Annotated in this window: 207 protein-coding genes and 5 pseudogenes (1 of these 212 running past the window's edge); 100 read left to right on the plus strand and 112 right to left on the minus strand. The window is 69.8% G+C overall.

The window, feature by feature from the left end:
• Window positions 1–57 precede the first annotated feature (57 nt).
• Window positions 58–1,137 (minus strand): succinyl-diaminopimelate desuccinylase, encoded by a 1,080-nt coding sequence (dapE, locus tag ACFYRX_RS01625; protein ID WP_389095620.1) that lies wholly within the window; start codon window positions 1,135–1,137, stop codon window positions 58–60.
• 85 nt (window positions 1,138–1,222) lie between these two features.
• Between dapE and ACFYRX_RS01630 the strand changes: the two genes are divergently transcribed.
• Together ACFYRX_RS01630 and ACFYRX_RS01635 are read left to right on the plus strand one after the other, a co-directional pair.
• A complete protein-coding gene (locus tag ACFYRX_RS01630) occupies window positions 1,223–2,197 on the plus strand; it encodes a heavy metal transporter (RefSeq protein ID WP_389095622.1) in 975 nt (324 codons plus the stop codon).
• Window positions 2,198–2,471: 274 nt separating this feature from the next.
• Window positions 2,472–2,927, plus strand: a complete 456-nt coding sequence (locus tag ACFYRX_RS01635; RefSeq protein WP_389095623.1) for an ATP-binding protein — start codon at window positions 2,472–2,474, stop codon at window positions 2,925–2,927.
• Window positions 2,928–2,994: 67 nt separating this feature from the next.
• Here the strand turns inward: ACFYRX_RS01635 and ACFYRX_RS01640 are convergent, their stop codons facing one another.
• Window positions 2,995–4,089 carry a bifunctional succinyldiaminopimelate transaminase/glutamate-prephenate aminotransferase gene (locus ACFYRX_RS01640; RefSeq protein WP_389095624.1) on the minus strand — a complete coding sequence of 365 codons (1,095 nt, stop codon included), beginning with the start codon at window positions 4,087–4,089 and terminating at the stop codon, window positions 2,995–2,997.
• A 128-nt stretch (window positions 4,090–4,217) separates the two neighbouring features.
• On the minus strand, window positions 4,218–4,535 hold the full coding sequence (gene fdxA, locus ACFYRX_RS01645) for a ferredoxin (protein ID WP_007384503.1): 318 nt from the start codon (window positions 4,533–4,535) through the stop codon (window positions 4,218–4,220).
• 140 nt (window positions 4,536–4,675) lie between these two features.
• Here fdxA and ACFYRX_RS01650 point away from each other — a divergent pair, with 140 nt between their 5' ends.
• Complete coding sequence (locus tag ACFYRX_RS01650) at window positions 4,676–5,683, plus strand: GNAT family N-acetyltransferase (RefSeq protein ID WP_389095625.1); 1,008 nt, start codon at window positions 4,676–4,678, stop codon at window positions 5,681–5,683.
• 29 nt (window positions 5,684–5,712) lie between these two features.
• Entirely contained in the window at window positions 5,713–6,564 is an 852-nt protein-coding gene (locus tag ACFYRX_RS01655) for a tetratricopeptide repeat protein (protein WP_389095627.1), read from the plus strand.
• A gap of 72 nt (window positions 6,565–6,636) precedes the next feature.
• On the opposite strand, the gene ACFYRX_RS01660 is transcribed toward ACFYRX_RS01655, so the two are convergent.
• From ACFYRX_RS01660 to ACFYRX_RS01695, 8 genes are all read right to left on the minus strand, one after another.
• Window positions 6,637–7,254: a response regulator gene (locus tag ACFYRX_RS01660; protein ID WP_389095629.1), complete on the minus strand. Its 618-nt coding sequence runs from the start codon at window positions 7,252–7,254 to the stop codon at window positions 6,637–6,639.
• A complete protein-coding gene (locus ACFYRX_RS01665; RefSeq protein WP_389095631.1) occupies window positions 7,251–8,417 on the minus strand; it encodes a sensor histidine kinase in 1,167 nt (388 codons plus the stop codon). The genes ACFYRX_RS01660 and ACFYRX_RS01665 overlap by 4 nt, the downstream gene beginning before the upstream one ends.
• Window positions 8,414–9,172 (minus strand): ABC transporter permease, encoded by a 759-nt coding sequence (locus ACFYRX_RS01670; RefSeq protein ID WP_389095632.1) that lies wholly within the window; start codon window positions 9,170–9,172, stop codon window positions 8,414–8,416. Before ACFYRX_RS01670 ends, ACFYRX_RS01665 begins: the two co-directional genes overlap by 4 nt.
• Window positions 9,166–10,080, minus strand: a complete 915-nt coding sequence (locus ACFYRX_RS01675) for an ABC transporter ATP-binding protein (protein ID WP_389095634.1) — start codon at window positions 10,078–10,080, stop codon at window positions 9,166–9,168. The genes ACFYRX_RS01670 and ACFYRX_RS01675 overlap by 7 nt, the downstream gene beginning before the upstream one ends.
• 90 nt (window positions 10,081–10,170) lie before the next feature.
• Window positions 10,171–12,573: a hypothetical protein gene (locus tag ACFYRX_RS01680; RefSeq protein WP_389095636.1), complete on the minus strand. Its 2,403-nt coding sequence runs from the start codon at window positions 12,571–12,573 to the stop codon at window positions 10,171–10,173.
• A gap of 285 nt (window positions 12,574–12,858) precedes the next feature.
• On the minus strand, window positions 12,859–13,269 hold the full coding sequence (locus tag ACFYRX_RS01685; protein WP_389095637.1) for a DUF6113 family protein: 411 nt from the start codon (window positions 13,267–13,269) through the stop codon (window positions 12,859–12,861).
• Window positions 13,266–14,123 carry an N-acetyl-1-D-myo-inositol-2-amino-2-deoxy-alpha-D-glucopyranoside deacetylase gene (mshB, locus tag ACFYRX_RS01690; protein ID WP_389095638.1) on the minus strand — a complete coding sequence of 286 codons (858 nt, stop codon included), beginning with the start codon at window positions 14,121–14,123 and terminating at the stop codon, window positions 13,266–13,268. The genes ACFYRX_RS01685 and mshB overlap by 4 nt, the downstream gene beginning before the upstream one ends.
• A 104-nt stretch (window positions 14,124–14,227) precedes the next feature.
• Window positions 14,228–14,422, minus strand: coding sequence for a hypothetical protein (locus ACFYRX_RS01695; protein ID WP_020136789.1), 195 nt, complete (start codon window positions 14,420–14,422; stop codon window positions 14,228–14,230).
• A 175-nt stretch (window positions 14,423–14,597) separates the two neighbouring features.
• On the opposite strand from ACFYRX_RS01695, the gene ACFYRX_RS01700 reads away from it, so the two are divergent.
• From ACFYRX_RS01700 to ACFYRX_RS01725, 6 genes are all read left to right on the plus strand, one after another.
• On the plus strand, window positions 14,598–16,718 hold the full coding sequence (locus ACFYRX_RS01700) for a prolyl oligopeptidase family serine peptidase (protein WP_389095639.1): 2,121 nt from the start codon (window positions 14,598–14,600) through the stop codon (window positions 16,716–16,718).
• A gap of 920 nt (window positions 16,719–17,638) precedes the next feature.
• On the plus strand, window positions 17,639–19,510 hold the full coding sequence (locus ACFYRX_RS01705) for an ABC transporter substrate-binding protein (RefSeq protein WP_389095641.1): 1,872 nt from the start codon (window positions 17,639–17,641) through the stop codon (window positions 19,508–19,510).
• A gap of 7 nt (window positions 19,511–19,517) precedes the next feature.
• Window positions 19,518–20,549, plus strand: coding sequence for an ABC transporter permease (locus tag ACFYRX_RS01710; RefSeq protein ID WP_389095642.1), 1,032 nt, complete (start codon window positions 19,518–19,520; stop codon window positions 20,547–20,549).
• Complete coding sequence (locus ACFYRX_RS01715) at window positions 20,546–21,457, plus strand: ABC transporter permease (protein ID WP_389095643.1); 912 nt, start codon at window positions 20,546–20,548, stop codon at window positions 21,455–21,457. Before ACFYRX_RS01710 ends, ACFYRX_RS01715 begins: the two co-directional genes overlap by 4 nt.
• A complete protein-coding gene (locus tag ACFYRX_RS01720; protein WP_389095645.1) occupies window positions 21,454–22,455 on the plus strand; it encodes an ABC transporter ATP-binding protein in 1,002 nt (333 codons plus the stop codon). The genes ACFYRX_RS01715 and ACFYRX_RS01720 overlap by 4 nt, the downstream gene beginning before the upstream one ends.
• Window positions 22,452–23,444: an ABC transporter ATP-binding protein gene (locus ACFYRX_RS01725; RefSeq protein ID WP_389095647.1), complete on the plus strand. Its 993-nt coding sequence runs from the start codon at window positions 22,452–22,454 to the stop codon at window positions 23,442–23,444. Before ACFYRX_RS01720 ends, ACFYRX_RS01725 begins: the two co-directional genes overlap by 4 nt.
• A 65-nt stretch (window positions 23,445–23,509) precedes the next feature.
• Here the strand turns inward: ACFYRX_RS01725 and ACFYRX_RS01730 are convergent, their stop codons facing one another.
• The 7 genes from ACFYRX_RS01730 to ACFYRX_RS01760 form a co-directional block, all read right to left on the minus strand.
• Window positions 23,510–24,658, minus strand: coding sequence for an ABC transporter ATP-binding protein (locus tag ACFYRX_RS01730; RefSeq protein ID WP_389095649.1), 1,149 nt, complete (start codon window positions 24,656–24,658; stop codon window positions 23,510–23,512).
• Entirely contained in the window at window positions 24,651–25,706 is a 1,056-nt protein-coding gene (locus ACFYRX_RS01735) for an ABC transporter ATP-binding protein (RefSeq protein WP_389095650.1), read from the minus strand. The genes ACFYRX_RS01730 and ACFYRX_RS01735 overlap by 8 nt, the downstream gene beginning before the upstream one ends.
• A gap of 11 nt (window positions 25,707–25,717) precedes the next feature.
• Entirely contained in the window at window positions 25,718–26,656 is a 939-nt protein-coding gene (locus ACFYRX_RS01740) for an ABC transporter permease (protein ID WP_389095652.1), read from the minus strand.
• The gene (locus ACFYRX_RS01745) at window positions 26,649–27,575 is read right to left on the minus strand and encodes an ABC transporter permease (RefSeq protein ID WP_389095654.1); all 927 of its coding nucleotides are present in this window, start codon (window positions 27,573–27,575) and stop codon (window positions 26,649–26,651) included. The genes ACFYRX_RS01740 and ACFYRX_RS01745 overlap by 8 nt, the downstream gene beginning before the upstream one ends.
• A 150-nt stretch (window positions 27,576–27,725) precedes the next feature.
• Window positions 27,726–29,348, minus strand: a complete 1,623-nt coding sequence (locus tag ACFYRX_RS01750) for an ABC transporter substrate-binding protein (protein ID WP_389095656.1) — start codon at window positions 29,346–29,348, stop codon at window positions 27,726–27,728.
• 532 nt (window positions 29,349–29,880) lie between these two features.
• Window positions 29,881–31,788, minus strand: coding sequence for a translational GTPase TypA (typA, locus tag ACFYRX_RS01755; protein WP_389095658.1), 1,908 nt, complete (start codon window positions 31,786–31,788; stop codon window positions 29,881–29,883).
• A gap of 126 nt (window positions 31,789–31,914) precedes the next feature.
• Complete coding sequence (locus tag ACFYRX_RS01760; RefSeq protein ID WP_389095659.1) at window positions 31,915–34,158, minus strand: ABC transporter family substrate-binding protein; 2,244 nt, start codon at window positions 34,156–34,158, stop codon at window positions 31,915–31,917.
• A gap of 300 nt (window positions 34,159–34,458) precedes the next feature.
• Here ACFYRX_RS01760 and ACFYRX_RS01765 point away from each other — a divergent pair, with 300 nt between their 5' ends.
• Genes ACFYRX_RS01765 through ACFYRX_RS01780 form a run of 4 tightly spaced genes read left to right on the plus strand, consistent with a single transcriptional unit; the run spans window position 34,459 to window position 38,306 of the window.
• Window positions 34,459–34,749 carry a hypothetical protein gene (locus ACFYRX_RS01765; RefSeq protein ID WP_389095661.1) on the plus strand — a complete coding sequence of 97 codons (291 nt, stop codon included), beginning with the start codon at window positions 34,459–34,461 and terminating at the stop codon, window positions 34,747–34,749.
• A gap of 19 nt (window positions 34,750–34,768) precedes the next feature.
• A complete protein-coding gene (locus tag ACFYRX_RS01770) occupies window positions 34,769–35,605 on the plus strand; it encodes a hypothetical protein (protein WP_389095663.1) in 837 nt (278 codons plus the stop codon).
• Window positions 35,605–37,539 carry a fumarate reductase/succinate dehydrogenase flavoprotein subunit gene (locus ACFYRX_RS01775; RefSeq protein ID WP_389095664.1) on the plus strand — a complete coding sequence of 645 codons (1,935 nt, stop codon included), beginning with the start codon at window positions 35,605–35,607 and terminating at the stop codon, window positions 37,537–37,539. Before ACFYRX_RS01770 ends, ACFYRX_RS01775 begins: the two co-directional genes overlap by 1 nt.
• Window positions 37,536–38,306 carry a succinate dehydrogenase/fumarate reductase iron-sulfur subunit gene (locus ACFYRX_RS01780; RefSeq protein ID WP_389095665.1) on the plus strand — a complete coding sequence of 257 codons (771 nt, stop codon included), beginning with the start codon at window positions 37,536–37,538 and terminating at the stop codon, window positions 38,304–38,306. Before ACFYRX_RS01775 ends, ACFYRX_RS01780 begins: the two co-directional genes overlap by 4 nt.
• Here the strand turns inward: ACFYRX_RS01780 and ACFYRX_RS01785 are convergent.
• The 3 genes from ACFYRX_RS01785 to ACFYRX_RS01795 are packed head-to-tail and all read right to left on the minus strand — an operon-like array spanning window position 38,287 to window position 40,772.
• A complete protein-coding gene (locus ACFYRX_RS01785) occupies window positions 38,287–38,598 on the minus strand; it encodes a hypothetical protein (RefSeq protein WP_389095667.1) in 312 nt (103 codons plus the stop codon). The genes ACFYRX_RS01780 and ACFYRX_RS01785 overlap by 20 nt on opposite strands.
• Before the next feature lie 5 nt (window positions 38,599–38,603).
• Window positions 38,604–39,584: a phosphotransferase family protein gene (locus ACFYRX_RS01790; RefSeq protein ID WP_389095669.1), complete on the minus strand. Its 981-nt coding sequence runs from the start codon at window positions 39,582–39,584 to the stop codon at window positions 38,604–38,606.
• Window positions 39,585–39,629: 45 nt separating this feature from the next.
• Window positions 39,630–40,772 (minus strand): hypothetical protein, encoded by a 1,143-nt coding sequence (locus tag ACFYRX_RS01795; RefSeq protein ID WP_389095671.1) that lies wholly within the window; start codon window positions 40,770–40,772, stop codon window positions 39,630–39,632.
• Between the two features lie 22 nt (window positions 40,773–40,794).
• On the opposite strand from ACFYRX_RS01795, the gene ACFYRX_RS01800 reads away from it, so the two are divergent.
• Complete coding sequence (locus ACFYRX_RS01800; protein WP_389095672.1) at window positions 40,795–42,171, plus strand: hypothetical protein; 1,377 nt, start codon at window positions 40,795–40,797, stop codon at window positions 42,169–42,171.
• A gap of 19 nt (window positions 42,172–42,190) precedes the next feature.
• Here the strand turns inward: ACFYRX_RS01800 and ACFYRX_RS01805 are convergent, their stop codons facing one another.
• From ACFYRX_RS01805 to ACFYRX_RS01830, 6 genes are all read right to left on the minus strand, one after another.
• Window positions 42,191–44,815, minus strand: coding sequence for a SpoIIE family protein phosphatase (locus ACFYRX_RS01805; protein ID WP_389095674.1), 2,625 nt, complete (start codon window positions 44,813–44,815; stop codon window positions 42,191–42,193).
• Between the two features lie 289 nt (window positions 44,816–45,104).
• Window positions 45,105–45,509 (minus strand): ATP-binding protein, encoded by a 405-nt coding sequence (locus ACFYRX_RS01810; protein ID WP_389095676.1) that lies wholly within the window; start codon window positions 45,507–45,509, stop codon window positions 45,105–45,107.
• 762 nt (window positions 45,510–46,271) lie between these two features.
• The gene (locus ACFYRX_RS01815; RefSeq protein WP_389095678.1) at window positions 46,272–46,664 is read right to left on the minus strand and encodes a (deoxy)nucleoside triphosphate pyrophosphohydrolase; all 393 of its coding nucleotides are present in this window, start codon (window positions 46,662–46,664) and stop codon (window positions 46,272–46,274) included.
• Between the two features lie 44 nt (window positions 46,665–46,708).
• On the minus strand, window positions 46,709–46,900 hold the full coding sequence (locus ACFYRX_RS01820) for an SPOR domain-containing protein (protein ID WP_389095679.1): 192 nt from the start codon (window positions 46,898–46,900) through the stop codon (window positions 46,709–46,711).
• 314 nt (window positions 46,901–47,214) lie between these two features.
• Window positions 47,215–47,967 (minus strand): GntR family transcriptional regulator, encoded by a 753-nt coding sequence (locus ACFYRX_RS01825; RefSeq protein ID WP_389095681.1) that lies wholly within the window; start codon window positions 47,965–47,967, stop codon window positions 47,215–47,217.
• Window positions 47,968–48,114: 147 nt separating this feature from the next.
• A complete protein-coding gene (locus ACFYRX_RS01830; protein WP_389095683.1) occupies window positions 48,115–49,392 on the minus strand; it encodes a DUF4190 domain-containing protein in 1,278 nt (425 codons plus the stop codon).
• Window positions 49,393–49,798: 406 nt separating this feature from the next.
• Here ACFYRX_RS01830 and ACFYRX_RS01835 point away from each other — a divergent pair, with 406 nt between their 5' ends.
• Genes ACFYRX_RS01835 through ACFYRX_RS01855 form a run of 5 tightly spaced genes read left to right on the plus strand, consistent with a single transcriptional unit; the run spans window position 49,799 to window position 53,562 of the window.
• Window positions 49,799–50,524: a hypothetical protein gene (locus ACFYRX_RS01835; RefSeq protein WP_389095685.1), complete on the plus strand. Its 726-nt coding sequence runs from the start codon at window positions 49,799–49,801 to the stop codon at window positions 50,522–50,524.
• On the plus strand, window positions 50,521–51,174 hold the full coding sequence (locus tag ACFYRX_RS01840) for a hypothetical protein (protein ID WP_389095687.1): 654 nt from the start codon (window positions 50,521–50,523) through the stop codon (window positions 51,172–51,174). The genes ACFYRX_RS01835 and ACFYRX_RS01840 overlap by 4 nt, the downstream gene beginning before the upstream one ends.
• Before the next feature lie 37 nt (window positions 51,175–51,211).
• On the plus strand, window positions 51,212–52,036 hold the full coding sequence (locus tag ACFYRX_RS01845) for a hypothetical protein (RefSeq protein ID WP_389095688.1): 825 nt from the start codon (window positions 51,212–51,214) through the stop codon (window positions 52,034–52,036).
• The gene (locus ACFYRX_RS01850; protein WP_389095690.1) at window positions 52,033–52,665 is read left to right on the plus strand and encodes an SMI1/KNR4 family protein; all 633 of its coding nucleotides are present in this window, start codon (window positions 52,033–52,035) and stop codon (window positions 52,663–52,665) included. The genes ACFYRX_RS01845 and ACFYRX_RS01850 overlap by 4 nt, the downstream gene beginning before the upstream one ends.
• Window positions 52,666–52,689: 24 nt before the next feature.
• On the plus strand, window positions 52,690–53,562 hold the full coding sequence (locus ACFYRX_RS01855) for a LysR substrate-binding domain-containing protein (RefSeq protein ID WP_389095692.1): 873 nt from the start codon (window positions 52,690–52,692) through the stop codon (window positions 53,560–53,562).
• Between the two features lie 11 nt (window positions 53,563–53,573).
• Here ACFYRX_RS01855 and ACFYRX_RS01860 read toward each other — a convergent pair whose 3' ends face one another.
• The 3 genes from ACFYRX_RS01860 to ACFYRX_RS01870 form a co-directional block, all read right to left on the minus strand.
• Entirely contained in the window at window positions 53,574–56,882 is a 3,309-nt protein-coding gene (locus ACFYRX_RS01860) for an ATP-binding protein (protein WP_389095694.1), read from the minus strand.
• Window positions 56,883–56,961: 79 nt separating this feature from the next.
• Window positions 56,962–57,903, minus strand: a complete 942-nt coding sequence (locus ACFYRX_RS01865) for a hypothetical protein (RefSeq protein ID WP_389095696.1) — start codon at window positions 57,901–57,903, stop codon at window positions 56,962–56,964.
• Window positions 57,904–58,558: 655 nt separating this feature from the next.
• Window positions 58,559–60,739: a DEAD/DEAH box helicase gene (locus ACFYRX_RS01870; protein WP_389095698.1), complete on the minus strand. Its 2,181-nt coding sequence runs from the start codon at window positions 60,737–60,739 to the stop codon at window positions 58,559–58,561.
• A gap of 163 nt (window positions 60,740–60,902) precedes the next feature.
• Between ACFYRX_RS01870 and ACFYRX_RS01875 the strand changes: the two genes are divergently transcribed.
• On the plus strand, window positions 60,903–61,262 hold the full coding sequence (locus ACFYRX_RS01875; protein ID WP_389095699.1) for a hypothetical protein: 360 nt from the start codon (window positions 60,903–60,905) through the stop codon (window positions 61,260–61,262).
• Between the two features lie 141 nt (window positions 61,263–61,403).
• On the opposite strand, the gene ychF is transcribed toward ACFYRX_RS01875, so the two are convergent.
• The gene (gene ychF / locus ACFYRX_RS01880) at window positions 61,404–62,492 is read right to left on the minus strand and encodes a redox-regulated ATPase YchF (RefSeq protein WP_389095700.1); all 1,089 of its coding nucleotides are present in this window, start codon (window positions 62,490–62,492) and stop codon (window positions 61,404–61,406) included.
• A 197-nt stretch (window positions 62,493–62,689) separates the two neighbouring features.
• Here ychF and ACFYRX_RS01885 point away from each other — a divergent pair, with 197 nt between their 5' ends.
• Window positions 62,690–63,217 carry a DUF6542 domain-containing protein gene (locus ACFYRX_RS01885; protein ID WP_389095702.1) on the plus strand — a complete coding sequence of 176 codons (528 nt, stop codon included), beginning with the start codon at window positions 62,690–62,692 and terminating at the stop codon, window positions 63,215–63,217.
• A 73-nt stretch (window positions 63,218–63,290) separates the two neighbouring features.
• Here the strand turns inward: ACFYRX_RS01885 and ppgK are convergent, their stop codons facing one another.
• Window positions 63,291–64,034 carry a polyphosphate--glucose phosphotransferase gene (ppgK, locus tag ACFYRX_RS01890; protein ID WP_389095704.1) on the minus strand — a complete coding sequence of 248 codons (744 nt, stop codon included), beginning with the start codon at window positions 64,032–64,034 and terminating at the stop codon, window positions 63,291–63,293.
• A 29-nt stretch (window positions 64,035–64,063) separates the two neighbouring features.
• Window positions 64,064–65,101: a 4-hydroxy-3-methylbut-2-enyl diphosphate reductase gene (locus ACFYRX_RS01895; protein ID WP_389095706.1), complete on the minus strand. Its 1,038-nt coding sequence runs from the start codon at window positions 65,099–65,101 to the stop codon at window positions 64,064–64,066.
• A gap of 107 nt (window positions 65,102–65,208) precedes the next feature.
• Between ACFYRX_RS01895 and ACFYRX_RS01900 the strand changes: the two genes are divergently transcribed.
• The 4 genes from ACFYRX_RS01900 to ACFYRX_RS01915 all read left to right on the plus strand — a co-directional run bounded on the left by ACFYRX_RS01900 (window position 65,209) and on the right by ACFYRX_RS01915 (window position 69,106).
• A complete protein-coding gene (locus ACFYRX_RS01900; protein WP_389096875.1) occupies window positions 65,209–66,660 on the plus strand; it encodes an APC family permease in 1,452 nt (483 codons plus the stop codon).
• 249 nt (window positions 66,661–66,909) lie between these two features.
• A complete protein-coding gene (gene xseA, locus ACFYRX_RS01905) occupies window positions 66,910–68,118 on the plus strand; it encodes an exodeoxyribonuclease VII large subunit (protein WP_389095708.1) in 1,209 nt (402 codons plus the stop codon).
• 9 nt (window positions 68,119–68,127) lie between these two features.
• Entirely contained in the window at window positions 68,128–68,364 is a 237-nt protein-coding gene (locus ACFYRX_RS01910) for an exodeoxyribonuclease VII small subunit (protein WP_389095710.1), read from the plus strand.
• 151 nt (window positions 68,365–68,515) lie between these two features.
• Window positions 68,516–69,106, plus strand: coding sequence for a malonic semialdehyde reductase (locus ACFYRX_RS01915; RefSeq protein ID WP_389095712.1), 591 nt, complete (start codon window positions 68,516–68,518; stop codon window positions 69,104–69,106).
• 67 nt (window positions 69,107–69,173) lie between these two features.
• Here the strand turns inward: ACFYRX_RS01915 and ACFYRX_RS01920 are convergent, their stop codons facing one another.
• A complete protein-coding gene (locus tag ACFYRX_RS01920) occupies window positions 69,174–69,695 on the minus strand; it encodes a DUF4245 domain-containing protein (protein WP_389095714.1) in 522 nt (173 codons plus the stop codon).
• A gap of 127 nt (window positions 69,696–69,822) precedes the next feature.
• Here ACFYRX_RS01920 and glpX point away from each other — a divergent pair, with 127 nt between their 5' ends.
• On the plus strand, window positions 69,823–70,857 hold the full coding sequence (glpX, locus tag ACFYRX_RS01925) for a class II fructose-bisphosphatase (RefSeq protein ID WP_389095716.1): 1,035 nt from the start codon (window positions 69,823–69,825) through the stop codon (window positions 70,855–70,857).
• A 136-nt stretch (window positions 70,858–70,993) separates the two neighbouring features.
• Here glpX and ACFYRX_RS01930 read toward each other — a convergent pair whose 3' ends face one another.
• Entirely contained in the window at window positions 70,994–71,368 is a 375-nt protein-coding gene (locus ACFYRX_RS01930; RefSeq protein WP_328750242.1) for a WhiB family transcriptional regulator, read from the minus strand.
• A gap of 174 nt (window positions 71,369–71,542) precedes the next feature.
• Entirely contained in the window at window positions 71,543–72,259 is a 717-nt protein-coding gene (locus ACFYRX_RS01935; protein WP_389095718.1) for a DUF1707 domain-containing protein, read from the minus strand.
• A 166-nt stretch (window positions 72,260–72,425) separates the two neighbouring features.
• Here ACFYRX_RS01935 and ACFYRX_RS01940 point away from each other — a divergent pair, with 166 nt between their 5' ends.
• From ACFYRX_RS01940 to ACFYRX_RS01965, 6 genes are all read left to right on the plus strand, one after another.
• Window positions 72,426–74,090 carry a fumarate hydratase gene (locus ACFYRX_RS01940; RefSeq protein ID WP_389095720.1) on the plus strand — a complete coding sequence of 555 codons (1,665 nt, stop codon included), beginning with the start codon at window positions 72,426–72,428 and terminating at the stop codon, window positions 74,088–74,090.
• A 459-nt stretch (window positions 74,091–74,549) separates the two neighbouring features.
• A complete protein-coding gene (locus ACFYRX_RS01945) occupies window positions 74,550–74,909 on the plus strand; it encodes a hypothetical protein (protein ID WP_389095722.1) in 360 nt (119 codons plus the stop codon).
• A gap of 13 nt (window positions 74,910–74,922) precedes the next feature.
• A complete protein-coding gene (locus ACFYRX_RS01950) occupies window positions 74,923–77,952 on the plus strand; it encodes an NACHT domain-containing protein (RefSeq protein WP_389095724.1) in 3,030 nt (1,009 codons plus the stop codon).
• Window positions 77,953–77,990: 38 nt separating this feature from the next.
• On the plus strand, window positions 77,991–79,376 hold the full coding sequence (locus ACFYRX_RS01955) for a class II fumarate hydratase (protein WP_389095726.1): 1,386 nt from the start codon (window positions 77,991–77,993) through the stop codon (window positions 79,374–79,376).
• Window positions 79,377–79,448: 72 nt separating this feature from the next.
• Window positions 79,449–80,141 (plus strand): DUF402 domain-containing protein, encoded by a 693-nt coding sequence (locus ACFYRX_RS01960; RefSeq protein WP_389095728.1) that lies wholly within the window; start codon window positions 79,449–79,451, stop codon window positions 80,139–80,141.
• Window positions 80,142–80,433: 292 nt separating this feature from the next.
• The gene (locus tag ACFYRX_RS01965; RefSeq protein ID WP_389095730.1) at window positions 80,434–82,581 is read left to right on the plus strand and encodes a SpoIIE family protein phosphatase; all 2,148 of its coding nucleotides are present in this window, start codon (window positions 80,434–80,436) and stop codon (window positions 82,579–82,581) included.
• A 77-nt stretch (window positions 82,582–82,658) separates the two neighbouring features.
• Here ACFYRX_RS01965 and ACFYRX_RS01970 read toward each other — a convergent pair whose 3' ends face one another.
• On the minus strand, window positions 82,659–85,016 hold the full coding sequence (locus ACFYRX_RS01970) for a transglycosylase domain-containing protein (protein WP_389095732.1): 2,358 nt from the start codon (window positions 85,014–85,016) through the stop codon (window positions 82,659–82,661).
• Window positions 85,017–85,343: 327 nt separating this feature from the next.
• Between ACFYRX_RS01970 and ACFYRX_RS01975 the strand changes: the two genes are divergently transcribed.
• From ACFYRX_RS01975 to ACFYRX_RS01995, 5 genes are all read left to right on the plus strand, one after another.
• On the plus strand, window positions 85,344–86,246 hold the full coding sequence (locus ACFYRX_RS01975; protein WP_389095734.1) for an SPFH domain-containing protein: 903 nt from the start codon (window positions 85,344–85,346) through the stop codon (window positions 86,244–86,246).
• Window positions 86,243–86,524, plus strand: a complete 282-nt coding sequence (locus ACFYRX_RS01980; RefSeq protein WP_389095736.1) for a hypothetical protein — start codon at window positions 86,243–86,245, stop codon at window positions 86,522–86,524. The genes ACFYRX_RS01975 and ACFYRX_RS01980 overlap by 4 nt, the downstream gene beginning before the upstream one ends.
• 105 nt (window positions 86,525–86,629) lie before the next feature.
• Window positions 86,630–87,154 (plus strand): PadR family transcriptional regulator, encoded by a 525-nt coding sequence (locus ACFYRX_RS01985; RefSeq protein WP_389095738.1) that lies wholly within the window; start codon window positions 86,630–86,632, stop codon window positions 87,152–87,154.
• On the plus strand, window positions 87,151–87,837 hold the full coding sequence (locus ACFYRX_RS01990) for an ABC transporter ATP-binding protein (protein WP_389095740.1): 687 nt from the start codon (window positions 87,151–87,153) through the stop codon (window positions 87,835–87,837). The genes ACFYRX_RS01985 and ACFYRX_RS01990 overlap by 4 nt, the downstream gene beginning before the upstream one ends.
• Window positions 87,834–90,200 (plus strand): ABC transporter permease, encoded by a 2,367-nt coding sequence (locus tag ACFYRX_RS01995; protein ID WP_389095742.1) that lies wholly within the window; start codon window positions 87,834–87,836, stop codon window positions 90,198–90,200. Before ACFYRX_RS01990 ends, ACFYRX_RS01995 begins: the two co-directional genes overlap by 4 nt.
• A gap of 22 nt (window positions 90,201–90,222) precedes the next feature.
• Here the strand turns inward: ACFYRX_RS01995 and ACFYRX_RS02000 are convergent, their stop codons facing one another.
• The 9 genes from ACFYRX_RS02000 to ACFYRX_RS02040 all read right to left on the minus strand — a co-directional run bounded on the left by ACFYRX_RS02000 (window position 90,223) and on the right by ACFYRX_RS02040 (window position 99,644).
• The gene (locus ACFYRX_RS02000) at window positions 90,223–90,651 is read right to left on the minus strand and encodes a hypothetical protein (protein ID WP_389095743.1); all 429 of its coding nucleotides are present in this window, start codon (window positions 90,649–90,651) and stop codon (window positions 90,223–90,225) included.
• Between the two features lie 4 nt (window positions 90,652–90,655).
• Window positions 90,656–91,054 carry a roadblock/LC7 domain-containing protein gene (locus ACFYRX_RS02005; protein ID WP_389095745.1) on the minus strand — a complete coding sequence of 133 codons (399 nt, stop codon included), beginning with the start codon at window positions 91,052–91,054 and terminating at the stop codon, window positions 90,656–90,658.
• Window positions 91,055–91,096: 42 nt separating this feature from the next.
• On the minus strand, window positions 91,097–91,927 hold the full coding sequence (locus tag ACFYRX_RS02010; RefSeq protein WP_389095747.1) for a MarR family transcriptional regulator: 831 nt from the start codon (window positions 91,925–91,927) through the stop codon (window positions 91,097–91,099).
• Window positions 91,928–92,306: 379 nt separating this feature from the next.
• Complete coding sequence (locus tag ACFYRX_RS02015; RefSeq protein ID WP_389095748.1) at window positions 92,307–93,704, minus strand: AI-2E family transporter; 1,398 nt, start codon at window positions 93,702–93,704, stop codon at window positions 92,307–92,309.
• A gap of 124 nt (window positions 93,705–93,828) precedes the next feature.
• Window positions 93,829–94,512 (minus strand): transglycosylase SLT domain-containing protein, encoded by a 684-nt coding sequence (locus ACFYRX_RS02020; protein ID WP_389095750.1) that lies wholly within the window; start codon window positions 94,510–94,512, stop codon window positions 93,829–93,831.
• A 389-nt stretch (window positions 94,513–94,901) separates the two neighbouring features.
• Window positions 94,902–96,227, minus strand: coding sequence for a PhoH family protein (locus ACFYRX_RS02025; RefSeq protein ID WP_389095752.1), 1,326 nt, complete (start codon window positions 96,225–96,227; stop codon window positions 94,902–94,904).
• A gap of 311 nt (window positions 96,228–96,538) precedes the next feature.
• Entirely contained in the window at window positions 96,539–97,312 is a 774-nt protein-coding gene (locus ACFYRX_RS02030) for an isoprenyl transferase (protein ID WP_389095754.1), read from the minus strand.
• Between the two features lie 897 nt (window positions 97,313–98,209).
• Window positions 98,210–98,998 (minus strand): methyltransferase domain-containing protein, encoded by a 789-nt coding sequence (locus ACFYRX_RS02035; RefSeq protein WP_389095756.1) that lies wholly within the window; start codon window positions 98,996–98,998, stop codon window positions 98,210–98,212.
• Between the two features lie 82 nt (window positions 98,999–99,080).
• The gene (locus tag ACFYRX_RS02040) at window positions 99,081–99,644 is read right to left on the minus strand and encodes a dihydrofolate reductase family protein (RefSeq protein ID WP_389095758.1); all 564 of its coding nucleotides are present in this window, start codon (window positions 99,642–99,644) and stop codon (window positions 99,081–99,083) included.
• Between the two features lie 79 nt (window positions 99,645–99,723).
• Between ACFYRX_RS02040 and ACFYRX_RS02045 the strand changes: the two genes are divergently transcribed.
• Complete coding sequence (locus ACFYRX_RS02045; RefSeq protein WP_389095760.1) at window positions 99,724–100,092, plus strand: DUF192 domain-containing protein; 369 nt, start codon at window positions 99,724–99,726, stop codon at window positions 100,090–100,092.
• A 38-nt stretch (window positions 100,093–100,130) separates the two neighbouring features.
• Here the strand turns inward: ACFYRX_RS02045 and ACFYRX_RS02050 are convergent, their stop codons facing one another.
• Genes ACFYRX_RS02050 through ACFYRX_RS02060 form a run of 3 tightly spaced genes read right to left on the minus strand, consistent with a single transcriptional unit; the run spans window position 100,131 to window position 101,874 of the window.
• Window positions 100,131–101,171 (minus strand): type VII secretion system-associated protein, encoded by a 1,041-nt coding sequence (locus ACFYRX_RS02050; protein WP_389095761.1) that lies wholly within the window; start codon window positions 101,169–101,171, stop codon window positions 100,131–100,133.
• Complete coding sequence (locus tag ACFYRX_RS02055) at window positions 101,171–101,311, minus strand: hypothetical protein (RefSeq protein ID WP_389095763.1); 141 nt, start codon at window positions 101,309–101,311, stop codon at window positions 101,171–101,173. The genes ACFYRX_RS02050 and ACFYRX_RS02055 overlap by 1 nt, the downstream gene beginning before the upstream one ends.
• A complete protein-coding gene (locus ACFYRX_RS02060) occupies window positions 101,308–101,874 on the minus strand; it encodes an SseB family protein (RefSeq protein WP_389095765.1) in 567 nt (188 codons plus the stop codon). The genes ACFYRX_RS02055 and ACFYRX_RS02060 overlap by 4 nt, the downstream gene beginning before the upstream one ends.
• A gap of 280 nt (window positions 101,875–102,154) precedes the next feature.
• Between ACFYRX_RS02060 and ACFYRX_RS02065 the strand changes: the two genes are divergently transcribed.
• The 4 genes from ACFYRX_RS02065 (at window position 102,155) to ACFYRX_RS02080 (ending at window position 106,320) form a co-directional block, all read left to right on the plus strand.
• Window positions 102,155–102,862 carry a hypothetical protein gene (locus ACFYRX_RS02065; RefSeq protein WP_389095767.1) on the plus strand — a complete coding sequence of 236 codons (708 nt, stop codon included), beginning with the start codon at window positions 102,155–102,157 and terminating at the stop codon, window positions 102,860–102,862.
• A gap of 260 nt (window positions 102,863–103,122) precedes the next feature.
• Entirely contained in the window at window positions 103,123–103,443 is a 321-nt protein-coding gene (locus ACFYRX_RS02070) for a hypothetical protein (RefSeq protein WP_389095769.1), read from the plus strand.
• A gap of 64 nt (window positions 103,444–103,507) precedes the next feature.
• Window positions 103,508–104,914 carry a hypothetical protein gene (locus ACFYRX_RS02075; RefSeq protein WP_389095771.1) on the plus strand — a complete coding sequence of 469 codons (1,407 nt, stop codon included), beginning with the start codon at window positions 103,508–103,510 and terminating at the stop codon, window positions 104,912–104,914.
• Window positions 104,915–105,000: 86 nt separating this feature from the next.
• Window positions 105,001–106,320: a S8 family serine peptidase gene (locus ACFYRX_RS02080; RefSeq protein ID WP_389095773.1), complete on the plus strand. Its 1,320-nt coding sequence runs from the start codon at window positions 105,001–105,003 to the stop codon at window positions 106,318–106,320.
• A 43-nt stretch (window positions 106,321–106,363) separates the two neighbouring features.
• Here ACFYRX_RS02080 and ACFYRX_RS02085 read toward each other — a convergent pair whose 3' ends face one another.
• Window positions 106,364–106,582 (minus strand): DUF397 domain-containing protein, encoded by a 219-nt coding sequence (locus ACFYRX_RS02085; RefSeq protein WP_389096877.1) that lies wholly within the window; start codon window positions 106,580–106,582, stop codon window positions 106,364–106,366.
• Window positions 106,583–106,590: 8 nt separating this feature from the next.
• A complete protein-coding gene (locus ACFYRX_RS02090; RefSeq protein WP_389095775.1) occupies window positions 106,591–107,442 on the minus strand; it encodes a helix-turn-helix domain-containing protein in 852 nt (283 codons plus the stop codon).
• Window positions 107,443–107,604: 162 nt separating this feature from the next.
• On the opposite strand from ACFYRX_RS02090, the gene ACFYRX_RS02095 reads away from it, so the two are divergent.
• From ACFYRX_RS02095 to ACFYRX_RS02120, 6 genes are all read left to right on the plus strand, one after another.
• Entirely contained in the window at window positions 107,605–107,916 is a 312-nt protein-coding gene (locus ACFYRX_RS02095) for an ATP-binding protein (RefSeq protein ID WP_389096879.1), read from the plus strand.
• 229 nt (window positions 107,917–108,145) lie between these two features.
• A complete protein-coding gene (locus ACFYRX_RS02100) occupies window positions 108,146–108,475 on the plus strand; it encodes a hypothetical protein (protein WP_389095777.1) in 330 nt (109 codons plus the stop codon).
• A gap of 58 nt (window positions 108,476–108,533) precedes the next feature.
• Entirely contained in the window at window positions 108,534–110,825 is a 2,292-nt protein-coding gene (locus tag ACFYRX_RS02105) for a hypothetical protein (RefSeq protein ID WP_389095779.1), read from the plus strand.
• Window positions 110,826–110,827: 2 nt separating this feature from the next.
• Complete coding sequence (locus ACFYRX_RS02110; RefSeq protein WP_389095780.1) at window positions 110,828–111,478, plus strand: hypothetical protein; 651 nt, start codon at window positions 110,828–110,830, stop codon at window positions 111,476–111,478.
• Window positions 111,475–112,761 (plus strand): hypothetical protein, encoded by a 1,287-nt coding sequence (locus tag ACFYRX_RS02115; protein WP_389095781.1) that lies wholly within the window; start codon window positions 111,475–111,477, stop codon window positions 112,759–112,761. Before ACFYRX_RS02110 ends, ACFYRX_RS02115 begins: the two co-directional genes overlap by 4 nt.
• Complete coding sequence (locus ACFYRX_RS02120; protein ID WP_389095783.1) at window positions 112,755–113,858, plus strand: hypothetical protein; 1,104 nt, start codon at window positions 112,755–112,757, stop codon at window positions 113,856–113,858. The genes ACFYRX_RS02115 and ACFYRX_RS02120 overlap by 7 nt, the downstream gene beginning before the upstream one ends.
• Before the next feature lie 10 nt (window positions 113,859–113,868).
• Here the strand turns inward: ACFYRX_RS02120 and ACFYRX_RS02125 are convergent, their stop codons facing one another.
• The 15 genes from ACFYRX_RS02125 to ACFYRX_RS02195 form a co-directional block, all read right to left on the minus strand.
• The gene (locus ACFYRX_RS02125; RefSeq protein WP_389095785.1) at window positions 113,869–114,081 is read right to left on the minus strand and encodes a hypothetical protein; all 213 of its coding nucleotides are present in this window, start codon (window positions 114,079–114,081) and stop codon (window positions 113,869–113,871) included.
• Window positions 114,082–114,392: 311 nt separating this feature from the next.
• Window positions 114,393–115,022: an OmpA family protein gene (locus tag ACFYRX_RS02130; protein WP_389095787.1), complete on the minus strand. Its 630-nt coding sequence runs from the start codon at window positions 115,020–115,022 to the stop codon at window positions 114,393–114,395.
• Window positions 115,023–115,030: 8 nt separating this feature from the next.
• Entirely contained in the window at window positions 115,031–115,609 is a 579-nt protein-coding gene (locus tag ACFYRX_RS02135) for a hypothetical protein (RefSeq protein WP_389095789.1), read from the minus strand.
• A 34-nt stretch (window positions 115,610–115,643) separates the two neighbouring features.
• Window positions 115,644–116,243 (minus strand): pilus assembly protein TadG-related protein, encoded by a 600-nt coding sequence (locus tag ACFYRX_RS02140; protein WP_389096881.1) that lies wholly within the window; start codon window positions 116,241–116,243, stop codon window positions 115,644–115,646.
• Entirely contained in the window at window positions 116,240–116,401 is a 162-nt protein-coding gene (locus ACFYRX_RS02145) for a hypothetical protein (protein WP_280863799.1), read from the minus strand. Before ACFYRX_RS02145 ends, ACFYRX_RS02140 begins: the two co-directional genes overlap by 4 nt.
• Before the next feature lie 115 nt (window positions 116,402–116,516).
• Window positions 116,517–117,329 (minus strand): response regulator, encoded by an 813-nt coding sequence (locus ACFYRX_RS02150; RefSeq protein WP_389095791.1) that lies wholly within the window; start codon window positions 117,327–117,329, stop codon window positions 116,517–116,519.
• A 46-nt stretch (window positions 117,330–117,375) separates the two neighbouring features.
• The gene (locus tag ACFYRX_RS02155) at window positions 117,376–118,803 is read right to left on the minus strand and encodes a sensor histidine kinase (RefSeq protein WP_389096884.1); all 1,428 of its coding nucleotides are present in this window, start codon (window positions 118,801–118,803) and stop codon (window positions 117,376–117,378) included.
• 16 nt (window positions 118,804–118,819) lie between these two features.
• Window positions 118,820–119,710 carry a DUF5936 domain-containing protein gene (locus tag ACFYRX_RS02160; RefSeq protein ID WP_389095792.1) on the minus strand — a complete coding sequence of 297 codons (891 nt, stop codon included), beginning with the start codon at window positions 119,708–119,710 and terminating at the stop codon, window positions 118,820–118,822.
• A gap of 12 nt (window positions 119,711–119,722) precedes the next feature.
• Window positions 119,723–120,667, minus strand: coding sequence for a type II secretion system F family protein (locus tag ACFYRX_RS02165; RefSeq protein ID WP_389095794.1), 945 nt, complete (start codon window positions 120,665–120,667; stop codon window positions 119,723–119,725).
• Between the two features lie 11 nt (window positions 120,668–120,678).
• On the minus strand, window positions 120,679–122,016 hold the full coding sequence (locus ACFYRX_RS02170) for a CpaF family protein (protein WP_389095796.1): 1,338 nt from the start codon (window positions 122,014–122,016) through the stop codon (window positions 120,679–120,681).
• A gap of 13 nt (window positions 122,017–122,029) precedes the next feature.
• Window positions 122,030–122,383: a TadE/TadG family type IV pilus assembly protein gene (locus tag ACFYRX_RS02175; protein ID WP_389095798.1), complete on the minus strand. Its 354-nt coding sequence runs from the start codon at window positions 122,381–122,383 to the stop codon at window positions 122,030–122,032.
• Window position 122,384: 1 nt separating this feature from the next.
• The gene (locus tag ACFYRX_RS02180) at window positions 122,385–122,783 is read right to left on the minus strand and encodes a TadE/TadG family type IV pilus assembly protein (RefSeq protein WP_389095800.1); all 399 of its coding nucleotides are present in this window, start codon (window positions 122,781–122,783) and stop codon (window positions 122,385–122,387) included.
• Window positions 122,780–124,030, minus strand: a complete 1,251-nt coding sequence (locus ACFYRX_RS02185; RefSeq protein ID WP_389095802.1) for a CpaE family protein — start codon at window positions 124,028–124,030, stop codon at window positions 122,780–122,782. The genes ACFYRX_RS02180 and ACFYRX_RS02185 overlap by 4 nt, the downstream gene beginning before the upstream one ends.
• A 9-nt stretch (window positions 124,031–124,039) precedes the next feature.
• A complete protein-coding gene (gene cpaB, locus ACFYRX_RS02190; RefSeq protein WP_389095804.1) occupies window positions 124,040–124,747 on the minus strand; it encodes a Flp pilus assembly protein CpaB in 708 nt (235 codons plus the stop codon).
• Window positions 124,748–124,811: 64 nt separating this feature from the next.
• A complete protein-coding gene (locus ACFYRX_RS02195) occupies window positions 124,812–125,720 on the minus strand; it encodes a hypothetical protein (protein WP_389095806.1) in 909 nt (302 codons plus the stop codon).
• 244 nt (window positions 125,721–125,964) lie between these two features.
• On the opposite strand from ACFYRX_RS02195, the gene ACFYRX_RS02200 reads away from it, so the two are divergent.
• A complete protein-coding gene (locus ACFYRX_RS02200) occupies window positions 125,965–127,668 on the plus strand; it encodes a chitinase (RefSeq protein ID WP_389095808.1) in 1,704 nt (567 codons plus the stop codon).
• Between the two features lie 17 nt (window positions 127,669–127,685).
• Here ACFYRX_RS02200 and ACFYRX_RS02205 read toward each other — a convergent pair whose 3' ends face one another.
• The 3 genes from ACFYRX_RS02205 to ACFYRX_RS02215 all read right to left on the minus strand — a co-directional run bounded on the left by ACFYRX_RS02205 (window position 127,686) and on the right by ACFYRX_RS02215 (window position 130,077).
• On the minus strand, window positions 127,686–128,003 hold the full coding sequence (locus ACFYRX_RS02205; protein WP_389095810.1) for a hypothetical protein: 318 nt from the start codon (window positions 128,001–128,003) through the stop codon (window positions 127,686–127,688).
• Entirely contained in the window at window positions 128,000–128,554 is a 555-nt protein-coding gene (locus ACFYRX_RS02210) for a hypothetical protein (RefSeq protein WP_389095812.1), read from the minus strand. The genes ACFYRX_RS02205 and ACFYRX_RS02210 overlap by 4 nt, the downstream gene beginning before the upstream one ends.
• Window positions 128,555–128,763: 209 nt before the next feature.
• A complete protein-coding gene (locus ACFYRX_RS02215; RefSeq protein WP_389095814.1) occupies window positions 128,764–130,077 on the minus strand; it encodes an Nramp family divalent metal transporter in 1,314 nt (437 codons plus the stop codon).
• A gap of 220 nt (window positions 130,078–130,297) precedes the next feature.
• Here ACFYRX_RS02215 and ACFYRX_RS02220 point away from each other — a divergent pair, with 220 nt between their 5' ends.
• Window positions 130,298–131,629, plus strand: a complete 1,332-nt coding sequence (locus ACFYRX_RS02220) for a M14 family metallopeptidase (RefSeq protein WP_389095816.1) — start codon at window positions 130,298–130,300, stop codon at window positions 131,627–131,629.
• 61 nt (window positions 131,630–131,690) lie between these two features.
• Here the strand turns inward: ACFYRX_RS02220 and ACFYRX_RS02225 are convergent, their stop codons facing one another.
• From ACFYRX_RS02225 to ACFYRX_RS02245, 5 genes are all read right to left on the minus strand, one after another.
• A complete protein-coding gene (locus tag ACFYRX_RS02225; protein ID WP_389095818.1) occupies window positions 131,691–132,209 on the minus strand; it encodes a hypothetical protein in 519 nt (172 codons plus the stop codon).
• Between the two features lie 82 nt (window positions 132,210–132,291).
• Window positions 132,292–133,776, minus strand: coding sequence for a GntP family permease (locus ACFYRX_RS02230; RefSeq protein ID WP_389095820.1), 1,485 nt, complete (start codon window positions 133,774–133,776; stop codon window positions 132,292–132,294).
• Between the two features lie 112 nt (window positions 133,777–133,888).
• Complete coding sequence (locus ACFYRX_RS02235) at window positions 133,889–134,299, minus strand: RidA family protein (RefSeq protein WP_389095822.1); 411 nt, start codon at window positions 134,297–134,299, stop codon at window positions 133,889–133,891.
• A gap of 10 nt (window positions 134,300–134,309) precedes the next feature.
• Window positions 134,310–135,080: an IclR family transcriptional regulator gene (locus ACFYRX_RS02240; RefSeq protein ID WP_389095824.1), complete on the minus strand. Its 771-nt coding sequence runs from the start codon at window positions 135,078–135,080 to the stop codon at window positions 134,310–134,312.
• A complete protein-coding gene (locus tag ACFYRX_RS02245) occupies window positions 135,077–136,234 on the minus strand; it encodes a sugar kinase (RefSeq protein WP_389096886.1) in 1,158 nt (385 codons plus the stop codon). Before ACFYRX_RS02245 ends, ACFYRX_RS02240 begins: the two co-directional genes overlap by 4 nt.
• A gap of 156 nt (window positions 136,235–136,390) precedes the next feature.
• Here ACFYRX_RS02245 and ACFYRX_RS02250 point away from each other — a divergent pair, with 156 nt between their 5' ends.
• On the plus strand, window positions 136,391–137,674 hold the full coding sequence (locus ACFYRX_RS02250; RefSeq protein ID WP_389095826.1) for an amino acid deaminase: 1,284 nt from the start codon (window positions 136,391–136,393) through the stop codon (window positions 137,672–137,674).
• Between the two features lie 26 nt (window positions 137,675–137,700).
• Window positions 137,701–139,311 (plus strand): amidohydrolase family protein, encoded by a 1,611-nt coding sequence (locus ACFYRX_RS02255; protein WP_389095827.1) that lies wholly within the window; start codon window positions 137,701–137,703, stop codon window positions 139,309–139,311.
• 18 nt (window positions 139,312–139,329) lie between these two features.
• Here the strand turns inward: ACFYRX_RS02255 and ACFYRX_RS02260 are convergent, their stop codons facing one another.
• Window positions 139,330–140,217 (minus strand): serine protease, encoded by an 888-nt coding sequence (locus tag ACFYRX_RS02260; RefSeq protein WP_389095828.1) that lies wholly within the window; start codon window positions 140,215–140,217, stop codon window positions 139,330–139,332.
• Between the two features lie 193 nt (window positions 140,218–140,410).
• Between ACFYRX_RS02260 and ACFYRX_RS02265 the strand changes: the two genes are divergently transcribed.
• The 6 genes from ACFYRX_RS02265 (at window position 140,411) to ACFYRX_RS02290 (ending at window position 146,863) form a co-directional block, all read left to right on the plus strand.
• Window positions 140,411–141,622: a pyridoxal phosphate-dependent aminotransferase gene (locus ACFYRX_RS02265; protein ID WP_389095830.1), complete on the plus strand. Its 1,212-nt coding sequence runs from the start codon at window positions 140,411–140,413 to the stop codon at window positions 141,620–141,622.
• Between the two features lie 56 nt (window positions 141,623–141,678).
• Entirely contained in the window at window positions 141,679–142,095 is a 417-nt protein-coding gene (locus ACFYRX_RS02270) for a hypothetical protein (protein ID WP_389095832.1), read from the plus strand.
• Between the two features lie 361 nt (window positions 142,096–142,456).
• Complete coding sequence (locus ACFYRX_RS02275) at window positions 142,457–143,521, plus strand: hypothetical protein (RefSeq protein ID WP_389095834.1); 1,065 nt, start codon at window positions 142,457–142,459, stop codon at window positions 143,519–143,521.
• A gap of 24 nt (window positions 143,522–143,545) precedes the next feature.
• A complete protein-coding gene (locus ACFYRX_RS02280; protein ID WP_389096888.1) occupies window positions 143,546–144,712 on the plus strand; it encodes a toxic anion resistance protein in 1,167 nt (388 codons plus the stop codon).
• On the plus strand, window positions 144,709–146,262 hold the full coding sequence (locus tag ACFYRX_RS02285) for a substrate-binding domain-containing protein (RefSeq protein WP_389095835.1): 1,554 nt from the start codon (window positions 144,709–144,711) through the stop codon (window positions 146,260–146,262). Before ACFYRX_RS02280 ends, ACFYRX_RS02285 begins: the two co-directional genes overlap by 4 nt.
• Window positions 146,249–146,863, plus strand: a complete 615-nt coding sequence (locus ACFYRX_RS02290; protein ID WP_389095837.1) for a hypothetical protein — start codon at window positions 146,249–146,251, stop codon at window positions 146,861–146,863. The genes ACFYRX_RS02285 and ACFYRX_RS02290 overlap by 14 nt, the downstream gene beginning before the upstream one ends.
• Here ACFYRX_RS02290 and ACFYRX_RS02295 read toward each other — a convergent pair.
• Both ACFYRX_RS02295 and ACFYRX_RS02300 read right to left on the minus strand, forming a co-directional pair.
• The gene (locus tag ACFYRX_RS02295) at window positions 146,850–148,895 is read right to left on the minus strand and encodes a calcium-binding protein (RefSeq protein WP_389095838.1); all 2,046 of its coding nucleotides are present in this window, start codon (window positions 148,893–148,895) and stop codon (window positions 146,850–146,852) included. The genes ACFYRX_RS02290 and ACFYRX_RS02295 overlap by 14 nt on opposite strands.
• A 440-nt stretch (window positions 148,896–149,335) precedes the next feature.
• Window positions 149,336–151,159 carry a phosphoenolpyruvate carboxykinase (GTP) gene (locus ACFYRX_RS02300; protein WP_389095840.1) on the minus strand — a complete coding sequence of 608 codons (1,824 nt, stop codon included), beginning with the start codon at window positions 151,157–151,159 and terminating at the stop codon, window positions 149,336–149,338.
• A gap of 357 nt (window positions 151,160–151,516) precedes the next feature.
• Between ACFYRX_RS02300 and ACFYRX_RS02305 the strand changes: the two genes are divergently transcribed.
• The 4 genes from ACFYRX_RS02305 to ACFYRX_RS02320 all read left to right on the plus strand — a co-directional run bounded on the left by ACFYRX_RS02305 (window position 151,517) and on the right by ACFYRX_RS02320 (window position 155,290).
• Window positions 151,517–152,230 (plus strand): hemolysin III family protein, encoded by a 714-nt coding sequence (locus tag ACFYRX_RS02305; protein WP_389095842.1) that lies wholly within the window; start codon window positions 151,517–151,519, stop codon window positions 152,228–152,230.
• Window positions 152,231–152,346: 116 nt separating this feature from the next.
• Entirely contained in the window at window positions 152,347–153,891 is a 1,545-nt protein-coding gene (locus ACFYRX_RS02310) for a DHA2 family efflux MFS transporter permease subunit (RefSeq protein WP_389095844.1), read from the plus strand.
• A 4-nt stretch (window positions 153,892–153,895) separates the two neighbouring features.
• Window positions 153,896–154,528, plus strand: a complete 633-nt coding sequence (locus ACFYRX_RS02315) for a TetR/AcrR family transcriptional regulator (RefSeq protein ID WP_389095846.1) — start codon at window positions 153,896–153,898, stop codon at window positions 154,526–154,528.
• Between the two features lie 33 nt (window positions 154,529–154,561).
• A complete protein-coding gene (locus ACFYRX_RS02320; protein WP_389095847.1) occupies window positions 154,562–155,290 on the plus strand; it encodes a Mut7-C RNAse domain-containing protein in 729 nt (242 codons plus the stop codon).
• A 90-nt stretch (window positions 155,291–155,380) separates the two neighbouring features.
• On the opposite strand, the gene ACFYRX_RS02325 is transcribed toward ACFYRX_RS02320, so the two are convergent.
• Together ACFYRX_RS02325 and ACFYRX_RS02330 are read right to left on the minus strand one after the other, a co-directional pair.
• Window positions 155,381–157,411, minus strand: a complete 2,031-nt coding sequence (locus ACFYRX_RS02325; RefSeq protein WP_389095849.1) for a thioredoxin domain-containing protein — start codon at window positions 157,409–157,411, stop codon at window positions 155,381–155,383.
• Between the two features lie 30 nt (window positions 157,412–157,441).
• The gene (locus ACFYRX_RS02330) at window positions 157,442–158,089 is read right to left on the minus strand and encodes a hypothetical protein (RefSeq protein WP_389095851.1); all 648 of its coding nucleotides are present in this window, start codon (window positions 158,087–158,089) and stop codon (window positions 157,442–157,444) included.
• 169 nt (window positions 158,090–158,258) lie between these two features.
• Between ACFYRX_RS02330 and ACFYRX_RS02335 the strand changes: the two genes are divergently transcribed.
• Window positions 158,259–161,459, plus strand: coding sequence for a tetratricopeptide repeat protein (locus ACFYRX_RS02335; protein WP_389095853.1), 3,201 nt, complete (start codon window positions 158,259–158,261; stop codon window positions 161,457–161,459).
• Between the two features lie 332 nt (window positions 161,460–161,791).
• Here ACFYRX_RS02335 and ACFYRX_RS02340 read toward each other — a convergent pair whose 3' ends face one another.
• Window positions 161,792–162,052 (minus strand): hypothetical protein, encoded by a 261-nt coding sequence (locus ACFYRX_RS02340; RefSeq protein ID WP_389095855.1) that lies wholly within the window; start codon window positions 162,050–162,052, stop codon window positions 161,792–161,794.
• The gene (gene mca, locus ACFYRX_RS02345; RefSeq protein WP_389096890.1) at window positions 162,045–162,905 is read right to left on the minus strand and encodes a mycothiol conjugate amidase Mca; all 861 of its coding nucleotides are present in this window, start codon (window positions 162,903–162,905) and stop codon (window positions 162,045–162,047) included. The genes ACFYRX_RS02340 and mca overlap by 8 nt, the downstream gene beginning before the upstream one ends.
• A gap of 136 nt (window positions 162,906–163,041) precedes the next feature.
• Between mca and ACFYRX_RS02350 the strand changes: the two genes are divergently transcribed.
• Window positions 163,042–163,440: a DUF4307 domain-containing protein gene (locus ACFYRX_RS02350; RefSeq protein ID WP_389095857.1), complete on the plus strand. Its 399-nt coding sequence runs from the start codon at window positions 163,042–163,044 to the stop codon at window positions 163,438–163,440.
• Window positions 163,441–163,608: 168 nt separating this feature from the next.
• A complete protein-coding gene (gene greA / locus ACFYRX_RS02355) occupies window positions 163,609–164,109 on the plus strand; it encodes a transcription elongation factor GreA (RefSeq protein ID WP_389095858.1) in 501 nt (166 codons plus the stop codon).
• 95 nt (window positions 164,110–164,204) lie between these two features.
• On the opposite strand, the gene ACFYRX_RS02360 is transcribed toward greA, so the two are convergent.
• The 3 genes from ACFYRX_RS02360 to ilvA form a co-directional block, all read right to left on the minus strand.
• A complete protein-coding gene (locus ACFYRX_RS02360) occupies window positions 164,205–165,062 on the minus strand; it encodes an ABC transporter permease (RefSeq protein ID WP_389095860.1) in 858 nt (285 codons plus the stop codon).
• Window positions 165,059–166,039, minus strand: coding sequence for an ATP-binding cassette domain-containing protein (locus ACFYRX_RS02365; RefSeq protein WP_389095862.1), 981 nt, complete (start codon window positions 166,037–166,039; stop codon window positions 165,059–165,061). The genes ACFYRX_RS02360 and ACFYRX_RS02365 overlap by 4 nt, the downstream gene beginning before the upstream one ends.
• A 162-nt stretch (window positions 166,040–166,201) precedes the next feature.
• The gene (gene ilvA, locus ACFYRX_RS02370; RefSeq protein WP_389095863.1) at window positions 166,202–167,431 is read right to left on the minus strand and encodes a threonine ammonia-lyase; all 1,230 of its coding nucleotides are present in this window, start codon (window positions 167,429–167,431) and stop codon (window positions 166,202–166,204) included.
• Between the two features lie 163 nt (window positions 167,432–167,594).
• On the opposite strand from ilvA, the gene ACFYRX_RS02375 reads away from it, so the two are divergent.
• The 3 genes from ACFYRX_RS02375 (at window position 167,595) to ACFYRX_RS02385 (ending at window position 169,057) form a co-directional block, all read left to right on the plus strand.
• On the plus strand, window positions 167,595–168,098 hold the full coding sequence (locus ACFYRX_RS02375; RefSeq protein ID WP_389096892.1) for a MarR family winged helix-turn-helix transcriptional regulator: 504 nt from the start codon (window positions 167,595–167,597) through the stop codon (window positions 168,096–168,098).
• 116 nt (window positions 168,099–168,214) lie between these two features.
• A complete protein-coding gene (locus tag ACFYRX_RS02380) occupies window positions 168,215–168,718 on the plus strand; it encodes a sigma factor-like helix-turn-helix DNA-binding protein (RefSeq protein WP_389095864.1) in 504 nt (167 codons plus the stop codon).
• Between the two features lie 90 nt (window positions 168,719–168,808).
• Window positions 168,809–169,057, plus strand: coding sequence for a hypothetical protein (locus ACFYRX_RS02385; RefSeq protein WP_389095866.1), 249 nt, complete (start codon window positions 168,809–168,811; stop codon window positions 169,055–169,057).
• 11 nt (window positions 169,058–169,068) lie between these two features.
• Here ACFYRX_RS02385 and ACFYRX_RS02390 read toward each other — a convergent pair whose 3' ends face one another.
• Window positions 169,069–170,226 carry a cystathionine gamma-synthase gene (locus ACFYRX_RS02390; RefSeq protein ID WP_389095868.1) on the minus strand — a complete coding sequence of 386 codons (1,158 nt, stop codon included), beginning with the start codon at window positions 170,224–170,226 and terminating at the stop codon, window positions 169,069–169,071.
• Between the two features lie 229 nt (window positions 170,227–170,455).
• Here ACFYRX_RS02390 and ACFYRX_RS02395 point away from each other — a divergent pair, with 229 nt between their 5' ends.
• From ACFYRX_RS02395 to ACFYRX_RS02415, 5 genes and pseudogenes are all read left to right on the plus strand, one after another.
• Window positions 170,456–171,574 carry a hypothetical protein gene (locus ACFYRX_RS02395; protein ID WP_389095869.1) on the plus strand — a complete coding sequence of 373 codons (1,119 nt, stop codon included), beginning with the start codon at window positions 170,456–170,458 and terminating at the stop codon, window positions 171,572–171,574.
• Window positions 171,575–171,757: 183 nt separating this feature from the next.
• Window positions 171,758–173,383 (plus strand): annotated as a pseudogene (locus tag ACFYRX_RS02400) (M48 family metalloprotease).
• A complete protein-coding gene (locus tag ACFYRX_RS02405) occupies window positions 173,380–174,510 on the plus strand; it encodes a hypothetical protein (RefSeq protein WP_389095871.1) in 1,131 nt (376 codons plus the stop codon). Before ACFYRX_RS02400 ends, ACFYRX_RS02405 begins: the two are co-directional and overlap by 4 nt.
• 95 nt (window positions 174,511–174,605) lie before the next feature.
• Complete coding sequence (gene msrA / locus ACFYRX_RS02410; protein WP_389095873.1) at window positions 174,606–175,241, plus strand: peptide-methionine (S)-S-oxide reductase MsrA; 636 nt, start codon at window positions 174,606–174,608, stop codon at window positions 175,239–175,241.
• A 245-nt stretch (window positions 175,242–175,486) separates the two neighbouring features.
• Window positions 175,487–175,633, plus strand: a pseudogene (locus ACFYRX_RS02415) (DUF4291 family protein); the annotation flags it as partial.
• Between the two features lie 129 nt (window positions 175,634–175,762).
• Here ACFYRX_RS02415 and ACFYRX_RS02420 read toward each other — a convergent pair.
• The 4 genes from ACFYRX_RS02420 to ACFYRX_RS02435 all read right to left on the minus strand — a co-directional run bounded on the left by ACFYRX_RS02420 (window position 175,763) and on the right by ACFYRX_RS02435 (window position 178,632).
• On the minus strand, window positions 175,763–176,386 hold the full coding sequence (locus tag ACFYRX_RS02420) for a hypothetical protein (protein ID WP_389095874.1): 624 nt from the start codon (window positions 176,384–176,386) through the stop codon (window positions 175,763–175,765).
• A 103-nt stretch (window positions 176,387–176,489) separates the two neighbouring features.
• Window positions 176,490–176,915 (minus strand): hypothetical protein, encoded by a 426-nt coding sequence (locus tag ACFYRX_RS02425; protein ID WP_389095875.1) that lies wholly within the window; start codon window positions 176,913–176,915, stop codon window positions 176,490–176,492.
• Window positions 176,916–177,256: 341 nt separating this feature from the next.
• Entirely contained in the window at window positions 177,257–177,847 is a 591-nt protein-coding gene (locus ACFYRX_RS02430) for a hypothetical protein (RefSeq protein ID WP_389095876.1), read from the minus strand.
• Window positions 177,848–178,266: 419 nt separating this feature from the next.
• On the minus strand, window positions 178,267–178,632 hold the full coding sequence (locus ACFYRX_RS02435) for a hypothetical protein (RefSeq protein ID WP_389095878.1): 366 nt from the start codon (window positions 178,630–178,632) through the stop codon (window positions 178,267–178,269).
• A 170-nt stretch (window positions 178,633–178,802) separates the two neighbouring features.
• On the opposite strand from ACFYRX_RS02435, the gene ACFYRX_RS02440 reads away from it, so the two are divergent.
• Together ACFYRX_RS02440 and ACFYRX_RS02445 are read left to right on the plus strand one after the other, a co-directional pair.
• Window positions 178,803–179,330: a SigE family RNA polymerase sigma factor gene (locus ACFYRX_RS02440; RefSeq protein WP_389095879.1), complete on the plus strand. Its 528-nt coding sequence runs from the start codon at window positions 178,803–178,805 to the stop codon at window positions 179,328–179,330.
• On the plus strand, window positions 179,320–179,913 hold the full coding sequence (locus ACFYRX_RS02445; RefSeq protein WP_389095881.1) for a hypothetical protein: 594 nt from the start codon (window positions 179,320–179,322) through the stop codon (window positions 179,911–179,913). Before ACFYRX_RS02440 ends, ACFYRX_RS02445 begins: the two co-directional genes overlap by 11 nt.
• A 53-nt stretch (window positions 179,914–179,966) precedes the next feature.
• Here ACFYRX_RS02445 and ACFYRX_RS02450 read toward each other — a convergent pair whose 3' ends face one another.
• The 3 genes from ACFYRX_RS02450 to ACFYRX_RS02460 all read right to left on the minus strand — a co-directional run bounded on the left by ACFYRX_RS02450 (window position 179,967) and on the right by ACFYRX_RS02460 (window position 181,618).
• Window positions 179,967–180,485 carry a transposase gene (locus tag ACFYRX_RS02450; RefSeq protein ID WP_389095883.1) on the minus strand — a complete coding sequence of 173 codons (519 nt, stop codon included), beginning with the start codon at window positions 180,483–180,485 and terminating at the stop codon, window positions 179,967–179,969.
• Between the two features lie 55 nt (window positions 180,486–180,540).
• Complete coding sequence (locus ACFYRX_RS02455; RefSeq protein WP_389095885.1) at window positions 180,541–180,849, minus strand: hypothetical protein; 309 nt, start codon at window positions 180,847–180,849, stop codon at window positions 180,541–180,543.
• A 103-nt stretch (window positions 180,850–180,952) separates the two neighbouring features.
• On the minus strand, window positions 180,953–181,618 hold the full coding sequence (locus ACFYRX_RS02460; RefSeq protein WP_389095887.1) for an NADPH-dependent F420 reductase: 666 nt from the start codon (window positions 181,616–181,618) through the stop codon (window positions 180,953–180,955).
• Window positions 181,619–181,718: 100 nt separating this feature from the next.
• On the opposite strand from ACFYRX_RS02460, the gene ACFYRX_RS02465 reads away from it, so the two are divergent.
• Window positions 181,719–182,096 (plus strand): winged helix-turn-helix transcriptional regulator, encoded by a 378-nt coding sequence (locus ACFYRX_RS02465; RefSeq protein WP_389095889.1) that lies wholly within the window; start codon window positions 181,719–181,721, stop codon window positions 182,094–182,096.
• Between the two features lie 140 nt (window positions 182,097–182,236).
• Here ACFYRX_RS02465 and ACFYRX_RS02470 read toward each other — a convergent pair whose 3' ends face one another.
• A complete protein-coding gene (locus ACFYRX_RS02470) occupies window positions 182,237–183,256 on the minus strand; it encodes a hypothetical protein (protein ID WP_389095891.1) in 1,020 nt (339 codons plus the stop codon).
• 193 nt (window positions 183,257–183,449) lie between these two features.
• On the opposite strand from ACFYRX_RS02470, the pseudogene ACFYRX_RS02475 reads away from it, so the two are divergent.
• From ACFYRX_RS02475 to ACFYRX_RS02490, 4 genes and pseudogenes are all read left to right on the plus strand, one after another.
• A pseudogene (locus tag ACFYRX_RS02475) lies at window positions 183,450–183,596 on the plus strand (DUF4291 family protein); the annotation flags it as partial.
• Between the two features lie 54 nt (window positions 183,597–183,650).
• A complete protein-coding gene (locus ACFYRX_RS02480; protein ID WP_389095892.1) occupies window positions 183,651–184,778 on the plus strand; it encodes an AI-2E family transporter in 1,128 nt (375 codons plus the stop codon).
• 39 nt (window positions 184,779–184,817) lie between these two features.
• Window positions 184,818–185,533 (plus strand): annotated as a pseudogene (locus ACFYRX_RS02485) (HEAT repeat domain-containing protein).
• 3 nt (window positions 185,534–185,536) lie between these two features.
• A complete protein-coding gene (locus tag ACFYRX_RS02490; RefSeq protein ID WP_389095894.1) occupies window positions 185,537–186,577 on the plus strand; it encodes a MerR family transcriptional regulator in 1,041 nt (346 codons plus the stop codon).
• Window positions 186,578–186,657: 80 nt separating this feature from the next.
• On the opposite strand, the gene msrA (ACFYRX_RS02495) is transcribed toward ACFYRX_RS02490, so the two are convergent.
• Complete coding sequence (msrA, locus tag ACFYRX_RS02495; RefSeq protein WP_389095896.1) at window positions 186,658–187,170, minus strand: peptide-methionine (S)-S-oxide reductase MsrA; 513 nt, start codon at window positions 187,168–187,170, stop codon at window positions 186,658–186,660.
• 273 nt (window positions 187,171–187,443) lie between these two features.
• On the opposite strand from msrA (ACFYRX_RS02495), the gene ACFYRX_RS02500 reads away from it, so the two are divergent.
• Complete coding sequence (locus ACFYRX_RS02500; RefSeq protein WP_389096894.1) at window positions 187,444–188,364, plus strand: DUF5829 family protein; 921 nt, start codon at window positions 187,444–187,446, stop codon at window positions 188,362–188,364.
• Window positions 188,365–188,388: 24 nt separating this feature from the next.
• Here ACFYRX_RS02500 and ACFYRX_RS02505 read toward each other — a convergent pair whose 3' ends face one another.
• Window positions 188,389–188,772, minus strand: a complete 384-nt coding sequence (locus tag ACFYRX_RS02505) for a VOC family protein (protein ID WP_389095898.1) — start codon at window positions 188,770–188,772, stop codon at window positions 188,389–188,391.
• Between the two features lie 46 nt (window positions 188,773–188,818).
• Here ACFYRX_RS02505 and ACFYRX_RS02510 point away from each other — a divergent pair.
• Window positions 188,819–189,312: pseudogene (locus ACFYRX_RS02510) on the plus strand (iron chelate uptake ABC transporter family permease subunit); the annotation flags it as partial.
• 63 nt (window positions 189,313–189,375) lie between these two features.
• On the opposite strand, the gene ACFYRX_RS02515 reads toward ACFYRX_RS02510, so the two are convergent.
• Window positions 189,376–190,416, minus strand: a complete 1,041-nt coding sequence (locus tag ACFYRX_RS02515) for an NAD(P)-dependent alcohol dehydrogenase (protein WP_389095900.1) — start codon at window positions 190,414–190,416, stop codon at window positions 189,376–189,378.
• 184 nt (window positions 190,417–190,600) lie between these two features.
• On the opposite strand from ACFYRX_RS02515, the gene ACFYRX_RS02520 reads away from it, so the two are divergent.
• Window positions 190,601–191,500, plus strand: coding sequence for a helix-turn-helix domain-containing protein (locus ACFYRX_RS02520; RefSeq protein ID WP_389095902.1), 900 nt, complete (start codon window positions 190,601–190,603; stop codon window positions 191,498–191,500).
• Window positions 191,501–191,521: 21 nt separating this feature from the next.
• On the opposite strand, the gene ACFYRX_RS02525 is transcribed toward ACFYRX_RS02520, so the two are convergent.
• From ACFYRX_RS02525 to ACFYRX_RS02540, 4 genes are all read right to left on the minus strand, one after another.
• Window positions 191,522–192,292, minus strand: a complete 771-nt coding sequence (locus ACFYRX_RS02525) for a group II truncated hemoglobin (protein WP_389095904.1) — start codon at window positions 192,290–192,292, stop codon at window positions 191,522–191,524.
• Window positions 192,293–192,451: 159 nt separating this feature from the next.
• Window positions 192,452–195,793, minus strand: a complete 3,342-nt coding sequence (locus tag ACFYRX_RS02530; protein ID WP_389096896.1) for a S8 family serine peptidase — start codon at window positions 195,791–195,793, stop codon at window positions 192,452–192,454.
• A 212-nt stretch (window positions 195,794–196,005) separates the two neighbouring features.
• On the minus strand, window positions 196,006–196,689 hold the full coding sequence (locus ACFYRX_RS02535; RefSeq protein WP_389095906.1) for an ABC transporter ATP-binding protein: 684 nt from the start codon (window positions 196,687–196,689) through the stop codon (window positions 196,006–196,008).
• Between the two features lie 336 nt (window positions 196,690–197,025).
• Window positions 197,026–198,486, minus strand: coding sequence for an ABC transporter permease (locus ACFYRX_RS02540; RefSeq protein WP_389095908.1), 1,461 nt, complete (start codon window positions 198,484–198,486; stop codon window positions 197,026–197,028).
• Window positions 198,487–198,670: 184 nt separating this feature from the next.
• Here ACFYRX_RS02540 and ACFYRX_RS02545 point away from each other — a divergent pair, with 184 nt between their 5' ends.
• Both ACFYRX_RS02545 and ACFYRX_RS02550 read left to right on the plus strand, forming a co-directional pair.
• Window positions 198,671–199,198 (plus strand): hypothetical protein, encoded by a 528-nt coding sequence (locus ACFYRX_RS02545; protein ID WP_389095910.1) that lies wholly within the window; start codon window positions 198,671–198,673, stop codon window positions 199,196–199,198.
• A gap of 192 nt (window positions 199,199–199,390) precedes the next feature.
• On the plus strand, window positions 199,391–199,918 hold the full coding sequence (locus ACFYRX_RS02550; RefSeq protein ID WP_389095912.1) for a signal protein: 528 nt from the start codon (window positions 199,391–199,393) through the stop codon (window positions 199,916–199,918).
• Window positions 199,919–199,993: 75 nt separating this feature from the next.
• Here ACFYRX_RS02550 and ACFYRX_RS02555 read toward each other — a convergent pair whose 3' ends face one another.
• Together ACFYRX_RS02555 and ACFYRX_RS02560 are read right to left on the minus strand one after the other, a co-directional pair.
• Window positions 199,994–201,259, minus strand: coding sequence for an Ig-like domain-containing protein (locus tag ACFYRX_RS02555; protein ID WP_389095914.1), 1,266 nt, complete (start codon window positions 201,257–201,259; stop codon window positions 199,994–199,996).
• Window positions 201,260–201,464: 205 nt separating this feature from the next.
• On the minus strand, window positions 201,465–201,809 hold the full coding sequence (locus tag ACFYRX_RS02560) for a hypothetical protein (protein WP_389095916.1): 345 nt from the start codon (window positions 201,807–201,809) through the stop codon (window positions 201,465–201,467).
• A gap of 130 nt (window positions 201,810–201,939) precedes the next feature.
• Here ACFYRX_RS02560 and ACFYRX_RS02565 point away from each other — a divergent pair, with 130 nt between their 5' ends.
• Entirely contained in the window at window positions 201,940–202,221 is a 282-nt protein-coding gene (locus tag ACFYRX_RS02565) for a hypothetical protein (RefSeq protein WP_389096898.1), read from the plus strand.
• A gap of 42 nt (window positions 202,222–202,263) precedes the next feature.
• On the plus strand, window positions 202,264–203,046 hold the full coding sequence (locus ACFYRX_RS02570; protein ID WP_389095918.1) for a hypothetical protein: 783 nt from the start codon (window positions 202,264–202,266) through the stop codon (window positions 203,044–203,046).
• A 49-nt stretch (window positions 203,047–203,095) separates the two neighbouring features.
• Here the strand turns inward: ACFYRX_RS02570 and hutH are convergent, their stop codons facing one another.
• The 3 genes from hutH to ACFYRX_RS02585 form a co-directional block, all read right to left on the minus strand.
• Window positions 203,096–204,634 (minus strand): histidine ammonia-lyase, encoded by a 1,539-nt coding sequence (gene hutH, locus ACFYRX_RS02575; protein WP_389096900.1) that lies wholly within the window; start codon window positions 204,632–204,634, stop codon window positions 203,096–203,098.
• Between the two features lie 81 nt (window positions 204,635–204,715).
• Complete coding sequence (locus ACFYRX_RS02580; protein WP_389095920.1) at window positions 204,716–205,864, minus strand: diguanylate cyclase domain-containing protein; 1,149 nt, start codon at window positions 205,862–205,864, stop codon at window positions 204,716–204,718.
• A gap of 688 nt (window positions 205,865–206,552) precedes the next feature.
• Window positions 206,553–207,371 carry an enoyl-CoA hydratase/isomerase family protein gene (locus tag ACFYRX_RS02585; RefSeq protein WP_389096902.1) on the minus strand — a complete coding sequence of 273 codons (819 nt, stop codon included), beginning with the start codon at window positions 207,369–207,371 and terminating at the stop codon, window positions 206,553–206,555.
• A gap of 204 nt (window positions 207,372–207,575) precedes the next feature.
• On the opposite strand from ACFYRX_RS02585, the gene ACFYRX_RS02590 reads away from it, so the two are divergent.
• Window positions 207,576–208,223, plus strand: a complete 648-nt coding sequence (locus ACFYRX_RS02590) for a hypothetical protein (protein ID WP_389095922.1) — start codon at window positions 207,576–207,578, stop codon at window positions 208,221–208,223.
• A gap of 15 nt (window positions 208,224–208,238) precedes the next feature.
• Here the strand turns inward: ACFYRX_RS02590 and ACFYRX_RS02595 are convergent, their stop codons facing one another.
• Together ACFYRX_RS02595 and ACFYRX_RS02600 are read right to left on the minus strand one after the other, a co-directional pair.
• Complete coding sequence (locus ACFYRX_RS02595; protein WP_389095924.1) at window positions 208,239–209,330, minus strand: adenylate/guanylate cyclase domain-containing protein; 1,092 nt, start codon at window positions 209,328–209,330, stop codon at window positions 208,239–208,241.
• A gap of 199 nt (window positions 209,331–209,529) precedes the next feature.
• Window positions 209,530–210,393, minus strand: a complete 864-nt coding sequence (locus ACFYRX_RS02600; protein WP_389095926.1) for a biotin--[acetyl-CoA-carboxylase] ligase — start codon at window positions 210,391–210,393, stop codon at window positions 209,530–209,532.
• A 110-nt stretch (window positions 210,394–210,503) separates the two neighbouring features.
• Between ACFYRX_RS02600 and ACFYRX_RS02605 the strand changes: the two genes are divergently transcribed.
• The 4 genes from ACFYRX_RS02605 to ACFYRX_RS02620 all read left to right on the plus strand — a co-directional run bounded on the left by ACFYRX_RS02605 (window position 210,504) and on the right by ACFYRX_RS02620 (window position 213,222).
• Window positions 210,504–212,123: an acyl-CoA carboxylase subunit beta gene (locus ACFYRX_RS02605; protein WP_389095928.1), complete on the plus strand. Its 1,620-nt coding sequence runs from the start codon at window positions 210,504–210,506 to the stop codon at window positions 212,121–212,123.
• 17 nt (window positions 212,124–212,140) lie between these two features.
• Window positions 212,141–212,350 (plus strand): acyl-CoA carboxylase epsilon subunit, encoded by a 210-nt coding sequence (locus ACFYRX_RS02610; RefSeq protein WP_389095929.1) that lies wholly within the window; start codon window positions 212,141–212,143, stop codon window positions 212,348–212,350.
• Between the two features lie 104 nt (window positions 212,351–212,454).
• The gene (gene mmpB, locus ACFYRX_RS02615; RefSeq protein ID WP_328750096.1) at window positions 212,455–212,583 is read left to right on the plus strand and encodes a morphogenic membrane protein MmpB; all 129 of its coding nucleotides are present in this window, start codon (window positions 212,455–212,457) and stop codon (window positions 212,581–212,583) included.
• Window positions 212,584–212,601: 18 nt separating this feature from the next.
• Window positions 212,602–213,222, plus strand: coding sequence for a Maf family protein (locus ACFYRX_RS02620; RefSeq protein ID WP_389095931.1), 621 nt, complete (start codon window positions 212,602–212,604; stop codon window positions 213,220–213,222).
• Here the strand turns inward: ACFYRX_RS02620 and ACFYRX_RS02625 are convergent.
• Window positions 213,191–213,685, minus strand: a complete 495-nt coding sequence (locus ACFYRX_RS02625) for a hypothetical protein (protein ID WP_389095933.1) — start codon at window positions 213,683–213,685, stop codon at window positions 213,191–213,193. The genes ACFYRX_RS02620 and ACFYRX_RS02625 overlap by 32 nt on opposite strands.
• 364 nt (window positions 213,686–214,049) lie before the next feature.
• Between ACFYRX_RS02625 and ACFYRX_RS02630 the strand changes: the two genes are divergently transcribed.
• Window positions 214,050–215,825: an acetyl/propionyl/methylcrotonyl-CoA carboxylase subunit alpha gene (locus ACFYRX_RS02630; protein ID WP_389095935.1), complete on the plus strand. Its 1,776-nt coding sequence runs from the start codon at window positions 214,050–214,052 to the stop codon at window positions 215,823–215,825.
• A 129-nt stretch (window positions 215,826–215,954) separates the two neighbouring features.
• On the opposite strand, the gene ACFYRX_RS02635 is transcribed toward ACFYRX_RS02630, so the two are convergent.
• Together ACFYRX_RS02635 and ACFYRX_RS02640 are read right to left on the minus strand one after the other, a co-directional pair.
• Window positions 215,955–216,914, minus strand: coding sequence for a DeoR/GlpR family DNA-binding transcription regulator (locus ACFYRX_RS02635; protein ID WP_389095937.1), 960 nt, complete (start codon window positions 216,912–216,914; stop codon window positions 215,955–215,957).
• 166 nt (window positions 216,915–217,080) lie between these two features.
• The gene (locus ACFYRX_RS02640; RefSeq protein ID WP_389095939.1) at window positions 217,081–218,529 is read right to left on the minus strand and encodes an NAD(P)H-quinone dehydrogenase; all 1,449 of its coding nucleotides are present in this window, start codon (window positions 218,527–218,529) and stop codon (window positions 217,081–217,083) included.
• Between the two features lie 96 nt (window positions 218,530–218,625).
• On the opposite strand from ACFYRX_RS02640, the gene ACFYRX_RS02645 reads away from it, so the two are divergent.
• From ACFYRX_RS02645 to ACFYRX_RS02655, 3 genes are all read left to right on the plus strand, one after another.
• Window positions 218,626–219,063 carry a gamma-glutamylcyclotransferase gene (locus ACFYRX_RS02645; protein WP_389095941.1) on the plus strand — a complete coding sequence of 146 codons (438 nt, stop codon included), beginning with the start codon at window positions 218,626–218,628 and terminating at the stop codon, window positions 219,061–219,063.
• A gap of 91 nt (window positions 219,064–219,154) precedes the next feature.
• Window positions 219,155–219,979: a purine-nucleoside phosphorylase gene (locus tag ACFYRX_RS02650; protein ID WP_389095942.1), complete on the plus strand. Its 825-nt coding sequence runs from the start codon at window positions 219,155–219,157 to the stop codon at window positions 219,977–219,979.
• Between the two features lie 594 nt (window positions 219,980–220,573).
• On the plus strand, window positions 220,574–222,205 hold the full coding sequence (locus ACFYRX_RS02655) for a phospho-sugar mutase (protein ID WP_389095944.1): 1,632 nt from the start codon (window positions 220,574–220,576) through the stop codon (window positions 222,203–222,205).
• 36 nt (window positions 222,206–222,241) lie between these two features.
• On the opposite strand, the gene ACFYRX_RS02660 is transcribed toward ACFYRX_RS02655, so the two are convergent.
• Window positions 222,242–223,828, minus strand: coding sequence for a purple acid phosphatase family protein (locus ACFYRX_RS02660; protein ID WP_389096904.1), 1,587 nt, complete (start codon window positions 223,826–223,828; stop codon window positions 222,242–222,244).
• Window positions 223,829–224,041: 213 nt separating this feature from the next.
• Between ACFYRX_RS02660 and ACFYRX_RS02665 the strand changes: the two genes are divergently transcribed.
• Window positions 224,042–225,208 (plus strand): hypothetical protein, encoded by a 1,167-nt coding sequence (locus ACFYRX_RS02665; protein WP_389095946.1) that lies wholly within the window; start codon window positions 224,042–224,044, stop codon window positions 225,206–225,208.
• A 23-nt stretch (window positions 225,209–225,231) separates the two neighbouring features.
• Here the strand turns inward: ACFYRX_RS02665 and ACFYRX_RS02670 are convergent, their stop codons facing one another.
• Window positions 225,232–225,891 (minus strand): PH domain-containing protein, encoded by a 660-nt coding sequence (locus ACFYRX_RS02670; protein WP_389095948.1) that lies wholly within the window; start codon window positions 225,889–225,891, stop codon window positions 225,232–225,234.
• A 117-nt stretch (window positions 225,892–226,008) separates the two neighbouring features.
• Here ACFYRX_RS02670 and deoC point away from each other — a divergent pair, with 117 nt between their 5' ends.
• Both deoC and ACFYRX_RS02680 read left to right on the plus strand, forming a co-directional pair.
• The gene (deoC, locus tag ACFYRX_RS02675) at window positions 226,009–226,968 is read left to right on the plus strand and encodes a deoxyribose-phosphate aldolase (RefSeq protein ID WP_389096906.1); all 960 of its coding nucleotides are present in this window, start codon (window positions 226,009–226,011) and stop codon (window positions 226,966–226,968) included.
• Window positions 226,969–226,989: 21 nt separating this feature from the next.
• A protein-coding gene (locus tag ACFYRX_RS02680; RefSeq protein ID WP_389096908.1) for an aldehyde dehydrogenase family protein crosses the window boundary here: on the plus strand, window positions 226,990–228,124 show its 5' portion. It continues 302 nt past the right edge of the window; only the first 1,135 of its 1,437 coding nucleotides appear in the window; its start codon is at window positions 226,990–226,992; its stop codon lies off the right edge, out of view.

Consider the following 228,124-nt stretch of genomic DNA (forward strand, 5'->3'; position numbering starts at 1 on the left):
TTACGGCGGGGGGACGTAGGCGTGTCCGCCATGAACCGCCACCGGCGCGCCGCCTTGCTACGACGTCAGCCAGGCCCGCAGCCGCGACTCCGCCTCAGGGATCTGCGACACCTTGACCCGCTCGTCGACCTTGTGCGCGAGCAGCGGTTCACCGGGGCTGTAGTTCACCGCGGGCACGCCGAGCGCGCTGAAGCGGGACACGTCCGTCCAGCCGAACTTGGGGCGGGCCACGCCGCCGACCGCGGCCATGAAGGCCTGCGCGACGGGGTGGGTGAGGCCGGGGCGGGCGCCGCCGGTGTGGTCGTCGACGACGAACTCGTCGACCCCGCAGTCCGCGAAGAAGTCCCGGACGAACGCCTCCGCCTCGGCCTCGCTGCGGTCGGGCGCGTAGCGGAAGTTGACGGTCAGGACGCAGGAGTCGGGGATGACGTTCGTGGCCACGCCGCCCTGCACGCCGACCGCGTTGAGGCCCTCGTGGAACTCCAGGCCGTCCACGACCGGCCTGCGCGGCTCGTAGGCCGCCAGCTTCGCGAGGGCCGGGGCGGCCTTGTGGATCGCGTTGGAGCCCATCCACGCGCGCGCGGAGTGCGCCCGCTCTCCCTTGAACGTCAGCAGCATCCGCAGGGTTCCCTGGCAGCCGCCCTCGACCTGGTTGTCCGTCGGCTCCAGCAGGACCGCGAAGTCGCCCTCCAGCCACTCGGGGTGGGCCTCGGCCACATGTCCCAGGCCGTTGAGGTGGGCGGCGACCTCTTCGTTGTCGTAGAAGATGAAGGTGAGGTCGCGGTTGGGCTCGGGGACCGTGGCCGCGATGCGCAGTTGGACCGCGACCCCGGACTTCATGTCGCAGGTGCCGCAGCCCCAGAGGTAGCCCTCGTCGTCGAGGCGGGAGGGGACGTTGCCCGCGATGGGCACGGTGTCGATGTGGCCGGCGAGGATGACGCGTTCCGAGCGGCCGAGGTCCGTGCGGGCCACGACGTTGTTGCCGTGGCGGTCGACCGTCAGGTGCGGAAGCGCGCGCAGGGCGTTCTCGATCGCGTCCGCGAGGGGCTTCTCGGTGCCGCTCTCGGAGGGGAAGTCGACGAGCTGCGCGGTGAGCCGGGCTGCGTCCAGCGAAAGGTCAAGTGGGATGTCGGCCATGCTCCCGACCCTAACGCCCCCTCCGGCGGCCCCCACTGTCCCCGCCGGGCGCAGAGGTCTCAGTACTCTCCAGTATCTTGTCCGGATGCCAGAGCCGTTGCCCCCTCCTCGCAAGCGCCGTGGCCGCCGCCTCCTCCGTTTCGGGGCGGCCCTCGTGGTCCTGTGCGCGGTCGCCGGATACCTCGTGGTGCAGTACGTCACCGGAGGCGCCCACGGGCCGCGCTGCACGGTGGTCTCGGGCAAGGCGGACGGGCCGTCCTATGAGTTCACGCCGGAGCAGGCGGTGAACGCGGCGACGATCACCGCCGTCGGCACCGGGCGCGGGCTGCCCGAGCGGGCCGTGGCCATCGCGCTCGCCACCGCGATCCAGGAGTCGGGGCTGCGCAACATCTCGCACGGCGACCGTGACTCGCTCGGTCTGTTCCAGCAGCGGCCCTCGCAGGGCTGGGGCACGCCGAAGGAGATCCTCGACCCGACGTACGCGGCGGGCGAGTTCTACAAGCACCTGGTCAAGGTGGACGGCTACCAGAACCTCCCGCTGACCGAGGCCGCGCAGCGCGTGCAGCGCAGCGGCTACCCGGAGGCGTACGCCAAGCACGAGCCGGACGCCACGCTGCTCGCCGCCGCCCTCACCGGCACCTCGGCGGCCACCCTGACCTGTGACGGCCGCCAGGAGAGCACCCAGGGCAGCGCCCAGGCCGCCGCCACGGGCCCGGACGCGGTGCGGTCGGCTCTCGTACGGGACTTCGGCCGGGACGCGCTGGAGACGACCGCAGCGGAGGTGGGCGGCAAGGCGTCACCGAGCCCGACGCCGACCACGACCGACCCGCGCCTTGTGACCCTTCCCGTCCGGAAGGACACCGGTCCGGGTTCCGGCCGGACCCTCACCGAACGCGGCTGGCAGCTCGCGCACTGGGCCGTCGCCAACTCCTCCGCGCTGCACATCGAGCGGGTCTCGTACGCGGGGCGGCAGTGGACCGCCGGGAACACGGACAGCGAGTGGCGGTCGGCGGGCAGCGAGGCGGCCACGGGGACCGTACGGATACTGACGGCACGGTAGTTCGGAAGATCACCTGGAAGGGTCACGTCCGTCCGCTGTCCGAGCGGGTGTGCGCAGGTTTTCGTCACGTCACTCCCGTATCGGTCAAAACCCTTGAGAACAAAGGGCTGCAAGGATTCGGCGGACTTTCAGACCGGTGGCTTTTTGCCCGTTTTTATCCGCAGGTGATAATGCGACGCATTACGAACTCTTTACGTTATGCCTCCGCAACCTTCGACGGCTTCGAGCGGTAGTCACGGCGTCCGAGCAACGTTTCCTCCGTCGAAGGAGCAACATGTCCCTCCCCCTGACCCGCAGGATCGCCCGCGCCGCGCTGCTCGTCGCTGCGGGAGCGGCAGCCGGGGTCGGTGCGGCCGGCTCCGCCAGTGCGGCCCCCGCCACGCTGCCCGCCACCCCGAACCTCGGCGGCCTGACCGCCATGGACGGGGCGCACGTCGGCAACACCGTGGACGGTGCGACGCAGAACCTGACCGGGACCGCGGGCAAGACCGGTGGAAAGACGGTCGAGAAGGCGGTGCCGTCCGCGGGCAAGACCGGCGGCAAGGCTGTGAAGAAGGCGGCGCCGGCCGCGCAGAAGACGGCGGGCGAGGCCGCCGGTTCCGCCGGGGGCCTCCTCGGGGACACGACGTCCACCGCGACGAAGGGCGGCCTGCCGACCGACTCGCTCACCAAGGGCGGCGGTCTGCCGGCGGCGGACACCCTGCCGGTGAAGAGCCTGCCGCTCGGCTAGCAGCTCCCGCACACGGCGAAGGGGCCCAGGTGAATTCCTGGGCCCCTTCGCCGTACCCGTACAGGATCTACGCCAGACGCTCGACGGCCGCCCGCACGCGCTCGTCCGTCGCCGTCAGGGCCACGCGGACGAAGTTCTCCCCCGCCTCGCCGTAGAAGTCCCCCGGCGCCACCAGGATGCCCAGGTCGGCCAGGTGGGCGACGGTCGACCAGCAGGACTCGTCCCGCGTCGCCCAGAGGTAGAGGCTGGCCTCGCTGTGCTCGATGCGGAAGCCGTGCCCCAGCAGAGCCTCGCGCAGCTGCGCCCTGCGTGCCGTGTACCGCTCCCGCTGCTCACGGACGTGGGTGTCGTCGCCCAGGGCCGCCACCACCGCGGCCTGGGTCGGCGCCGGTGTCATCATGCCGCCGTGCTTGCGGATCTCCAGGAGGGGCGCGAGGACGGCCGGGTCACCCGCCAGGAAGGCCGCGCGGTAGCCCGCGAGGTTGGACCGCTTCGACAGCGAGTGCACGGCCACGAGGCCGTCGTAGGAGCCGCCGTTGACGTCCGGGTGCAGGACCGAGACCGGGTCGGCCTCCCAGCCCAGCTCCAGGTAGCACTCGTCGGAGAAGATCAGGATGCCGTGCGACCGGGCCCAGGCGACGATCCTGGTCAGCTCGTCCTTGGACAGCACCTGGCCGGTCGGGTTCGACGGGGAGTTGAGCCACAGGAGCTTCAGGCCCGCCGGGTCCAGCTCGGTCGGGTCGTCGTACACCTCGTACCCGGCCCGGGCCAGGCGTGCGCCGACCTCGTACGTCGGGTAGGCCAGGCGCGGGTAGGCGACCCGGTCGCCGGGGCCGAGGCCCAGCTGGGTGGGGAGCCAGGCGACGAGTTCCTTGGAGCCGACGATCGGCAGGACGTGGCGGTGGGTGACATCGCGGGCGCCCAGGCGGCGCTCGACCCAGCCGGTGATCGCGTCGCGCAGGGCCGGGGTGCCCCAGACCGTCGGGTAGCCCGGGGAGTCGGCCGCGTCGATCAGGGCCTTCTGGACGAGGTCGGGGACCGGGTCGACGGGCGTGCCGACCGACAGGTCGACGATGCCTCCGGGGTGCGCGGCGGCCGTCTTCTTGTACGGCTCCAGCTTGTCCCAGGGGAAGGCGGGAAGGCGGTCGGAGACTGCGGACACGGCGTTCGGCTCGCTTTCGGGTCGTACGGAAGACACCGTCGCACGGAAACACTTCGGTCCCGCAGGCCACGATCGGGGAGACGATCAGGCCGTACGGGACCGAGGCGGCACGGAAAGGTGCCGGCTGATCAGGCCTGCGGCGGCAGCGCGGCGATGAACGGGTGGTCCCGCTCGATCAGGCCCAGCTTGCTGGCGCCGCCGGGCGAGCCGAGCTCGTCGAAGAACTCGACGTTCGCCTTGTAGTAGTCCTTCCACTCGTCCGGAGTGTCGTCCTCGTAGAAGATCGCCTCGACCGGGCAGACCGGCTCACAGGCACCGCAGTCGACGCATTCGTCCGGGTGGATGTACAAGGACCGGGAGCCCTCGTAGATGCAGTCGACCGGGCACTCTTCGATGCACGCCTTGTCCTTCACGTCGACACAAGGCTGCGCGATGACGTAGGTCACGCTGTCGTTCCTCCTCCATAGGGCGCTGGCGGGCCTCCTCAGGCTCCGCCGCCTGGCGCGCGGGAGCGCGGCGTCGTCGATGCCCGCCCCTAGTATCTCCGTTCTTGGGCATGATCCGAACAGGAGGGGTGAACTGACCTGTGGAAATCTCTGCCGGCGGACGTCTCGTCGTCCGCATCTCCGCAGCTGACGTGGGCAAACGGGTATCCGTGCGGCGTCTGGACGAAACCGGCGTCACACAGGAGAAGTTCACCGACACGGTGGGTGTTCTCACATCATGGGACGACGGTGTGCTGATGATCACGTGCCGGGACGGTCGGAGCGTCCGCATTCCGGAATCCGCGCTGGTGGCGGGCAAGGTCGTGCCCGCGGAGCCGGCCCGCCGACGGGGCCCCGCCGCCTCGTACCCGGAACTGGCCCGGATCGCCGCGCGGGGCTGGCAGCCGGTGGAGAGCGAGCCGCTCGGCGAGTGGGAGCTGCGTGCCGCCTCCGGCTACACCCGCCGCGCCAACTCCGTCCTCCCGGTCGGCGACCCCGGCGTACCGCTCGACGAGGCCCTGACCGCCGTACGACGCTGGTACGGCGACCGCGGGCTGCCCGCGTACATACAGACCGCGACCGGCGCCGCCGGCACCCAGGAGGCGCTGTGCGCGGAGCTGGAGGCGCGGGGCTGGACGCGGGAGGTGACGGCGGAGTTGTGGACCGGGGCGCTGGCACCGGTCGCCGACCGGTCCGGTGACGGTGTGGTCCTGTCCCGGGAGGCCGACGCGGACTGGCTGGCGCGCTATCAGCGCAAGGGGGTGAGCGACGTGGCGTTGCGCGTGTTGGGCAGCGGCCCCTCAGTGTGGTTCGCCACCGTTCCCGGTGAGGAGGCGCCGGCTGCGATCGGGCGGTGTGTCGTCGACGGGCGGTGGGCCGGGTTCGCCGCGGTCGAAGTGGACCCCTCGCTACGGCGACGGGGGCTGGCCTCCACCGTGATGGCCGCACTGGCCCGGCGGGCGCTGGACGAGGGGGCGTCGGCCGCGTGGCTCCAGGTCGAGGCGGACAACGCCGGTGCGCGGGCGCTGTACGAGCGGATGGGGTTCGCCGCGCACCACGCCTACCACCACTACCGCGAGCCGGACGTCTCCGGCGGCGCGCGGCAGTAGCGATCTCCGCGAAAGGGCACGAGCCAGCTATGCGTCCGCCGTATCCGCCCCCGCCCGAACGGTCCGCCGAGCTCCGGAGGCGGTTCGCCGAAGAGGCGCGGTCGGAGCGGCCCGATCTGTCCGCGCTGTGTCTGCTGGTGGGGGCGCAGGCGGACGCGGCCCTGGACGAGACCGGCATCGACGCGGCGCAGGTCGAACTGGACCGGCTGGCCGGGCAGTTGCCGTTCCGGCCGGGTGGGCCGCGGTCGTGGGCGGTGTCCCTGCGGGAGCTGCTCGGGGACCGGTGCGGGTTCCACGGGGCGCCGGTGGACTACCAGCGGCTGGAGTCCTCGCTGCTGCACGAGGTGCTGGCGCGGCGGCGGGGGCTGCCGATCCTGTTGTCGGTGGTGTGGATGGAGGTGGCCCGGCGGGCGGGAGCTCCCGTGTACGGGGTCGCGCTGCCGGGGCATTTCGTCGTGGGGTTCGGGCCGCCGGAGGAGCAGGTGCTGGCGGATCCGTTCGACGGGGGGCGGGTGTTGAACGGGGGCGACGCGGAGTTGCTGGTCGCCGGGGCGACAGGGGGTTCGCTGGATGCGTCGATGCTGAGTCCGGCGGATCCGCTGGACGTGGTGCAGCGGATCCTGAACAACGTCCGGGCCTGGGCCACGGCTCGGCCCGAGCGGTCGGATGTGGCGTTGTGGGCTGTCGAGCTGGCGTTGCTGATGCCTTCTCATCCGGCCCGGTTGCGGTACGAGCGGGCGCAGTTGCTGGTGCAGCGGGGTGACTTCGTCGAGGGGGCCGGGGAGTTGGAGGCGTATGCGGGGGTGGTGGCCGCGGTGGATGAGGGGGCGGCGGCCAAGGTGCGACAGCAGGCTCATGCCGCGCGAGCGATGTTGAACTAAGGCCGTCGTAGCGTCTACAGGTGCGTCGTGGCTGGTCGCGCAGTTCCCCGCGCCCCTAAAAACAAGGGGCTCTCACAGCCAGCCCTTCTCTCTTGCGATCCTCACCGCCTCCGCCCTGTTCCGTACCGCCAGTTTCTGGATCGCCGTGGAGAGGTAGTTGCGGACCGTGCCCTGGGAGAGGTGAAGTGCCTTGGCCAGCTCGGCATTTGTGGAGCCGTCGGCCGCTGCTCGCAGAACCTCCCGCTCCCGGTCCGTCAGCGGGTTCGCGCCCTCCGCGAGGGCCGCTGCCGCCAGGGTGGGGTCGATGACCCGCTCCCCCGCCAGTACCTTGCGTACGGCCGCTGCCAGTTGGGCCGCGGGGGCGTCCTTGACGAGGAAGGCGTCGGCACCCGCTTCCATCGCGCTGCGCAGGTAACCGGGGCGGCCGAAGGTCGTGAGGATCACGAGCTTCACCGACGGGAGTTCCTTGTGGAGCTGGGCCGCCGCCTCTATGCCCGTCGCGCCCGGCATCTCGATGTCCATCAGGGCCACGTCGACGTCGTGGGCGCGGGCCGCCGCCAGGACCTCGTCGCCGCGGGCCACTTGGGCGACGACCTCGATGTCGTCCTCCAGGCCGAGGAGGGCGGCCAGGGCCTCGCGGACCATCGACTGGTCCTCGGCGAGCAGGACCTTGATCGTGCGGCTCGTCATGAGGCGGATCCTACGTCCGCCGCGGAACCGGCGGGCACGCGGGCGACCAGGCGGAAGCCGTTGCGGGTACCGGTGACCTCCAGGGTGCCGCCGGCCTTCTCCAGGCGTTCGGTGAGGCCGGTGAGACCGTTGCCGGGACCGTTGCCCGCGCCGCCGGACCCGTCGTCCTCGACGCGGAGTTCGAGCCGGGCCCCGTCCAGGGTCTGGCAGCGGAGCAGCTCCACCGTGCAGGCGCGGGCGCCGCTGTGCCGTACGACGTTGGTGACCGCCTCGCGCAGCGCCCAGGCGAGGGCCGACTCGCTCTCCTCGGGGACGCCGGTGAGATCCGGTTCGGAGGGGAGGGACGCGGTGACTCCGGCGGCCGTCAACGCGACCTGGGCGCCCGCGAGTTCCGTGGCCAGGCGGGCGCGCCGGTAGCCGGTGACGGCCTCCCGGACGTCCACCATGGCCTGGCGGCTGACCTGTTCGATGTCGGCGACCTGCTGGGCCGCCTTGTCGGGGTGGGCGGGGAGCATCCTGCCCGCCAGTTCGCTCTTCAGCGTGATGAGGGACAGGGAGTGGCCGAGGAGGTCGTGCAGGTCCCTGGCCAGGCGCAGGCGCTCCTCGTTGGCGGCGAGCTGGGCGACCCGGGCCCTGGCCTCCCGCAACTCGACGGTCGTACGGACGAGTTCGCGTACGCCGGTCATCGCGAAGCCGCCGAGCAGCGCCGGGATGAGCAGGGCGCCGATGTAGTCCGTGCCGTCGGCGACGATCAGGGCGAGGCCCGCCATCAGGGCGGACGCGGCCGGGACGGTCAGGCGGGCGAGCCGCAGCGGCAGGGCCGCGCCGGACGCGATCGACACGTACACGAAGAGGACGAGCCACTCGCGGCCCAGGGTCAGGACGAGCACGGTCGACTCGGCGGAGAGGACCGCGAGTGAGGCGAGCACGAAGTCCTGGGCGTTGCGGCGGCCGGTCCTGAACAGCAGGACCAGGTACCAGCCGACGAAGCCCGCGAGGCCGAGCCAGCCGAGGACGACGGCCACGACCCCGTGGCCGCCGTGCAGCAGGTCCGAGACGGGTGCGCCCAGGTAGACCAGCCAGATGCCGGTCCACAGCATCTTGACCATCGCCTGCTTGCGGGTCTCGGGGCGCTGCCCGATACCGACTCCGGTGCCGCTCACGCCTTCAACGTGTCCTTCCGGTACAGCCAGGCCGCGCCGCCCGCGAACAGGGCGAAGTAGACGGCCAGGACGGCGATGTCCTGTGCGTGCGGGGCGCGGCTCTGTTCGATCGCCCGCCCGAGGGCAGCGTACGCGTGCGTGGGCAGCCACTTGGCGATGTCCTGCAGCCACTGCGGGAAGGTCGTCGTGGGCATCCACAGGCCGCCCAGTATCGACAGGCCGAAGTAGGTGATCATCGTGATCGGGCGGACCGCGTCCCCGGTCGCGAGGTAGCCGATGGCCACGCCGAGCGCGGCGAAGACGAGGCTTCCGGCCCAGATCGCGCCGGTCAGGGCGAGCCACTGCCAGGCGTCCAGACGTACGTCCTTCACGACCGCGGCGACGACGAACACGACCACGATCGAGGGCAGGCTCACCACGGCGGCGCTCGCGGTCTTGGCGAGGACATAGCCGCGCCCCGGGAGCGTGGTCAGTCTCAACTGCCGTACCCAGCCGCCCTCCCGCTCCTTCGCGATGCGCTCGCTGTTGCCCATCAGGACGGCGGTCAGGGCGCCGAAGGAGGCCATCGAGACCATCATGTAGGTCGCGACCGTCAGGCCCGTGCCCTCGACCCGGTCGGTCGTCCTGGAGTTGCCCGCGATGATCAGGAACAGCAGCGACGGGTACATCACCGAGAAGAACAGGAACTTGCGGTTGCGCAGGGCGCGCGTGAGTTCCAGCTTGATCAGGCCCCGCGAAGCAAATGTATTCAGCATGACTGCTTGGCCTCCTCGGCCTCGGTGATCGCGACGAACGCCTGCTCCAGGCCGAGCCCGGCGACTTCCAGGTTGCGGGGGTAGACGCCGAGGCCGTAGAGGGCGTGGACGGTCGCGTCGGCGTCGGTGGACTGGATGCGGACGGTCTGGCCCGAGATGTCGACCGTGCTGAGGAAGGGCAGGTTCCGCAGCGGCCCCTCGTCGATGACTCCCTCCAGGTCGAAGGCGATCCTGCGGGCGCCCGCCTTGGCCTTGATCTCGGCGGCGGTGCCGTCGGCGAGGAGGCGGCCCCGGTGCAGGACCAGCACCCGGTCGGCGATGGCGTCGGCCTCTTCGAGGTAGTGGGTGGCGAAGAGGACCGTACGGCCCTGGTCCGCCTGTTCGCGCATGGTGGCCCAGAAGGCCTGGCGGGTGGTGACGTCCATGCCGGTCGTCGGCTCGTCCAGGACGATCAGGTCGCTGTCGCCGGCCGTGGCGAGGGCGAAGCGGACGCGCTGGGCCTGGCCGCCCGAGAGCTTGTTGACCTTGCGGTCGGCGATCTTGGAGACACCGGCCCGGGCGAGGACGTCGCCGACCGGGTACGGCTTCGGGTGCAGGGCGCAGGCGAGCTTCACCAGCTCGACGACCGTGACCTCGTCCATCAGGCCGCCGCTCTGCAGCATCGCGCCGACCTGCCCGGCGACGATCGCCTCACGCGGGGTGGTGCCGAAGAGCCGTACGGTGCCGCTGTCGGCCTGCTTGAGGCCGAGCAGCAGATCGAGCGTGGTGGACTTGCCGGCCCCGTTGGGACCCAGCAGCGCCACGGTCTCCCCCGGCCGCAGGGTCAGGGACAGTCCGTCCACGGCCCGTACCTCGCCGTATGCCTTGCTCACCTGGTCGAACGCGACCACCGGGGCTGTCGTTGTCATACGGCCATGGTGGCCTCGCGGGCGTGGCGGCGGGCAGTGTCGGCCGTCCGGAGTGCCGCATGACAGATGTCATACGGCACTCCGCGCGGATCAGCTCGGGTCGGTGTCGATGACCACGGTGCGAGCCGCCGTCGTCTTGCCGCGCAATGCCTTGCCCAATGCGGAGGCCACGTCCTGCGGCAGCACGTCGCGCTTGCCGCTCGCGCCGTTGATCTGCACGCCGTCGAAGGTGGTGCCGTACGCCTCCTTGAGCGCTTCGAGGTCGTACGTCTCCACGAGCTTGCCGTCGACCGCCTTGAAGCCGAGGATCTTCGGCAGGGACACCGAGCCGAAGTCGATGCTGTGCGTCGCGTCGGTCCGGATCGTGACGAGGCCGGACATCGCGGGCTCCGCGAACTCCTTCATCATCCGGTCGACCTCGGCGTTCGAGATCGTCGGCTGCTTGGTGGTCGTCGGCAGCGTCACCGAACCGGCCGTGCCGGTCTCGACCTGGGTGCGGTACGCCTCCTCCACCGCGGTGGTCGAGGAGGGCACGTCGACGCCCTTGCCGGCCTTGCCGTACACGGCGACGGCCTTGCCGTTCTGGAACTTGATCGTGCCGTCGGTAGCCGAGCCGGAGCCGCCCGAGACGTCCTTGAGGGCCGCCTGGAGCTTCTCCTCGTCGACCGGCATGACCGGGTCGACGATCCGGTGGTTGCCGAGGAGGGAGCCGATGACCGAGACCGGGTTGTAGTCGCTCTTCGCGGCCGCGGCGACCGTGGCCTGGTCGTCGAGCTGGAGCCCTGCCTGATCCGGCTTGAGCTCGACGGTCCTGCCGCCGACCGACAGCTTCAGCGCCTTGCTGACCCGGTCCCCGAGGGAGTCGTCGAGCTTCTTGACGGCGTCGTCACGGGTGCCGCCGCCGATGTCGACGCCGAGCACGGTGGTGCCCTTGGGCACGTCGGAGCGGTTCATCAGCAGTCCGGCGCCGTAGGCACAGACGCCGAGGAGGACCACGGTGCCGCCGGCCAAGGCCAGCTTGCTTCGGCCCTTCTTCTTCTTTTGCTTCTTCTTCGAGGCGGCCGGCGCGTCCTGCGACGCGGTGTCGGGCAGCTTCGGGGCCGTGCGCGGGCCGTCGGTGCCGGGGCGCTGGGCGCCGGGGGGCACGACCGGGATACCGCTGGTGACGGTGTGCCCGGAGACGTTGTCCTGAGCGCCGTAGCCGGGGGTGCCCGGTTCGGGGGCCGGCTTCTGCGGGGTGAGGATCGCGGTGTCGTCGCTCAGACCGCCGCCGGGCCCGAATCCGGTGCCGGGACCACCGCCGGGCCCGGGGGCACCGGGGCCGCCCGGACGACCGAGGGCACCGGGGCCGCCCGGAGCGGGCTGACCGCCGGAGATACCGGGGACACCGGACCCGCCGAAGGCACCGGGGGCTCCGGGAGCACCCGGACCGCTCTGGCCTCCGGGACCGCTCTGGCCACGGGGACCGCCGGGGCTGTTGAAGGGTTCGCCGCCGAAGGCCTCGGCCCTGGCGAAGGGGTCCTGTCCTGCCGGCGGGACGGCCGGGCCGTCACCTGTGACGGGGCCGCCTGTCGGGCCTGCGGGGCCCTGGGGTCCACCCGGGCCGCCGGGACCCTGCGGCCCGCCGAAGCCGCCGCCGTAGTCGATCCGGCCGCCCTGGCCGCCCTGGCCGCCGTAGTCGATCCGGCCGTTCTGCCCGCCCGGGTCGCCGGGCCCGCCCTGGCCGCCTTGCGTGCCTTGGGCGCCGAATCCGCTCTGGCCGCCCTGGCTGTTCGGGCCTCCGGTGCCGTTGCCGTTCTCCGTGAAGTACGGGAGGTCGTCGCGGCGGGGCTCCGCACCGCGCGGGCCGGCGTTCAGGGCCTCGGTGACGTCGAAGGAGCCTGTGCCGCCGCCGTGGCCGGGGGCCACGGGGCCGCCGGTGGCACCCGGCAGCCCGGCGCCGTTCGTACCGCCGGGACGGGCGCCGCCCGGCACACTCATCGAACCGACCACGCCACCGGGCCGGCCGGTGCCGGGACGGGCGCCGCCGGAGGGGGCCGCGCCCGGAGCACCGTGACGGGGACCGGGCGCAGCGGCACCACCGGAGCCACTGGCACTGGCACCCGCATGCGCACCGGCGCCGCCGCCCGCGGCCGAACCGCCCGGCAGACCGGCACCGTTGGTGGCGCCGCCACCCTGACCGCCCTTGGCGGGGCCGGACTTGCGGGGCGCGAACCAGTCGCTCGTCTTCTCGTCGGCGCCGGGCCCGGCCGGTTCGGGGGGCAGTTCGACGGTGCCCGTGGTCGAGGAGGGACTCGGATCCACCGCCTCGACGACCGGGCCGCTGTCGGCGGAGTTCGGCGTCTCGCCGACGGGCTGGCGCACGACGACCGGCGGAATGGGCCGCGATCCGGGGATGTTGATCCGGATCCGGGTCGTCAGCGTGGTCTCGGTCTTGCGCTCCTCCGGCTGCGCGGCCGAACGGCCCGCGTCCGGACCGCCGTCGGAAGCCATGGGCGTCCCGTACGGCGGCGTACCCGAGGGGTAGGCGGCTCCGCCGCGCCCGTTGGGCCCGGAGGACGGACTGTCAGTTTCACGACTCAAGGCAGGTTCTCCCGGTTGGCTCCACCGCCCGTTTCGACCTTCACTGCGGGTGGGGGTCCTCCGGCCCTGGTGGTGCGAGGCTGGAGGAAGCTCGGCGGCGCGCACCACCATACTGGCCACTTCTGGCCCGTATCCCACGACCGCCGGGGAAACCCACACGGGACTCGCACGCCGGCGATGCGGAGAAGTGGTACGTCACTTGCCAAGTCGGACGGCGGCGCCGCCTGGTTGCCGCCCCTGTCCAAGGGTGGCGCAGATCACAGCCACAGCCATGCCACCGAGCAGGAAGAGATAGGAGCCACTTCCTGCGGCGAAGACGAAGTCGCCTTCCGGACGGCCGGCGGTGAGGAAGATGACGGCGATCACCCAGCCGGCGGCCGGCGCCACGGCTCCGGCACGACTGTCGGCGGCGCGTGCCCCGCCGAGCAGCAGTCCGGCCTCGGCCAGCAGCGCGAGCAGCAGTCCGCCCGGGAACCAACTGCCCTGCACCAGCGAGCCTGCGAGCCCCACCACCGCGCCGAGCACGAGGAGGCCGAGGTAGGCGGCGGCTCTTCCCGCGGTCGGGCGCTGCAGAGGCTGGGCGAGCATCGACGTACGGTCGCTCATGACGCGCCCTCGATCCCGGAGAACAGGTCGGTCTCCCTCGTGCCCCCGTGTTCCCCTCTTACCAATTCGTAGTACTCGGTGGTGAAGAGGGGTTGCGCGAGTTCGTTGGAGAGCGCGAAGTACGCCCCCGATACGTCGATCTGGGTGGCGTGCGCGGTCATCGCGGCGCCCTTGGCGGCGGCGTACGCCGTGCCGTCGATCTCCGTGGTGATCCGCTCGTCGTCCACGACACCGGGTACGTCGCCGAGGACGCCGGCCTTGGCGAAGGGGAGGCCGGGCAGGTCGGCGTGGAGCCGGGCGAAGGCCTGCTCGCCGACCGTGCGCGGTACGCGGTTCCAGTAGACCTTCTCGATCCGCCAGCCCGCGTCGGCGGCGAGATCGACCGCACGCATGGCGACCCGGTGGGCCTGGATGTGGTCGGGGTGGCCGTACCCGCCGTGGTCGTCGTAGGTGACGAGGACCTGGGGACGGACCTCCAGGATCACCTCGGCGAGATACGCGGCGGCCTGGTCGACGTCGGCCCGCCAGAAGCAGGCCGGGTCGCCGTTGTCCGGGAGGCCCATCATTCCGGAGTCCTGGTAGCGCCCGGCGCCGCCGAGCAGGCGGAAGTCCTCGACGCCGAGTGCGCGCAGGGCCGCGGTGAGCTCGCCCCGCCGGTGCTCGCCCAGGGCGGCGCCGGTCAGGTGCCGCAGCCCCGGCGGGATGACCTCGCCGAGTTCGCCGAGGGTGCAGGTGACAAGGGTCACCCGGGCACCCTCGGCCGTGTACCTGGCCATGGTCGCGCCGTTGTTGATCGACTCGTCGTCCGGGTGCGCGTGCACCAGGAGAAGTCGCCGGGCGGGCTGTTCCGTCATGGCCCCAGCCTACGAGGAGCCACTGACAGTCCCGCGCAGCCGGGGTCGCCGGGGACGCCCTGGTCGCCGAGGTCGTCAGGGCCGTCGGCGTCGCCGGAGCGGGGTCAGAACTTGATGCTGCCGATCATGCCCGCGATGTTCGTCGTGAGCTCGCTGATCGTCGGTGCGATCGAGGAGGCGGCAAGATAGAACCCGAGCAGGATGCACACGACCGCGTGCCCGCCCTTCAATCCCGACTTCTTGATCAGCAAGAAGACGACGATCGCCAGCAGCACCACCGCCGAAATCGAGAGTGCCACGGCGGTTCACCTCCAAAGATCCCAGGGACGCGGGGTCGGACCAGGGGGGCAGATAAATCCATACGTCAGCCAGCAGGTTCATACCCACTATGCGGTAGTGATCATAACTATCCGCACCTGCGCATCCGTCGGCGCACGGCCGCACAAGGGGGCGCATGGCCAATATGGTCGGGGCATGACGACCGAGCCTGACTCCTTTCCCCGACGGCACGCCCGTACCCAGCGCTTCACGCTCGGCGCGCCGCGCGCGTTCACCGTGGCGCCCGACGGGTCGCGTGTCGTGTATCTGCGCTCGAACTCCGGCACGGACCGGGCCAATTCACTGTGGGTGCTCGACACGGCGGACGGCGGGGAGCGCCTGGCGGCCGACCCGAGCACCCTCCTCGGCGGCGCGGTGGAGCGCCTCTCCCCCGAGGAGCGGGCCCGGCGTGAGCGCAGCCGTGAGGGTGGCGCGGGCATCGTCGGCTACGTCACCGACGCAGCCGTCGAGTTGGCCTCTTTCGCGTTGTCAGGGCGGCTTTTCACAGCGGAACTCCGAGTCGGCACGGCACGTGAACTCCCCGTCCCCGGGCCGGTGATCGACCCGCGCCCGGCTCCCGACGGACGGCACATCGCGTACGTCGCCCGGGGCGCCCTGAGAGTCGTGGACGCCGGAGGTGAAGGCGACCGGGCGCTCGTCGAGCCGGACGCGGACCAGGTCACGTGGGGCCTCGCGGAGTTCGTCGCGGCCGAGGAGATGGGCCGCTCACGGGGCTTCTGGTGGTCGCCGGAGTCGGACCGGCTGCTGGTCGCGCGTGTGGACGACACGCCCGTGCAGCGCTGGTGGATCTCCGATCCGGCCCATCCGGAGCGTGATCCACAACACATCCCGTACCCGGCGGCGGGCACCGCCAACGCGGACGTGCGGCTGTTCGTGGTCACCCTGGACGGGCTGCGCACGGAGGTCACCTGGGACCGTGGGCGCTATCCGTATCTGGCCCATGTGCACTGGTCAGCGGCGGGCGCTCCCCTGCTGCTCGTACAGGCGCGCGACCAGCGCAGCCAGCTGTTTCTCGCGGTGGACCCGGAGACCGGCGCGACCCGGATGGTGCACGCGGACGAAGATCCAACTTGGCTGGATCTTTTCCCCGGGGTGCCCTGCTGGAGCCCTTCGGGGCAGCTCGTGCGCATCGCCGACGAGGGCGGGGCGCGGGTGCTGGCGGTCGGCGAACGCCCGCTGACCGGACCGCAGTTGCACGTCCGCGCGGTTCTGGACGTCGGCCGGGACGACGTCCTGGTCTCGGCGTCGGCCGGTGCGGAGGCCGAGTCCCCGGCGACCGGCGAGGTGCACGTCTACCGGGTGAACGAGCTCGGAATGGAGCGCGTGTCGCAGGAACCGGGCGTGCACTCGGCGGTGCGCGCCGGGGGCGTGACCGTGCTGGTCTCCGCGACTCCGGACCGGCCGGGCACCCGCGCGCGAGTGCTGCGCGGCGGCAAGGAGACGGCGACTGTCACGTCGTACGCCGAAGATCCCGGTTTGACCCCGCGCGTGACCCTCACCGAGGGGGGCGCACGAAAGATCCCGTGCGCCGTGCTCTTGCCGCAGGACTACACCGGTGACACCCCGCTTCCGGTTTTGCTGGACCCGTACGGCGGTCCGCACGGGCAGCGGGTGGTCGCCGCCCACAACCCGCACCTCACCTCGCAGTGGTTCGCCGACCAGGGTTTCGCGGTGGTCGTGGCCGACGGCCGGGGCACCCCCGGGCACTCCCCCGCCTGGGAGAAGGCGGTCCGCGACGACCTCGCGGCGGTGGTGCTCCAGGACCAGGTCGACGCGCTCCAGGCACTCGCCGAGGACTTCCCGCTGGACCTCTCCCGGGTCGCGATCCGCGGCTGGTCCTTCGGCGGCTACCTGGCCGCGCTCGCGGTGCTGCGCCGGCCCGACGTCTTCCACGCGGCCGTGGTCGGCGCCCCGGTCACCGACCTGCGCCTGTACGACACCCACTACCAGGAGCGCTACCTCGGCCACCCGGACGAACAGCCGGAGGTCTACCGCCGCAACTCGCTGGTCGACGACGAGGGCCTCGTCGACGCGGTCGGGCCGCACCGCCCGATGATGATCATCCACGGGCTGGCGGACGACAACGTGGTCGTCGCCCACTCCCTGCGCCTGTCCTCGGCCCTGCTGGCCGCCGGCCGCCCGCACGAGGTGCTCCCGCTGTCCGGGGTGACCCACATGACGCCGCAGGAGACGGTCGCCGAGAACCTGCCGCGGCTCCAGCTGGACTTCCTTCGGCGCGCTCTCGAACTGGGCTGAGCGGAGACTTCCACCCCGCGGCCGGCCCCGCCCGTGAAGTCGTCACCACCGTGCGTGGTGTGCTGCTGCGAATCATGTGCGGTCGCGCCGCCCCGCGGATGAAGATCGAGACGGAGGTGGACGCGCGACTGCTCACCTCGCCTCGCGATGGCGCGGTGAGCAGTCACTCGAAGAAGCGGGCGGGCTCAGGGGCACCGGAGCCACACGCCGGACGTGGCGAAAGTGGAGCACAGCCACAGGTTCACGCGACCGTGGGCCCTCCGGAGCCAGGGGCGGACCGTCCTACCGGGACCGGCCGTCTCGGCGACCGTCGCGCCGCAGGTCATGGCCCCGCGATTCCCGATGCCACAGTCCGTTCGATGCGAATCACGAAAGGCAACGGGCCGGGACGACATGGCGCGTCCCGGCCCGTTTACGGCACCCGCACGGCCGTACGTTCCTCAGAGTGGCGCGTCCGTATATCGGAAACGGGTCGGCCGCGTTGCCTCCGTGTTACTCCGGCGGGCCGACGCCGGCAGCGCTTCCCCGGACCCGGGCGCGGGTCATCCGGTCCGCCTTGCGCCTCCCCGGCCCGACGCCCCGTCACGCTCCTCACGCGAGAAGGGACTTCACGTGGCGGAACGACCCTGCGCCGGCACCCGGCGGTGTCCGGGAGTCACGAGATCATCACGGCGGCGGACTCCGCCCGCTGACGGTGCCAGCGCTCCACCAGGACCCCTTCACCGGTCTGGACCAATATCGGAGCGAAGCGACACCAATTCGTCGTTTCCGCAGGCCAAACGGGCTACGCGCGCCGTTGACGGGTGCAGACCGCCGCTGGTAGACACTCTCATCACCCAGCTGGCGTCACAGACAAGTTCCCGGCACCGACGTTCCGAACAAGCCGTCCCTGTGCGAGCGATGACGTGAGGTCACGACCCATGAGTCCACAAGACCAGCACGGCACAAGGCGTTCACACCCGAGAGCCCCGCGCCCTCGCACACCCCGGCTCGTCGCGGCCGCCGGCGCCCTCGCCCTGACCGTCTCGGCGGTCCTCGCGACCCCGCTGAACCCGGCGCCCCGGACGGCCCAGGCCGCCGACGGCGACAAGACCCTCACCGTCGCGGTCGCACAGAGCGTCGACTCGCTGAGCCCCTTCCTGGCCGTACGGCTGGTCAGCACGAGCATCCTGCGGCTCACGTACGAGTACCTGACCGACTACGACCCCGGGGACGCCCACCCGGTCCCGGGCCTCGCGACCAGCTGGAAGCCGTCCCCGGACAAGCTCACCTGGACCTACACCATCCGTTCCGACGCCAAGTGGTCGGACGGGCAGCAGGTGACCGCCCAGGACGCCGCGTGGACGTTCAACAAGCTGATGACCGACCAGGCGGCCGCCACCGCCAACGGCAGCTTCGTCACCAACTTCAGCAAGGTGACGGCCCCGAGCCCCACCCAGTTGGTCATCCAGCTGAAGAAGCCGCAGGCGACGATGACCGCCCTGGACGTGCCGATCGTGCCCGAGCACGTCTGGAAGGACGTCAAGGACTTCTCGAAGTTCAACAACGACAAGAGCTTCCCCGTCGTCGGTGACGGCCCCTTCGTCCTCACCGAGTACAAGGCGGACAGCTACGTCCGGCTCAAGGCCAACAAGGACTTCTGGCGCGGGGCACCGAAGTTCGACGAACTGGTCTTCAAGTACTACAAGGACCAGGACGCGGCGGTGGCCGCCCTGCGCAAGGGCGAGGTGTCCTTCGTGGCCGGCCAGCCGGCCCTGACGCCCGCTCAGGCCGCCTCGCTCAAGGGCCAGAAGGACATCCGCGTCAACGACGCGCCCGGCCGCCGCTTCTACGCCCTCGCCACCAACCCCGGCGCCAGGGCGAAGAACGGCCAGAAGTTCGGCGACGGCGACCCCTCCCTGCTGGACCAGCGGGTGCGCAACGCCCTGTTCCTGGCCGTGGACCGCAAGACCCTCATCGACAGGGTCTTCCAGGGCCACGCGGTCGAGGGCCAGGGCTACATCCCGCCGCGCTTCTCGACGTACTTCTGGAAACCGTCCGCGAGCCAGACGCTCGCCTACGACCCCGCGAAGGCCGCCCGGCTCCTGGACCAGGCGGGCTACAAGAAGAACGCCGCGGGCAAGCGGGTCGGCAAGGACGGCAAACCGCTGGACTACCGCGTCCTGTGCCACGCCACCGACCCGAACGACAAGGCGGTCGGCCAGTACCTCAAGGAGTGGTGGGGCAAGCTCGGCATCGGCATGACGCTGGACTGCCTGGACAACGTCACCGACCCCTGGCTCGCGGGCAAGTACGACCTCGCCTTCGACGGCTGGTCGGTCAACCCCGACCCGGACTTCGTCCTGTCGATCCACACCTGCGCGGCCCTGCCCGCGACCCCGAAGGACACCGGCGCGACCGACAACTTCATCTGCGACAAGACCTACGACGAGCTGTACGCCAAGCAGCTCGCCGAGTACGACTCCGCCAAACGGGCCACCATCGTCCAGCAGATGGAGTCGCGGCTGTACGACCTGGGGTACATGAACGTCATGGCATACCCGAACGCGGTCGAGGCCTACCGCACCGACCAGATCAAGTCGATCGAGACGATGCCCAGGGCCGCCGGCAACATCTACGGCCAGGACGGCTACTGGGGCTGGTGGTCGGCCGTTCCGGCGGACTCCGGCTCGTCCTCCGGGGGCTCCTCGACCGGGGTGATCGTCGGTGTCGTCGCCGGGGTCGTGATCCTCGCCGGTGCCGGGGTGTTCCTCGCGATGCGCCGCCGCACCACCGCCGACGACCGCGAGTAGGCGGTCCATGGTCTCCGACGCGGTATCCGCACCCGTCGCCAGGGCGAGACGGACCGGCTCCGGCAGCACGTATCCGAGGTACGTGGCCGGCAAGGCGGGCGGTGCCGTCGTCTCGCTGCTGGCCGTCCTCGTCACCGGCTTCTTCCTGTTCCGGCTGATCCCCGGTGACCCGGTCAAGACCATGACGGGCGGCCGGCCCGTATCGGCGGCCCAGCTCGCCGAGTACCGCAGGCAGTTCGGGCTCGACCTGCCCCTGTGGGAGCAGTTCACCGACTACTGCCGCAAGGCACTCACCGGTGACCTGGGCATGTCGTACCAGTTCCGCACCCCGGTCATCGACAAGATCACCGAGGCACTGCCGAACACCCTCCTGCTGACCGGCACCGCCTTCGTCCTCTACACCGCGCTCGGCATGGTCCTCGGGATCCGCTCGGCCTGGCGGCAGGGCCGGCTCGGCGACCGTCTGAACACCGGTCTGGCGCTGACCCTGTACTCCGTCCCGTCGTTCTGGCTCGGCCTGCTGCTCATCATCGTCTTCGGCGTGGGCCTCGGCCCCGTCCCCGGGCTGTTCCCGACCGGCGGCATGGAATCGGGCGGCGAGGAGGGCCTGGCCTACGTCCTCGACGTCGCCCACCACCTCGTACTCCCCGTGCTCACCCTGGTCGCGGTCGAGTACGGCCAGACGCTGCTGGTCACCCGCTCCGCGCTGCTGGACGAGATGGGCAGCGACTATCTGACGACCGCCCGCGCCAAGGGACTGCGCGACGACCTGGTGCGGCGCCGGCACGCCGTGCCCAACGCGCTGCTGCCCACCGTCACCCTGGTCTTCGTCAACCTCGGCCGGACCGTCGCCGGCGTCATCCTGGTCGAGACCGTCTTCTCCTGGCCGGGCCTGGGCGGACTGTTCTACCAGGCCCTGAGCGTGCCCGATCTGCCCCTGGTGCAGGGGCTGTTCCTCTTCTTCGCCTCGGCGGTGATCGTCATGAACACGCTGGCCGACCTGGTCTATCCGCTGCTCGACCCGCGGGTGGGCCGATGACGGGCGAGGCCGGGACCGCCGGACCACGCGCGCTCGCCCGGCAGCGCCGCCGCCGCTCCGCCGTACGGTTCTGGCGCAGCTACCGCACCCACGGTGCCGGGCTGCTCGGTCTGGGCGCGCTCGTCCTGTTCGCCCTGGTCGCGCTGACCGCGCCGCTGACGGTCGGCTCGGACGTGGCCGGCGTGACCGACGCCCCGGGCCGTCCCCTGCAGTCGCCGAGCGCCGAGTTCCCGCTGGGCACCGACCAGTTCGGGCGCGACCTGCTGGGCCTGGTGGTGTGGGGTTCGCGGGTCTCGCTGCTCGTCGGGCTGCTCGCGGCCGTGCTGTCGGTGGCGATCGGCGCGGTCGTGGGCATCACCGCCGGGCACTTCAAGGGCGCGTACGCAACCGTGCTGATGCGGATCACGGACTGGTTCCTGGTGATGCCGACCCTGGTGCTCGCCATCGCGCTGGCCACCGTGATGTCCCGCTCGCTCGGCACGGTGATCCTCGCGATCGGTGTCACCTCCTGGCCGACCACGGCCCGGCTGGTGCGCGCCCAGACGCTGGCGGTGGAGTCACGGCCGTACATCGAACGGGCCAAGGCGCTCGGCGGCGGCCACTGGCACATCATGACCCGGCACGTGCTGCCCAACGTGACGCCGCTGGTCCTCGCCCAGACCACGCTGATGATCTCCTCCTCGGTGCTCGCGGAGGCGACGCTGGCCTTCCTCGGTCTCGGCGATCCGACGGTCATCTCATGGGGCGGGCTGCTGCAGGACGCGCGCGAGGCGGGCGCGGTGAGCGCCGGCGACTGGTGGTACCTGGTGCCGCCCGGCATCGCGATCGCCCTGGTCGCGCTGGCGTTCACGCTCTGCGGGCGGGCGGTCGAGTCCGTGCTCAATCCCAGACTGGGGGTGGCCCGTTGACGCTGCTGGAGGTCCGGGACCTGACCGTGACGTACCCGGGCGGGGCCGCCGCCGTGCGGGGCGTGGACCTGTCCGTCGAGGCCGGTCGCAAGCTCGGTGTCGCGGGCGAGTCCGGCTGCGGCAAGTCCACGCTGGCGCTGGCCCTGCTGCGGCTGCTGCCGGCCGGTACCGAGGTCGGCGGGCAGATCCTGCTCGACGGCGAGGACGTCCTGGCCATGCGGTGGGGGCGGGTCCGCGCGGTGCGCTGGGCAGGCGCCTCGATCGTCTTCCAGGGGGCCATGCACTCGCTCAACCCCGTGCACCGGGTCGGCGACCAGATCGCCGAGCCGATCCTGCTGCACGGCGGGGCGACCCCGGCGGCGGCGCGGAAACGCACCGGCGAGCTGCTGGAGCAGGTCGGCCTGCCGGCCTCGCGGGCGCGGGCGTATCCGCACGAGCTCTCCGGTGGTCAGCGCCAGCGCGTCATGATCGCCATGGCGCTGGCCTGCGGCCCGCGGCTCGTCATCGCCGACGAGCCGACCACCGCGCTGGACGTGATGATCCAGGCGCAGATCCTCCGTCTGATCGAACAGCTCGTCTCCGAGCAGGAGTTGGGCCTGATCATGATCAGCCACGACCTGGCGGTGCTGGCCGACACCTGCGACCGGCTGGCGCTGATGTACGCGGGCCGGGTGGTCGAGGAGGGCCCCGCGCGAACCGTCTACGAGAACGCCCTGCACCCGTACGGCGGCGCCCTGTCGGCGGCCTTCCCCCGCATCGGCGACCCGGCCTCCCGGTTCGCCCCGCGCGGCCTGGCCGGCGACCCGCCCGACCCCTCCGACCTGCCGTCCGGCTGCACCTTCCACCCGCGCTGCCACCGGGCCCTGGACATCTGCGCCACCCAGGACCAGGCACTGCGCGAGGCGGGGCAGGGACGGCGGGCGGCGTGCGTGCACGTGGGCCCGCCGGTGCCGCCTCCGGCCGGTGGTCCCGCCCAGGACGTGAGGACCAGCACATGACGACGACTCCCCCGCCCCTGCTCAGCGCCCAGGGCCTGCACATCACCTTCCCCGGACGCCACGGCTCCCCGCCGGCCCGCGCCGTGGACGGCGTCGAACTCGACATCGGCGCCGGGGAGATCGTGGCGCTGGTCGGCGAGTCGGGATGCGGCAAGACGACACTGGCGCGCTCGCTGCTGGGCCTGGTCCCGCCGACCTCCGGGAGCGTCCGCTTCGACGGGCAGCCCCTGGTGTACTCCTCCCGGGCGCTGAAGGCCTACCGCAGACGCGTCCAGCTGGTGCTGCAGGACCCCAGCGGCTCCCTGAACCCCCGGCACACGGTGTACGACGCGGTGGCCGAGGGACTGCGGATCCACGGAACCGGGGGCGACGAGCGGGCGGCGGTCGCCGAGGCCCTCTCCCGGGCAGGTCTGCGTCCGCCCGAGCGCTTCTTCCTGCGCTATCCGCACGAGCTGTCCGGGGGCCAGCGTCAACGGGTCGTCATCGCGGGTGCGCTGGTCCTGCAGCCCGAACTCATCGTCGCCGACGAGCCGGTGGCCTCCCTGGACGCCTCCGTACGCGGCGAGATCCTCGCCCTGCTGCTGCGCCTGCGCACCGAACTGGGCCTGTCCGCCCTGGTGGTGACCCACGACCTGGGCCTGGCCTGGAACGTCGCCGACCGCGTCGCGGTGATGTACCTCGGCCGGATCGTGGAGACCGGCACGGTGGAGCAGGTCCTGACGGCGCCCCGGCACCCGTACACCCAGGCGCTGTTGTCGGTGCTGCCGGAGGCGCCGGACGAGCCGGTGGTGCTGACCGGTGAGCCTCCGGACCCGTCCCGGATCCCCTCCGGGTGCCGTTTCCACGCCCGCTGCCAGGTCCTGGCCTCGGGGGAGGCGGAGCGGGCGGGCGTCGCGGCCGCGTGCCGTACCGAGGACCTGGAGGTACTGCGGGGCGGGGACGAGACACAGGTCGCCTGCCACTGGGCGCGGGCACGGGTCTCCACCTGACGCGAAACGCCGGTTCCCGGCACCCTCGCGGGGTGCCGGGAACCGTGACGGTGTGCTCGCGGGCGTCAGGCCGCGTGCACGATGTCCTTGTCCTCCGCGAAGTGGCAGGCCGACTCGTGCGCGGCCGGGGAGTCCGAGCTCTTGAAACGCTCGGGGATCGCCAGGAGCGGCGTCTCCTCGGCGCACTTGTCCTGCGCCTTCCAGCACCGGGTGCGGAAACTGCAGCCGGACGGCGGGTTGGCCGGGGACGGCACGTCACCGGTCAGGATGATCCGCTCGCGGTGCGCGCGGGCCTCCGGGTCCGGAACGGGGACCGCCGACAGCAGCGCCTGGGTGTAGGGGTGCGTCGGGTGCTCGTAGATCTGCTGGTCCGTGCCGATCTCGGCCATCTTGCCGAGGTACATCACGCCCACCCGGTCCGAGATGTGCCGGACGATCGACAGGTCGTGCGCGATGAAGATGTAGGACAGGTTGAACTCGTCCTGCAGTCCCTCCATCAGGTTGATGACCTGCGCCTGGACGGAGACGTCCAGGGCGGAGACCGGCTCGTCGCAGATGATGATCTCGGGGTTCAGGGCCAGGCCTCGGGCGATGCCGATGCGCTGACGCTGACCGCCGGAGAACTGGTGCGGGTAGCGGTTGATGTACTCGGGGTTGAGGCCGACGACGTCCAGCAGATCCTTGACCTTGCGCCGCCGGTCGCCCTTCGGAGCCACCTCGGGGTGGATGTCGAAGGGCTCACCGATGATGTCGCCCACCGTCATACGCGGGTTGAGCGAGGTGTACGGGTCCTGGAAGATCATCTGGATGTTCCGGCGGACCGCCTTCAGGGCCTTGCCGGACAGCCTGGTGATGTCCTGGCCCTTGTAGAAGACCTCGCCCGCGGTCGCCTGCTCCAGGCTCATCAGGAGCTTGGCGACCGTCGACTTGCCGCAGCCGGACTCGCCCACGATGCCCAGGGTCTCGCCCTGGTACAGGTCGAAGGAGATGCCGTCGACGGCCTTCACGGCGCCGATCTGGCGCTTGAAGACGATGCCCATGGTCAGCGGGAAGTGCTTCACCAGGTTGCGCACCTGCAGGATCGGCTCGCCCCGCTCGACGGGCGTGTCGAGGGCGGCGACCGCCTCGTCCTCCGAGTGCACGTCGGCGATCTCCACGTCGGAGACGTTGGGCGTCACGTCCTGAGGCTCGGCTGCCTCGGTCGGCTCAGCCATGGATCGTCTCCTTCCAGAAGTGGCACGCGCTGGCGCGGCCGGGCAGTTCCGTTCCGTCCCGCTCCGTCACCGGAACCAGCGGCGGGAAATCGGTACGGCAGATGTCCTGTGCCTTCTCGCACCGCGGGTTGAAGGCACAGCCCTGTGGCACCTTGAGCAGGTTGGGCGGCAGACCCTTGATCGCGTAGAGGTCCTGGCCCTTCTGGTCCAGACGCGGGATCGAGTCGAGCAGACCTCGGGTGTAGGGGTGCGCGGGGCGCTTGTACAGCTCGTGCACCGGCGCCGTCTCCACGATCCGGCCCGCGTACATCACCGCGATCTTGTCGGCGACGTCCGCGACCACTCCCAGGTCGTGGGTGATGAGGATGAGGCCCATCTGGTACTCGCGCTGCAACTCCGCCAGCAGGTCCATCACCTGGGCCTGGACGGTCACGTCGAGGGCCGTGGTGGGCTCGTCGGCGATGATCAGGTCCGGCTCGAGGGCGAGCGCCATGGCGATCATGATGCGCTGGCGCATACCGCCGGAGAACTGGTGCGGGTAGTCGCTCACCCGGGCCGCGGCGGCCGGGATCTTCACCCGGTCCATCAGCTCGATGGCCTTGGCCTTGGCCTCCTTGCGCGACGCTCCCTGGTGCACCCGGAACATCTCACCGAGCTGGAACCCCACGCTGAGCACGGGGTTGAGCGAGGAGAGCGCGTCCTGGAAGATCATCGCGATGCGCGCACCGCGCAGCTTGCGCCGCTCCTCCTCGGACATCGCGAGCATGTCCTGGCCGCGGAAGCGGATCTCACCCTGGGGGATACGGGCGGGCGGCATGTCGAGGATGCCCATGATCGCCTGCGCGGTCACGGACTTGCCGGAGCCGGACTCGCCGAGGACGGCGAGGGTCTGGCCGGACTCCACGGTGTAGTTCACGCCGTTGACGGCGCGGACCACGCCCTCGCGGGTGTTGAACTCCACGTGCAGGTCCCGCACTTCGAGCAGCGGGGCGGTCTTCTCGCCGTCGCGCGGAGCCGGGATGGCGTCTGTCGGGTCGATGATGGTCACGTACGCCTCCCTCAGCGCATCTTGGGGTCGAAGGCGTCGCGAACCACGTCGCCGAGCATGATGAACGCCAGCACGGTGAGGCTCAGGGCACCGGCCGGGAACAACAGCGCGTGCGGCGAGGTCAGGAACCTGTCCTGGGCGTCACTGATCATCACACCCCAGGAGATGTTCGGGTACTGGATGCCGATGCCGAGGTAGGACAGCGCGGCCTCGGCACCGATGTACACCCCGAGGTTCATGGTGGTGATGACGATGACGGGGGCGAGCGTGTTCGGCAGGATGTGCCGGAAGGCGATCCGCCACGAGTCCGCGCCCAGTGCCCGGGCGGCCGTCACGTAGTCGTTGTACTTGTTCGCGATGACCTCGCCACGCATGATCCGGAAGACCTGCGGCCAGCCGAGGATCGCCATGATGAGCGAGACCGACCAGACGTCGCCGCCGCCCCAGATCGACATGATCAGCAGACCGCCGACGATGAGCGGCAGGCCCGCGAACACCTCGGTGACCCGGGACAGGAGAGCGTCGGTCCAGCCGCCGATCAGGCCGGCCAGCATGCCCACCAGTCCGCCGATCAGGGTGGTGGCGATGGTGGTCACGACCCCGACGACGATCGAGTTGCGGGTGCCGTACACGGTGCGCGTGTAGATGTCGCAGCCCTGCACGTCGAAGCCGAACAGGTGCCCCGAGGAGGGCCCGTTCATGGAGTTCTGCAGCTGGCAGAACCCGCCCGAGAACGGGGAGCGCGCCGTGAACAGACTCGGCGCGATCGCCAGCGCGAGCAGCCCCACGATGACCAGGGCCGTCACGATGAACATGGGCCGCTTGCGCAGGTCCGCCCAGCCGTCCCTGAGGAGGCTCGCCTGACGGGCCGCGGCCTTCTCCTCGGCCTCGATCTCCTTGGCGAGGGCGTCCTCGTCGGTGGTGGGCCTCTCTATCGTCTTCTCACTCATAACGGATCCTCGGGTCGAGCACGGCGTACAGCAGGTCTACGAGGAGGTTGGCGACCAGGTAGATCAGCACCAGCAGGGTCACCAGACCGACCACGACGGGCCGCTCACGCAGATATACGGACTGGGCCAGCTGGCCACCGATGCCGGGCATGTTGAACACGCGCTCGGTGATGATGGCACCGCCCATGAGGGCGCCCAGGTCGAAGCCCAGGAACGTGACGACCGGGATCATGGAGTTGCGCAGGGCGTGCACGCCGATGACCCGGCGCCGGGGCAGACCCTTGGCGATCGCCGTACGGACGTAGTCGGCGCGGATCGACTCCGCCATGCTCGTGCGCACCAGCCGTGCGATGTAGGCCATGGAGGTCGAGGCGAGCACGACGGCCGGAAGGATGTAGCTCTGCGGCCAGCCCTTCTCGATGCCGGCGACGGGCGTGATCTTGAGGTTCACGCCGAACTCCAGCTGGAGCACCGCGCCGAGCACGAAGACCGGGACCGAGATCAGCACGAGCGTGGCGACCAGCACCACGTTGTCGAGGAACTTGCCCTTCTTCAGCGCCGACATGATGCCCGCCAGGATGCCGATGACGGCCTCGATGGCGAAGGCGGTCAGTCCCAGCTTCAGCGTGATGGGGAACCGCTCGGAGACGATGTCCGAGATGGCCCGGCCGTTGTACGTCTCACCGAGGTCACCGGTGAAGACGCCGCTGATGTAGTGCCAGTACTGCTGGTACAGCGGCTCGTTGAGGTGGTAGTGATCGCGAAGGATCGCCGCGATGTTCGGGTCGGCGCGCTTGTCGCCGGCCAGTGCCTGGATCGGATCGCCGGGCAGAGCGAAGACCAGGCAGAAGATGATGAACGTGACGCCTATCGCTACAGGGATCACCTGCAGGAGACGGCGCACGACGTATCGGCCCATCGGTACTCCAGAGGGGGTGCTCGAACCGCCCGTGGCCGGGGGGACGGCACTGTCGGACGGGAAACGGCAGAAGGGGTGAGCAGGGGAGGGCTACGAGCCTTTCCCCCTGCTCACCCGGTGTCCGTCGGAACGGACCTGCTCAGTTACGGATCAGCTGAGCTTGACCGTGTCCCAGAGGATCTGGTGACCGGCGACCGACATGGACTTGATCTTGTCGCTGAAGCCCGCGTTCAGCGTGTAGAAGTACACGGGGATGTACGGCAGGTCCTTCAGCAGGATGTCGTCCGCCTGCTGGTAGGTCTTGATCGCTTCCTCGTGCGTCGGGGCCTTGTCGCCCGCGGCGAGGAGCTTCTCGAAGTCCTCGTTCACGTAGCCCGAGTAGTTGGAGCCGTTGGCGATGGCTTCCTTCGAGAAGACCGGGCGGAGGTAGTCCTCCATGTCCGGGTAGTCCATGCTCCACGCCATACGGAACGCGCCCTGGTACTTCTTGGCGTCCAGGTCGTTCAGGATGGTCTGGAACTGCTCGAACGGCTTGGCCGTCACCTTCAGGCCCAGGTTCTGCTGGAGCTGGTTGGCGACCGCCTCGATCCACTCCTTGTGGCCGCCGTCGGCGTTGTAGCCGAGCTCCAGCTTGTTGCCCGGCAGGCCGCCGCTCTTCTTGTAGAGCTCCTTGGCCTTGGCCACGTTCAGCGTGCAGGCGTCACCGCAGGCGCCCTTGCGGTAGCCGTCGATGATCGGGCTGATGTAGTCGTCGGCCGGCGTACGCGCACCGAGGAAGACCTTCTCCGAGATCGTCTTCCGGTCGATCGCCATGGAGATGGCCTTGCGGAGGTCCGCGTTCTGGAAGGCCTTGTTGTACTTGATCGGGAAGCCGATGTAACCGACGGCCGAGTCGGCCTCGTCGATCGTGCGACCCGGCAGGTCCTTCTTGTACGTCGGCAGGCCCGAGGTCGGGATCGTCAGCAGCGAGTCGAGGTTGCCGGCGACGAGGTCCTTGTAGGCCGTGTCCGGGTTCGAGTAGATCTTGAAGTCGACACCCTTGACCTCGATCTTCGAGGCGTCCGGGTACTTGTCGTACTTCGTGGTGTTGATCGCCTCGTTGTGCTTGAACTTGCCCGACATCTTGAAGGGGCCGTTGCCGATCGGGGCCTCGCCGAAGCCCTTCGGGTCCTTGAAGAACGCCTTGGGCAGCGGCACGAACGCCGTGAACGACAGCTGCGAGGTGAACGCCGCGAACGGGGCGGTGAGGGTGACCTGGAGCGTGTTGTCGTCAACCGCCTTCAGACCGGACATCTTGTCGGTCGTGGGCTTCTTGCCCTCACCCGGGTTCAGGTCGCTGTAGCCCTGGATGTGGCTGAACAGCGGGTTGGTCTGCTGGGCGTTGGTCTGGTCGGCGCCGTAGTTCCAGGCGTCGATGAAGGACTGGGCGGTGACCTTCTCGCCGTTGTGGAAGGTGTAGCCCGGCTTGAGCTTGATCGTCCAGACCTTGTTGTCCGTGGTCTCGATCGACTGCGCCATGGCGTCGACGACCTTGTTGCTGGCGTCGAGCTTGGTCAGACCCGTGAAGAGGGCGTTGATGACCTGGCCGCCCTCGGTCTCGTACGTGTTGGTGGGAACCAGGCTGTTCTGGGGTTCACCGATCTCCACCGAAACGACGCCGTTGCCCTTGCCGCTGCCCGAGCTGCCGTCGTCCCCGCCACCGCCACAGGCTGTTGCACCCAGCGCCACAACGGCGGCTATCGCAACCCACTTGGCGCTCTTGGCACCACGCATGGGGCTCCTCCTCATGAGTCCATTGATTCATCGCATGAGGGAGCACATGACGCCACCGTCGCCGGTACCTGAATGGTCACGTGCCCCCACGCTCGCGAGTCGGCGCCACCTGCAGCACGCGCCCCGTTCACCCGAGCTCTACGCGCCTAACTATCTGCCATGTGTCATTACCGAACCACACTCACGAGGTCTCGGTTCGATCACACCTTGTGCGTACATCTTCCAAAATCCGGACAAAGGGTTTGCTGAAAGATCCCTGCGAAACGGACTTGTTACACACCTATCGGACCTGCATGTCCGTATACCGAACGCAGTGCGTGTGAAAATTGGCTTGCGGATCTGCCGCTGTTGTGCCAGGGCCCACGATCCGTCACAGAAGCCACGGTGGCAGGAGCGTAGTGCGCTGAGAGGCGCCTTTACGGATCCAGAACGAGAGCAAGGGTTTCCCCTACCCTCAACCTCCGCCGCGGCGCAACAAGGACCGGGCACCCCGCGTCGCGGAGTGCCCGGCAGCCTGGTGGAACGGTGTGCGTCAGCCGTGCTTGGCGCGGCTCGCGGCGCGGGCGCGCTCACGGCCGTCCAGCTTGACCTTGCGGATGCGCACCGCCTCCGGGGTCACCTCGACGCACTCGTCGTCGCGGCAGAACTCCAGGGACTGCTCCAGGGAGAGCTTGCGCGGCGGCACGATCGCCTCGAACGTGTCGGCGGCGGCCGAGCGCATGTTGGTGAGCTTCTTCTCCTTGGTGATGTTCACGTCCATGTCGTCGGAACGCGAGTTCTCGCCGACGATCATGCCCTCGTACACCTCGGTGCCCGGCTCGGTGAACAGCACGCCGCGCTCCTGCAGGTTGGTCATCGCGAACGCGGTGACGGCGCCGGAACGGTCGGCGACCAGCGAGCCGTTGTTACGGGTCGTCAGCACGCCGAACCAGGGCTCGTGGCCCTCGTGGATGGAGTGGGCGATACCCGTACCGCGCGTGCCGGTCAGGAACTCCGTACGGAAGCCGATGAGACCGCGGGAGGGGACGACGAACTCCAGACGGACCCAGCCGGAGCCGTGGTTGGACATGTTGTCCATCCGGCCCTTGCGGACGCCCATGAGCTGCGTGACCGCGCCCATGTGCTCCTCGGGCACGTCGATCGTCATGCGCTCGACCGGCTCGTAGACCTTGCCGTCGACGTCCTTGGTGACGACCTGCGGCTTGCCGATGGTCAGCTCGAAGCCCTCGCGGCGCATCTGCTCGACCAGGATGGCCAGCGCCAACTCACCACGGCCCTGCACCTCCCAGGCGTCGGGACGCTCGGTGTCCAGGACGCGCAGCGAGACGTTACCGATCAGCTCGCGGTCGAGGCGGTCCTTGACCTGACGCGCGGTCACCTTGCGGTCCTTGACGGCCGCCTTGTTCTCGGCGCCCTTGCCGGTGCCGCCACGGCCGACCAGCGGCGAGGTGTTGGTGCCGATGGTCATGGAGATCGCGGGCTCGTCCACCGTGATCAACGGCAGCGGGATCGGGTTCTCGGGGTCGGCGAGGGTCTCGCCGATCATGATGTCCGCGATACCGGCGACGGCACAGATGTCACCGGGGCCGGCCATCTCGGCGGGCTTGCGGGTGAGCGCCTCGGTCATCATCAGCTCGGTGATGCGGACGTTGGACATGGTGCCGTCACGCTTGATCCACGTGACGGTCTGGCCCTTGCGCAGCTCGCCCTGCTCGACGCGGAGCAGCGCGATACGGCCGAGGAAGTTGTCCGCGTCCAGGTTGGTGACGTGCGCCTGGAGCGGGGCCTCCTCGTCGTACTGCGGGGCCGGGACGTGCGACAGGATCGTGGAGAAGAACGGCTCCAGGTTGTCGCTGTCGGCCGGGACCGTGCCGTTCTCCGGCTTGGTCAGCGACGCGACACCGGCACGCGCACACGCGTAGACGATCGGGAACTCGATCTGCTCCTCGTCGGCGTCCAGGTCGAGGAAGAGGTCGTAGGTCTCGTTGACGACCTCGTCGATACGGGAGTCGGGCCGGTCCGTCTTGTTGATGCACAGGATGACGGGCAGCCGCTGCTGGAGCGCCTTGCGCAGCACGAAGCGGGTCTGCGGCAGCGGGCCCTCGGAGGCGTCGACGAGCAGCACCACCGCGTCCACCATCGACAGGCCGCGCTCGACCTCACCACCGAAGTCGGCGTGGCCGGGGGTGTCGATGATGTTGATGGTGATGACATCGCTGCCATCCTTGGGGTGGTACTTCACTGCCGTGTTCTTGGCCAGGATCGTGATGCCCTTCTCACGCTCCAGGTCGTTCGAGTCCATCATTCGGTCGTCGAGCGACTCGGCGGCGTGCGCTGCGAAGGCACCGGCCTGCTTCAGCATGGCGTCGACGAGGGTCGTCTTGCCGTGGTCGACGTGGGCGACGATGGCGACGTTGCGGATGTCGTGGCGCGTGGCCATGAAGGCGTACTCCTGGAGTGTGAGGAAGGCCGACGCGTACTTCTGTGTTACGCGGACCCTGCCGGGCTGAACACGCCACGGCCTTACCCCATCGTACGTTGCCCGTGCGCCCGGGGCTCCCCGGGCTCAGTCGCCCGCGGGCCCGGCGGGGACCTTGGCGCCCTTCTTCAGGAAGCCCATGTCCTCGTAGAGCGGCGTCTGGAACCCGAAGGCACCGGCGTTCACCAGGTCCTTCTTCGCGGCTGTCAGCTGGGGCCGCTGGTACAGCGGGATGGACCCCGCGGCCGCCCAGATCCGGGAGTCCGCCTTGCGGATCAGGCTCCGGCTCCTGCCCTCGTCCAGCGTGCTGACGGCCTGGTCGAAGAGCTGGTCCACCTGGTCGGTACCGACCCGGGTGTAGTTCTGCTCCACGTTCAGCGACCCGTCGGCGGCCGGCACCGGCTTGGCGAAGATCGGCTGGGCGTCGGTGGCGGGGAACGCGGACGCGGGCCAGGAGTACAGCGCGAGGTCGTACTGTCCGGACGCGATGTGGTCCTTGAAGTAGCTCTCGTCGGACACCTTGGAGATCTCGGTCCGGATGCCGATCTTCTCCAGCATCGAGGAGATCCGCCCGGCCACGGTCCGCAGCGTTTCGGACCCCGGACCCGACGGCAGCACGAACCGCAGGGTGAGCGCCTTGCCGTCCTTGGCCAGCACCTTCGACGCGGCACCGGCCGGAGCGGGCGTGCCCTTGGGCGCGTACGCCCCCGCCGGCGCCCCGCCCTGCTTCAGCTTGTTGGCGTACTGCTTCCCGTCCTGCGCGAGGTGCCGCGAACCGGCGTCGCTCTTCTTCGCGTGGTCCTTGGGGTCCTTGTCGTCGCTCTTGTCGTCCTCGCCGACGGTGTCCGCGCCGTCCCCGTCCCCGTCGTCGGAGTCTTTGCCGGCCTTGCCGGCCTTCTTGCCGTTGGCGCCGGCGGCCTTCTCCTCCTTCTCCTTCTTCTTCTCCACCGGTCCCCCGGGCACCCAGCCCGCGTCGGCCAGCAGTGCCGACGCCTCCTTGGTGTCCTGGCCGCCGAGCGCACCGCTGCTGTCGGCGTAGGCGTCCTGGCCGGAGAGCGCGAGGTGACTGCCGACGGGTACGGCGGGCAGGCCGAGCGGGGTGAGGACGACACCGGCCAGTGCCTTGCGGTCGAGGGCGCGGGCCACGGCCCGGCGCACCCGCTCGTCGGAGAGCGGGCCCGCGGCGCCGTTGAGGGCGAGCTGGGTGTAGGCGGGCTCCAGCGACCTGCGGACCTCGAAGCCCTTCAGGGCCGTCTGCTCGCGCTCGTACGAGGCGACCGCCCTGCGCTCCTTCTCGCGGGCGCTGATCTCGTCGTCGGCCGCCTCTTCGTCGTCCCCGTGGGCGACGGCCCAGGAGCGCAGCGCGTCGGAGGCGCCGAGGTTGCTGCCGGGGCCGTGGGCAGGGAGGCCGCCCGGGCCGGCGAGCGGAGTGCTGCCGGCCTTGGCGCCCGCACGCGCGGCGAGGCTGATGCGTCCGAGGGCCTCGGGGTCGATCTCGGCGAGGTCGATCTCGCCGGCGGCCAGCGCGGCGGCCCGCTTGTCGCGCGGCACGGCGCGCAGCACGATCTCGTCCAGCTTGGCGGGGTGCCCCCACCAGCGCGGACTGCGGGTGAGGACGATCTCGTCGTCCTTGCGGTCGACCTTCTTCACCTGGAACGGACCGGCGGTGACCTTGAGCTTCTTGCGCGCGGAGTCGTTGAAGGAGTCCGGGGTGCCCATGACGTCCTTCGGGTACAGCGGCGAGAACAGCGAACGCCAGTCGGCGTACGGCCGCGCGAAGGTGACCCGGACCTCCAGGTCGTTGGCCCCGCGCTGGATCTTCTCGATGCGGTCGTACCCGGCGTTGCGGGCGGTCCAGTACGCGGAGTCCTTGCCGGACAGGGCGCGCCACTGGGCGGCGAAGTCGGCGGCGCCGATCTCCCGGCCGTCGCTCCACACGGCCTGCTGGTTCAGCTTGTACAGCACGACCTGCTTCGGCTCGGTCTCCACGACCTTCGCCGACTCCAGGTAGTCGGGGTTGACCTGCGGACTTCCTTCGGCGTCGAGCCGGTACATGGACGGCAGGACCGCCTGGGCGACGGTGGTGGTGGTCGCGTCCGCGTCCGACTGGAACGTGTTGAGGGTCTCCGGCACCGTGTCCGCGGCCCAGTGCAGGGTGCCGCCGTCGGCGATCAGATGGCGGGGGGCGGGTGCGATGTCCTGTTCCGCGAGCGGCTTGCTCGGCTTCTCTCCGGAACCGCACGCGGCGAGCGCGGGGACCGCGAGCGCGCCCGCGGTGAGGAAGGCGACCGAGCGCATGACCGCGCGCAGTCCGACGGCGTGGTGGGACATGCCGGTTACCTCCGTGGGTGCGCCGCCTGGTTTTGATCACGTTTGGCGGTATATGGAGTTGATCAGATGTATGCCGCCACTGAAGAGGAAAGGGTTCGGCACCGGGGAGCGACACGGCGGAAACGGTGCGGAAGCCCACCCGTGCGGCGCAATGGACAGCGCGCGGGGGGCGCGCACGGAGGCTCACGATCCGCCAATCCATGCACACGGCTTCCCACCGGCAGGTGTGACGCGCAACACTCGCAGGCGCATGACCGTTCCTGCCCAGGGCGACCGCGCCCGCGGAAGTGAGGTCACGTCATGTCCATGCACGACGAACTGGCATCGGCTCAGCGCTCGCTCGACGAAGTGCTCCGGTACGTGAAACGCCTGGAGCAGCAGTTGGGCAGCGGCGGGCTGGAGATGCGCCGCGTCCGGATGGACGCCGACCGGCTGCGCGAAAGCCTCGCGCTGCTCAGGGAGACCGACCCGGAGCTCGCCAAAGCCCGGCGCCCCGACCTGGTCTCCATCTCTGACACCCCGTACGACAACAGCCTGTGGACGGACTCGGACGACGAGGGTCTGGGGGCCCGCGACCGCCGAGCCCCCTGAACCCGACCGGAGTCAAGAGTTGGCCACTGGTACGGAACCTCCCGACACCGAATCCCATACCGTGCGCGGCGGCGTCAGAACCGGTACGCGCGCCGCGATCGACGCCCCGCACCTGCGCACCGACCGCTGGTGGCTGGCGCCGGCGGCCACCGCCGCCGGGCTGCTCGCCTTCATCGTCTACTCGACCTGGCGGGCCTTCGCCGACACGGACTACTACGCGGCCCCGTACGTCTCGCCGTTCTACTCGCCCTGTCTCGCCGAGCGCTGCGAGACCATGCGCCACGGCCCCAACTGGGAGATCCTCGGCGGCTGGTGGGGCATCTCGCCCGCGATCATCATCCTGATCTTCCCGCTCGGCTTCCGCCTGACCTGCTACTACTACCGCAAGGCCTACTACCGGGGCTTCTGGGCGTCCCCGCCGGCCTGCGCGGTGGCCGAGCCGCACAAGAAGTACACCGGTGAGACCCGCTTCCCGCTGGTCCTGCAGAACATCCACCGGTACTTCTTCTACGCCGCGATCCTGGTCGCCTGCATCCTGACCTACGACACCGTGCTCTCGTTCCGCAACGAGAAGTACGAGTGGGGTCACATGGGCCTCGGCAGTCTGGTGTTCCTGGCCAACATCGCGCTGATCTGGGCGTACACCCTCTCCTGCCACTCCTGCCGGCACATCGTCGGCGGCAAGCTCAAGCACTTCTCCAAACATCCCGTGCGCTACCGGGCCTGGCAGTTCGTCGGGAAGCTCAACGCCCGGCACATGCAGCTGGCCTGGGCGTCGCTGGTGAGCGTGGCGCTCGCCGACTTCTACGTGTTCCTGGTCGCCTCCGGCGCTTTCGACGATCCGAGGTTTTTCTGATGTCCGTGGTCGACCGGCAGGAATGGGACGTCGTCGTGGTCGGCGCGGGCGGTGCCGGTCTCCGTGCCGCCATCGAGGCCCGCGAGCGCGGTGCCCGTACGGCCGTGATCTGCAAGTCGCTGTTCGGCAAGGCGCACACCGTGATGGCCGAGGGCGGCATCGCGGCCAGCATGGGCAACGCCAACTCCAACGACAGCTGGCAGGTCCACTTCCGCGACACCATGCGCGGCGGCAAGTTCCTCAACCAGTGGCGGATGGCCGAACTGCACGCCCAGGAGGCCCCGGACCGGGTCTGGGAGCTGGAGACCTGGGGCGCCCTGTTCGACCGTACGAAGGACGGCCGGATCTCCCAGCGCAACTTCGGCGGCCACGAGTACCCGCGCCTCGCCCACGTCGGCGACCGCACCGGCCTCGAACTGATCCGCACCCTCCAGCAGAAGATCGTGTCCCTGCAGCAGGAGGACCATCGCGAGACCGGGGAGTACGAGTCGCGCCTGAAGGTCTACCAGGAGTGCACGGTCACGCGGGTCCTCAAAGACGGCTCGCGGGTCTCCGGTGTCTTCGCCTACGACCGTGAGACCGGCCGTTTCTTCGTCCTCGAAGCGCCTGCCGTGGTCATCGCCACCGGTGGCATCGGCAAGTCGTTCAAGGTGACGTCGAACTCGTGGGAGTACACCGGCGACGGGCACGCGCTGGCGCTGCTCGCGGGCGCGCCCCTGCTGAACATGGAGTTCGTGCAGTTCCACCCGACCGGCATGGTCTGGCCCCCCTCGGTGAAGGGCATCCTCGTCACCGAGTCGGTGCGCGGCGACGGCGGGGTGCTGCGCAACTCCGAGGGCAAGCGGTTCATGTTCGACTACGTCCCGGACGTCTTCAAGGAGAAGTACGCCGAGTCGGAGGAGGAGGGCGACCGCTGGTACGAGGACCCGGACAACAACCGGCGGCCACCGGAGCTGCTCCCCCGTGACGAGGTGGCGCGGGCCATCAACTCCGAGGTGAAGGCGAACCGGGGCTCCCCGCACGGCGGGGTCTTCCTGGACGTGTCCACGCGTATGCCCGCCGAGGTCATCCGGCGCCGGCTGCCGTCCATGTACCACCAGTTCAAGGAGCTGGCGGACGTGGACATCACGGCCGAGCCGATGGAGGTCGGGCCGACCTGTCACTACGTGATGGGCGGTATCGCCGTCGAGTCCGACACGGCGGCCGCACGCGGGGTGCCGGGGCTGTTCGCCGCCGGTGAGGTCGCGGGCGGTATGCACGGCTCGAACCGCCTCGGCGGCAACTCCCTCTCCGACCTGCTGGTGTTCGGACGCCGGGCGGGTCTGCACGCGGCCGCATACGTGGCGGACCTGAGCGAGGGCCGCCCACCGGTGGACGAGGTCCAGATCGACGCGGCGGCGGCCGAGGCACTGCGGCCGTTCTCGGCGGAGGGCCTGGAACCCGCCGTAGGGCCTCCGGAGAACCCGTACACCCTGCACCAGGAGCTTCAGCAGGCGATGAACGACCTGGTCGGCATCATCCGCCGCGAGGGCGAGATGGAGCAGGCGCTGGAGAAGCTCGCGGATCTGCGGGTACGGGCCCGGCGGGCCGGGGTCGAGGGACACCGGCAGTTCAACCCGGGCTGGCACCTCTCCCTGGACCTCAGGAACATGCTGCTGGTCAGCGAGTGCGTGGCGCGGGCGGCCCTGGAACGCACCGAGTCACGCGGCGGACACACCCGCGAGGACCATCCGGTGATGGACCGCAAGTGGCGCCGCGTCAATCTGCTGTGCCAACTCGTCGACCCGACAGGCGGGTTGGCGGCCACGGACCCGGTCCGGGGCCAGATCGACCTCACCCGTGAGACCACCGACCCCATCCGCGCCGACCTGCTCGCCCTCTTCGACAAGGAGGAGCTGGTCAAGTACCTCGCCGAAGAGGAGCTGTACGAATGAGCGGCTACACGGCCCACTTCAAGGTGTGGCGGGGTGATGTGAAGGGTGGTGGACTCAAGGACTTCGAGGTCGAGGTCAACGAGGGCGAGGTCGTCCTCGACATCGTCCACCGCCTCCAGGCCACCCAGGCACCCGATCTCGCCGTCCGCTGGAACTGCAAGGCGGGCAAGTGCGGTTCGTGCTCGGCGGAGATCAACGGGCGGCCCCGGCTGCTGTGCATGACCCGGATGTCGGTGTTCACCAAGGAGGAGACGATCACCGTCACTCCGCTGCGGGCCTTCCCGGTCGTCCGGGACCTGGTCACGAACGTCGGCTTCAACTACCAGAAGGCGCGCGAGGTCCCCGCGTTCGTGCCGCCCGCCGATCTCGGTCCCGGCGAGTACCGGATGATGCAGGAGGACGTGGACCGCTCGCAGGAGTTCCGCAAGTGCATCGAGTGCTTCCTGTGCCAGGACACCTGCCATGTCGTCCGCGACCACGAGGAGAACAAGCCGGCGTTCGCGGGCCCGCGTTTCCTGATGCGGGTGGCGGAGTTGGACATGCATCCCCTGGACGCGGCGCAGGAGTCCGGCCTGGACCGCAAGAAGACGGCCCAGGACGAACACGGCCTCGGCTACTGCAACATCACCAAGTGCTGCACGGAGGTCTGCCCCGAGGGCATCAAGATCACGGACAACGCGCTGATCCCCCTGAAGGAACGGGCCGTCGACCGCAAGTACGACCCGCTGGTGTGGCTGGGGTCGAAGATCAGGAGGCGGTCTTCCTAGCCCTGGCGGGCTTCATGGCCTGCTGCTTGACGTACAGTCCGGCGGCGAACACGGCCATGCCGCTCATCGCGACCGGGAAGTTGTCCATGTCCGGCCCATGAAGCGGACCGACGAACAGGAACGTGCCGATCCCGGCCATGGCGACCAGGGTGCCGTAGCCCCACACCCGGGGCCGCAGCACCTTGGCGCGCCCCGGGCCCGGCGCGATCCAGCCGACGGTGATCGCGGCCGCGGAGAGCACCGCGCCGACCGTCAGGACCAGGACCGCCAGGACCACCAGAGTCTCGTGCACGCCGATCATCGTGACACAAGCTCCAGCACCCTGACCAGGTTGGATTCCGCGATCTCCCGCATCCACTCCGGGTTCGGGAAGTCGCCCTCGACGAGGCGGAGCGGGCCCGCGACCAGGGACACGTGCATGGCGAGGCGGTAGAGCCGCATCCGGTCCTCGTCCAGATCGACGGACAGGCCGGCGCCGCGCAGGGCGTCGTAGTGAGGGCCGAAGCGGATCCGCAGGAAGACGTGCTCCCATTCCACGTCGAAGTACATCAGGCCCTCGATGTCGATCAGAGCCGGCCGCCCCCGGTCGTCCAACAGGACGTGGTCGGCGCCGAGTTCGCCGTGGATGAGGGTGTGCCGGTCGCGAGGCCGGACGGCCGCGGCGAGCCGCCGCACGGTCTCTTCGAGCTCCTCCCGCACACCGGCGATCCGCTCGTCCCGGACGGCGGCCTGCTCGATGTGTCGCAGGGCGCCCTCGGTGATGCGCCGGGCCGCCGAACTCGCCGTCGAGGTACCGCCGTTGTCGACGAGCCCGACCTTGCCGAAGGCGGGGCCCTCCTGGGCGTGCAGGGTCGCGAGCTCGGCGGCGAGCTGCTCCAGGGCGACGCGGCCGGCGACCGGGTCCCGTTCCAGGAACTCCTCCAGACTGCCGCCACGCATGTCCTCGACGACTACGGCGTCCATGGCGGTGTCGGCGTACAGGAGGCGCGGGGTGCGGACGCCCGCTGTGGCCAGCCGGTCGTGGGCGGCGGTGAACACCTCGCGGCTCGTGCCGGCCGAGAAAGGATCGCGGAGGTCGGAGGGGCCGGCGTCCCAGTAGTCCTCGTCCGGCGACCAGACGTAGGCGACGACGGTCGTGTCGTCGTCGAGGGCGAGCCGGTAGACGCCCTTCTTGGTGCCGCCGCGCAGCCGGGTGACGGCGGCGAGGGTCCGGCCGGTCGCGGCGCGGGCGAGGGGGGCGAGGTCGTCGCGGGTGAGGTGTCTGCGGGTGGTGGTCATTCGGCAGATCGTCGCAGTGCGGCTCCTCGGGGCGCAGGTGGTTTTCTAGCGGACCCAGTCCCGCTCGTACGCCGTCCAGTCCCCCTCCGTCGCCGCGAAGTCGACGTACAGGGCGACGCCGAAGTTCGCGCGGTCCGCGTCCGTGCGGGAGAGGCCGAGGCGGACGCCGCGGACGGCGGCGGGGACGGTCTCGGCGAAGGACCAGTGGTCGAAGTTGTTCTCCTGGTAGAAGGGCAGGCCCATCAGAAGGTCGGTGGAGTCGGGGGTGACCTCCAGCGCCAGCGAGGTCTGCTGGGCGACATAGCCGCCGTAGAGGCTCTGCAACGGGGTGGACGTGTCGTACGACATCACCGCGATCTGGTCGACCCGGCGCGCGACCTGGCCGAAGTAGGCCTGCGACCACCACTTGGGGTGCCCGGAGAGGGTGCCCGCGACGGAGTGCAGGCCGGGCAGCGGGTCGATCTGGGGGGCGGCGACGGAGAGGGGCACTCCGTGCGCCCGCGTCACCTCGTGGAGGGTGTCCAGGAGGGCGAGGTAGTTCTTGTCGCCGGAGTGCAGGGGCTCCAGGTCGAAGTGGGCGCCGTCGAACCCGGCGGCGAGGATCTCGCGGGTGGACCGGACGACGGCGGCACGGGTGTCCGCGTCGGTCAGGCGCATGCCGTCGGGGCTCTCGGTGGCGAGCTTGTCGCCGAGCCAGGCCTGGACGCGGATGCCGGGGGCCGCCTTGTGCACGGCGCCGATGAGCCAACGCGCCCTCGGGTACGCCGATCCGGGCAGCGTCCCGTCGTGCTCCAGGGGGCCCGCGTGGACGTACAGGTCCCGGATGCCGGTGTCCCGGAGGCGGCGGGCGAGGGCGGTGACGTCGGCGTCCGTCTTGCGGCCGTCGACCCAGGCGTGGCCGAGCCAGACCGCGTCCTTGCCGCGGGTGCGGGTGCCGTCGGCGAGGTCGCCGGTGTAGTTGAGGCGGAGGGCGGCGGCGACGGTGAGGAGGGGGAGCAGGACGGCGAGGACGAGTCCGATGGCGCCCCGGCGGATCCACCGGCGGCGTCCCGGCTTCGGCACGGGCACGGCCTTCACGCCCTCGTCCGCCCTGTCGGCCGTGTCGGCCTGTGCGTTCTGCCCGTCCGTCATCCGCTCCTCGTCCCCTTGCCGTACCCCGGCCACCCCGTCCCGCTCGCGCCCTCGCATTCCGGCCCATACGCTCCGAAACGTGACGTCATCCTTGGTGCGGGGCCGACCGCGGCGGAGCCGCTCGCACATATCCGTGCGGGTGGCGCATGCCCTGCTGGGTGCGGTGGCCGGGCTCGTGTGGCTGGTGCTGCCATGGATGACGATCAATGACGACGCTCCGGTTGCGAGCACCCGTGCGAGTGCCGCGGTGGCCGAGGAGGACGACTCCTCCACCAGCGACCTCGTCCTGCCGGGCGCCGTGCTCGCCGTGGTGGTGGTCCTCGCCGCCTACGGCTCACTGCGCCGGATCCGCCGCACCCGCAGCCGTACGACACCTGCCGCCCCCGGCACGACCCACGTCGGCGCGTACGTCCCCGCCGCGGTCGCACCCGCGTCGGCCGACCTCGACGACCGCTCCCGGACCGCACTCGTCGACGCCGACAACCGCCTCCGTGCCCTCCGCGAGGAACTGCCGTTCGTGGAGGCAGGGTTCGGATCCGAGGCGCTGGTCCCGTTCGTCCGGGCGGCCGAGGCGGCGCAGGCCGAGCTGTCGGCCGCGTGCGCGATACGGCGGCGGTACGACGAGGGCGTACCGGAAGAAGCCGCGGCGCTCGCCGGAGTCGTGGGCCGTTGCGAGGAGGCCGGGCGACGGCTGACCTCCGCCGCGGACAGCATGCGCACCCTGCGGGCGCTGGAGGAGGATCCCGCCGCGGCCCTGACGGCGGCCGAGACCCGCTTCCGTGAACTGACCTCCCGCACGGCCGGGGCGGAGAGCACGCACCTGGGCGACTCCGTCACCGGGTACGTCGAGTTGGCCAAGGACAGCCTGGTCACCGCCACCGTCCACCTCAACCGGACCCACCAGGCCATCGCCTCCGACCAGGCCGATGAGGCGGCCCAGCGGCTCCGCGCGGCGGAGGCCGCGATCTCCCGGGCGGACGTGCTGGTGAGGGCCGTGGCCCGGCTGGACTCGGTGCTCGCCGAGTGCGCCCGCCTGATCCCACCCGCTCTCACGGGCGCGGAGGCGGAACTGGCGCCCGTCCGTGACAGCGCCGGGAACGGGACCCGTGCCCGGCTCCTGCACGCCGACGCGGTCCTGGCCGCCGTACGACAGGAACTGACCTCCGGGCATCCGTACGACCCGCTCGGTGTCCTGCGTCGGATCGTCCTGGCGGTGGCACCCCTCGCGACGGGCCGGTCCGGAGTGCTCCCAGCCGCCGCGCTGCTGGTCGCCACGGAGTCCGTGGCCGCGGCGGACGACTACGTCACCGTTCACCGCGAGGCGGTCGGCGCGGCGGCCCGTGTCCTCCTGTCGGAGGCACGGCGGACCGACGACCTCCCACGGGCGGACGCCCTGGCCCGCGAGTCCCGTGACCTCGCGGAACAGGACGTGCGCCTGCGCGGGCACCCCGCCTAGCCGACAGGGCCCTGGCCTCCTAGAACAGGCTCAGCAAGGCCTCCGCCGGGTCCACCATGCCGTTCTCGCCGTCCGGGAGCGGCAGTTCGAACCACACCGTCTTGCCGAGTGGCGTGCGGCGGGAGCCCCAGGCCGCGCTGAGGAGGCCGACGAGCTGCAGACCCCGGCCGCCCTCGTCCGTGTCGCGCGCGCGGCGGCGGCGCGGCTGGACGAGACCGGAGTCCCAGACCTCGCAGACCAGGGTGCGGTCCAGGAGCAGTCGGAGTCTGATCTCGCCCTCGCCGTAGCGCAGGGCGTTGGTGACCAGTTCGCTGACCAGGAGTTCGGTGGTGTCGACCAGGGGCTCCAGGTCCCAGCTGAGCAGCTGGCCGCGGGCGTACTCCCTGGCCCGGCCGACGCTGCGCGGCTCCCGCGGGAGCGTCCAGTCGCCGACGGATCCGGCGGGCAGGCCCTGCACACGCGCCATGAGCAGGGCGATGTCGTCCTCGCCGTGGTGGGTGTCGAGGGTGTTGAGGACGTGGTCGCAGACGTCCTCCAGGGGCGCGGAGGGGTCGGTGAGCGCTCCTACGAACGCCTGGAGTCCTTCGTCGAGGGGGTGATCGCGGCTTTCGACCAGTCCATCCGTGTAGAGCGCGAGCAGGGCGCCTTCGGGTAGTTCGACCTCGACCTCCTCGAAGGGCTCGCCGCCGACGCCGAGCGGCATGCCGGGCGGCACGTCGAGCATCAGCGCGTCCTCGCCCGGCTCGACCAGGACGGGCGGGAGGTGGCCCGCGTTGGCGAAGGTGCAGCGGCGGGTCACCGAGTCGTAGACGGCGTAGACGCAGGTCGCGAGGTACACCTCCAGGAGGTCCGCCTCGCGGGGGCGGCGGGCCGCGCGGGTGGCCTGCTGGACGCCGCCGGGAGCACCGAGGCCTCGGGCGATCTCGTCCAACGCGGAGAGCACTTCGGCCGGTTCGAGGTCCAGCAGGGCCAGCGTCCGCACCGCGGACCGCAGTTCGCCCATCGCCACCGCCGCGCGCAGACCGCGGCCCATCACGTCCCCGACCACCAACGCCGTACGGTGTCCCGGCAGTTCGATGACGTCGAACCAGTCCCCGCCCACCTCGCTGGGGCGGTCCGAGGAGGAGCTGCCCGGCAGGTAGCGGCAGGCGATGTCCAGGCCGGAGGCCACCGGGTCGCCGGGCGGCAGCAGGGACCGCTGCAGTATCAGGGCCCGTTCGTGCTCCCGCCGGTACAGGCGCGCGTTGTCGATACAGACCGCGGCGCGGGCCGCCAGCTCCACCGCCAGGTCCCGGTCCCGGTCGCCGAACGGCTCGCTGCCCTTCGTCCGGGCGAACTGCGCCAGTCCTACGACGGTGTCGTGGGCGACCATCGGCACGGCGAGGGTGGACTGGACGGGGCCGCCCTCCTCGGCGGGGATGTACTGCGGGCGTGCGGTGCGCAGGGCGTCCGCGCAGGGCGAGTTGAACGGGTAGTGGTGGACCGCGCCGACCGCGACGGGGTCGCCGGAGCCGATCAGGGGGGCGTCGGAGACCGCACTGGCGAAGGCGACCCGGCGCAGTTCGGCGCTGCCGTCGGCGAGGCCGGGCGGGGTCTCGTCGCCGGCCAGGAGGCCCTGGTAGAGGTCGACGGTGGCCAGGTCGCAGAAGCCGGGGACGACGACGTCGAGGAGCTCGCGGGCCGTGGTCTCCAGGTCAAGGGAATTGCCTATGCGGGCGCCGGCCTCGTTGAGGAGGGCCAGATTGCGCCGGGCGGCGGCGGCCTCGCGGGCGGCGGCGCGGCGCGCGGTGATGTCGGTTCCCAGCCAGGCGATGCCGATAGGGCGGCCGGAGCCGCTGCGCACCCGGTACAGGTTGATGGACCAGTGGCGTCGCTCGTCCGAGCCCGGCAGGAAACCGGTGACGTGCATGTCCGTGATGGAGTCGCCGGTCTCCAGGACGCGGCGCAGGGTCGCGGAGACCCGCTCGGCCTCGGGGCGCGGCAGGTAGTCGTGGACGCCCTTGCCCCGGTGGTCGTCCGGGCTGCCGCCGAAGAGGGAGGCGAAACGGTAGTTGACGCGGCGAACCCGCAGGTCGGGGTCGATCAGTACGAATCCGAAGGGAGATTGACCGAAAATCGCCTGCGAGGCGGCGAGGTCGGTCTCGATGCTGCGCAGCGTGCGTACGTCGACGACGATGCAGACGGCGGCCTTCTCGCCCTCCTCGGTCCGCGTGGGCATGACGTAGACCTCGGCGAGGCCCTCCCGGCCGCGCTCGCCGTCCGCCGTGTCGGGGGCCCGGAAGGGGACCACGCCGGTCCACTCGCGGCCGTCCAGGATCTCGGCCATCTTGCGCTGACCCTGCTCGTGCAGGTCGGGGTCGATGAACGCCTCGATGGGATCCATGCCGACCGCGCGCCCGGCGGTGATACCGAAGAGCTGCTCGGCGCGCAGACTCCACTGGTCGACGAGGCCGTCGGGGCCTATGGAGAAGGACGCGACCTTGATGTAGTCGTAGATCGAGCCGGGCGGGCTGCTCTGCCACATGGCGTCGCCCGAGGGCGCCTCGCCGCGGTGGACATGCGCCACGGCATCATCCACGGCCTCCGTCCTCGCGCCGCCCGACGGGTCCTTCGACTCCGTGGCCTTCGCTGGTATCTCGCTCACGCGAACCGTCCCCTCCAGCTCACCGCGTCCGGCACCGGTCACCGGGGGCGGCTGCCCGCAGTATCCAGCACTACGGCGCCGCACAACACGGTGTTCACGATCACAGCACGATCCCGACGGTTTTCGGTCCGGGCTGCGACAACACTTCCAGTCTTCTAACCAGCGGACACCGCGTCGAATCACGTCTGCCGACAACTGCCACTGGCCTGAACCAGTCACTGGACAGCGGGATGGGTCTCGTACAGGCGTTCTCCATCGCGATCAGGTTCCCTTCCGCACGCCCTGTCAGTCACGGCAGGGCGAGTTCGAACCACACCGTCTTGCCCGCCGCGCCGGGTCGGGTACCCCAGCGGCGGGCGGCATGGGCGACCAGTTGCAGACCGCGGCCGCTCTCGTCCTCGGGCCGGGCGACGCGCTCGCGGGGTGGATCGGGGAGCGGGTCGGAGACCTCCACGAGGAGAACGCCGTCGGTGTCGTGCGGACGGACCAGACGGACACCGATGGGGCCGGTGGCGTGCCGCAGGGAGTTGGTCACCAGCTCGCTGACCAGCAGGGCGGCGATGTCGGCGAGACCGTCGAGGCCCCAGCCGCGCAGCCTCTCGCGGACCGCCGCACGGGCGGCGCGCACGGCGCCGGGATCCGCGGGGAAGGTCCACTCGGCACAGTCGCCTTCGGTGTCGATCACGCCGATCACATCCCGGGCCAGCCCATGTCCACTTTCTTGGGGTTAAGGGGCACATACCCGATATCAGGGGTGCGGTACCGTGCCGAATGGCTTAAGCCGGGGCGCCTGGCAGTTCGGGGTCGGCGGGGTGGTGGCGGGGGCGGGTGCGCTGTCGCGCGGGGGCGGGGCACCGAGACGGGGCGCGGGCCCGTTGCCACGGAGTGCGGGTCCACGTGACGGACGGGGATTCGCTGGCGCGGAGTGCAGGCTCGCTGCCGCGGAGTGCGGGTTTACGCGGCGGACGAGGACTCGCTGGCGCGGAGTGCAGGCTCGCTGGCGCGGGCTCGGATTCGCTCTCGCGGAGTGGCGGGCGAACTGCCGCGGAGTGCGGGTCCACGCAGCGGACGAGGACTCGCTCCCACGGAGTGCAGGCTCGCCGCCGCAGAGTGCAGGTCCACGCGGCGGACGAGGACTCGCTGGCGCGGAGTGCAGGCTCGCTGCCGCGGGCTCGGATTCGCTGCCGCGGAGTGCGGGCACGCCGCCGCAGAGTGCAGGTCCACGCGGCGGACGAGGATTCGCTGGCGCGGAGTGCGGGCTCGCCGCCGCAGAGTGCAGGTCCACGCAGCGGTCGGGGATTCGCTGGCGCGGAGTGCAGGCTCGCTGCCGCGGGCTCGGATTCACTGCCGCGGAGTGCGGGCACGCTGCCGTGGGCTCGGGTTCGCCGTTCGGGGTGGCTGGTCGCGTCGGCGTGGCGGTGACAGCGAGCCGTGGATCGACCGGAGGCCCTCGCCCCTAAAGATCCTTCAGCGCACCGATCGCTTCCACATCCTGGTCCAGCCAGTTCACGGTCCAGATCTCCTGCGGTGTCAGCCAGCGGAGTTCGTCGTGGTCCTGCAGGGCCTTGGGGGGCGGGGAGTCCGGGAGGAGTCGGGCGGTCCAGGCCTGGAGGATGTACGGGGCCTTCAGGGGCCACTCGCCCGGGACGCGGTCCATGACCTCCGTCTCCACGCCGAGTTCCTCCCGGAGCTCGCGTACGAGCGCCGCCTCCGGCGCCTCCCCCTGCTCCACCTTGCCGCCGGGCAGCTCCCAGCGGCCGGCCAGTTCGGGGGGCGCGCTGCGGCGGGCCGCGAGGAGGCGGTCGCCGTCGTACAGGGCGGCCGCCACCACCACGATCCGTTCCGTCATGCGCCGGAGCCTACGGGAGCCGCGGGCTCCGGGCCGGAGTGGGCTCAGTCGACGGAACTCGCGCCGTTCGCGCCGACGCGCTCGACCCAGTAGAGCTGTCGATGGCCGCGGGAATCCAGGCTGTCCGCGATCTTCTGGGCCTCCGAGCGGGTCGCGTACCGGCCCACGCGGTAGCGATTGCCGTTGTCGTCCTGTCGTATGACGAGCCAGGGAAGCGTGATCGTGCCGTCGTTCATAGCGCCCCACCGCCCCTTCCCGACCTGCGTCGAGCCCCACCCGATAAGGAAACCGCAATCCGCATATGCCCGAGCCTACGCCCTACCTTCACGCAGCGAACACGCGTTTTCACAAAGAGGTACGCAACCAGCCAGGACGGACTCCGTAGACAGGGGGCGCACAGCGGTGAACACGCCCCCGATGGAGGGCGATGTGTCCCGTCAGGGGCGGCTCGGCAACGGCTGTGTCGACCTGCGAGAACGGCCGAATTCGAACGACGTTCCCCTGCAGGCCGGTTGAGTGTTCGCCCGGGGCAACTTCCCCGGGGCGCGCGCTACTTCACCGGAAGGTGGTACGCGACCTGGTAACGGTCGGCCGGAATCACCACGTCGGCCGTCTCCACCGGGCGGCCCGACGCGTAGTACGTGCGGTGGACCACGAGGACGACATGACCGGGGACACCGCCGAGCGCGAGCAGTTCCTCGGCGAGGCCGGGACGGGCGCCGACCTCCTCGGTGACGTTGTCCACGACGATGTCGATGGCGGCCATGCGCTCGACGACGCCCATGCCACCGAGCGGGCCCTCCTCGGGGAGCATCACGGGGGTGCGCCCGGTGACCTCGAGGGGCTCCCACGAGGTGGAGAGCATGATCGGCTCACCGGCCTCCCGGAAGACGTACTTCGTGCACATCACGCGGTCGCCGGGCCGGAGTGCGAGCCGCTCGGCGATGACGCCGGAAGCCTCGGTCTGCGCGCTGCTCGACTCCCAGGTGCCGCGCCCCTCCCCGTCGGCCTGCTCCTGCCGGAAGGGGGTGGCGCCGGAGGCCGGGCGGTAGCCGGAGCGGGCGATCCGACGGGGCACGGGCTGCTCGCGGACGTACGTCCCGGAGCCGGAACGGCCCTCGACCAGCCCCTCGGCCATCAGCACCTTGCGCGCCTCCAGCGCGACGGTGTCCGAGACGCCGTACTCCTCGCGGATCCTCGCCTGGGACGGCAGGCGGGTGTGTGGCGGCAGCGAACCGTCGGTGATCTTCTGGCGGAGATCACCCGCGACACGCAGGTACGCCGGCTGCTCACCGAATGTCACTGGCCGCTCCCATCAGGTTGTACAGACAGCAACAGCCTGGCAACCGTGGGTTCGGCCATGCAAGCAAAGGCCAGAGAATCACTCGATGTGATGACATGTTCCCGTGGTGGTCTTTACGCAGGCACTTTCTCCCCGCTATGGGGGCGATCACACATCGAGTCCGCCATCACGCGGGTCGGCGCTCGCGTCGTCCTCGTTCTCGTCGTACACCGGCCGCTTGGTGGCCAGCCCCAGAGCCTTGCGAGCGGTGACCGTCGCGGCGCCGTCGACGTACTCGTAGCCCTTGTCGTAGTGGATGTAGAAGGTGTCCACGTCGTCGTCCGCGGCCGCGGCCGCCGCCTTCGCCCACTCGCCGCGCGCATCCTCCATGTCCTTCACCAGGGCCGCGACCGGCTTGTCCGCCCCGGCCGACCACGAGTGCGCGTGCAGGGCATCGACCTGCTTGTCGAGGTCGTCATGGACGTCCTGCGACCACTTCCGGTAGCCCGGCAGGTCGTCCTCCGGGTAGTCCTCGGGCTCCTCCCACAGCACGGTGTCCATGGCGTTGAGGGACTTCAGGAGGGCCACCTGGTCCGCGTCGAGCGTCGTGGCGTCGGCACGCAGCGAGCCGGTCAGGGTGCCGACCCCGTCGGTGTTGCCGAAGATGCAGGTGACCTCGCGGTCGCCCAGGCGCCAGCTCTGCCGGGTGGGGCCGAAGTAGTACACGTCGACGTCCTCGGGGAGCGCCCAGGTGTCCATGACATAGGCGTCCTGGAGCTGGTAGCACTTCTCGCTGACGGCGTCGGAGACCCCGCTGTCCCCGGGGAAGGCGGAGCCGGTCATCCTGAACTCGCCGAACACCTCTCCCTCGTGTGCGCCCGCGCAGGGCACCTCGTCGACGTCGTAGGTGAGATCCTCGAGGGACTCCCCCGGCGCGTCGAAGCAGTGCCCCTTCACCACCGAGAAGGCCGTGCCCTCCGTCGCGCCCTTCTTGAACTCGTCCCACGCATCGGACAGTCCGCCGGTGGCGAGCACCGCCACCCACAGGGCGAGTCCCAGCGACGACAGGATCGACCCGGCGATCGCCAGCCCCTTTCCGGACTGCCCCTTCCTCTTGATCTGCACCAGCGCGATCACGCCCAGCAGCAGCCCCACGGCCGGGAAGCAGCACAGGACGCCGAGCACCAGGGAGGCGACGGCGAGGCCGTTGACCGACGCGGGGCGGGCCTGGGGGCTGTAGCCCTGGCCCCAGCCCTGGTACGGCGGGCCGTAGGGCTGTCCGTACGGCTGGGATCCGTACGGCTGGGATCCATGCGGCGGCGGCCCGTACGGCTGCGGTCCATGCGGCGGCGGTCCCTGTGGCGGCGGCGCGAACGGGTCCGGAGCCGGGGTCGGCCCCTGGGCGGGACCGGGCTGGTGCGGCCCAGGGGGCGGGGGTATGGACACGGGTACCGTGCTCCTGGTTCAGCAGTGGCGGGGAACTGATGTACGACAGGGCGCATGGTATGCGTGGGGCGGGCGGGGCGGAACGCCGGTGACGGGTACGAGGCCACGGGCACTGAACGGGCATACGGCACGGTGAGCGACGGGTCTGCCGGGCGGACAGCGTCCTCGGCGACCGGGGTGCGGCCGGAGTGCGGCCGGGGTGTGCCTACTCGTCCGACGAGGCGCGGCCCCCGCGCTGCCTGGCGAAGCGCACAGGGTGCTCGGCGGGGATCCGGCAGTCGCGCCGGACCGGCGTTGCGCAAGGTAATAATTCCTTTGCTCGGACCATAAGTTCGCCAAACGTAATCCAGTTCGGTGACCGCTACAGTTTTTGTTTGCTGTCGGCACGCAGGCGAACGGGGTATGTGTGGCCATCGAGTTGCCCGACGAGCTGGTCTGGGTGATGAACCTGATCGGCGTCAACTGGCCTCAGGTGAACGAGGACAAGGTGCGCGAGTTCGCCGGGCACGTGCGGACCTTCGCCGGCAACATCGACAGCTCGCACCAGGCGGCCACGGCGACCGTGCGCGAGCTGGCCGAGCACTACGACGCCGACTCCTACCGGCAGTTGGCCGCGCGGTGGACCGCGATGTCCTCGGACCACATGACCGAGATGGTCCAGGTCTGCGGTGCCGTGGCGGTCGCGCTGGAGGTCGCCGCCGATGCCGTCGTCGCCGCCAAGACCGCCGTACTCGTCGAACTGGGCGTCATGGCGGCCGAGTTCGTCGCCGACCAGGCCGCGGCCGTCCTGACGTTCGGCGCTGCCGAGGCCGCCGAGGTCGTGCTGATCGAGGCGACGAAGAGAGTCGTCAACGGGATCCTCCAGGAGCTGGAGGGGCGGCTCGTCGCGGACCTCACGGCCAAGGCGGTCGCACCCCTGGAGACGGTGGTCGAACGGGCCCTTCGCGGCCTGGTCTTCGAGGGGGTCGACGCGGCGCTGGGAGGCGCGTCCGGCACCGGCGCCGGCAACTACTTCCAGGTACATCCGGAAGGCATGCGGCAGATGGCGGCCAAACTGCACGCGCACGCGGACGACGTCGCCGGACACGCCGATGTGATGGCCAGGGCGACGGCGGGGGTGTCGTTCAGTTGAGCCATCCCATAGCCAAGGCGCTGGAGGAAGCGGCACAGAAGATCGGCGTCAAGCTGAGCAAGGAGGCCGCGCACGCCGTCAGCGACATGTACCGGCAGGCCGGCAAGGGCACGGAGAAGGTGGTCAAGAACATCACCGACGCCGACGACGCCCACAAGAAGGAGATCACCGCACTCGCCGAGAAGATCGCCAAGAACCACGGCGAGACCGGGCCGGGTTCCCGCAAGCGGCTCGTCCAGCAGGCCGATGCCCGCACCGAGCTGTCGAACGCCGTCGGCGTGCGGGGTGACTACGACGCCGAACTGGTGGTGAACCGCACCAAGTACCCGGAGTCGGCCGCGCACATCGAGGAGGCCCAGAGCGGCCAGATCTGGCGCGGCGACACCTACCGCCAGGGCCGCCCCAAGCCGTCCGTCCTGACCATCGACAAGCCCACCGCGGACGACAACCGTGCGAACTCCCTGCGCGGCATCGACACCCGGCCGCCGGACGACCGCGACGAGTACCCGCCGGCCATGTTCAAGGAGGGCGGTACCGGGGCCAGCGTGAAGTACATTCCGCAGCCTGATAATGGTGGTTCGGGATCGAGTATGGGCAGTGCCCTGCGCGGACTCCCGGACGGGACCAGAATCAAGATCACCATCAGATAGGCCCCCAGGTACCACCGGCACGACAGGAGCGAGTCCCATGAACGCGGCCGAGGAGCTGATCGCCCAGGCCCGGCAGGGCAGGTTCGGCGAACTTCTGCCCCGGCTCCAGGAGCTGGCCACCGGCTCGGCCGCGGCCGGGACCGCGGACGCCTGGGAGGCCACCGCCGCCGCCGTGCAGATCCTTTTCTGGTACGACCGTTTCGCCGAGGCGGCCGAGCTCGCCGAGGCCCTGATCACCCGGGACGGGCCGCTCGGCGGTGAGCTGTGCGACCAGGACATGCCGTTCGGGGTGGCCTTCCTGGCCGCCCAGGCCCATGCCGGCGTCCCGGCCGGGCCGCGTCTGACGGCGGCGGCCGCGCTGGTCCCGGAGGGGCGGGTACTGGGCGACGACCTGCTGTGGCTGGCCGAGGAGGTACCTGGGCGGCCGGTCGAGGAGCTGCTGCCGAACCACGCGGACTGGGGCGGCCCGGCCCGCCCGCTGGACGGTGTCAGCGGCGCCGACCTGGTCGAGCGGGACTTCGGCACGCTGGACGCGGGGCAGAAGCGGCTGGTCTGGCAGGCCCTGGCCAAGGTCAACGACTTCGAGCGCGCCCACGAGCTGGCCGAGGCGAGCGGTGAGACGCCCGAGCAGTTCGCTGTCTGCACCTGGCTGGCGGGCTGGTACGGCACGCGGGGGGACATCGCGCGAGGTGAGAGCATGCTGCTGGCGGCGCACGGCCGGTGGTGGCCGTACGCGAAGTGGGACGCGGTCCCCGATGCTCCCGTGCTCCAGCCCGCTCTGCGGTCGGTCGCCACCGAGCGGGTACGCGCCCACTATCTGACCCGACCGATCGGCCCCGAGGCAGCGGAGACGAACGCATGACCACCGACAGCGCACTGGAGCAGCTCCTGGGCCGGGCCCGCGGCCCGCTGGGCCCGGCGATCGACCTCGACTTCGGCTTCGAGACCGGCCCGCTGGCGGAGCTGGGCCGAGTGATCTCCCGGATGAACGGCTTCTTCTTGTTCAACGCCGGGGTGCAGGTCTTCCGGGTCGGCGAGGAGGGCCTCGGCCACGACATGCTCCACTGGAACACCGACGACGCCTGGAAGGACACCTACGGCGGGCTGGCCGACGACCAGTTCTGCTTCGGCCAGGACATCTTCGGCACCCAGTTCGCCGTGGTCGGCGGCGAGAAGGTGGTCCGCTTCGACCCCGAGACCGCCGATGTCACCGAGCTCGGCGACAGCCTGGAGTCCTGGGCGGCCTGGCTGCTCGCCGATCCCGACGTCAACGCCGCGGCTTCCTTCGCCTACGCCTTCCAGCGCGAGAACGGCGCGCTGGAGCCGAACGAACGGCTGGTGCCGCTGCAGTTCCTCGTCGGCGGCGGCAGCTACGACTTCGACAACTTCGCGGTCAAGGACGCGGTCACCGCGATGCGGATCCGCGGGCCGATCGCCCAGCAGGTCCACGGCGCCCCGGACGGCGCCACGATCCGGCTCGACCTGTCCTGAGCCGGCACTCAGTCATCGAGACCCGTGGCCCGGGTGCTCTTCTCCCAGACGGTCACGTCGGTTCGTACGGCTGCCGAGCGGCTGTACGTGTCGCAGCCCGCGTGGAGCAAGCAGATCCGGGCGCTGGAGCGGCAGTTGGGCGTGGAGCTGTTCCGGCGCGACCGGCACGGTGTACTGCTCGCCGAGGCTGGTGAGGCGCTGCTGCCGCATGCCCGGCGGGTGCCGGCGGACTGGGCCGCGGCGGACGGCGCGATGGCGGCGGCCCAGGCGGCGCGGCGCGGCACGCTGGTGGTGGGCATGAGCACCAGCCCCGGCCGCAGTGGGCTGCTCCCGGCGATCCGCTCGCGCTTCACGGCCGACCATCCGGAGGCAGTCGTGCGACTGCGGCAGATGAACTGGCAGGATCCGACCGCGGGCCTGGCGGACGGGGCGACGGAGACCGCGTTCGTCTGGCTGCCGCTGCCCGGCGAGGAGCGCTACACGTGGACCGTGGTCGCCGAGGAACCCCGCCTGGTCGCCCGCACGGACACCCACCCACTCGCCGCCCGCGAGATGGCCGACTTCGCCGATCTGGCCGACGAGCCGTTCCTCGCTCTGCCGCCCAGCGCGGGCCCGCTGCGCGACTTCTGGCTCGCCCTCGACAAGCGGTCCGGCCGCCCGCCCCGCGTCGGCGCGGAGATCGCCGGCACGGAGGAGACGTACGAAGCCCTCGTCGCCGGTCTGGGCATCTGCCTCGTGGCGCCGGGAACGTGCCGCTGCTCACCTTGCGGTGTGGTCACCCGGCCGGTGCGGGACATCGGGCCGAGCAGGTACGTCCTGGCCTGGCGCGCGGAGGACGGGGAGTGGCCGTTGGTGCGGGGGTATGCGGAGGCGTGTCGGGCGGTGGCGGGGGCGTGACAGTGATCGCCCTACAGGGGAACTCCAGGCCCTTTCGGCTGAAGCTTCTTGAGGAACGGCTCATATGTGTCAGCGACCGACAGGAACTGACGGTTGCCGCGGCAGAATTTCTTGCCTTCCGCGATGATCTGCAGAATCAGGGTCTGCTTGTCCAGAAACGTCTGGGCGTCCAGGGTCTCGGCACACGCCTCCAGCCATCGACTGCCTTCCCGGGCCAGGATGGTGTAGCTGTGCGGAGCGTCTCCGCCGCGTTCGCGCGTGACGGCGTAGAGTTCCTGGACCGCGTTGACGGCCGCCTTTTCGAGGTCGGGTCTGCGCGGCGCCTTGGTCGCCGCCTTCAGGTCGATGGCGCTGCTGGCAGTGCGTACGAAGGCGTCCTGCTCTCCCCCGTCGCACCCCTTGGCCGTCTGCAGGTGGTTGCGGGCGATCCCGAGTTCTCCTTTCTCCAGTTCGAACTGGCCCCGCTGGAGCCAGTAGTGGCGATCATCCTGAAGTGAATGAAGCACCCTGTCGTAGATGTCCCGCACGACGGGAGCCGGCAGCTTCAGATCGTTCATCAGTGAATGGCTCAGCAGCTTGATCATTGCTCTGCGCTGGGGGTGATCGTTGTCCTGGATGTTGCGTGCCCTCGCGGCATAGAAGGCGAGCAGGTACTTCACCACCGACGACAACTGGTCGACGTTGTTCCTGAGCACCGAATCGACCACGCTGTCCGCGATGGCACGCTGACGGCACCGGATCCGGCCGTCGCCGGACCGCACCAGTATCCCCATGCTGACGAGTCTCGAGACAGCCTCGCGCAGGCCGCGCGTCGGTGCCCTGCCACCCGCGATGATCAACAGCAGATCTTCCTCGTCGATGCCGCGCTGCTTGTAGACGAGCGCCGACTCGAAGAGGCAGACGGTCGAGTACGCCGCCCGCTCCTCGTTGCCCAACTGCTGGAACTCGCTGCGGACTTTGTCTTCGAAGTCCTTGCCGGTCACCACCTTGATCATCGCCGCGAGCAGGCCCCGTTCACAGATGGCGCGCATCGCGTTGAGACGTTGGTGCGGCAGGCGGTGCTTCTTCAGCTCGCCCAGCAGCCCCTGGTTCTTCAGTGCCTTGATGAGGTTCTTCAGATCCGGGTCGGTGAGCGGCTCGTCCGATCGCACCACAGTGGGGTCGAAAGTGGCATCCAGGACGGAAACGCGCGTCGCGCGGATGGCTGCGATCACGACCGTCTCGCCACCCCTGTTCAGAGTCTTGAGCATCGTCGCCGCCTGGCTGCCGAACATGTCGACGTCATCGACGAAGACGGCACCGACCTTCTGCTCCAGGATCTGGTCCTCGATGGTCCGGCGGGGGACCGAAGCGTCACGGTCCACCCAGCAGACCTTCTCGCCCCGCATGTGGAAGCGGTACGCGCACTGCATCAATGCTGTCGTCTTGCCCGAGCCGGCGCTTCCCTGGAGCAGGACGATGGGCGCCCGGCCGGTCTCGGGACGCTGTGCCGCCCGCTCCAGCGCCTCCACCATCGACAGGTCCGCGGCAACGTGGTGGACGACGTCGCCCCACGTGGGATCGCTGCCCTCCAGAAAGGCACGGCCCCTCTTCGGCGCATCGCCGACCAGGGACGCCACGTGTACGGCACCGGTTCCCCTGCGTTCACCCGCGTGGGATTGCGAGAGCGACCGCATCCCCTCGATCAGATCACCGTGACCGGGGTTCAGTCTCCCGGTCGCGAAATCGAAGGGGGTCTCCGTGATATGGCCCAGACTCGCCCTTCGCAGTCTGGAGCGGTTGGCGTCGGATCCCTCGGGAGTGACGATGAAGCCCGGGTAACCGCCCCCGGCTCCGAAGTGCCTGTCTGTCAGCGCGAGGGTGTCCCACAGGCCCGGGCTGTCGGGAGAGAGCGCCATGAACAGCACCGGTCGAGTGAGCAGTTCGGTCTGGAACTGCCGCCGCCACAGGTTGCGGGGGTCGCTGTCCTCTGCGGGCACCGTCCCGAAGTCGATTCCTCCCGCTTCGCCCACCGTGCCGTTCATCGACACGACTTCGATGACGTTCTTCTTCTTCCCGGGCACCTCCTGAACCCCGTTGATCAGGGCGACGGTGTCGGCGAGTTGCGGATCTCGGCCGACCGCGACGGCGAAGGTGTCGGACCCGGTGAAGTCGTAGACGCGCCACCAGGGAGATTTCAGTAGCCGGTGCGCGGCTCGGGGATTCGCGTCGGGCGGGCACTGCAACGCCTTGACCTGCTGCTCGAGTTGTCCTGCGGGCAGTTCCTCGCGAGCGGCGTCCCAGGTTTCCATGAGCGAAGGCAAGGGGGTCGGAGCGGAGCCGTACACCAGCCGAGCCAGCCGTTCGTTCAGCTCGTCCGTCCCCAGGGCCGCGCTGTCGGCTTCTGGCCCTGACACCACCGCCAGCACCATGCGCCCGGTGGCGGCCTGCTGGTAGAAGCTCTGGAGCAGCTCCGCCTGGCCGGCTTCCTCGCGCGCCCCGCCGCTGACCCTCGGCGCGGGTGCGCTCTCCGACGCGGAGGAACCGGATGACATCAGCGACAGGGGGCGCCGGGATTCGACGTCCACCACTTCGAGGCCGTGGTCCCGCAGGTCCACCCGTAGCAGCCGGTGCGCCTGCCCGGGAGACCGGGACACCACCTGCCAGCCGCGGCCCGCCTCTCCCTCTCCTGCCAGGGCGAGCACGGGCGTGGGGACCGCGGAGAGGTCGGGAAGGCTTCCGGTGTGGCCGGCGAGGAGGAACGTGAGCGCCTTGTCCTCGGTCCAGGCCGAGAAGTCCGCACCGACCGCGCTCGTCAGTTGCTTGTCGTAGCAGCCCGCGAGGGTCACAGGGGCGCCCTCGGCGACCATGCGGAAGACAGTGTTGACCGTGACCAGGCCGATGCGTCGGCCTTCCAGGTCGATGCTCGACGACCGGTCACCGGCCAGCACTCCGGTGTGTGCCCCGGAGCCGGCCTGGCCAACGCGGTTGTTCCATTCCTCGAACCCGCCGAACACGTCCGTCCGTAGCGGTTGTGCCACCTCGTCGTCGAGGTCACCGCGCCAGAACTCCTCGGCGTAGCCGTCCCACATGTCCGTCAGAGCGCGGCGAACGAGCCTCCGGCCGGCAGCCCCGTCCGTACGGCGGTCTCCCACACCGGGAGCCGCGAGGACCACCGGCGTGGAATCCGGCGCATGGCTCATGCATTCCAGCAGCAGTGTGTCGACCAGGTCCCGGGCGGCCGGATATCCGCCGCCGGGCAGCTCTCCCCGGGTGCCGAGGACGAACAGCCCGTCCAGCCGCTTCCCGGTGTCGTGGAGGCTCCTCAGATCCCTGATCACGGACTCCACGGTGAGGTCGAGCTCTTCCCTGGCCCCCGGCAGAGGCCCTACGCAGAGAAAGTGCGCCGATGTTTCCGGGTCAGCCATCGCTCAACCTCACTCCCTCGACCGCAGACCGAGGAATCCGTAGGACGTCGTCCTGTCCCGCACAGCTGCCTCTGTCAGGCTTCACCTCGATGAACTGCGCGCTCAGCGATCCGTTGACGATCGTTCCCGTAACACGGTCGAGCCCCTTGCCACACAGGGCGGCCAGGGTCGTCCGATAGGACGGGTCGACGACCACGATCCCCGCGCCGGTCTTCTCCTCGGGCTCCAACAACACCCCGAGACCGAAGGTGACCACGCTCATGACGACGGCCGCCCCCGCGACCCGGTTGGCGCGCGCCTGCCGTCTGTCGATCTCCTCGGCCTCGTGTTTGGCCTTGTCCAGAACGCTTTTGACCAGTGCCTCACGGGTCTTGACGAAGTCGGGCCCCGGGGAGTCCGCCACGGGTAACGCGACCGCACTCATGTAGAGCAGGGCCGCGATCAACCACAGAGCGACCGCGGCGACCGCGACGATCTGGGTCAGCTTGCCTCGGTCCGCCAAGGCCGTGAACGTCAGGGTGGCGAAGAGACCACCGGCGAACAGGGTGATGGTGGACTGTGCCGCCTGTGCCCTGAGCCGTGCGTTCAAACCCGACTGAACTCGCTGAGCGTAATAGGCCTCTGTCACCGGAACCGTCACCGCGTCGAGGACGCGTTCGTAGTCCGCGGTCTGCGACTGAGCAGCGCCCAACCGAACCTCCCCCATGGATCTTGGCGTGGAGCGTAACAATCCATGAACGCCCTGCGCAGGACTTCCGCCGAAGCCTTCGGGCGATGGGGTGCCCAGCAGGTCAGCGGTCCTTACCGCGCGATCGACGGGCTGATCCAGTGGCGTCGACGGCCGGGTTTCACGCTCCGACTCCTCGTCCGGGATCTTCGAACGCAGATATTCGAGGGGCTCCTCGACGAGCCGGTGGGTGTGGGACAGGTCCACGCCGATGAGGGTGCCACGGTGCTCGAGGACGCCGGGTTGGCGGTGGGGATCTCGGCCGGGGTGTGTGCGGCATCACGACCTCCTCGTAGCGGGAGACGGTGTTCACGCGTATGCCTCGCCGGCCGAATTTCTCGGCCAGGGGCTTGCCGAGCGCGGTGAGCTTGTTGACGATCGCTCCGCGGCGACCCCGTAGGGGTTGGCCACCAGGCATCCACGCCGGACCAGAGGTCCCGGTCAGCTCCTGCTCTGCGTGCTGGACTGGCGCAGACGCCGACGTCGTACGCCCCCACGCACAGAGTGACGACAAGCGGAGGTGGCGAAACGCCGACAACGCGCTCGGCGACCGGGCGTACCACGATGTGCGGGGGTGACTTCGACGGCTGCTCCCAGGGCGGCCACCAGACCCTGCCCTAGGCCCAGCGCCACCCCACCGACCGGACCGGCGCGGCGCCCCATCAGCAGCTTGGTCCGGCTGTGGGGAGGGGCGAGCTGGACGCGCGGATGGCGATCGCGTCCCGAGGCGCCGAGGGCAAGCCCGCAGACAGCCGTGACCACGGCGGTCGACAGCACCGGCAAGACCCCCACGATCCGCCCGGCACGGTGTGAGCCGCGGGGCGACCGGCCCCGGGCACCGGTGCGTTCGCCTCGGGCCGGGTCACTCCGCCGCCGGGACCCTCTCGTCGGCCATCCCCAGCCGCTCTTGTTCCTCCTCGACGATCCTGCGGGCCAGCTCGATGTCCGACACGTCGACCGCGTCCGGGGTGGCCTCGGCCACGGCGCTGCGGCGGGCGTAGGCGTCGAAGAGGCGGGTCTTGGCCTCCAGCTTCTTGACCATGCGTTCGTCCACGCCCCCGGTGGCGAGGAGACGGTGGACGCGGACCGGCCTGACCTGCCCCATACGGTGGGCCCGGGCCACCGCCTGGTGTTCGGCGGTCGGCTTGATCTGCGGTTCGCACAGGACGACGACGGACGCGGCCTGCAGGTTGAGGCCGACGCCCGCGGCCTGGATCTGCGCCAGGAGCACGGCGGGTCCCTGAACACCGGCGAAGTCGTCGACGATCTGCTGTCGCCGGCCGGCCGGAACGCTTCCGGTGAGCGGACCGAACAGTGGAGTTACCTCGGACGCTCCGCTCGCGAGTGCTTCCTCCACCACCCTCAGTACGTCCCTGAACTGGGAGAAGACCACCGTCTTCTGCCCGTTCTCGCCGGCCTCCCGAACGATCTCCCGCAGTCGTCCCAGCTTGGCCGACTTCTCGGGACGCGTGTACGCGGCCCTGCGCATCGCCATGAAGTTGCCCGCCCGTACGGCGTCGCGGTAGGCCTCCTCGTCCGACGCGCTCAGCTCCTCCCACTCGTCGGTCTGCTGGAGGCTCGGGAGTTCCGTCAGTACGTCCTCCTGGTTGCGCCGCAGGTAGACCGGGGCCACGGCTTTGCGGAAGGCGACCGAACCGGCCAGCGCGTCCCGTTCACCGAGCGAGTCGGCGATGTCGGCGTCGAGCATCCGGACCAGGTTGCGGAACTCCGCGACCCTGTTCTCCATCGGGGTTCCGGTCATGAAGAGAGTGCGCCCGCACTTCTGCGTCCACAGGGCGACCGCCTGGGACCGCTTGGTCTTGGGGTTCTTCACGGAGTGCGCCTCGTCGACGACGAGCAGACCGACCTCCCCACCGCCCGGCGCGGGAAAGCCCCGTAGCGCGTCGAAGGTGGTCACCCCGACCCCGCCCCGGTCCTTCCAGTCGGCGAACGCATGCCGTCGTTCGGGGCCGTGGAGCACCCTGACCGGCAGGGCGCTGCGGGCCTCGATCTCCCGTGTCCAGTTCACGAGGACGCTCGCCGGGCACACGACCAGGAAGTGGCGCTGCCCCTCGGCCGCCAGGTGTGCCAGCACGGCGATCGCCTGGATCGTCTTCCCGAGCCCCATCTCGTCGCCGAGGATCACCTTGCGCTGCGCGAGCGCGAACCGGGCGCCGAACGCCTGGTAACCGCGCAGGGAGACCCGCCGGTGCGCGTCGTCGAGGTGCTGGGTCCGGACCCGCTCGGCGACCTCGTCGGGCAGGAAGCCCTGGGCGGCGGCGGTGTCCGGCAGCCGCCCGGAGATCTCGGCGAGCAGGCTGTAGTACTCGGCGCTGCGGAGTTCGAAGTCCACCCAGGCCGCGACGTCGGACGAGGGTCCCCGGAGCAGGTCCACCGACGCCTGGGCGAACAGCCCGGGCAGTGCCGCCCGCTCCGCCTCGTCGACCAGCGACCGGATGTCGGCGACCGCCGCCAGCACGCGGGCCTTCTTCTCCTGCCCCGCCAGCAGCATCCGGACCCGTCCGGTGGCGGGCCTGGCCTCGGCGAGCGACGGGCCGAGGCGGTCCGACAGTTCGGCGGCCCTGTCGACCGCACGCCGGGCGTCCGGGCCGGCTTCCACGAGTACGTGCAGGGCCATGACGAGTGCGGTGGTGCCCGGTTCCGGCCGGTCGACGTCTATGTGGACGGCCACGGTCTCGTGCACCGCCTCGGAGAGCCGGTGGGCGGCGGCGAGCATCTGGTCGGCGGTGCGCTGCCCAACGCCGGGGATCTGCCGCAACCGGTAGGGGCCCGCCTCGAGAACATCGCTCAAGGTGCGCAGTCCGCTCTTCTCGACGCTCCCGAGACGCAGCCGCCCCTCGGTGACGTCCTGCAGCCGGGCGACGGGGATGGCGTCGAGTTCCTGCTTCACCGCGGCCTCGTGGAGCGGCCTCAGCGCCGCCCGTACCGCCTCCACCGCCCTCTCGTGATCAGCGACCACCCCTTGAGCCGCCTCACACAGCCGCGCTCCCCTCGCGACCGCGTCCCGCTCCCCACGCCCCACGTTTCCCGCCCCTCGCTCACCTTCCTCGCATCCTCCCACCGGCCGGACGGGCCCAGCCTCAAGGCGGTGGCGGCGGGCGGCCCATCGACGGTCGAAGGCCCCTGAGTAGGGTCGTCGACGCGGGCTACCACGTCACCCGACGACGGCTCGATGGGGTGTGGAAATGATCAGTGTCTCGCTGTGGATCCTGCCGACGGTGACGGTGGTCGGCTGGATCCTGTCGTGGTGGGGAGCACGGTGGATCCGGTGGGGTCTGCTGTTCGCCGGGATCGTCGTCTCCGTGCTCGTCGTCGTCACGGGGTTCGCGCTCCCGGTGCCGCCCCTCCCTCCGAACAGCGGCTGCACCCGCGAACAGGTCCAGTGCATGGACTCGCGCCCGGTCCCCTGGCTGGAGGCCGGGCTGATCGGCTTCGGATGCTGCGCGGTGCTGCTGGTCGTGACAGTCGTGGCCGACATCCTGCTCCTGCTGGCCACCCTTCGCCGACGCCCGCACCGATCCCGCCGGTTCAGCCCCGGTCCGTGAGTTCCTCGTGGGCTTCCCTGACAGGCTCATGTCCGGCTTCCTCGCGGCGGCACGGGAAAACCCAGAGGCCCGACCCCGAAGAGCCGGACCCCTTCTGACCTGTACCTGTGCCAGATCAGCAATGCGGTGGTGCGTCACCCGCTACACGTTGAACCTGAACTCCACCACATCCCCGTCCTGCATCACATACTCCTTGCCCTCCATGCGCGCCTTGCCCTTCGCGCGGGCCTCGGCGACCGAGCCTGTTTCCACCAGGTCGTCGAAGGAGATGACCTCCGCCTTGATGAAGCCCTTCTGGAAGTCGGTGTGGATGACTCCGGCGGCCTCGGGGGCGGTGGCGCCCTTCTTGATGGTCCAGGCGCGGGACTCCTTGGGGCCGGCCGTGAGGTAGGTCTGCAGGCCCAGGGTGTCGAAGCCGACGCGGGCCAGGGTGGCCATGCCGGGCTCCTCGACGCCGACCGACTCCAGGAGCTCCATCGCTTCCTCGTCGTCGAGCTCGGCGAGGTCCGCCTCCAGCTTCGCGTTGAGGAAGATCGCCTCCGCGGGGGCGACCAGGGCGCGCTGCTCGGTCTTGAAGTCCTCGTCGACCAGTTCGTCCTCGTCGACATTGAAGACGTAGAGGAAGGGCTTGGTGGTGAGGAGGTGCAGGTCGTGGAGGAGTTCCTCGTTGCCGGAGCCCTGGACGATGCCCGCGGAGAACAGGGTGTCGCCCTTCTCCAGGATCTCCTTCGCCGCCTCGACCGCCGCGACCTTCGGCCCGATGTCCTTCTTGATGCGCGACTCCCGCTGGAGGCGCGGCAGGACCTTCTCGATCGTCTGGAGGTCGGCGAGGATCAGCTCGGTGTTGATCGTCTCGATGTCGTCCTTCGGCGAGACCTTGCCGTCGACGTGTACGACGTTCTCGTCCTGGAAGGCGCGGATGACCTGGCAGATCGCGTCGGACTCGCGGATGTTCGCGAGGAACTTGTTGCCCAGGCCCTCGCCCTCCGAGGCGCCCTTCACGATGCCCGCGATGTCGACGAAGTCGACGGTCGCCGGGAGGATCTTCTGGGAGGAGAAGATCTCGGCCAGTTTCGTCAGGCGCGGGTCCGGGACACCCACCACGCCGACGTTCGGCTCGATCGTGGCGAACGGGTAGTTGGCCGCCAGCACGTCGTTCTTGGTCAGGGCGTTGAACAGGGTCGACTTGCCGACATTCGGCAGACCGACGATTCCGATCGTGAGCGACACGTTGCGACTTCCCGTAGTGAGAGGGCCAGGGGGCCAGTACCCGTCCTGGGCGGACCAGGGGCCGGCGGGCCGGCCGATCCCCCAGTTTACGGGCTGTCCGGGCCCGCTCCGGCGGGCCTCTCGAACGCATGGCCAAGGTCTTTCCCACGGCGTGTCCGAGACATGATCGCGCACATGAACGGACCTAAGTTGGTCCAGTGGAGCAACACAGGACACGACCCCCGCACAACGGAACACGACGTGGAGCACCGGGAGTACCGGCAGCGCCGCTGCCCGCGCAGGCACGCGGTGAACGCCGGCCGCCGGTGGACCGCCGACCCGTGCCTCCCGTGGTCCGGACACTGCGGAGACTGCCCAATCCACGGCTCACCGGGCTCGGCGGCGGGCTGTTCTGCACGGCGGTGATGTTCGTGCTCGGAGGTCTGGTCTCGCTGTTGCTCGGTCCCGCGCTGACGGTCTACGGCGTGCTGTTCCTGCCGGTGTGCGTACTGACGGCGGTCTGGATCCGCCGGGCCGACCTGCTGACCGCACCCGTCATCGTGCCGATCGCCTTCGCCGTCGGACTGCTTCCCGTCGCCGACACCGGCGAGGGCACGTCGGGCCACCTGATGGGCCTGTTCACCGCCCTCGCCACCCAGGCGGGCTGGCTCTACGCCGGCACCCTGGCCACCGGCCTCATCGCGCTGGTCCGCCGGATCCGCCTGGTACGACGCCGCACGCGCTGACGCGGGCCGCTCACCGACCGACGGGAGCCGGTCCCCTCGGGGGCGCCCTGCGCCGGGTGCCCCCGCAGGCTCCCTACGCCTGGACCGCCCGCATCGCCGCTCCCACGATCCCCGCGTTGTTCTGCAGCTGCGCCGGGACGATCTCGGCCTTGATGCCCTCGATGTGGGGCAGGAACTTCTCGGACTTGCGGCTGACGCCGCCGCCGATGATGAACAGCTCCGGCGAGAACAGCATCTCGACATGGGCTAGGTACTTCTGGACGCGGCGGGCCCAGTGCTCCCAGGTGAGCTCCTCGTCCTCCCTGGCCTTGCTGGAGGCCCGCTTCTCGGCGTCGTGGCCGTGCAGTTCCAGGTGGCCCAGTTCGGTGTTGGGCACGAGGACGCCGTCGACGAAGACCGCGCTGCCGATGCCGGTGCCGAGGGTGAGCAGGATGACGGTGCCCTTGCGGTCCTTGCCCGCGCCGAAGTTCATCTCGGCGACGCCCGCCGCGTCCGCGTCGTTGACCACGGTCACGGGGAGCCCGCCGAGCCGCTCGCTGAACAACGCCCGCGCGTCGGTGTCGATCCAGGCCTTGTCGACGTTGGCCGCCGTACGGATGTGCGATCCGCCGGTGACCACGCCCGGGAAGGTCAGCCCGACCGGTCCCGTCCACCCGAAGTGGTCCACGACCTGTTTCACCCCGTCGGCCACGCTGTCGGGCGTGGCCGGGTGCGGGGTGAGCACCTTGTGGCGCTCCAGGGCCAGGTCGCCCTTGTCCAGGTCCACAGGGGCGCCCTTGATCCCGGATCCGCCGATGTCCAAGCCGAAGATCTGCATGGCCCTACGTTACGACGACGGACTGACAGTCACTCCTCCGAGGTACCCGGGGCGACCGAGGCACCGGAGACCCCCGTACGCGCCGCGACCAGTGCCGCCGCCTCCTCGCGCAGGTCGCGGCGCAACTCCTTCGGCAGCGAGAAGGTGATGGACTCCTCGGCCGCCTTGACGAGTTCCACGTCGCCGTAGCCGCGCTGCGACAGCCACTCCAGGACCTCCTCGACCAGCACCTCCGGCACCGAGGCGCCCGAGGTCACGCCGACCGTGGTCACGCCCTCCAGCCAGGCCTCGTCGATCTCGCGCGCGAAGTCCACGAGGTAGGCCTCGCGGGCGCCGGCCAGCTTGGCGACCTCGACGAGCCGCACCGAGTTGGAGGAGTTGCGGGAGCCGACCACGATGACGAGTTCGGCCTCGGCGCCCATCTGCTTCACCGCGAGCTGACGGTTCTGCGTGGCGTAGCAGATGTCGTCGCTGGGCGGGGAGATGAGCTGCGGGAACTTCTCCTTGAGGGCGTCGACGGTCTCCATCGTCTCGTCCACGCTCAGGGTCGTCTGGGACAGCCACACGATCTTCGACGGGTCACGGACCTCGACCTTGGCGACATCGGCCGGACCGTCGACGAGCGTGATGTGGTCGGGGGCCTCGCCCGAGGTGCCGATGACCTCTTCGTGGCCCTCGTGCCCGATCAGGAGGATGTCGTAGTCCTCGCTGGCGAAGCGGACGGCTTCCTTGTGGACCTTGGTGACCAGCGGGCAGGTCGCGTCGATGGTGGCGAGCCTGCCGCGCGCGGCCTCCTCGTGGACGACGGGGGCGACGCCGTGCGCGGAGAACATGACGATGTTCCCCTCGGGGACCTCCTCCGTCCGCTCGACGAAGATGGCGCCCTTCTTCTCCAGGGTCTGCACGACGTACTTGTTGTGGACGATCTCGTGCCGGACGTACACCGGAGCGCCGTACTGCTCCAGGGCTTTCTCGACGGCGATCACGGCGCGGTCCACGCCCGCGCAGTAGCCCCGGGGGGCGGCGAGCAGGACACGGCGGCCAGGCGAAGCAGTCATGCCTCCCATCGTAAGGCCGCGTTCGGCCGGTCAAAGATCGCGTGCGGGTGACCTTCCCGGGAAGACTGACCCACAGACGTGAGGGGCGGGACGGGCGAGGCGCAGGTGGAGGCATGATGTCCGGTACCGGCACGGCGGATCCCGCGGCCGTGGAGGAACACGGCGACCTGAGGCGCAGCCTCGGCTTCCGGGATCTCGTCGTCTACGGGCTGCTGTTCATCGCCCCCATGGCCCCCGTCGGGGTCTACGGCACCCTGGACGCCAAGTCGCACGGGGCGGTCGCCCTCGTCTACGTGTTCGCCACCGTGGCGATGGCGTTCACCGCGTTCAGTTACGCGCAGATGGTGCGGGTGGTCCCCCAGGCGGGGTCGGTGTTCGCCTACGCGCGCGCGGGGCTCGGCAGGGAGGCCGGGTTCGTCGCGGGCTGGATGGCGATGCTGGACTATTTGCTGATCCCGGCCGTGGCGTACCTGTTCTCCGGTATCGCGATGAACTCCCTGGTCCCGGAGGTCTCCCGCTGGGTGTGGACGGCGCTCGCGGTCCTCCTGACGACCCTGCTGAACCTGTGGGGCGTCCGGGCCGCGGCCCGGGTGGGCTTCCTGGTGCTGGCGATGGAGATCGTGGTCCTGCTGGTCTTCGCCGTGTCCGCGATCGTCGTCCTCGCGCGGGGCGGCGCCGAACGCGGCTGGCTGTCGCCGCTGTCCGGGGACGGCACCCAGGGCTCGTTCGCGCTGTCGGCGGTGATCGGCGCGGTGTCGGTGGCCGTTCTGTCGTACCTGGGCTTCGACGCGATCGCCTCGTTCGCGGAGGAGGTCACGGGCGGTTCGGAGAAGGTCGCCCGCGCGGTGCTGTTCTGTCTGGCGCTCGCGGGTGTGCTGTTCGTGGCGCAGACCTACCTGGTGGCCCTCCTGGACCCGACGACCTCGGCCCAGTACGCGGCGGACCCGGGCCGGCAGGGATCCGCCTTCTACGACGCCGTCGACACCGCGGCCGGTACCTGGCTGCACGATCTGGTGGCCGTCAGCAAGGCGATCGGCGCGGCCTTTGCGGCGCTGGCGGGCCAGGCGGCGGCCGGGCGGCTGCTGTTCGCGATGGGCCGCGACCGGCGCCTTCCGCGTGCGCTGGCGAAGACGGACTCCGGCGTGCCGCGCGTGGCGTTGCTGTGTGCGGCCGTGATCACCCTGGTCGCGGCGGTGTGGGCGGCACGCCGCGACGACGGCATGGACCACCTGGTGTCCGTGGTCGACATCGGCGCCCTGACGGCCTTCACGCTGCTGCACGCGAGCGTGGTCGGGTGGTTCGCGGTCCACAAGCGTGGCGGACCGGTGATCGGGTGGCGGCATGTGCTGGTGCCCGTGGTCGGGGCGGCGATCACTCTGGCGGTGATCGTGGAGGCGTCGGGGGCGGCTCAAGTGGTGGGCGCGGTGTGGCTGGCGGCCGGACTCGCGGTCCTGTTCGCCCAGCGCGGCCGTCAGGGCATCTCCGCCGGGTCAGGCGGGTCAGGCGGGTCAGGCGGGTCAGGCGGGTCAGGCGGGTCAGGCGGGTCAGGCGGGTCAGGCCGACTGTAGGGAACTGCGCCGACCGGCCGGAGTCGGGCGGGTCGGCAGGGCCGGGCACGACCGTGCCCTCCCGCGAACGAAGTCGAGCGTGAGAGCGCGCCGGACCTCGCACCCCGGGCCTCGGGCCACGCGCCCCGGGCCTCCACCCCGAACCCACGCCCAGACCCCGCGGCGCCGGCGCGCTCCGCCGGACAAGGACCGGCCCTGGTTCCCCTGCGGTGACGGTGTGTTGTCGTACCCGGACGTTACGCTCGCGGCATGGCTGTGAACTCGACTCCCGAAGCGCCCCTGCCCGTCGGCGAGGTGTCGCGGCTCATCGGCGGCTGGATCGAGCGCCTCGGCGCCGTGTGGGTCGAGGGGCAGATCACCCAGCTCTCCCGGCGTCCGGGCGCGGGCGTCGTGTTCCTCACACTGCGCGATCCGTCGCACGACATCTCGGTGGGCGTGACCTGCTTCCGCCAGGTCTTCGACGACGTCGCCGATGTCGTCACCGAGGGCGCCCGGGTCGTCGTACTCGCGAAGCCGGAGTGGTACGCGCCGCGGGGGCAGCTCTCGCTGCGGGCCACCGAGATAAGGCCCGTCGGGGTCGGTGAGCTGCTCGCGCGGCTGGAGCAGCTGAAGAAGTCCCTCGCCGCGGAGGGGCTGTTCGCGCCGGAGCGCAAGAAGCCGCTGCCGTTCCTGCCGCAGTTGATCGGGCTGGTCTGCGGGCGTGCCTCGGCCGCCGAGCGGGACGTCCTGGAGAACGCCAGGCATCGCTGGCCGGCCGTCCGCTTCGAGGTGCGCAACGTCCCGGTGCAGGGGGTGCACGCCGTCCCGCAGGTCGTGCAGGCGGTCAAGGAGCTCGACGCGCTGGACGGCGTGGACGTGATCATCGTGGCGCGCGGCGGGGGCAGCGTGGAGGATCTGCTGCCGTTCTCCGACGAGCAGTTGGTGCGGGCGGTCGCGTCCTGTCGTACTCCGGTCGTCTCCGCGATCGGGCACGAGCCGGACACCCCGCTGCTCGACTATGTCGCCGACGTGCGGGCGTCCACGCCTACGGACGCCGCCAAGAAGGTCGTACCGGACGTCGGGGAGGAGTACGAGCGGGTGCGGTCGCTGCGGGACCGCGCGCGGCGCTGTGTGGAGGCGTTCCTGCAGCGGGAGGAGCGCGGCCTGGCGCACGCGCTCGCGCGGCCGTCGATAGAGGATCCGCACCGGATGATCGACGAGCGCGCGGACCATGTGGCCTCCCTGACCGACCGCGGCCGCCGCACCCTGGGGCATCTGCTGGACCGCGCCGACTCCGAGCTGACGCACACGCACGCACGCGTGGTGGCCCTCTCCCCCGCCGCGACCCTGCAGCGCGGGTACGCGGTGCTGCAGAAGGCCGACGGGCATGTGGTGCGGGCGCCGGACGAGGTGGCAGGGGAGGAGACCCTGCGGGCGCGGGTGGCCGAGGGTGAGTTCACTGTCCGAGTCGATGCATAGGGTGGGCGGATGACCAGCAAGGTGGCGGAAGAGACGCTCGGGTACGAGCAGGCGCGGGACGAGCTGATCGAGGTCGTACGGCGGCTGGAGGCCGGCGGTACGACGCTGGAGGAGTCCCTGGCTCTCTGGGAGCGGGGCGAGGAGCTGGCGAAGGTGTGCCGGCGCTGGCTGGACGGGGCGCGGCAGCGGCTGGACGCGGCGCTGGCCGAGCAGGAAGTGACGGCCGGCGAGGGCGACGCCGAGTAGCGGCTGCCGGGCGATCCACCGGACCGACTGTGAAGCGGATCACTAGGGTCAGCTCATTGTTGAAAGTTGAACTTACTTCGCGTACCTTCGGAGACGTCAACCGGTCCACGGTCCGTTTCCGGGGCCCACGTACTTCCGAGAAGGTTCCCGCATGTCTCTCGTTCTTGACCCCGCCGCCCAGGACCTGCTGTTCCGCGAGGCCCGCACCGCGAACACCTTCACCGACGAGCCGGTGACCGACGAGCAGGTCCAGGCGATCTACGACCTGGTCAAGTTCGGCCCGACCGCCTTCAACCAGAGCCCGCTGCGCATCACCCTGGTCCGCTCCGCCGAGGCCCGCGAGCGCCTGGTCAAGCACATGGCCGAGGGCAACCAGCCGAAGACCGCCACCGCCCCGCTGGTCGCGATCCTCTCCGCGGACAACGAGTTCCACGAGGAACTGCCGCAGCTCCTCCCGCACTTCCCGCAGGCCAAGGACCTCTTCTTCGCCGAGCGCCCCGCCCGTGAGGGTGCCGCCGGGCTGAACGCCGCCCTCCAGGCCGCGTACTTCATCATCGGCGTCCGTGCCGCGGGTCTCGCCGCCGGTCCGATGACCGGCCTCGACTTCGCCGGCGTCCAGAAGGAGTTCCTGGACGGCGACCACACCCCGCTGATGGTCGTCAACATCGGCAAGCCGGGCGAGGACGCCTGGTTCCCGCGCTCCCCGCGGCTCTCGTTCGACGAGGTCGTCACCACCGTCTGAGACCGCTGACACACGAGAGGGCCCGGCTGCCTGGCAGCCGGGCCCTCTCGTCGTTCTCCCGCGCCGTTCACGCAGTTCTGAGCGACTTCGCCATCTCGGTCAGCTGGGCGAACGATCCCGTGCCCGCGACCACCGTCGTCGCCCCGTCGCCACTGTGCACGAGGGCGTCGTAGCGACCGCCGGTGTACCGCGTCCAGGTGCGGCCCGCGATCTCCTGGGTCTGCTTCGTCGCCGCGCCGCCCTGGCTGGCCTCGTCGGCGAACGTCGACTGCTTCTGAGTCGACTGCTCGATCTGCACGTACTCACCACCAGGGGCCTGGAAGCCCAGGTGCCAGGCGTCGAACTCGTCGGCCTGGAAGCGCACAGAGGTCGCCTTCCAGTCGGCCGACAGGCCTTCGGGCGCCGCCACCGGGTAGGAGGCCGCGCGCCGGGCCGTGAGCAACTCGACGCGGTAGTCGACCTTCTGGACGTCCGGAGCGGAGTCGTCGTGCGGGATGAACACGTAGATGACCGCCGCCGCGATCCCGATCAGGCCCAGGGACAGAATCATGTCCCGGACCGTCTTCTGCTTGCCGTTCGAACCTGCCACGCCCCCTATCGTCGCAGGTGCCCGGTCCGCTCATCCGTGGGGGCCCCTGCTCATTTTGTCGGACTGACGATAGAGTCGACGGTCGAACCCTCATCCGGCCGTCGTCGTATCAGAAAGGTGCGCACCGATGACCGAGCATCATCATCTGCCGTCCGAACTCGAAGTCCCCTCCGAGGCCCCCGACCGCAACCTCGCCCTGGAACTGGTCCGGGTGACCGAAGCCGCCGCGATGGCCGCGGGCCGCTGGGTCGGCCGGGGCGACAAGAACGGAGCCGACGGCGCCGCGGTGCGCGCCATGCGGTCCCTCGTCTCCACCGTGTCGATGAACGGCGTGGTCGTCATCGGCGAGGGGGAGAAGGACGAGGCCCCGATGCTCTTCAACGGGGAGCGCGTGGGCGACGGGACCGGGCCCGAGTGCGACATCGCCGTCGACCCGATCGACGGGACGACGCTGAACGCCAAGGGCATGCCGAACGCGATCGCGGTCCTGGCCGCGGCCGACCGGGGGTCGATGTTCGACCCGTCCGCCGTCTTCTACATGGACAAGCTGGTCACGGGCCCGGAGGCCGCGGACTTCGTCGACATCGACGCCCCGGTCTCCGTGAACATCCGGCGCGTCGCCAAAGCCAAGCGGGTCACTCCGGAGGACGTGACCGTGGTCGTCCTCGACCGGCCCCGGCACGAAGGGATCATCAAGGAGATCCGGGAGGCGGGCGCACGGATCAAGCTGATCTCCGACGGTGACGTGGCGGGATCGATCTACGCGCTGCGCGAAGGCACCGGCGTGGACCTGCTGCTGGGCATCGGCGGCACCCCTGAGGGCATCATCTCGGCCTGCGCCGTGAAGTGCCTCGGCGGGACGATCCAGGGCAAGCTGTGGCCGAAGGACGACGAGGAGCGGGCGCGGGCGATCGACGCCGGACACGACCTGGACCGGGTGCTCACGACCGACGACCTGGTGTCCGGGGAGAACGTGTTCTTCGTCGCCACGGGCATCACCGACGGGGAGCTGCTGCGCGGTGTGCGCTACCGGTCGGAGACCGCGACGACCGACTCGATCGTGATGCGGTCGAAGTCGGGGACGGTGCGGCGGATCGACTCGGAGCATCGGCTGAGCAAGCTGCGGGCGTACAGCGCGATTGACTTCGATCGCGCCAAATAGAGCCTGATGGCTCGGAGCCTGGGCGGGTGCGGGTGCGTGGGGGCTGGTCGCGCAGTTCCCCGCGCCCCCAGGCAGTTCGACTCGGCCCAGTTCCAAAGGCGCCCCCGGTGCGGTGGGGGCGCCTTTTGCTGTTGGTTCAGCCGGCCTGCGCTATGCGGGCCGCCCTCGACGCGTTCTTCAGTTCCATGTCGCGGCGGCGCCTACGGGCCAGGACGACTCGGCGTTCCGCCGCCGTGAGGCCGCCCCAGACGCCGTAGGGCTCGGGTTGCAGCAGGGCGTGTTCGCGGCACTCCACCATCACCGGACAGCGGGCGCAGACCCGCTTCGCGGCCTCCTCGCGGGAGAGCCTGGCGGCGGTGGGTTCCTTGGACGGGGCGAAGAACAGGCCGGCCTCGTCGCGCCGGCACACCGCCTCGGTGTGCCATGGAGCGTCTTGGTCCCTGTCCCGCACTGGCACCCGCTGGGCCGGAACGGCAGCGACCTGCAGGGACGAATGCGGCGGTTGCAGCACGGTCTACTCCTGACGACGGCTTCGCGAGCGAGAGACGATGCAGCAAGCCCTACCCGCTGTGCGCGCGCCTATGCACTGAGTCCCGAACCGCTGGATTCCGGGGGGTCGTGTGCGCCTCCGGGAGCCGACCGGGGGCGGATCCGCCGGTCTCGCACCCGCCCGGATTCACAACCGTCAACGATCCAGGTGTTTGCGCAAACTCCGGTCCAGCTTGTGGTCGACCGCGCGATGCACCCGGTCGAGGATGTCCGCGACGAGCTTGCCGCGCTTGGGCCGTCCCTCGATGTTGCCGAGGACCGCCCAGCCGTCGATGTACACCACGGGTGCGTCGGGCTCGGCCGAGTCCAGGGTGTCCACCTCGAAGTTGCCGAGGACGCCGCCGCCGGTGCCGCGCAGCGAGACGTTCTCGGGGACGCGGACCTCGACGCTGCCGAAGACCGAGAACGCCTTGATCACGACCTGGCGGTACTCGAAGATCGCCTCACTGAGGTCGATCTCCACGCTGCCGAAGATCGCGTAGGCGTGGATGCGGCGGCCCGCGCGCCAGCGGCCCTTGCGGACGGCGGCACTGAAGACCGCCACCACGTTGTCGTCGGGGTCGTGGGGTATCGCGTCGGTCGGCCTGTTGGGGGCCGGGGTCCAGGCCGGGGCGGCACGGCGCTCGTGGGCCGCGGGCAGGTCCCGGATGAAGGCCTCCAGCTCGCCCGCCGTCTTGGCACTCAGCACCCCCTCGACCCGCTCGGCGTGCTCGTCCGCGGTGAGCCGGCCCTCGGCGAGGGCCTCGCGCAGGATGTCGGCGACACGGTCGCGGTCGGCGTCCGAGGCGCGCAGGTCGGCCGGTGCGAGCGCGGGTTCCTCGCGCTTCTGAAGATCGGGCTTCTGAAGGTCCACGGCAGCAGCGTACCGAAACGCGATAGATCGCGACTAGGGCTGTGGACAACTCTTGGCCAACCAACTGAGCCTTACCTCACAGGCCGCCGCTCTTGGACAGGTTCTAGGCTGGTGAGGCCCGCCGACGGAGGCGGGTGGCCGTCCGCAGAGTGAGGAATGGGCTGAGATGCCTGAGTTCGCGTACACCGATCTGCTCCCCATGGGAGAGGACACCACCCCCTATCGGCTGGTGACCTCCGAGGGTGTCTCCACCTTCGAGGCCGACGGGCGGACCTTCCTCAAGGTGGAGCCGGAGGCGCTGCGCGAGCTCGCCGCGGAGGCCATCCACGACATCCAGCACTACCTGCGGCCCGCGCACCTCGCGCAGCTGCGCCGGATCATCGACGACCCCGAGGCCTCCGGCAACGACAAGTTCGTGGCACTGGACCTGCTGAAGAACGCCAACATCGCGGCGGCGGGTGTCCTGCCCATGTGCCAGGACACCGGTACGGCGATCGTCATGGGCAAGCGCGGACAGAACGTGCTGACGTCCGGCGGCGACGAGGAGGCCCTCTCCCAGGGCATCTACGACGCCTACCTGAACCTCAACCTGCGCTACTCGCAGATGGCCCCGCTGACCATGTGGGACGAGAAGAACACCGGCTCCAACCTCCCCGCCCAGATCGAGCTGTACGCCACCGACGGCGGCGCGTACAAGTTCCTGTTCATGGCGAAGGGCGGCGGCTCGGCCAACAAGTCGTTCCTCTACCAGGAGACGAAGGCCGTCCTGAACGAGGCCTCCATGATGAAGTTCCTGGAGGAGAAGATCCGTTCGCTGGGTACGGCCGCCTGCCCGCCGTACCACCTGGCGATCGTCGTCGGCGGCACCTCCGCCGAGTACGTGCTGAAGACCGCCAAGTACGCCTCCGCGCACTACCTGGACGAGATCCCGGCCGAGGGCTCGGAGCTCGGGCACGGCTTCCGGGACAAGGACCTGGAGCAGAAGGTCTTCGAGCTGACCCAGCGGATCGGGATCGGCGCGCAGTTCGGCGGCAAGTACTTCTGCCATGACGTGCGTGTCGTACGGCTGCCCCGGCACGGCGCGTCCTGCCCGGTCGCGATCGCCGTGTCCTGCTCCGCCGACCGCCAGGCCGTCGCGAAGATCACCGCGGAGGGCGTCTTCCTGGAGCAGCTGGAGAGGGACCCGGCGCGGTTCCTGCCGGAGACGACGGACGAGCACCTCGACGAGTCGGACGTGGTCCGCATCGACCTGAACCAGCCGATGGACGACATCCTCGCGGAGCTCACCAAGTACCCGGTCAAGACGCGGCTCTCGCTCACCGGCCCGCTGGTCGTGGCCCGCGACATCGCGCACGCCAAGATCAAGGAACGCCTTGACGCGGGCGAGGAGATGCCGCAGTACCTGAAGGACCACCCGGTGTACTACGCGGGCCCGGCCAAGACCCCCGAGGGCTACGCGTCCGGTTCCTTCGGCCCGACCACGGCCGGCCGCATGGACTCCTACGTCGAGCAGTTCCAGGCGGCGGGCGGCTCCAAGGTGATGCTGGCCAAGGGCAACCGCAGCAAGCAGGTCACGGACGCGTGCGACACGCACGGCGGCTTCTACCTCGGTTCCATCGGCGGTCCCGCCGCCCGTCTCGCGCAGGACTGCATCAAGAAGGTCGAGGTCGTCGAGTACGAGGAGCTCGGCATGGAGGCCGTCTGGAAGATCGAGGTCGAGGACTTCCCCGCCTTCGTGGTGGTCGACGACAAGGGCAACGACTTCTTCCAGGATCCCGCCCCGGCGCCGACGTTCACCAGCATCCCGGTGCGGGGTCCTGGCCTGGCCTGAATCGGCCCCTGAAGCCTCCCAGGCCCCCGGCATCACGGGGGCCTGCTACTGCAGGCAGGGAGAATTGGCGGGGGCGGGCACCGGCCCTGCCAAGACCGGATCAGGAGGGTCAGCCGACGCACAGGGTGACGGTGGGGGTGTCGCCAGACCTGACGGGCGTCGAGGCGTGCGGGGAGCCTGATCCTCTGGGCCACCGTCCGCGCCGTATCCAGATCCCAGCCCACCAGGTCCGTCTGGCTGGGCCCCGGAGAATACGTACAACGAGGGCGTCGCGTCGGCGTCACCGGCTCGTCGGCCGGATCGACCCTGATCCGCCGGACGCGGCCGCCATTTGCGACAGGGCCGCTCCGGAGCCTCCCGGACCAAGTCCTCGGCCGCGTCGCCTTTCCCTACACATCCCGATGTCAACGGGGCCGGTGTGGCCCTACTCTGAGTGCTGGTCACTCTCGGGGAGCGCATATGACGTTCGACCAGTCCTCCTGGCAGCTCCACAACAGCCGGGTCTACAACATCGCCGGTGATCTGCACCTCACCGAGCAGAGCGGTCCCCAGGACTTCGCCGACGCCATGACGCGGGTACGGGCGGACCTCGGCGCCCTCGACGGCGTACCGGAGGACGAACGCACTGCCCTCGACGAGGAGTTGGCCCTTGTCGAGGAGGAGTCGGCAGCCGAAGAGCGTCCGGGGGCCGATGCCGTGGCTGGTCGTCTCGCGCGTGTCGCAGGGCGGCTGCGCGCCCTGGGCAGCGCCACCACCGCGGCTGTCGAACTGGGCAACTCCGTGGACTCGCTGGCCCAGTGGGCCGGCCACCACTTTTGATCGGCCCCGTGCGATGCGGGGGTCCGATGAGGGGCGGCCGGGTTACGACCAGCAGCGCTGGAGCGTGGACACCGTCATCAACGCGCAGGTCCACCTGCCCCTCGCCGCTGGAGACCGGTCCGAGGTGGGGGTGGCACGTGCCGTTGGTCCGCCTCCGCCACCCGAGGGTCCCGAATTCCGCAAGTCGCTTGCCCGTCTGCTGCTCCGCAAACTGACTGCCACGCTCGATGAGATGCACTGGCTGGACAACAAGCTGATCGATCTGTCGGCAGTCGTCGAGGATGTCGACGGCCGCCCGCCGACGCACCGCCGAGTCCTGCCGGGTCGACGCGGGCGCAGCGCCGTAAGACCCCTGCACGAGGTCCTGGCACGCCCGGAGACCGATCTCATTCTGCTCCAGGGCGGTGCAGGCACAGGCAAGAGTGTCGCGCTGCGCCGGCACGCCATGTCCCGACTCCGGCAGATCGCGGAAGGGCGCAACATCACCGCGCCGCTGCCTCTCTACGTCAATCTCCGCGATCTCAGGGCGGGACCGGACGAGATCGACACGGACGTACTGCGCCGGTACATCCTGGCGCAGACGGCTCCGCGGGGCAGCGCAGACGTCGCGGCATACCTCGCCCACTCCTTCATGGACGACCTGCGCCATCGCCGGGTCACCCTGCTGCTCGACTCGTTCGACGAGATCCCCGCCGTGCTCGACAGCCCGACGATCGACGCCGCGGTCGCGCCGTACATCCAGACGGTCATCGAACTCGTCGGGGGTGGCGGCCGGTGCGTGGTCGCCACACGGGAGTACAAGGGGCCACGCGCGTCCGGCTGGACAAGGCTCCAGCTTCTCTGGATGTCCCCGCAGCAGCAGAACGACCTGCTGCGCGGTCTGGAGCTCGACAACAACGCCCTGGCGCTCGTACAGCCGCTCCTGCTGGATCCGCGCCTCGGGTTCGCCGGTGAGTTGCGCAATCCGCTGAGCCTGCATCTGCTGGCGACCTATGTGCGCGACAACGGCGCCCTTCCGGACCGGCCCAGCGCCCTGTTCGCCGAGTACGCCGCGTCCCGGCTGCGGGCGGCCCTGCCGCCGACCGGACCGGACAAGCCCAGGGCGCGTACCGTCCTGGAGGGTTTCCTCGCACAGTTCGCCTACCGGCTGACCTCGACCCGCGGCGGGCTCTCAGCGGACGAGAACACCTATGTTCAGGAGATCTCCCGGGTGGCGGACAGCTCCGTGACCCGCGACCTCATGCTCCGGACGCTCGCCGCGTCACGGATCCTGGTCTCCTCGACGGAGGAGTCCACCGGCCGAACCGTGTTCTTCGGCCACCGTCGCGTGCTCCAGTACTTCAGCGGCCGCTATGTCGCCGCGCATCCGTCCGCCGTACCGGCCCGCGAGCTGGCGACCAGCGGGCGGTGGCGGGAGACCGCGGTGACCGTGCTCCAGGACGGCCCGCGCGAGGTCACCCTCCCCTTGCTGGCCGCCCTGGGCGAGGTACTGGCTGCCGAGCGGGACCGTGCCCTGGCACCCGGCACCGACGGGTTCGAGTGGTCACCCGAGGCCGTCCACTGCCTCGAGTTGCTCTCGGCCGCCTATCAAGGCAGACCGGACTGGCCGCACGAGCTGGTTCGACCGCTGGTCGAGGAACTGGTCGCGGCGGCATGGGAGCGGGGCAGTGTGAGCGACCGAAAGTTCGCACTGGACTGCCTGCCACTGCTGTCCGAGGAGACCCGCCAGGCGTATGTCGATCATGCCTTCGCCGTGGAGAGCGGCTGGCTGCGGATGACAGTGCTGCGAGAGTGCGCCACGCTCCCGGTGTTGTCGGCGGAGGTACGGGCGTCCATACGCCGGCTGCTGATCACCCGGCTCGGAGAGCGGCGGGCATCGCCCGCGGAGACCCGGGCCCTGGACGTGGACCTGCAACGGCTTCGGGGGGACGACGACTTCGTCGGGTTGCGGCGGGTTGTGGACCGAACCCGGGCCGGGGTGGTCGCGCTGGGAGGGTCGGGCGCCCTCTTCCAAGCGATCACCGAACAGCCGGGAGACGTCCTGCGTCTGCTCATGGCCCTCGTCTCCGGACTCCTGATCTTCGCCCTTCCCGCGTGGATCGTCTTCCGCCTCTACCAGTCCAGCAGGCCCGTTTCCTATGGGAAGGGAAGGAGCCGGGTACACAGGATCGCCGGGCTGATCGAGCCCGACCTCCTCGATGTGAAGAGTGACCCGATGCTGCGGGTCGTCAGCACCATGGCTCTCGGGTGCTGCGCAATAGGGTTGAAAGCCATGATCCAGGGCATCGCGGCCTACGACATCGTGCCGGCTCTTGTGACCGCCGCCTTCTGTCTGTTGCTGAGCCAGGCCGTCCTCTGGGGACCCAGCGTGCTGTACGCCGTTCACCGTGGCGATTCCGCCGGGAGCCTCCGAGGGGCACGGCTCCTGTTCGTCGTCCCGTACGTACTCGGCCGCAGGGATCACCCGTGCTGGGAGTGGCTGAGGACCCGGAAATGGAAATGGCGCACACTCTGGCGCAACGCGCTGCTGACCGTGGCCGCCCTGTCGGCGTTCGGTGTCATCGCCGCTCTGGTCGACAAAGTGCTGGGCGGATACACGTTGCCTCGGCCCGTTCTCATGGCGATATACGCCGCTCCCCTTGCGGTGGTCGCATGGATGGTCGCTACAGGTGTCTACAAGGCTCTCCACATGATCATCCGTGTCCTCCTCGCCGAAATCCGCCGCCACCGCACGCTCAGCCGCGCCCTCCAGCGCGGCCGGGCCGGCGGTCCCGCCTTCTTCGCCGCCCTGTTCTCACTCCGCGAGGCCAGTGAGGCCACCGACTTCGTGTGGAGCGTGCGGAACGTTCCCCGGGGCACCCCTCTCGACCTCGACCGGCGGCTCCTGCGGCAGTGCATCGCCCGTCTGGAGAGCACCGCCACCGGCGCCGAACAGATCCACGGGCTCCCGGTCGAGGCGCTCCCCCGCCTCACCAGATGGCAGGGTGACAGTGATCTCCTCGATGAGCTAGGACGTCTCGACGAACAGCTCCGGGCCCGCTGACCGGGAACATCGCGCCCGGCCCGCACGCTGTACCCGGTATGAGCGAATACCGGATCGAGCACGACTCCATGGGTGAAGTACGCGTCCCCGCCGACGCCAAGTGGCGGGCCCAGACCCAGCGGGCCGTGGAGAACTTCCCCGTCTCCGGCCAGCGCATCGAGCGGGCGCACATCGAGGCCCTCGCGCGCATCAAGGGGGCCGCGGCGAAGGTGAACGCCGAGCTGGGGGTGCTCGACAAGGACATCGCCCAGGCGATCCAGGACGCGGCCGAGGAGGTCGCGCGCGGGGACTGGGACGGGCACTTCCCCGTCGACGTCTTCCAGACCGGGTCCGGCACCTCGTCCAACATGAACACCAACGAGGTCGTGGCCACCCTCGCGACCGAGCGGCTCGGCCGTGCCGTGCACCCCAACGACCACGTCAACGCCTCCCAGTCGTCCAACGACGTCTTCCCCTCCTCCATCCACATCGCCGCCACCGCCGCCGTGACCCGGGATCTCATCCCCGCCCTCGGCCATCTGGCCGCCGCGCTGAGCCGCAAGTCCGAGGAGTTCGCGGACGTCGTGAAGTCCGGGCGGACCCATCTGATGGACGCCACCCCGGTGACCCTGGGCCAGGAGTTCGGCGGGTACGCGGCGCAGATCCGCTACGGCGTCGAGCGGCTGGAGGCCTCGCTGCCCCGGCTCGCCGAACTCCCCCTGGGCGGCACGGCGGTCGGCACCGGCATCAACACCCCGCCCGGTTTCTCCGCCGCCGTCATCGAGGAGGTGGCCCGCACCACCGGGCTGCCGCTCACCGAGGCCCGGGACCACTTCGAGGCGCAGGGCGCCCGGGACGGGATCGTCGAGACCAGCGGGCAGCTCAGGACCATCGCGGTCGGACTCACGAAGATCGCCAATGATCTGCGGTGGATGTCCTCGGGCCCGCGGACAGGCCTGGCGGAGATCTCCCTGCCCGACCTCCAGCCCGGTTCGTCGATCATGCCCGGCAAGGTCAACCCGGTGATCCCGGAGGCCGTTCTGATGGTCGCCGCGCAGGTCGTCGGGAACGACGCGACCGTCGCCACCGCCGGTGCGGCCGGCAACTTCGAGCTCAACGTCATGCTGCCGGTCATCGCGAAGAACGTCCTGGAGTCGGTCCGGCTGCTCGCCAACGTCTCCCGGCTGCTCGCCGACCGGACCGTCGACGGGATCGTCGCCCACCGCGAACGCGCCCGGGAGTACGCCGAGTCCTCGCCCTCCGTGGTCACCCCGCTCAACAAGTACATCGGGTACGAGGAGGCCGCGAAGGTCGCCAAGAAGGCCCTCGCGGAGCTGAAGACGATCCGGCAGGTCGTGCTGGAGAGCGGGTACGTCGAGCGCGGCGACCTGACGGAACAGCAGTTGGACGAGGCACTGGATGTCCTGCGGATGACACGGCCGTAACCTTTCCCGTCCCCCGCGTGAACCGTGACGCGCGCCGCAGCGTCGTATGCCCATGGCACCTAATATCTCTTCATGGCAGACGGTGGAGCGGTGAGAGCGGTGGAAGCGGGCACGTCGACGTCCTTCTGGGAGCCCGGGAGTCAGATCCTGTGGCGCTACCGGGAGAACTCCGGCGCGCACTTCCACATCGTCCGCCCCGTCACCGTCGTACGCGACGACGAGGATCTGCTCGCCGTGTGGCTGGCGCCGGGCACCGAGTGTGTGAAGCCGGTGCTGGCCGACGGCACGTCCGTGCACGCGGAGCCGCTGGAGTCCCGCTACACCAAGCCGCGGACCGTGCAGCGGGGCCGCTGGTTCGGCACCGGGGTGCTGAAGCTGGCGCGCCCCGGACTGCCGTGGTCGGTATGGCTGTTCTGGGAACCGGGCTGGCAGTTCAAGAACTGGTACGTGAACCTCGAGGAGCCGCTGACGCGTTGGGCCCAGGGCGTGGACTCCGAGGACCACTTCCTGGACATCTCGGTGCACCCGGACCGCAGTTGGCACTGGCTCGACGAGGACGAGTTCGCCCAGGCCCAGCGGGACGGGCTGATGGGACCCCGACTCGCAGGTCAGGTCAGGGAAGCGGGGCAGTCAGCGGTGGACGTGATCCGCGCCTGGGGCCCGCCGTTCTCTGACGGCTGGCCCGACTGGCGGCCCGATCCGTCCTGGTCTGTACCGCTCCTTCCGGAAGACTGGGACCGTACGCCCGCGCACTTGTCCTCATGAGACCCTTGATGCGCCCCCGGGCCGCAAACGTAGGATCGTCCTCCGCAAGAGTGCGCAGCGGCAACTACCGGATCGGGCACTGTGCTTGACCGATCGTCACCGAGGGGCGGCAGGACGTGAGCGTGGGGTACGAGGGCAACACCGGTACGGGCCGACGTTTCGCCAACAACGCAGGAGCAGCCCCTGACCACGCGGGAATTCCGTTCCTGGGACACGCATTCCGGGTATCGGGATTTCGGCGGGACCAACTGCGCGTACGGCGTGCAGCCCCGGACGGACGGATTCGACACGCGTGACGGAGCACCCGACCTCCTTCGAACGCCCCCAACCGGGCGTCGGCCCCACGGACCCCCGCGGGGCGCGTCCGCACTCCCTGGCGCCCTCACCCGCCCAGGGCGTCGAGGCGCCGTCCGCTTTACCCGTCCAGGCCGGCTCCGGTGACACCGCGCCGGAGACGGCACCCGTCTCCCAGGGCAGCAACAGCGCAACCGGCAAGGCCGGTAAGACCGGCAGAACCGGCAACAACAAGGACATGGGTATGAACCCGGCGGCCACCGGCCCCGAGCACTCCCAGCCGGCCGCCGCGGAGCAGGACACGCACCGCCCGCGGCCCGTCTCCGACGGGGTCCCGGTCCAGCCGGGCGGCGGGGACGACCGGCTGGAGAGCAGCGCCAGCAGCGAGGAACGCCGTACCGGACAGGCTCTGTCCCCGGGCCGGCCCACACCCATGCGGCGGGACGGGGACCGGCTGCGCTTCGTGGGCGCGGCGACCCGCCGGATCGCCCGCGGCATAGACCTGGACGAGATCGTCATGGGGCTGTGCCGGGCGACCGTGCCGACGTTCTCCGACGCGATCCTCGTGTATCTGCGCGACCCGCTGCCGGTCGGCGACGAGCGGCCCACCGGCCCCCTCGTGCTGAGGCTGCGGCGCAGCGACCGGATCCCGCAGCAGGAGCGGGACCTGGAGGACGGCATCCTGCCGGTGCCGGTGCCGGAGAACCCGACCGAACTGGACGCCCTCGGCACCGAACTGTGCGAGGTACAGCCCGGCAGCGCGCTCGCCGAGGTGCTGCGCGGGGTGCGCCCGGTCTTCACGGACACTCCCGCGGCCCACGCGGCGCTTCCGGAACTGCTCGGCGAGGGCGGCGAGTTCGCCGTACCGCCCGGGCGCCGCGCGATCCTGGCCCCGCTGCGCGGCCGACGCCGGGTGATCGGCGCCGCGCTGTTCCTGCGCCGCCCCGACCGCATCCCCTTCGACCCGGACGACCTGCTGGTGGCCGCCCAGCTCGCCACGCACAGCGCGCTCGGCATCGACAAGGCCGTCCTGTACGGCCGTGAGGCGTACATCGCCGACGAGCTCCAGCGCACCATGCTGCCGGAGACCCTCCCGCGGCCGACCGGTGTACGGCTGGCCTCGCGCTATCTGCCGGCCGCCGAGACGGCCCGGGTGGGCGGCGACTGGTACGACGCGATCCCGCTGCCGGGCAGCCGGGTCGCGCTGGTCGTCGGGGACGTGATGGGCCACTCCATGACCTCCGCGGCGATCATGGGACAGCTGCGGACGACGGCCCAGACCCTCGCCGGGCTCGACCTGCCCCCGCAGGAGGTGCTGCACCACCTCGACGAACAGGCCCAACGGCTCGGCACGGACCGCATGGCGACCTGCCTCTACGCCGTCTACGACCCGGTGTCGCACCGCATCACCATCGCCAACGCCGGCCATCCGCCGCCGGTGCTGCTGCACCTGGGCGGCCGTGCGGAGGTGCTCCGGGTGCCGCCGGGCGCGCCGATCGGTGTCGGAGGCGTCGACTTCGAGGCCGTCGAGCTGGACGCCCCGGCCGGAGCGACGCTGTTGCTGTACACCGACGGGCTCGTGGAGTCACGGCTGCGGGACGTGTGGACCGGGATAGAGCAGTTGAGGGAGAAGCTCGCCGCGACCGCGCAGTTGACCGGGCCGGATCACCCGCCGCCGCTGGAGGCGCTGTGCGACGAGGTGCTCGACATGCTCGGCCCGGGCGACCGGGACGACGACATCGCGCTGCTCGCCGCCCGCTTCGACGGGATCGCGCCGAGCGACGTGGCGTACTGGTACCTGGAGCCGGAGGACGCGGCCCCCGGCCGTGCGCGTCGGCTCGCGCGGCGGGCGCTGTCGCGGTGGGGCATGGAGGATCTGACCGACTCCGTCGAGCTGTTGGTGAGTGAGGTCGTCACCAACGCCGTGCGGTACGCGACCCGGCCGGTCACGCTTCGGCTGCTGCGCACCGATGTGCTGCGCTGCGAGGTCGGGGACGACGTGCCGCAACTGCCACGGCTGCGACAGGCTCGCGCCACCGACGAGGGTGGGCGCGGCCTGTACCTCGTCAACCGGCTGGCCCGGCGCTGGGGCGCGACCCGGCTCAGCACCGGCAAGGTGGTGTGGTTCGAGCTGAACCGGAACTGACCGCGCCACTGCTCGGTCCGGTCCACGAACGGCGAAGGGCGCCCGGTGATCACCGGGCGCCCTTTCGTGCGTCTGCGCTACTGGTCGTCGTTCGGGTCGAGCGGGTTCTCCGGAGGGGATGTGTTGCCCGTCGGAGTCACCGGCGGGCTGATCGACGGCGAATTCGTCGGGGACGGCGACGACGACGTCGGAGGCTTGGTCGTCGGAGCCTGGGTCGTCGGGGTCTCCGACGGTTTCTCCGTGGTCGCCGACGCCGACGGCGAGTTGGACACCGAAGCGCTGGGGCTCGGCGTCCAGCTCGGCTTGACCGCGGCGCCCTGGTCGGTGTCCAGGTCGAACTTGGTGTTCTCGCCCGCCACACCGAAGGTGTACTCGGCCCAGATCTGCGCCGGGAAGCCACCGCCGTTGACGCGGGGAAGGCCGGCGGTCTTGTACATCTTGCTCTGCGCGTGGGTCTTGTAGTCCTCGCCGAACAGGCCGACCGAGGTGACCAGGTCCGGGGTGTAGCCGGTGAACCAGGCCGACAGGTTGTCGTCGGAGGTGCCCGTCTTGCCGGCGACCTTCCGGCCGTCGCGGGCCGCGTTCTGCGCCACGGACACCTTGGCCGTACCGTCGTCGACCACGCCGGTCAGTACCGAGGTCACCGTGTCGGCGGCCTCGCGGCTGATGACCTGCTCGCCGATCGGGTCGGGCATCTGGACCTCGGTGCCGCCCTGCTCCGCCGACTTGATGATGCTCGGCGTGACCTGCTTGCCGTGGTTGTCGAGCGTGGCGTAGACGCCGGCCATCTGGATCGGGCTCGCGCCCATGGTGCCCAGGGTGTAGGCGGGGAGCGCCTTGAGCTTGCCGGTGTCCATGCCCATCTTGGTGGCCGTCTCGAGCACCTTGTCCATGCCGACGTCCACGCCCATCTGCGCGAAGACGGAGTTGATGGACTTGTCCATCGCCGTCTGGACGGTGACCTTGCCGTAGTCCGCGTCGTCCTCGTTCTCGGGGCCGAAGCCGACCTTGTCGCCGTTGCTGTCCACGACCTGGCGCTTGCTGGTGCCGTCGTAGATCGTGTTCGCGCCGATCGCCTTGCCGTCCTGCGTCTCGGAGGCGTTCTCCAGGGCGGCGGCGAGGATGACCGGCTTGAACGTCGACGCGGGCTGGTAGTCGGTGCGGTTGGCGTTGCTGATGTAGTGCTTGGTGTAGTCCGCGCCGCCGTACAGGGCGACGATCTTCCCCGTCTTGGGGTCGACGGAGGCGGCACCGGCCTGGACGTTCTTGTCGACCGTCCGCTTCTTCGGGTCGAGCTGGCTGATCAGCTGGGTCTTGACCGACTTCTCCAGCTGGGCCTGCTTCTTCTTGTCGATGTTCACGGTGATGGTCCAGCCCGAGTTCTCGACCCGGGCCTCGGCCTCGTCCTGGGTGAGGCCCTCCTGCTTGATCAGCTGCTTCTCGAGCTGCTGGTTGGCAAGCTTGACGAAGTAGCCCTTCTGCCCCTCGAGACCAGGCACGGCCTTGGGCTCCTTGGGCACCGGGAAGGTCATGGCGTCGCGCTTGGTCTTGTTCAGCCAGCCCTGCTCGACCATGTTGTTCAGGACGTAGTTCCAGCGTTCCTGCACCAGCTTCTTGCCGGTGGGAGTGGCGACCGCCCAGTCGTACTGGCTCGGGGCCTGGAGCAGCGCGGCGAGATACGCACCCTGCTGGACACTGAGGTCCTTGGCGTCGACGCGGTAGTAGTCCCGGGCCGCGGCCTGGATCCCGTAGTCGCCGCGGCCGTAGTAGCTGGTGTTGATGTAGCCCGCGAGGATGTCGTCCTTGGACGTCTGGCGGTCCACCTTCAACGAGATGACCAGTTCCCTCAGCTTGCGCGTGATGGTCTGGTCCTGGTCGAGGTAGTAGTTCTTCACGTACTGCTGGGTGATGGTCGAGCCACCCTGTTTGCCCTTGCCGGAGAGGGTGTTGAAGATGCCGCGGGCGGTGCCCTTCAGGTCGACGCCGGCATCCGTGTAGAAGGTCTTGTTCTCCGCCGCCACGAAAGTGTGCTGGACGGGCTTGGGCACCTTGGAGAGGTCGACGATCTCACGGTTGGTCTTACCGACGCGGGCCAGCGTCGACCCGTCGCTGTACTTGTAGATGTTGCTCTGGTTCTGTGCGGCCGCGTTGCCCTTGGGGATGTCGATCATCATGTACATCACGATGAAGGCGCCGATGCCGAGCAGGCAGAAGCCGAGGAACGCGCCGAGGATCTTCTTCCAGGTGAAGAGCCGACGTATCGCGCTCTTACCGCCCTTTGCGTTCTTCTTGCCGTTCTTGCCCTGCGCGGCCTTGCGCGCGGCGGCCCGGCCGCCCGTCGCGAGGCCCTCGCTCGGCGTCCCGGACGAGCGCGTGGGCGGCGCCGCGCGGCGGCCACCGCGCTGACGTGCTCTTCTCTCTTCCGCTCGTCCCATGGGTCGACTCGCTCCGCTTCCTCATCGGCGGCCACACAGGTTCGTGGCTCAGGTCAGCTCAGAAAGCTAACACCGCTCTATATGACAAAGGACATTCGATCCGGGCTTCACAGGGCGTGAGAATCAGCACCTGTGCCCTTGGAACCAGACTCCCAGGTGGGTGTGAAGGTTGCGGAGGCGGGGTAAAGTGATATCACTTAGCTAGAGCTTCGATAGTCTCGAGCGATAGATTCACCCGAGTTCCTACCGGTAGCTCCTAGCCGTAGTTCCGAGCGACAGCTCCTAGCCGTAGCTCCGACTGATAGTTCCGACCGATGGGGGAGACCTATGTCCGCGGATGACTCCGTACCCGAGATGCCCGCGCCGCGCGTACGGGAGGTCGCCGCGCACAGCATCGGCGGCGCGCTCGCGCTGCTGCTGGGCCTGGCCGGGCTGCTGGCCGCCGTCGTGCTGTTCGCGGCGAGTTCACAGAGCCCCGGCTTCGCGGCCGGCGGCGTCCTCGTGCTGGTCGCCGCGCTGATCTCACTGCGCGGGCTGAACACGGTCGCCCCGGGTGAGGCCCGGGTCGTCCAGCTCTTCGGGCGCTACCGGGGCACGATCCGCCAGGACGGCCTTCGCTGGGTGAACCCCTTCACCTCCCGCACGAAGATCTCCACCCGGGTCCGCAACCACGAGACGGCCGTCCTCAAGGTCAACGACGCCTACGGCAACCCGATCGAGCTGGCGGCGGTCGTGGTGTGGCGGGTCGAGGACACCGCGCAGGCCACCTTCGAGGTGGACAACTACGTGAAGTTCGTCGCCACCCAGACCGAGACGGCCGTCCGGCACATCGCCATCGAGTACCCCTACGACGCCCACGAGGAGGACGGCCTCTCACTGCGCGGCAACGCCGACGAGATCACCCAGAAGCTCGCCACCGAACTGCACGCGCGTGTGGAGACGGCCGGCGTGCAGATCATCGAGTCCCGCTTCACGCACCTCGCGTACGCACCCGAGATCGCCTCGGCGATGCTCCAGCGGCAGCAGGCCGGGGCGGTCGTCGCGGCCCGGCGGCAGATCGTGGAGGGCGCGGTCGGCATGGTCGAGGAGGCGCTGGCCCGCATCACCGAGAGGGACATCGTGTCGCTGGACGAGGAGCGCAAGGCGGCGATGGTGTCCAACCTGATGGTCGTGCTGTGCGGTGACCGGGCGCCGCAGCCGGTCCTCAACACCGGGACGCTCTACCAGTGACGGCACCTTCCGAGGGGGGCTCCCCCGAGCGGCGGCCTCAGCAGCGCAAGCAGGTGCTGCTGAGGCTGGACCCGCTGGTGCACGAGGCACTGGCGCGGTGGGCCGGGGACGAGCTGCGGTCGGCGAACGCGCAGATCGAGTTCCTTTTGCGCAGGGCCCTGAAGGAGGCCGGCCGACTGCCCGGCGACACCGGACCGCTGCCGCGCCGCGGACGGCCCCCCAAAGACGATCCGGACGACAGGGACGACGGGACGGCCGGGACGACCGAAGCCACGTAGCAGAACCGTGACAATCGGCCCTCACCTGCGGCTGCTCACCCCCCGGCCCGGCGTACACACTCCGCGTATACACATGACGTATACACCGCATGTACAGTCCTCCCCATGTCCATCGGTCACACTCTTCTAGGGCTCCTGGAGTCCGGCCCCCGGCACGGTTACGACCTCAAGCGGGCCTTCGACGAGAAGTTCGGTCACGACCGGCCGCTGCACTACGGCCAGGTCTACTCGACGATGTCCCGCCTGCTGAAGCACGGACTCGTCGAAGTCGACGGGATCGAGCCCGGCGGCGGCCCCGAGCGCAAGCGGTACGCCATCACGGACGCCGGGATCACCGACGTGCAGCGGTGGCTCGCGACGCCGGAGAAGCCCGAGCCGTATCTCCAGTCCACCCTGTACACCAAGATCGTCCTCGCGCTGCTCACGCACCGGGACGCCGGCGACATCCTCGACACACAGCGCTCCGAGCACCTGCGGATGATGCGCATCCTCACCGACCGCAAGCGCAAGGGCGATCTCGCGGACCAGCTGATCTGCGACCACGCCCTCTTCCATCTGGAAGCCGACCTGCGCTGGCTGGAACTGACCGCCGCGCGTCTCGACAAGCTCGCGGAGGTGGTGGTCAAGTGACCCCGGCCGGTTCCCTTCTCGTCGCCGACGAACTGCGCAAGGCCTACGGTCCGACCGTCGCGCTCGACGGCGCCCAGTTCTCCATCCACCCCGGCGAGGTCGTCGCCGTCATGGGCCCCTCCGGGTCCGGCAAGTCGACGCTGCTGCACTGCCTCGCCGGGATCGTGCCGCCCGACTCGGGCTCGATCACGTACAACGGCCGCGAGATGGCCACGATGAACGACGCCGAGCGCAGTGCCCTCAGGCGCACCGAGTTCGGGTTCGTCTTCCAGTTCGGGCAGCTCGTCCCCGAGCTGACCTGCGTCGAGAACGTGGCCCTTCCGCTGCGGCTGAACGGCACCTCCCGCAAGGAGGCCGAGAAGGCGGCGCTGGGCTGGATGGAGCGCCTGGAGGTCGACGACCTCAGGAAGAAGCGGCCCGGCGAGGTCTCCGGCGGCCAGGGACAGCGCGTGGCCGTGGCCCGCTCCCTGGTCACCAACCCGCGCGTGCTGTTCGCCGACGAGCCGACCGGCGCGCTGGACTCCCTCAACGGCGAGCGGGTCATGGAGCTGCTCACCGAGGCCGCCCGGTCCACCAACGCGGCCGTCGTCCTCGTCACGCACGAGGCACGGGTCGCCGCCTACTCCGACCGCGAGATCGTCGTACGGGACGGGAAGTCCCGGGACATGGAGCGGGTCGTATGACGCTCAGGCAGTGGTGGCGAGACCTCGCCATGGGGGTTCGGTTCGCCTTCGCGGGCGGACGCGAAGGATGGGTCCGGGCCCTGCTGACCGCGGTCGGTGTCGGCCTCGGAGTGGCGTTGCTGCTGCTGACCACCGCGCTGCCGAGCGCACTCGCGGTCCGGCACCAGCGCGAGGACGCCCGCACGGACATCACGTACAGCGACAAGATCCCCCCGAAGGCGGCCGACACGCTGCTGGTCGCGGCCACCGGAACCACCTTCCGGGACGTGAGCATCCGCGGACGGGAGCTGGAGCCCGAGGGGCCGAAGGCTCCCCTGCCGCCGGGGGTCGGGAAGTTCCCGGCGGTCGGCGAGATGGTGGTCTCCCCCGCGCTGAAGAAGCTGCTGGCGTCCGGTGACGGCAGGCTCCTGCGGGAACGGCTGCCGCAGCGGATCGTCGGCACCATCGGCGAGAGCGGACTGATCGGTTCCGCCGAACTCGCCTACTACCGGGGCGCCGAAGGACTCGCCGCGCACGGCATCGACGGCGGACAGATCACCCGCATCGAGCGGTTCGGGAACCCGAACCCGGTCCAGGAACGCACCGACCCGGTGCTGGTCCTGCTGGTCCTCGTCGTCTTCGTCGTGCTGCTGATGCCGGTCGCCGTGTTCATCACCGCCGCCGTGCGCTTCGGCGGCGAGCGGCGCGACCGGCGGCTCGCGGCCCTGCGCCTGGTGGGCGCCGACGGCCGCTCGACCCGCCGGATCGCCGCCGGCGAGGCGCTCGCGGGCGCGGTGCTGGGGCTGGTCCTCGGCACCGGGTTCTTCCTGATCGCCCGTGAAGTGGCGGGCTCCGTCGAGGTGTTCGGGGAGAGCGTGTTCCCGAGCTACCTGAACCCCTCTCCCCTGCTCGCCCTGCTGGTCGGTCTCGCGGTGCCCGCCGCGGCCGTCCTGGTGACCCTGCTCGCCCTGCGCGGCGTGGTGATCGAGCCGCTGGGCGTGGTGCGTACGGCGAGGCCCGCGCGGCGCCGGCTGTGGTGGCGGCTGCTGCTGCCACTGGCCGGGCTCGGGATGCTCTACCCGATGGTCGGACAGGGCCGCGACGGCGGCGACTTCAACCAGTACCTCGTCACCGGCGGTGTGGTCCTGCTGCTGGTCGGGGTGACCGCGCTGCTGCCGTGGATCGTCGAGGCGGTCGTGGCCCGGCTGGGCGCGGGCGCCCTGTCCTGGCAACTGGCCGTGCGCAGACTGCAGTTGAGCAGCGGTACGGCGGCCCGGATGGTCAACGGCATCGCGGTGGCGGTGGCCGGCGCGATCGCGCTGCAGATGCTCTTCGCGGGCGTCGAGGGCGACTACACCAAGGACACCGGCTACGACGTCTCCCGGGCGCAGATGCAGGTCTCCGTCCCGGAGGGGAAGACGCTCGCCGCGACCGCGAAGGAGTTCTCGGCGACCAAGGGCGTGGAACACGTGTACGCCTTCGACGAGGGCTACGCCAACGACGGGCCCGGGGACGACGCGCACTTCAGCCGGGTCACCGTCGCCGACTGCACGTCCCTGCGACAGGTGGCCGAACTGCCCTCCTGCCACGACGGCGACGTCTTCGCCTCCCACGTCACACCGGGCACGGACGGCAACTCCTCCGCCCAGGAGAACGCGGACGGCGAGTCGGGCGTGGCGGCCAAGCCCGGCAAGACGCTCTACTTCGACACCTCCGGCGACCCGGACAAGCCCACCTCGGTCACCTGGACCGTACCGAAGGCCGTCAAGCAGGCCCGGTCCATCCCGGACCCGACGGGCTACCGGCGCGGCGGCCTCCTCGTCACCCCAGCCGCCTTCTCGGCGAAGGCCGCGGCGGGTGTGGACGGCCAGATCTATCTGCGGCTCGACGAGTCGCTGCCGGACGCCCGCGAGTACGTCCGCAACACCGCGGCCCGGACCACCCCGCTCGAAGAGCCGATGACCTGGGTGTCCGTCGAGAGCAACGACCGCTACAAGTCCATCCGCACCGGCCTGTTCGTCGGCGCCGCCTGTGTCCTCGCCCTGATCGGCGCGAGCCTGCTGGTCTCCCAGCTGGAGCAGCTGCGCGAGCGCAGGAAGCTGTTGTCGGCGCTGGTCGCCTTCGGCACCCGGCGACGCACCCTGAGCCTGTCGGTGCTGTGGCAGACGGCGATCCCGATCGCGCTGGGTCTGCTGCTGGCCTCGGCGGTGGGGCTGACGCTGGGCGTGGTCCTGCTGCGGATGACGAACACCGGCGTACGCGTGGACTGGTCGAGCGTGCTGTCGATGATCGGCGTGGGAGCGGGAGTCGTCCTCGCGGTGACCCTGCTGAGCCTGCCGCCGCTGCTCAGGCTGATGCGGCCGGACGGACTGCGGACGGAGTAGCCGCCCGCAGCCGGCCGTCCGCTCAGAGGCTGTACTCCCGCACCACCCGCCGGACCTGGGCGAACAGCATGCCGACGTTGACCGACTTGCGGCAGACCACCACGGCAACGACGTCCTGCTGTTCGTTCAGCCGCACGAACAGGTGCGTGAGGTTCTCGCTGTTGACCAGGATCTCCTGGAAGAAGTGGTTGTCGCTGGCCATCCCGCGACGCTCCTTGAAGACGTCCTCGATCATCACGACCGTACGGCCCTGGAACAGGTCGAGGGTCGCGCCCGCCAGGAGGTCCAGGACCTCCGGCGGGTGGTTCTCGACGGTCTCGTACGACAGCAGCATGCCCGTGGACATGTCGACCACGCCGGAGGCGACACAGTCGGGGGCGTCGGTACGAAGGGACTTGACCAGGCCCATCACCTGGTCGGAGAAATTTGCGGCCATGCGCTTCGTCGCCATCCCTTCAGACTCCTTCTGGTGCTTTCTCGGTCGCTTTGTCGGTGAGGATCGAACCGATCCGGTTCAGGGTCGGTTGGGTCGCCCGGTGCAGCTGGTCCACGTCCATGCCCTCGTCGCCGAGTACGACCATCAGGGCGGTGTCGCCGACGGCGTAGAAGGCGGCGCAGCCGTGGCTGCCGTACGTCACCGTCCGGCGCAGCGTGCCGCGGGCGGTCGCCTCGGCGGTGCGCCGGGCGAGGCCGAGGCCGGCCGCGGCGAGCGCGGCGAGACCTTCCGGGTCGATTGAGTCGGCGGTGTCGGCGGCTATGAGCAGTCCGTCCGCGGCGGCGACCGCGGTGTCCGTGATACCGGTGACCTGTTCGCGCAGACCGCGCATTTCGAGCGCCAGGGCTTTGTGATCCATATACTCAACTCCCCTATTTCTGTTCACATCTGATCGGCTGCTTCATTTCGGTGTTCCATTCCGGAGGCGGAAAAAGCTTCCTGGTCTACGCAGGGGCAGATCGGCGCGCTCAGCGGGCGGGACCGGCTCGGTGGGCACCGGCTGCCGCTGGCGCAGTCCCTGGCCGTCCGGGAGCACCCGGACCGGGATCGGCTCGGGCGGCTCGACACACACCAGGAGCCCTTCGTCGAGCATCCGGGCCACCTCGACGGTGACGGTGTAGACGCCGCGTCCGACCCGGAAGGCGAGATCGCGGGCGGTACGGCGGCCGTCGGCGTGGGCGAGCAGATCGCGCCGCAGAGCGGTGGACTCGGTGGCCGTGCCGTCGGGCATGGGGGCGGGCACGGGCCGTTCCCGGTCGGGGTGCACGGGGTGCGGCAGGGCGGCCAGGGCGATGAGTCTGCGGGTCGCGTCCTGGAGCAGCCGCAGGGGCATCTCCCCCACCGGGACCTGCGCGAACGGCTCCGTGGTGGCGACCCGTTCGCATTCCTGCACCCGGCCGGCGGCCATCGCGAAGGCCGCGTCGAGCAGGGCCAGCGCGCACACCACCCGCAGTTGCGCGGCCCCCGCGTAGCCGTGCGCGATGAGCGCGGTGGCCGGCCAGCGCGAGCCGCCGGACTCCCGCACCAGCTGGGCCCACTGCTCGCCGCTGACCCGTCCGGAACGCAGCAGCAGCGCCTCGGGTCCGGGAGCGCCGGGCGACTCCACGGCGACCACCCGGCCCTCCCCGAAGTGGAAGGTGCCGCCGGGTGATCCGGTGATCCGCAGCTCTCCGGTGAAGCCGTCACGGCCGCACGCGGCCAGGGCCAGTGCCAGGTTCTCGTGGCCCGACATCACACCCCCCGCCGCCTCGCACATACGCCTGACGCATAGCGCTGAGGAGGGAATGTGTATCAGTCCGGGCGCATATTCCGGGCGCCGATTTCCTACCTGCCGCTAGTTGACGGAAGTTGAGTTCGCAGGCGTTTCAAAACACTTCGTTCGGCGATCGTTTGACCGAATATTGGCGTCGGATTTCACCGCGGCGGACGGCGCCGGTACCCAGGACGAGGCCGATGGCGGGCTGGGACGTGGCGGACGAAGTACCCGGTCGGCAACGGGCAGTTGCGGATGATCCGGCACCCACGCCGGTGAGCTGACGAAGGGGCGCCGTCGTCGTCCCCGGCCCGCCCGTGCGACCCGACCGACCCGGGGGCCACGGCTGCCCGAACGCTCAGTCCCGGTGCGCGGAGTCCTCGGTGTTCTCGTCCGTGTCACCGGGTGGTGCGCCCCGGGGCGCGTCTTCGGCTTCGCTCCGGACGGCCGGATCCTCCGTCGCCGGGTCCTCGACGGCCGGGGCCGTCGCCGCGTCGTCGGCACCGGCAGCCGTCTGTTCCTCCGCGTACGCCTTCAGATAGCTCACCACGGTGTTCGTCACCGCCACCAGCGGTACGGCCACCACCGCGCCGCCGATACCGGCCACCATGCCGCCCGTCGCGACCGTCAGCACCACCGCGAGCGGGTGCACACGCACCGCACGGCCGAGGATGAACGGCTGCAGGATGTGGCCCTCGATCTGCTGGACCGCGAGCACCACCGCGAGCGTCATGACCGCCGTGAACACGCCCTGGGTGACCAGTGCGACGACCACCGCCAGCGCACCGGAGGCGACCGCGCCCACGAGCGGGATGAACGAGAACAGGAAGATGAAGACGGCCAGCGGAACGGCCATGGGGACGTCGAGGAAGTAGATCCCGACGCCGATGAAGACGGCGTCGATGAGGGCCACGAGGACCGTGCCGCGGACGTAGGCGGTGAGGGTGCGCCAGGCGCGCGGGCCCGCGCCCGCGACGGCCGGCCGGGCCGCCACCGGGACCAGCTTCAGCGTCCACTCCCAGATCCGCCGTCCGTCGTAGAGGAGGAAGAGGGTGGAGAAGAACGTCAGCAGGATGCCCGTCAGGGCCTCGACCACGACCTGGACGCCTTCCAGACCCGCGGAGGTGATCTGGTCGGTGTTGGCGCCGACCGCTTCGCGCAGGTTCTTGGCGATCTGGTTGATCTGCTTGTCGGTGACGTGGAAGGGGCTCTTCAGCAGCCAGTTGCGCAGATCGTCGATACCGCTCTGGATCTGGTCGGAGAGGTTGTCGATGTTCTCCATGACCTGCCAGGTCACGAACCAGCCCATGAGGCCTATGACGACGAACCCGAGGATCGCGGTCATCGCGGTGGCCGGCCCGCGCGGGACGCCGTGGCGCCGGAGGCGGGCCACCGTCGGCTGGAGCAGCGCGGTGATGAGCAGGGCGATGACGAAGGCGAAGACGACGAGTTGCACGGCGCTGATGACCCGCATCAGCACCCAGACGGTGCCCGCGAGGATCAGCAGCCGCCAGCCGGCCTCGGCGGCGACCCGTACGCCCCACGGCACGGCCTGCGCGGGATCGGGGCGGGGAGCCAGCACGACGGGCGGGCGGGCGGCGGGGCCGGCGGGTGACCGCTTGCGTTCAGGAGGTGGCGGGGCCGTGTCGGTCCCGGCCTCCTCCCGCGCCACTTCGGCGCGGCGCTCGTCCAAGCGCTCTCCCATATCGGTCAGCCGGGCACCCACCCGGCCGAGCCACCCTGGCACTCGCGACATGAACCGTCCTCTTCCCCCGTCTCTGGCCACCACTCCCCCTGGAGTCGTCGATGCGACCGTACAGGGCAAAAGCCCCTCCCCGTAGGACGGGGAGGGGCTTCGCGAGGTTGAGTGCGGGGCGCGCTCAGTACCAGTGGTTGGCCTGCCAGAAGGACCAGGCCTCACACGGGCTGCCGTACCGGCTGTCCATGTAGTTGAGGCCCCACTTGATCTGGGTGGCCGGGTTGGTCCGCCAGTCGGAGCCGACCGACGACATCTTGGAGCCCGGCAGGGCCTGGAAGAGACCGTAGGCACCGGAGGAGGCGTTGACGGCCGTGTACTTCCAGCTGGACTCGTGGTCCACGATGTTGCTGAAGCACTGGAACTGGCCGCTCGGCACCATCGAGGCAGCCATCGCCTGGATCTGCGCGGTGGTGTACGAGCTCTGCACCGGGAAGCTGGAGGAGCTCCTGCTGGCCTTTTCCTTGGCCTCGGCGCGCTCCTTGGCTTCCTTGGCCGCCTGCTCGGCGGCCTCCTTCTTCTCGATCGCGGACTTGGCGGCGGCCTTGCGGGCCGACTCCTCCGCGACCTTCTTGGCGCTCGCGTCCGCGGCGATGGCCTGGGTGTCGGCCTGCTGCGTGAGGGACGCGGTCTGCACCTGAGCCTGCTGGCCCGCGGGAATGTCCGCGAGCAGCGTCGTGTCGGCTGCCGTCGCCTCGGCGTCGTTCGGCTGCGCGACGCTGCCAGAGGCAACGCCCACGACGCTTCCGACTGCGGTGACTGCCGTGGCCGACGCCACTGCGAATCCCCGGACCGAAATCGGGCTCACACGGTTTCCTTCCAGCATCGCCCGCTTCGGTGACCCTGGCGGACGCAATCGTGCCCCTGCGCACTGGCCTCCGTACTGCGGGGTCACGGGAGGCGCGGGCCCGGTGGGCAACTCCCTTGCGGGGAGCGCCGTGTGGAACTCGGGCGGCATACGACGTCGACTATGGAGTTTGCTGTGGTGCCGTACCGCTGGGGGTACAGGTGTGTCGTATGCGGGGCCTGACAGGAGTGAGACTCTGCCGTAACCCGACGCCGGGTGGCAATTCTGGGTTGCGTGTGAAAGCTCACATCCCGTTTGACGCCAGTGATTTCGAGAAACAGCGACACGCGAAGGCGCCGCCCGGATAGGCTCTTGGCCTTTCCGGACGGCGCCAACTGGCGGGTACTACCTCAGATTTGGCCGTCTTCGAGCATTTCGGTCACAAGGGCCGCGATCTGGGACCTCTCGGACCTGGTCAGCGTGACGTGGGCGAAGAGGGGATGTCCCTTCAGCTTCTCCACGACGGCGACCACACCGTCGTAGCGGCCGACCCGCAGATTGTCCCGCTGGGCCACGTCATGGGTCAGAACGACCCGTGAGTTCGCGCCGATCCGGGACAGAACGGTCAGCAGGACGTTCCGCTCCAGGGACTGCGCCTCGTCCACGATCACGAACGCGTCGTGGAGCGAGCGGCCGCGGATGTGGGTGAGCGGCAGCACTTCGAGCATGCCGCGCGCGGTGACCTCCTCGATGACCTCGCGGCTGGCGACCGCGGACAACGTGTCGAAGACCGCCTGTGCCCAGGGGCTCATCTTCTCGGACTCGGAGCCCGGCAGATAGCCGAGTTCCTGCCCGCCCACCGCGTACAGCGGCCGGAAGACCATCACCTTCTTGTGCTGGCGGCGCTCCAGGACCGCCTCCAGACCCGCGCACAGCGCGAGCGCCGACTTGCCGGTGCCGGCCCGGCCGCCCATCGACACGATCCCGATGTCCGGGTCGAGGAGGATGTCCAGCGCGATGCGCTGCTCCGCGCTGCGGCCCTTGATGCCGAACGCCTCCCGGTCGCCGCGCACCAGACGGATGTTGCCGTCGGGCGACACCCTGCCGAGCGCCTTGCCGCGCTCGGAGTGGATGGTCAGCCCCGTGTGCACGGGCATGTCGGAGGCCTCGGGGACGTAGACGTGGCCTTCCTCGAAGAGGATGTCCACCTGCTCGCCCGGCAGGGTCAGTTCGGACATTCCGGTCCAGCCGGAGGAGCCCGTGATGGCGAGTTCGGCGCGGTACTCCTCAGCGAGGAGACCGACCGAGGATGCCTTGATCCTGAGCGGGAGGTCCTTGGAGACGACGGTGACGTCGAATCCCTCGGCCTGCAGGTTGCGGGCCACCGCGAGGATGCGGGAGTCGTTGTCCCCCAGGCGGTAGCCGCTGGGCAGCACGCTGGGGTCCGAGTGATTGAGCTCGACACGGACGGTCCCGCCGAGTTCCCCGATCGGGATGGGGGCGTCGAGGCGACCGAACCGGACCCGGAACTCGTCGAGCAGGCGCAGGGCCTGCCGGGCGAAGTAGCCGAGTTCGGGATGGTGCCGCTTGGCCTCCAGCTCGGTGACCACGACGATGGGGAGCACGACTTCGTGCTCGTCGAAGCGGTTCAGGGCGTTCGGATCGGCCAGCAGAACGCTGGTGTCGAGAACATAAGTGCGCCTGTCAGGCATACGGCGCTTTGTGCTGGTCACCACGGAAGGACGTACCCCCTCGGATGAGGTCGGGGAGCGACGGAGTGGAGCTGGACCGGTCCACGGCCACGATGCACGGGCCGAAAACCGGCCCTCCACTGCTTCTTCCGCGCTGTTGCCGCACGGTCGAGCTGGTGCAAAGGGCCTCCCGGGCGGACGGCCCCGTGCCGTCCGCTGAGATCCGACACCCGTGGTTCGGGTGTCGACCTGCTTGGCTTATGCCCTCGAACATGCGGTGCCATGCCATCGCGTAGGGCGGCGCCCTGGTGAACTCCTTGTTACTTCCGCCCCAAAGGGGGTAGTCCCGCGGTGCCTCAGCCGCCGTAGCGGCGGTGGCGTGCCGCGTAGTCGCGCAGCGCGCGCAGGAAGTCGACCTTGCGGAAGGCCGGCCAGAAGACGTCACAGAAGTAGTACTCCGAGTGAGCCGTCTGCCACAGCATGAATCCGGACAGCCGCTGTTCGCCGCTGGTACGGATCACCAGGTCGGGGTCGGGCTGGTCACCGGTGTAGAGATGGCGGCCGATCGCGTCGACGGAGACGGACTCGGCGAGCTCCTCCAGGGAGGTGCCCTTGTCGGCGGCGTCCAGCATCATCGAGCGCACGGCGTCGGCGATCTCCTGGCGACCGCCGTAGCCGATGGCGACGTTGACGAGTATTCCGTCGACGTGGGCGGTGGACTCCTCCGCCTCCTTCAGCGCCGTCTGCATCGGGGAGGGCAGCAGGTCCGGGGTGCCGACGTGGTGGACCCGCCAGCGGCCGTCGGCGGCGAGGGTGCGCACGACGTCCTCGATGATGCCGAGGAGGGGACCGAGCTCCTCCGGCGGACGGTTGAAGTTGTCCGTCGACAGCAGCCAGAGGGTGACGACCTCGACGTCCGTCTCGGTGCACCAGCCGAGGAACTCCTCGATCTTCTCGGCACCGGCGCGGTGGCCGTCGACGGGTGTGGAACCTGCGGCCTTCGCCCAGCGTCGGCTGCCGTCCACGATGACGCCGATGTGCTTGGGCACCTGAGCGTGGTCCAGGTGGCCTTCCACCCGGCGTGCGTAGAGCCTGACGAGCAGGCCGCGCAGCTTGTCGCGCAGGTTCACGTGAAAGTCAGCCCCTTTGAGATGGCGGTCCCCGCGGCTAGAGCGTACCGGGGGTTCCGGGTGCCGGCCGTGGGGGGCCTGTCTTGTTCAACTGTGGGAAGCCCGCCTGTTCCTGGGCGGATGGGGGGCGTCGACGGCCGGTCTCGCCCGCGCGGCGGGGCCGCGTACGGAACCGACCCGCACCCTGGCCCCCGGAGCGAGTACCCCGGCGGCTCCTGTCATGCACCCACGCACGCGCCCGGTCATGCACCCGGTGATGCGCTCGGTCACGCGCACAAAAAACGGGCCGGTCCGTGGGGGGGATACGGACCGGCCCGAGGGGGGGTTTCCACCATAACCCTTCGTAAGTGATGCCGCGTGCATCGGCGTGCCACAACTACTCTCCGGAGTCGGACGGCGACGGCCCGGTGGCGGCCTCAGGGCCTGTTCATGAGGGTTTCGTGGCCGAATCACGGCGGAATCATGGGGTCGTAGGCATCGCCCGCGCGGGTGACTCCGGGTCGGAACGTTTCTTTGACGCCGGGAAGTGGGCGCGGCACCGCGCAGCCCCCTCCTCTGCGCGGTGCCACCGCGCAGCTTTGCTGGCGCGAATTGCCTCGTCTTGAATTTACGTCAATAGCGACCAGGATGCGAGCCGCCTGGGATAACGATGTGGATACCCGGTGAAGGCCATGGATATATGGAGCAGATCGACCGGCGATGCACCTGTTGTCCGATTTGCGGGCATTCGTGGATGCCCTGGCCGTGAAGGTAAGAGTCGTATGAGAACGGACGGGACATCTGACGACAAGGGTGGCCGTACCTCCGGCCGTCATGGACGAGTCGGCAGGTGAAGTGCGTGGAGCCGAACCAGAGTTGACGATCGGGAAGGTTGCGTGCGGACCGCACGGGTGAGCCTCAGCTGTGCGGCCTGCGGGCCTCGACGAGGTGACGGCTGCTGTGGGCGACGAAGGGCCCCTCGGACTCGATCCGCTCGTGCAGGGCCCGGAGCCGGAGCATGTACTCCTCCACGGTGAAGCCGGGGACCATCCACACCACCTTGCGCAGGAAGTGGACGACCGCGGCGATGTCGTGGAACTCGATCCGCAGCCGCTCGGCGCGCAGGTCGACGATCTCAAGTCCGGCGGCTTCGGCACGGACGCGTTCCTGATCGGGGTGACGGTCCGAGCTCTGCGCCTGCGGCAGCGGGCCCAGGAAGTACTCGACGAGCTCGAAGACGCTGCGCGCGCCGACGTGCTGGGCGAAGTACGTACCGCCGGGCTGGAGCACGCGGGCGATCTCCGCCCACTGGGGGTTGACCGGGTGCCGACTGCTGACCAGGTCGAAGGTGCCGTCGGCGAAGGGCAACGGCGCGTCCTCCGGGGTGGCGACGACCACGATGCCGCGCGGGCGGAGCAGCGCGGTGGCCTTGGCCGCGTTCGGCGGCCAGCCCTCGGTGGCCGCGGCGAGCACGGGGGCCTTGACCCCCTGGTCGAGGGCGAAGGCCATCACCTCACCGCCGCCGGTCTGGATGTCGAGCGAGGCGGCGGCCCCGGCCAGCCGTCCGGCCAGCGAACGCGCGTACCCCCACGAGGGCCGCGCCTCGGTGGCCCGCCCCTCGAACCACGAGAAGTCCCACCCCGCGGTGGGTACGGCGGCGCCCTCGGCGACGAGGTCCTCGAACGTGTGGGGGTGCAGGGAGGTCATCGACTGATCGTGACAGGAGGGCCTCGGTGGGCGCCGCCCATTTTTTTTCCGGCCCGGCCCGGCGAAGCACCGGCCGACTCCGCTACTTCTCCGGCTCGTACCGCAGCAGCACGACTCCGTTGCCGAAGGTCCGCGTCTCGACGAGCCGCAGCGAGGTCAGCGTGTCGGCCCGCGGGAACAGGGGGGTGCCCCGGCCGGCGAGCACGGGGTGGACGTAGATCCGCAGCTCGTCGACGAGGCCGTACCGAAGGAAGGTCTCCGCCAGACCGGCCCCGGACAGTCCGAGATCACCGCCCGGCTGTTCCTTCAACGCCCGGACCTCTTCCGGTACGACCTCCCGGGCGACGGTGGTGTTCCAGTCGGCGTGCGTGAGGGTGCGCGAGTAGACCACCTTGGGGAGCTCGCGCCAGATCGGGGCGAACTCGGTGACGGACGCGGGGGCGTCGGGGTCGGCGTCGGCGGTGGGCCAGTAGTCGGCCATGAGCTCGTAGACGACCCGGCCGTGAAGCAGCCCGCCCATGGCTCTGACCGTGGCGTTCATGTGCGCGTGCAGCTCGTCGTCGACGCGGTGCCAGCTGATGTCGCGGTCGGGGCCCTCGATGTAGCCGTCGAGAGACATCCCCATCATCAGGACGATTTTTCGCATCGGACACCTGACCTGAGCAGGAGAGAGAGGATCAGTCCCACGGTACCGGCAGACGGCATGACGAGGAGGTGGCTCCGGGATGGGGCGCTGGCAGGACGGCCGGGGAGAACTGATCGTGCACGGGGAGCGGCAGACCCCCGCCGTACCGCTGGAGATCGCGAGCTCCTACCGGGCCCGGACAAGGGGACTGCTCGGACGGGACTCCGTCGACGGCGCCCTCCTGCTGTCCCCCGCGGGCAGTGTGCACACGTTCCGCATGCGGTTCCCCATCGACGTCGCGTACCTCGACCGCCGACTCCGTGTGATCGCCGTACGCACGATGAGGCCGGGACGGCTGGGGCTGCCGCGGGTGCGGTCGCGGCATGTGCTGGAGGCGGAGGCCGGGGCGATGGAGGGGTGGGGGGTGCGGGTGGGGGTGGGGGTGCGGGTCGAGATGGTCGTGGAGTAGGACTGCCGCCGTTCTGGTCGCCGCCCGGACCGCCGACGTCAGCCGAACGCGCTCACGGCGAGATCGGCCGACGGGATCCAAATGCTCGGACGGCTGCCGGGGTTGATCGACACCAGGCAGCCGTACAAGCCCTTGGCGAGCTCTCCCCCGTTCATCGCCCGCACCTGCCCGCTGTCATCCGGTACGTACTGGGTGCTGGTGTAGACATCCAGGAAGCGCTCGCCGTCATCGCCTTGGTGGAAGCGGAGTTGCTTGCCGTCCGCTTCGACGGAGACCAGCAGAGTGGCTTCGCGAAAGGTCCCCAGGAGTGCCTCGGGAGAGCCACGGCGTGCACGAAAGGCCTGCAGCGTGCGTTCCACCTCGTTCTCCGGGGCCCGGTACCGCAGTGCGGTGAGGGTGGGTTCGTACCCGGGATTGATGTGGAAGTCGCCGATCTCACCGTTCTCGTCGATCGGCCAGCCGCCCGGCTTTCCGTGCTCCGGGATCTCGCCGTGCGGGTTGGTGTAGGCCGGGTCGATGGCGAAGATCGCCCTGCCGGGCTGCCGCCGGGCAGACACCCGTATGTCCTCGGTCACCTCCGGGGGGAGGATCTTGGGGCCACGCAGGGGGATCACGGGGTACACGTGGATCTTGAGATCGCGTGGTCTCAGATCCCACTTGCCGTCGCCGACGATCTCATCCGCGAGCGCGGCCTCGCTGGGAGCCTCCATCCATGGCCCGGGCAGCGCCCGCCCCGGAAACGGGTACCCGCCCCGCGCCACCATCTCGGCCAACGCCTTGGTGGGAGCGAGCCCCCGCGCCCTCGCGGACCTCATCAGCCCGATCCAGAAGCTGCTGCTATTACTGGCATGGTGGCCGAGTTCGGGGCGAACGATATATCCGACGGCTCCCTCCGCGTCCGATGCGTACAGGGCCCCCAGAATCCCCTCCATGTTGGCCACCACGACATACTGCACGGGGCCGTTCGCCTGCTCGGGATAGTCATCGACCCCGCCGGTCAGCCGTACTTGCAGGTCATCCGCCAGCCGGGAGAAGGGCCTTCCCTCGGCGTGTTCGTCCGGCCTGTGCTGCTCGCTCATCAATGGATCTTTCTGCCGAAGCCACGCCCGACCGCGCCCCCGCCGACCATGCCGACGCCCTGGAGCTCCTCGATCGTCTGGTTGATGCCCTTGGCGGCCTGCTTGAGGACCTCGGGGTCCGCTCCGTAACCGTCGCTCACGCTTCCTCCGCGCTCCGATGCCTGATCCCTTGCCTGATCCCTGACGTCCGGTCGATCGCGCTCGGATGCCTGGCCCCTGGCCTCCGGTCGACGAGATCCACCGCCACGGAGTCCGGCACGATCCCGGACAGGGGAGGCAGCAGGAGCGGCCGGACGCCCCCTACGTCGACCGCCACGCCGATGGCGGCGCGCGTCTCGGCGACTGCGGCGGGTACGGCGACGTCGAGCAGCCTGGACCCGAGCACCGTCCAGTGGCGGATACGACCGCTCCCCCACCCGGAACCGGTCCCCGACCCGAGACGGGCACGCGCGAAACGCTCCAACTCGGTGGTGGAGGTGAAGGCGTACAACCAGCGCACGCCGTCCGATTCACCGGAGCACATCGCCTCGTCCTCGGCCAACGGCACGTACAGCGCCGCCGCCCGGAAGGCCGCCAACAGCCGGTCGCCGTCGCCCTGACCGTCGTACAGGTCATGGATCTCGGCTGCCAGCGTGGCCCGTTGGCCCCTGCCCAGGTCGTCCGCCGGACCGTGCGCCGGGTCGTCGGCCGTGTCCACCGTCATGCGTAGTCACTCCGTGGCCGACATGTTGATGCGCGAAAGCACACCACGTTGATCGTGTGTCAGTCCAACCGGGTGCGACGGGTAGGACAGGTACGACGGCTACGGCATGAACGGCGAGGCGTGCCGCGAACTCGTGTGCTGCCAGCGGGGGTTGCGGTGGGGAACTCGCGAAGTCCCTTTGGAGTGACGGTTCTTGTAGTCAGCCGTACGGGTGAGGCCAGGGGCCTCTTTGAGTAGCCGTACTCATGCCCGGGCTGCCGCGTGAACCGACACTTCGAGCATGAAGCGACGTAGCAGGGAAAAGACCCGTACAGGCAGTACGGCGCTGGTTGTCCTCGGGACGCTGTGCGCCCTCGCCCTCACCGCCTGCGGCACGGAACGTGCGGGCGACGGCGGCACGAAGGGCGAGTCCGCCGGAAGGGCCGGGGCCGTTTCGGCCACGCCCCTCCCAGAGGACTCGGTCGAGCCGAATGACACCGAGGGGCCCGACTTCCTCCCCTTCATGCAGCACCTGCTCGCCCTCGCGGAGCCGTGCATGAAGGATCTGCCCAGTGCGGCCCCGGAGGTGTCCGAGGACGGGCCGGAACCATCGCAGTTCACCGGCCCGCCGCCCACCCTCGTGCCGGAGGACGAACCCCGGCCCACCGCGGAACCCCGGGACCCCTCGGCCGCGGCCCAGGAGACGGAACTGGGTTCCCCGGAGAAGTGCGAGGCCCGCATCCACAGCCGCCGCATCACCAAGGCCCTGGCGGACACCCCGACCCCGTCACCCCAGCAGGTCCGGCAGACCCTGCACGACCTCGGCTACATCGACGAGCGCATCCACGGCCCGCGGCGCTCCGGGGACACGGTGAAGTTCACCCTCGACCTACGGCTGTTGGGAGGCGAGCTGTGCCTCGACGGCACGACCGGTTCCGGCGGGACCGTCGTCGAGTCGTACGGCGGCTCTCAGGAGGTCGAGTGCCTGGAGGTGCGGCGGCGTCACTGAGCGGGCGTGCTCCCCAGCTCTATGTGAAGAACGTGAGCCAGGCTGATCTCGATCTCGCCATCGGCATCGGCCGATGTTCTTTCTGTCAGCGGGCGTAACTAGAGTGGTACTACACGGGCTTGGATACGCCAGCTGTCGTTCGGTGATGGCGTTCCGCGAACGGGGTGAGGTCGGCCGCGGGGCACGCGCCTGATGAAGGCGGCCGGGGTCTCGGCCGCCGGCGGTGCGAGCTGGGTGCGGGTAACAACGGGGAGCTGGGCATGGCTGAAGAAGTAAGCGTCGATCTCGACGAGTTGGAAAAGACCGTCGCCGCGCTGAACCAGGTACTGAGCGGTCTCGGCAAGGCGGGCACGGACACGGCGACCAACACCTACCTCCCGCCGGGCGCCCTCGGCACCGGGTTCGACGAGGCGCACAAGCTCGCCGGCGCGCACGACGAGATCAAGACATACATCGAGGACGCGGTGAGGTACCTCAACACCGTCATGGACGAGTTCGGGCGGAAGACGAAGTACACACACGGGGCGTACCAGGACACCGACTACGAGACCCAGGCGAGCTTCCCGAACGCGGGACAGTAGGGGTTCATGGACGGGGTACGGGCCGAGATGCGCGGTAACAGCGGTGACGAGGGGACACGGGGACATGGCTGACAGCGACGGCCAGATCGACTACGACTACACCGAGATGAACATGTGCTTCAACGAGAAGCACACGACGAACTTCGCGCTCGGCAAGAACATGGACGAGATGAAGGCCATGCTTCGCCACGCGCGACCGGACCTCGTGACAGACGTCGCCAAGGGTTGGTCCGGCCTGTCTGCGCAGCTGGCCTCCATCCAGGAGGAGTTCGAGAAGGAGGTCACCCGCATCCAGGCCCACTGGACGGGTGCGGCCGCCGACGGATTCGCCGCGAAGGCCAAGCAGGTCAGCAAGAGCATCGGCAACACCGCGAAGTACGCCAGCCACACGTCGATCGCGATGACGAACGTCGGCGCCGCGCTGGGGCCCATCAAGGACGAGGTCCTGGCGATGGAGAAGCCGGGGCGGGTGGCCAGCTTCTTCAACAGCGCAGGCGACGGCTTCACCGGCAACGACGCCAACATGAGGAAGGACGTGGCCGCCGGGAAAAGCGCGCAGGAAGCCCTCGACAACAACCACGACGACCTTTCGGCGGGGCGTGAGGCGCAGCTGAAGATGGCCTCCAAGATGGAGACCTTGGGAGCTGCGTACAACTCGCAGGCCATGGCTATGGGCAGTTGGGACAAGCGGCCCAGCGTCGGCGAAGAAGGCGACTATCCGCGCGACCCTGGCGGCATTGCTCCCACACCCGTCGCCACGCCAACTGCCCGCACGTCTCGAATCTCGAAGAGTGTGTCATCGAGTTCAGCACGGACTGGCCAGACAAGCAGCATCACTTCGTCGAAATCTGTTGCTTCGCCTTCAGGTATCACCGGTGGTGCGCACAAGGCGACTACGCCACCGCGAAATGTCGGCACAGCGATTGATGGTATTTCAACTGGTCACACCGGAGCATCCCCCGTTGGTGGCACCGGAATGGTCGGCGGCGGAGCTGCTGGTGGCAGCGGCGTCGGCGGCTCCGGCTTCGTAGGTGGTGCGATCGGCGGGGCGGCTGGAGCCGGTGCGGCTCGCGGCATGCTCGGCCGCGTCGGTGCTGGTGGTACGGCGGGGCGCGCCGGGGGCGTAGACGGTTTCGCTGGAACGGGTGGCGCCAGGGGCGGTGCTGCACGTGCCGGAGGCTTGCCTCGCGAGAGTGGCGGCGTGGTCGGCGGAACGCCCAAGGCCGGTGCGGGAGCGGGCGCGGGCGGTAGGGGCACCACTGGCGGTTCGGGCCTGCACAACAGCCGTGGTGCGACAGGTAAGGGAGCCGGCGCGGTCCGCAAGGGGGGCGTTGCGGGTACCCCCGGGGGGCGCACCGGTCGCCGAAAGGAAGACGAACAGCGCGAAGGCGAGCGTCCCGACTACCTGGTCGAAGACGAAGAAACCTGGACCCCGCAGCGTAACGTGGCACCTCGAGTCATCGAGGAGTAAGCGGCACGGCATGCCGCAGTTGGTAGGAAGGTGCGGGGATGCATCGCCAATAGCGTCCCCGCACTGACCGTAGAGAGGACACACGGATGAGCTACACCCGCGCATTTCGCACAGTAGGCTCTGGCGTATTTGCCGGGGCACTGCTGTTTTCCTCTGCTCCACTTGCGGCCGCAGATCAGACCAGAGATGACCAATGGGCCTTGGACGCGCTCAACGCTGAATCCGTGTGGAAGATTTCCAAAGGTAGCGGCATCACAGTTGCTGTCATTGATGATGGCGTAAACGCCAACCACATTGACCTTCAAGGAAATATCCTCGAAGGAAAAGACTTCATGGACGGAGGGAGTCCGACCCCAGATGCCGGTGACGATCATGGCACTGCAATGGCGGCCATCATCGCAGCGCACGGTCACGGCACGAACGACGGCGTAATCGGTTTGGCGCCGCAGTCCAAAATTCTGCCAATCCGCGATTTCGGCATCGAGGGGCCAGGACTTTCCGTATCCATTCGATATGCAGTTGATCACAAAGCGTCCGTTATCAATGTATCGCAGTGTTTTAATTCCACCTCCCAGGAGGAGCTGGACAAGGTTTCGGACGCTGTGACTTATGCTTTGAGTCACGATGTCCTAGTCGTTGGCGGGGCAGGCAATGAAGCAGACAAAGGCAGCAAGTGCTACCCAGCCGCTTCACCTGGCGCGTTGGGCGTCAGCGCCGTGAAGAATGACGGACTCATCTGGGAGGGGTCGAATTCCGGAGATTTTGTGTCATTGGCAGCCCCTGGCACCAACATCGTCTCGGCCAAAGGGATCGGAAACGCCTACGTCAGCGGGACTGGTACTTCTGATGCGACTGCCTTCACCTCTGCTGCAGCGGCACTGCTCCGATCCAAATTCCCCGACCTGACAGCAGGCCAGATCGCCAACCGCCTCGTGAAGACCGCGACGCTCCCCGACTCCGAGAAGAGCCTGCCCGTCCCGGACAAGAGCTACGGCTACGGCATCATCCAGCCGCTCGCCGCTCTCAAGGACAACATCTCGGCCGGCTCGAAGTACGGCCCGCTCGCTGTTCCGGAGTCCTTGAAGGAGAAGTCGGCCGCTGCTGCACCCGGTACATCCGATGAGGAACAGGCACAGGCCGATCGGAAGGCGACGATCATCTGGGCTGTCATCGGTGTTGTGGGCCTGGCCGCCATCGGTCTGATCGTGCTCTTGCTGGTCAAGCGATCCAGGCGAAACATGAACAACAACGGCGGCCCCGGCGGCACTGCGGCCTCTCCTCAGTACGGCCAGCAGCCCTACCCGCCGCAGCAGAACCCGTACCAGCAACCGGTCTCGTCGCAGCAGCACAATCCGTACCAGCAACAGCAGACCCCGCCTCACGGCCAGTGGCCGCCCCAGCAGTAATCACAGGTTCGGCCACGCCGACAGCCCTGGGGAAGCAGGCGGATCAGCCTCGGAGCCTCGCGAACCCGGTGCCATCGGGGTGAGCCTTCAGAGCTTCTATGAAGGGATTGAAGGCTCCAGTCGGGAAGGTAAGGGTTGCCCGGGTCCGGGCCTTGGAGTCGCGGATGGATATACGGGTGAGGCGAGTTGCGATCTCCACGCAGGCATTGCCTTCGCCGCCACCGGAGTAGCTCGACTTCCGCCAGGTATCGGGTGTGGTCATGATGTGGCTCACAGCTCCTTGGCCAACGTATGGATGAAGTCACGCGATCCTTTGGGGTCGAGTGACACGCCTTCCAACCTACGGAAGAGTGTTCGGAATCGGCTCAGTTGAGCTGTGGCATCGATCAACGCAGTTCCGTGGGGGCCATCGCGCACAACGGTGTCCAATCTGGGGACTGGGCCGCCCACATACACCATGGCGCCTCCAGCACCGGCGAACTCGTCCAGGTCGAAGGGGATCACACGGACGCTGACGTGGTCGGCTTCGGACAGCGCCAGGATTCGAGCGAGCTGGGCACGGGTTGCAGAACGGTCGCCGACTCGGATACGAAGTGCCGCTTCATGGATCACCGCCTCGTACGGGGTCGGGTCGGAATGCTCGATGATGGCCTTCCTCTTCATGCGGTGCTCCACCCTCAAGTCCACCTCACTCTGCGGGAACTCGGCATTCACGTAGGAGAAGAGCGCTCGGGCGTATGCCTCGGTCTGCAACAGACCCGGCACATGCAGGAAGTCGACGTCCCATCGATGACTCGCGTGATGTTCCAACTCGGCGAGATCCAAGTAGGGCGTGGGCAAGCGTTCTTGGTACTCCTCCCACCAACCGCGCGTCCGATCGGTCGCCATGGCTACGAGGGCATCGATCAGTGCTGTGTCTGAGCAGGCATAGTTGGCGGCCAGGTGGCGTAGCCGCTTCTCGCTCACACCCGCGAGGCCCGTCTCGATCTGACTGATCTGTGCGGAACTCACCCCCAGGGCCGCCGCCGCCTCACGGCCCGTGATGCCGGCCGCATCGCGAAGCCTGCGCAGCTCGGTAGCCAGTCGCATCTGACGTGCCGTCGGCTCACGCCTCAGTGCCATCGCGTGCTCCTCTCAACGCGCCAACGGGCGCGACTCGTTCGGGGTCAGATTACGCGACCGGCTTGCAAAGTATAGAAATCAATACCAACCTTGAGTGACGCGACGCACACGCTACGGAACATCGGGATCCCGGAAGTGCACCGCTCCGTCCTGCCACGACGGCTGCGGCAATGCCACCGCCCGCCACTCGTAGATCCCCCTCTCGCCCACCACCGAGTCGGAGTTGCCACCCGCCACATGGAAGGGCCCGCTGCTCTCAGGGTTCGGTGGTCGGCGGACGTGTTGCGCATCGGAGCGTGGGATGCCGACCCCGAACCACCCGAGCCACCGCAGGAGTTCGAACTGATCGGAGAGGCAGAGCAAGGGAGAGGCCTGGCGTTGGTGCGTGCCTGCGCCGACCTGTGGGGGTGGCAGCCGTTGGCACGGAACGGCAACCGGGGCAAGTACGTGTGGTTCGAACTGGCCGCGGCCTAGCCCGTCTGTGAGGTGAGCTCTCAGCACTCCGAGAGGCGAGCGACAGCTCATCAACGGCCGACTGAAGCGCCAGCAGGCGTATCCGGGGGAACCTCATCTTCTGCGCACGGCCATGCCCGGACGGCGGCCGAAAACCTTCTACCTCGGCAAACCGCAACGAGGTCGGCTTGATCCTCTTACTGTAATCTCACCCTCACTGGCGGTGTCACGGGGTGAAGAGGAGCAAACCATGCCAGGCGGTACGGACGTTGACAACCCGGAATCGTTGAAGAAGGCTGGGAACGGGGCGGCGGAGATCGCGGGGGATACGCGGATCGCCGGCAACCATCCACTCGACGAGACCCGTTCGGCGGCCACGGACTTCAGCGCCGACTGGAGCGGCGGGTTGGGCGCGGCGCTCAACAGTCTCGCGTCAGTCTGGTCCCTCCAGGTGGACGGGTTGGTCGGCCGGTGCCGGGATCTCAGCACCCGGTTCGGCACCACGGGTGGCAACTATGTAGAGGTCGAGTCGGTCAACACCCAGACCGTGAAGTCCGTCCAGCCGTCGCCCTTCGGCTGAGCGGAAGCGCGTTCCAGCCAGCCTTACACGACCAACTTCACGGGGAGAAGTCCGGCCGATGCCGACGTACGAGCAGCTCTACCACCTCAAGCTTGGCAACCTCAAAAGCGCCGCCGGCCGGTGGGCGGAGACCTCCACCAAGTTCAAGGGCCTGCACACCTCTTTCGGGGAGCGGGTGGAACGGCCGTACAAGGACGCGGGCTGGCGGCAGCCGGTCATGACCGCCGCGTATGCGGGGACCAAGACCACCGAGGCCAAGCAGGAGTTCGAGGACGCCGGGATCGAGGCCAACAGCGTCGCCAAGATTCTCAATGACCTGCATACCAAGCTCGCGGCCTACCAGACGGAGTTGCGTGAGTGCGCGGATGTGCAGGCCAAGAACAAAGGTCTGCACGTCAGCGCCAAGGGGGAGGTCACCGCGCGCCACGACCTGTCCCAGGACAACGGGGCCCGCCACGACCCGGACGCCCAGGACCTCATCCGCCGGCAGCAGGCCGACATCGACGCCATCGTCGCCAAGCTGGAACGCATCCTTCAGAAGGCCACCGACGCCGACGAAGAAGCCTGCTACGCGCTGAACAAGAACCTCGGCGGCGACAACGCGAACTTCAACGACAGCGTCTACACCTCGCTCAACGACGCCGACGCGGCCCGCGATTCAGCCCGTGCCCTGGAACTGGCCCGCAAGGGCAAGGACATGACGGACCAGGAGCTGACCGAGCTCAACGCTCTCCTCGAAGAGCATCGCAACGACACCACCATCACCCCTGACGGCAAGGGGGGTTTCAAGGCGGTCAAGGACCCCCGCTTCGCCGAGATGTTCGCCACCGGCCTCGGTCCCAAGGGCACGCTGGCCTTCTGGTCCGAGATGGCCGACCCGGCCGACAACTACTACGGCCGCACCGATGAGCGCGAGAAGCTCCTCAAGGACCTCCAGAATCAGCTCGGCACCACCCTCGGCAACGCGACCCAGTCCGACAGCAAGGCCATGGCGGACTGGAAGCACGACATAATCGAGCTCGGACCGCAGCGCCTTGAGATCGACGCCGCGGGCAACCCGTACGGATTCCAGGTGATGAGCAACCTGATGCGCAGCGGGGAGTACGACAGCGACTTCCTGCAGAGCTACGGCAACGCGGTCATCAAGGCCGAGAAGCCCTGGAACGACGGGGACGCCAGCCATGGACTGGGGCTGGACCGGCTCTGGACCGGCACCCTCAACAGCGGCGACCTCAACTTCGGCTCCGAGAACGACCGCGGCAACGACCCGATGACCGGCTTCCTCGAAGCCCTCGGTCACAACCCGGAGGCGTCGGCCGAGTTCCTCTCCGACGACAAGCACTTCGACTACCTGGTCGGCGGCAGCGAGGACCCCAAGTCCCGCGACTGGCCACACGACACGGCATTCGGCGGCGACCGCGACAAGATCGCCGGCTACGACTCGCTCGGCCATGCCCTTGAGTCGGCCACGATCGGCCGGTCGTACGGATCCGAGGTTCCACCGCTGCACCGGACCACCGAAGGCGCGGCCGTCATGGACCGTCTCGTCACGACCTACGGTGACCATCCGGAACTCATGCACGAACGAGCCGGTATCGAGGACAGTCTCAGCAAGGTCGGTGCCGCGTACATCGATGACCTGAACAACGGGGTTTCGGACTTCGGCGATCGCAACGGCGACGCGCGCGACCCCCTGTACGACACGAAGGGGCAGGCTCACGCCGAGATCTCCCGGAGTGACGCCCTCGACTTCCTCTCGGTCATGGGACAGAACGAGGACACCCACGCGGCGATGTCCCAGGCACAGCAGGCGTACACACTCGGCGTTCTCGACTCGACGCACAACATGACCGAAGCCGGGTCCGCCGTGAGTACGGGCGCCCAGATGCAGGGCGTACTCGATGATTCCCGGATGAAGCAGATCGAGGCGGACTTCGCGGGTGACGCAAAGAAACAGCAGGAAGAGCTCGGTAAGTCCACCGAGTGGATCAAATGGGGTACTGGCGCCGTCATCGGAGGTGCGGTCGGTATCGCAACCGGAGGCACAGGCGCGGCAATCGCGGTTCCCCTGGCTGCGGAAACCGTTGGTGGAGCGTTGGAGACCTTCGTGGGTCAGCGGATCGACGACACGGCCGAGAAGTACGAGATGAACGCCAACGACACCATCAACCAGGCGCAGGACAAATACACCACCACTGGGGAGAGCCGTGCGGCCCTCCCGATCACCGCCTACATCACGGCGCACGGAATCGAGGAATATTCAACTCAACATCGACAGCTCACGGAGGCGGCAGCGGCTGGATACGACCGAGGCAAGAGTTCTCGCACGGCCTACACGGAGGACGACTAGGCATGGCGAAGCGTAGGACACTCGCCCGCACCGCGGCCGCCTTGCCGCTGCTGGCCCTGGCTGCGGTGGGTTGCTCAAGCGGGACTGACGTGGAGGAGAAGACATCGGTCCCGCAGCTCGCCAAGGAAGTCTGTGACTCCTCTCTGTCCCCGGCGGCGAGGAAGGATTTCGAGAAGCTCTTCGCCGGAAGAAAGGTGGAAGAGTCGTCGTACAACAGCGGTCTCGCGAACGCTGCCGATGAGCTGAAGCAGGCCAAGGGCACCGATGTGAAGGCGTGCGGAGTGGTTCTGTCCGACACGACGGATCGCGGGATGACCATCGAGTTCGGCTGGTCCTACGGTCCCTGGAGCCCTTCTGACGCCTCCGGCATGGCGTTCTTCTCCGTGGCCGACAGGGCCTTCTCCAATGGGCGGATGGCCTACGTACTCGTCAAGTGCAGCGCCTCCGTCCCGAAGCTCAACCCCGACGAGGAGCACTACCTTCTCGCCAGCATGACCGGTCCGGACTCGAATCTCCCCCTGGCCGAGCGCCAGAAGCTCCAGGTCTCCGTCCTCTACCCGGTGCTGCGGAAGATGGCCGAAGTGGTGGGGTGCAAGGAAGCGGCAGACCTTCCCGCCTCGCCGACGCTGATCCCCGCGACCGCACCGAAATGATGCGGGTACCACAGCGGTTCCGCAGAACGCTGCTCACAGCGCTGCCGCTCGTCCTGATCGGCGGTGGGGTAGTTGTCGCCGCCCTCGATGGCGGTGACGGTTCCGGCGGCGGTGGCCACGCGGCGGCCAACCGGGCGCAGTTGAAGCGTGCCTGTGGTGGGCTGTTGCCGTATGAGGAGCTGAAGGGGCTCGTTCCCGACGAGGTCGCGGGTGAAGTGGCCCAGTACGGCACCCTGCTGGAGCCCGGGCAGGCGAGTCGCTCGCTGGTGAATTGTGCGGTGACCTGGCCGGGGCATGGTTCGGCGCGAGTGCGGGCCGTCCCGTTGATCTCGCCGTTGCCGATGTCGGTGGAGGTTGAGGAGGTCGCGGCCGGCGGGGGTGACGAGGAGTACGAGGTACCCGGCCTGACCGGAAGAGTCGGAAAGGATACGTCGCCCTGGATCATCGCCGAGTGTCCTGGCGGGCTCGACGGCCAGGTGCGTGCAGTGCAGGACATGTATGTCATGGCCGAGGTTGATCTGCCCGTTCCCGGCAAGGGGGAACAGGCGCGGAACCTCACGGGTTTCCGGACCGCCGTTCAGGTCGCCAATGGGATCACCGCGCGGCAGAAGTGCGGGGGGACCCCGCTGGCCGTACCCACCCGGATCGTCGACACCTACGAGGAGCACACGGTCGCGGACCCGGACAGCGTCGACGGTGAGACCACACGGGTCGAGAAGCCGGGGCTGGGGGCGAGGAAGTGCCGTGGGCTCTCCAAGCGGTCGATCTTTCCCGGGACCTGGGTTGCCACTGGTGACCTGCAGGACTCCCGGCTGCTCAGCGTCTGCACCGCCACGCTCATGGATCCCGACGACCCGACCGAGCCCGTCCCGTCGCCGGAGGACGGCACCATCGCCGATGTGTCCGCGGCGAGTTGGGCCGGACCGCTCAGTTCGGCCGCGGTGGACCAGTACGACATCACGGACCGCACCTTCGACTCCACGGAAGAGCGGCGCACCACGGCCTTCACGGACGGTGCGGATCAGCTCGAACTCACCTTCTGGTCCAGGTCGACGTGCACCGCGGGCAACACCTATCACCGTGTGGCCGTCTACAGGCACGAAAGTAGTTACGGCTACGACGAGCAGGACACCTACGAGCGCACGCTGACCGAGGCGGAGCGGAGCGAGCTCTCGCGCGACGCCCGCAAACTCATGGACGGTTATCTCACCGACCCCGACGGCTGGCCCCGGCAACAGCGTTGCCATGACACCGAGTTCCTCGGGGAGGTACAGGGATGGTGACGAGGCGGATCATCCTGCGGACAGCGCTCGCCCTGGCGGTTACGGTCGCTGGTGTTCTCGGTTATCTGGACGTGCACGGGGACTTCCAGCGCTGGAGCGACAACTCGGCGCTCGACGGCGCCTGTGACGGTCTCCTCGACCGGGACGTGGTGCGCGGAGTTCTCGGGTCCGGGGAGGTCGAGGTCCACGACCGGGGTGACGGGGACCTGGTGGCGAAATGCCAGGTGGATGTCGACGGTGGCGGCTCCGCCGAGGTCAGCGTTCTCGACACCGCCTCCGTCGCGGGGAGCAGGGACTCCCTCTACCGGGCGAACCTCTCGGACGTTGTCTCCGTACCGGTGGGACATGGCTGGTCAGGTCTCTTCGGGGCGGACATGGAGGATCCGAAGGATTCCTTCGACTCACCGACCGAGCACGCGACCACGAGCCTGGTCCTCGACTGCGTCGAGAGCAGCCAGGTCGATGGCCTGTCCGTCACCGTCAGGACCAAGCTGCGCGACGCCACGCTGGACAATCCCGCGAACCGGCCGCAATACGCCAGGATCGCCACGTCCACCGCGGCAAGGGTGTCGGAGAAGCTGGGCTGCGGGGCCAAGATCGGAAAGGACGTACGGCGTCTCGGTCTGCCCGTGTCCGAGGACGAGTACGAGCCGCTCCGCACAGCGGGCGGGACGTGCTCCGGCATCCCCACCGCGCGGGGGGTTTCCGTCGCCACCGAGACGGACCGTGGGGGTGCGCCGTACGAGATCTGCCGGCTGGCCGACGCGGACGTCAGTACGCGGTACATCCTCAGTGCCCGGTTCGGCCCTTACGCGCAGGAGGCGTACGCCGATTACCAGGAGCGGAGCTATGGCGAGGGCATGCCGTCGCCCGACATCCCCTCCCAACAGCGCGATGCCGACGGCCCGGTCAGCTGGTCGACGGCCAAGTGCCCGGACGGCGTAGCCCTGTTCACCCTGCAGGCCGCCGGCGATCGGGGCGTTGATCGCAAGGACACCGCGGAGTCACCGGGCTTCGCCTACGAGCGTGCCGCGCTCGGGGCTTTCGCCGAACGCTCGGCGGAAGCCCATAGGTGTTCTGCCCCGGCGGCACTCTGACCCGCAGCGTTCAGCGGTTCAGGTCCATGACCCCAACACCGATCCCGGCGTAGGCCTCCGGCGCGACCGTGGCCACCAGTGCACCTTCCGGCAGCATCGCGTTCGGTCGTGCCACATGCGCTGCGGCCGCGACACCGAGGGCGACACCGTCGTGGACCAGCTCGGCCACGGTCACGGCCAGCGCGTAGTCGTCGTCGATGACGCGGAACACGTCCGGCAGCACGCCTGCGTGGGCACGACCCCCGCCCGCTCGCGTTCAGAAGGGCTGTCTGGCGCACGGCACCCACCGCGGACAGACCTGCGAGCAGTGGCAGATCGAGGTGACCGGCGGTGGACGCGTCTGGTACCTCCTGGACACCAACCGCGAGACCTGCTGGATCACCTTCGCCGGAACGGGGCATCCTCGGGCCACGGACCGTTCTTGAAGCCTGAGCGAGCGTCCGGTGACCACCGCCGGGGACTGCCATCGGCTCCAAGCCCGCCGCAGTACTCCGACCGCCAGTCGTACGTCCGTGTCCTGGACCACGCCGGTCGTCAGCTCTCCCCTCGCGGGAAGGACACCTCCACGCGGCGGTTCTTCTTGCGGCTTGTCTCTGTCGCGTTGGAGGCGATCGGGTACTGCTCGCCGTAGCCGCGTACCTCGAAGGTGATGTTCGGGTCGTTCAGTTCCTGGTCCAGGACGTCCTGTACGGCGTTGGCGCGCTGTTTCGAGAGGACGTCGCCGTGGGCCGCGGAGCCGAGGTTGTCGGTGAAGCCGAAGACGCGGATCTGGGTCGCCTTCTGGTTCTTGATCTCCGCTGCGATGGCGGAGATACGGGCCTTGGCCTCGCCGTTCAGTTTCGAGCTGTCCTTGCCGAACAGGACTTCCGCCTGGAGGGCGAACTTCACGTCCGCGTTGGTGTCCTCGCGGCGTTCGTCTCCGCTCTGGTCCTCGACGACCTGCTTGATGTCCAGGACCTTCGGTTCGGCGAGGGTGGCGCCCTCCGGGAGCTTCAGGTCCGGGTCGTTGGGGTCGACTTCGACCGGCGCGGAGGCGGAGGGCTCGGTGCCCGGGGGGACGCTGGGGTCGTCGTCGGCCCGGGCGGGCGCGGTGAGAGTCAGGGCCGCCATGACCGAGGCGAGGGTCATGACCAGGGCGAGGCGCGGTGGCGTGTGGGTGGTCATGGGTCGCGTCACCCGGAGATCTGGATGGTGGCGGAGGCGAAGGTGGGGAGTTGGAAGTCGACCTCGGTCGTACCGGTCGGCGGAGCCGGGAACTGCATGAACACCGGGATGGACGCACCCGCCTCGATCCTCGGCATGCCCGTGGTGGTGAGGGGGCGGCCGTCGGTGTCGCGCAGAACGTAGTAACGCTTCTTGGACTTGGAGTCGACGAGGGTCGCCCCGCCGAGCGACGAGCCGTGCCTGATGATCTCGGTTTCGTCACCCGCCGTCCGAACCGAGACGCGGGCCGCCTTGTCGCCGTCGTTCTTCATCTCGCCGCTCACCGTGAGGAACCCCCCGGAGTCCCGCTGCACGGCGGCAATTTGGAGGATCAGCCCGTCTTCACCCTTGAGTTCGGCGATGGGCTCGTCCGTTCCCTCTTGCGTGCTCGCGCCGGAGCCGCCGCTCTTGGAAGCGGACGCGGAGGCTTCCGGCTTCTTGCCGTCGTCGCCTCCACCGCCGCAGCCGGCCACGCCGACGGCCAGACCGGCCGCGATCGTCAGTGCGACCATCCCCCTGCGGGCCCTCGCCGTGAACCGCATGCTCATTGCTCTGCTTCCTTCGTCAGTCGTCGGTCGTTCGTCAGTCGGCCAGATGGACGTCGAAGAGATCCTCGGGCCCTGGGAGATCCTCGAGATGCTTCGGATCCAGAGTCCAATCACCGTCGTCACAAGTGAGCTTCGGCAGCACGTCCGCCCCGGCATCCGCTGCCAGGGGGTCGAAATCACAGGCCGGCTCGATGACGGCAGTGGCCTGCTGCTTCGACTTCCTGTTCTCGGTGCCGGGCACGATGGAATCACCGACGGTCTTGTTGGTCGTCGCCTCTACCTCGTAGCCCGGGTACTCCCCCGTCACCGCCCCGCAGACGACCGTGGCGTCGTTCTGTGCGGCCAGTTGGTCCGCCCGTGCGCAGCCGTCGTACGGCACTCCGAGACCGTCGAAGATGTCCCGCCACTTGGTGGGGTCGAGTACGTTCTCCACCCACTCCTTGGTGAGTTCGTCCCGCGTGTCCAGAGCCGCCGCCAGCGCCGCCGCGTCGGCAGCCGTCTGGGCGCCGTTCCGGTTCGCCGCGGCCTGGCCGACCGCCAGATAGGCGAACGCGAGAAAGAGCAGGCCCGCCACCACCATGATGTAGATGGGGAAAGCCTGCCCTGCGTCGTTGGGCCGACGAGCCTGCGTCAGGCGCCGATGACTTCGTCGATCTTGTCCACGATCGCGTCGTAGATGGCCTGACCGATGTCCGTCCCCGTGATCGCCAGCACGATCGCCACCACCACCGCGATGATGCCCAGGTACTCGACCGCGGTCTGGCCCTTGTCGTCGTTGAACCGGTTGTTCATGATGATGGGCCCCTTCGGCGTCGTCGCTGTCGACCTCCGGAACGTAGGCCGGAGCGGGCGGTTCGGCGGAGGGTCCCTGGGCCCAAATCCGGGCCCAAGTCGGCATCCTCATGGCTCACCCCACTCCCCGGCTGGAACCGGGCGCCGTGCCCAGCCACTTCGCGGCGGCCTCGGAGCGGCTCGTGCTGTGGAGCTTGGCGAAGATGCGGTTGATGTGGTTCTTGACCGTCTTCTCGCTGATGAAGCAGGCGGCGGCGATCTGCTGGTTGTTCATGCCGGATGCGATGAGGTCCATGATCTCCGCCTCCCTCGCGCTGAGTTGGAAACGCGACCTGTCCAACAAGGACTGTCCCACAACTGGTTGCAATCGCGAAAGGGTTTGCGGGGAAATTGTGGAGACGGCAGATGGGAGTTCCACGACCTTGTGTGCAGTCGCACTTGACTCCCGGAGCTGTGCCAGTACCGCGCCGGCCGCCGTGGGGGTCAGGTGGGTGCGACCCTCCACGGTGTCCCGTACGGCCACCACCAACTGGTCCGCCGTGAACTCGCCGTGGACCAGGTAGCCGTGGGCTCCCCTGCGCAGGGCCTCCTGGACGATCTCCGGCTCACCGCTGTACGTCAGCATCAGCACCGGGGCGATCGGCACGAGGTACGGGAGCGCCGCGATTCCGTCCACGCCCGGCATCCGGACGTCCAGGAGGATCACGTCGGGGCGGTGCCGGTTGGCGGCCTCGTACGCCTCGCGGCCGTCCGCCGCCTGCGCTACGACGGTGATGTCCTCGCGGCCCGAGAGGAGCGCGGTGAGGCCCGCTCGGACGACCGGGTTGTCGTCGGCGACGACGATCCGTACGGGGGTGGGCTGCGGTGCCTTCGGGAACAGGGCGAACGGTCGGGGGGTGGGGGTGGAGGGTGTGGAGTCGTTCGGCATTCGTGGCCTCCTCTCGGAGTGGGAGGGGTGGGAGGGGTGGGGGTCGTTACCGGTCAGGGGGTGGCTGTGGTGACAGAGGGAGTTCCACGCGGACCTCCGTGCCTGCTGCCACGGCGCCTTCGCCTATGTGGATGCGCGCGCCCACCGACTCGGCGCGTTCCACCATGCCGACCAGGCCGAAGTGACCGGACCGGCGGAGTTCGTCGAGCGTGGTGCCTGGGGGGAGGCCGTGGCCGTCGTCGTGGACGCTGATGCGGAGCAGGCTGTGGTCGAGGTCGACGTTCGCGCTCACGTCGAGGTGGGTGGCCCGGGCGTGGCGGTGGGCGTTCTCCATCGCCTCCTCGGTGATGGTGAGGAGTTGGCGGGCCACCGTATGGGGGACAGCAAGGGGATGTGTGGGCGCCCGGTAGGTCGACGGGAGTCCGGTGCGGGCGCTGAAGTCCCTTGTCCGGGTCGCCAGTTCGTCGAGGATGTCCGTCGTGGGGGCCGGGTCGGGGTCCCTGCGCAGGTCGGTGACGAGTTCGCGGGATTCCGTCACGGCTTGGCGGGCTGCCCGGGCCACCAGTTCCGCCTGCTGCCTGAGCAGGGCCGGGTCGGGGGGCCGGTCCGCCGCCGTGGCTGCCAAGCCCTCCGCTGCCAGCGCCACGCCGTGCAGCGTCTTCGCCACCGAGTCGTGCATCTCCCTGGCCAGCCGGGCCCGTTCCTCGCTGATCGCCTCCGTCACCGCCAGGCGGGCCTTCATCGCCGTGAGGGCCTGGGTCGCCGTACCGAAGCGGAGCAGGAGGTTGCGGAGGGTGGAGCCGAGCGCTCCGGTGATCACGCAGAAGCCGGGGAGCAGGAGGGTGTCGGCGGGGGTGGTGTTCGGGTGCGGGAGGGCTGTCTGGGCCAGGAGCAGGATCAGGGACTGGAGGGAGGCGAAGACGGCGGCGCCTCGCCAGCTGTAGGCGATGCCGGCGAGGAGGGGGGTGCAGACGCTGACGTAGGCGAGCGTGGTGTCGGGGCCCGCGGAGATCAGCAGCAGGCTGCCGAAGAGGGTGTCCGCGGCAAGGAGGGTGGGGTGGCGCAGGAGCAGGGGGCCGAAGCGTTCCCAGTCCCTGAAGAGGGCGTACGACACCATGAACGTGACGACGACAGCGGCGCCGACCAGGCGGATGCCGAGGCCGGGGCTGGCGTTGAGGAGGGCGGCGGGGGCGGCCAGGGCGATCATCGCGAGGCGGAAGCCGAAGACTTGGCGGCACATTGCCTGGAGGGCGTTGACCTGGATGTTCAGTGCGGGTGCGGGTGCGGGTGCGTGGGGGTGCGGGTTTTTTGCGTTCCTACCCGCACCACCCGCACCACCCGTGCGGCCATCGTCGTCGGGTGCGGGTGGCCCCTGCGCCGGCTGATCGCCGTCGGCGGCCGCGCGTCCGTGGGGACCCGTCGGCCGCCACGACTCCAGTCCCAGCCCCGGCACCATCCTCCGTGAACCCGTCATCGACATGGCCCGCCCCCTACTTCCCCGTGATCGTGCCGAAGTCGGTGCCCGAGCCCAGCAGGAGCCCCGCGGCCAGCAGGAGCATCGTGGCCGGGACCATGAACGTGGTGATCATCATGGTGGCCTTGGGGACCGCGCGGGCGGCCTTGCGGCGGGCGTTCTGGGCGTCCGTGCGGCGCATGTCCTTGGCCAGGGAGACCAGGGTGTCCACGATGGGCGCGCCCAGTTCCTCGCCCTGCTGGAGTGCCGTCACGAACATCGCCACCTGTTCGGAGTCGTTGCGGCGACGCAGTTCCGCGAAGGCCTGGCGGCGGCTCATGCCGAGGTCCATCTGGCGTAGCGTGATGCGGAGTTCGTCGGCCCAGGGGCCCTCGTACTTGGAGGCCACCCGGTCGAGGGCCTGGCGGAAGCCGAGGCCCGCGCTCACCACCACCGCCAGCACGTCCAGGAAGTCGGGAAGTGTGCGCTCGATGACGTCCTTGCGCACCCGGATCGCCGACCAGATGCCGACCTCCGTCCAGAACGCCCCGAACGCCAGCAGGAGCAGCGCCACCAGGATCTGGCCGCGGAGCAGGAAGACCAGGAAGCCCAGGGCGCCGAGGAAGCCGTACACCGCCCTGCGGGCCGCGTAGCGGTTGATGGTCAGGCCGCCGGGGTTGCCCGCCAGGTCGATCTTGCGGCGGTATTTCGCCACCTGTTTGGGGCCCATCAGACGCAGGACGGCGGGCGCGTAGCGCATGCCCATGCGGTCGACGAGAGAGTCCACCGCGCCGGTGCGGGTCGAACCCACCTCCAGGGCCAGCATCAGGTCGCTGGGGAGTTTCGCCTCCGCGCGGTACATGCGGATGCCGGCGAAGACGCCCCACACGCTCACGGCCATCAACAGGGCCAGTCCGACAGCGATCATGTCCTCACCCCCTCAGATGTCGATGCGTGACAGGCGGCGGATGAGGATGAATCCCACCGCGTACAGAGCGAACGCGATGATCACCGCCCCCTGGCCCAGCGGTGAGCCCGTCATGCGTTCCAGCGCGCCGCCCTTCACGCCGTTCATCAGGAACAGCGAGCCGATGCCCAGGACCGGGACGGCGTACGACGTCATGTTCACCTGGGAGAGCTGGGTGCGGACCTCGCGCCGCGTCTCCTTGCGCTCCTCCAGGGTCTCGGTGAGGTTGCGCAGCGCGCTGACCACCTGGCCGCCCGCCCGGTTGGAGAGCACCAGGGTCGTCACCAGGACCACCAGTTCCCGGGACGGCAGTCGCTTCGCCATCTCGTCGAGCGCGTCCTCCATCGACACGCCCACCGCCAACTGGTTGGCCACGTTCCCCAGTTCCTCGCCGGCCGGTGCCTCCAGCTCCTCCGCCGCCATGCCGATCGCGGTGCGCAGGGCGAGGCCCGCGTGGGTGGCGTTGGCCAGGATGCGGGCCAGTTCGGGGAGTTGGTTGATGAACTTCTCGATGCGCTTCTGACGCTGCCAGTTGAGGAACTGCACTGCCGCCCAGATGCCCACCAGCGCGGCGATCGGTCCGAAGAAGGGGGCGAGTGTCTCCTGGCCGATCAGCCAGAGGCCCGCCACCGCGACGAGCATCGCGGCGAAGAACTCGCCCGGCGTCACGTCCAGGCCCGTCGCCGCGATCCGGAGTTCCAGCTGCCTGCCGAACCGGGTGCGGCGCAGTCGGCCGTCGAGGTCGCGGAAGTGGCGCCGACGGCCGGTGTACGGCACCTGGCCCTCGGCCGACAGCCGGTCGACCAGGTCCGCCCGCTGGGCCCGGCCCCTGGCGTACACGTGGACGCCGACGACGGCCAGCACGCAGGTCACCAACGTGATCCCGATGGTGAGGGCGACTAGGTTCTGGAGGTCCATGGGGGTGCGTCCTACCTGGCTTCTCGGACGGCCAGCTCGGCCGCGGACTGGGCCACGCCGAAGGCCTGGGGGGTGGGCTGGCTCGCCATGTAGAGGCGGTCGACGGTACGGCGCGGAAGCGGGAAGTACTCGAACCGGCCGTAGATCCGGCCGTCCGACGCCATGGGCTGGGCCTTGAAGCGGGCCACCGACACCAGGCGGTACGGCTCGCTGCCGTGGCTGTCGAGCAGGGCGATCTCGGTGATGCGGCGGGCGCCGTCGGCGAACCGGGTGAGCTGGATGATCACGTCGACCGCACTGTTGATCTGGTCGTGCAGCGCCTCGAAGGGGATCTCCAGCTCCGACATGGACGCCAGGGTCTTGAGCCGCATCAGCGCGTCCTCCGCGCTGTTGGCGTGGACCGTGGCGAGGGAACCGTCGTGGCCCGTCGACATCGCCTGGAGCATGTCGAGGGACTCGCCGCCGCGGACCTCACCGACGACGATCCGGTCGGGGCGCATGCGCAGCGAGTTGCGGACCAGGTCGCGGATGGTGATCTGGCCCTGGCCCTCGACGTTCGGCGGGCGCGACTCCAGCCGGACCACGTGCCGTTGCTGGAGCTGGAGTTCGGCCGAGTCCTCGATGGTGATGATCCGGTCACCGTCGGGGATGAGACCGGAGAGGGCGTTGAGGAGGGTCGTCTTCCCGGTGCCCGTCGCGCCCGCGACGATGATGTTGAAGCGGGCCTGCACCAGGCCCGCCAGCAGGTACAGCATCTGCTCGTCGAGCGAGCCGAAGCCGGCCAGTTCCTGGAGCGTGTAGGAGCGGGGGAAGCGGCGGATCGTGAGGATGGCGCCGGTCAGGGAGAGCGGCGGGATGATGACGTTGACGCGTTCGCCGGAGGGGAGGCGGGCGTCGACCATCGGGTTCGTCTCGTCGACGCGCCGGTTGACCGTCGAGACTATTCGCTCGATGGTCTGCATCAGCTGGTCGTGGGAGGGGAAGCGCAGCGGCAACTGCTCGACCCGGCCGGCGCGTTCGACGAAGATCGAGTCCGGTCCGTTGACCATGATCTCGGTGATGGAGGCGTCTTCGAGCAGGGGTTCCAGGATGCCCAGGCCGAGGGCCTCGTCGACCACCCGCCGGATCAGCTGCGAGCGTTCGACGGTCGACAGGACCGGACCCTCACGGCTGATGATGTGCCCGAGCACCCGCTCAAGACGGGCCCGGCGCTCGGCCGCCGCCAGCGAGCTCATCTCCGCGAGGTCGATCTCCTCCAGGAGCTTGGCCCGGTAGGAGGAGACCAGGTGGCCGTCCTCGCCCCGACTGCCGTTCTCCTCGGGGGTGTTGATGCGGGACCGCAGGCTCATGGGGGTACCTCGTTCAGTGGTCGAGCGGCATGGTGGCGGTCTTGACTGCAGGGTCGAAGCTCCAGCCGGGGACGATCGACGGGATCTGGACGGTGGCGGTGACGGTGACCGAGTCGCCGCCCCCGCCCTCGGCGCAGTCGACGGACAGCCAGTCGCTGATCGCGTTCACACAGCCGTCCTGCGCGCTCAGGTCCAGCGAGGCGGCCCGCGCCCCGGCCCTGGCCGCCGTACCGGCCTGCTGGGCGGTGTAGGCGATGAGCCCGATCTGTACGCCGGCCATGGCGACGAGGATCAGGATCGGGATGAAGCCCAGGTATTCGAGGGCGACCTGGCCGCGGTCGCGAGTGCTCTTCCGGGAGTACGACATCTCAGTCCTTGTCCTCCTCCACCGCGCCCGCGTGGCCGTCGACCTTGAAGGGGAAGGCGATCGAGCCCGGGAAGAGGACGGGGACGTCGAGGTGGACGTCGGCCGTGACATAGCCGCCGCCCGTGGAGCAGCTCACCTGGCCGCTCCAGGCGCCGGGCAGCTTGTCCAGTCCCGCCTGCTCGCACGCGGCCTCCCGCTCGCCCGGCGCCGCCGCCGTCGCGGCCCGTACCGCCTCGTCCGCAGCATTCCCCGCGAGTGTGAACGTGTATCCCAGCAGCACGAACTGCCACAGCAGCACCAGGGTGATCAGGATCAGCGGGGTCATCCCGAGGAACTCGATCGTCACCTGCCCCTCGTCACGCCGGAACGGCCGGAACCGCCGGAGCGCCCGGGTGCTCATCTCCCCAGCTCCTTGCGCCGCCGGAAGGTCAGCGCCCCCCGCTCCCGCCCCCCGTTGCGATGGGAGTTCGCCTCCGTGCCCTTGACCAGGCCCAGTTCACCGGCGAGCGTCCACAGGGCCTGCTTGACCGTGCCCTTGGCGTCGAGTTCATGGACCCGGCCCGCGTCCACCGCGGCCTGCAACTCCTTGAAGTTCGCCGGGATCACGGTCGCCGCGACCCCCGTGCCGGTGATCTTCTGGATGAGCGCGGGCTGGATCTCCGTGGTGCGGCTGTGGCGGTTGACGACGACGGTGGTCTCCTCGGCCTTGCGGACCTGGAGCCGGTCCCACATGCGTACGGCACGCTTGGCGCCCCGGACGGCGACGACGTCCGGGGTGGTGACGAGGAGGGCGGTGTCGGCCATCTCCACGACCGCCGCGCCTGCCCCGCTGAGCTGTGCCCCGCAGTCGACGACCACGACCTCGTAGCGGGAGCGCAGGGCGCTCACGATCTGGCGGGCGGAGCGCTCGGTCACCTCCTCGCCGCGTTCGCCGTCGCCGGGGGCGAGCAGCAGCGCCAGGCCTGTGTCGTGGCTGAAGACGGCGTCGGCGAGGACGCGCGGGGAGATGTCGGTGATGGTGGCGAGGTCGGCGACCGAGCGGCGGAACTGGACGTCCAGGTAGGAGGCGACGTCGCCGGTCTGGAGGTCCATGTCGAGCAGGGCGGTGGTGCGCCCGGAGGCCTGGGCGGCGAGGGCGAGCTGGATGGCGGTCGTGGTGGCGCCGACGCCGCCCTTGGCGCCGCTGACGGTGACGACGGTGCCGCCGACGCCGGTGAAGACGTCTCCGGCGGCGCCCAGGTGCCGTCGTACGCCCACGGACCACTGGGCGACCGCGTGCACCCGGTTCGCGAGCTCCTCGTAGCCGAGCGGGAGGGCGATGAGGCCGCGGGCGCCGTAGTCCATGGCGGCCTGGAAGAGGCCGGGGCTGACGTCGGAGGTGACGAGGATGACTCCCACGGCCGGGAAGCGCAGGGCCACCTCGCGGATGAGCTCCAGGGCCGGGACGGGGCCGATGCGCTCATGGACGACGACCACTTCCGGCAGTTCGTCGATCGACTCGGACGCCAGGCGGGCGAGGGTGTCGATGAGCTGGGTGGAGTCGTTCACCGGGGTCACGGGCTCGGCGTCCGGGAGCTGGCTGAGCAGCGTGGTGAGGGAACGGACCGCGTCCGCGTCGCCGACGGCCGGGAGGATCCTCGTGGGCATGGCGGCCTCTCACTTGTCCTTCGCGAGTTCGTACGTGCGGTCCCGCTCGGGGACCGTGCCGGTCTCGCCGGGGGCGACCAGGGCGAGCCGGACGCGCTTGGCGAACGACTCGGCGTACGTGATGCGCTGGGCGTCGAGCGCGGAGAGCGCGAAGGTGATGGGGCGGGCCTTGGTTGCCTCACGGGTGCGTTCGTCGGCGTCGGGCTGCAGCGCGGTGAGGTCACCGACGTCGAGGATCCGGGCGTTCGTCACGATGATCTTCGACTGGTCCGGGTCGCCCTCCCGCTGCCCCTCGAAGGTGGCGTACACGTTGACCAGGGAGCCCGGTGTGATCTTGCCGGCGACGCCGGTCGCCGCGTCGATCATGATGGCGACCTCCTGCTGCCCGGGCTGGAGGGCGGGCTGGTCGACGATCATGTCGCTCTGCAGCAGGGAGCCCTGCTTGAGGGTCGTCACGGCGATCTTGTTCTTGAGGGCGGCGAGGTCGGTGACCGCGTTGGCCGACAGCCAGCGCTTGGGCATCTCGGTCTTCTCGAACTGCGCCGCGGTGAGCCGGGTGTACGGCGGGATGTCGTTCCTGACCTCGTACGCCGTGACCTCGGGGCCGACCTTGGACTTCGCGTCGTTGATGACGGACAGCACGCCGGCGAAGGCCGCGAGGGCGCCCAGGACCGACAGGAGCAGGAGTATCACGCCGCGGCGCTGACGGGAGTTCATGAACCGTGCAACCTCGTTGGGGGCTAGGTCGAGCGGAATCGGGGCTGGGGCGGTCCGGTGCGGCTCACCCGGCGGGCAGTTGGTGCTGTCGCTGCGGTTGCAGCTGTTGGTGCTGTTGTTGATGGGGTGCGGACGTCACCGGTGCGGTGGCCGAACAGAAGACGCAGCGGTCCCCGATGACGTCGATACCGCACCAGTGACAGATGTTCTGCCGTACCGAGGTGACCAGTTGGTAAAGGACGGACAGGTCGGGCAGGAAGGTGCAGAACTCGATCAGCTTGCCGGTGCCCCACCACTCGGCGGACTCGGCGGGCAGCGGGCACTCGCGCAGCCCCTGGACCCGCCAGGTCCTGGCCAGGTCCCCGGAGACCCAGTCGGACTGGAGCTGGCCGCGGGCGACGAGCATCGAGGTGGCGAACTCCGGGCCGGCGAGCGTGGCGTCCGGGGCGATCCTGACGAGCTGCGGCTGGGGGTGGGCGAGCACGGCGAACTGGCTGCCCGGCACCCAGGACTTGGCGTGCGACTTGAGACCCACGGGGACCCGGTCGAGTTTCGCGACCGAGCCGAGGAGCGCGCCCGCGTGGAGGTAGTGGGTGAGCAGCCGGCCGGCCGAGGCGAGGACGCCCGGGCTGAGGTCGCAGGAGGCGAGCTGTCTCAACTGGCGGGCCACGACGGCGGTCGCGAGGGGCGGCAGTTCGGGGCGGAACAGGGCGATGCGGTCGCTCTCCAGGAGGGACCGCACGGTGCGCAGCCGCTGGTCCACCGCCGGCGGCACGGCATGGGAGTACACGACGATCACATGGCCGTGCTGGTCGATCAACGACTGCAGGGCGGCGAGCGAGTGGTCGAGCGGCTGCCGGTCGAGGCCGTCGAGCACGACGGCGGGCAGAGTCCGCTCGTCCTGCGCCGGCAGCGCCATGTCGGCACCGGTCACTGCGATGGCAGTTGGCACGCGCAGCTCCCCGTATCCCATGCCCGTGGGTCCGACGGATCACTCCGGCACACCCGGTCGACTTCACTGCGTGACTACCTGAGCACTGTAACCACGGCTCTATGACCGGAGAACAGCGATTCTGTGACTTCCTGACCCGGGTGACGGATCAAAAGCGGGCGATTCCTGCCCAGATGGGGCGCACTTGCCACGTGCGTGCTCCAGAGAAAGGCGAGTTGCGTATACATCCTTGACAGCGGGATTGGTCTGGACCAACTCTCTTGTCATGCCCATACTCAGCAGAAAACCGGTGCGGTTCCGGACCGCCGCCGCCGTCGTAGCCACCGCCGCCGTGACGCTCGCCCTGGGGCTCGCGGGACCGGCCTCCGCCGCGGATGTCAACAACGCGAAGAACGCCGGCTTCGAGTCCGGCCTGTCCTCCTGGACCTGTTCCGCGAGCAGCGGTACGACCGTCTCCGCACCCGTCCACGGCGGCTCGGCCGCGCTGAGAGCGACACCGGCCGGGCAGGACAACGCGCGCTGCAGCCAGACGGTCGCCGTGAAACCGAACTCGACGTACACCCTGAGCGCCTGGGTGCAGGGCGGCTACGCCTACCTGGGCGCGACCGGCACCGGCACGACGGACGTGTCGACCTGGACCCCGGACTCCGCCTCCTGGAAGCAGCTGTCGACGACCTTCACGACGGGCGCCTCCACGACCTCGGTGACGGTGTACACCCACGGCTGGTACGGACAGCCCGCCTACCTCGTGGACGACGTCTCCGTCTACGGCCCCGACGGCGGTGGCGGGTCCGGCCCCGCCCCGACGGTTCCCGGCGCCCCGGGCGGGCTCAGCGTCTCCGGTACGACCTCGTCGTCGGTCTCCCTGGCCTGGAACGCGGTGTCCGGGGCGACCGGCTACAACGTCTACCGCGCCGGTACGAAGGTCACGGCGGTGACCGGCACGTCGGCGACCGTGACCGGGCTCGCCGCCTCGACGTCGTACTCCTTCCAGGTCACGGCGGTGAACTCGGCGGGCGAGTCCGGGAAGTCGGGTGCGGTGGCGGGGACGACGACCGCCACTCCGGGCGGCGGGGGCGGCGCGCTGCCGAAGCACGCGGTCACCGGGTACTGGCAGAACTTCAACAACGGGGCGACGGTCCAGAAGCTGTCCGCCGTCCAGTCCCAGTACGACATCATCGCCGTCGCCTTCGCGGACGCGACGACGACTCCGGGTGCCGTGACCTTCAGCCTGGACTCGGCCGGGCTCGGCGGGTACACCGTCGACCAGTTCAAGGCGGACATCAGGGCGAAGCAGGCGGCCGGGAAGAAGGTCGTCGTGTCCGTGGGCGGCCAGAACGGCACGGTCTCGGTGAGCGACACCGCGTCGGCGGCGAACTTCGCGAACTCGGTGTACGCGCTGATGCAGACGTACGGCTTCGACGGCGTCGACATCGATCTGGAGAACGGGCTCAACCCCACTTATATGTCACAGGCGTTGCGATCGCTGGCCGCAAAGGCGGGGGGTTCGCTGGTGCTGACGATGGCACCGCAGACGATCGACATGCAGTCGACGTCGAACGGCTACTTCCAGACAGCGCTGAACGTGAAGGACATCCTCACGGTCGTCAACATGCAGTACTACAACAGCGGTTCGATGCTCGGCTGCGACGGCAAGGTGTACTCGCAGGGGTCGGTGGACTTCCTCACCGCCCTGGCCTGCATCCAGCTGGAGGGCGGACTGGCCCCGTCCCAGGTGGGGTTGGGGCTGCCGGCGTCCCCCAGCGGGGCGGGCAGCGGCTATGTCCCGCCGTCGGTGGTGAACAACGCGCTGGACTGTCTGACCAAGGGGTCGTCCTGCGGCTCCTTCAAGCCGTCGAGGACGTATCCCGACCTGCGCGGGGCCATGACCTGGTCGACGAACTGGGACGCGGCGGCGGGGAACGCGTGGTCGGGGGCGGTGGGGCCGCACGTGCACGGGTTGCCGTAGCCGTCGGTGGCCGCTGGTCAGGGCGCGGTCGCGTTGCGGCCCTGGACGACCGGCATGATCTGGCGGCCGGTACTTGCGGTCGTCGGCCGCAGCTCGTGCGCGCCCGTGCCGCGGAGGGTGACCAGACCGGAGTGCACGGGGTCGATCGCGCGGTCCGGGCGGTGGTGGCGCACGATGCTCGTCACGGTCAGGTCGATCGGCGCCCGCGTGTCGCGAACCCGCGAGAAGCGGGCGCCGAGGTGGACGGGGCCGCGGAGGCAGCGCACGACCACCGTCACCTCCGTCGCCGTGGCGCTGCGCACCTCGTGGATCTGGAGTTCGGCGTCCACCGTCACGTCAGCGGCCTGTAGTACCCGAGGACCGGGGCCAGTTGGGCGAACCACCCGGCCAGCTGGTCCCGGCCCTTGGCGTCCACGACGCACTCGTAGAAGCGGCTGTCGAGGTGGACGACGGCCACCATGAGGGTCTTGCCGTTGGGGCCGGCCTTGTAGTGGACGCTGCGGATCTCGTGCCAGGGGAACTCGGCGGAGTGACCGTGGTCCTCGAAAGCAACGCCCGCGGAGTCGACGACGACGGAGTTGTGCCGGTCCACGGCCATGAACTCGGGTCCGTCAACGGGCTGCTGGGCCGGGGCCGGGGCCGCCGGATACCCGTACTGGGGCGCCCCGTACTGCGGCGGGACCGGCGGATGGCCGTACGGCGGAGCGGGCGGCCCGAATCCCGGGGCCACGGGGACCGGCGGGCCGAAACCGGGCGGGGCGGCACCCGGCGGGGGCTGCGGGGGCGCGGCCGGCTCGGTGGAGGTTGGTGGGGCGAGGACCCAGTCCGCGGGGGGCTCGTCCGCTGGAGTGGGGGGCGGCTCGGTGGGGGGCTGGGGAGTGGTCATCGGCGTCGGCCCTCGTCCGTGGTGGGGTTTTCGGTCGCCGAGGATATCCGGCCGTTCCCGCCGCCGGGGCGGGCCGGGTCCCCCCGACCGCCCCCGACCGGTCTCCTCCGCAGACGCGACGTTGTGTGACATCCGCGGATGTGTGGGGGCTTGTCGCGCAGTTCCCCGCGCCCCTTTGAGGCGCGACGTGGCGGGGCTGCGGGGATCGCCTACCCGAAGAACTCCGACCACGGCTGGTCCCAGACCTGCTTCACGCACAGGACCAGGAACAGCAGGCCCGCGATCGCGAGCATCGCGTTGCTCACCGGGCCGTTGCGCCATTCCCCGGGTGTGCGTGCGGAGTTGAGGAGCCAGAGCAGGGTGCCGGCGAGGAACGGGAGGAAGGCGGCGCCGAGGACGCCGTAGAGGATGATCAGGCGGAAGGGTTCGCCCTGGAAGAGCAGGACGATGGGCGGGAAGGTCAGCCACAGCAGGTACGCGCGGAACGGCCAGGAGCGTTCGCGCGCACCGGAGGCCACCTCCTCGCCCTTCTGCGCGCCCTGGCCCCGGAAGCGGGCCACGAAGTCGGCGAACATCAGGCTCACTCCGTGCCAGACGCCGATCAGCGACGTGAACGACGTGGCGAAGAAGCCGATGAGGAAGAACTTGGCGGTCGCCGACCCGTACTCGTCCTCCAGGATGTCGCTCAGCTGGATGAGCCCCTTGTCGCCGCTCGCGATCGCCACGTTGGCCGAGTGCAGCAGCTCCGCGCCGACGAAGAGCATGGCGACGACGAAGATGCCGGTGGTGATGTAGGCGACCCGGTTGTCGAGGCGCATCACCTTCATCCAGCCGGTGTGGGTCCAGCCCTTGGCGTTGACCCAGTAGCCGTACGCGGCGAGCGTGATGGTGCCGCCGACGCCGCCGATCAGGCCCAGGGTGTTGAGGATGGAGTCCTTCTCGTCGGGCAGGACGGGGAGCAGGCCCGCGAAGGCGTCGCCGAGGTTCGGGGTGACCCTGATCGCCAGGTACACGGTGACCACGAACATGACGCCCACCAGGACCGTCATGACCTTCTCGAAGACCGCGTACTTGTTGAACCAGACGAAGACCAGGCCGACAAGACCGCAGGCGATGGCCCACCCTTCGAGGTCCATCACGTCCGGGAACAGGGCCTGGAGGGGCAGCGCGCTGGACGACATCGCCGCCGCGCCGTACACGAAGCCCCAGATCACCACGTAGACCGCGAAGAACCAGGTGGTCCAGCGGCCCAGGCTCGCCCAGCCGTCGAACAGGGTGCGGCCGGTGGACAGGTGCCAGCGGCCCGCCGCCTCCGCGAGGGAGATCTTGACCAGGCAGCCGATCACCGCGGCCCACAGCAGGGTGTAGCCGAAGTTGCTGCCCGCGATGAGGGTGGCGACCAGGTCGCCCGCGCCGACGCCGGTCGCGGCGACGACGATCCCGGGGCCGATGTACCGCCAACTGGACTTACGGGGTACGGATCGTGCCTCACCGGTCGCTTTGTTGTCCGTAGTGTCCGCCATGAAGGTCAAGAAACCCTAAAGATCGCGGACCGGCAAGAGGGCGTGCGGTGAAGGAACTCGGCACGGTTTCACGCCATCGCGTCTTTATTCGCTCTTGACCTGGTCATGTCATAAGTAGACGATGTGCCGCACACCCGCACCGGCAGCACGTCGCTGAACCACCCCGCTCCACTCCCCCACTTCCGGAGATCCCGGAACCCTGGAGAACACAGGAGACTTCATGCGACTTCGCATTCGCGGTTCCGGCGCCCTCGGCGGCAGACGCTACGCCGCCCTCGCCGCCGTCCTGGCCCTCGCCCTCGCCGCCCCGTTCTCCGCGAACGCCGACAGCGCCCCGAAGCGGGTGCCGAGCAGCGAGGACATCCGCCAGTACGAGATCCACCAGCAGACAACTCCCGTGACCCGTACGGCGATCCAGCAGACCGGGGTGACGGTCGACGAGGCGGACGAGGAGACCGTCGTGGTCTCAGGCCGCGCGGACCAGATCAGCAAACTGCGCGGTCTCGGCTACGAGGTGACGGCCCTCGGCGCCGCCCCGGACCGGATCGCCGAGGACGAGGTCCGGCTCTACGACTTCCCCTCGGCCGACTCGCGGTACCACAACTACGCCGAGATGAACGCCGAGATCGACCAGCGCCTGGCCGCCTACCCGAACATCATGAGCAAGCGGGTCATCGGCACGTCGTACCAGGGCCGTGACATCGTCGCCATCAAGATCAGCGACAACGTGGCGACCGACGAGGCCGAGCCCGAGGTGCTGTTCACCCACCACCAGCACGCCCGTGAGCACCTCACGGTGGAGATGGCGCTGTACCTGCTGCGCGAACTCGGCGCGGGCTACGGCTCCGACTCCCGGGTCACCGACATGGTGAACAACCGCGAGATCTGGATCGTCCCGGACCTCAACCCGGACGGCGGCGAGTACGACATCGCCACCGGCTCGTACCGCTCGTGGCGCAAGAACCGTCAGCCCAACTCCGGTTCCACGGCGGTCGGTACGGACCTCAACCGCAACTGGGCCTACCGCTGGGGCTGTTGCGGCGGCTCCTCCGGGACGACGTCCTCCGAGACGTACCGGGGTACCGCGGCCGAGTCGGCGCCCGAGGTCAAGGTCGTCGCGAACTTCGTGCGCAGCCGGGTCGTCGGCGGGGTCCAGCAGATCAAGACGAACATCGACTTCCACACGTACAGCGAACTGGTGCTGTGGCCCTTCGGGTACACGTACTCCGACACGGCGACCGGGATGACGGCGGACGACAACGCCGTGTTCAAGACGGTCGGGCAGAAGCTGGCCGCGAGCAACGGGTACACGGCGGAGCAGGCGAGCGACCTCTACATCACCGACGGGTCGATCGACGACTACCTGTGGGGCACCCACAAGATCTTCTCGTACACCTTCGAGATGTATCCGTCGTCCGGCGGGGGCGGGTTCTACCCGCCCGACGAGGTGATCGAGCGGGAGACCTCGCGGAACCGGGACGCGGTGCTGCAGCTGCTGGAGAACTCGGACTGCATGTACCGGTCCATCGGGAAGCAGGCGCAGTACTGCTGAGGGCTACAGGTCGTGGGGAGCTGCGGGTCCGTTGTGGCTGGTCGCGCAGTTCCCCGCGCCCCTAGTCGGACTCCTCGGGCTCTTCTTTCTCTGTCTCCGGAGTCTCGTCCTCGAAGTACTTGTCCATGACCGCGTCGAGTTGTTCGTCCCACTCGGTGAAACTCGACTTCGACTTGGCCTCGATCTCGATCGGGTACCAGCGGCGGTCCGGGGTGTGGACCGTGATGGTGAACCGCTTGCCGAAGCGCGGGGACTCGGTCTCGACGGCGCCGATCTCGTCCCAGCGGAACTCGCAGGCCTGGTCGTCGAGGGAGAGGCGTACGCCCCGGTGGTCGGCGACGATCTTCGCGCGACGGTCGGAGGCCTCGAAGACCGGGCCGTCGGGGGCCTCCTCCTCGACGGGCTCTTCGGCGGCCCCTGAAGCGGCCTCCTCGACGGGCTCCTCCGGAGTCACCTCCGCCTTCTCCGGCTTGGCGTCCTCCGCCTCGCCGGATCCGGGTGAGGTGAGCCCGGGGATGAAGGCCGGGTCGAATCCGGCGCCTTCCAGGGGCTGGCTGCTCGAACCTATGCGCTGCTCCACAGCGGGCAGTATGGTCGACGATCCTGTGTCGGGCACAGCCGGCCCCTACATCGTTATCGGACCCCTACATGGGCCGCACCCTCTACACGAAGAGACTCAGCACCGCCGCCACCACGAACCCCGCCACCGACAGCACCGTCTCCAGCACGGTCCATGTCTTCAGGGTGTCGCGTTCGCTGATGCCGAAGTACTTGGCGACCATCCAGAAGCCACCGTCGTTGACGTGCGAGGCGAAGATGGAGCCCGCCGAGATCGCCATGATGACGAGCGCGACGAAGGCCTGGGAGTGGTGGCCCTCGGACAGCAGCGGCGCCACGATCCCGGCCGTCGTCACGATGGCGACCGTCGCCGAGCCCTGGGCGACGCGCAGCACCACCGAGATCAGGTAGGAGAGGACGATCACCGGGAGGCCGACGTCGTTGAAGGTGTCCGAGAGCGCCTGGGCCACCCCGCTGGCCTTGAGGACCGCTCCGAAGACCCCGCCCGCGCCGACGACGAGCAGGATGTTGCCGACCGGCTTCAGGGACGCCGTCGACACCGTCTCCAGCGACTTGCGGGACCAGCCGCGGCGGATGCCGAGGAGGTAGTACGCGAGGACCAGGGCGATCGTCAGCGCCACGAAGGGGCTGCCGAAGAACTCGATCACCGAACGTCCCGTGGAGGGGTCGAGCGCGATCGAGGAGAACGTCGCGGCGAGGATCAGGACCAGGGGCGTACCGATGATGCCGATGACCGTGCCCAGGGGGACGGGGTCCTCGCGCGGTACGACACCCTGCGCGCGCTGCTCCTCGATGACCGCCTGCTTGGCCTCCGCGGCCGCCTCCACCATGTCCTGCGGTACGGCGACGAAGATACGGCGGCCGATCCACGCGGAGTAGGCCCACGCCGCGAGGACGGCCGGGATGCCGCAGACGACGCCCATGAGGATCACCCAGCCGAGGTCCACGTGGAGCAGACCGGCGGCCGCGACCGGGCCGGGGTGCGGGGGCAGGAAGGCGTGGGTCATCGAGAGACCGGCCAGCAGCGGCAGACAGTAGAGCAGGATCGACCTGCCGCTGCGCTTCGCCGCCGCGTACACGATCGGCGCGAGGACGAAGATGCCGACGTCGAAGAAGACCGGGATGCCGAAGATCAGGCCGGTGAGGCCCATGGCGAGCGGGGCCCTCTTCTCGCCGAAGAGATTGAGCAGCCGGGACGCCAACACCTCCGCCCCGCCGCTGACTTCGAGGATTGCACCGAGCATCGTGCCGAGGCCGATGATGATCGCGACATGGCCGAGGATGCCGCCCATCCCGGACTCGATGGTGGACACGGCGTCCGACCGCTGGACCGTGCCGAAGAGTTCGGTGACCGAGAGACCGGCGAGCAGGCCGACGACTATGGAGACGCCGAGCAGGGCGACGAACGGCTGGAGTCTCGCCTTGATGATCAGGAAGAGGAGCAGGGCGATGCCGAGGGCGGCGACGGTCAGCAGACCTGCGGTGCCGTCGATCAGGAGGAGCAGGCCACCGGTGTGGGGTGGGGCCTCGGGGGCGGTGGCGGCGAGCGGAAGCGGATAGGACGACATGGGGGTCCTCTGGGTATGGGGGAGTGCATCCGGCTTTCGGGCAGGGGGGATCGCGGTACGGCACCTCGTGGGGCGCCGTACCGTCGTACCGTGTGCGGGAGTTGAGGGACCGTCAGCCGAGGACGGCCAGCGCGTCGATCTCGATGAGGAGCCCGGCGGGCAGGCCGACGTAGACCGTCGTACGGGCGGCCGGGGGCGCGGTGAGGCCCTGCTCCTCGAAGTACTGGTTGTAGATGCCGTTCATCTCGGCGAAGTGGTCCACGTCCGTGAGATAGACGCGGATCATCATCACGTCGTCCCAGGAGGCGCCGCCCTCCTCCAGGATCGCCTTGACGTTGGCGAGGGTCTGGAGGGTCTGCTCGCGCAGGGTGGGCCCGGCGGGCGTCGGGGCCTTGCCCTCCTCGGCCGGGAGGAAGCCGACCTGCCCGGCGACCTGGAGGATGTTGCCCTTCCTCACCCCGTGGGAGAACTTCGCGGGCGGGGTGGTGTGGGTCTTGGGAGTGAGCGCGATCTTGTCCGTCATACGAAGTCCTTCATACGGGGTCCTTGGGGTCCTTTGCCGGTGTTCTGCCGGAGTACTCGCCGCTGACGGCGTCGGCCGTGCGGCGTACCTGCGGGAGCAGGGTGAGGAGTTCCTCGGCGGTGACGACGACGTTCGGCGCGGAGACCGACATCGCGGCGACGACCTTGCCGTCGGCGCCGCGGACCGGGGCCGCGACGCAGTTGATGGACTCCTCGTGACCACCGAGGTCGGTGGCCCAGCCCTGTTCGCGCACCCGCTCCAACTCCTTGAGGAAAGCGGGGGCGTTGGGTGTCGAACGGGCCGTGTACATGGGGAAGTCGAGCTTGTCCGCGAGGGCACGCCGCTCGGCCTCGGGGAGATCGGCGAGCAGCAGCTTGGCGACCGCGGCGACGGTGATGGCGACCGGCTTGCCGATCCGTGAGTACATCCGCACCGGGTAGCGGCTCTCGACCTTGTCGATGTACAGCACCTCGCCCTCCTCGTACACGGCGAGGTGGACGGTGTGGCCGCACTGCTCATTCAGGCGTACGAGGTGGGGGTGGGCGATCTCCCGGATGTCGAGGTTCTCCATCGCCTCCTGGGCGAGCGCGATGAGCCGGGCGCCGAGGCGGTAGCGCTGGTCGGACTGGCGGTAGACCATGCCGTGCTCGTGCAGGGTGCGGAGGAGGCGCAGCGCGGTGGACTTGTGGACGCCGAGGCGGTCGGCCACCTGGCCGAGGTCGGCGGGGCCCTCGGCGAGCAGTGGCAGGATGCTCAGCGCTCGGTCGACGGTCTGGCTCATGGGGTGCGTACCTCCTCCGGGGCCCTGTCGGCTTGCGTCCAGCCGGGGCCGAGTCGAAGTGTCCCCCACGTTTCGTCTCCGACGGCGGCGAGGCGGTCGGCGTGTGCGCGGGCGGGCGGTGCGGCGAGGTCACCGGGGGCGGTGAGGGCGGCGGCGGCCCAGAGGTGGCCGTGGCGGAGGCGGTCCCTCATGGGGAGGTTCCGGAGGGTCGCGGAGAGGAATCCGGCCGCGAAGGCGTCACCGGCGCCGGTGGTGGCTACGACGTCCACGGCGAGGGCGGGGACGAAGGTTCCCTGTGCGGGGGCTGGGCGGGGGTGGGTTTCGCTCGCCCGCGCTTGCGGGGTGCCGTTCTCTGTGGGTCGGGAGCCGCCCTGCGGCACGACTGCCCGCTGCGACGGCGGCGTGTCAACTGGCGGCGCCTGCAACCCACCCAGGGGCGCGGGGAACTGCGCGGCCAGCCCCCACTCGGCCGCAGCCGACACGAAAGCGGTCGCCCCCTTCGCCCCCTGTTTCACCACCAGCACCGAAGGCTCAGGCAGCACCGCACGCACAGCCGCCGGACCCCCCGCAACCCCCCACGCCTCCTCCGCCTCGTCCTCCCCCACGAACACGATGTCGGCCCGCCGGGCCAGCTCGAGCAGCACACCGGGCCCCTCGGCGTCACGCCACAACCCGGCCCGGTGATTGACGTCGAAGGACACCACGGGCCGCCCCTCGCCAGGAGCCGTCAGCTCACGCAGCAGCGACAGGCACGCGTCCGACAGGGCCGCAGTGATCCCCGACAGATGCAGCACCCGCCCCGCCCGCACCGCCGACAGGTCCACGTTCTCCACCGACATCGCCGACGCGGCGGACCCCGCCCGGTAGTACGCGACCTCATGCGCATCCGTCGCCCGGTCCCCCGCCGTACGGAAGTACACCCCCGTAGGCCGCGAAGGATCCCGCCCGACCGCAGAGGTATCGACCCCGTACCCCCCGACCGTCTCGACCAGGTGGTCCCCGAATCCGTCGACCCCGACCCGGCTGACCCACCGCACCGCGTGCCCGGCGGCAGCCAGCCCGCACGCCACGTTCGACTCCGCGCCCCCGATCCCCCGGTCGAAGGACGGCACGTCGGCGAGGCGGCCGGCACGCGTGGGCAGGAACGTGACCATGGACTCGCCGAGCGCGACGACGTCCACGACGTCGGGGGCATTCACGATGGTCGTAGCTCCTTCATTGACCCAACCTTGGCGTGGATGTTAGACAGCAGTAAGCGATATACGCAATGGACGTTGCACACACTGCAACGCACCCTTCAGGGAGGCCCCGTGTCCCTCGGTACCGGCACCGAAGCACTCGCCCGTCTCGCGGAGGGCCGCGTCGACCACCGCTTCAAGGGCCTCCCCCCGGACGCCGACGGCCTGACGGTCGCCGAGCTGACCGCCCAGCGCCGCAACCTCTTCACCGACGGCTTCACGACCCCGGTGCTGGCCCTCTCCGCCGAGCGCCTGGAGCACAACCTCGCGCTGATGGAGACGTACGCCACCCGTCACGGCCTCGCCTTCGCCCCGCACGGCAAGACGACCATGGCCCCCCAGCTGTTCCGGCGCCAGATCGAGCACGGCGCCTGGGGCATCACCCTCGCCGTACCCCACCAGGTACGGGTGGCGCGGGCGTACGGCGTCCAGCGGGTCTTCCTCGCCAACGAACTCGTGGACCCCGCGGCGCTGCGCTGGATCTCAGCGGAACTCGCGGCCGACGAGGACTTCCGCTTCCTCTGTTACGTCGACTCGGTGCGCGGGGTCGAGCTGATGGACGCGGCCCTGCAAGGGACGACGCGCCCCCTGGACGTCGTCGTCGAACTCGCCGCCGGTGAGGGCGCCCGCACCGGTGTCCGTACGGAGGCGGAGTGCGCGGCGGTCGCCGACGCGGTGGCGGCCACCGGGACGCTGCGGCTCGTCGGCGTCGCCGGTTATGAGGGCGAGGTCCCGCGGGCGGACCCGGAGCGCGTGCGCGCGTGGCTGCGCCGGCTCGTCGCCCTGGCCGCCGACTTCGACAAGGCGGGACGGTTCGCCGACGCGGGCCCGGACGGGATCGTGATCAGCGCCGGTGGCAGCGCCTGGTTCGACGCGGTCGCCGACGTCTTCGCGGAGGTCCCCGAACTCTCCCTCCCCGTACTGAAGTTGCTCCGTTCGGGCGCATACGTCTCGCACGACGACGGCCACTACCGCAAGGTGTCCCCCTTCAACCGGGTCCCCGAGGAGGGCGCCCTGGAGCCCGCGTTCCGGCTGTGGACGCAGGTCGTCTCGCGTCCCTCCCCCGACCAGGCCTTCACCAACGCGGGCAAGCGGGACGCGGCCTACGACCTCGACCTCCCCTTCCCCCAGGTGGTCCGCCGCGACGGCACCGAGCGCCCGGCCACCGGCATCGAGGTGACCGCCCTGTCCGACCAGCACGCCTGGCTGACCACGACAGGGGACGCCGACCTGGAGGTAGGCGACTGGCTGGGCCTCGGCCTCTCCCACCCGTGCACGTCCTTCGACAAGTGGCAGCTGATCCCGGTGGCGGAGGTCGATGGGACGGTCGTCGAATACATCCGTACGTTCTTCTAGAAGCTTCCAGGAGAGGGATGTCCGGCATGGAAGAGCTCGTCATCCGGGACGTGGACGTCGTCGACGGCAGCGGCGCCCCCTCGTACCGCGCCGACGTGGTGGTCGACGGCGGCCGGATCGTGTCCATCGTCAAGGAGGCCGCCGACGCGGGCTGCCAACGGCCCAGAGCCCGGCGGGAGTTGGACGCCGAGGGTCTTGTCCTGTCCCCCGGCTTCATCGACATGCACGCCCACAGCGATCTGGCCCTGCTGCGCGACCCCGACCACAGCGCCAAGGCCGCGCAGGGGGTCACGCTCGAAGTCCTGGGCCAGGACGGGCTGTCGTACGCCCCGGTCGACGACCGCACCCTGGAGGAGGTCCGCCGGGCCATCACCGGCTGGAACGGCCACGGGGACGACATCGACTTCGACTGGCGGTCGGTCGGCGAGTACCTGGACCGTCTCGACCGCGGGATCGCCGTCAACGCGGCCTATCTGATCCCGCAGGGCACGGTCCGCGTGCTCGCCGTCGGCTGGGAGGACCGCGAGGCGACTCCCCAGGAGCTCGACCGTATGCGCGAGTTGGTCGCCGAAGGCATGGAACAGGGCGCGCTCGGCATGTCGTCCGGGCTGACCTACACGCCCGGCATGTACGCCAAGGATGCCGAACTCACCGAGCTGTGCCGGGTGGTGGCCCGGTACGGCGGCTACTACTGCCCGCACCACCGCTCGTACGGGGCGGGAGCCCTGGAGGCGTACGAGGAGATGGTCGCTCTGGCCCGGGAAGCGGGCTGCTCGCTCCATCTCGCCCACGCCACCATGAACTTCGGCGTGAACAAGGGCCGGGCGCCCGAGCTGCTGGCACTCCTGGACGAGGCACTGGCCTCGGGCGCCGACATCAGCCTCGACACGTATCCCTACACGCCCGGCTCCACCACCCTCGCGGCCCTGCTGCCCAGTTGGGCGGGCGAGGGCGGGCCCGAGGCGGTGCTGAAGCGGCTGGCGGACGACGACACGGCCGAGCGGATCCGGCATCACCTGGAGGAGATCGGCGCCGACGGCTGCCACGGCGTGCCCGTCGAGTGGGACACCGTCGAGATCTCGGGCGTCGGCGACCCGGCCTTCGCGGACCTCGTCGGCCGTACGGTCGCGGAGTCGGCCCGCGCCCGCGGGGAGAGTCCCTGGACGACCGCCCGCCGGCTGCTCCTCGGCGACCGGCTGGCCCCGTCGATCCTCCAGCACGTCGGCCACGAGGAGAACGTCCGGCAGATCATGCGTCACCCCGTCCACACGGGCGGTTCCGACGGCATCCTGCAGGGCGCCAAGCCGCATCCGCGGGCGTACGGCACGTTCCCGCGGTATCTCGGCACGTATGTGAGGGAGTTGGGCGTCCTCTCCCTGGAGGAGTGCGTCGCGCACCTCACCTCGCGCCCGGCGTCCCGGCTGCGGCTGCCGGACCGGGGTCTGATCCGCGAGGGGTACCGCGCCGACCTGGTCCTCTTCGACCCGGAGACGGTGGCCCCGGGCTCGACCTTCGACGACCCGCGCAGGCTCCCGACCGGCATCCCGCACGTCCTGGTCGACGGCCGGTTCGTGATCGAGGACGGCCGGCGCACTGACGTCCTGGCGGGGCGGGCGGTCCGTCGCAGTCCCGTGTGACGGAACGCCCCTGTCCGCTTACGGCTTGGGCAGGGTGCAGGTGCTCGCGGCGAGGTTGAGCTGGTTGCCCGTGGTGAAGCAGGCCGGGATGTTGTAGATCTCCTGGGCGTAGTTGATGCCCTCGCGGACGGTGACGTTGCCGTTCGCGTCGACCTCGCACGGGTTGTTCTCCGTGCAGCGCTCGCCGTCCTCGTTGCCGGTGTTGTTGACGGCGACGACCTTGCCGGTGGCCTGGTCGATGACGGGCGAGCCCGAGGTGCCGCCGATGGTCTGGCAGGCGGAGGTGTAACGGACCGAGTCCTTCCAGGTCCAGTCGCCCTCCTGCAGGCGGTACGCGAACCCGTCGATGCTGCAGTTGTAGAGCGTCTTCCAGTAACCGGAGGCCACGGTGATGGCGGTCCCGGCGGTCGGGTGCGTGTCCGCCACGGTGAGCGGGCTGATCCCGTACGAGCTCTTGATCGCCGCGTAGGTGCTGGTGAGCTGGTAGATCGACACGTCCGTGTCGGTCATCGTCCCGTAGGCGAGCTTGCTGGCGCGCAGGGTCGCGACGCGGGTGCCGGCGGAGTTGAGCAGGCCGAAGGTGCGGGTGGAGGTCTGGTTGGTGAGCACCTCGCCCGGCTCCGGGAAGCCGGTGCTGAGGCAGTGCCCGTTGCTGAGGACCAGCGCCGGGGCGGTGTCGAGGGAGTTCGGGAAGCGGATGACCGATCCGGAACAGTTGCTGAGCGCGACGGTCCCGGCGAGCGTGACGGCCTGCAGCGTGGGCGCGGCGGCCTTGGCGGAGACAGCCTTGGTGGAGACGGCGGTGGCACTGCCCTGGTCCGTGGGCGTGGGTGCCGCGACCGCGGGCGCCGCACCCGCTCCGGCGATCGCCAGGGCGAGCAGTACGGCGGCGAGAGGCTTTTTCATGTGGGGGTCCTCTACATGACGAGGGTGACCGGAGATCTTCCGGCCACCCGCTGTTTTGTCATGTGCATCTTCAATGCAAGGGAGGTCGAGGACAAGCGGTCATTTCCAGCCACCCCCGCCCCGGCACGCCGCGCTGTCCCACGTGGCGGAAAACACGAGCCGTGACGCGTTACCGGGCCGTAAGCTCCCAGACATGCAGGTGATCCAGTCGACCAAGCTCGCCAACGTCTGTTACGAGATCCGGGGCCCGGTTCTCGAGGAGGCGATGCGCCTGGAAGCGGCAGGGCACCGCATCCTCAAGCTGAACACGGGCAACCCCGCCGCCTTCGGGTTCGAGGCGCCGCCGGAGATCCTGGAGGACGTCCTCCGCAACGTCTCGACGGCCCACGGATACGGCGACGCGAAGGGCCTGCTCGCCGCGCGCCGGGCCGTGGTCATGCACAACCAGACCATCGGCATCGAGACGGATGTCGAGCACGTCTTCATCGGCAACGGCGTCTCCGAGCTGATCGTGATGGCCATGCAGGGCCTGCTCGACGACGGCGACGAGGTCCTCGTACCGGCACCGGACTACCCCCTGTGGACAGCCGCGGTTTCCCTCTCCGGCGGTACGGCCGTCCACTACCGCTGCGACGAGCAGTCGGACTGGATGCCCGACCTCGCGGACGTGGAGCGCAAGGTCACCGACCGCACCAAGGCGATCGTCATCATCAACCCCAACAACCCCACGGGCGCGGTCTACGACGAGACCATGCTCAAGGGGTTGACCGACATCGCCCGCCGCCACAACCTGCTGGTCTGCTCGGACGAGATCTACGACAAGATCCTCTACGACGACGCCACGCACACCCCGACCGCCGCGGTCGCCCCCGACCTGCTGACCCTCACCTTCAACGGCATGTCGAAGGCGTACCGGGTGGCCGGGTACCGGGTGGGCTGGATGTCGATCTCCGGTCCGCGCGCGCACGCCGACTCCTACATCGAGGGCCTCACCGTCCTGGCCAACATGCGCCTGTGCGCGAACATGCCGGGACAGCACGGGGTGGTCGCCGCGCTGAGCGGACGGCAGTCGATCAAGGACCTGGTCCTGCCGGGCGGACGGCTCGTCGAGCAGCGGGACATCGCCTACGAGCTGCTGACCCAGATCCCCGGTGTGAGCTGCGTGAAGCCGAAGGGGGCGCTGTACCTCTTCCCCCGGCTCGACCCCAAGGTCTTCAAGATCAAGGACGACCGGCGGATGGTCCTGGACCTGCTGCGCCAGGAGAAGATCATGGTCGTCCAGGGTTCCGGCTTCAACTGGCCCGAGCCCGACCACTTCCGGGTGGTGACCCTGCCGACGGCCGGGGACCTGCGCGATGCGGTGGGGCGGATCGCGAACTTCCTGGACGGGTACGGGCAGCCGTAGAACTTTAGACGGATTCTAAGCTAGGATGGTTTCCTGACAGCACAGGAGGCCATCCCATGTACGAACCGATCCGCACCAAGTCGGTCCACAGCACGATGGCCGACGCCCCCACCGACTTTCCTCACCGCTCGCGTGAGGAGGAGCTGGACATCCAGCTCGCGGGTCATCTGGCGGCGCTGCTGGCAGTCACCGACGAGCTGCGTGGGGCTTCGCCTTCGGCCGAGCTGGACACCGCGGCCGAACGCCTCGCCGAGCAGGTGACCCGGCTGCGGGGAGGCCGTACGCCGGCCAGGGCCCCTCTCGCTGTCGCCGACCCGCGCCTCGCGGCACTGCACGAGCGTGCGCATGCCCTTGCCGGGCGGGCGCTGGTCGTCGCGGCATCCCGTGCGGACACGGCAGCGGCGATCCTGGCGGCCGAGCGTATGGACGCGCACACGGCAGCCATCGAGCCCAGGGAACTCACCTCCCACTGACGGCTCCCCTCCGACGGCCCCGGTCCGCGCGCACCCACAGCGACGTGCGGACCGGGTGCCACAGCACTGCGTTCGCTTGGGCCGGGGCGCGTGTTCGCCGTAGTGGTTGGTGTCGTCCGGCGGCTGCGGGTGCGTTGTGGCTTGTCGCGCCGTTCCCCGCGCCCCTGAAGGGGCGCCTGTCGGCTCGCGGGTGCGGGTTCGTTGTGGCTTGTCGCGCCCATGCGGCGGAGCCGCATATCGACACAGCCCCGCGCCCCTGGAGGGGCGCGGGCCCTTGCCGTGTTGATCCGGGACCGGTACTACACCTGCCGTTCATCCTTTTCGGCGGGGAATGTTGGGTTCCGCGAGCACTCTCCACAGCGTGAGACGAATCGTAGGGATCGTCCTCGCGGTTCTGCTGATCGGTGGCGTGGTGGCTGCCGTCGTAGCGGGCCGGGAAGCGGACGACAAGGGCACGGCAACGAAGACCGTGCGGGCAGTGATCGGATCGGAGAAGGCCGAGTTCTTCGCCGATCCCGACGTGGTGAAGGCCCTCGCCGCCAAGGGCTACACCGTGAAGGCCGAGACCTCCGGGTCCTGGGCCATGGAGGGGCTGGACCTGGGCGGGTACGACTTCGCCTTTCCGTCCAGCCAGGCGCCTGCCGCCGAGCTCGCCGCGAAGTACAAGGTACGGGGGACCCTCCCCCGCCCCTTCTACTCTCCCCTCGTCGTCGTGGCGCACAAGAGCGCCGCCGAGGTGCTCGCGGGCAACGGCCTGGCCACGCTGGACGCGGAACACCGGGGCACGCTGAAGATGGCCGCCTATCTCGACGCGGCCCGCGAGGACCGCACCTGGCAGCAGCTCAAGGGAGCCGACAAGTACGGGGAGTTGACCGGCACCCTCTACCTCTCCAGCACCGACCCGGAGACCTCCAACTCCGGCGCCCTCTACCTCGCCGCCGCCTCCTATGTGGCCAACGGCGGCAAGGTCGTCGCGAGCGACGCGGAGGTCAGGAGGACAACTCCGCTGCTGCACAAGCTCGTCAGCGTGCAAGGTGCCCAGCAGTCCAGCACGGACGCGGCCTTCCGGGACTTCGTCAGCGGCGCAGGCAACCCGCTGGTCCTCGTCTACGAGTCCCAGGTCGCCTCGCTTCTCGCGGACGGGCAGCAACCCGACGACCTGGTCGTCCTCTACCCGGACACCACGGTCAACAGCGACCACACGGTCGTACCGCTGACGGACAACGGCACGGCCCTCGCCGAACTCCTCTCCACCGACCCGCGGTTGCGGACGCTGGAGGTCCGGCACGGGTTCCGGCCGCAGGGCGAGGCCACCGAGTTCGCCTCGGCCACCACCTACCTCAAGCAGGAACTGACCGGCGTCCGCCAGGCGCCCGTGCCCACCTCGAAGGTGCTGCACGAACTGGCGCGACGGGCGCGCGGATAACGGGGGGCACCAGCCATGACATCCATGAACGACGACGACACCTTCACGCTCACCCCGCCCGAGCCCGTGGCCGCCGTGCCGCGCGAGAAGGCCGGCGGGCTCGTCCCCGTCGACGACTCCGTGCGGACCGACATGGCCCGCAAGGCCTCCGCGTACGTCGAGGGACTCGCCGTGCTCGACGCCCGCTCCCCCGAGTTCGCCGGCAAGGTCGGGGAGATCACCGGGCTCGGTGCCGGAGAGATGCGCAGTGCCGCCGCGCAGTCCAACCGGATGCTGGAGCGGACCGTGCGCAGCCTGCCGGACAAGGGCGGCGACGCCCAGTCCCAGGTGGCCGGATCACTCGTCGAACTGCGGCGCGTGGTCGAGGACCTGGACCCCCGGGACCTGCCCGCCTCCAAGGGCCGCAAGCTCCTGTCCCGGCTGCCCGGCGGCAACAAGCTGCGCGACCACGTCGCCAAGTACGCCTCCGCGCAGGGCACGTTGAACAGGATCGTGGGCTCGCTGCGCGGCGGGCAGGACGAACTCCGGCGCGACAACGCCGCGTTGCAGACCGAGCGGGTACGCCTGTGGGAGACCATGGGCAAGCTCCAGGAGTACGTCGTGCTGACCGAGGCGCTGGACACGGCCGTCGAGCAGCACATCACCGCGGTCCCGGACCCGCAGGCCGCCGACAGTCTGCGCGCCGACGTGCTCTTCCCCGTCCGGCAGAAGCACCAGGACCTGCTCACCCAGATCGCGGTGTGCGCACAGGGCTACCTCGCCATGGACGTCGTACGCCGCAACAACGACGAGCTGATCAAGGGCGTCGAGCGGGCGGCCACGACCACGGTGTCGGCCCTGCGGATCTCGGTCATGCTGGCGTCCGCGCTCGACAACCAGAAGAAGGTCATCGAACAGGTCAACGCCCTGCGCGGGACCACCGAGGACCTGATCCGGGGCAACGCCGAGATGCTGGCGACCCAGAGCGGGGAGATCCAGCGGATCGCGGCGGACCCGGCGGTCGGCGCCGAGACCCTGCGCTCCGCGTTCCAGCAGATCTACCGGACCCTCGACGCGATCGACACGTACAAGGTCCAGGCGACCGAGGTGATGGCGGCGACCGTGGAGTCGCTGACCTCCGAACTGCAGCACGCGAGCGTCTACTTGGAGCGCAGCCGGTCCCGGAACGCGCTGGACGGGGGCCTCGCATGAGACGCGCTCCGGCCGTCCTCCTGGCGGCTCTCGCCCTGCTCACCGCCTGTACGGCGCAGAAGGACGGGATCGACGGCGTCCCGACGCCCGGCGTCCCCGGCCCCGCCGAACCGGGCACCCTCCGCGTCCTCGCCTCCAGCGAGCTCAGCGACATGACCCCGGTCCTCGACCAGGTCGAGAAGGACACCGGCATCAAGGTCAAGCTGAACCCCATCGGCACCCTCGACGCCGTGGACATGCTGGCCAAGGGGACGACCGACGGGCAGTACGACGCCCTGTGGCTGTCCTCGAACGACTACCTCCGGCTGCGCCCCGACGCGGCGAAGAAGGTGGTCTCCGAGACGCCCGTCATGACGAGCCCGGTCGCGATCGGAGTGAAGAGCGCGACGGTGAAGGCGCTCGCCTGGAAGCCCGAGGACGTCACCTGGACGCAGGTCGAACAGGCCGTCCAGGACGGGAAGCTGACGTACGGCATGACCGACCCGTCCCGCTCCAACTCCGGTTTCTCCACCCTGGTATCGGTGGCCTCCGCCCTCTCCGGCGCCCAGTCGGCGCTCACCGACGCGGACGTCACCGAGGCCACGCCCCGGCTGAAGGAGTTCTTCAAGGGCCAGAAGCTGACCTCGGGTTCCTCGGGCTGGCTGGCCGCGACCTACGAACGGCGCGGTGACGTCGACGCCCTGCTCAACTACGAGTCCGTCCTCGAGGGCATTCCCGGCCTGACCGTGATCCGCCCCCGCGACGGCGTGATCACCGCCGACTACCCGGTCACCTCGCTCAGGTCGACGAGCGCGCGGACCCGCGAGGACGTCCGCCGGGTGACGGAGGACCTGCGCACCGAGAAGATCCAGCGGCTGATCACCACCCGCACCCACCGCCGCCCGGTCATCGCCACGGTCCCGCCCGCCGTCGGCCTGGACACGACCCGGCGCCGTGAACTCCCCTTCCCCGGCACCCGTTCCGTGGCCGACGGCCTCCTCGACTCCTACGAGAACGAACTGCGCCGCCCCTCCCGGACCGTGTACGTCCTGGACACCTCGGGCTCGATGAAGGGCGACCGCCTGGACCGTCTGAAGCGGGCACTCACCGACCTCACCGGCGACTTCCGCGAGCGCGAACGGGTCACGCTGATGCCGTTCGGCTCCCAGGTGAAGAGCGTGCGCACGCACGCGGTCGACCCGAAGGACCCGCGGGCCGGCCTGAACGCCATCCGCAAGGACGCCGAGGGACTCTCCGCCGACGGCGGCACCGCGATCTACACCTCGCTGGAGAAGGCGTACAACCATCTCGGCGCCGACGGCGACACGTTCACGTCGATCGTGCTGATGACGGACGGCGAGAACACGGCGGGGGCGAAGGCCGAGGACTTCGACGCCTTCTACTCCCGGCTTGGTCAGAAGGCCCGGGACATCCCCGTCTTCCCCATCCTCTTCGGCGACTCCGACCGCTCCGAACTGGCCCACATCGCCGACCTGACCGGCGGCCGTCTCTTCGACGCCCAGAAGGGCTCGCTGGACGGCGCCTTCGAGGAGATCCGTGGCTATCAGTGAGTACCTGGAGTCCCGCAAGAACATCGCGGGCAGCGCGTGCGGTCTGGTCGGCCTGGCGCTGACCTTCGCGGGGGTGGCGGGCCCGTACTGGCCCGTGGTGGTGGCCGGTCTCTACGGCGCGGGCGCGCTGATCGCCCCGCCGGAGCGGCCTCCGCTGCCGGACTTTCCCGACCCCTCGGCCCAACTCGACGAGCTCCGGGGCGACTTCGAGAAGCTGCGGGCCTATCTGACGGACATCGATCTGTCGGTCACGGCGGCGGCCCGGCTGCGCGAACTCAGCGAGCTGCTGACCGCGTTGCTCGACCAGGGCTGGAGCAAGGAGCTACTGGCCCACGATCCGGAGGGGGTGCACTCCCTGTCCCGGATCGTCCGGCGCGACCTGCCCGAGGCCGTCGACAGCTTCGTACGGACACGGTGGTGGACGCGGATGACACCGGGCACGGAGTCCCCGGAACTGCACCTGGAGCAGCAGTTGGATCTGATGAAGCAGGACGCACAGCACCTGGCGGCGGCCCTCCGGGACACGGAGGCCCGCCGCCAGGAGACCCACACCCGGTATCTGGAGGACCGGGGCGGGCAGCACGGGGTCAGGGGCAGCTGATCCGGATGTCGCCCGAGTCCGTCGTACAGGTGTCCGTGTTGGGGCCGCCGTTGGCGGTGTCGTTGCCGGAGACGCCGTCCACGGTGTTGAGGTTGTCGGTGCCGTAGTTGCCGGTCAGGCTGTCGTTTCCGGGGCCCCCGTTGAGGGTGTCGTTGCCGAGGCCGCCGTCGACGCGGTCGTTGCCGTAGCCGCCGTGGACCGTGTCGTTGCCGTAGCTCGCGTTGACGGTGTCGTCGCCGCTGAGTGTGCAGATGACGTCGTTGCCGGAGGTGCCGTTGATGGTGTCGTTGCCGCTGGTGCCGATGCGGGTGCAGCCGCGGGCGTTGTTGACCGTGGTGGTGACCGTGGCCGTGTTGTTCGCGGTGGCCGGGTCGGTCTGGGTCGCGGTCACCGAGGCCCGTTCGGTGAGGGTGCCGGTGGCGCGGGGTTCGGCGACGACGGTGATCGTGGCCTTCGCGCCGGGGGCGAGGGTGCCGAGGGCGCAGCTGACGGTGGTGGTGCAGGTGCCCTGGGAGGGGGTCGCCGAGATCACCGAGCCGGCCGGGCCGGTGAAGGTGTCGGTGAGGGAGACTCCGGTGGCGTTCGTCGTGGTGCTGGTGTTGGTGACGGTCACCGTGTAGGTCGCCCGGTCACCGATGCTGACCGTGGCGGGGCCGGACTTCGTCACCGAGAGGTCCACGCCGGCCGGGGGCGGTGGCGGTGTGCTGCCGCCGCCCAGGAAGCGGGCCAGGGCGAAGCCGGTGTCGGGTCCGCCCCGGCCGGCCGCGACGATCTTCCCGTCGGACTGAAGGGCGACGCCACGGGCGGAGTCGCCGCCGCCGAAGTCCGCGGTCGCGGTGCCTCCGGTGCCGAAGCCGCCGTCCAGGCTGCCGTCGGGGTTGTAGCGCTGCACGGCGAAGTCGCCGCCCGGCCCGCCGCCACCGGCGAGGACGATCCGGCCGTCGGCCGGCTGCAGGGTCATGTCCCAGACGCCGAGTCCGGAGGGGACGACCTTGCCGTCGCCGTCGAAGCCGGTGTCCAGGGAGCCGTTGGGGTTGTAGCGGGCCAGGCTGTTGCCGCCCGCGGCGACGATCTTTCCGTCCGCCTGGATCGCGAGTGCCTCCACGGACTCGTAGTCGCCGAAGTCCGTGCGGACGATGCCGTCGCCGTCGAAGCCGGTGTCCACGCTGCCGTTGGTGTTGAAGCGCATCAGGGCGAAGTCGAAACGGGTGGACCCGACCTCACCGCCGACGACGATCTTCCCGTCGGACTGCAACGCCAGGGCCCGGCCGTCACCGCCCTCCTGGAGGGTCGGCCCCGCCGGGTTGGCGGTCACCGTGCCGTCGCCGCCGAAGGTGGTGTCCGGGGTGCCGTCGCCGTTGAGGCGGAGCACCGCCATGTCTCCCCCGGTGTAGCCGGCCACGACGATCCTGCCTGCCGGGTCGATGGCCACGTCCTTGGCCTCGGTCGGGCCATCGATGTCGGCGAAGTACCTGCCGTCGCCGCTGAAGCCGTTGTCGAGGCTGCCGTCGGAGTTGTACCGGGCCACCGTGAACCAGCAGCAGTTCTCGTACCCGCGCCAGCTGTATCCCGCCACGACGATCTTTCCGTCGGGCTGGAGCGCGACGGCGTTGGCCTCGCTCCACTGGAGGTCGGGGTCCATGTTGTTGATGGGGGTGGTCACCGTGCCGTCGCCGCCGAACGAGGTGTCCGGGGTGCCGTCGGCGTTGTGCCGGGTGAGCGCCCAACGGCTCTCGAGCACCGAGTTGTCGGCGGAGGAACCGACGGAGACGATCTTTCCGTCGGGCTGTACCGCTACGTCGTAGGCCTGGTCGTCGTCGGCGAGGCGGGTGAGGACCTTGCCGTCGCCGCTGAAGGAGGTGTCCAGGTCGCCGGGGGCGGCGACCGCGGTACCGGGCAGGGTCAGCAGAAGGGCGAGGACGGTCGCCGTGACGGTCCCGGCCCGGGCCAGGAGGGACCGGCGGCGGCGTGCGTCCTGTCGCCGTCGCGCCGGTTGCACCGGTCGCGCCGGTCGCGCATGAGCTGTGAGCATGCGCGCAGCCTTTCGCCGTGCACGCGCACCGGCGACCGCCACGAGCGGCGTTGCCCTCACCGGACGCAGGAATTCCATCCCAGCGGGTGAGGGCGGGCGGCCGACAGGGGAGGGCGGCGGCCCGGTACGTGCGAGCGAGCAGCCTGGCAGGTGAGAGCGGGCAGGCCGACCGGTACGTGAGAGCAGGCAGCGCCGTACGCGAGCGCGAGCAAGGCGGCACGGGAGAACCGACAGCCCCGCACGCGAGAGCGAACAGCCCGGCGCGGGGAGAGACGGCTGCCCGATTCGTGACCGGGCAACCGCTGGGTGCGAGGTGGCAGCACGCCCCGCACGCCGTTGTGCGGGGCCGGTTCATGACTGTGCCGCCACCCGTGGCCGGCCCGTGACGATCACGGGTCAGGGCTCCCATCGGGGCCGGCCGCGGGGGTATTCGGGGGACGTCAGCCCAGGCGCTGTACCAGCGCCCGGTACTCGTCCCACAGCTCCTTCGGCGTGTGGTCACCGAAGGTGTTGAGGTGGTCGGGGACCAGGGATGCCTCCTCCCGCCACACCTCCTTGTCGACGGTGAGCAGGAACTCCAGGTCGGAGTCGGCCAGTTCGAGCCCCTTGGTGTCGAGGGCGTCCTTGGTCGGCAGGACACCGATCGGCGTCTCGACGCCCTCGGCCTTGCCCTCCAGCCGCTCCACGATCCACTTCAGGACGCGGCTGTTCTCGCCGAAGCCGGGCCAGACGAACTTGCCCTCGTCGTTCTTGCGGAACCAGTTGACGTAGTAGATCTTCGGCAGCTTCGACTGGTCCTTGTCCTTGGCCACGTCGACCCAGTGCCCCATGTAGTCGCCCATGTTGTAGCCGCAGAACGGCAGCATGGCGAAGGGGTCGCGGCGCAGCTCGCCGACCTTGCCCTCGGCGGCGGCGGTCTTCTCGGAGGCCACGTTGGCGCCGAGGAAGACGCCGTGGTTCCAGTCGAAGGACTCCGTCACCAGCGGCACCGCGCTGGCGCGCCGCCCGCCGAAGAGGATCGCCGAGATCGGCACGCCCTTGGGGTCCTCCCACTCGGGCGCGATGATCGGGCACTGCGCGGCGGGGGTGGTGAAGCGGGCGTTGGGGTGGGCGGCCGGGACGTCGGCGGCGGGCGTCCAGTCGTTGCCCTTCCAGTCGGTGAGGTGCGCCGGGGTCTCCTCCGTCATCCCCTCCCACCAGATGTCGCCGTCGTCGGTCAACGCCACGTTGGTGAAGACGGAGTTGCCCCACAGCGTCTTCATCGCGTTGGCGTTGGTGTGCTCACCGGTGCCGGGCGCGACGCCGAAGAAGCCGGCCTCGGGGTTGATCGCGTACAGCCGGCCGTCCTCGCCGAACCGCATCCAGGCGATGTCGTCGCCGATGGTCTCGACGGTCCAGCCGGAGATGGTGGGCTCCAGCATGGCGAGGTTGGTCTTGCCGCAGGCGGACGGGAAGGCGGCGGCGACGTACTTCGACTCGCCCTGCGGCGGGGTGAGTTTGAGGATGAGCATGTGCTCGGCGAGCCAGCCCTCGTCGCGGGCCATCACCGACGCGATGCGCAGGGCGTAGCACTTCTTGCCGAGCAGGGCGTTGCCGCCGTAGCCGGAGCCGTAGGACCAGATCTCGCGGCTCTCGGGGAAGTGCGAGATGTACTTGGTGGAGTTGCAGGGCCAGGGCACGTCCGCCTCGCCCTCGGCCAGCGGTGCTCCGAGCGTGTGCACAGCACGCACGAAGAAGCCGTCGGTGCCGAGTTCGTCGAGGACGGGCTGTCCCATGCGGGTCATGGTGCGCATGGAGACGGCGACGTAGGCGGAGTCGGTGATCTCGACGCCGATGGCGGAGAGGTCCGAGCCGAGGGGGCCCATGCAGAACGGGACGACGTACATCGTCCGGCCCTTCATCGAGCCGCGGAAGACGCCCTTCTCACCGGTGAAGATCTCCCGCATCTCGCCGGGATCCTTCCAGTGGTTGGTGGGGCCGGCGTCCTCCTCCTTCGTGGAGCAGATGAAGGTGCGGTCCTCGACGCGCGCGACGTCGGTCGGGTCGGAGGCCGCGTAGTAGGAGTTGGGGCGCTTGATCGGGTCGAGCTTCTTGAAGGTGCCGTTCGCCACGAGCTCCCCGCACAGGCGCTCGTACTCCGCTTCGGATCCGTCACACCAGACCACGCTGTCCGGCTGGGTCAGTTCGGCGATCTCGTTCACCCACGAGATCAGTTCCTTGTGTTGGGTGGGGATGACGGGGGGAGCCGCGATGTCGCGCGCCACGATTGCTCCTAGATGAGGGATTTTTTGTTTGGAGGCCCCGTGGGGGCTGCGACCCGGATGCTTCACGTGCCTTTACGGTGGCTCGTGCCTTTTCGGTGGTGACCTTGGCGCTCATCCGGTGCCGACCGCACTCATCTGATCATCCGACGCGAGCGCCCATCTGTCCAGAAGGCATCACAGGTGAGCGGAGTGAGGATCGCCACGCTCTCTTTGGCCACAGCGCGTTTATTTGCGTGCACGTAGGGTTCAGCTGACCGTCTCTTTACAGGTCAACTCCCGTGAGATGATGGCCACTCTTGGTCGCTCCCCATCCCGTACTCACGCGTAACTTACGGTTCCGTAGGTACGATGCCGGGCATGACGCCGCCCGCCCACGACGCCGAGACGCCCTCCCTGTCCCACCAGATCAAGCAGCACGCCAACGAGCTCGCCGAGCCGATCAAACCCAAGCTGCGCGGCTGGCTGCACCTGGGGATGTTTCCGGCCGCACTCGTCTCAGGTCTGATCCTCACCGCCCTCGCCGACTCCACCAGAGCACGCATCGCCTGCGGCATCTTCGCCCTGACGGCCTGTCTGCTCTTCGGCGTCAGCGCGCTGTACCACCGGGGCACCTGGAGCCCCCGCATGGACGGCGTCCTGCGGCGGCTGGATCACGCCAACATCTTCCTGATCATCGCCGGTACCTACACCCCGCTGACGATGCTGCTCCTGCCGGGAGCCAAGGGGCAGTGGCTGCTGTGGAGCATCTGGGGCGCGGCGCTGGCCGGGATCCTGTTCCGGGTCTTCTGGGTCGGCGCCCCGCGCTGGCTCTACACCCCCTGCTACATCGCGATGGGCTGGGCCGCCGTCTTCTTCCTGCCCGACTTCATGCACGCGGGCGGCGTCGCGGTCCTCGTCCTGGTCGTCGTCGGCGGCCTGCTCTACAGCGCGGGCGGCGTGATCTACGGCATCAAGAAGCCGAACCCGTCACCGCGCTGGTTCGGCTTCCACGAGGTGTTCCACTCCCTCACGCTCGCCGCGTTCATCGTCCACTACATCGGCATCTCACTGGTGGCGTACGGGCACGCGTAGCGCTCACACCTGAAGGAAGGGCCACGGCATCGCGCCGTGGCCCTTTTTGCATGTGGCTCATTCTGCACGCCGAAACCGATTGACAGTTACTAGCTTTTGAGAGCTACTCTCATTTCATGGAAACCATCACTCCGGACCCCCGACGCTGGTGGGCCCTGGCCGCCCTCGTCGCGAGCATGCTCACGCTCGGCTTCGACCTGACGATCCTCAACGTGGCACTGCCGACGATGGCCGCCGACCTCGACGCCGGTACTGGCGCACAGCAGTGGATGGCGGACGCGTACGTCGTCGTCTTCGCCGCCCTGATGCTCCCCGCCGGCCTGCTCGGCGACCGGTTCGGACGGCGCCGGATGCTGATCACCGGGCTCGGCATCTTCCTCGCCGGCTCACTGGTCGGCGCGCTGGCCGGCGACGTGAACGCGGTGATCGCCGCCCGCGCGGTGATGGGCGTCGGCGGCGCCCTCGTCACCCCGCTCGCGCTCTCCGTCCTGCCCACCCTCTTCGCCCCCGACGAGCGCACCAAGGCCGTCGGCATCGTCTCCGCCGCCTCCGCGCTCGGCCTGCCGCTCGGCCCGATCATCGGCGGCTGGCTGCTGAACCACTTCTGGTGGGGCTCGGTCTTCCTGGTCAACGTCCCGATGGCCGCGATCGGCATCGCCGCCTGCGTCTTCCTCCTCCCCGAGACCCGCGACCCCTCCTCCCCCAGGGTCGACGCCCTCTCCACCGCGTTCGCCGTCACCGGCCTCGGCGCCCTGGTCTACGCGATCATCGAGGCGCCCGCCCGCGGCTGGGGCGACCCCCTGGTGCTGGGCATGCTCACGGCCGCCGTCCTCCTCATCGCCGGGCTGGTACTGCGCGAACGCCGTGTCGAGCGCCCGATGCTCGACATGGCCCTCCTCACCCACCGCGGCTTCCTCTTCAACACGATCGCCGCGACCCTGGTGAACTTCGTCCTGTCCGGCCTCCTGTTCGTCCTGCCGCCCTTCCTCCAGACCGTCCTCGGTCACGACGCCCTGGGCACCGGCGTCCGACTGCTGCCGATGATGGGCGGACTGCTGATCGCCTCCCGCCTCGCCCCACGGCTCGTCGCCCGCTTCGGTGCCCGCGCCGCGGTGAGCGCGGGCCTGGTGGTACTGGCCTTCGCCGGGATCCTGGGCAGCCGTACGACCATCGACTCCGGCTACGGCTTCGTCGCGCTGTGGCTCGCCCTCACCGGCTTCGGCTTCGGCCTCTCGCTCATCCCCGCCATGAACGGCGGCCTCAGCGCCCTGCCCCGCGACCGCGCCGGAAGCGGCTCCGGACTCCTCATGACCATGCGCCAGGTCGGCGGCGCCATCGGCATCGCCCTGCTCGGCAGCATGCTCGCCGGCACCTTCCGGGACCACCTCGACGTCACCGGACTGCCCGCCCGGGCCGCCGACACCGCCGGTGAGTCCGTGGTCGCCGCACACCTCGTCGCCGAACGGACCGGCTCGGCCGATCTGCTGGCCTCCGCGAACAGCGCGTACGTCCACGGCATGGGCCTCGTCCTGCTGGTGTGCGGGATCGCCGCCCTCGTCGCCGCACTGCTGGCGGCCGCGTTCCTGCCGGGCACTCCCCGCCCGGCCGAGACCCCCACCGCACCGGACATGGCTGCCGACGAGGCCGATGCCCGACAATGAACCCATGACGGCCGCACGCTCCCCCCTCTCCCCCGCCGACCGCCCCCAACTGGGCCTTCGCGAACGCAAGAAGATCAAGACCCGCGAGGCGATCCGCACCGCGACCTACGCGCTGATCAAGGAACAGGGCTACGACGCCACGACGATCGAGCAGATCGCCGAGCGGGCCGAGGTGTCGCCGTCGACCGTCTTCCGCTACTTCCCGACCAAGGAGGACATCGTCCTCACGGACGAGTACGACCCCCTGATGCTCGAGGAACTGCGGAACCGGCCCGTCGACGAGCCGTGGATGGACTCGCTGCGGCACGTGATGCGCATCGCCATCCAGGGGAACATGGCGGAGGACCCCGACGTGGCCCGCATGCGCGCCCACCTCGGGGTCCAGATCCCCGCCGTCCGCGCCCGGATGGTCGAGAGCATGTCGGAGACCTCACGCATGGTCCGCGAGGCCATCGCCGAGCGGGCCGGCCTGTCCCCGGACAGCCTTGAGGTGCGGGTCTTCGCGATGTCCCTCATCGGCGGCCTCATGGAGGTCTCCATGTACTGGGCGGAGAACGACTTCGAGGGCGAACTGAGCGATCACCTGGACCACGCCCTCGACGTCCTGGAGCACGGCCTGCCCGCGAAAAAGTCCTGAGCCCGCCCACCCCCGCCATGCCATCCTGACCGGGTGAACGGTCCCGAGATCCACGTCGAGTTCGCCCCCGGCCTGGCCCTGTTCGTCGCGAGCCGCCGACGCGGAGGGCCCACCGCCCTCACCACCGACGGGGTCGCCTCCCTCGGCCATGTCGTCGAGTCGACCGGCGTCCCCCTCACCGAGGTCGGGGCACTCGTGGTCAACGGCCGCGAGGTACCGGTGTCGTACGTCCCCGCAGCGGGCGACCGCGTCACCGTGCGGGAGGTCGAGCGCCCCCAGCAGGTCCCCGGCGCTCCCCTCCGTTTCCTCCTCGACGTCCACCTCGGCACCCTCGCCCGCCGCCTGCGCCTGCTCGGCGTGGACACGGCGTACGAGTCGACGGACATCGGCGACCCCACGCTCGCCACCCGCTCCGCGACCGAGAAACGGGTCATGCTCAGCCGCGACCGCGGGCTGCTGCACCGCAGGGAACTGTGGGCGGGCGCCTTCGTCCACAGCACCAGCCCCGAGGACCAACTCCGCGACATCCTGGACCGCTTCCGCCCCGAGCTCCGCCCCTGGACCCGCTGCACCGCCTGCAACGGCCTGCTGCGCGAAGCCACCAAGGAACAGGTCGCGGATCGCCTGAAGAGCGGAACGGAGCGCTCGTACGACGTCTTCGCCCAGTGCGAGGACTGCGGCAGGGCGTACTGGAAGGGCGCACACCACGACCAGCTGGAGTCGATCGTGGAGCGCGCCCTGGCGGAATTCTCAGGCAACTGAGCGGTCACCCAGCGCTTTTAGGGGTGCGGGGCTGTATCGATTTGCGGCTCCGCCGCGGGGCGCGACCAGCCCCCACCGGCCCGCACCCGCTCAACCCCCCAATGCCACCCGCAACGCATCCACGTCAGTCGTAGGCGCATCACACGTGAAGTGCCGGCAGACGTACGCCGTGGGTTCACCGCCGACGAGAACCCGGTCGGCCAGCAACGGGAACTCCTCGCTGTCCGGCGCCCCGACGGCGACCACCGCACCGGGGGCCGTCCCCAGAAGTGCCGTACGGTGCAAGGCCTTCGTCACGGGGTCGGTCAAGGAAGGCCCCACCACCGCGACCTCCCTCGGCCCGTCCAGGTTCGCCTCCGCCACCGCCAGCCCCCACCCGACGAACCTCGGCACCCGCGGCCCGAGCGCCTTGACCACACCGAGTGCCTTCCCGGCAGCGGCGCGATGCGGCTCGGCCCCGGTCTGCGCGGCGTACGACAACAACGCCCCCGCGGCCGCCGTCCACCCGGAGGGAACCGCGTTGTCGGTGGGATCCTGCGGCCGCCGGATCAACCGCTCGGCATCCGAGGCGGTGTCGTACATCGCCCCGTCGTCCCCCGTGAACCGGCTCAGCACATGGTCGAGCAGGAACCCGGCGAAGTCGAGCCAGACCCCCTCCCCGGTCACGGACGTGAGCGCGAGGAAGCCCTCCGCGACATCGGCGTAGTCCTCCAACACCCCGGCATTCGGACCGACTTGATAGTCCTTGCTGGTACGGGACAGCCGGGCCTGCTCGTCCAGATGCAGCCGTACGAGAAGATCCGCCGCCCCGAGCGCGGCCTCGACCAGGTCGGGCCGGTCGAAGTACGCGCCGGTCTCGGCGAGCGCGGCGATCGCGAGCCCGTTCCACGCGGCGACGACCTTGTCGTCCCGGCCGGGAGCGGGCCGCTGCGCGCGTGCCTCGAGCAGCCGCCGCCTGATCGACTCGATCTTCTCGGCGTCGAACACCGTGTCCTGCTGCGGAAGTTGGAGAACCGACTGACCGTGCTCGAAGGTGCCCTCCTCGGTGACGCCGAAGTACTGGGCGGCGAGGTCGGCGTCCTGCTCCCCGAGCACCTCGCGCAACTGCTCCGGCGTCCACACGTAGTACGCGCCCTCGACGTGCCTACCGGTCCCGTCGTCGCTGTCGGCATCGAGCGCGGAGGCGAACCCGCCCTCGTCCGTGCGCAGTTCACGCACCATGAAGTCGGCGGTGTCGAGCGCGACCCGGCGGGCGAGATCGGACCCGGTGGCCCGCCAGAGGTGGGCGTACACCCGGCACAGCAGGGCGTTGTCGTAGAGCATCTTCTCGAAGTGCGGCACGATCCAGTCGCGGTCCACGGAGTAGCGGGCGAAACCGCCGCCGAGCTGGTCGTGGATGCCGCCGCGGGCCATGCGCTCGCAGGTGTCCCGGGCCATCTGGAGGGCGCCCTCGGCGCCGGTGCGGGCATGGTGCCTGAGCAGGAACTCGACCACCATGGACGGCGGGAACTTCGGCGCTCCGCCGAATCCGCCGCGCTGCGCGTCGTACTCCCTCGTCAGCCCGAGAAGAGCCGCGGCGAGCTGCTCCTCGCCGGGTGCCTGCGAGTCGCCGTAGGAGATCTCCCGCCCGGCGAGGTCCCGCACGATCTTCCCGGCGACCTCGGCGACCTCGTCCCGCCGGTCGGTCCAGGCGCTGCGCACGCCCTCCAGGACCTGCCGGAAGGAGGGCATGCCCTGACGCGGGGCGGGCGGGAAGTAGGTGCCGAAGTAGAAGGGCTCGGCATCCGGGGTGAGGAACACGGTCATCGGCCAGCCGCCCTGCCCGGTGGCGGCCTGCACGGCCTCCATGTACACGGCGTCGACGTCGGGGCGTTCCTCGCGGTCGACCTTGACGCTGACGAAGTGTTCGTTGAGGAAGTCGGCGGTGGCCTCGTCCTCGAACGACTCGTGAGCCATGACGTGGCACCAGTGGCAGCTCGAGTAACCGACGCTCAGCAGGACGGGTTTGTTCGCCTTCCGCGCCTCCTCGAAGGCCTCGGCCGACCAGGGCCACCAGTCGACGGGGTTGTCCGCGTGCTGGAGGAGGTAGGGGGACGTCTCGTGAGCCAGTCGGTTCGGCATGGGGTCCATCCTGCCGCAGTACCCGGCACCTCAGACGGCAGGCGCCTCCCAGACGGTGACGTCGAGCTTTCCGATGCCCCTGCCCGGTGGAGCCGCGAGGACATGCATGTACACGACGCGGCCTTCGCCGGTGAGGAGGCAGAAGCGGTCTCCCCGATGTGCCTCCAGGTTGTAGGTGCCGTTGCGTTCCACGGCGTCCATGCAGGTCTCGGCCGTCGGCGCGGGGTCGGCTTCGGGAAGCGGAGCCAGGTGGGAGGAGGAGTTCCAGATGCCCAGGGTCGGAGGACCCGTGGTCGCCCCGTAGATCACGTCCGAGCCCTTGCCGGAGGTCGACACCACCGGGCTGGACGTGTCCAGTTCGATGAATGCCTGCCCGCCCTCGGACACGTCGGCCTCCACGACGGCCGGGCCGTACAGCACCTTGTCCGCGCTCTTCGTGGCCGAACGTGTGGGCGCCATCTGCGCCTGGCCGGTCGAGCCGGGCGAAGTGGCCGACGTCGTGGGCGCCGACTGCACGTTCTTGCCGCTGTCGCCGTCCGACGACCCCGAACCGTTCAACAGCACCGCGACGAGGATCCCCACCACCGGGACGACGATCCCGACAACCCACCAGGCCCAGCGCGGCTGCTCGTGGGGCCTTTCAGGCGGCCCCGCCGGCGCAGTGTTCTCAGCGCTCATGTGCTCCCCCGTTTCCCACGTTCTCTGTGATCACGACAGCCACACAGGCACCCCACAGCCCCGATTCACCAACCCTTCACGACGACGCGGCGCCCCCGCCCCCTCGCCCCGATGCCCCGTCCACAGCACACTTGACCAAGAAGCCGTTGCCGCCGGAGGGGGAAGTCACATGCGGGACAGCCATCGGGCGGAAGCCGAACGGCTGTTGGCCCGGGCCGTGGAGGAGGAGGTGCGGCGTTCGGGCGGACGGATCGACGGCGCCGTGCTGCTGTCGCGGGCCCGCGGATCGCTGGACACGATGGCGCAGACGGCCGCGGAGGAGTACGCGGCCTACACCCACGCGCTGGACGAGGCACAGGCCGGTCAACTCACCTTCGGGCAGCGGTACTCGAAAGACGCGTCCGGAACTCCCCTGCTGGTGGCGGGAGTCGCCGCGGTGGCGGCCGCCGTCGCCGACCTGGCGCTCGGCACCGGCACGGGCACCGCGCTGGGCGCTGGCGTGGCCGTGGGAGTCGTGGGCGCGGCGGCGACCGTCGTGAAGGTGGCCGGCTCGCATCTCCCGGCCGCACACCACCGGGCGGGCGCGATCGGCCAGCCCGGCGGTCCCGAACAGTTGCGGCTCCAGTGGCTGACGGCCCTGGAGGTACGGGGCATCCGTCCCTTCCTCGACCAGCAGCGGGTGCTCAGCGCGTCCACCGGTCCCAAGAAACCGGGGCCGCGGCTGCGCGGCGCGGACAAGAGCGCGGCGGCCCGTGGACGGAGCGTGCTGGAGCAGTCGTTCGCCCAACTTCCCGCCCCGCTCAGCGAGTTCGCCGACCGTCGCACGGAGATGGGCCGGATCAGGCAGTGGGTGCAGGCCTCGCGCGCGACCACCGAGACCCGGCCCACGGTGGTCGTGCTGCACGGACCGCCCGGCAGCGGCCGCACCGCGCTCGCGGTCCGCGCGGCACATGAGCTCAAGGACTACTTCCGCGGCGCCTGCGTGGTGGACCTGCGCGGCGACAGCCCGGAGGAGTCACCGCTGTCCACCCGGGACGCGCTGCTGCATCTGCTGAACCGGCTCGGCGCCCCGCGTGAGCAGCTGCTGTTCCGTGAGCGTTCGTCGCCGGACCAGCAGGTCAAGCGGTTGAGCGAGCTGTATCACCAGCATCTGAGAGGCCTGCCGGTGACGATCGTGCTGGACGACGCCTCCGACGCCGAGCAGGTCCGTGTCCTGGTCCCCGAGCGCTCCGACAGCCTGGTCCTGGTCACCGCGCGCGAACCGCTCGACCTGCCGTCGGACTTCGCCGCCCAGGTGTATGAACTCCCGGTCGACTCCCTGGACTCGGCGGGTGCGGAGGAACTGCTGGCCGCGGCGGCCCAGGAGAAGTCGAGCCCCTACGACGCCCAGTCCGCCGACCTCATCAGGGAGTTGTGCGGCGGCCTCCCGCTGGCCCTGCGCATCGCGGGCTCCTCACTGGGCGCCCGCTCCCCCCGTCAACTGGCCACGGACCTCGGTGCGTACGGCCCGGTCGAACCCGTGGAACGCGTGCTGTGGCTGCGCTACACCGACCAGCCCGAACCGGCCCGTCGGCTGCTGCGCCGCCTGGCGCTGGCCGGCCGGGCCTCGCTCGGCACCGCCGCGGCCGCCGCGCTGCTGGCCACCGACGAGACGGAGGCCACCCGGCATCTGGTCGCGCTGGCCCGCGCGGGCTTGATCGACCACGTCCGCGGCAGCCGTTACCGCGTCCACGACGTGGTCCGCGCCTTCGCCCAGGCCAGGCTGCTGGACGAGGAGGAACCTGCCGAGCGCACGGCCGCGCAGGAACGTCTCATCGTCAACTACGCCGACCTCGCCGACTCCGTGCTGCGCCTGGTCGACGGCAACATGTCGACCCGCTCGGACCGTTTCAGCCCGCACGGCTTCACCTCCCTCGACGAGGCGCTGCGCTGGCTGGACGACGAGTCGAGCTTCATCACGGCGGCGCTCAGACACGCGGAGGGCGTGAACCAGGGGGCCGTCCTCAACCTCCTGGGCGCGCTGTGCGACTACTGCCTGCTGCGCGGTGACCTCTACCGCCTGGGCGAGATCAGTGAGTTGGCGCAGGCGGTGGACCAGGGTCTGCTGTTGCGGTCGGTGCAGTGGCGCACCGGCATAGCCGCCCGCCAGCTGGGCGAGCTGGACAAGGCCCGCACCACTCTGACCTCGGTGGTCGACCTCTACATGGAGGCCCACCACGACGCGGGTGCCGCCCGCGCCCTGTGCTCGCTGGGCATCACCCTGCACCACCAGGGCCATCTGACCGAGGCGGCGGCGAAACTCCAGGAGGCCCTGAACCTCCAGTCGCCTGACGAACTCGCCACGGACCGGGCCTGGACCATGCACGCCCTGGCGGCGGTCGAACGCGACCGCGGCCGTGTCGCCGAGTCCCTCGACCTCCTCACCCGCTCCCTGATCCTGCACCGCGCCGGTGAGTCCGTCCACGGCGAGGCCTGGGCGCACTTCCAGCTCGGCCAACTGGGCCTGCGCATGGGCGACGTACCGCGCGCCGAGAAGGAACTGAGTACCGCCCTCGACCTGTACGGCCGTACCCGCGACGCCCGTGGCGAGGCCTGGGCCCTCACCCAGCTGGCCCGGGCCCGCCTGGTGGCCGGGGACCCGTCGCCGGCGGTCGACGGCCTGCGCCAGGCGGCCTCCCGCCACCGCGACAACGAGGACGCGCGGGGCGAGGCCTGGACGGTCTACTACCTGGGCCAGGCCCTGGAGGAGACGGGCAACCTGGACCTCGCGGTCCGCGAACTGGAACGCTCGCGCACGATGTTCTCCCGCATCCGCGACGTCTACGGCCTGGCCTGCGCCCGCCACCACTCGGCCCGCGTCACCCGCGACCAACGCGCCGCCCAGACCGGTTCGTTGCGCAACTCGGGGTTCGCCCGCCAGCTGCTGGTCGACGCCCGTGCCGACTTCCAGCGCATCGGAGTCGCCCACGGCGAGGCCTGGACCTCCCTCGAACTGGCGGTGGTCGACGCCGGCAACGGCCGTACCCCGCAGGCTCTGGTCCTGTGCGACGAGGCGGTCGCCCTGTTCGCCTCCTACGGCGACCGGCGAGGCGAGGACTGGGCCCGCTTCCTGCGCTGCACCCTGCTGCCGTACGCGGCGGCGGGCGGGGTGGAGGTGGGTTCGGCGGTGGCCCAGGAGGAGCTCGCCGAACTGGGTCGCCGGGGGCACGGGGCGCGTGACGACAAGCTGGACGACTATGTGGGCGCGTACGGGCTGCTGCTGGAACGGGGCGTGAACCTGGAGGCCGGCTGGCAGGCCTGGCGACTGGGAATGGTGCCCAACCGGCGCGCCCGGGAGGTGATGGGAGTGGCGGTCGCCCCGGCGCACTGAGACCCCGCGGGTTCGGTGGGGGCGGGCGTTTTGCGCAGTTCCCCGCGCCCCTTTGTGCCTGCGGTGCGTTGTGGGTCGGGGTCGGGGTGGGGGGTGTCCGTCCTCGGTCCGGCGGCTCGGTCGTTTCGACAGTGCTCGGTTCCGGACGCCGGCCGCTGCGGGCGGACACCCCCCACCCCGTCCCCTGCGCGCCGTCGACGACTGCAGGTGCGTCCACCGTCCCCACCTAAGGGCGCGGGGAACTGCGCGGCCAGCCCCCACCGGCCCGCAGCCGTACGACAACCTGACCGGTCCCTTCACGCCGTCGGCGACCGCGGGCCGGGGGCTTCGGTTCAGCCCTTCGCGGGTGAGGCCTTGCCGGAGGCACCCGTGGTGGTGCCCTCCTCGGAGGCCCCCTCGTCCGGGTTCTCCTTGAAGTCGACCTTGCCCATGTGCTTGCTCATGGACTTCATCAGGACCCACACCGCCAGGGCCATCGCCGCGAAGACGATGAAACCGAGGACGCCGGGGGTGACCTTGTCCTCGTCGACCTCCTGGGCGAGGGTCGCGAGGTGCGTCATTGCCAGGCTTGCGCTTGCGCTCATGTCAGGCATTGTCGCGGATGCCCGCAAAGAGGTCGTCCTCGGGGAGGGAGGTATCGACGAGAGCCTTCGCGAGCTCGTACTCCTCCGTCGGCCAGACCTCCTTCTGGAGATCCAGCGGGACCTTGAACCAGCCGCCGTCGGGGTCGATCTGCGTGGCGTGCGCGATCAGGGCCTTGTCCCGGATCTCGTAGAACTCCGCGCACGGAACATGCGTGGTCAGGGTGCGGTCGCGCATCGGCGAGTCGTCCCAGCGCTTGAGCCAGTCCCCGTACGGCGACTCCAGGCCGCGCGCGATCAGCGCGTTGTGCAGCGCCTCGGTGCGGGGGCGGTTGAAGCCCTGGTTGTAGTAGAGCTTCTGCGGCTGGTAGGCGGGGCCGTACTCGGACTCGGGGAACTTCTCGGTGTCCGCCGCGCCCTCGAAGGCCACCATCGAGATCTTGTGGGTCATGATGTGGTCGGGGTGCGGGTAGCCGCCGTTCTCGTCATAGGTGGTGATCACCTGGGGACGGAAGGAGCGGATCTGCTTCACCAGCTCGCCGGCCGCCTTGTCGACGTCCTCCAGGGCGAAGCAGCCCTCGGGCAGCGGCGGCAGCGGGTCGCCCTCGGGCAGGCCGGAGTCCACGAAGCCGAGCCACTCCTGACCCACGCCGAGGATCTCGCGGGCCTCGTCCATCTCCTTCTTGCGTACCTCGTGGATGTGCTCCTCGATGTACTTGTCCCCCTGCAGCTTCGGGTTGAGGATGGAGCCGCGCTCCCCGCCCGTGCAGGTCACGACCAGCACGTCCACCCCCTCGGACACGTACTTCGCCATGGTGGCCGCGCCCTTGCTCGACTCGTCGTCGGGGTGGGCGTGCACGGCCATCAGTCGCAGCTGGTCAGTCAAGACTCAATCCTCATAAGTCGGCGCCCCCGGTGTCTTCGGGCGCGAACGGCGGCTTCTATAGTGACCGAATCGGGGGACGTTTAATTCCACGGCCTTGGTTTCCCAGGAGACGATCATGAGTACGGCGAGCACACAGCTGCCCGAGGGACGCTACGGCCGCTCCTCGGACGAGCGTGCCGACCACAAACTCAAGATCGCCGGCGTCGTGCTCGGTGCCCTCGTGCTCGCCCTGATCGGTTACTTCGCCTATCACTACGTCGGCCAGAACAAGATCAGCGCCGAGGTGATCGCGTTCGATGCCCAGCAGTCCGCGGTGAAGGTGCATCTGGAGGTCCGCAAGGACTCCGGCACCTCCGGTTACTGCACGATCCGCTCCCAGGCGGCGGACGGCTCCGAGGTGGGCCGGGCCGACTTCCGCTTCGACGGCGACGCCACCCGCATCGACAGGGCCGTCACACTCCGTACAACGGCTCCGGGCACCACCGCCGAGCTGCTGGGCTGTCACGCCGACTGACATCAGCCTCGATACGTGGGCGCTGACCTGCGTCTACGTTTTTCTGACGGCTTATGTCCTCCCCCTTCGGCCACCGAATTGTTAGGCTCGTGGTTTCGCCCATCCGTGAAGGCACATTCTTCTGGGTAGGGCGATGCTTTGTATTCCCAGTACCTACGAGGAGCACCTGTGACCCAGACCAGCGAAGACGTCACCTGGCTTACGCAGGAGGCGTACACCAAGCTCAAGGAAGAGCTGGCGTACCTGTCTGGTCCCGCGCGCGAGGAAGTCACCGCGAAGATCGCGGCCGCGCGCGAGGAGGGCGACCTGCGCGAGAACGGCGGGTACCACGCGGCCAAGGAAGAGCAGGGCAAGCAGGAGCTCCGTATCCGTCAGCTCACCCAGCTCCTGGAGAAGGCCAAGGTCGGCGAGGCTCCGACATCGACGGACGGGGCGGTGGCGCCCGGCATGGTCGTGACGATCGCCTTCGACGGTGACGAGGACGACACCGTGACCTTCCTGCTCGCCTCCCGCGAGTACGCGAGCGCGGACGTCGAGACGTACTCGCCGCAGTCCCCGCTGGGCTCCGGCGTGCTCGGCCACAAGGTCGGCGAGGACGCGCAGTACGAACTGCCCAACGGCAGGAAGGCCTCCGTGACCATCCTCAAGGCCGTGCCGTACAACGGCTGACCCGGCCGACCTGCTGTTCCTGCTGTTCCTGCTGTTTTCCACGAGCCCCCGGCGTCCTCGCGGCGCCGGGGGTTTCGTCATGTCGCGTGGTCACGTCATGCCGTCGCCGACCGGTACTTCCGGACCGCCAGGGTCCTGAAGAGGGCGATGATCAGCACCGAGTAGATGAGCGAGGCCCAGACCGGGTGCTGCATGGGCCAGGCGTCGGACTGGGAAAGGCCCGGATCCCCGAAGAGGTGACGGCAGGCCTGCACGGTCGCGCTGAACGGGTTCCACTCGGCGATGTGCCGCAGCCAGGGGGTCATCTTGCTGGAGTCCACGAAGGCGTTCGAGATGAACGTCACCGGGAAGAGCCAGATCAGTCCGCCGGAGGTGGCCGCCTCGGGGGTGCGCACGGACAGTCCGATCAGCGCGCCGATCCAGGTGAAGGCGTATCCGAGGAGGAGCAGCAGGCCGAAGCCGCCGAGGACCTTGGCGAAGTTGGTCGGGTCCACGGAGCCGGGCCGCCAGCCCACGAGCAGGGCGACCAGGGCGAGGACCAGCAGGGTCAGGGCCGTCTGCACGAGGTCGGCGACGGTACGGCCGGTCAGCACCGCGCCACGTGCCATGGGCAGCGAGCGGAAGCGGTCGATGAGCCCCTTGTGCATGTCGTCGGCGATGCCCGCCCCGGCGCCCGCGGTGGCGAAGGTGACGGTCTGCGCGAAGATGCCGGCCATCAGGAAGTTCTTGTAGACGTCCAGGTCGGTGCTGTCGCCGATCTGCATCGAGCCGCCGAACACGTAGGTGAACAGCACCACGAACATGATGGGCTGAATCAGCCCAAAAATGATCATTTCGGGAATTCTGGTCATCCGAATCAGGTTCCGGCGAGCCATGACCAGCGAGTCCCGGACGGACCGGCTCAGGGGATTGCCGGAGGCCGCGACCCGCGCGGTGTCGGTGACGGCGCTCACTTGGCGGTCTCCTTCTTGTCGGTCGCCTCGTCCTTGACCTCTGCCACGTGTCCCGTCAGGGAGAGGAAGACGTCGTCGAGGGTGGGTCGGCGCAGTCCGATGTCGTCTATCTCGATGCCACGGGTGTCGAGTTCGCGGATGACCTCGGCGAGCAGCTTCGCGCCGCCGGTCACGGGCACGGTGAGTTTGCGCATGTGGTCCTCGACGGTGGTGTCGCCCTTGCCGAAGCCGCGCAGCACCTCCGAGGCGGCCTGGATGTGCTCGCGCTCGTGCACGACGACCTCGACGCGCTCGCCGCCGGTACGGGCCTTGAGCTGGTCGGAGGTGCCCTGGGCGATGACATGGCCGTGGTCGACGACGGCGATGTCGTGGGCGAGGTGGTCGGCCTCCTCCAGGTACTGGGTGGTCAGCAGGAGGGTCGTACCGCCGGAGACCAGCCGTTTGATGACCTCCCACAGCAGTTGGCGATTGCGGGGGTCGAGGCCGGTCGTCGGCTCGTCCATGAACATCACGGGTGGTGAGACCACCAGGGCGGCCGCGAGGTCGAGGCGGCGGCGCATGCCGCCGGAGTAGGTCTTGGCGGGGCGGTCTGCCGCGTCGGCGAGGTCGAACTGCTCCAGCAGCTCACCCGCGCGGGCCTTCGCCGGCTTGGCCTTCATCTGGTAGAGCTGGCCGACCATCTGCAGGTTCTCGCGGCCGGTGAGGTATTCGTCGACCGCCGCGAACTGGCCGGAGAGGCCGATGGAGCGGCGCACGGCGTCGGGGTTCTTGAGCACGTCGATGCCCGCGACGACCGCGCGGCCGCTGTCGGGTTTCAGGAGGGTGGTCAGACAGCGGACCATGGTCGTCTTGCCCGCGCCGTTCGGTCCGAGGAGGCCCAGGACGGTGCCTTCCGGGACATCGAGGTCGACGCCGTCCAGAGCCCTTACGTCGCCGAAGGTCTTGACGAGACCTTCGGCATAGATGGCGCCTGGCATATGAGTCTCCACGTCGTCGGGGATTCTTGGGAAAGCCTAGGTTTGTGCGTTTTCTTCCGCCTGATGGACGGCAGGGCGATGAGTGGCACGACACACACCATAACGCGATGTATCGCGTCTCTCAATGGACTTACCCGAACGAGTGAACCCGAGCTTGTGACCTCAGGCGATGACCGTGTAGCCCGCTTCGCGCAGGGCTCGGCCGACCTCGGCGCAGTGCTCCGGCCCCTTCGTCTCCAGGTGCAGTTCGACCTCCGCCTCCGCGAGCCCGAGCCGTGGATCGGTCCGGACGTGGCTCACGTCGAGGACATTAGCGTCGACCACTGACAACACCCCGAGAAGCGTCGCGAGGGCACCGGGCCGGTCCGTCAGCCGGAGTCGGACGGCCAGGTAGCGGCCCTGCGCGGACATGCCGTGGCGCAGGACGCGCTGGAGCAGCACCGGATCGACGTTGCCGCCGGACAGCACGGCGACGACCGGCCCCTCGAAGGAGCCCGGGTCGCTCAGCAGGGCCGCGACCGGGCTCGCCCCGGCCGGCTCGACGACCAGCTTGGCCCGCTCCAGGCACAGCAGCAGCGCGGCGGACAGCTCGTCCTCCGTCACCGTGCGGACCTCGTCCACGAGTGCGTCCACGATCCCGAACGGCACGTCGCCGGGCCGGCCGACCTTCATTCCGTCGGCCATCGTCGCCGGGTTCTCGATCGACACCGGGCGCCCGGCCGCCAGCGAGGGCGGGTACGCGGCCGCGCCCGCCGCCTGGACGCCCACGATCCGCACGTCCGGCCGCAGCGCCTTCACGGCGATCGCGACACCGGCCGCGAGTCCGCCGCCGCCGATCCCGAGGACGACCGTGCGCACCTCCGGGCACTGCTCGAGGATCTCCAGGCCGACCGTGCCCTGGCCCGCGATGACGTCGGGGTGGTCGAAGGGGTGGATGAACACCGCGCCCGTCTCGGCCGCGTACTCCTGGGCGGCGGCCAGTGTCTCGTCGACCACCTGGCCGTGCAGGCGCACCTCGGCGCCGTACTCCATGGTGGCGCTGATCTTCGGCAGCGGGGCGCCCTTGGGCATGAACACCGTGGAGCGCACGCCGAGCAGGGCGGATGCCAGGGCGACGCCCTGCGCGTGGTTGCCGGCGCTCGCGGCGACCACGCCCGCGGCCCGCTCCTCGGGCAGCAGTCCGGCGATCCGGACGTAGGCGCCGCGGAGTTTGAACGACCCCGTGCGCTGGAGGTTCTCGCACTTGAAGTGCACCGGCGCGCCCACCAGCTGGGTCAGGTGGCGGCTGCCCTCCATGGCGGTCGTCCGCGCCACGCCCGTGAGCATCTTCTGCGCGCCGCGCACGTCGTCGAGCGTCACCGGCGGCACGGGGTGGGCCTTGCGGTAGTTCATGACTCGAGTCTCGCAGTTCACACGTGCGCGCTCGCGCTGTGACCAACGTCCGAGACGGGTTTGCGCAGCGCCGGTACGGCCTGCCTCCCGGCCGCGTACTCTGTCCCCCAATTCAGCTCCCCCTTCATGAAGTGAGCCTCCGGCCATGCCCACAACACCTGGAATGTCGATGGACATGACGACCGTCGGTGACACCGGTCTTCTCGACACCCTGCAGCACGAGGTGGCGGTCTTCGCCCGTCGTGCCGAACAGACCCGGCTCGGCGGGGTCGGGCAGGTGCGCAACTCCATGGACCGCGCCGCATACCTGCTGCTCAACCGGCTCGACAAGGAAGGTCCGATGGGCGTCAAGGCGCTCGCGGCGAGCATGGGCATCGACTCCTCGACGGTCACCCGGCAGGTGGCGCCGCTCGTCGACACCGGGCTCGTCAAGCGCACCTCGCACCCCGAGGACGGGCGCGCGGTGGTGCTTCAGCTGTCCCCGCGCGGCCAGTCGCGGCTGGAGGAAGTGCGGTCCTCCCGGCGTCAGTTGATGGCCGAGCTGACCCAGGACTGGGCCCCGGAGGAGCGAGAGGCGTTCTGCACGCTCCTCACGCGCTTCAATACCGCGCTGTCCACCCGGATGACGGCCCAGGGCGTACCGGGGCCGGAGGCGCAGTCCTCGTAGACAGGCGTGTACCGCCCCGCCTCTTGACCTGACGGCCGCGCCGGGCCTCATATGAGATCAGGGTCCTCGTGGCCGTACGAAGCCGTCGTACGGCCATCCGCAGGCGAGGAGGTGCGGTGCGGCAACGGCAGGTGTCCCAGGGCACGCGTCGGACCCGGGAGTTCGAGGCGTTCGTCGCGGGCGCGTCCGGACGACTGCTGCACACCGCGACGCTCCTCACCGCGGAGGCCCCGGACGACAACCCGCGCGCGCGGCGCCTGCTGACGCTGGCGCTCGCCCACACATACGCGTGCTGGGACCGGCTGCGCGGTGAGGACCCGTACAACCGCGCCCGTCAGTACCTCGCCCTGCGCTTCGCACACGGGGCGTGGCGCCGCCACGGCATCCTGTTCCGCAACCGCGCCGACCCCACGAGCCCGTTGTCCCGGCTCGCGCCCCGGGAACGTCTGATCCTGGTGCTGCGTCTCTACGAGGGCGTGGCCGAGGAGCAGGCCGCGGCCCTGCTCAATCTGCCCACGGAGCGTGTCCGCACGATCTGCGACCGGGCCACGGCCACGCTGCTGCAGCCGCCGCGCGGGCCCGCACCCGCGGTGGTGAAGGCGAAGGTGGCGGCGTCATGAGGGCCCGGGACGGCAGTGGTGGCCGTGGCACAGGGCCGGCCGGCGGGGTGGCCGTCGCGTCGGTGAGCCGTCGGATCACGGGAGGTGCGTGTGAACCGGGTCCAGCGTGAGGCCGCCGTGCGGCAGCTCATGGAGCGGCCGTCGCCCCAGGTGCCGGCGGACCTGTACGGGGAGGCCGTACGGCGTGGGTCGCGCATGCTGCGGCGCAGGCTCGCGGCGCGCCGGATCATGTGGCTGCTGCTGTTCGCCGCGAGTGTGGCGTTCGTGGTGTGGGCGCTGACCGTCCAGCCGTGGGTGGAGCCGCCGTCCACGACGACTCCACCGATGACGGGCTGGTAGTCCGGCCCCGCCTACTGGGCCAGTGCCTGCTGGAGGTCCTCGAGCAGGTCGTCGACGTTCTCGATGCCGACGGACAGGCGCACGAGGTCGGCGGGGACCTCCAGCGCGGAGCCGGCCACGGACGCGTGCGTCATCCGGCCGGGGTGCTCGATGAGCGACTCGACGCCGCCCAGGGACTCGCCGAGGGTGAAGACCCTGGCGCGGTTGCACACCTCGACGGCCGCCTCCTCGCCGCCTTCCACCCGGAAGGAGACCATGCCGCCGAAGGACCGCATCTGCTTGGCCGCGACCTCGTGTCCGGGGTGCTCCGCCAGGCCGGGGTAGAGGACCTGCGTCACGCGCGCGTGGCGGGTCAGCATGTCGGCGACCTTGGTGGCGTTCTCGCTGTGCCGGTCCATGCGCACCGACAGCGTCTTGGCGCCGCGCAGCACCAGCCAGGAGTCGAAGGGCCCGGCGACCGCGCCCATCGCGTTCTGGTGGTAGGCGAGCTCCTCGCCGAGCGCCTCGTCGGCGGTGACCAGCGCGCCGCCGACGACGTCGGAGTGGCCGCCCATGTACTTGGTCAGGGAGTGCACCACGACGTCGGCGCCGAGGGCCAGCGGCTGCTGGAGGTACGGCGTGGCGAAGGTGTTGTCGACGACGAGCCTCGCGCCCGCGTCCCGGGCGATCTGGGCCACGGCGGCGATGTCGGTGATGCCGAGCAGCGGGTTGGAGGGGGTCTCCACCCACACGGCCTTGGTCTTCGGGGTGATCGCGGCCCGTACGGCGGCCGGGTCGCTGGTGTCGGCGACCGACCATTCGACGCCCCACCGGGCGACGACCTTCGCGAAGAGGCGGAACGTGCCGCCGTACGCGTCGTTGGGGATGACCACGTGGTCGCCGGGGCTGAGCAGCGTACGCAGCAGGCAGTCCTCGGCCGCCAGTCCGGACGCGAACGCGAGACCCCGACGGCCGCCTTCGAGGGCGGCGAGGTTCTCCTCGAGGGCGGTGCGGGTCGGGTTGGCGCTACGGCTGTACTCGTAGCCGCCGCGCAGACCGCCGACGCCGTCCTGCTTGTAGGTCGAGACCTGGTAGATCGGGGGGACCACCGCACCGGTGAGGGGGTCCGCGGTGTTGCCCGCGTGGATCGCGAGGGTCTCGAAGTGCTGACTGATGTGCCTGTCGCTCATGGGCTCCGAGGGTAGTCCGCCCGGGACGCCGATGACGGACGCCGAGGTCCCGACAGCCGTACGGCAGGGTTTTCCCCTGGCGTACGGGCCGGTCCGGGGGGAGTTCCGCCCCGGACGTTCGGGCCGGTCCGGGAGTTCTCCACAGGGTGTGCGGGCCGGTTCGGGGGAGTTTTCCACAGGCCGTCGACCGGGTTGGGCAATTGTCGGTGGCGTCTGGAACTCTTGGGGCATGGAGATTCTCTGGGTCCTGATGGCGGCGGTCCTGCTGGGCTTCGTCCTGCTCCCGTTCCTGCGGCGCAGGCGGGGCGGGATCGAGCTGGTCCCGGCCGGCCACCCGGACGCCGCGGACCCGGCGGACTACGGCTTCGTGCAGCAGGAGGAGCTGGACATCCGTATGCCCGGCCCCGACCAGGACCTGCTGGACGTCCTGGACCTGGTGCAGCGCACGCAGGACTACAAGGCGGCCGCCCAGCTGCTGGCCGGCACCGAGCGGGAGGGCGAGCTGCGCTGGCAGCGTGTGCAGGCGTTCGCCGGGGCCGCCTCGCTGGAGCTGCGGCAGCGGCCGGGCGGGGTCAGCGAGTCGCCGGGCGGGCAGTGGCTGCGGGTGTGGCGGGCCGAGCACCCCAAGGACGCGGGCGGCGCGGCCGTGCACGCGGAGTTCCTGGTGCAGCAGGCCTGGCGGACCTCGACGCCGGGCACGGACGAGTTCCGGATCATCATGGAGGAGGCCAGGTCGGCGTGCGGCGAGGCGGCGCTGCTGGCCCCAGGCGACCCGATCCCCTACATCGTCGAGCTCTCCGTCGCGCGTGGACTGGCCTATTCCCAGGCGGAGTTCGAGCAGCTGTGGCTGAAGATCCTGGACCGCGCCCCGGACCACATGGGTGCGCACCTGGCCGCGCTGCACTACTGGTGCGAGAAGTGGCACGGCTCGCGGGAGCTGGCGTACGGCTTCGCGGAGGCGGCGGCCGCCCGGGCCCCGCACGGCTCGCTGCTCGCCGCCATGCCGTTGTTCGCGGTCTTCGAGCACCTGCCCGAGGTCAACCTGGTCAGTGGCTTCTACCAGAGCGCGGTCGTGACCAAGGCGATCCACGGGGCGCTGCACGCCGTCCACTCGGCGCGCGGCGACGACCCGATGCTGGCCCACGTCCGTCATCTGCTGGTGTTCTTCCTGGTGCGCGGCGAGCGCTGGGCGGAGGCGATGAGCCAGCTCGTGCACATCGACGGTCATGTCGGCGCCCTGCCCTGGACGCTGTCCGCCGACCCGGCCGCCGAGTTCGCGATATACCGGGCCCTGGCGGTGGCGGGGTACGAGGCGAACGGCGGCAGTCCGGCGACGATCACGCAGTGACGCCGTAGCCCTTGCCCGGGCGGACCCGAGCCCCGTTCCCGGGCGCGTCTTGCCTCACGGCGGACGCGTCGGTCATACTCCGCGCTCACCCCGGTGTTGGTCATGAGCACGTCCCGTGTCTCCGCTGACCCGCCCGGCCGTTCCGTGATCTTGTGATCCGTCCTGTGGGGGGACCTCTGCCCGATGGGCACTACTCTGCGTGCGCTGCGCGCTCTTCTGCTGCTGGCAGGCTTCTATCTGCTCGGCGTCCTGTTGCTGGCCCTGCTGGCCGGCGCTGACTATCTGCTGATCCTGCACGCCCCGTCGAGCCTCGCGGGGAAGCTCGTCATCGTCTCCGTGCTGCTGGCGATCCCGCTGGTGCGCGGCCTGTTCATGCTGCGCACCCCGCCGGGTGACGACATGGCGGGCCTGCCCGTCACCGAGACCGACGAGCCGGAACTGTGGCGCACGGTGCGGGAGCTGGCCGACGAGGTCGGCACCGTCGCCCCGTCCCGGATCGTCCTGACCGCCGACGTCAACGCCGCCGTCTCCGAGGACGCCCGGCTGCTCGGCCTGCTCCCCGGACCGCGCCACCTCTACCTCGGCGTACCGCTGCTGCAAGGGCTCTCCCAGGCCCAGTTGCGGGCGATCCTCGCCCACGAGCTGGGCCACTAGTCGAACTCCGACACCCGGCTCTCCGCCCTCAACATGCGCGGCCGCGCCCAAGTGCTGCGCACCATCACGCACTTCGAGCAGCGCGCCGACAGGACAGCTGCCCGCGAGCAGGCCAAGCAGGAGAAGAAGAACGCCAAGGCCGAGGCGAAGGGCAAGAAGACCAAGGAGATCGACACCGGCGGCGCGGGCATCACCTACCGCGCGATGGCGCAGCTCTACATCGGCTACGCCAAGCTGTACTTCCGCGCCCTGCTCACCGTCTCCCGCCGCCAGGAGTACGCCGCCGACGCGGCCGCCGCCCGGATCGCCGGACGGGACGCCACCGCGTCGGCGCTGCGCGAGATCCCGGTGCTGGACGGGGCGTTCGACTACTACATGAACTGCTACGCCACCCTCGGCACCGGCCAGGAGCTGCTGCCGCCGCGCGGTGAGATGTTCGGCGGTTACGGCCGGATGCTGAGCGCCCGCCGGCTGGAGCTGGTCGAGATGCGCGGCGATCTGCCGACGGGGCCCACCTCGCCGTACGACTCGCATCCGCCGATCGCCGACCGGGTCCGCCGGATCGAGGAACTGCCCGACGACGGACGCGCGGACGAGGCCCGCGGCGCCGCCCTCGACCTCCTCACCGACCCGGAGCGGACGCTGACCGAGCTGGAGGACGCCGTACTGACGGACGAGGTGCGGCGGTTCCGCCGTACCGCCGACTGGCAGGAGCTGCTCGACCTGGTGATGGCGGAGTCATTCCGCGCGGGCAACACACCGCTGCACCGGGCGTACGCCGAGTACACCGGGGAGCAGCCGACGCTGCCCGCGCTGCTCGACCTGATCGAGGAGGGACGGCTGTGGCAGCTGGCGAAGCGACTGCCGCTGTCGGACGAGGCGGCCGCGGCCCAGGGCCGGGTGTTCCGTGAGTTCGTACGGCCGACCCTGCACAAGTCGCTGGCGAGCATGGCGCTGGCCGAGCTGAACGCGCGCGCGTTGCTGCGCTGGGAGTTCTCCTGGGAGCGGTCGGCGATCCCGCATCTGCCGCCCGCCGCCGACGGCACCGTGACCGACCTCGACAAGGTGGTCGCCCCGGCGGTCGCCGACGCCCCCGAGACCGCCCCGCTGCGGGCGCTGCTCGCCCTGGAACCCTCGCCGCGAGGTGCGCTGTGATCATCCTGTGGATCGTTCTGGCCGTAGTCGGCCTTCCTCTGCTCGCCCTGGGCCTGTACTTCCTCAAGGCCATCGTCCAGGGCGCGGTCGAGGGCTGGCGCGGAGCGGACGACTCCACCGACGACGCCGACAAGCCGTACGAGCTGCCCGCCGCGGCCGCCGCCCTCGGGTTGCTGCCGCCCGAGAAGCAGAACAAGGCCTCCGCCGGGCCGGTCCCGGCCGTACTCACCGCGGCGCTCGACGCGGCCAAGGACGGCGACTGGCAGCCGGCCGCGGACCTGATGGACGCGACGGCCGCCGAGCGGGACTGGCACTACCGGTCGGTCCACAGCTGGTGGTTCGCGGACCTCGCCGCCGAGGACGACACCTGGCTGCTGGCCTGGGAGGCCGCCCGCCCCGACGACCCGGGCGCGGCACTCGTGCGAGCGCGCAGCACCGTCGCCGTGGCGGGGCGGATCCGCGGTGCGAAGCGGGCCAAGCACACGACCGCCGAGCAGTTCGAGGGCTTCCACCGGGTGATGTCGCAGTCCCGCGAGGACCACGCGCGCGCGGTCGCGCTCGCCGTCGAGGGCGACCCGGTGCCGTACATCGCGCAGATATCGACCGCACTGGGCCTCGGCTATCCGCACGCCGACATGGACCGTATCTGGCAGGAGATCACCGACCGCGCCCCGCACCACTACGCGGCCCACTACATGGCGCTCCAGTACTGGTGCGCGAAGTGGCGCGGCTCGGAGAAGCTGGCCAGGGACTTCGCGGCCGAGGCCGCCGCGAAGGCACCGCTGGGGAGCCTGATGTCGGTGTTCCCACTGATCGCGCACTTCGAGCACGACGAGTCGGACTCCGCGGACGCCGACCGTACGCCGGAGATGCGGGCCCTGGTCGACGCGGCGCTCGCGGATGTGGCGGCGGCGGATCCGGGCCACCCGCATGTGGCGGAGGTACGGCATCTGCTGGCGTTCTATCTGTGCCTGCAGGACCGGGACGAGGCGGCGGTGGAGCAGTTCCGTCTGGTGGACGGGTACGTGGACGCGCTGCCGTGGCGTTATCGCGGCGACCCGGCGGGTGAGTTCTGCCGGATGCGGGATCTGAGCCTGGCGAACGCGGGCGAGGCGGCCTCGGGCTGACGTCGGCCTCGGCGGAATGCGGGGCGGCACGGGACGGTTGTTCCGGGGCCGCCCCGCACCCGTGCCCGGCGAGCACGAACGAAGGAGCCCGCGTCATGCTGTTCGGCCGTACGCCCGTCCTGCCCACCCCCGAGCAGGCACTGCGGGGCCGCCCCGAGCCGGTGTTCACCGTCCCCGACCGGCACACGGTTCTCGGCACCCCGCTGCTGGGTCCGTACCCCGAGGGCTACCGGACGGCCGACTTCGGCCTTGGCTGCTTCTGGGGCGCGGAACGCACGTTCTGGCAGCTGCCGGTGGGTGTCTGGACCACCCTGGTCGGCTACCAGGGCGGCCACACCGAGAACCCCATGTACGAGGAGGTCTGCTCGGGCCTCACCGGACACACCGAGGCGGTCCGCGTGATCTTCGACCCCGCCCTGATCACCTACGAGCGTCTCCTGAAGACCTTCTGGGAATCCCACGACCCGACCCAGGGCTTCCGCCAGGGCAACGACGTGGGCACCCAGTACCGTTCGGCGATCTACACCCACACCCCGGAACAGGCGACCATCGCGGAGGCCTCCCGCGCCGCCTACCAGCAGGCCCTCACCTCCTCGGGCCACCGCCGCACGATCACGACGGAGATCCTCCCGGCGGAGGGACGGCCCTTCTATGCGGCGGAGCGCCACCACCAGCAGTACCTGGACAAGAACCCGGCGGGGTACTGCGGGAACGGGGGTCAGGCTGAGTGACGCGTTCGAGACGAACCGGGGAGTGTCCTGCCCGACGGGCATCGCGCGGGCCGAAGCCTGATCGGCGCCGGTGCGCTCGTGGCGTGACGCGGGAGCGGTGCGCGCCGTCTGGACGGTGGACCGCTCCCTGGACGGTCAGCGCCCACCCACCCGTGCAGCTCCACGCCGCTGCCTGCGCTCCGCCGCAGTGCACGCCGGTCGAAAATCAGTAGCCACCTCACCGGGCCGACCGCACGCTGTACGCCATGGAAGAACCCCAACGCGGGATCCGCGCGGCCTACACGGAGTCCACGATCACCGTCTACCAGGCCTACGCACCCGAGATCGGCCTGCCCGCCGCCCGCGAGGGCCGTTTCCCCGGCGGGTGGAAGCGGGCCGGGATGACATGGGTCATCAAGCAGCGTTCACAGCCTTCAACCAGCGGTGCGTCTCGGCACGGCGCACCACGCTTCAGGGCCTCGCCGCCCTGAGTACCGAACGGCACCCGCTGAGCAGGAGGAAGGGTGTGGGGCAGCGCGCCCTCAGCCGAACGCTACAACCAGGCGGACGCCGTCGTCACCGAAGCGGCCGGCCAGGGCCTTCATCACGGCAAAGACGTGCGGCCAGTGTGTAGTCGGCCCCAGGACATCACCGACGGTCAGTGGTTCGTAGACGCAGACCAAGTCGTCAGTGATCCACTCTACGCGTTCTGAAACGCTGTCCGAGTCGGCAGGCGGTACGCCCACGGTGGACAGGATCGCCGTCGGCCACGGCCGAGATACGAGTTGGCTCCGTTGTGTACTCGGCTGCGACTCCTTGTGCCACGTCACTCGGCCGACGAAGTCCGCTGGCCTGGTCTCGGGATCGACGGAGGCGAGTTCGGCCCAGTTGATCCAGCTCGCACCGTCCACCTCGCCCTGGCCAACCCATGATCCCAGCGCTGAACGCATGCCGCTCGACAGGTCGGCGGGAAGGCCACGACCGGCTGCAAGCGGCCGGAAGCCCGCGTGGTTACGGACACCGAAGAGCAGGCCGAAGGCCGCATAGTCCCTCTCGTCGCACAGCGGCCACAGATCCATGGCGGTCACCCATGCTTCACCGTCGTAGTAGTCGGTACCGACGTGGGGATGACGGAACTCGATCCCGCCGTGGATGTCCGTGCCCATGGTGGCGCACCCTAACGGCCCTGGCTTGAGTGCCACAGTGATTATCGGCGGCCTGCAGCGGAGACAGCCCGTGGCCGACGTGAGTTGGGAGCCGCTCCGGCCCTCAGAGGCCGGCTGGATGGCTGGAAAGCCATTCTTGGTGTTGGTCACGCAGACGGTCACGCTCTCCAGGCGTGGAAAGGATGACGTCTGCGCCGCCGTCGTAGGGATGGTGGATGCGTCGCAGTTCCGTGTCTGCGACGAAGACTTCGACGAGCTCCTCGTCCGCGATGGCTCGCAACAGCCCGTCGAGGCAGCCACGGTTCCAGCGGCGTCGGTCGGCGTACAGACGTGTGTGGGTGTGGAACTCCGGGTCGGGGTCGTCCTGATCCGACTCTGTCCACCAGCGGATGCCGTCGGGGTGCAGTGTCCGTCGCGGCGTCGGGTAGCCCGCGGGCCCGGTCGGTGTGTCCGACCAGTCCATGGTCGCCACAAACACGTCCGTGCCCGCGAACAACTCGTCGAGGAGCGTGTTGTACCGGTCCAGCACGATCTCGTACTCGTCCTCGGACTCCGGGTAGCGCCGCGAGTCAGGAAAGCTGTGGAAGCGGACCCAGCGATCCGCGTACTAGTACGGAACGTGTGAGCGACGGGAGGGCCCGACGGATGGCGTTCCCTCCACAAGGCCGCCAAGAGATCAGGGTCGATAGCGGGACGCCCTCCCTGGTCGGAGCCACACCGATCGGAGGGCAGGCTCTGTGCGGCCAGTCGAACTCCACAACGAGGCGCACGCCGTCCTGACCCGCCCCAACGCCGTCTGCCCGTTGGAATGGGCAGACATCATGGAACCCATACGCAGGCTACCGCTCCTTAGCGGAAAGAACGTCCTGGTCACTTGGCAGTTGCCAGTTTGCTGAGCTTGTTCAGCTGTGCCTTGATGATCGATTTCGGTACGGCAGCCGGCTCCCCGTCGTTCGGCCCGCTGGGGCGGTGGAAGTTGGTGAACATGGCGACCGTGGCCCCTTGTCGAACAGCCACCACCGCATAGGGCACCCGGACCGGCTCCTCGCCCTCGAACGACGCCAGCTGGGTGAGCCGGAGGGACACGGATTCATCGCCGAAGCCGGGATCGGGTTGGAGTTGGACCGCGTCGTAGTCGAAGTCCACCAGGATGTCCTTGAACGTCTTGCACCGCTCGGCGGCCGTCCGTAGCGCGTCCATCACCTGCTGGGCATCTCCTGGGCTGTGCGACGAGAGGGTCATGTGCGCACTGGATCCGCGCTCCTTCGGAGAAATGATCCGGGCGATGCGCGCGGAGGCCGCGAACCCACTGCTGCCACCCACCGCCTGCATGGCAGGCGCGCATTCGGCAGGGTCCGCCGTCTTGTGGGACGCAAAGGTGGCAGCGATCTCCCGCTCCACTTCGTAGCCGGCGAGATCTGCGCCTGTGATCGTCGCCCGCTCCAGGTCGGCCTTGCTCAACGGCTTGGCCTGTACACCGGACGTCTCTGTCGGCTCCGATGCTGCACCTGCCTGGGAGCCCCGCCCGGTTCCGCATCCGGCGAGCGCCAATGAGGTCATGAGCATGGCAACCGTAATGCCGACGCGTGCCTGGCGAACCACTGTTTCTCCACCTGTCTGATTCTGCAACGCGAGCCCACAGCCCCCGGCTCAAGTCAGTGGGCAACACAGTAGATCGTCCGCTGGGGAGGGACATGGGTTTTGAAGCTCAGGGCGGCTCCAGGGATCGAGCGAAAGGTCTGTGGACGCGGCTTGACATGAGTCATCAAGCAGCGTTCACAGACCTTTAGGCAAGTCGACCCATCGTTGCAGGGCAGAAGCGCTCTCCGCTTATTCGATCAAGGCATGAGCGAGCACGCTCGTGAAAGATACGAGGTCGATCAGCCCTTCGGCGCGTGAGCTGTCGCGATCGTCTTCATCTTCAGGGTGCGCACTGCCGCGGGGTCGGTGACGGGCCGGGAAGTCTGCCCCTTGGCCGCGGCGGCCTTCTTCGCCTTCAGGGCCTTTGCGGCTTCGGGGCTCGACGTGGTGCGAGAACTCTTCTCCTTGGCCGCGGCGATCACATCGGCCTTCTGCTTCTGTATGCGCGTGGAGTCGTCGTCCGTCGTGGAGTGCGAGGTCGCCGTGGCCGCGTGGACCTGCGACCCCGCCGCCACCGTCAGACTGCCGAGCGCCAAAGCGCTGACCGCGGCGGTCCTGAACGTCGTTCCCATCCTGCTGGGCTTACGGGGGGCTGCATGGCGCATGGGAGTTCCTCTGCTGTCGGTTGGACTTGGACAGCTGGACTACGCAGCGCGGGGCCCCGGACGCGACACTCGGGTGCGGTGATACAGATCACTGAGAACCGCTGTAGCGGGGGATCAGCGCTCGTGCGTACTTCCCCTGCAGAGGACCCCTGGCCGTTCTGTGGACGGATATGAATGGCGGAAGAGTGACGAGAGGCACGGCGGAAGAGGAGTTCGATGAATTCTATGCAGTGGCCTACCCCAGGCTCGTTCGGCAGATTTACGCGATGACCGGCGATCTGCCGGAGGCCCAGGATGTCGTCCAGGAGGCGTTCATAAGGGCCTGGAGCCGGCGTGGGATATTCACGGGCGACGGTTCCCAGGAGGCGTGGATCCGCACCACGGCCTGGCGGCTCGCCGTATCGCGCTTCCGGCGTCTGCGGCGCGGTGTGCAGCTCATTCAGCGCCATCACGACCAGCGCCACGTCGAAGGCCCGTCCCCCGAGCGCATCGCTCTCGTCGAGGCACTTCGCACTCTTCCGAAAAAGCAGAGAAGTGCCGTCGTCCTCCACCACCTGTGCGACCTCAGCGTCGAGCAGATAAGTGCCGAGATGGGCTGGCCGGCCGGCAGCATCAGGGTCTGGCTGGTCCGCGGGCGCCTGTCACTCGCCCGCCACCTTTCCTCCCTGCCGGACCAGGAGGTGGACCATGTCCGGTGAGTACGAGCGTCCTGTCTGGCTTACCGAGAGCGTCGCCCAGTTGGAGAATCTTCGGGTGGGCCGGCCGGTGTCCGCACAGGAGTTGCGTCGCCGAAGCGTCCGACGCCGTCAACGCCGTACGCGTTCTGCCGCCCTTGCGGCGATTGTCGTGGCGGCACTCGGTGCGGGCGCCTACTGGAATTCCGTGGGCGCGGACCGATCGGCGGAAGATCCCGCCCGCCTCGGTGAGGTTTCCAAAATATCAGCGGCCCAGGAGAAAATGCGGGCTTACTACTCGGTTCTGCCGGATGCCTTCGCCACCCGGCATTCGACGTCGAAGCTGCGGAAGCTGATGACCGCGTATTTCACGGACACGGCACTGAAGCGAGAAGTTGTTCTCGAAGGCCGCGGAGCCGGCGACCTGGCGGCGACGTGTGGGGATGTGGAGGCCACCACCACCTTCACTGTCGGCGCCCCCCGTAGCGCCGGGGCCGACACCGTCCGTGCACACGTGACGAGCAACAACGCTTCGGAAGCGATCGAGGTCGATTTCGATCTCCGCACCATGAGAATCTTGAGATGGTCCTGCCCCGACGGGTCCTGACTTCTGCCGGCCGTCACGGGCCGCAGGCCCCGGGTACCGGAGGGCCGGTCCTCTCAGTCGGTCAGATCGACTGTCTCGACCAGCAGCACTGCCCCGCCTGCGAGACCACCCCGCTGCCACCACCCTCGAGGCGGACACGTGGACGGCAGCGGCTGTCCGCGGCGAGGTGGATCTTCGTGGTCAGACCGCCGCGGGACCGTCCGAGGGCATGATGGTCCGGCTCGCCGGCCGGGGCCCCTTCTGACGGGCCCCGGCGGCGTGCAGATGAGCCCGGGCGATGGTGGAGTCGACCACGACGACCCAGGCGAGATCGCCTTCGGCGTCGGCCTGGGCGGCAGAGCGGTGAACATACGCTCCCAGGTGCCGTCGGCGGCCCACCTCCGCAGCCGGTTGTGGACGCTCTTCCACGACCCGAAGTGCTCGGGCAGGTCCATCCACGTTGTGCCGGTGCGGTACTTGAACGCGATCGCGTCGATCAACTGCCGGTGATCCGGCCACCGCCCACCCCGCCTCGGAGTCCGGTCCGGCAGCAACAGCTCGTTGCTTACCCACTGGGAGTCGCTCAACGACACACATCAGTTAACGATCAGATGATCCAATTGAAACGGTCCGGCGCACTGTCACAGGTCAGACCAGTTCGAAGGCATGCCGGAAGACACCGTATTCCCCAGGCGCCTCCCAGCACGTGTAGTGGCAGCCAAGAAGATCGGGCAGGGCAATCCCCAATTGCTCCGCCAGCACGTCGGCCCCGGTCCTGAACATTCGAGACGGGTCATCGACGGCTTGGCAATGAGCAGTTGCTCCACGCAGTTCGATAACTACGTACTCCATGCACCTGTCAGCGCTGACCACCGGTTCCTCGTGGTTCTGCTCGTGCTGGGCATCCACGATCTGCCCACAGAGCCCGCACTGCAAGCTGTCGTGTGAGGCATCCACGGCAGGCATCGTACGCCTCGCTCGAACACGTGCGGCCCCCATCCCCACCGGGTATCGGCTCGCCGACTGCCTGTAGTCCCGTTACTGATCCGGAGGGAACGTCCTATGCCTGTGAGCCGGCCCGTCTGTCGTTCGAAGGGAGGTGAGGGACGGCGGAGCCCGGGTCGAAGCCTGCGAAGACCAGGCCGATGACGAAACCCGCCACCTCTTCCAACTGGCGGGCGCGATCCAGCGTCCCCAGAGTCGCCGGGACTCCGCCGACGTCGCGGACCAGTTCACCGACGATGTGCAGGGCGGTCGCATCGTCGCCGCACATCGCCACCGTCACACTGGGCTGACCGCCATTGGGCGGGCTCGTCCACTGGTCAGCGGGAAAGAGATGGAAGGCCTTCACGACCCGGGCTCCCGGAGCAAGTCCGGCGATCCGTCCCGCCATCGCCTCGCCGGGTTCGGTGAGCAGAGTGCCGACGCCATGCGTAACGGCGTTCGTGGGATCGATCAACGGCGTCCCTTCGAGCACGCCGTCGGAGACGCCCGCCATTCCCAGCATCTCCTCGACACCGTCCCAGGACACGGCGAGGAGCACCGCATCGCGCCCGGTGACCGCCTCACGCGGTGTGACAGCGAGCACTGTGTGGTCCAGCCGCTCAGCAATCTTCTCCGCCTTGACCTGCGACCGTCCGCCGATCGCCACCTCATGTCCCGCACGTGCCCAGCCCTCAGCCAGGGCCGCCGCCAGTGTTCCGGTTCCCAGGATCCCGATGCGCATCTGTCTGTGCCTCTCCCATGGTGGTCGCTTGGTTGGTCACAGTAGGGAAGGCGTTACGCACCGATCAGTGCGTAACCGGCGCGCGATGATGGACGGTGAGATGACTGATGACGACACCCACTGCTATGAGTTGGTCGCCGACTGCCGTTTGCGTGCGGCCACCGATCTCTTCGCCCATACCTGGGATCCCGTTGTGCTGGCGGCACTTCGCTTGGGACCGCACCGACGCCGCGAGTTGCGCGCCGCGATCGGCGGGATCAGCGACAAGGTTCTGACCGACTCCTTGCACCGTCTGCTCGCGGGCGGACTGATCGGGCGCCACGTCCATGCGCAGGCGCCGCCACGCGTCGACTACGCCCTGACCGGCTTGGGGCAGAGCCTGGTCGAGGGCCCCATGAAGGCGCTTGGACGCTGGGCGATCGAGCACGGTGACGAACTTCTTGAAGCCCAGGAGAACAGGGACGCAACAGGTCGGTGAGCGAGTCCTGACGTGGGCCATCAAGCGCATAGTGCGTTTCGGAGCCCCGGGCAGCGCCGACAGCCAGCCGTTCGTAAGTGCACACCACTTCGTCAGTGGTCCACTCCACGCAGCCCATCGGACAGTCCAGGCCGTGCGTGTCACGGAGTCAAGGCTGCGGCTGTGGCCAGCGCTCCAGGTCTGGCCAGCTGTGCCTGGCACGAGGCCGCCCACTCGCCCAGATCGTTCCCCAGCTCGTTCGAGAGCTTGGCCAGGTAATCGTCGGGATTGTCGGCTGCGGTTCCCGCAGCTGCTCGCAGGTTCTCGATGGTCACCATCTCTATCTTCGGCCCATGCACGAATTGCTTGACGCCGAAGTCGTTCAATCGCTCAATGATCTTTCCGATGAACTTGCCGATGCACCCTTTGACCTCTGGGCTGGGATCCCCGTCCCAGATCGCGTAAAGGCGCACTGCCACCGAGCGCAGAGCTCCTTCCTCGGCTGAACCAGACATGGTCATTCTCACCAAGGCTTCGACGATCAGTAGTTTCGTTTTCGGGCTGAACGTTGGATCCCAGCAGCCGTCCACCACACGGGGCCAGTGCAGGGAGTGGCAGGTGTCGAGTCTGGTCGCATTTCGGCAGAGCAGTTCTGCGGCGACAAGTCGTGCGCTGGGGCACGCGGATCTCAGGGCCGCGTCGATCACAAGGATGGCTGTTTCGTGCGAGACCCTGGGCGACCTTTCGCCTCCACTCGGAGGCTCAGGTTGGCTCCCATCCGCGTCGCAGGACCACAGATCGACAAGGAGAACCACCGCGAGTTCCGCCTGATCAAGCCTTGTGAGAGCCAGGAGCCCCGAGGCCATTGCCGCTGGGTGCGCGGGCCCGGAATCACGGGGGGAGATGAGTTGCCCGGCACGCATCGCTGCGTCGAGCCGTAACTGCTGTTGCTGCTCATCTTGTTCGTTCCCCAGTCGTCGTTCCGTCTGGAGGTTGATTCTGTAGCCGATCAGCGACACCGATGCGGTGACGAGTACACCGACGTATGTGAGGACGGCGGCGAGCCGTGACGAATCACCCGCGCCCAGGAGTTGGCCGCGCAGCAACACCGCAGGCAGAAAGAGCGCTGCGAGCGGGATGCCCCACGACAGGACAGTGATCGTCTTTGGTCTTTTGCTCACGGCGAGCCTCCACTCCTGAGGCCACGAGCGACTCATGGTTCCTCATGATGGTGTGGACGAAACGTGATGCGCAGCAGAAGGTAGGAAATGCTCCGATCCGTCGGCCACTGAGATCAACCATTGGCCGTGGCCAACCTTTTAGTCGCCATTGCCGAATCAGTAGCTCCGCCAACAAAGGCTTTGTGAACGCTGCTTGACAGGGATCAAGCCGTCGTTCCTGTGGATGACGTACCGCTGCGGCTGGGGTGGGAAAGCCGGGCAGTGTCTGTCCAGTTGCGTTCGCGGCGTACATCCGCCTCCGCGCAACGATCCCGGGCGGGCGGCGCCGCGACGACAATGGGGCCGTTGTGACTCGGCAAGGCTCGTGTGGCCCGGGTGCCCATAGGGTGCATGGGTGACTGCCACCCTGAGTTCCACCAGAGTCCGCGCCGCGCTCCGTACGTCGGCGCGTGTCTCCGCGGAGTCGCTGCTCATACTCCTGATGCTCGCGGTGACTCTGTGGGTCCTGGGCCGGATGTGGTCGGTCCTCTGGCCGCTCGTGGTCGGTCTGCTGCTGACCACACTGACCTGGCCGCCGACCCGTTTCCTGCGTCGGCGCGGATGGAAGCCCGCCCTCGCCGCGTCGGCCGTGACCGTGCTGTTCCTCCTGGTCGCCCTGGGCGTCGTGGCCCTGATCGCGGTACCGGTGGCGTCCCAGTCCGGCGATCTGACCGACGGTGTCGTCGAGGGGATCCACAAGTTGCGCGAGTGGGCCGCCGGGCCGCCGTTGAACATCGGTGACGCCCAGATCGACAAGGCCTTCGACAGCGCGGTCGCCCGCGCGCAGGACGGCCTCGGCAGCATGGTCGGCGTTGCCGTCACCGGCGTCAGCACCGTGGTGAACGGCTTGGTCACGGCCGTCCTGGCACTCTTCCTGATGTTCTTCTTCCTCAAGGACGGCCCGAAGTTCCTGCCCTGGCTCGCCCGTCAGCTGCCCGGCCGGCTCGCCACCGACGTCCCGACCGTGGCCGCGCGGGGCTGGGACACCCTGAGCGCGTTCGTGCGTTCCCAGGCGGCCGTCGGCATGCTCGACGCGGTCCTGATCGGCCTGGGCCTGTGGGTGCTGGGGGTGCCGCTGGTGCTCCCGCTGGCGGTGCTGACCTTCGTCTCCGCGTTCGTGCCGATCATCGGCGCCCTGTTCGCGGGTTTCGTCGCGGTTCTCATCGCCCTGGTCTCCAACGGCCTGACGGACGCGCTGATCGTGCTGGCCATCATCGTCGTGGTGCAGCAGCTCGAGGGCAACGTGTTCCAGCCCATGATCCAGAGCCGGGGGCTCGGCCTCCACGCGGCGGTGGTCCTGCTGGCGGTGACGTTGGGCGGCAACCTGGCCGGCATCGTGGGCAGTCTGCTCGCGGTGCCGGTCGCCGCGCTGATCGCGGTGATCTGGAACTACGTGCGCGAGCAGCTCAGCGAACCGTCACCGGATCAGGGTCCCAGGACCGGTCCCGGTAACGGTACCGGCGAGTCGGACTCGCCCGCGTAAACCCGGCGATCCACCTCTGACCCCTTTGACCTTGACACGGTGACAAGGCCTTCACTGCTGTCGAGGAGGTGGTTCCCATGTCGACCACGAACCGGGACACGGATGCGGCACGAGCACTTCAGGGCCTGGAGGACGACCGTTCCTCCGTGCGGCTGCGGGCGGCTCTGGCGGCCGGTACGACGCCGGATCCGCGCTACGTCGACAAGCTCGTCGAACGATGCGCGACCGAGCCGGAGTTCTTCGTCCGCGAGATGCTGACCTGGGCGCTCACCCGTCACCCGGTGTCCGTGACGCTCCCCGAGCTGCTCCGCGAGGTCCGCTCGGAGCGGGCGCGGGCGCGGAGCCAGGCGTTGCACACGCTGTCCAAGATCGGGGACCGGCAGGCGTGGCCGGCGATCACACGGGCGCTCCTGTGCGACGCCGACGACGAGGTGGCCCGTAGCGCCTGGCGGGCCGCGGTCGCGCTCGTGCCGGAGGGCGAGGAGCCCGGGCTGGCCACGGCACTGGCCTCGCAGCTCGGGCGCGGGGGGCGGGAGACGCAGTTGAGTCTCAGCCGGGCGCTGGTCGCGCTGGGTGAGGCCGTGCTGCCGGCGCTGCGTGCCGCGACGATGGCTCCCGACCTGCCCGTGCGCACGCACGCCCTCGCCACGGAACGGCTGCTGCACGATCCGGACGCCGGGTTCGAGTCCGCGATCGAGGAGGCGAAGCGTGTCGTGGCCCTCGGCAGCCACAGCCACGAACAGGAGGGGCGATAAGGCGTGTTAATCGGTGAGGTGGCTCGACGGTCCGGAGTCAGTGCCCGCATGCTCAGGCACTACGAGTCCCTCGGCCTGATGCGGCCTTCGAGCCGTACGGGTTCCGGCTACCGGGAGTACGACGGCGAGGACATCCGCCGGATCTTCCACATCGAGAGCCTGAAGTCGCTGGGGCTGTCACTGCGTGAGATCCGACGCGCCCTCGACGACCCCGGCTTCACGCCCCCGGCACTCGTCCACGACCTCATCCGTCAGACACGCGAACGCATCGCGGCGGAGACCGAGTTGCTCACGCGGCTCCGCCGGATCGATGCCGCGGAACCCGCCGGCTGGGAGGACGTCCTCCAGGCCGTCGCGTTCCTCAAGGCGCTGGGGTCGACGAGCGCCGCCGCCCGGCAGCGCGCGGCCCTCTCCTCGGTGGACGAGGTTCCGGTGCCGGTGGAGGCCCTGGTCGAGGCGGTACTCAGGGAGACAGATCCGAATGTCGCGGGAGCGCTGCGGTGGGCGCTGGCGCGATCGGGCGACAGCGGTACGGCACTGCTGGCGCAGGGGCTCGGATCACCGGTGGCGGCGGTGCGGCGACGTGCCGTCGAGTCCCTCGCGGAGATCCCCGGTGACGGGTCCACCGCGCTGCTGCATCGCGCTCTCGCCGACCCCGATGCCATGGTCCGCGGTCATGCCGCGCCGGCACTCGGGGCGCGTGGAGTGGCCGACGCCGTCCCGGCGCTCATCGACATGATCGTGGAGGGCGGGAACGACACCGCCGCGGCGGACGCCCTGAGCATCCTGGCGAGCGACACCGCGACGGCCTCGAACCCCGCGCCGACCTCGCCGACCTCGACAGCGGATCGGATCGCCACCGGGCTCGTCGGCCGCCTCGCCCACGACGCCACCGAGGCCCGCATCCGCGTACGGCTGACCCAGGCGCTGGCGGACATCCCGGGGCGCACGGCGTCCCATGCGCTCATGGAGCTGTCGCACGACGAGGACCGTGCCGTCGCGCTGACCGCCGCGTACCTGCTCCGGCTACGCGGCGGGCAGTGACCGGGTCACCCTTTCCGTCAGGGGGACGGCACCCGCCGGCTCCGCCCGCCCCGCCCCGTGCCGTCGTGCCGTCTCCTCGGTCAGTCCTGGGCGCGGGCGGGCAGCCGCCATCCCGGGCGCGGGAAGTGGCAGGTGTAGCCGTTCGGGTAGTGCTGCAGGTAGTCCTGGTGCTCCGGCTCGGCCTCCCAGAAGGGGCCGACGGGCTCCACCTCGGTGACGACCTTGCCCGGCCACAGGCCCGAGGCGTCCACATCCGCGATCGTGTCCTCGGCGGTCTTCTTCTGCTCGTCGTCCACGTAGTAGATCGCCGAGCGGTAGCTGAGGCCGATGTCGTTGCCCTGGCGGTTCTTGGTGCTCGGGTCGTGGATCTGGAAGAAGAACTCCAGGAGGGCGCGGAAGTCGGTCTTCGCCGGGTCGAAAAGGATCTCGATGGCCTCCGCGTGCGTGCCGTGGTTGCGGTACGTCGCGTTCGGGACGTCACCCCCGGTGTATCCCACCCGGGTCGCCGTCACTCCCGGAAGTGCGCGGATCAGCTCCTCCATCCCCCAGAAGCATCCGCCCGCCAGCACGGCCCTCTGCGTCTGCGCAGCCATTGAGGTCCTCCCATATCTGTCAGCTCGGTCACTCGGGCCGGTCGGCTCGCACACCGCCGGCATCCCGTGCCCACCCCCGTCAACGCGCGAGGGTTCCTGACGATTCCGCACCGGATACCCCCGAGTCCAGGGAGTGCGACGGCGTACGGTGCGGCATCCCCTCGAACGCCGTGTGTCAAGCATTTCGACCTGGATGAGAAGGGACCGCGGCCGGGGCCTTGCCGACCTACGATCGCCCGCATGCTGATTCAGCGGATATCACGGATATCTCGGATGATCGTCGTGCTCGCTGTGGCCCTCGTCGGAGCGCTCGGGGGTGCCGTGGGGACGGCACAGGCCGAAGGGAGCCGGTCCTCGGCCGACCGGCAGTTGCTGTTCTACAACCATTCCTACGGGGTTTTCGACCGGGAGACCGCCGACGCCATCGAGCACTCCGACTACCTGAGGGACTTCGCCAACTTCCTGGTCCGCACCACGACCGGTACCGGCGGGCAGACCTGGACCGGCCGCTATCTGATGGGCCGCGAGACCTATCTGGAACTGTTCGGGGTCGGTGACGTCGGCGGCCAGGACGGCACCCTCGGTTCCGCCGGACTGGGTCTGTCGACCGAGCGGGACGGGGACCTGGCGACGGTCACCGAGCGGCTGAAGAACGACGGGGTCGTTGATCCCATCGAGTTCCTGCAGACCCGGGACTTCGGTGACGGCGTGCCCGTGCCGTGGTTCGACGCAATCCTCACCGCCACCGAGTACGACGCCTTCGGAGCCTGGGCGATGGAGTACCGGCCGGAGTACTTCGCCGATCCCCGCAGCAACACCGAGCCCGCCGGTTATCCCGGTGACGTCGGCAGGGAGCGCGTTCTTTCCGACGACTACCGCACCCATCTGATGCGTGACGTGACCTCGGTGCGTCTCGCGGTCACCTCGGGCGATCTGGCCGACACCGTGCCGCTGCTGCGGGCCGGTGGGTTCACCGTCAAGGCCGTGGCGGGCGGTGGCGTCGTCGCGTCGGGCGGCGGCACCACGATCCGGTTCGACGTCGTCCCGCGGGAACAGGCGGGGATGCAGCGGGTCGACATGTCCCTCAACCGGCCCGTGAAGGACCGGCACGTGGAGCAGATCGGCCACTCGACCCTCACCGTCGGCCCCGGCAGCCACGCGGTGTGGACGTTCGCCCACAACGGCACCCGGTAGGAACTCAACAGGTGGGCACATGCGTCACCCCCCGCTCCCGTACGGCCTCGTGAGGATCTCCAGGCGATGCCCGTTCGGGTCGTCGAAGTAGGTGCCACGGCCCCCGTCGTTGCGGTTGATCTCGCCGGGGCGGCGGTGGAACGGGTCGGCCCAGTACGTCAGGCCCGCCCCCTCGATACGGGCGAAGATCGTGTCGAACTCGTCCTCCGAGACGAGGAACGCGTAGTGCTGGGGCGTGATGTCCTCGGGCGTGTCCAGGTAGTCCAGGGTGACGCCGTTGGGGATCTCGACCGGGACGAAGGGGCCGTACTGCGGGCTCACCCGCAGGCCCAGGATGTCGGCCAGGAAGCGGGCCGAGGCGTGTTTGTCGTGTGCGGTGACGATGGTGTGGTTCAGCTGAACGGTCATCGTGACCTCCTCGTCCAGACCCTACTCCGCGAACGCTTAAGGTAAGGCTTGCCTTATCTACGTGCTCGCCTGGCGCCGGGGCATGCAGGCGGGCCGGTTCGTGCTCGTCGGCGTCGGGGTCGCCCTGGCGGGTGGGAGCAGGCCGGGCCCCTCGGGGTCGTACTCCTGCTGTGTCTGCCCGCGCTCGGGTGGGCGAGCAGGGTCGTGCGGCCGCTCGGGCTCGATCCGGACACCGCCGCCGCGCTGGGGGTACGGGTGGACCGGGCGCGACTCGGGCTGACCGTGCTCGGGGTCGTGCTCGCCGCCACCGCGACCGGGGCCGCCGGGCCGATCGGGTTCGTCGCCCTCACCTCGCCTCAGCCGGCCCGGCGACTGACCCGTACGCCCCAGCTGCCGCTGCTGTGCTCGGCGCTGGCGGGTGCGGTCGTCCTGGTCGCCGCCGATCTCGCGGCGCGGACGCTGCTGCCCCCGCTGGAGATCCCGGTCGGGGCGCTGACCTCGCTGGTCGGGGGGCCGTATCTGCTGTGGCTGCTGGGATAGCGGACGGCCGTACGCTGAAGGGCCCCGGTGCGAGACCGGGGCCCTTCCTGCACGCGAGAACCGTCAGATCGTCGCCGTGTCGATCACGAACCGGTACCGCACGTCGCTGTTGACGACCCGCTCGTACGCCTCGTTGATCTCCGACGCGGCGATCAGCTCGATCTCGGCGCCGATGCCGTGCGCGGCGCAGAAGTCCAGCATCTCCTGGGTCTCGGGGATGCCGCCGATCGCCGAACCGGCGAGGGTCTTGCTGCCGCCGATGAGGGAGAAGAGGTTCAGCGCGACCGGCTCCTCGGGGGCGCCGACGTTCACCAGGGCGCCGTTCGCCTTGAGCAGGCTCAGGTAGGCGCCGAAGTCCAGCGGTGCCGACACCGTGGAGAGGATGAGGTCGAAGCTGCCGGCCAGCTCCTTGAAGGTGGCCTCGTCGCTGGTCGCGTAGTAGTGGTCGGCGCCCAGCTTCAGGCCGTCGTCCTTCTTGCGCAGGGACTGCGACAGGACGGTGACCTCGGCGCCGAGCGCGTGCGCGATCTTGACGCCCATGTGGCCGAGACCGCCCAGGCCGATCACGGCGACCTTCTTGCCGGGGCCCGCGCCCCAGCGCTTGAGCGGGGAGTACGTGGTGATGCCGGCGCACAGGAGCGGGGCGGCCTCGTCGAGGGCCAGGCCCTCGGGGATGCGGACGACGAAGTTCTCGTCGACGACGACCTTCTCGGAGTAGCCGCCGTAGGTGGGCTCGCCGTCCTTGCCGACGGAGTTGTACGTGCCGACGTTGCCGTTGGTGCAGTGCTGCTCCAGGCCGGCCTTGCAGTTGTCGCACTCCTGGCAGGAGTCGACCATGCAGCCGACGCCCACGCGGTCGCCGACCTGGTACTTGGTGACACCGGGGCCGACCTCGGAGACGATGCCCGCGATCTCGTGGCCCGGGACCATCGGGAAGATGGCCTCTCCCCAGCCCTCACGGGCCTGGTGGATGTCGGAGTGGCAGATGCCCGCGAACTTGATGTCGATCAGCACATCGTGCTCGCGGACCGCACGGCGCTCGATGGTGGTGCGCTCCAGGGGGGCCTTGGAGGCGGGAGCTGCGTACGCGGCGACAGTGGTCATGCCGGGGGTTCTCCTAGCGAGGGGGTGCGTGCCCGGCTGCCTTCTGTCTGTCCATCTGTCCGGGCACGACTACCAGCCTGCCCCATCGGCCGGAAATCACCCAGGCCACGGCTTTGCGTACGTCCGACGGTCCTACCACTGGCGGGGACAGGCTGCTGGGCGTACGACGGTGAATACTCGACGTATGGACGACATGGCCGAGAAGCACCCCGGCGGCTCACTGGACCGGCGTGCCGAGCTCAGCGAGTTTCTGCGCACCCGGCGGGCCCGGCTGAAGCCGGAGGACGTGGGGCTGCCGGACTTCGGGCGGCACCGCAGGGTGCCGGGGCTGCGGCGCGAGGAGCTGGCGCAGCTGGCGGGCGTCTCGGTGGCGTACTACACGCGCCTGGAGCAGGGCAACGGGCGCAACGTGTCGGCGGAGGTCCTGGACGCGATCGCCCGCGCCCTGCAGCTGTCGGACGCGGAGTACGCGCATCTCATGCACCTCGCGAAGCCGAAGCAGCACAAGAAGAAGCCGGCCGCGCGGACCGAACAGGTGCGGGGTGCGCTGCGGCAGCTGCTGGACTCGATCGAGGTCCCGGCGTACGTCTCGGGGCGGCGCTCCGACATCCTCGCCTGGAACCGGATGGCGGCGGCGGTCTTCGGCGACTGGTCGGAGCTGCCGGCGCAGGAGCGGAACTGGGCGCGGCTGGTGTTCCTGCGGCCGGAGTACCAGGAGCTGTTCCAGCCGTGGGAGCAGAAGGCCACCGACATCGTCGCGTATCTGCGCATGGACGCGGGCTGCCATCCCGAGGACCCCCGCCTGTCGGCGCTCGTCGGTGAACTCTCCGTCAAGAGCGACGAGTTCCGGCGGCTGTGGGCCACGCACGACGTCAAGGAGAAGAACCACGGCGTCAAGCGCCTGCGGCATCCCCTGGTCGGGGAACTGATCCTGAACTTCGAGTCGTTCCCCGTGTCCGACGGCACCGAGCAGGCCCTGATCACCTACCACGCGGAACCGGGCTCCCCCTCGGCGGAGGCGCTCCGTCTGCTGGCGAGCTGGGGCGCGGACGCGACCCGGGCGGGCAAGTCCGCCCATTCCTGACCCGCGCAGTCCTGACCCGTCTCAGCCCTGGTACGGCAGCACCGCCCCCCAGTTCCACCGCGGTACGGGCTGCTCGGCCGGGGGCTTCGCGTCCGGGGCCGAGAAGTGGACGGCGAGCCTGGTGCCCCACTCCACGTAGGCGAGGAACGCCGAGCGGAACTCCGCGTCGGTGGGCAGGCCCGCCTCGTCGGCGGCGTCCTGGATGAGGTTCACCCAGCGGCGGCGCTGCGGCTCCGTGATGCCGCGGCCCATGTGCTTGGCGACCATGTGGCCGTGGCCGCCCTGCGTCTCGGAGTAGGCGGACGGGCCGCCGAAGACCTCGGCGAGCCAGAGGGCGACGTGTTCGGCGTGCTCGGGGGCCAGGCCCGCGAACACCGGGGCCAGGAGGTCGTCGGCAAGGACCTTCTCGTAGAACACCGTGGTGAGCCGGCCGAAGGCCTCCGCGCCGCCCGCCCACGCGAACAGGGTGGGGACGGCGGCGCCCCGGCCCCGGACCGTCGTGGGCTTGTAGTGGCGCATCTCCTCGATGTTCTCGACGTACGGCCGGATCTCGGCGAGGAAGTCCTCGAACAGCTCCGACTTACGGAAGCCCTCCACGTGGTCCTCGGTGGAGGTCCACGTGATGCGCAGGACGTAGTGCTCGAAGTCGTCCTCGCAGCGGGCCAGTTCGTAGTCGACGCACTGCGGGGCCGCGGCCAGCTGGGCGGAGGCGTGGGTGTAGGCGGACAGGAACTCCGCCGAGCGGTCTTCCGGGAGGCGGTAGCGGACGTACTCGACGGTCTCTGTGGTCATGGCTTCACACAAACACGGACGCCCCACCGGAGGCTGCCCCTTCGGCCCTCCGTTCGCTGTGGGCTCACCCACGGTGGTCCCGGACGGCTGGTGGGGATACGGAAGGACCCGCCGGAAGCAGCGCTTCCGGCGGGTCCCCCAACTACCGCGTGCGACGGCTCACTTCCCGTAGTACGCGTTGTAGATCGAGATCGTCGACTTGTTGCCCTTCTTGTCGGCGATCTTGGCGTGGAAGGAGATGGCCTTCCCCTTCGCCGGGTTCTTCACGGTGATCTTGCCGCCCGAGACCGTGACCTTCTTCCAGGTCTGGCCGTAGTCGTACGACACGTACACCGCGAGGGACTTCAGGTTGGAGCCCTTGGCGGAACCCTCGACGGTCAACGGGATCTTGACCGTCTTGCCTGCCTCGACCCTGCTGTCCAGACCCGTGGCCGCGTTGAAGCGGACCATGGAGGCGGGCAGCTTGGTGAGGTCGGCCGGCTTCTTGGACGAGAACGTCCAGCTGGCGTCGATCCGGGTGGAGGCCGCCGCGACCTTGACGCTGCGCTTGACCGAGGTCGTCAGCTTGTACGAGGCCTGGCCGGCCGGAACCTTGAACGTCTTCTCGCCGAACAGCGGGTCGTCGTTCGAGCCGACCTTGACGCCGTTCTTGTACAGCGTGGTGTTGACCGAGGTGAACACCGAGGAGCCGGCGTGGCCCTTGCCGTCCGAGAACAGCGGGACGAAGCCGAAGATCTCGTTGCCGTCGCGGTACAGACCGAAGTCGGCGTTGAGGTGCGGCCCGAAGACGGCCGTGTTGACGGTCTTCGAGTAGGACTTCCCGCCCTGGTAGGACTGCGCTCCACCGAGGGTGTAGTACGCCTCCGCGATCGGGAAGCCGTCCGGGTCGACGCCGTTGTCCTGCTCGAAGTCCAGCTCCCACTTGACCCCGCTGGGGGTGGACAGGTGCAGGGTGCGGCTGCCGGGCAGGGTCTGCAGGATGCTGATGGCGGAGGCGCCGAAGGCGCCGGGCAGCCAGCCCACGGCGCTGACCGAGCCCTTCTTGCCGCTCGCGGCCGCGCCCATGCCGACCTTCACCGCTGCCAGCTCGCTCGCCTTGTAGTGCTTGGTGTAACCGGTGGCGAACTGCTTGACCGGGCCGCCGGCCACGGTGTCGTACTGCTCGGTGCCGCCCTTGCTCCAGTGGCCGTCGAACTGCTGGCTCAGCGAGCCGTCGGTGACCTGCGGGCCGACGTGCGCGGTACGGAAGCCGGCGTACGTGTCGAGGAACCAACCGAAGCCGTACCCGCCCTCGGCGGTCTGAACCGAGAAGCCCGGCGAGGCGAACTCCGACTTCGCGGCCGCGTCCGGCACGGTGATGTCCACCGGCTTGGCCTTGCGCGAGTCCAGCGTGATCGTCGTGTTCTTCGTGACGTTCAGCTTCGGCTGGACCAGCCAGTCGGTGCCCTTGGTGGTGTCATCGGGGTCCACGAAGTTCGCGGAGTTGAGGATGTAGCCGCCCTTGGGCACCCGGACGGTTACGGAGCCGTCCTCGTCGTACGGGTTGAACCACCTGCCGTCGGCGAGACCGGAGATGCCGGCCAGGTCCGCGCTGTAGGTCTTGGCCGGCTTGCCGTCACGGTCGAGGACGTTCAGCGTGACGTCGTAGGACTCGACCTCGCGCTGCACCGCGGCCGCCGTGCGGACGGTCTGGCCGCCGCCCGTCGCGGTCACGTACGCCGAGTAGGCGCCGTCGAGCGTGCCGCCCAGCTTGGTGTTGACGGTGACGTCGACGGAGGCCCTGCCGTGCGCCGGGACCGTCACGGTGGTCGCGGCCAGCTTGAAGAAGCCGGCCGGGGCGGCCTGCCCCTTCGGGTTGGTGGCCGTCGACGTCAGCTTCAGCGTGACGTCCTTGGTGCCGAGGTTGCGGTAGGTCAGCGGCTCGGTGGCCGGCTTGTCGTCGGTGTGCGGCCACGCCTGGGTTTCGAAGCTCACCGACACCGGGTCGGCGATCACGGTCTGCTTGATGGCCTTGTCGACCTGGATACGGCCCGAACCCTGCTGGAACGGGGTGTACTTGCCGCCCTTCGTGGAGCCCGTGAGGGCGCCCTTCAGCTCGGCGTAGCCCCAGTCCGGGTGTTCCTGCTTGAGGATGGCCGCGGCGCCCGCGACATGCGGGGTCGCCATCGACGTACCCGAGATGGTCAGGTAGCCCGGCGGCTTCTCGCCGACCTCCTGGTCGATGAGGCTGCCCTTGGCCGCGGCGGCCGTGATGTCGACACCGGGCGCGGTGACGTCCGGCTTGATGGCACCGTCGCCGGTGCGCGGGCCGGTGCTGGAGAAGTCGGCCAGCAGGTCCTTGTCGTCGACGGCGCCGACGGTGAGCGCGGAGTCCGCGCTGCCCGGCGAACCGACGGACTCCGGGCCGGAGTTGCCCGCGGCGATGGCGAAGAGGATGCCCTTCTCGGCGGAGAGCTTGTTGACCTCCGCCTCCAACGGGTCGATCGCCGGGGTGTCCTGGCCGCCGAGGCTCAGGTTGACGACGTCGGCGCCCTGCGCGGCCGCCCACTCCATGCCGGCGAGGATGCCGGAGTCGTCACCGGAGCCGGTGTCGTCGAGGACCTTGCCGTTGAGGATCCTGGCGCCGGGCGCGACGCCCTTGTACTTCCCGCCCGACTTGGCACCCGTCCCCGCCGCGATGGACGCGACGTGCGTGCCGTGACCGAACTTGTCGGTGGCGTCGGCCGCGGTGGAGAAGTTCTTGGACTCGATCACCTGGCTCTTGAGGTCCGGGTGGGTCGCGTCGACACCGGTGTCCAGTACGGCGATCTTGACGCCCTTGCCGTCGTAGCCGGCCGCCCATGCCGTGGGGGCGCCGATCTGCGGCACGGACTTGTCGAGGCTGGCCTTGCGGACACCGTCGAGCCAGACATGGGCGATACCGGAGGCGGTCCTGTCGCCGTTGGTGACGGCGTCCCAGAGCTCGGGCGTCTCCTTCTGCGGCGTCTGCACGGCGTCCGCGTTGAGCGTCGTGAGGCTCCGCCGCAGGGTGCCCGCGTCCCGGACGTCGGCCTTGGCCGCCGTGGCGGCGCCCTGGTAGCCGACGATGACCTTCAGTCCCTTGGCCTGGGACCTGCGGGTGGCGGACTTGTTGAGCTCGGTGATGTCGAACAGCCGCTCGTCGAGCTTGCCGCCGGCCACCAGCCGGGCCGCGTCCGCGGGTATCACGAGCGTGTGACCGGCGGCCTTGCGGATCTGCACGGGTATGTGTTCGCGGCCCTTCGCACGCTCCAGGCCGACGACCCGGCCCTTGGCGTCGACGGTGACGCGGTCACCGGTGATCAGAACGATGCTGTGCTTGGGCGTGAACTGCGCCTTGTTCGTCAGCGCCTTGTTCGTCGGCGCCGTATTGGTCCGCGCGCTCGCCGTCTGCTGCGCGTCCGCCGACGCCGGGCTGGTCATGCCCGCCGCCAGCGCCACCGCGGCCGCCGTGGCGATCGTGGCCGCGCATGCCTTTTTCACCTGTCTGCGCAAGATTCCCCCTTGCAGAAGAACCGGGTGAATTCCCCGTTCACCCGGCCGGGGGAGGTCTCGCACAAATGAACGTGCGCCCCCCGGAATCCGCAGTATGCCGGGGGGTGATCAGCTACCTCAATACACAGACCGCTGACAGCAAGCTCTGTTACACGACTGTCGGGTTCACGAACCCCCTTGACAAAGACGGAAGTTGAGCCTCAGGTGGCCGCGTTCTCCTTCACCGTGATCCGGCCCTTGCGGATCGTGGCGACGCGCGGTGCCTTCTTCGCGATGGCCGAGTCGTGGGTGACCATGATGAAGGTCAACCCCAGCTCCTTCCACATGCGTTCGAGTACGTCCATGATCTCGTCGCGCATCGACTCGTCGAGGTTGCCGGTGGGTTCGTCGGCGAGGAGCACCTTCGGCTGCTTGACGAGGGCACGGGCGATGGCGACGCGTTGCTGCTGTCCTCCGGACATCTCGGACGGCAGGTGCGAGAGCCGTTCCCCGAGCCCGACGGACGTGAGGGCCTCGGCCGCCCGCTGCCGCCGCTCCTTCACCTTCACACCGAGGGGTACGAGGGCGGTCTCGACGTTCTCCTGCGCGTTGAGCGTCGGGATCAGGTTGAAGCTCTGGAAGACGAAGCCGATGTTCTCGCTGCGGACCTTGGTGAGCTTGGCCTCCGACAGCCTGGCCAGATCGATGCCGTCGAGCACGACCTCGCCCTCCGTGGGCCTGTCCAGTCCGCCGAGCATCTGCAGGAGCGTGGACTTGCCGCCGCCGGTGGGGCCCTGGATGACGAGACGGTCCCCGTCGGCGATGGTCAGGTCGACACCGGCGAGCGCGTCGACGGTGTCCTTGCCGCGGGTGTAGCGCTTGGTAACACTTCTGAGTTCGTACATGGTGAGCTCCTGGGGTGGTGGGGTTCGGGGTGGTACGAGAGTCGTTGTCGGCTGCGGGCCGGTGGGGGCGGGTCGCGCAGTTCCCCGCGCCCCTGGGTGGGTCCAGACAAGGCATGCCCCAACCGCACCCACCTAGGGGCGCGGGGAACTGCGCGACCAGCCACGGCGCTCCTGAGCGGGTGCAGACAAGGCACGCCCCAGTGCAGACAAGGCACGCCCCGGCCGCACCCACCCAGGGGCGCGGGGAACTGCGCGACCGGCCCCCACCGGCCCGCACCCGCAAGCCCACAAGGCGAGGCACATCCATAGGCGCACCGGTGCCACAGCAAAGGCCCGCTACTCGACGCGCCGCAGCGCATCCGCCGGCCGCAACCGTGACGCACGCCAGCCGCCGAAGGCCCCGGCGATGAGACCACCGGCCACAGCCAGCCCGACCGCGATCGCAACCGTCGTAAGACTGACCGGAGCGGTGAGCGCCACGTCCATCGTCTTGGCGGCCACGCGTCGGCCGGGACCGCCGAAGCCGCCACCGCCCCCGGCGTTACCGCCACCGCCACCGCCCAACTGCGCCTGCAGCGTGGGGCTGATGGCCGTCACGACGTACGCGCCGGCAAGGCCGAGCCCGATCCCCAGCGCACCACCGAGCAGCCCGTTCACCATCGCCTCACCGACGACCTGCCGGGTGACCCGGCCCGACTTCCACCCCAGCGCCTTGAGCGTGCCGAACTCCCGCACCCGGCGCGACACCGCGGACGAGGTCAGCAGCCCGGCGACCAGGAAGGCGGCGATGAGCACGGCGATGGACAGCCACTTGCCGACGTTGGTGGCGAGCGAGGAGGCGGTGGAGAGGGAGCCGGAGACGGTGTCCGCGAGGTCCCCCGAGGTCGTGACGGTCGTACCCGAGATGTTCTTCTGGATCGTCGACTTGACGGCACCGATCTTCTGGGAGTCGGTCGCCTTGACGTAGATCGTGGTGACCTTGTTCTTCGAGTCGCCGAGGGTCTGCGCCTGCGTGAGCGGGATGTACACGTTGGCGGCGGCGTCCCCGCTGTCCGCGGTGGCGACCCCGATCACCGTGAACTTGACGCTCTTGACGGTGAGGGTGGAACCGACCTTGAGCTTCTTCTCCTTGGCGTACGCCGAGTCGAGGACGGCGACCTTGGCGTCGGTCTCCGTCGACTTGAAGGTACGACCACTGGTGATCTTGGACGAGGTCAGCGGGCCGAGCGCCGGCTTGGTGACGTCGGTGCCGTAGACGGAGTAGTTGTTGACGTCGAAGTTGGCGCCGCCGCCCCGAACTTCACCCTGCGGCTGGCCGGTGCCGCCGCCGTTCTCACCGCCGCGCCGCCCGGTCCCGCCGTTCTGGTTCTGCTGGAACTGACCGCGGGTGAACTGCCCGCTCACCTTGATGACCTGGAGGCTCAGCCCGCCGACCGCGTCCGAGACGCCGGTCTGCTGGTCGACCTTGGTGACCGTGGCGGTGGACAGGGTCTGGAACCCCTGGACCAGCACCCGGTCGGTGCTCTGCTCGGAGTCGGAGCCGTTGTCCTGCGCGTCGAACCGGAAGCGCGGGCGCCCGGTGCTGTCGGCGCTGGGTGCGGCGGCGGCCTTGGTGACCGTCATGTCCGTCCCGAGCCCGTACAGCGACTGGAGGACCTTGTCCTGGGCCTTGCCCATGCCGGACGACACGGAGCTGACCACGATGACCAGCGCGATCCCGAGCGCGAGCCCGGAGGCGACGACCAGGGCCGCCTTTCTGCGGCGGCGCAGTTCGCGCCTCAGGTAGGTGAAGAACATGGCCGCAAGCTAGGTACGGCGCGTGATGACTCACTAAGGCCCGGATAAGAGCTGCATGAGAAGCCTGTCCGCGAGTTGGGAAGGACCCCGGACGAACCTGTCAGGCCGAGGTCGCGGTGGACTGGCTGAACACCCGGCGATCACCCAGACTGTTCAGGGCCGTCCGGCGACCAAGCAGGGGATCATGAACAGCGAACGCACCCACGAACCACCGGACCTTCCCGACAACGAACCCGCCTCCTCCGTCGCCGAGTTGTCGGACATCCTGCTCGTCGTCGCGACGATGACGGCAACGCCGTTCCTGCAGGCGATCTCCACCTACTTCGGGAACGCGCTGGCCAAGGGGATGGGCTCCGGGACGCGCGAGATCATGCACCGGTTCATTCACCGACAGGCGCGGGCGAGCCTCGACGATCCCGCCGCCGTCGTGGATCTCATCAACCTGCGCACCGAGGACGGCTGGCTGGTCGAGATGAAGGTGACCGTCGAACCCGAGGCGCTCGCTCAGCTTCCGGAGCTGTGCGCCGCGGACGCACCTGTCAGCGAGTCCGATCGGCGCCCCGGTACGGCCGCGACGATCAGCTGGGACCACGACGGCCACTGGATCGCCGCGACGGTACGCGCGGACGGATACCGTGTCGCCTTCACCTGGGATCCGCAGGCGAGGCAATGGCGCGAGCGCACCTACCGCCGCCCCATTCCCGTCACATAGGCGCTCTCGTACTCTTCGCCCATGCATATCGGAAGATCCATAGCCTTACTGATCGGCGCATCGGTACTGCTCAGCGCGTGCTCCACCACGTCTGCCCCGCCCGCTGCGCCTGCCGCTCCCTCTACGGACGCAAGTGGCTCCGCGGACGCAAGTGGCTCCCCGGCCGAGGCGCAGGCCACGTCTGCACGGCCCGTGGCAGGTTCCCCCAGCACGCGAGCCAAGCTGAGCGCCGCCGATCTGCAGGGCCGCTGGTGGACCTGGGCGGCTTCGAGCGTGAGTGAGTCGAACCCCGTCTCGGATCAGGACGGCCACCTGTGCGCTCAGGGCCAGGCAAGCGGCATCTGGTTCCTGGCCGGCACTTTCGGCGGGGCCGTGAAGCGCTCGTGCACGGTGCCGGCGGCGGTCCCCGTTGCCTTCCCCCTGGTGAACCTCTTCGGCGAAACGGGCGACTGCACCGAGTTCATGGCCTCGGCGAAGGGGAGCGCCGAGCTCGACGGCAAAGCTCTGGAACCCGAACGGCACGAAGCGACGGCCGTGCGGATCAGCGCTGTGGACGGCAATCCGCTCATCCGGGGCGAGGGGCACTTCCGAACCCATTCCTGCGGCCTCTGGGTACAGCTGGAACCGCTGACACCTGGCCGTCACACACTGAGCATCAGGGGATCATCCGGATCCTTCGCCACCTCGGTGGACTACAAGCTGCGGGTCTCGGCCGGCTGAACACCGCGGCGCGACGAGGAAACGCGGAAGGCGGCCGCCCACCGGGGCAGCCGCCTTCCTGACGTTCGCCGGCCGTCAGACCGCCGAACCCGCCTTCCAGTCGGCCCAGTTCAGGTTCCAGCCGTTGAGGCCGTTGTCCGGGGCCACCGTCTTGTCGCCGGTGTTCTTGACGACCACCACGTCACCGACGATCGAGTTGGTGTAGAACCAGTAACCCGCCGTGCCGGTGTCGTTGGCGCCCTTGGTGTCGGACAGGCCCACACAGCCGTGGCTGGTGTTCACGCTGCCGAAGACGGACTTGGCGCCCCAGTAGTTGCCATGCACGAAGGTGCCGGAGTTGGTGAGGCGGATGGCGTGCGGCACGTCCTTGATGTCGTACTCGCCCTTGCCGTCGTCGTCGGTGAAGCCCACGGTCGCGCCGTTCATGCGCGTCTCCTTGAACTTCTCGGACATCACCATGACGCCTTCGTACGTCTTGTTCTCGGGCGAACCGGCCGAGATCGGGATGGTCTTGATCGTCGCACCGTTGTGCGTGATCTTCATCTGCTTGGTCTTCGCGTCGACGTACGAGACCTGGTTGCGGCCGATCTTGAACGTGACCGTCTTCTGCTGGACGCCGTAGACGCCGTCGGCACCCTCGACACCGTCGAGCGCGAGCTTCAGCGTGACGGTGGAGTTCTCCTTCCAGTAGTCGTCGGGACGGAAGTCGATGCGGTTCGGGTTGAACCAGTGACCGACGACCTCCTGACCACTGCTGGAGGAGACGGTGATGCCCTTCTGGACGGCCGCCTTGTTGGTGATCGCCTTGTCGAAGTTGATCGACACCGGCATGCCCACACCGACGGTCGAGCCGTCCTCCGGCGTGAAGTTGCCTATGAAGCTGTTGGACGGGGAGACCGTGGTGAACGAGGCGTTCTCGTGGGCGACGAGCCCGGCTGAGTCCTTGGCCTCGGCGGCGACCTTGTAGCTCGTGGATCGCTCCAGCTGCGCGTCGGGCTTCCAGCTCGTCTTGTCGGCGGACAGCTGGCCGGCGACCTTCGTGCCGTCGGTGGTCGTCATCGCCACGTCGGTGAGCGTGCCCTTGCTCACGGTGACGGCGGCGGAGTTGTTGATGGAGGCGTTGTCCGTGCCGTCCTTGGGTGTGATCTTGATCTCGGCCTCGGAGCTCTTCTTGGCCGCCGCCTCGTCGGCCCTGGCCTGCGAGGTGTCGCCGCCGCTGCCCTTCGACGAGGAGTCGTCGCCACTGGAACAGGCCGAGAGCACCAGCACCCCGCCGAGCAGAGCGGACGCGACCGTGAGGCCCCTGCGCCGCTTACTGACCGTCATCACACGCTTCTCCATCGTTGCCGAATCCCCGAAACCCCGAGAGTCCCCGTCAATAAAACCTAAACGCTACGACCGGTTCGTCCCGTTCCACCTTTTGAGAAGGTGTGGGGCACACCACTCCAGCTGAGGCGGAGGGTGCGTCTGTCGGTGCGTGCGACCCCTGAGACGACGAAACCCCGGACGGCGGTTGCCACCCGGGGTCACTCTTTCCCAGGCGTGCTCAGCCGACGGCCTCTTCTTCCTCGTCCTCCTGGACATCATCCTCGTCGAGGTCCCACTCCGGCGAATCCGGGTCGTAGTCGATCTGCTCACTGCTCCAGGAGGCCTGGGCGAGTTCGACCCCCGGCACCTCCCCGACCAGGTCGAACGGGTCCACGAGATAGGCGAGGGCCTCCGCAGTGTCTTCTGTCACAGCACCCTCGGCGTGCGCCCGCTCGTCGTCCGGCATCTCCGGATCGTCCGCGATCCGCGCGAGCGCGGCCCGCGTCACGGCCTCCTGGTCGTCGACCTCGACGACGAGTTCCACCCGAAGCCGTACAAAACGTGATGTCTCTTCAGTGCTCATGCCCGGAGAGTAAGGCCCATCGCTCCCGTGACTTTCCCGTGACCCGCGCCTTTCACTAACATCGCTCCACACGGCCAATTCGCCAGCGCCACAAGGGGATCGATATTCCGTGTCATCCGTTCGCCGTCCGTTGCTGACCGCCACCGCCGCGGGGACCCTTCTGGGTGCCCTTTGGTTCGTCCCGTCCGCCAACGCGTCCCAGGACAGCCCGGCGAGAACAGAGCCGTCCCCGCAGGCCACGGCACAGGCGCGGGCCACGACCACGAGCGCGGAGACGACCGGGGACGGCACACAGCTCGCCGACACCGGCAGCCCCGACACCACGCCGTACCTGGTCGGCGGCACCCTGTTCCTCACTCTGGGTGCAGGCTTCGTCGTGTATTCGGTACGCCGGGAACGACTGGGCTTTTAATCCGGCTTGACGATTTCTTGGCCCGCCCTTCATAGTCCGCACATGAAGAGATCATCGAGGGCGCGGATAGGCGCCACGGCGACCGTGAGCGTGCTGTCACTCGCCCTCATCACCGGATGCGGTGGAGGCTCGGACGACGACTCCAAGGAGTCCGGGACGTCCAAGGAATCCAGCGCCTCCTCCGAGAGCACGACCTCGGCCGCGAAGGCGCTCGGCGCGGCCGAGCTGGAGAAGCTGCTGCTCGCCAAGGGCGATGCCGCCGGGTACCAGGCCGACGACGGTGACGACACCCTGCCGAAGGCCAAGAGCGAGGTGAAGACCGACAAGGCCGAGTGCGCCCCGCTCGCCCACGCCATGGCCGGTCTCGCCCCGGGCGACACGGACGCGAGCGCGAGCAACACCCTCACGAAGAGCCCCGAGGCCACCGGTTCCCCGGACGCGTCCTCCCTCGAGACCCTCAACGTCTCAATGACCTTCGTGGGCCTGTCCTCCTACGACGGCGACGGCGCCGAGAAGGCCCTCAAGGCAGTCTCCGACGGCATCGCGGCCTGCTCCGGCGGCTTCACCATCACCGCCCAGGGCGAGACGCAGAAGATCACCAAGGTCGCCGCCGGGAAGGCGTCCGGCAAGGGCGACCAGTCCGTCGCGTTCTCCGTCGGCTCCGACATGGACGGCGAGGGCACCGCCACCTTCAACACCGAGGTGGTGCGCGCCGGCAACGCCGTGTCCACGTACTACTCGGTGGACTTCGCCTCGCTCGACAGCGGCAAGGCGGCCCCGGTGCCGGCGGCCGTGGTCGACGCCCAGCTGGCCAAGCTCAAGTAACAACCGAAAGGGCCCTGTTCAGCCGTACGGCGAACAGGGCCCGGCCCTCTTACGACAGCGGCCCGGTGACGGCCTCCACCGCCGCCACCAGCCGCCCCTCCCGCACGAACACGTCGGCCGCGGCGAGGTCGGGCGCCAGGAACCGGTCGGGACCCGGACCCTCGACACCCGCCTTGCGTACGGCGGTGATGGCGGCCTGGGTGGCCAGCGCCGGGGTCAGCCCCTCGCGCAGCTCGACGGCGCGCGAGGCGGCGTACAGCTCGACGGCGAGGACCCGGGTGAGGTTGTCGACGGCGGTACGCAGCTTCCGCGCGGCCGACCACCCCATCGACACGTGGTCCTCCTGCATCGCGGACGAGGGGATCGAGTCCGCGGACGCCGGTACGGCCAGCCGCTTCAACTCACTGACCAGCGCGGCCTGCGTGTACTGGGCGATCATCAGCCCGGAGTCGACACCGGCGTCGTCGGCGAGGAACGGCGGCAGCCCATGGGACCGGTTCTTGTCGAGCAGCCGGTCGGTCCGCCGCTCGGCGATCGACGCGAGATCAGCCACGGCGATGGCGAGGAAATCAAGCACGTAAGCAACAGGCGCCCCATGGAAGTTGCCGTTGGACTCAACGCGCCCGTCAGCCAGCACAACAGGGTTGTCGACGGCGGAGGCCAACTCCCGCTCCGCCACCAGGCGCGCGTGCGCCATGGTGTCCCGCCCGGCCCCGGCGACCTGCGGCGCACAGCGCACGGAGTAGGCGTCCTGGACGCGAGGGGCATCGTCCTGATGATGCCCAGTCAACTCCGAACCGGCCAGCACGGCCAGCATGTTGGCGGCGGAGGCCCCCTGCCCCGGATGCGGCCGGATGGCATGCAGTTCAGGCGCGAGCACCTTGTCGGTACCGAGCAGCGCCTCAAGGCTCAACGCGGCCGTGACATCGGCGGACTTGTACAGCATGTCCAGGTCGGCGAGCGCCATGACCAGCATCCCGAGCATGCCGTCGGTGCCGTTGAGAAGGGCGAGCCCCTCCTTCTCCCGCAGCTCGACGGGCACGATCCCGTGCTCGGCGAGCAACTCACCGGCAGGCCGCACCACACCATCGGGCCCTTCGGCGTCCCCCTCCCCCATCAGGGCGAGGGCGCAGTGGGACAGCGGCGCGAGATCACCGGAACAACCGAGCGACCCGAACTCGTGCACTACGGGCGTGATCCCGGCGTTGAGCACGTCGGCCATGGTCTGCGCGACCTCGGGCCGCACTCCCGTGTGCCCCGAGCAGACGGTCTTGAGCCGCAGGAACATGAGCGCCCGTACGACCTCCCGCTCCACCCGCGGCCCCATTCCCGCGGCATGCGAGCGGACGATGTTCCGCTGCAACTGCGCCCGGAGCTCCGGGCTGATGTGCCGGGTCGCGAGAGCGCCGAAGCCGGTGCTGACGCCGTAGACGGGCTCGGGCTTGGCCGCGAGCGCCTCCACGATCCCGCGGGCCGCGGCGAGAGCGTCGACCGCCTCCGCGGAGAGCTCGATCCGGGCACCGCCGCGCGCCACGGCCAGGACGTCGGACGCGGTGACCCCGGACGTCCCCACCACCACAGTGTGCATATCCATATTCAGGAGCGTACGCACTGAATTCCAGGATGTCACTACTGGGTCGGGATTACGCCCCTTACCACCGCCGCCTCCTCAGGGCCGACGCCCGCGGAACCGACGGCGCTCGGCGGTGCCCCCGGAAGGCGTGGTGTCCGCCAGCCGTACGACGGGGTCGTCCGCCCCGCCCCGCCCCGCGACGACCGGCTTGCCGGCCCGCTCGGCCTTGGCCCGGTACTGCGCGGCATCGGCGAGCCGAAAAAGCCGCCGGGCGGACCGCACGGCCCCGATGGGATCCTCGGTCGAAGCAACCCCACAGGCCACCCCCTCCCCCAACTCCAACTCCCCTGCCCTCCGGCAGAGTTCACCGGCCGCCTTCACCACATCGTCAGCAGCCGGCCCGACCGCGAGCAGACAGAACTCGTCCCCGCCGAGCCGGGCGGCGAGGGCCCCCGGCAGCATGGCCCCGCACAGCGACAGCACCGACCCGAAACGTTCCAGCAGACGGTCGCCGACGGCGTGCCCGAGGGTGTCGTTGACCCGCTTGAGCCCATTGAGATCACAAACCACCAGACTGACGACGACACCGTCCCTCCTGTGCCGTTCCACGGCCTCGTCCAGCCGCACGTCCACGGCACGACGGTTGGCGAGCCCGGTCAGCGCGTCCGTGAACGCCAGCCGTCTCGCCTCCTCCAGCCGCTCCGCCTGTGCGATCCCGGCGGCGACGACGGAGGCCAGCACGGTGGCGAAGTCGGCGTCCCCCCGCCCGAAGACGGGGGCACCGGCGGGCCGGGCGACATACAGCTCCCCCCAGGCCCGCCCGTTCAGCACGATAGGGGCGACGACACAACTCCCCCGCCCCCTCCTCCGAAGCGCGGCGACCCGCTGATGCACATACCCGGGCCGCCCCCCGGCCGCGGGCCCCTCCGCCGTCTCCACCCACGCGTTGGGCCCACCGCCCCCGGCCCACCGCTCGTGCAGGAACTCGGTGATCTCCGGAAACTGGTGCACGGGATAGGCCTCGCCGTCGGGAAACTCCTCCTCACCGGCGGCCCGCTCCCCCACATTCACCAGCACCCTGAGCCGCCCCAGCTCCCGCTCCCACACGGACAGCGCGGCGAAACTCCCGCCCAGCGCCCGGCACGCCCCGCCGGCGGCAGCCCGCCACGCCTCACGCGAGCCGTGGGCTGCCGCCATGCCCTGCGCCAGCGCCACGACCGCGGCCAGCCGGATGTCCTCACCCATCACTCCAGGCTAGGGAGGATTCGGCCGGGAACCGGGTTCCGGTTGAGCCGTTCGTGAACCCACGTGCTCCAGGCGGCGCCACGATGCCGGAGGGCGGGTGCGGCCCGGTGGGGGCTGATCGCGCAGTTCCCCGCGCCCCTGAGTGGGAACAGTGAACGCACGTTTCGACGCACACGGGGTGGTGGCTGATCGCGCAGTTCCCCGCGCCCCTGGGTGGGGAAGGTGAACGCACCTTCGGACGCACACGGCCCCCGCGCACCCCTGAGTGGGGACGGTAAACGCACCTTTGAACGCACACGGCCCCCGCGCCCCTGGGCGGGGACGGTGAACGCACCTTTGGACGCTCACGGCCCTCCGCTCCCCTGGATGGGGACGGTGGACGTGCCTGCAGTCGTCGGCGGCGCGTAGGGGACGGGGTGGGGGGTGTCCGCCCGCAGTGGCCGGCGTCCGGAGCCGGGCACTGTTCGAGGGGCCGAGCCGCCGGACCGAGGACGGACACCCCCCACCCCCGGGGCGCCCCCCCCCCCCCCCCCCCCCCGGGGGGGGGGGGGCGGCCCCAACCCCCCCCCCCCCCCCCCCCCCCCCGCACCCCCCCCCCCCCCCCCCCCCCCCCCCGGCCCCGACCCACCCACCCACCTCAGGGGCGCGGGGAACTGCGCAAAAACGCCCGCCCCCACCGAACCCGCAGTCACTCCCCCGGCCACCGCGGCGGCCGCCGCTCATTGAACGCCGCCACCCCCTCCGCCCGGTCCCCCGAGAACGCCACCGACCGCCACGCCGCGTCCTCCACCTCCAGCCCGGCCCGCAGATCCAACCCCTGCCCCAGCCGCAACGCCCGCTTCGCCGCCCGCAACCCCACCGGCGAGTTCGCGGCGATACGAGCGGCCAGCGACAACGCCGACGCCCGGTCCTCCCCGGCCGGCACCAGCGAATCCACCAGCCCCAACGACCGCGCCTCCTCCGCCTCCACCCGCCGCGCAGTGAAGATCAGCTCGGCCGCCCGCGCCGCCCCCACCCGCCGAGGCAGCAACTGCGTCCCCCCACCCCCCGGAATCACCCCCACCGACACCTCCGGCAACCCCACCACCGCCGTACGGTCGGCCACGATCAGATCGCACGACAGCGCCAGCTCGAAGCCCCCGCCCAGCGCGAACCCGTGCACCGCGGCGATCGTCGGCACCGGCAGCTCCAGCACCCCCGTGTACGCCCCCCGCGCCACCGGCCGCTGCCGCACCAGCTCCGCGTCACTGAAGGAGTTCCGCTCCTTCAGATCCGCCCCGACACAGAACGCACGCTCATGCGTGGAGGTCACCACGACAACCCGCACGCCATGTTCACTCCCCAGTGCGGAACAGGCGGCGGCGACGGACCGAGCCATCTCCGTGGAGACCGCGTTCATCGCCTTGGGCCGGTCGAGCACCAGCTCGGCAACGACCCCCTCCCCGGTCTCCCCAACCTCCCCGTGCCGCCTGACCAGCACGAACTCCCCGAACCGCTCCTCACCCATGACACCCTCCAGGTTAACGCGGGTTAACAAGAACGCTCCGATCATCGCAGCACCACCCCCACCGCGAAAGGTTCCCGCCGAACCACCCGACACCCCCTTCGAGTGACATCCAGCCCAACTCCTGCCTGACCCCCCATGACAGCGCATAACGTGCGCCCCGCCACGGCGCACAGGGGGCGCGGGCACTCAGGGGAGGAACCCGGCATGACAACGATCACGGTGACCACAGGGCCGGCGGACGGCGACGGCGTCCGTCTCTTCGCCCCGCGCGGCCGCCACCGCAAGCCCCGCCCCCGCAAGGTGCTGCTCGCCGCGGGCGGCCTCGCTCTCGCCGCCGGAGCCCTGAGCCTCGTACGGATGACCCCCGACACCTCAGGGGGCGGCTTCGGCATGACGGAGGCGGACCCCCAGGCAGCCCCGGCCCCTGACGCGGACACCGACCTGGACGCGAACACAGACACCGGCACCGGCACCGACCGCGCGACGAACGCCGCCGCCACCGTGGGCTCCCTCCCGCAGGCAAGCCCGTCATCAACCACGGCAATGGGCGGGATCTCAGCGCTCCCCACACCGGGCGTCCGCCTCGCACCAGCAGGCTCCGCAACCGCCGTACCACGACCCCACGCCGCGGCCCCCACCACAATCCCGGAGGCACCGAACACCCCGGCCCCGGCGCCCAGCACACAGCACCCCCAGCCGACAACAGCCGCCCCGCAACCACAACCAGCCAAGACCACGCCCCCGCCGGCACAGGCACCGGCACCGGCACAGACGCCGACGGCACAGCCCACCCACGCACCCCAGCCAGGACTGTGCGTACCGATCGTCGGCCTGTGCGTGCAGCGCGGCTAGCGGGTCACCGGACCGCTAAGGAGCCACATCCCGGCGGGTGAGCAGCCACGGCTCGACCACGCCGAGCCCACGCACCGGCCGCTGCCACATCGGCTGCAGCGCGAAGCGGTACGTCGGCGGCTCCTCGCCCTCCTTCTCGGCGGTGGCCGCGGCCTCGGCCGCCTCGGCCTCGGAGGCGGGCGCCTCACCGGTGCGGATCAGCTCCTCCGCGAAGGCGCTGTCGACGAGGACGGCGTCGCGGGGAGCTATCGAGGTCAGCCGGGAGGCGAGGTTCACCGTCGTACCGAAGACATCGCCCATCCGGGTGGTCACCGTGCCGAAGGCGAGGCCGACGCGCAGCTCGGGCATGGTCTCGTCGTTCGCCATGGTCTCGATCAGCCGCAGCGCGATCTCGGCGGCGACGGCCGCGTCGTCGGCCGCGTACAGCACCTCGTCGCCGAGGGTCTTGATGAGCCGCCCGCCCCGCGCCGCCACAAGATCCGCGGCGGTGGTCTCGAAGGCCTCGACGAGCTCGCCGAGTTCCTCCTCCTCCATACGGCGGGTCAGGCGCGTGAACCCGACGAGGTCGGCGAAGCCGACGCACAGCCGCCGGTCGACCATCTCGTCGTCGTCGGCGGCCTGCACGACCCGGCCGGCCGAGGCCGAGAGCTGGCGGCGCCAGACGTAGACGAGGAACTCCTCCAGCTCGGGCAGGAGCAGCTCGATGATCGGGTACGTCACCTCGGTGCGGGTCATGCCGGGTTCCGGGGGGTCGGTGAGGCCCTCCAGGAAGGAGTCGATCTGCCACTCGGCCAGCCGGGCGGTGGTCTGCCCGGTGGACCGCGCCACCTGTACGGCCATGGCCTCGCTCAGCAGTCCCGCCTCGACGAGACCGGCGAGGCGGCGCAGCGCGAGGACGTCCGCCTCGGTGAACGCCTTGGCCTGGCCGACGTCGGCGAAGCCCATCGCCCGCCAGAAGCGGGTGGCGAGCTCCATGGAGACGCCGGCGGTGCGGGCCGCCTGAAAGGGGGTGTAGCGCCGTTCGGCGCCGAGGATGAGCTGTTCGAGACGCACGGCGAGCGGGTGCGGGGTCGCGTCCGCGCCGGAGCCCGTGTCGTCTGCGGTCACGCCTGCTGCCCTTCCGATCTGTCACGGTCAGGTATCGACCGGCCTCAACCATACGGCAGGTGTGCGCCAGCTCACGTCCCGACTCCGTCAGGTGGGACCGGGAGATCGTGGCCGGCTGATGTCTTCGGCGACTGCGGAGCCGTTGTGGCTGGTCGTGTGGCTGGTCGCGCAGTTCCCCGCGCCCCTGGGGAGCCAATGCCTACGCGGGTCGAAGGTGGACGATGTCTCCCGCACCCACCGGTTCCTGTACGCCCTCCTTCGTCGCGATCACCAGGCGGCCGTCGCCGTCCACGGCCACTGCCTCGCCGACCAGCGAGCGGTCGCCCGGCAGCTCGGCCCGAACGCTTCTTCCCAGCGTCGCGCACCCCGCCGCATACGTCTCCTGCAACCCGCTCACCGTCGGGTCACCGGCCGCCGCCCTCCAGCGGTCGTACCACTCCTCCAGCGACCGGAGCACCGCCCGCAGCAGGGGGTCCCGGTCGGTGCTCACCGCTCCGGCCAGCGCCAGCGACCCCGCTCCCGGAACCGGCAGCTCGTCCTCCCTCAGCGTGACGTTGATGCCCACGCCCACAACGACCCCGGCCGCTCCCGCCCGCTCGGCGAGGATTCCGCCGGCCTTGCGTTCCTCGCCGCCGACGGTCACCAGGAGGTCGTTGGGCCACTTCAGGGCGGTGTCGACACCCGCGGACCGGGACAGGCCCGTCGCCACGGCGACCCCGGTGAGCAGCGGCAGCCAGCCCCAGCGGGACACCGGTACGTCGGCCGGGTTCAGCAGGACGGAGAAGAAGAGGCCCGAGCGGGGCGGCGCGGTCCACTGCCGGTCCAGGCGGCCCCGCCCCGCGGTCTGCTCCTCGGCGACGAGGACCGTGCCCTCGGCGGTCTTGCCCTCGGCGGCGCGGGCGACCAGGTCGGAGTTGGTGGAGCCGGTGCCGGGGACCACCTCGATCCCGGACCACAGACCGCCCTCCCGCACCAGCCCGCGGCGCAGGGCGGCGGCGTTGAGGGGCGGCCGGTCGAGATCCGACCAGCGGCTGTCGTCTCCTGAAACATCTCGCGGCGTCATGCAAGCCACCCTAGGTGTGTGAAACGCCGCACTGCTGATTCGTAGGTGCGCCACTACTCTACGGATGAGTAACCGTCCCCCCTTTTGAGCAGGCAGGGAGCCACGTCCCGATGTCCGAGCCGGAAGAGCGTCACGAGACCCAGCAGTCCACGGGGATCGACATCCACACCACCGCGGGCAAGCTCGCGGACCTCCAGCGCCGTATCGATGAAGCGACGCACGCCGGCTCCGCACGCGCCGTCGAGAAGCAGCACGCCAAGGGCAAGTTGACGGCCCGTGAGCGCATCGAGCTCCTGCTCGACGAGGGGTCCTTCGTCGAGCTGGACGAGTTCGCCCGGCACCGCTCCACCAACTTCGGCCTGGAGAGCAACCGCCCCTACGGGGACGGCGTGGTGACCGGTTACGGCACCGTGGACGGGCGTCCGGTCGCCGTGTTCTCCCAGGACTTCACCGTCTTCGGCGGGGCGCTGGGCGAGGTCTACGGCCAGAAGATCGTCAAGGTGATGGACTTCGCGCTGAAGACCGGCTGCCCGGTCATCGGCATCAACGACTCCGGCGGCGCCCGCATCCAGGAGGGTGTGGCGTCCCTGGGCGCGTACGGCGAGATCTTCCGCCGCAACACCCACGCGTCCGGTGTCATCCCGCAGATCTCGCTCGTCGTCGGCCCCTGCGCGGGCGGGGCGGTGTACTCCCCGGCCATCACCGACTTCACGGTCATGGTCGACCAGACCTCGCACATGTTCATCACCGGCCCCGACGTCATCAAGACGGTCACCGGTGAGGACGTCGGTTTCGAGGAGCTGGGCGGCGCCCGCACCCACAACTCCACCTCGGGCGTGGCGCATCACATGGCGGGCGACGAGAAGGACGCCATCGAGTACGTCAAGCAGCTGCTGTCGTACCTGCCGTCCAACAACCTCTCCGAGGCGCCGGTCTTCCCGGAGGAGGCGGACCTCGCGATCACCGACGAGGACCGCGAGCTGGACACGCTGGTCCCGGACAGCGCGAACCAGCCGTACGACATGCACACGGTGATCGAACACATCCTGGACGACGCCGAGTTCTTCGAGACGCAGGCGCTGTTCGCGCCGAACATCCTCACCGGCTTCGGCCGGGTCGAGGGCGCCCCGGTGGGCATCGTCGCCAACCAGCCGATGCAGTTCGCCGGCTGTCTGGACATCACGGCCTCCGAGAAGGCGGCCCGTTTCGTGCGCACCTGCGACGCCTTCAACATCCCGGTCATCACCTTCGTGGACGTGCCGGGCTTCCTGCCCGGTGTCGACCAGGAGCACGACGGCATCATCCGCCGCGGCGCGAAGCTCATCTACGCCTACGCGGAAGCCACCGTGCCCCTCATCACGGTGATCACCCGCAAGGCCTTCGGCGGCGCCTACGACGTCATGGGCTCCAAGCATCTCGGCGCGGACCTCAACCTCGCCTGGCCCACCGCCCAGATCGCCGTCATGGGCGCCCAGGGCGCCGTCAACATCCTGCACCGCCGCACGATCGCGGAGGCCGACGCGAACGGCGACCTGGAAGCCACCCGGGCCCGCCTCATCCGGGAGTACGAGGACGCCCTCCTCAACCCCTACATCGCGGCCGAGCGCGGCTACGTCGACTCGGTGATCATGCCGTCGGACACCCGCCGCCATGTGGTCAGGGGCCTGCGTCAGCTGCGCACCAAGCGCGAGACGCTGCCGCCCAAGAAGCACGGCAACATCCCCCTCTAGCCCTGCCGGGAGCCGTCATGAACATCAAGGTCGTACGGGGAAACCCGACCCCCGAGGAGCTGGCCGCCGCCCTGGCGGTGGTCCGGGCCCGCGCCGCGACGGCGACAGCGACGCCGTCGGGCGCGGAGGCCTCCAGGGACGCCTGGTCCGACCCGTCCCGCATCGCGGGCCACCGCCTGCCCCAGCCGGGCCCGTCGGCATGGACCCGCACCTACTGGCGGGCCTAGAGCCCCCAGCGGCGCGGGGAACCGCGCACGGTGTGACGAAGGAGGGCGCCAATTGAGTACCCGTACTCAGGCGCCCTCCCCGGTCGGGCCGCACGCTGGAAACCATGCTGTGGTCCGACCCCGAGAACGAACCTCCCAAGGAACTGCGTGACATGGAGGTCATGCTTCGGCGCCTGAGCATCTTCATGGCGGTGGCCATGGTGATCGCGATGATTGTGATCGGGCTGCGCTGACCGGACTACGCTGACCGCATGACCGATCAGCCGCGCCGCCGACTCGTGCTCGCCTCCCAGTCCCCCGCCCGGCTGGGCCTGCTGCGGCAGGCCGGCCTCACCCCCGAGGTGATCGTCAGCGGGGTCGACGAGGAGGCCGTCAGCGCCCCCGCCCCCGCCGAACTGGCCCTCGCCCTCGCCGAGGCGAAGGCCTCCGTCGTGGCCGCGAAGCCCGAGGTCAGGGGTGCGCTGGTGATCGGCTGCGACTCGGTGCTCGACCTGGACGGCGAGGCGCTGGGCAAACCGGCCGACGCCGAGGAGGCGACGGCCCGCTGGAAGGCCATGCGCGGGCGCGCGGGCACCCTGCAGACCGGCCACTGCGTCTACGACACCACGAGCGGCCGGTACGTCTCCGCGGTCGCCTCCACGGTCGTCCGCTTCGGCGAGCCGACCGACGCGGAGATCGCCGCCTACGTCGCCTCCGGTGAACCCCTCCACGTCGCGGGGGCGTTCACCCTGGACGGCCGCTCGGCCCCGTTCGTCGAGGGCATCGACGGCGACCACGGCAACGTGATCGGCCTCAGTCTGCCGCTGCTGCGTCGGCTGCTGGCCGAACTGGGCGTCGGCATCACGGAGTTGTGGGCGCCGGCGGAGGCGTGAGCGGCGCGGCGCCGTCCCCCTGGCCGTCACCCTCCGGCGCGCTGTCCTCGGGTTCCGCGGCGGCGGGCCGGTCCTGGGCGTCGTACGTCATCAGCAGCAGCACGATGAGCGCGAGCACGACCACCATGAACACGAACTGCGGACGGCCCATCAGGCCCCAGGCGAACGCCCCGAGCAGGCCGTGCACCACGGCCATGCTGATCAGCAGGATGCGGCCGAGGCCGGCCGGGGGGCGGTCGCGCACCGCCACGAGCAGCGAGACCACACCGCACAGCGCGAAGTAGAGCCCGAAGACGATCCCGCCGATCTTCGAGGACAGCGACATCGCGTCCGGGTCCAGGCCCGCCAGGGACATGTCCTGGTTGTCGACGACGATGCCCAGGATCCAGTTCAGCGCGGCGACGCCGAACGCTTCCACGAAGAGGACGACCGCCACGATCCATGCCACCGGCCTGCGTATCACCGGTCCCCACCCACTTTCGAGCCGTGCTCTTGTTACTCGAAGTACGTTCAATACAGCGTGAACGCTACTAACGGGTAAACCGCGGGACAAGGGTTCGGCGGGGGGCAAAGAATCGTTGGGCCATTCGTAGGGACTCCACAAAGAAACGGAGTGGTCCGCAGCACGCTCTCACAGAGACCTTGGCCACAGAGCAGGGCTAGGGTTTCCGGGAGGAGTCCTGCGTACCGTGGTGCGACAAGGGTTTTCCCGGGTCGAGCAAGCCTCGCATCACGCTCCGTGTGGGCTAGCTCACCCCAGGGGACGGGTCGAAGAGACGTGTCGGCAGTCCCTAAACTCGGCTTGTTTCAAGGAGGGAGCCTCAATCGTGCGCAAGGTGCTCATCGCCAACCGTGGCGAAATCGCTGTCCGCGTTGCCCGGGCCTGCCGGGATGCCGGTATCGCGAGCGTGGCCGTGTACGCCGACCCGGACCGGGACGCTCTGCATGTCCGCGCCGCGGATGAGGCGTTCGCCCTGGGCGGTGAGACTCCCGCGACCAGCTACCTCGACATCGAGAAGGTGCTGAACGCCGCGCGCGAGTCCGGGGCCGACGCCGTCCACCCCGGCTACGGCTTCCTCTCGGAGAACGCCGAGTTCGCCCAGGCCGTACTGGACGCGGACCTGATCTGGATCGGCCCGCCCCCGCAGGCCATCCGGGACCTCGGCGACAAGGTCGCCGCCCGGCACATCGCCCAGCGCGCCGGCGCCCCGCTCGTGGCCGGCACGCCCGACCCGGTGAGTGGCGCCGACGAAGTCGTCGCGTTCGCCGAGGAGCACGGCCTGCCGATCGCCATCAAGGCCGCTTTCGGCGGCGGCGGCCGCGGCCTCAAGGTCGCCCGCACCCTGGAAGAAGTCCCCGAGCTGTACGACTCCGCCGTGCGTGAGGCGGTCGCCGCCTTCGGACGCGGCGAGTGCTTCGTCGAGCGCTACCTCGACAAGCCCCGCCACGTGGAGACCCAGTGCCTGGCCGACTCCCACGGCAACGTGGTCGTCGTCTCCACCCGCGACTGCTCGCTGCAGCGCCGCCACCAGAAACTGGTCGAGGAGGCCCCGGCACCCTTCCTCTCCGAGGCACAGGTCGCCGAGCTGTACGCGTCCTCCAAGGCCATCCTCAAGGAGGCCGGCTACGTCGGCGCCGGCACGGTGGAGTTCCTGGTCGGCATGGACGGCACGATCTCCTTCCTGGAGGTCAACACCCGCCTGCAGGTGGAACACCCGGTCACCGAGGAGGTCGCGGGCATCGACCTGGTGCGTGAGATGTTCCGCATCGCCGACGGCGAGGCCCTGGGCTACGGCGACCCCGAACTGCGCGGCCACTCCTTCGAGTTCCGCATCAACGGCGAGGACCCGGGCCGGGGCTTCCTGCCCGCCCCCGGCACCGTCACCAAGTTCGAGGCGCCCTCCGGCCCCGGTGTCCGCCTGGACGCGGGCGTCGAGTCCGGCAGCGTCATCGGCCCGGCCTGGGACTCCCTGCTCGCCAAGCTGATCGTCACCGGCGCCACCCGCGAACAGGCCCTGCAGCGCGCCGCGCGTGCCCTGGAGGAGTTCCAGGTCGAGGGCATGGCCACCGCCATCCCCTTCCACCGCAAGGTGGTCACCGACCCGGCGTTCGCCCCCGAACTCACCGGCAGCCAGGACCCCTTCACGGTCCACACCCGCTGGATCGAGACCGAGTTCGTCAACGACATCCCTGCCTTCGCCGCCCCCACCGGCACGGAGGAGGCCGACGAGGACACCGACCGCGAGACGATCGTCGTCGAGGTCGGCGGCAAGCGCCTGGAGGTCTCCCTCCCGGTCTCGCTGGGCATGTCACTGGCCCGCACCGGCCTCGCCGCGGGCGCCAAGCCCAAGCGCCGCGCGGCCAAGAAGTCCGGCCCCGCGGCCTCCGGCGACACCCTCGCCTCCCCGATGCAGGGCACGATCGTCAAGATCGCCGTCGAGGAGGGCCAGGAAGTCAAGGAAGGCGACCTGATCGTCGTCCTCGAAGCGATGAAGATGGAGCAGCCGCTCAACGCCCACAAGACCGGCACCGTCAAGGGCCTGTCCGCGGAGGTCGGCGCCTCCATCACCTCCGGCGCCGCGATCTGCGAGATCAAGGACTGAGCGTCGTACGGCATTCCGAGGCGCCCGGTGGACTGGAGCAGTCAGTCCACCGGGCGCCTCGCTTTCCCCGTCCCCGTGACGGTGGCTTTCAGGATTCCGCGGGCCCGGCCGGTGCCGGTGCCCTGCGGCTCATCGTCGGCGGAGATCCGCCACCCGCGCCCGCTCCGCACCCGGAGGCTGCTCACCGTGGACGGTGGCCGTGCGAAGACCCGGGCCACCCGCGACCTGGCCGCGGCGAGGTCCCGGCAGGGGCACGTCCCGGCGCTGTTGCCGACGCGCCGGGACCTGATCACCCCCCGGCGCTCCCGACGCGCCGGCCACGGCGATCTGCACCCCCTGGTCGGCGAGCGCCTGGAGTTCCGTACCGGCCCGGTCGTCGTGGGCCGGTGGCTCGTCCGTGACCAGGCGGGTGATCACGTCGGTCGGCACGGTCTGGAACATCGTGTCCGTACCGAGCTTGGTGTGGTCGGCGAGGACCACGACCTCCGCGGCGGCCTGCACCAGCGCCCGGTCCACGGACGCCGACAGCATGTTGGACGTGGACAGCCCGCGCTCGGCGGTGAGCCCGCTCCCGGAGATGAAGGCCCGGGAGACCCTGAGCCCCTGGAGCGACTGTTCCGCCCCCGAGCCCACGAGGGCGTAGTTGGAACCGCGCAGGGTGCCGCCGGTCATCACCACTTCCACCCGGTTGGCATGGGCGAGCGCCTGGGCCACCAGCAGGGAGTTGGTCACGACGGTCAGCCCGGGGACCCGGGCGAGCCTGCGTGCCAGCTCCTGCGTGGTCGTACCCGCCCCCACCACGATCGCCTCGCCTTCTTCGACGAGGCCCGCGGCGAGATCGGCGATGGCCGTCTTCTCGGCGGTCGCGAGATGTGATTTCTGCGGAAAGCCGGACTCCCGCGTGAACCCGCCCGGCAATACCGCACCGCCATGTCGGCGGTCGAGGAGTCCTTCTGCCTCCAGTGCGCGCACGTCCCGCCGTACGGTCACTTCGGAGGTCTGGACGACGCGGGCGAGCTCACGGAGCGATACAGCCCCGTTGGCCCGCACCATTTCGAGGATCAATTGGCGACGTTCTGCAGCGAACACGAAACTGACAGTAACGCCAACGACCGTCTGCTTTCAGCTGTTTGCGCCGAATAGCAGAAGATGTTCGCACTACAGGACGGGAAGTGGTATAGGGCCTAATCTCCCCGCCTATGCCGCGCGAATGGTCGGCAACTCCCTGTGACCAGGCAGGAATCGCTTTCGGCCGTCAGGCTTGCCCGCCGTCCTTGCGCGTGTGCAACTGCCGTGCCACCTCGGCGATCGAGCCCGAAAGGGAGGGGTAAACGGTGAACGCGTTCGCGATCTGTTCGACCGTCAGATTGTTGTCGACCGCGATCGAGATGGGGTGGATCAGTTCCGAGGCGCGGGGCGCCACGACGACACCGCCGACGATGATTCCCGTACCCGGACGGCAGAAGATCTTGACGAAGCCGTCGCGGATGCCCTGCATCTTGGCGCGCGGATTCCTGAGCAACGGCAGCTTCACGACCCGGGCGTCGATCTTCCCGGCGTCGACGTCCGCCTGCGAATAGCCGACGGTGGCGATCTCCGGGTCGGTGAAGACGTTCGACGAGACGGTCTTCAGGTTCAGCGGGGCCACCGCGTCACCGAGGAAGTGGTACATGGCGATACGCCCCTGCATGGCGGCGACGGACGCCAGGGCGAAGACCCCGGTCACGTCACCGGCGGCGTACACACCGGGGGCGGAGGTCCTGGAGACCTTGTCGGTCCAGATGTGCCCGGACTCCCGGAGCCTGACCCCGGCCTCCTCCAACCCCATCCCGGCGCTGTTGGGAATGGCGCCGACGGCCATCAGACAGTGCGACCCGGTGATGACCCGCCCGTCCGCGAGGGTGACCTCGACCCGGTCGCCGACCCGCTTGGCGGACTCGGCGCGGGAGCGCGCCATGACGTTCATGCCACGGCGCCGGAAGACCTCCTCCAGCACCGCCGCCGCGTCCGGGTCCTCACCGGGCAGCACGCGATCCCGCGACGACACGAGCGTCACCTTGGACCCGAGCGCCTGGTAGGCACCGGCGAACTCGGCACCGGTCACACCCGACCCGACCACGATGAGCTCGTCCGGCAGCTCGGTGAGGTCGTAGACCTGGGTCCAGTTGAGGATGCGCTCCCCGTCGGGCTGGGCGTCGGGAAGCTCACGGGGATGCCCACCCGTGGCGATGAGCACGGCATCCGCGACGAGCGTCTCCTCACTCCCGTCGACGGCCCGCACCACGACCTTCCGAGACCCGTCCAGCGCCTGCATGCCTTCAAGCCGCCCACGCCCCCGCAGCACCCGAGCACCGGCACGCGTCACAGAGGCGGTGATGTCATGGGACTGGGCGAGAGCAAGCCGCTTCACACGCCGGTTGACCTTCCCCAGATCAACACCCACCACCCGAGCGGCCTGCTCCAGCGGTGGGGTGTCATCGGCGACGATGATCCCGAGTTCCTCATACGACGAATCGAAGGTCGTCATGACCTCGGCCGTCGCGATAAGAGTCTTCGACGGCACGCAGTCGGTCAGCACCGACGCCCCGCCCAGACCGTCGCAGTCGACGACGGTCACCTCCGCGCCGAGCTGGGCGGCCACCAGGGCCGCCTCGTATCCGCCGGGTCCGCCACCGATGATCACGATCCGAGTCACGTACTCCATTGTCCCGCACGACCGGAGGTCCTACGCCCTGGGGCCCTCCCCGAGATGCCACCGTTACGGGAGAGACGCGAGGGAAGGCTGCCGTACCCTCGACCCATGTCGCTCTACGCCGCCTACGCCGGCAACCTCGACGCGCGGCTGATGACCCGCCGTGCCCCGTACTCGCCGATGCGCGCCACGGGGTGGCTGAACGGGTGGCGGCTGACCTTCGGCGGCGAGCACATGGGCTGGGAAGGGGCACTGGCGACGATCGTCGAGGACCCCCTCTCCCAGGTCTTCGTCGCGCTCTACGAGATCGCCCCGCCCGACGAGGACTCCATGGACCGCTGGGAGGGCGTCGGCCTCGACATCTACCGCCGTACGCGCGTCCGCGTCCACACCCTGGAGGGTGAGGAACAGGCCTGGACGTACGTCCTGAACGGCTACGAGGGCGGTCTGCCCTCCGCCCGCTACCTGGGCGAGGTCGCCGACGCCGCGGAATCGGCGGGCGCACCGCACGACTACGTCATGGAACTGCGCAAGCGCCCCTGCTAGCGCCGTTGGTTGGAAACGACAAGACAACGATCCCCATCCCGTCCGCTCTGTCATCTACGCGCGTAGGCCCTGACCGGCTACCCTCATGCGCGTGAACGCATCTCTTCTTCCGGACCACATCCAGGACGACCCCCACACCACCGCGGACGCCGCCGCCGCTCGCCTGCGCGAACTGACCGGCGCCGAGACCCACGACGTCGCCCTCGTGATGGGCTCCGGCTGGGCCCCCGCCGTGAACGCCCTCGGTGCCCCCGACGCCGAGTTCCCGGTCACCGACCTGCCCGGCTTCCCGCCGCCGGCGGTGGAGGGACACGGCGGCACGATCCGCTCCTACAAGATCGGCGAGAAGCGCGCCCTGGTCTTCCTCGGCCGTACGCACTACTACGAGGGCCGCGGTGTCGCCGCCGTCGCGCACGGCGTCCGCACCGCCGTGGCCGCCGGCTGCAAGACGGTGGTCCTCACCAACGGCTGCGGCGGCCTCCGCGAGGGCATGCGCCCCGGTCAGCCGGTCCTGATCAGCGACCACATCAACCTCACGGCGACGTCCCCGATCATCGGCGCGAACTTCGTCGACCTCACGGACCTCTACTCCCCCCGTTTGCGCGCCCTCTGCAAGGAGATCGACGCGAGCCTGGAGGAGGGCGTCTACGCTCAGTTCCCCGGCCCGCACTACGAGACTCCGGCCGAAATCCGCATGGCCCGCGTGATCGGCGCGGACCTGGTGGGCATGTCGACGGTCCTCGAGGCGATCGCCGCGCGCGAGGCGGGTGCGGAGGTGCTGGGCATCTCCCTGGTCACCAACCTCGCCGCCGGCATGACGGGCGAGCCCCTCAACCACGAGGAGGTCCTCCAGGCAGGCCGCGACTCGGCAACCCGAATGGGCGCCCTCCTGGCCCAGGTACTGGGCCGCCTCTGACCCGCCCGCGCAGTTCCCCGCGCCCCTAAGGGGGTGGGACGGTCTGCCGTAGGGCGAGTGCGGCCCGGTGGGGGCTGGCCGCGCAGTTCCCCGCGCCCCTGAGTGGGAACAGTGAACGCACCTTTGAACGCACACAGCCCCGCGCACCCCTGGGTGGGACGGTGGACGCACGCAGCCTCCGACGCCCTGGATGGGGACAGTGAACGCACCTGCAGTCGCCGACGGCGGGAAGGGGACGGGGTGGGGGGTGTCCGCCCGCAGCGGCCGGCGTCCGGAACCGAGCACTGCTCAAGGAGCCGAGCCGCCGGACCGAGGACGGACACCCCCCCCCCCCCGCCCCCCCCCCCCACCCCCCCCCCGCCCAAAGGGGCGCGGGGGACAGCGCAAAAAACCCCCCCCCCCCCGGCCGGGCCCGCTCCCCTCCCCCCCCCCCCCCCCCCCCCCCCCCCGGCGCCCCCCCCCCCCCCCCCCCCCCCCACCCCGGCCCCGACCCACAACGCACCGCAGGCACAAAGGGGCGCGGGGAACTGCGCAAAAACCCCAGCCCCCACCGGCCCGCAGACGAACGACCCACACCGAGAGGCTGACGCAACCGTGCACGACGATCTCATCGCAAGGGCCAGGACCTGGCTCGCCGAGGACCCCGACCCGGACACCCGCGACGAGCTCGCGGCACTCCTCGACGCAGGTGACGTCACCGAACTCACCGCACGCTTCAGCGGCACCCTCCAGTTCGGCACCGCCGGCCTGAGAGGCGAACTCGGCGCGGGCCCGATGCGCATGAACCGCACGGTCGTGATCCGCGCCGCCGCCGGCCTCGCGGCGTACCTCAAGAAGCACGGCAGCACCGACGGCCTGGTAGTCATCGGCTACGACGCCCGCCACAAGTCCGCAGACTTCGCAGAAGACACCGCGGCCGTGATGACCGGCGCGGGCCTCAGGGCGGCCGTCCTCCCCCACCCCCTCCCCACCCCCGTCCTCGCGTTCGCCATAAGGCACCTCGGCGCGGTCGCCGGCGTGGAGGTCACCGCCAGCCACAACCCGCCCCGCGACAACGGCTACAAGGTCTACCTCGGCGACGGCTCCCAGATCGTCCCGCCCGCCGACGCGGAGATCGCCGCGGAGATCGACGCGATCGCGAGCCTGAACGACGTCCCCCGCCCGGACACCGGCTGGCAGACCCTCGGCGACGAGATCCTCGCCGCCTACCTGGCCCGCACGGACGCCGTACTGGCGAAGAACTCCCCCCGCACGGCCCGCACCGTCTACACAGCGATGCACGGCGTAGGCAAGGAAACCCTCCTCGCCGCCTTCGAACGGGCAGGCTTCCCCGCCCCGGCCCTCGTGGAAGAACAGGCCGACCCCGACCCCGACTTCCCGACCGTCGCCTTCCCCAACCCGGAAGAGCCCGGCGCGATGGACCTGGCCTTCGCGAAGGCCACCGAGACGAACCCCGACCTGATCATCGCGAACGACCCGGACGCGGACCGCTGCGCAGTGGCCGTGCACGACAACAACACCTGGCGCATGCTCCGAGGCGACGAGGTGGGCGCCCTGCTCGCCGCCCACCTCGTACAGCGCGGAGCACACGGCACCTTCGCCGAGTCGATCGTCTCCTCCTCCCTCCTCGGCCGTATCGCCGAAAAGGCCGGCCTGCCCTACGAGGAGACCCTCACCGGCTTCAAGTGGATCGCCCGCGTGGAGGGCCTGCGCTACGGCTACGAGGAGGCCCTCGGCTACTGCGTGGACCCCGACGGCGTCCGCGACAAGGACGGCATCACCGCGGCCCTGCTCATCACGGAACTCGCCTCCGAGCTCAAGGAGCAGAACCGCACGCTCCTGGACCTCCTCGACGACCTCGCCGTGGAACACGGCCTGCACGCCACCGACCAGCTCTCGGTACGCGTCGAGGACCTGTCGGTCATCGCCCGCGCGATGGAGCAGCTGCGCGAGCACCCCCCGACGGAGCTCGCGGGCCTGCCCGTCACCAAGGCGGAGGACCTCACCCAGGGCACGGACAGGCTCCCGCCCACCGACGGCCTGCGCTACACGCTCACCGGCGCCCGCGTCATCGTCCGCCCGAGCGGCACCGAGCCGAAGCTGAAGTGCTACCTGGAAGTGGTGATCCCGGTGGCCGGCCACGCGGACCTCCCGGCGGCCCACGCCACCGCGGCCGACCTGCTGACCGCCATCAGGCGGGACCTGTCGGCGGCGGCCGGCATCTGAGCCGAGGGGCGGCCCCCGTCCGGGCCGCCCCTCACCTCACGCCCGCCCCGCCTCGCGCGCCACGGTGAACCGGTCCACCTCCGCCCCGGTCGCCGCCAGCGCCCGCACGGTCAACGTGGACGTCCGACCCGGCTGCGCGGGCCGCACATCGACGCGGATGAACGAGTACCCGGTGTACCGCACCCGCGACCAGTCGACGTTCTCGGTGACCTTGCCGTCGGCACCGGTGAAGTACGTCGGCACCGCACCGACCTCGTCCTCGTGCCCCTCATAACTGTCGGCGACTGGGAAGCTGTAGACGCTCTCGCCACCCGCGCCCGCGGTCACGTAGACCACACCACCGCGGGCAGGCTCATGCGTACCGCCGATGGGCAGCGGGCGCACAGCCTTGTCCCGCACCACCGGATCGGTCCGCTCGTACACGTGGTTGTGACCGTTGACGACGAGATCCACCTGGTGCTTCTCGTACAGCGGCACCCACTGTTCACGCACCCCGCCCTCGGAGGCGTGCGAGCTGGTAGTGGAGTAGGCGCAGTGGTGATGGAACACCACCACGAAATCGATCCCGGGCGTCCGACGCAGCTGCCCGAGCCGCTTGTCGAGCCAGGCCGTCTGACGACCGTCCGTGTACCCACGGTTCGCGGGGATCTCGTACGACACGTCGTTGGCGTCGACCGAGACGACGGCGACGTTCCCGTGGACGAACGAGTACACACCCGGCGCCTTCTCCGGATCGAACCCGTTGCCCGGCAGGGTGAAGCGGGCCTCGTTGCCGCCGTATCCGTTGGGCGAGTACCAGGCCTCCATGTCGTGGTTGCCGAACGCCACCATCCACGGCACCCGGCTCGACGTCGGTTCGATCTGGGCGAGGAACTGGTCCCACTGCCGGGCGTCGTAGTTGCTGCTGTCGGCGGGCAGCCCGTGGCCGGTCTCCTCGGCGTAGCAGATGTCGCCGGCGTGCAGGTGGAAGGCCGGGTTCTGGGCCTGGACCAGGGAGTTGAGGCCGATGGCCGAGTAGCTCGGGTTCTGGTCGCCGAACGCCGTGAAGGCGAAGGGCCGACGGCTGTGGGCGGCGGGAGCGGTGGTGAAGGAGTAGACGGTGTGGGCGGCTCCGGGGTGGGCCGGGTCGAAGCCGTCGTGGCCGACGCCGTAGTAGTACGTCGTCCCGGGCCGCAGGTTGTCCAGGGCGGCGTGCACGTAGTACTGGTCGATGTCGGCGCTCTTGCCGACCCCGGCCGGGGTGAACAGGTCACGGATCTCGGCGGGGACACGGTGGCCGAGGTCCAGCGGGCTCGTGCCGATCCGCAGGAACGGCTTCCGCACGGGCAGCGCCACCTGCCAGGACACCCGCATCTGGGTGCGCGGATCGGCGCCGTAGGCGAGGTGGCGGCCGAACGGCGCCACGAGCGCGCCGTCCACACCGTCGGTGGCCGAGCGGGTGATCAGACCTGGGGTGGCCGCCCAGGCCGTACCGGTACCAGCACCGCTCGCGGCGAGGCCGGCACCACTGGCGGCGGCGACAGCGCCGGTGCGCAGCAGCCCGCGGCGGGACAGGGCGTTGCGGAGGTACGCGTGACGCTCCGGCATGCTCAGCGTGTCCGCGAGCCGGGCCGGTATGCCCATGCGCGGGGTGTTCAGGGGTTCGCTCATGAGCGGAGGCTGACAGTGGCCGGTTAATGGTGGCTGGACTTCGTCTCTGCGTTGGCCCATGTACGGGTCCGCAGCACCCCATCGGGTGATTTGGAGATACCCGTGGACCCCGGCTCCACGACCTTCCCCGGCCCCCGGGCAACGGTGGACGGCAAGCGCCCCGAGCCAGTCCTGGAGCCCGTCACCATGTCCCCAACCGCCCTCCGGCCGACCCCACCCCGGCCGACCCCACCCCGAGCGGCCCCCGCCCCCGCCGCACCCCACCACCGCGTCCCACCCCTCGCGCGGGCCCTCCTCGCCTACGTCGGCGTACGCGCCCTGGGCCTCGCCGTCCTCACCCTGTGGGCCCACCGCCAACACCACGGCGTCTGGCCGATCCTGGCGGCCCAGTGGGACGCCGAGTACTACCTGGGCATCGCCGACCACGGCTACGCCCGTGAGCTCGGCGGTATGGACGGCGGCAACAACCTCGTCTTCTTCCCGCTCCACCCGGTCCTGGTCAAGGCCGTCGCCGCCGTCACCCCCGGCAGCCGCGCCTCCACCGCCCTGTGCCTCGCCGTGGCCGCCTCGCTGGTCGCCGCCTGGGGTGTCTTCGCGGTCGGCGACCGGCTGCACGGCCCGCGCGTCGGCATGCTGCTGACGGTCCTGTGGGCCGCGCTCCCGGTCGGACTCGTGCAGTGGATGGGGTACACCGAGTCCCTGTTCACGGCGTTGGCCGCGTGGGCGCTGTACGCGCTGCTCGCCGACCGCCCGCTCACCGCGGCCTGCCTCGCGGTCCTGGCCGGCCTGACCCGCCCGACGGGCATCGCGGTGGCCGCCGCGGTCACAGTGACGTGCCTGCTGACCCCGCGCCGACCGCGCGCTCTCGTGGCCGCCGTCCTGGCCCCGCTCGGCTGGTGCGCGTACGTCGGCTGGGTGGGCCTGCGCCTGGGCCGCTGGGACGGCTACCTCGCCGTGCAGCGGACGTGGCGCAACGAACTGGACGGCGGGGCCGAGACGCTGCGGCAGTTCAGGAGCCTGCTCGTGTACGACTCCACGCCCGAGCTGTTCCTGGTGCTGGTGACGGTCACCCTGCTGGCGTCGGCGGCCCTCTTCGCCCTGTCGGTCCGGGACCGGCAGCCCCTCGCGTTGCTGGTGTTCACGGCCGTCACGCTGCTGATCGTGCTGGGCAGCGGCGGCGTCTACTTCCCCCGGGCCCGCTATCTCCTCCCGGCCTTCCCGCTCCTGCTCCCCCTCGCCGTACGCCTGCCGCGGATCCCCCGCCGCCACCGCACGCTCCTCGTGACGGCGGCGGTGCTGGGATCGGCGTACTGGGGCGGGTACATGACGCTGGTGTGGACGGGCCCGCCGTAAGAGCCCGTTCACAACGAGTCACGTCACCCGACGGCCAACAGGATCGCCAGAAGCACCGCCCCGGCCGCCGCCGGTCCCGCGATCTCGTACGCCCACCGCACGGAGACCTCGCCCCGGGAGGTCTGTGCCTCTCCCCGGGCTTCCAGGAGCTCGCGCAGGTCGTCCATGATCCGGTCGGTCTCGGCCCTGGTGGGGCCCGCCTGGGCCGGGGTCCGGCCGACGGGGCCGCCGGTCTCCGTCCCCCCGCCGAACAGTCCGAGGCCCCTGCCCGGGCCGCGTCCCGAGGACTGCCGGGCCGTCTGCCGGGCCGCCTTCTTGCGGCCGCGCAGGGAGACCGGGACGGCCCACAGCTGGTACTTGGTGCCGGACTTGGCGAGCACCTCGTTGGAGTAACCGGAGCGGAGCATCTCGACCTCGCTCCAGGGCACGACGATCACGCGGAACGGGTTGCGGATGCGCAGGCGGTCGTGGTTCGCGAAGACGGCCGGGCGCAGGGTGAAGGCGACCACCAGCGGTACGACGAGGATGAGGGTGGCGAGGGCCAGCCAGGGGGTGCGGCCGTGGCCGGAGACGACCGCGTCGACGCCGAGCCAGCCGATGATGACGAGGAGGAGGAAGCCGCCGATCATCGCCATGGTCGAGCGGTAGATGCGGTCCGGGGATTCCGGGGGTGCGGTCGTCATGTTCGCGATACTAGGCGCCGCCGGTAGGAGTGCCCGCCCGGCCCCGCCCCCGTTCCAGGTGGGTCCCATGACCCCCTGTACAGCCGCTACGCGCGTAGATATGCTCGTCTGGTGACCATGCCCACCACTGCATCAGCCGCACACCCGCTCACGGACGTGACCTCGTCCGACAGCACGCTGCGCCGGTTCCTTCACGGGCTGCCCGGCGTGGACGCGGTCGGCCTGGAGGCGCGCGCCGCCTCTCTCGGTACCCGTTCCATCAAGACGACCGCGAAGGCGTACGCCATCGACCTCGCCATCTCGATGGTCGACCTGACCACGCTGGAAGGCGCGGACACCCCGGGCAAGGTCCGGGCGCTCGGCGCCAAGGCGGTCCGCCCCGACCCCACCGACCGTACGGCCCCGGCGACCGCGGCCGTCTGCGTCTATCCCGACATGGTCGCCGTCGCCAAGGAGGCCGTCGCCGGTTCGGGCGTGAAGGTCGCCTCCGTGGCCACCGCCTTCCCGGCCGGCCGTGCCGCCCTGGACGTGAAACTCGCCGACGTGCGCGACGCCGTGTCCGCCGGCGCCGACGAGGTCGACATGGTCATCGACCGCGGGGCGTTCCTCGCGGGCCGGTACATGAAGGTGTACGACGAGATCGTCGCCGTCCGCGAGGCCTGCGGGACGGCCGCCCGGCTCAAGGTCATCTTCGAGACCGGCGAGCTGTCGACGTACGACAACATCCGCCGCGCGAGCTGGCTCGGCATGCTGGCGGGCGCGGACTTCATCAAGACGTCCACCGGCAAGGTCGCGGTCAACGCCACCCCCTCGAACACCCTCCTCATGCTGGAGGCGGTGCGCGACTTCCGCGCGCAGACCGGAGTGCAGGTGGGCGTGAAGCCGGCCGGAGGCATTCGCACCACGAAGGACGCGGTCAAGTTTCTCGTGCTGGTCAACGAGACCGTCGGCGAGGACTGGCTGGACAACCACTGGTTCCGCTTCGGCGCCTCCTCGCTCCTGAACGACCTGCTGATGCAGCGTCAGAAGCTGGCCACCGGCCGCTACTCCGGCCCTGACTACGTGACGGTGGACTGAGATCCCATGACCATGCAGAAGCTGACATCCGCATTCGAGTACGCCCCGGCGCCCGAGTCCCGCTCGGTCGTCGACATCGCCCCCTCCTACGGCCTGTTCATCGACGGCGAGTTCGTGGAGGCCGCGGACGGCAAGGTCTTCAAGACCGTCTCGCCGTCCACCGAGGAGGTCCTCTCCGAGATCGCCCAGGCCGGCGAGGCGGACGTCGACCGCGCCGTGCTGGCCGCCCGCAGGGCCTTCGAGAAGTGGTCGGCGCTGCCGGGCTCCGAGCGCGCGAAGTACCTGTTCCGCATCGCCCGGATCATCCAGGAGCGCAGCCGCGAGCTCGCCGTCCTGGAGACCCTGGACAACGGCAAGCCCATCAAGGAGACCCGCGACGCCGACCTGCCCCTGGTCGCCGCGCACTTCTTCTACTACGCGGGCTGGGCCGACAAGCTGGAGCACGCGGGCTACGGCCCGAACCCGAAGCCCCTCGGCGTCGCCGGCCAGGTCATCCCCTGGAACTTCCCGCTGCTGATGCTGGCGTGGAAGATCGCCCCGGCCCTCGCCACCGGCAACACGGTCGTGCTGAAGCCCGCGGAGACGACCCCCCTGTCCGCGCTCTTCTTCGCGGACATCTGCCGCCAGGCCGGTCTGCCCAAGGGTGTCGTCAACATCCTTCCGGGCTACGGCGACGCGGGCGCCGCGCTCGTCGCGCACCCGGACGTCAACAAGGTGGCCTTCACCGGTTCCACCGCGGTCGGCAAGGAGATCGCGCGGACCGTCGCCGGCACCCGCAAGAAGCTCACCCTGGAACTCGGCGGCAAGGGCGCCAACATCGTCTTCGACGACGCCCCGATCGACCAGGCGGTGGAGGGGATCGTCACCGGCATCTTCTTCAACCAGGGCCAGGTCTGCTGCGCGGGCTCCCGCCTCCTCGTCCAGGAGTCGATCCAGGACGAGCTGCTGGACTCCCTGAAGCGCCGCCTGTCCACCCTGCGCCTCGGCGACCCGCTCGACAAGAACACCGACATCGGCGCGATCAACTCCGCCGAGCAGCTCGCCCGGATCACCTCGCTCGTCGAGAAGGGCACGGCCGAGGGCGCCGAACCCTGGTCGCCGGAGTGCGAACTGCCCTCCTCCGGCTACTGGTTCGCCCCGACGCTCTTCACGAACG

Source organism: Streptomyces sp. NPDC005374, from assembly GCF_042872225.1.
Classification (GTDB): domain Bacteria; phylum Actinomycetota; class Actinomycetes; order Streptomycetales; family Streptomycetaceae; genus Streptomyces.

Coding starts and splice junctions, on each gene's coding strand:
- dapE (WP_389095620.1), bottom strand. CDS start 1,137: ATGGCCGACATCCCACTTGACCTTTCGCTGGACGCAGCCCGGCTCACC.
- ACFYRX_RS01630 (WP_389095622.1), top strand. CDS start 1,223: ATGCCAGAGCCGTTGCCCCCTCCTCGCAAGCGCCGTGGCCGCCGCCTC.
- ACFYRX_RS01635 (WP_389095623.1), top strand. CDS start 2,472: ATGTCCCTCCCCCTGACCCGCAGGATCGCCCGCGCCGCGCTGCTCGTC.
- ACFYRX_RS01655 (WP_389095627.1), top strand. CDS start 5,713: ATGCGTCCGCCGTATCCGCCCCCGCCCGAACGGTCCGCCGAGCTCCGG.
- ACFYRX_RS01660 (WP_389095629.1), bottom strand. CDS start 7,254: ATGACGAGCCGCACGATCAAGGTCCTGCTCGCCGAGGACCAGTCGATG.
- ACFYRX_RS01670 (WP_389095632.1), bottom strand. CDS start 9,172: ATGCTGAATACATTTGCTTCGCGGGGCCTGATCAAGCTGGAACTCACG.
- ACFYRX_RS01675 (WP_389095634.1), bottom strand. CDS start 10,080: ATGACAACGACAGCCCCGGTGGTCGCGTTCGACCAGGTGAGCAAGGCA.
- ACFYRX_RS01680 (WP_389095636.1), bottom strand. CDS start 12,573: ATGGCTTCCGACGGCGGTCCGGACGCGGGCCGTTCGGCCGCGCAGCCG.
- ACFYRX_RS01685 (WP_389095637.1), bottom strand. CDS start 13,269: ATGAGCGACCGTACGTCGATGCTCGCCCAGCCTCTGCAGCGCCCGACC.
- mshB (WP_389095638.1), bottom strand. CDS start 14,123: ATGACGGAACAGCCCGCCCGGCGACTTCTCCTGGTGCACGCGCACCCG.
- ACFYRX_RS01700 (WP_389095639.1), top strand. CDS start 14,598: ATGACGACCGAGCCTGACTCCTTTCCCCGACGGCACGCCCGTACCCAG.
- ACFYRX_RS01705 (WP_389095641.1), top strand. CDS start 17,639: ATGAGTCCACAAGACCAGCACGGCACAAGGCGTTCACACCCGAGAGCC.
- ACFYRX_RS01710 (WP_389095642.1), top strand. CDS start 19,518: ATGGTCTCCGACGCGGTATCCGCACCCGTCGCCAGGGCGAGACGGACC.
- ACFYRX_RS01715 (WP_389095643.1), top strand. CDS start 20,546: ATGACGGGCGAGGCCGGGACCGCCGGACCACGCGCGCTCGCCCGGCAG.
- ACFYRX_RS01725 (WP_389095647.1), top strand. CDS start 22,452: ATGACGACGACTCCCCCGCCCCTGCTCAGCGCCCAGGGCCTGCACATC.
- ACFYRX_RS01730 (WP_389095649.1), bottom strand. CDS start 24,658: ATGGCTGAGCCGACCGAGGCAGCCGAGCCTCAGGACGTGACGCCCAAC.
- ACFYRX_RS01740 (WP_389095652.1), bottom strand. CDS start 26,656: ATGAGTGAGAAGACGATAGAGAGGCCCACCACCGACGAGGACGCCCTC.
- ACFYRX_RS01745 (WP_389095654.1), bottom strand. CDS start 27,575: ATGGGCCGATACGTCGTGCGCCGTCTCCTGCAGGTGATCCCTGTAGCG.
- ACFYRX_RS01750 (WP_389095656.1), bottom strand. CDS start 29,348: ATGCGTGGTGCCAAGAGCGCCAAGTGGGTTGCGATAGCCGCCGTTGTG.
- typA (WP_389095658.1), bottom strand. CDS start 31,788: ATGGCCACGCGCCACGACATCCGCAACGTCGCCATCGTCGCCCACGTC.
- ACFYRX_RS01760 (WP_389095659.1), bottom strand. CDS start 34,158: ATGTCCCACCACGCCGTCGGACTGCGCGCGGTCATGCGCTCGGTCGCC.
- ACFYRX_RS01765 (WP_389095661.1), top strand. CDS start 34,459: ATGTCCATGCACGACGAACTGGCATCGGCTCAGCGCTCGCTCGACGAA.
- ACFYRX_RS01775 (WP_389095664.1), top strand. CDS start 35,605: ATGTCCGTGGTCGACCGGCAGGAATGGGACGTCGTCGTGGTCGGCGCG.
- ACFYRX_RS01780 (WP_389095665.1), top strand. CDS start 37,536: ATGAGCGGCTACACGGCCCACTTCAAGGTGTGGCGGGGTGATGTGAAG.
- ACFYRX_RS01790 (WP_389095669.1), bottom strand. CDS start 39,584: ATGACCACCACCCGCAGACACCTCACCCGCGACGACCTCGCCCCCCTC.
- ACFYRX_RS01795 (WP_389095671.1), bottom strand. CDS start 40,772: ATGCGAGGGCGCGAGCGGGACGGGGTGGCCGGGGTACGGCAAGGGGAC.
- ACFYRX_RS01815 (WP_389095678.1), bottom strand. CDS start 46,664: ATGACGGAACGGATCGTGGTGGTGGCGGCCGCCCTGTACGACGGCGAC.
- ACFYRX_RS01820 (WP_389095679.1), bottom strand. CDS start 46,900: ATGAACGACGGCACGATCACGCTTCCCTGGCTCGTCATACGACAGGAC.
- ACFYRX_RS01845 (WP_389095688.1), top strand. CDS start 51,212: ATGAACGCGGCCGAGGAGCTGATCGCCCAGGCCCGGCAGGGCAGGTTC.
- ACFYRX_RS01850 (WP_389095690.1), top strand. CDS start 52,033: ATGACCACCGACAGCGCACTGGAGCAGCTCCTGGGCCGGGCCCGCGGC.
- ACFYRX_RS01875 (WP_389095699.1), top strand. CDS start 60,903: ATGATCAGTGTCTCGCTGTGGATCCTGCCGACGGTGACGGTGGTCGGC.
- ppgK (WP_389095704.1), bottom strand. CDS start 64,034: ATGCAGATCTTCGGCTTGGACATCGGCGGATCCGGGATCAAGGGCGCC.
- ACFYRX_RS01895 (WP_389095706.1), bottom strand. CDS start 65,101: ATGGGAGGCATGACTGCTTCGCCTGGCCGCCGTGTCCTGCTCGCCGCC.
- ACFYRX_RS01900 (WP_389096875.1), top strand. CDS start 65,209: ATGTCCGGTACCGGCACGGCGGATCCCGCGGCCGTGGAGGAACACGGC.
- xseA (WP_389095708.1), top strand. CDS start 66,910: ATGGCTGTGAACTCGACTCCCGAAGCGCCCCTGCCCGTCGGCGAGGTG.
- ACFYRX_RS01910 (WP_389095710.1), top strand. CDS start 68,128: ATGACCAGCAAGGTGGCGGAAGAGACGCTCGGGTACGAGCAGGCGCGG.
- ACFYRX_RS01915 (WP_389095712.1), top strand. CDS start 68,516: ATGTCTCTCGTTCTTGACCCCGCCGCCCAGGACCTGCTGTTCCGCGAG.
- glpX (WP_389095716.1), top strand. CDS start 69,823: ATGACCGAGCATCATCATCTGCCGTCCGAACTCGAAGTCCCCTCCGAG.
- ACFYRX_RS01940 (WP_389095720.1), top strand. CDS start 72,426: ATGCCTGAGTTCGCGTACACCGATCTGCTCCCCATGGGAGAGGACACC.
- ACFYRX_RS01945 (WP_389095722.1), top strand. CDS start 74,550: ATGACGTTCGACCAGTCCTCCTGGCAGCTCCACAACAGCCGGGTCTAC.
- ACFYRX_RS01950 (WP_389095724.1), top strand. CDS start 74,923: ATGCGGGGGTCCGATGAGGGGCGGCCGGGTTACGACCAGCAGCGCTGG.
- ACFYRX_RS01955 (WP_389095726.1), top strand. CDS start 77,991: ATGAGCGAATACCGGATCGAGCACGACTCCATGGGTGAAGTACGCGTC.
- ACFYRX_RS01960 (WP_389095728.1), top strand. CDS start 79,449: ATGGCAGACGGTGGAGCGGTGAGAGCGGTGGAAGCGGGCACGTCGACG.
- ACFYRX_RS01970 (WP_389095732.1), bottom strand. CDS start 85,016: ATGGGACGAGCGGAAGAGAGAAGAGCACGTCAGCGCGGTGGCCGCCGC.
- ACFYRX_RS01975 (WP_389095734.1), top strand. CDS start 85,344: ATGTCCGCGGATGACTCCGTACCCGAGATGCCCGCGCCGCGCGTACGG.
- ACFYRX_RS01985 (WP_389095738.1), top strand. CDS start 86,630: ATGTCCATCGGTCACACTCTTCTAGGGCTCCTGGAGTCCGGCCCCCGG.
- ACFYRX_RS01995 (WP_389095742.1), top strand. CDS start 87,834: ATGACGCTCAGGCAGTGGTGGCGAGACCTCGCCATGGGGGTTCGGTTC.
- ACFYRX_RS02000 (WP_389095743.1), bottom strand. CDS start 90,651: ATGGCGACGAAGCGCATGGCCGCAAATTTCTCCGACCAGGTGATGGGC.
- ACFYRX_RS02005 (WP_389095745.1), bottom strand. CDS start 91,054: ATGGATCACAAAGCCCTGGCGCTCGAAATGCGCGGTCTGCGCGAACAG.
- ACFYRX_RS02010 (WP_389095747.1), bottom strand. CDS start 91,927: ATGTCGGGCCACGAGAACCTGGCACTGGCCCTGGCCGCGTGCGGCCGT.
- ACFYRX_RS02015 (WP_389095748.1), bottom strand. CDS start 93,704: ATGTCGCGAGTGCCAGGGTGGCTCGGCCGGGTGGGTGCCCGGCTGACC.
- ACFYRX_RS02035 (WP_389095756.1), bottom strand. CDS start 98,998: ATGACCTCCCTGCACCCCCACACGTTCGAGGACCTCGTCGCCGAGGGC.
- ACFYRX_RS02040 (WP_389095758.1), bottom strand. CDS start 99,644: ATGCGAAAAATCGTCCTGATGATGGGGATGTCTCTCGACGGCTACATC.
- ACFYRX_RS02045 (WP_389095760.1), top strand. CDS start 99,724: ATGGGGCGCTGGCAGGACGGCCGGGGAGAACTGATCGTGCACGGGGAG.
- ACFYRX_RS02050 (WP_389095761.1), bottom strand. CDS start 101,171: ATGAGCGAGCAGCACAGGCCGGACGAACACGCCGAGGGAAGGCCCTTC.
- ACFYRX_RS02060 (WP_389095765.1), bottom strand. CDS start 101,874: ATGACGGTGGACACGGCCGACGACCCGGCGCACGGTCCGGCGGACGAC.
- ACFYRX_RS02065 (WP_389095767.1), top strand. CDS start 102,155: ATGAAGCGACGTAGCAGGGAAAAGACCCGTACAGGCAGTACGGCGCTG.
- ACFYRX_RS02070 (WP_389095769.1), top strand. CDS start 103,123: ATGGCTGAAGAAGTAAGCGTCGATCTCGACGAGTTGGAAAAGACCGTC.
- ACFYRX_RS02075 (WP_389095771.1), top strand. CDS start 103,508: ATGGCTGACAGCGACGGCCAGATCGACTACGACTACACCGAGATGAAC.
- ACFYRX_RS02080 (WP_389095773.1), top strand. CDS start 105,001: ATGAGCTACACCCGCGCATTTCGCACAGTAGGCTCTGGCGTATTTGCC.
- ACFYRX_RS02085 (WP_389096877.1), bottom strand. CDS start 106,582: ATGACCACACCCGATACCTGGCGGAAGTCGAGCTACTCCGGTGGCGGC.
- ACFYRX_RS02090 (WP_389095775.1), bottom strand. CDS start 107,442: ATGGCACTGAGGCGTGAGCCGACGGCACGTCAGATGCGACTGGCTACC.
- ACFYRX_RS02100 (WP_389095777.1), top strand. CDS start 108,146: ATGCCAGGCGGTACGGACGTTGACAACCCGGAATCGTTGAAGAAGGCT.
- ACFYRX_RS02105 (WP_389095779.1), top strand. CDS start 108,534: ATGCCGACGTACGAGCAGCTCTACCACCTCAAGCTTGGCAACCTCAAA.
- ACFYRX_RS02110 (WP_389095780.1), top strand. CDS start 110,828: ATGGCGAAGCGTAGGACACTCGCCCGCACCGCGGCCGCCTTGCCGCTG.
- ACFYRX_RS02115 (WP_389095781.1), top strand. CDS start 111,475: ATGATGCGGGTACCACAGCGGTTCCGCAGAACGCTGCTCACAGCGCTG.
- ACFYRX_RS02120 (WP_389095783.1), top strand. CDS start 112,755: ATGGTGACGAGGCGGATCATCCTGCGGACAGCGCTCGCCCTGGCGGTT.
- ACFYRX_RS02130 (WP_389095787.1), bottom strand. CDS start 115,022: ATGACCACCCACACGCCACCGCGCCTCGCCCTGGTCATGACCCTCGCC.
- ACFYRX_RS02135 (WP_389095789.1), bottom strand. CDS start 115,609: ATGAGCATGCGGTTCACGGCGAGGGCCCGCAGGGGGATGGTCGCACTG.
- ACFYRX_RS02145 (WP_280863799.1), bottom strand. CDS start 116,401: ATGAACAACCGGTTCAACGACGACAAGGGCCAGACCGCGGTCGAGTAC.
- ACFYRX_RS02150 (WP_389095791.1), bottom strand. CDS start 117,329: ATGCCGAACGACTCCACACCCTCCACCCCCACCCCCCGACCGTTCGCC.
- ACFYRX_RS02155 (WP_389096884.1), bottom strand. CDS start 118,803: ATGACGGGTTCACGGAGGATGGTGCCGGGGCTGGGACTGGAGTCGTGG.
- ACFYRX_RS02160 (WP_389095792.1), bottom strand. CDS start 119,710: ATGATCGCTGTCGGACTGGCCCTGTTGATGGCCGTGAGCGTGTGGGGC.
- ACFYRX_RS02165 (WP_389095794.1), bottom strand. CDS start 120,667: ATGGACCTCCAGAACCTAGTCGCCCTCACCATCGGGATCACGTTGGTG.
- ACFYRX_RS02170 (WP_389095796.1), bottom strand. CDS start 122,016: ATGAGCCTGCGGTCCCGCATCAACACCCCCGAGGAGAACGGCAGTCGG.
- ACFYRX_RS02175 (WP_389095798.1), bottom strand. CDS start 122,383: ATGTCGTACTCCCGGAAGAGCACTCGCGACCGCGGCCAGGTCGCCCTC.
- ACFYRX_RS02180 (WP_389095800.1), bottom strand. CDS start 122,783: ATGAGCACCCGGGCGCTCCGGCGGTTCCGGCCGTTCCGGCGTGACGAG.
- ACFYRX_RS02185 (WP_389095802.1), bottom strand. CDS start 124,030: ATGCCCACGAGGATCCTCCCGGCCGTCGGCGACGCGGACGCGGTCCGT.
- cpaB (WP_389095804.1), bottom strand. CDS start 124,747: ATGAACTCCCGTCAGCGCCGCGGCGTGATACTCCTGCTCCTGTCGGTC.
- ACFYRX_RS02195 (WP_389095806.1), bottom strand. CDS start 125,720: ATGGGATACGGGGAGCTGCGCGTGCCAACTGCCATCGCAGTGACCGGT.
- ACFYRX_RS02200 (WP_389095808.1), top strand. CDS start 125,965: ATGCCCATACTCAGCAGAAAACCGGTGCGGTTCCGGACCGCCGCCGCC.
- ACFYRX_RS02210 (WP_389095812.1), bottom strand. CDS start 128,554: ATGACCACTCCCCAGCCCCCCACCGAGCCGCCCCCCACTCCAGCGGAC.
- ACFYRX_RS02215 (WP_389095814.1), bottom strand. CDS start 130,077: ATGGCGGACACTACGGACAACAAAGCGACCGGTGAGGCACGATCCGTA.
- ACFYRX_RS02220 (WP_389095816.1), top strand. CDS start 130,298: ATGCGACTTCGCATTCGCGGTTCCGGCGCCCTCGGCGGCAGACGCTAC.
- ACFYRX_RS02230 (WP_389095820.1), bottom strand. CDS start 133,776: ATGTCGTCCTATCCGCTTCCGCTCGCCGCCACCGCCCCCGAGGCCCCA.
- ACFYRX_RS02235 (WP_389095822.1), bottom strand. CDS start 134,299: ATGACGGACAAGATCGCGCTCACTCCCAAGACCCACACCACCCCGCCC.
- ACFYRX_RS02240 (WP_389095824.1), bottom strand. CDS start 135,080: ATGAGCCAGACCGTCGACCGAGCGCTGAGCATCCTGCCACTGCTCGCC.
- ACFYRX_RS02245 (WP_389096886.1), bottom strand. CDS start 136,234: ATGGTCACGTTCCTGCCCACGCGTGCCGGCCGCCTCGCCGACGTGCCG.
- ACFYRX_RS02255 (WP_389095827.1), top strand. CDS start 137,701: ATGGAAGAGCTCGTCATCCGGGACGTGGACGTCGTCGACGGCAGCGGC.
- ACFYRX_RS02260 (WP_389095828.1), bottom strand. CDS start 140,217: ATGAAAAAGCCTCTCGCCGCCGTACTGCTCGCCCTGGCGATCGCCGGA.
- ACFYRX_RS02265 (WP_389095830.1), top strand. CDS start 140,411: ATGCAGGTGATCCAGTCGACCAAGCTCGCCAACGTCTGTTACGAGATC.
- ACFYRX_RS02270 (WP_389095832.1), top strand. CDS start 141,679: ATGTACGAACCGATCCGCACCAAGTCGGTCCACAGCACGATGGCCGAC.
- ACFYRX_RS02280 (WP_389096888.1), top strand. CDS start 143,546: ATGAACGACGACGACACCTTCACGCTCACCCCGCCCGAGCCCGTGGCC.
- ACFYRX_RS02285 (WP_389095835.1), top strand. CDS start 144,709: ATGAGACGCGCTCCGGCCGTCCTCCTGGCGGCTCTCGCCCTGCTCACC.
- ACFYRX_RS02295 (WP_389095838.1), bottom strand. CDS start 148,895: ATGCTCACAGCTCATGCGCGACCGGCGCGACCGGTGCAACCGGCGCGA.
- ACFYRX_RS02305 (WP_389095842.1), top strand. CDS start 151,517: ATGACGCCGCCCGCCCACGACGCCGAGACGCCCTCCCTGTCCCACCAG.
- ACFYRX_RS02310 (WP_389095844.1), top strand. CDS start 152,347: ATGGAAACCATCACTCCGGACCCCCGACGCTGGTGGGCCCTGGCCGCC.
- ACFYRX_RS02315 (WP_389095846.1), top strand. CDS start 153,896: ATGACGGCCGCACGCTCCCCCCTCTCCCCCGCCGACCGCCCCCAACTG.
- ACFYRX_RS02325 (WP_389095849.1), bottom strand. CDS start 157,411: ATGCCGAACCGACTGGCTCACGAGACGTCCCCCTACCTCCTCCAGCAC.
- ACFYRX_RS02330 (WP_389095851.1), bottom strand. CDS start 158,089: ATGAGCGCTGAGAACACTGCGCCGGCGGGGCCGCCTGAAAGGCCCCAC.
- ACFYRX_RS02335 (WP_389095853.1), top strand. CDS start 158,259: ATGCGGGACAGCCATCGGGCGGAAGCCGAACGGCTGTTGGCCCGGGCC.
- ACFYRX_RS02340 (WP_389095855.1), bottom strand. CDS start 162,052: ATGCCTGACATGAGCGCAAGCGCAAGCCTGGCAATGACGCACCTCGCG.
- mca (WP_389096890.1), bottom strand. CDS start 162,905: ATGGCCGTGCACGCCCACCCCGACGACGAGTCGAGCAAGGGCGCGGCC.
- ACFYRX_RS02350 (WP_389095857.1), top strand. CDS start 163,042: ATGAGTACGGCGAGCACACAGCTGCCCGAGGGACGCTACGGCCGCTCC.
- ACFYRX_RS02365 (WP_389095862.1), bottom strand. CDS start 166,039: ATGCCAGGCGCCATCTATGCCGAAGGTCTCGTCAAGACCTTCGGCGAC.
- ilvA (WP_389095863.1), bottom strand. CDS start 167,431: ATGAACTACCGCAAGGCCCACCCCGTGCCGCCGGTGACGCTCGACGAC.
- ACFYRX_RS02375 (WP_389096892.1), top strand. CDS start 167,595: ATGTCGATGGACATGACGACCGTCGGTGACACCGGTCTTCTCGACACC.
- ACFYRX_RS02390 (WP_389095868.1), bottom strand. CDS start 170,226: ATGAGCGACAGGCACATCAGTCAGCACTTCGAGACCCTCGCGATCCAC.
- ACFYRX_RS02395 (WP_389095869.1), top strand. CDS start 170,456: ATGGAGATTCTCTGGGTCCTGATGGCGGCGGTCCTGCTGGGCTTCGTC.
- msrA (WP_389095873.1), top strand. CDS start 174,606: ATGCTGTTCGGCCGTACGCCCGTCCTGCCCACCCCCGAGCAGGCACTG.
- ACFYRX_RS02420 (WP_389095874.1), bottom strand. CDS start 176,386: ATGGGCACGGACATCCACGGCGGGATCGAGTTCCGTCATCCCCACGTC.
- ACFYRX_RS02435 (WP_389095878.1), bottom strand. CDS start 178,632: ATGCGCCATGCAGCCCCCCGTAAGCCCAGCAGGATGGGAACGACGTTC.
- ACFYRX_RS02440 (WP_389095879.1), top strand. CDS start 178,803: ATGAATGGCGGAAGAGTGACGAGAGGCACGGCGGAAGAGGAGTTCGAT.
- ACFYRX_RS02445 (WP_389095881.1), top strand. CDS start 179,320: ATGTCCGGTGAGTACGAGCGTCCTGTCTGGCTTACCGAGAGCGTCGCC.
- ACFYRX_RS02460 (WP_389095887.1), bottom strand. CDS start 181,618: ATGCGCATCGGGATCCTGGGAACCGGAACACTGGCGGCGGCCCTGGCT.
- ACFYRX_RS02465 (WP_389095889.1), top strand. CDS start 181,719: ATGACTGATGACGACACCCACTGCTATGAGTTGGTCGCCGACTGCCGT.
- msrA (WP_389095896.1), bottom strand. CDS start 187,170: ATGGCTGCGCAGACGCAGAGGGCCGTGCTGGCGGGCGGATGCTTCTGG.
- ACFYRX_RS02500 (WP_389096894.1), top strand. CDS start 187,444: ATGATCGTCGTGCTCGCTGTGGCCCTCGTCGGAGCGCTCGGGGGTGCC.
- ACFYRX_RS02505 (WP_389095898.1), bottom strand. CDS start 188,772: ATGACCGTTCAGCTGAACCACACCATCGTCACCGCACACGACAAACAC.
- ACFYRX_RS02515 (WP_389095900.1), bottom strand. CDS start 190,416: ATGACCACTGTCGCCGCGTACGCAGCTCCCGCCTCCAAGGCCCCCCTG.
- ACFYRX_RS02520 (WP_389095902.1), top strand. CDS start 190,601: ATGGACGACATGGCCGAGAAGCACCCCGGCGGCTCACTGGACCGGCGT.
- ACFYRX_RS02525 (WP_389095904.1), bottom strand. CDS start 192,292: ATGACCACAGAGACCGTCGAGTACGTCCGCTACCGCCTCCCGGAAGAC.
- ACFYRX_RS02535 (WP_389095906.1), bottom strand. CDS start 196,689: ATGTACGAACTCAGAAGTGTTACCAAGCGCTACACCCGCGGCAAGGAC.
- ACFYRX_RS02540 (WP_389095908.1), bottom strand. CDS start 198,486: ATGTTCTTCACCTACCTGAGGCGCGAACTGCGCCGCCGCAGAAAGGCG.
- ACFYRX_RS02545 (WP_389095910.1), top strand. CDS start 198,671: ATGAACAGCGAACGCACCCACGAACCACCGGACCTTCCCGACAACGAA.
- ACFYRX_RS02555 (WP_389095914.1), bottom strand. CDS start 201,259: ATGGAGAAGCGTGTGATGACGGTCAGTAAGCGGCGCAGGGGCCTCACG.
- ACFYRX_RS02560 (WP_389095916.1), bottom strand. CDS start 201,809: ATGAGCACTGAAGAGACATCACGTTTTGTACGGCTTCGGGTGGAACTC.
- ACFYRX_RS02570 (WP_389095918.1), top strand. CDS start 202,264: ATGAAGAGATCATCGAGGGCGCGGATAGGCGCCACGGCGACCGTGAGC.
- hutH (WP_389096900.1), bottom strand. CDS start 204,634: ATGCACACTGTGGTGGTGGGGACGTCCGGGGTCACCGCGTCCGACGTC.
- ACFYRX_RS02580 (WP_389095920.1), bottom strand. CDS start 205,864: ATGGGTGAGGACATCCGGCTGGCCGCGGTCGTGGCGCTGGCGCAGGGC.
- ACFYRX_RS02585 (WP_389096902.1), bottom strand. CDS start 207,371: ATGGGTGAGGAGCGGTTCGGGGAGTTCGTGCTGGTCAGGCGGCACGGG.
- ACFYRX_RS02590 (WP_389095922.1), top strand. CDS start 207,576: ATGACAACGATCACGGTGACCACAGGGCCGGCGGACGGCGACGGCGTC.
- ACFYRX_RS02600 (WP_389095926.1), bottom strand. CDS start 210,393: ATGACGCCGCGAGATGTTTCAGGAGACGACAGCCGCTGGTCGGATCTC.
- ACFYRX_RS02605 (WP_389095928.1), top strand. CDS start 210,504: ATGTCCGAGCCGGAAGAGCGTCACGAGACCCAGCAGTCCACGGGGATC.
- ACFYRX_RS02610 (WP_389095929.1), top strand. CDS start 212,141: ATGAACATCAAGGTCGTACGGGGAAACCCGACCCCCGAGGAGCTGGCC.
- mmpB (WP_328750096.1), top strand. CDS start 212,455: ATGCTGTGGTCCGACCCCGAGAACGAACCTCCCAAGGAACTGCGTGAC.
- ACFYRX_RS02620 (WP_389095931.1), top strand. CDS start 212,602: ATGACCGATCAGCCGCGCCGCCGACTCGTGCTCGCCTCCCAGTCCCCC.
- ACFYRX_RS02640 (WP_389095939.1), bottom strand. CDS start 218,529: ATGGAGTACGTGACTCGGATCGTGATCATCGGTGGCGGACCCGGCGGA.
- ACFYRX_RS02645 (WP_389095941.1), top strand. CDS start 218,626: ATGTCGCTCTACGCCGCCTACGCCGGCAACCTCGACGCGCGGCTGATG.
- ACFYRX_RS02660 (WP_389096904.1), bottom strand. CDS start 223,828: ATGGGCATACCGGCCCGGCTCGCGGACACGCTGAGCATGCCGGAGCGT.
- ACFYRX_RS02665 (WP_389095946.1), top strand. CDS start 224,042: ATGTCCCCAACCGCCCTCCGGCCGACCCCACCCCGGCCGACCCCACCC.
- ACFYRX_RS02670 (WP_389095948.1), bottom strand. CDS start 225,891: ATGACGACCGCACCCCCGGAATCCCCGGACCGCATCTACCGCTCGACC.
- deoC (WP_389096906.1), top strand. CDS start 226,009: ATGCCCACCACTGCATCAGCCGCACACCCGCTCACGGACGTGACCTCG.